Annotated in this window: 205 protein-coding genes and 6 tRNA genes (2 of these 211 only partly in view); 77 read left to right on the plus strand and 134 right to left on the minus strand. The window is 44.2% G+C overall.

What is annotated here, in order from left to right:
- Together modA (DBX26_RS16730) and DBX26_RS16735 are read right to left on the minus strand one after the other, a co-directional pair.
- Window positions 1-21: the 5' portion of a molybdate ABC transporter substrate-binding protein gene (modA, locus tag DBX26_RS16730; protein WP_118120079.1), read on the minus strand. Its footprint begins 741 nt before the window's first position; only the first 21 of its 762 coding nucleotides appear in the window; it begins with the start codon at window positions 19-21; its stop codon lies beyond the left edge, outside the window.
- A gap of 59 nt (window positions 22-80) precedes the next feature.
- Window positions 81-1,532 carry a cobyric acid synthase gene (locus DBX26_RS16735; RefSeq protein ID WP_118120081.1) on the minus strand — a complete coding sequence of 484 codons (1,452 nt, stop codon included), beginning with the start codon at window positions 1,530-1,532 and terminating at the stop codon, window positions 81-83.
- A gap of 246 nt (window positions 1,533-1,778) precedes the next feature.
- Between DBX26_RS16735 and DBX26_RS16740 the strand changes: the two genes are divergently transcribed.
- On the plus strand, window positions 1,779-2,315 hold the full coding sequence (locus DBX26_RS16740) for a hypothetical protein (protein ID WP_024372991.1): 537 nt from the start codon (window positions 1,779-1,781) through the stop codon (window positions 2,313-2,315).
- A gap of 65 nt (window positions 2,316-2,380) precedes the next feature.
- Here DBX26_RS16740 and DBX26_RS16745 read toward each other — a convergent pair whose 3' ends face one another.
- The 3 genes from DBX26_RS16745 to DBX26_RS16755 form a co-directional block, all read right to left on the minus strand.
- Window positions 2,381-3,055, minus strand: a complete 675-nt coding sequence (locus tag DBX26_RS16745) for a RimK/LysX family protein (RefSeq protein ID WP_020334860.1) — start codon at window positions 3,053-3,055, stop codon at window positions 2,381-2,383.
- Between the two features lie 12 nt (window positions 3,056-3,067).
- Window positions 3,068-4,255: an amino acid aminotransferase gene (locus DBX26_RS16750; RefSeq protein WP_162889738.1), complete on the minus strand. Its 1,188-nt coding sequence runs from the start codon at window positions 4,253-4,255 to the stop codon at window positions 3,068-3,070.
- Between the two features lie 157 nt (window positions 4,256-4,412).
- A complete protein-coding gene (locus tag DBX26_RS16755) occupies window positions 4,413-5,267 on the minus strand; it encodes an AraC family transcriptional regulator (protein WP_118120083.1) in 855 nt (284 codons plus the stop codon).
- Between the two features lie 158 nt (window positions 5,268-5,425).
- On the opposite strand from DBX26_RS16755, the gene DBX26_RS16760 reads away from it, so the two are divergent.
- Window positions 5,426-6,811, plus strand: a complete 1,386-nt coding sequence (locus DBX26_RS16760; protein WP_118120085.1) for an MATE family efflux transporter — start codon at window positions 5,426-5,428, stop codon at window positions 6,809-6,811.
- 96 nt (window positions 6,812-6,907) lie between these two features.
- Here DBX26_RS16760 and nrdG read toward each other — a convergent pair whose 3' ends face one another.
- Both nrdG and nrdD read right to left on the minus strand, forming a co-directional pair.
- A complete protein-coding gene (gene nrdG / locus DBX26_RS16765) occupies window positions 6,908-7,378 on the minus strand; it encodes an anaerobic ribonucleoside-triphosphate reductase-activating protein (protein ID WP_118120087.1) in 471 nt (156 codons plus the stop codon).
- A gap of 80 nt (window positions 7,379-7,458) precedes the next feature.
- A complete protein-coding gene (nrdD, locus tag DBX26_RS16770; RefSeq protein ID WP_065298605.1) occupies window positions 7,459-9,579 on the minus strand; it encodes an anaerobic ribonucleoside-triphosphate reductase in 2,121 nt (706 codons plus the stop codon).
- 309 nt (window positions 9,580-9,888) lie between these two features.
- Here nrdD and DBX26_RS16780 point away from each other — a divergent pair, with 309 nt between their 5' ends.
- Window positions 9,889-10,761 carry an endonuclease/exonuclease/phosphatase family protein gene (locus tag DBX26_RS16780; protein ID WP_118120088.1) on the plus strand — a complete coding sequence of 291 codons (873 nt, stop codon included), beginning with the start codon at window positions 9,889-9,891 and terminating at the stop codon, window positions 10,759-10,761.
- A 53-nt stretch (window positions 10,762-10,814) separates the two neighbouring features.
- Here the strand turns inward: DBX26_RS16780 and DBX26_RS16785 are convergent, their stop codons facing one another.
- The 5 genes from DBX26_RS16785 to DBX26_RS16805 form a co-directional block, all read right to left on the minus strand.
- Window positions 10,815-11,870: an efflux RND transporter periplasmic adaptor subunit gene (locus DBX26_RS16785; protein ID WP_118120090.1), complete on the minus strand. Its 1,056-nt coding sequence runs from the start codon at window positions 11,868-11,870 to the stop codon at window positions 10,815-10,817.
- Entirely contained in the window at window positions 11,867-15,175 is a 3,309-nt protein-coding gene (locus DBX26_RS16790; RefSeq protein ID WP_118120092.1) for an efflux RND transporter permease subunit, read from the minus strand. The genes DBX26_RS16785 and DBX26_RS16790 overlap by 4 nt, the downstream gene beginning before the upstream one ends.
- A gap of 29 nt (window positions 15,176-15,204) precedes the next feature.
- A complete protein-coding gene (locus DBX26_RS16795) occupies window positions 15,205-15,660 on the minus strand; it encodes a YeeE/YedE family protein (protein WP_020334852.1) in 456 nt (151 codons plus the stop codon).
- 10 nt (window positions 15,661-15,670) lie between these two features.
- On the minus strand, window positions 15,671-16,090 hold the full coding sequence (locus DBX26_RS16800) for a YeeE/YedE family protein (protein ID WP_020334851.1): 420 nt from the start codon (window positions 16,088-16,090) through the stop codon (window positions 15,671-15,673).
- Between the two features lie 72 nt (window positions 16,091-16,162).
- On the minus strand, window positions 16,163-16,471 hold the full coding sequence (locus tag DBX26_RS16805) for a metalloregulator ArsR/SmtB family transcription factor (protein WP_014234196.1): 309 nt from the start codon (window positions 16,469-16,471) through the stop codon (window positions 16,163-16,165).
- Between the two features lie 177 nt (window positions 16,472-16,648).
- Between DBX26_RS16805 and DBX26_RS16810 the strand changes: the two genes are divergently transcribed.
- Window positions 16,649-16,834 carry a DUF2892 domain-containing protein gene (locus tag DBX26_RS16810; protein WP_014234195.1) on the plus strand — a complete coding sequence of 62 codons (186 nt, stop codon included), beginning with the start codon at window positions 16,649-16,651 and terminating at the stop codon, window positions 16,832-16,834.
- Between the two features lie 62 nt (window positions 16,835-16,896).
- Window positions 16,897-18,600, plus strand: coding sequence for an FAD-dependent oxidoreductase (locus DBX26_RS16815; protein ID WP_118120094.1), 1,704 nt, complete (start codon window positions 16,897-16,899; stop codon window positions 18,598-18,600).
- Window positions 18,601-18,703: 103 nt separating this feature from the next.
- On the opposite strand, the gene DBX26_RS16820 is transcribed toward DBX26_RS16815, so the two are convergent.
- A complete protein-coding gene (locus tag DBX26_RS16820) occupies window positions 18,704-21,028 on the minus strand; it encodes an FdhF/YdeP family oxidoreductase (RefSeq protein WP_065301145.1) in 2,325 nt (774 codons plus the stop codon).
- 629 nt (window positions 21,029-21,657) lie between these two features.
- On the opposite strand from DBX26_RS16820, the gene DBX26_RS16825 reads away from it, so the two are divergent.
- The 5 genes from DBX26_RS16825 (at window position 21,658) to DBX26_RS16845 (ending at window position 27,995) form a co-directional block, all read left to right on the plus strand.
- The gene (locus DBX26_RS16825) at window positions 21,658-22,539 is read left to right on the plus strand and encodes a LysR family transcriptional regulator (RefSeq protein WP_020334848.1); all 882 of its coding nucleotides are present in this window, start codon (window positions 21,658-21,660) and stop codon (window positions 22,537-22,539) included.
- Between the two features lie 40 nt (window positions 22,540-22,579).
- On the plus strand, window positions 22,580-23,410 hold the full coding sequence (gene fdhD, locus DBX26_RS16830; RefSeq protein WP_014234191.1) for a formate dehydrogenase accessory sulfurtransferase FdhD: 831 nt from the start codon (window positions 22,580-22,582) through the stop codon (window positions 23,408-23,410).
- Window positions 23,411-23,584: 174 nt separating this feature from the next.
- Window positions 23,585-24,847, plus strand: a complete 1,263-nt coding sequence (locus DBX26_RS16835; RefSeq protein ID WP_118120096.1) for a hydroxymethylglutaryl-CoA reductase — start codon at window positions 23,585-23,587, stop codon at window positions 24,845-24,847.
- A 253-nt stretch (window positions 24,848-25,100) separates the two neighbouring features.
- Window positions 25,101-26,660: a DUF1800 family protein gene (locus DBX26_RS16840; RefSeq protein WP_162889739.1), complete on the plus strand. Its 1,560-nt coding sequence runs from the start codon at window positions 25,101-25,103 to the stop codon at window positions 26,658-26,660.
- A 9-nt stretch (window positions 26,661-26,669) separates the two neighbouring features.
- Complete coding sequence (locus DBX26_RS16845; RefSeq protein ID WP_118120101.1) at window positions 26,670-27,995, plus strand: DUF1501 domain-containing protein; 1,326 nt, start codon at window positions 26,670-26,672, stop codon at window positions 27,993-27,995.
- A 45-nt stretch (window positions 27,996-28,040) separates the two neighbouring features.
- Here DBX26_RS16845 and DBX26_RS16850 read toward each other — a convergent pair whose 3' ends face one another.
- Window positions 28,041-29,135, minus strand: coding sequence for a ketoacyl-ACP synthase III (locus tag DBX26_RS16850; protein ID WP_014234187.1), 1,095 nt, complete (start codon window positions 29,133-29,135; stop codon window positions 28,041-28,043).
- A 168-nt stretch (window positions 29,136-29,303) separates the two neighbouring features.
- On the opposite strand from DBX26_RS16850, the gene trxC reads away from it, so the two are divergent.
- Both trxC and DBX26_RS16860 read left to right on the plus strand, forming a co-directional pair.
- On the plus strand, window positions 29,304-29,738 hold the full coding sequence (gene trxC, locus DBX26_RS16855) for a thioredoxin TrxC (RefSeq protein ID WP_118121220.1): 435 nt from the start codon (window positions 29,304-29,306) through the stop codon (window positions 29,736-29,738).
- Between the two features lie 175 nt (window positions 29,739-29,913).
- Window positions 29,914-31,074 (plus strand): MFS transporter, encoded by a 1,161-nt coding sequence (locus tag DBX26_RS16860; protein ID WP_118120103.1) that lies wholly within the window; start codon window positions 29,914-29,916, stop codon window positions 31,072-31,074.
- A gap of 54 nt (window positions 31,075-31,128) precedes the next feature.
- Here the strand turns inward: DBX26_RS16860 and DBX26_RS16865 are convergent, their stop codons facing one another.
- The gene (locus DBX26_RS16865) at window positions 31,129-31,503 is read right to left on the minus strand and encodes a nitrous oxide-stimulated promoter family protein (protein WP_020334839.1); all 375 of its coding nucleotides are present in this window, start codon (window positions 31,501-31,503) and stop codon (window positions 31,129-31,131) included.
- A gap of 162 nt (window positions 31,504-31,665) precedes the next feature.
- On the opposite strand from DBX26_RS16865, the gene DBX26_RS16870 reads away from it, so the two are divergent.
- Window positions 31,666-31,857 carry a DUF2986 domain-containing protein gene (locus DBX26_RS16870; RefSeq protein WP_014234183.1) on the plus strand — a complete coding sequence of 64 codons (192 nt, stop codon included), beginning with the start codon at window positions 31,666-31,668 and terminating at the stop codon, window positions 31,855-31,857.
- 55 nt (window positions 31,858-31,912) lie between these two features.
- Here the strand turns inward: DBX26_RS16870 and DBX26_RS16875 are convergent, their stop codons facing one another.
- Window positions 31,913-32,662, minus strand: coding sequence for a siderophore ferric iron reductase (locus tag DBX26_RS16875; protein WP_118120105.1), 750 nt, complete (start codon window positions 32,660-32,662; stop codon window positions 31,913-31,915).
- 398 nt (window positions 32,663-33,060) lie between these two features.
- Between DBX26_RS16875 and DBX26_RS16880 the strand changes: the two genes are divergently transcribed.
- Window positions 33,061-34,392: an anaerobic C4-dicarboxylate transporter gene (locus DBX26_RS16880; protein WP_014234181.1), complete on the plus strand. Its 1,332-nt coding sequence runs from the start codon at window positions 33,061-33,063 to the stop codon at window positions 34,390-34,392.
- A 113-nt stretch (window positions 34,393-34,505) separates the two neighbouring features.
- Here DBX26_RS16880 and DBX26_RS16885 read toward each other — a convergent pair whose 3' ends face one another.
- A complete protein-coding gene (locus DBX26_RS16885; protein ID WP_014234180.1) occupies window positions 34,506-34,994 on the minus strand; it encodes an NYN domain-containing protein in 489 nt (162 codons plus the stop codon).
- Window positions 34,995-35,113: 119 nt separating this feature from the next.
- Here DBX26_RS16885 and DBX26_RS16890 point away from each other — a divergent pair, with 119 nt between their 5' ends.
- Window positions 35,114-35,554, plus strand: a complete 441-nt coding sequence (locus DBX26_RS16890) for a DUF4174 domain-containing protein (RefSeq protein ID WP_118120107.1) — start codon at window positions 35,114-35,116, stop codon at window positions 35,552-35,554.
- On the opposite strand, the gene cobA (DBX26_RS16895) is transcribed toward DBX26_RS16890, so the two are convergent.
- From cobA (DBX26_RS16895) to nirB, 4 genes are all read right to left on the minus strand, one after another.
- On the minus strand, window positions 35,551-36,321 hold the full coding sequence (gene cobA, locus DBX26_RS16895) for a uroporphyrinogen-III C-methyltransferase (RefSeq protein ID WP_118120109.1): 771 nt from the start codon (window positions 36,319-36,321) through the stop codon (window positions 35,551-35,553). The two genes, DBX26_RS16890 and cobA (DBX26_RS16895), sit on opposite strands and share 4 nt — an antisense overlap.
- 174 nt (window positions 36,322-36,495) lie before the next feature.
- On the minus strand, window positions 36,496-37,344 hold the full coding sequence (locus DBX26_RS16900; RefSeq protein WP_020334836.1) for a formate/nitrite transporter family protein: 849 nt from the start codon (window positions 37,342-37,344) through the stop codon (window positions 36,496-36,498).
- Between the two features lie 187 nt (window positions 37,345-37,531).
- On the minus strand, window positions 37,532-37,855 hold the full coding sequence (nirD, locus tag DBX26_RS16905) for a nitrite reductase small subunit NirD (protein ID WP_014234176.1): 324 nt from the start codon (window positions 37,853-37,855) through the stop codon (window positions 37,532-37,534).
- A 13-nt stretch (window positions 37,856-37,868) separates the two neighbouring features.
- Complete coding sequence (nirB, locus tag DBX26_RS16910; RefSeq protein WP_014234175.1) at window positions 37,869-40,433, minus strand: nitrite reductase large subunit NirB; 2,565 nt, start codon at window positions 40,431-40,433, stop codon at window positions 37,869-37,871.
- Window positions 40,434-40,845: 412 nt separating this feature from the next.
- On the opposite strand from nirB, the gene rnk reads away from it, so the two are divergent.
- Window positions 40,846-41,253 carry a nucleoside diphosphate kinase regulator gene (gene rnk, locus DBX26_RS16915; protein ID WP_014234174.1) on the plus strand — a complete coding sequence of 136 codons (408 nt, stop codon included), beginning with the start codon at window positions 40,846-40,848 and terminating at the stop codon, window positions 41,251-41,253.
- 197 nt (window positions 41,254-41,450) lie between these two features.
- Complete coding sequence (locus DBX26_RS16920; protein ID WP_118120111.1) at window positions 41,451-42,422, plus strand: sensor domain-containing diguanylate cyclase; 972 nt, start codon at window positions 41,451-41,453, stop codon at window positions 42,420-42,422.
- 99 nt (window positions 42,423-42,521) lie between these two features.
- Here the strand turns inward: DBX26_RS16920 and DBX26_RS16925 are convergent.
- A tRNA-Cys gene (locus DBX26_RS16925) sits at window positions 42,522-42,595 on the minus strand.
- Window positions 42,596-42,710: 115 nt separating this feature from the next.
- Window positions 42,711-42,797: transfer RNA gene (locus DBX26_RS16930), tRNA-Leu, on the minus strand.
- A gap of 734 nt (window positions 42,798-43,531) precedes the next feature.
- On the opposite strand from DBX26_RS16930, the gene DBX26_RS16935 reads away from it, so the two are divergent.
- Window positions 43,532-45,754 carry a hypothetical protein gene (locus DBX26_RS16935; RefSeq protein ID WP_254063600.1) on the plus strand — a complete coding sequence of 741 codons (2,223 nt, stop codon included), beginning with the start codon at window positions 43,532-43,534 and terminating at the stop codon, window positions 45,752-45,754.
- 109 nt (window positions 45,755-45,863) lie between these two features.
- On the opposite strand, the gene DBX26_RS16940 is transcribed toward DBX26_RS16935, so the two are convergent.
- Together DBX26_RS16940 and DBX26_RS16945 are read right to left on the minus strand one after the other, a co-directional pair.
- Entirely contained in the window at window positions 45,864-48,695 is a 2,832-nt protein-coding gene (locus tag DBX26_RS16940) for an Ig-like domain-containing protein (protein ID WP_254063601.1), read from the minus strand.
- Window positions 48,696-49,432: 737 nt separating this feature from the next.
- Window positions 49,433-50,227 carry a thioredoxin domain-containing protein gene (locus DBX26_RS16945; RefSeq protein WP_118120113.1) on the minus strand — a complete coding sequence of 265 codons (795 nt, stop codon included), beginning with the start codon at window positions 50,225-50,227 and terminating at the stop codon, window positions 49,433-49,435.
- 1,122 nt (window positions 50,228-51,349) lie between these two features.
- On the opposite strand from DBX26_RS16945, the gene DBX26_RS16955 reads away from it, so the two are divergent.
- The 3 genes from DBX26_RS16955 (at window position 51,350) to DBX26_RS16965 (ending at window position 54,618) form a co-directional block, all read left to right on the plus strand.
- On the plus strand, window positions 51,350-52,675 hold the full coding sequence (locus tag DBX26_RS16955) for a diguanylate cyclase (protein WP_118120115.1): 1,326 nt from the start codon (window positions 51,350-51,352) through the stop codon (window positions 52,673-52,675).
- A 119-nt stretch (window positions 52,676-52,794) separates the two neighbouring features.
- Window positions 52,795-53,724 carry a CHAD domain-containing protein gene (locus DBX26_RS16960; protein WP_118120117.1) on the plus strand — a complete coding sequence of 310 codons (930 nt, stop codon included), beginning with the start codon at window positions 52,795-52,797 and terminating at the stop codon, window positions 53,722-53,724.
- A 105-nt stretch (window positions 53,725-53,829) separates the two neighbouring features.
- Window positions 53,830-54,618 carry a lipase gene (locus DBX26_RS16965; RefSeq protein WP_118120119.1) on the plus strand — a complete coding sequence of 263 codons (789 nt, stop codon included), beginning with the start codon at window positions 53,830-53,832 and terminating at the stop codon, window positions 54,616-54,618.
- Between the two features lie 48 nt (window positions 54,619-54,666).
- Here the strand turns inward: DBX26_RS16965 and DBX26_RS16970 are convergent, their stop codons facing one another.
- The 3 genes from DBX26_RS16970 to DBX26_RS16980 all read right to left on the minus strand — a co-directional run bounded on the left by DBX26_RS16970 (window position 54,667) and on the right by DBX26_RS16980 (window position 55,423).
- Window positions 54,667-54,921, minus strand: a complete 255-nt coding sequence (locus tag DBX26_RS16970; RefSeq protein ID WP_014234165.1) for a hypothetical protein — start codon at window positions 54,919-54,921, stop codon at window positions 54,667-54,669.
- Window positions 54,922-55,142: 221 nt separating this feature from the next.
- Window positions 55,143-55,216: transfer RNA gene (locus tag DBX26_RS16975), tRNA-Cys, on the minus strand.
- A gap of 120 nt (window positions 55,217-55,336) precedes the next feature.
- Window positions 55,337-55,423: transfer RNA gene (locus DBX26_RS16980), tRNA-Leu, on the minus strand.
- A gap of 390 nt (window positions 55,424-55,813) precedes the next feature.
- On the opposite strand from DBX26_RS16980, the gene DBX26_RS16985 reads away from it, so the two are divergent.
- A complete protein-coding gene (locus DBX26_RS16985; protein ID WP_065298682.1) occupies window positions 55,814-56,545 on the plus strand; it encodes an AzlC family ABC transporter permease in 732 nt (243 codons plus the stop codon).
- Window positions 56,542-56,850: an AzlD family protein gene (locus DBX26_RS16990; RefSeq protein ID WP_014234163.1), complete on the plus strand. Its 309-nt coding sequence runs from the start codon at window positions 56,542-56,544 to the stop codon at window positions 56,848-56,850. The genes DBX26_RS16985 and DBX26_RS16990 overlap by 4 nt, the downstream gene beginning before the upstream one ends.
- 102 nt (window positions 56,851-56,952) lie before the next feature.
- Here the strand turns inward: DBX26_RS16990 and dld are convergent, their stop codons facing one another.
- The 5 genes from dld to DBX26_RS17015 form a co-directional block, all read right to left on the minus strand.
- Window positions 56,953-58,659, minus strand: a complete 1,707-nt coding sequence (gene dld, locus DBX26_RS16995; RefSeq protein ID WP_118120121.1) for a D-lactate dehydrogenase — start codon at window positions 58,657-58,659, stop codon at window positions 56,953-56,955.
- A 388-nt stretch (window positions 58,660-59,047) separates the two neighbouring features.
- Window positions 59,048-59,950, minus strand: a complete 903-nt coding sequence (locus DBX26_RS17000) for a LysR family transcriptional regulator (RefSeq protein WP_065301128.1) — start codon at window positions 59,948-59,950, stop codon at window positions 59,048-59,050.
- Window positions 59,951-60,156: 206 nt separating this feature from the next.
- Window positions 60,157-60,230, minus strand: a tRNA-Cys gene (locus DBX26_RS17005).
- 237 nt (window positions 60,231-60,467) lie between these two features.
- On the minus strand, window positions 60,468-61,922 hold the full coding sequence (gene viaA / locus DBX26_RS17010; protein WP_014234160.1) for an ATPase RavA stimulator ViaA: 1,455 nt from the start codon (window positions 61,920-61,922) through the stop codon (window positions 60,468-60,470).
- 9 nt (window positions 61,923-61,931) lie between these two features.
- The gene (locus tag DBX26_RS17015) at window positions 61,932-63,593 is read right to left on the minus strand and encodes an ATPase RavA domain-containing protein (RefSeq protein ID WP_118120123.1); all 1,662 of its coding nucleotides are present in this window, start codon (window positions 63,591-63,593) and stop codon (window positions 61,932-61,934) included.
- 360 nt (window positions 63,594-63,953) lie between these two features.
- Here DBX26_RS17015 and DBX26_RS17020 point away from each other — a divergent pair, with 360 nt between their 5' ends.
- From DBX26_RS17020 to DBX26_RS17035, 4 genes are all read left to right on the plus strand, one after another.
- Window positions 63,954-64,469, plus strand: a complete 516-nt coding sequence (locus DBX26_RS17020) for an NUDIX hydrolase (RefSeq protein WP_162889741.1) — start codon at window positions 63,954-63,956, stop codon at window positions 64,467-64,469.
- A 15-nt stretch (window positions 64,470-64,484) separates the two neighbouring features.
- A complete protein-coding gene (ltaE, locus tag DBX26_RS17025) occupies window positions 64,485-65,489 on the plus strand; it encodes a low-specificity L-threonine aldolase (protein WP_118120127.1) in 1,005 nt (334 codons plus the stop codon).
- A 78-nt stretch (window positions 65,490-65,567) separates the two neighbouring features.
- Window positions 65,568-65,885 carry a cytochrome c gene (locus tag DBX26_RS17030; RefSeq protein ID WP_065298687.1) on the plus strand — a complete coding sequence of 106 codons (318 nt, stop codon included), beginning with the start codon at window positions 65,568-65,570 and terminating at the stop codon, window positions 65,883-65,885.
- A 149-nt stretch (window positions 65,886-66,034) separates the two neighbouring features.
- Complete coding sequence (locus DBX26_RS17035; protein ID WP_118120129.1) at window positions 66,035-67,030, plus strand: succinylglutamate desuccinylase/aspartoacylase family protein; 996 nt, start codon at window positions 66,035-66,037, stop codon at window positions 67,028-67,030.
- Between the two features lie 59 nt (window positions 67,031-67,089).
- Here DBX26_RS17035 and DBX26_RS17040 read toward each other — a convergent pair whose 3' ends face one another.
- Window positions 67,090-67,611 carry a lipocalin family protein gene (locus tag DBX26_RS17040; protein WP_118120131.1) on the minus strand — a complete coding sequence of 174 codons (522 nt, stop codon included), beginning with the start codon at window positions 67,609-67,611 and terminating at the stop codon, window positions 67,090-67,092.
- 264 nt (window positions 67,612-67,875) lie between these two features.
- On the opposite strand from DBX26_RS17040, the gene DBX26_RS17045 reads away from it, so the two are divergent.
- Window positions 67,876-68,256 (plus strand): cystatin domain-containing protein, encoded by a 381-nt coding sequence (locus DBX26_RS17045; RefSeq protein WP_118120133.1) that lies wholly within the window; start codon window positions 67,876-67,878, stop codon window positions 68,254-68,256.
- 49 nt (window positions 68,257-68,305) lie between these two features.
- Here the strand turns inward: DBX26_RS17045 and DBX26_RS17050 are convergent, their stop codons facing one another.
- Window positions 68,306-69,157 carry an SDR family oxidoreductase gene (locus DBX26_RS17050; RefSeq protein WP_118120135.1) on the minus strand — a complete coding sequence of 284 codons (852 nt, stop codon included), beginning with the start codon at window positions 69,155-69,157 and terminating at the stop codon, window positions 68,306-68,308.
- Between the two features lie 131 nt (window positions 69,158-69,288).
- Between DBX26_RS17050 and DBX26_RS17055 the strand changes: the two genes are divergently transcribed.
- Entirely contained in the window at window positions 69,289-69,693 is a 405-nt protein-coding gene (locus DBX26_RS17055) for a helix-turn-helix domain-containing protein (protein WP_020334807.1), read from the plus strand.
- Window positions 69,694-69,779: 86 nt separating this feature from the next.
- On the opposite strand, the gene DBX26_RS17060 is transcribed toward DBX26_RS17055, so the two are convergent.
- The 6 genes from DBX26_RS17060 to DBX26_RS17085 form a co-directional block, all read right to left on the minus strand.
- Window positions 69,780-70,346 carry a hypothetical protein gene (locus DBX26_RS17060; RefSeq protein ID WP_020334806.1) on the minus strand — a complete coding sequence of 189 codons (567 nt, stop codon included), beginning with the start codon at window positions 70,344-70,346 and terminating at the stop codon, window positions 69,780-69,782.
- Window positions 70,347-70,348: 2 nt separating this feature from the next.
- Window positions 70,349-71,044, minus strand: coding sequence for an amidase (locus DBX26_RS17065; protein WP_118120137.1), 696 nt, complete (start codon window positions 71,042-71,044; stop codon window positions 70,349-70,351).
- Between the two features lie 40 nt (window positions 71,045-71,084).
- Complete coding sequence (locus DBX26_RS17070; protein WP_014234140.1) at window positions 71,085-71,663, minus strand: DUF2589 domain-containing protein; 579 nt, start codon at window positions 71,661-71,663, stop codon at window positions 71,085-71,087.
- Window positions 71,664-71,982: 319 nt separating this feature from the next.
- The gene (locus DBX26_RS17075) at window positions 71,983-75,039 is read right to left on the minus strand and encodes an AAA family ATPase (RefSeq protein ID WP_118120139.1); all 3,057 of its coding nucleotides are present in this window, start codon (window positions 75,037-75,039) and stop codon (window positions 71,983-71,985) included.
- A gap of 9 nt (window positions 75,040-75,048) precedes the next feature.
- On the minus strand, window positions 75,049-76,182 hold the full coding sequence (locus tag DBX26_RS17080) for an exonuclease SbcCD subunit D (RefSeq protein ID WP_020334804.1): 1,134 nt from the start codon (window positions 76,180-76,182) through the stop codon (window positions 75,049-75,051).
- A 237-nt stretch (window positions 76,183-76,419) separates the two neighbouring features.
- Window positions 76,420-77,415 (minus strand): NADP-dependent oxidoreductase, encoded by a 996-nt coding sequence (locus DBX26_RS17085; RefSeq protein WP_118120141.1) that lies wholly within the window; start codon window positions 77,413-77,415, stop codon window positions 76,420-76,422.
- Window positions 77,416-77,656: 241 nt separating this feature from the next.
- Here DBX26_RS17085 and DBX26_RS17090 point away from each other — a divergent pair, with 241 nt between their 5' ends.
- Window positions 77,657-78,091: a MarR family winged helix-turn-helix transcriptional regulator gene (locus DBX26_RS17090; protein ID WP_118120143.1), complete on the plus strand. Its 435-nt coding sequence runs from the start codon at window positions 77,657-77,659 to the stop codon at window positions 78,089-78,091.
- Window positions 78,092-78,156: 65 nt separating this feature from the next.
- Here the strand turns inward: DBX26_RS17090 and DBX26_RS17095 are convergent, their stop codons facing one another.
- From DBX26_RS17095 to DBX26_RS17190, 19 genes are all read right to left on the minus strand, one after another.
- Window positions 78,157-78,717, minus strand: coding sequence for a DUF1439 domain-containing protein (locus DBX26_RS17095; RefSeq protein ID WP_118120145.1), 561 nt, complete (start codon window positions 78,715-78,717; stop codon window positions 78,157-78,159).
- 174 nt (window positions 78,718-78,891) lie between these two features.
- Window positions 78,892-79,566, minus strand: a complete 675-nt coding sequence (locus tag DBX26_RS17100) for a response regulator (protein WP_118120147.1) — start codon at window positions 79,564-79,566, stop codon at window positions 78,892-78,894.
- A gap of 45 nt (window positions 79,567-79,611) precedes the next feature.
- Window positions 79,612-81,045, minus strand: coding sequence for an ATP-binding protein (locus DBX26_RS17105; protein WP_118120149.1), 1,434 nt, complete (start codon window positions 81,043-81,045; stop codon window positions 79,612-79,614).
- A 164-nt stretch (window positions 81,046-81,209) separates the two neighbouring features.
- Window positions 81,210-81,473 (minus strand): hypothetical protein, encoded by a 264-nt coding sequence (locus tag DBX26_RS17110; protein WP_014234132.1) that lies wholly within the window; start codon window positions 81,471-81,473, stop codon window positions 81,210-81,212.
- Between the two features lie 237 nt (window positions 81,474-81,710).
- Window positions 81,711-83,465 carry a DUF3466 family protein gene (locus DBX26_RS17115; protein WP_118120151.1) on the minus strand — a complete coding sequence of 585 codons (1,755 nt, stop codon included), beginning with the start codon at window positions 83,463-83,465 and terminating at the stop codon, window positions 81,711-81,713.
- Window positions 83,466-83,681: 216 nt separating this feature from the next.
- A complete protein-coding gene (locus DBX26_RS17120) occupies window positions 83,682-85,067 on the minus strand; it encodes an ABC transporter ATP-binding protein (RefSeq protein WP_118120153.1) in 1,386 nt (461 codons plus the stop codon).
- Window positions 85,042-85,851, minus strand: a complete 810-nt coding sequence (locus tag DBX26_RS17125; RefSeq protein WP_118120155.1) for an ABC transporter permease — start codon at window positions 85,849-85,851, stop codon at window positions 85,042-85,044. The genes DBX26_RS17120 and DBX26_RS17125 overlap by 26 nt, the downstream gene beginning before the upstream one ends.
- Entirely contained in the window at window positions 85,848-86,786 is a 939-nt protein-coding gene (locus DBX26_RS17130; RefSeq protein ID WP_118120157.1) for an ABC transporter permease, read from the minus strand. The genes DBX26_RS17125 and DBX26_RS17130 overlap by 4 nt, the downstream gene beginning before the upstream one ends.
- The gene (locus DBX26_RS17135; protein ID WP_118120160.1) at window positions 86,786-88,378 is read right to left on the minus strand and encodes an ABC transporter substrate-binding protein; all 1,593 of its coding nucleotides are present in this window, start codon (window positions 88,376-88,378) and stop codon (window positions 86,786-86,788) included. Before DBX26_RS17135 ends, DBX26_RS17130 begins: the two co-directional genes overlap by 1 nt.
- Before the next feature lie 704 nt (window positions 88,379-89,082).
- A complete protein-coding gene (locus DBX26_RS17145) occupies window positions 89,083-89,811 on the minus strand; it encodes an amino acid ABC transporter ATP-binding protein (RefSeq protein WP_065301110.1) in 729 nt (242 codons plus the stop codon).
- Entirely contained in the window at window positions 89,798-90,448 is a 651-nt protein-coding gene (locus DBX26_RS17150; RefSeq protein ID WP_014234125.1) for an amino acid ABC transporter permease, read from the minus strand. Before DBX26_RS17150 ends, DBX26_RS17145 begins: the two co-directional genes overlap by 14 nt.
- Before the next feature lie 12 nt (window positions 90,449-90,460).
- Window positions 90,461-91,129: an amino acid ABC transporter permease gene (locus DBX26_RS17155; RefSeq protein ID WP_014234124.1), complete on the minus strand. Its 669-nt coding sequence runs from the start codon at window positions 91,127-91,129 to the stop codon at window positions 90,461-90,463.
- A gap of 12 nt (window positions 91,130-91,141) precedes the next feature.
- A complete protein-coding gene (locus DBX26_RS17160; RefSeq protein WP_014234123.1) occupies window positions 91,142-91,933 on the minus strand; it encodes a transporter substrate-binding domain-containing protein in 792 nt (263 codons plus the stop codon).
- A 370-nt stretch (window positions 91,934-92,303) separates the two neighbouring features.
- Window positions 92,304-93,119 (minus strand): MurR/RpiR family transcriptional regulator, encoded by an 816-nt coding sequence (locus tag DBX26_RS17165; protein ID WP_020334790.1) that lies wholly within the window; start codon window positions 93,117-93,119, stop codon window positions 92,304-92,306.
- A 363-nt stretch (window positions 93,120-93,482) separates the two neighbouring features.
- On the minus strand, window positions 93,483-94,217 hold the full coding sequence (locus DBX26_RS17170) for a beta-ketoacyl-ACP reductase (protein ID WP_014234121.1): 735 nt from the start codon (window positions 94,215-94,217) through the stop codon (window positions 93,483-93,485).
- Between the two features lie 40 nt (window positions 94,218-94,257).
- Window positions 94,258-95,823, minus strand: coding sequence for an acyl CoA:acetate/3-ketoacid CoA transferase (locus tag DBX26_RS17175; RefSeq protein WP_118120164.1), 1,566 nt, complete (start codon window positions 95,821-95,823; stop codon window positions 94,258-94,260).
- A 95-nt stretch (window positions 95,824-95,918) separates the two neighbouring features.
- A complete protein-coding gene (locus DBX26_RS17180; protein WP_118120166.1) occupies window positions 95,919-96,857 on the minus strand; it encodes a LysR family transcriptional regulator in 939 nt (312 codons plus the stop codon).
- Window positions 96,857-97,486, minus strand: a complete 630-nt coding sequence (locus DBX26_RS17185) for a response regulator transcription factor (protein ID WP_014234118.1) — start codon at window positions 97,484-97,486, stop codon at window positions 96,857-96,859. Before DBX26_RS17185 ends, DBX26_RS17180 begins: the two co-directional genes overlap by 1 nt.
- A complete protein-coding gene (locus DBX26_RS17190; RefSeq protein ID WP_065298705.1) occupies window positions 97,483-98,868 on the minus strand; it encodes a cache domain-containing protein in 1,386 nt (461 codons plus the stop codon). Before DBX26_RS17190 ends, DBX26_RS17185 begins: the two co-directional genes overlap by 4 nt.
- Before the next feature lie 210 nt (window positions 98,869-99,078).
- On the opposite strand from DBX26_RS17190, the gene DBX26_RS17195 reads away from it, so the two are divergent.
- Genes DBX26_RS17195 through DBX26_RS17205 form a run of 3 tightly spaced genes read left to right on the plus strand, consistent with a single transcriptional unit; the run spans window position 99,079 to window position 102,120 of the window.
- The gene (locus DBX26_RS17195; protein WP_014234116.1) at window positions 99,079-100,152 is read left to right on the plus strand and encodes a TRAP transporter substrate-binding protein; all 1,074 of its coding nucleotides are present in this window, start codon (window positions 99,079-99,081) and stop codon (window positions 100,150-100,152) included.
- Between the two features lie 53 nt (window positions 100,153-100,205).
- Complete coding sequence (locus tag DBX26_RS17200; protein WP_014234115.1) at window positions 100,206-100,748, plus strand: TRAP transporter small permease subunit; 543 nt, start codon at window positions 100,206-100,208, stop codon at window positions 100,746-100,748.
- Window positions 100,735-102,120 (plus strand): TRAP transporter large permease subunit, encoded by a 1,386-nt coding sequence (locus DBX26_RS17205; protein ID WP_014234114.1) that lies wholly within the window; start codon window positions 100,735-100,737, stop codon window positions 102,118-102,120. Before DBX26_RS17200 ends, DBX26_RS17205 begins: the two co-directional genes overlap by 14 nt.
- Before the next feature lie 97 nt (window positions 102,121-102,217).
- Here the strand turns inward: DBX26_RS17205 and DBX26_RS17210 are convergent, their stop codons facing one another.
- From DBX26_RS17210 to DBX26_RS17235, 6 genes are all read right to left on the minus strand, one after another.
- Entirely contained in the window at window positions 102,218-102,469 is a 252-nt protein-coding gene (locus DBX26_RS17210; RefSeq protein ID WP_014234113.1) for a DUF2999 family protein, read from the minus strand.
- A gap of 112 nt (window positions 102,470-102,581) precedes the next feature.
- Window positions 102,582-102,971, minus strand: a complete 390-nt coding sequence (locus DBX26_RS17215; protein ID WP_020334783.1) for a MazG nucleotide pyrophosphohydrolase domain-containing protein — start codon at window positions 102,969-102,971, stop codon at window positions 102,582-102,584.
- A 43-nt stretch (window positions 102,972-103,014) separates the two neighbouring features.
- Window positions 103,015-103,440: a PaaI family thioesterase gene (locus tag DBX26_RS17220; protein ID WP_014234111.1), complete on the minus strand. Its 426-nt coding sequence runs from the start codon at window positions 103,438-103,440 to the stop codon at window positions 103,015-103,017.
- 114 nt (window positions 103,441-103,554) lie between these two features.
- Complete coding sequence (locus DBX26_RS17225; protein ID WP_118120168.1) at window positions 103,555-103,830, minus strand: nitrogenase-stabilizing/protective protein NifW; 276 nt, start codon at window positions 103,828-103,830, stop codon at window positions 103,555-103,557.
- A gap of 198 nt (window positions 103,831-104,028) precedes the next feature.
- Window positions 104,029-106,200, minus strand: coding sequence for a catalase/peroxidase HPI (gene katG, locus DBX26_RS17230; RefSeq protein ID WP_118120170.1), 2,172 nt, complete (start codon window positions 106,198-106,200; stop codon window positions 104,029-104,031).
- A 187-nt stretch (window positions 106,201-106,387) separates the two neighbouring features.
- The gene (locus tag DBX26_RS17235) at window positions 106,388-107,935 is read right to left on the minus strand and encodes a glutamate synthase-related protein (protein WP_118120172.1); all 1,548 of its coding nucleotides are present in this window, start codon (window positions 107,933-107,935) and stop codon (window positions 106,388-106,390) included.
- Window positions 107,936-108,087: 152 nt separating this feature from the next.
- Here DBX26_RS17235 and DBX26_RS17240 point away from each other — a divergent pair, with 152 nt between their 5' ends.
- Window positions 108,088-108,567: an aminoacyl-tRNA deacylase gene (locus DBX26_RS17240; protein WP_014234107.1), complete on the plus strand. Its 480-nt coding sequence runs from the start codon at window positions 108,088-108,090 to the stop codon at window positions 108,565-108,567.
- 69 nt (window positions 108,568-108,636) lie between these two features.
- On the opposite strand, the gene DBX26_RS17245 is transcribed toward DBX26_RS17240, so the two are convergent.
- Both DBX26_RS17245 and DBX26_RS17250 read right to left on the minus strand, forming a co-directional pair.
- A complete protein-coding gene (locus DBX26_RS17245) occupies window positions 108,637-109,329 on the minus strand; it encodes a response regulator (protein ID WP_118120174.1) in 693 nt (230 codons plus the stop codon).
- The gene (locus DBX26_RS17250; protein ID WP_118121224.1) at window positions 109,326-110,843 is read right to left on the minus strand and encodes a sensor histidine kinase; all 1,518 of its coding nucleotides are present in this window, start codon (window positions 110,841-110,843) and stop codon (window positions 109,326-109,328) included. The genes DBX26_RS17245 and DBX26_RS17250 overlap by 4 nt, the downstream gene beginning before the upstream one ends.
- Window positions 110,844-110,900: 57 nt before the next feature.
- Between DBX26_RS17250 and DBX26_RS17255 the strand changes: the two genes are divergently transcribed.
- Complete coding sequence (locus DBX26_RS17255) at window positions 110,901-111,182, plus strand: hypothetical protein (protein ID WP_118120176.1); 282 nt, start codon at window positions 110,901-110,903, stop codon at window positions 111,180-111,182.
- Window positions 111,175-112,578 carry an anion permease gene (locus DBX26_RS17260; RefSeq protein ID WP_020334774.1) on the plus strand — a complete coding sequence of 468 codons (1,404 nt, stop codon included), beginning with the start codon at window positions 111,175-111,177 and terminating at the stop codon, window positions 112,576-112,578. Before DBX26_RS17255 ends, DBX26_RS17260 begins: the two co-directional genes overlap by 8 nt.
- A gap of 60 nt (window positions 112,579-112,638) precedes the next feature.
- Here the strand turns inward: DBX26_RS17260 and DBX26_RS17265 are convergent, their stop codons facing one another.
- Window positions 112,639-113,187 (minus strand): GNAT family N-acetyltransferase, encoded by a 549-nt coding sequence (locus DBX26_RS17265; protein ID WP_065303524.1) that lies wholly within the window; start codon window positions 113,185-113,187, stop codon window positions 112,639-112,641.
- A 9-nt stretch (window positions 113,188-113,196) separates the two neighbouring features.
- A complete protein-coding gene (locus tag DBX26_RS17270) occupies window positions 113,197-113,652 on the minus strand; it encodes an NUDIX pyrophosphatase (RefSeq protein ID WP_020334772.1) in 456 nt (151 codons plus the stop codon).
- Window positions 113,653-113,846: 194 nt separating this feature from the next.
- On the opposite strand from DBX26_RS17270, the gene DBX26_RS17275 reads away from it, so the two are divergent.
- On the plus strand, window positions 113,847-114,752 hold the full coding sequence (locus DBX26_RS17275; RefSeq protein WP_014234100.1) for a DMT family transporter: 906 nt from the start codon (window positions 113,847-113,849) through the stop codon (window positions 114,750-114,752).
- 52 nt (window positions 114,753-114,804) lie between these two features.
- Here DBX26_RS17275 and DBX26_RS17280 read toward each other — a convergent pair whose 3' ends face one another.
- Together DBX26_RS17280 and DBX26_RS17285 are read right to left on the minus strand one after the other, a co-directional pair.
- Window positions 114,805-115,191, minus strand: coding sequence for an MAPEG family protein (locus DBX26_RS17280; RefSeq protein WP_020334771.1), 387 nt, complete (start codon window positions 115,189-115,191; stop codon window positions 114,805-114,807).
- A 63-nt stretch (window positions 115,192-115,254) separates the two neighbouring features.
- Entirely contained in the window at window positions 115,255-115,977 is a 723-nt protein-coding gene (locus tag DBX26_RS17285) for a sulfite exporter TauE/SafE family protein (protein WP_020334770.1), read from the minus strand.
- Between the two features lie 404 nt (window positions 115,978-116,381).
- Between DBX26_RS17285 and DBX26_RS17290 the strand changes: the two genes are divergently transcribed.
- Both DBX26_RS17290 and DBX26_RS17295 read left to right on the plus strand, forming a co-directional pair.
- Window positions 116,382-116,747: an Hpt domain-containing protein gene (locus DBX26_RS17290; RefSeq protein ID WP_254063603.1), complete on the plus strand. Its 366-nt coding sequence runs from the start codon at window positions 116,382-116,384 to the stop codon at window positions 116,745-116,747.
- A gap of 62 nt (window positions 116,748-116,809) precedes the next feature.
- Entirely contained in the window at window positions 116,810-118,438 is a 1,629-nt protein-coding gene (locus DBX26_RS17295) for a response regulator (protein ID WP_118120180.1), read from the plus strand.
- A gap of 54 nt (window positions 118,439-118,492) precedes the next feature.
- On the opposite strand, the gene DBX26_RS17300 is transcribed toward DBX26_RS17295, so the two are convergent.
- Entirely contained in the window at window positions 118,493-118,873 is a 381-nt protein-coding gene (locus DBX26_RS17300) for a hypothetical protein (protein ID WP_118120182.1), read from the minus strand.
- Window positions 118,874-119,226: 353 nt separating this feature from the next.
- Here DBX26_RS17300 and DBX26_RS17305 point away from each other — a divergent pair, with 353 nt between their 5' ends.
- Window positions 119,227-119,835 carry a response regulator transcription factor gene (locus DBX26_RS17305; RefSeq protein ID WP_014234094.1) on the plus strand — a complete coding sequence of 203 codons (609 nt, stop codon included), beginning with the start codon at window positions 119,227-119,229 and terminating at the stop codon, window positions 119,833-119,835.
- Here the strand turns inward: DBX26_RS17305 and DBX26_RS17310 are convergent.
- The 5 genes from DBX26_RS17310 to DBX26_RS17330 form a co-directional block, all read right to left on the minus strand.
- On the minus strand, window positions 119,832-120,719 hold the full coding sequence (locus DBX26_RS17310; RefSeq protein ID WP_118120184.1) for a LysR family transcriptional regulator: 888 nt from the start codon (window positions 120,717-120,719) through the stop codon (window positions 119,832-119,834). The genes DBX26_RS17305 and DBX26_RS17310 overlap by 4 nt on opposite strands.
- Before the next feature lie 180 nt (window positions 120,720-120,899).
- A complete protein-coding gene (locus DBX26_RS17315) occupies window positions 120,900-122,261 on the minus strand; it encodes a GGDEF domain-containing protein (protein WP_024372937.1) in 1,362 nt (453 codons plus the stop codon).
- 2 nt (window positions 122,262-122,263) lie between these two features.
- Window positions 122,264-122,875, minus strand: a complete 612-nt coding sequence (locus DBX26_RS17320; protein WP_014234091.1) for a response regulator transcription factor — start codon at window positions 122,873-122,875, stop codon at window positions 122,264-122,266.
- 3 nt (window positions 122,876-122,878) lie between these two features.
- Window positions 122,879-124,033, minus strand: coding sequence for an EAL domain-containing response regulator (locus DBX26_RS17325; RefSeq protein ID WP_065301093.1), 1,155 nt, complete (start codon window positions 124,031-124,033; stop codon window positions 122,879-122,881).
- Complete coding sequence (locus DBX26_RS17330; RefSeq protein WP_118120186.1) at window positions 124,017-127,697, minus strand: transporter substrate-binding domain-containing protein; 3,681 nt, start codon at window positions 127,695-127,697, stop codon at window positions 124,017-124,019. Before DBX26_RS17330 ends, DBX26_RS17325 begins: the two co-directional genes overlap by 17 nt.
- 469 nt (window positions 127,698-128,166) lie before the next feature.
- Between DBX26_RS17330 and ylqF the strand changes: the two genes are divergently transcribed.
- A complete protein-coding gene (gene ylqF / locus DBX26_RS17335; RefSeq protein ID WP_014234088.1) occupies window positions 128,167-129,111 on the plus strand; it encodes a ribosome biogenesis GTPase YlqF in 945 nt (314 codons plus the stop codon).
- Window positions 129,112-129,325: 214 nt separating this feature from the next.
- Here the strand turns inward: ylqF and DBX26_RS17340 are convergent, their stop codons facing one another.
- Both DBX26_RS17340 and DBX26_RS17345 read right to left on the minus strand, forming a co-directional pair.
- Window positions 129,326-131,380, minus strand: a complete 2,055-nt coding sequence (locus tag DBX26_RS17340) for a hybrid sensor histidine kinase/response regulator (RefSeq protein ID WP_162889771.1) — start codon at window positions 131,378-131,380, stop codon at window positions 129,326-129,328.
- Between the two features lie 209 nt (window positions 131,381-131,589).
- The gene (locus DBX26_RS17345) at window positions 131,590-132,138 is read right to left on the minus strand and encodes a GNAT family N-acetyltransferase (RefSeq protein ID WP_014234086.1); all 549 of its coding nucleotides are present in this window, start codon (window positions 132,136-132,138) and stop codon (window positions 131,590-131,592) included.
- Window positions 132,139-132,409: 271 nt separating this feature from the next.
- On the opposite strand from DBX26_RS17345, the gene DBX26_RS17350 reads away from it, so the two are divergent.
- The 4 genes from DBX26_RS17350 to DBX26_RS17365 all read left to right on the plus strand — a co-directional run bounded on the left by DBX26_RS17350 (window position 132,410) and on the right by DBX26_RS17365 (window position 137,959).
- Window positions 132,410-133,534: a fatty acid desaturase gene (locus tag DBX26_RS17350; RefSeq protein ID WP_014234085.1), complete on the plus strand. Its 1,125-nt coding sequence runs from the start codon at window positions 132,410-132,412 to the stop codon at window positions 133,532-133,534.
- 358 nt (window positions 133,535-133,892) lie between these two features.
- Window positions 133,893-135,260: an anaerobic C4-dicarboxylate transporter DcuC gene (gene dcuC, locus DBX26_RS17355; protein ID WP_020334755.1), complete on the plus strand. Its 1,368-nt coding sequence runs from the start codon at window positions 133,893-133,895 to the stop codon at window positions 135,258-135,260.
- A gap of 252 nt (window positions 135,261-135,512) precedes the next feature.
- A complete protein-coding gene (locus tag DBX26_RS17360; protein ID WP_065301090.1) occupies window positions 135,513-136,103 on the plus strand; it encodes a LemA family protein in 591 nt (196 codons plus the stop codon).
- Entirely contained in the window at window positions 136,103-137,959 is a 1,857-nt protein-coding gene (locus DBX26_RS17365) for a M48 family metallopeptidase (protein ID WP_118120191.1), read from the plus strand. Before DBX26_RS17360 ends, DBX26_RS17365 begins: the two co-directional genes overlap by 1 nt.
- Before the next feature lie 83 nt (window positions 137,960-138,042).
- Here the strand turns inward: DBX26_RS17365 and DBX26_RS17370 are convergent, their stop codons facing one another.
- Window positions 138,043-138,399: a hypothetical protein gene (locus tag DBX26_RS17370; protein ID WP_014234081.1), complete on the minus strand. Its 357-nt coding sequence runs from the start codon at window positions 138,397-138,399 to the stop codon at window positions 138,043-138,045.
- A gap of 622 nt (window positions 138,400-139,021) precedes the next feature.
- Between DBX26_RS17370 and DBX26_RS17375 the strand changes: the two genes are divergently transcribed.
- Both DBX26_RS17375 and DBX26_RS17380 read left to right on the plus strand, forming a co-directional pair.
- On the plus strand, window positions 139,022-140,254 hold the full coding sequence (locus tag DBX26_RS17375) for an OFA family MFS transporter (RefSeq protein WP_014234080.1): 1,233 nt from the start codon (window positions 139,022-139,024) through the stop codon (window positions 140,252-140,254).
- Between the two features lie 80 nt (window positions 140,255-140,334).
- Window positions 140,335-141,957, plus strand: coding sequence for a VRR-NUC domain-containing protein (locus tag DBX26_RS17380; protein WP_118120193.1), 1,623 nt, complete (start codon window positions 140,335-140,337; stop codon window positions 141,955-141,957).
- A 17-nt stretch (window positions 141,958-141,974) separates the two neighbouring features.
- Here the strand turns inward: DBX26_RS17380 and yegS are convergent, their stop codons facing one another.
- From yegS to DBX26_RS17430, 10 genes are all read right to left on the minus strand, one after another.
- On the minus strand, window positions 141,975-142,880 hold the full coding sequence (gene yegS, locus DBX26_RS17385; protein ID WP_118120195.1) for a lipid kinase YegS: 906 nt from the start codon (window positions 142,878-142,880) through the stop codon (window positions 141,975-141,977).
- A gap of 109 nt (window positions 142,881-142,989) precedes the next feature.
- Window positions 142,990-143,415: a bifunctional diaminohydroxyphosphoribosylaminopyrimidine deaminase/5-amino-6-(5-phosphoribosylamino)uracil reductase RibD gene (locus DBX26_RS17390; protein ID WP_118120198.1), complete on the minus strand. Its 426-nt coding sequence runs from the start codon at window positions 143,413-143,415 to the stop codon at window positions 142,990-142,992.
- A 50-nt stretch (window positions 143,416-143,465) separates the two neighbouring features.
- Window positions 143,466-144,770, minus strand: coding sequence for a BatD family protein (locus tag DBX26_RS17395; protein ID WP_118120200.1), 1,305 nt, complete (start codon window positions 144,768-144,770; stop codon window positions 143,466-143,468).
- Window positions 144,767-146,497, minus strand: a complete 1,731-nt coding sequence (locus tag DBX26_RS17400; protein WP_118120202.1) for a VWA domain-containing protein — start codon at window positions 146,495-146,497, stop codon at window positions 144,767-144,769. The genes DBX26_RS17395 and DBX26_RS17400 overlap by 4 nt, the downstream gene beginning before the upstream one ends.
- The gene (locus DBX26_RS17405; protein ID WP_118120204.1) at window positions 146,490-147,572 is read right to left on the minus strand and encodes a VWA domain-containing protein; all 1,083 of its coding nucleotides are present in this window, start codon (window positions 147,570-147,572) and stop codon (window positions 146,490-146,492) included. The genes DBX26_RS17400 and DBX26_RS17405 overlap by 8 nt, the downstream gene beginning before the upstream one ends.
- Window positions 147,565-148,107 carry a DUF4381 domain-containing protein gene (locus DBX26_RS17410; protein WP_118120206.1) on the minus strand — a complete coding sequence of 181 codons (543 nt, stop codon included), beginning with the start codon at window positions 148,105-148,107 and terminating at the stop codon, window positions 147,565-147,567. Before DBX26_RS17410 ends, DBX26_RS17405 begins: the two co-directional genes overlap by 8 nt.
- Window positions 148,108-149,070 carry a DUF58 domain-containing protein gene (locus tag DBX26_RS17415; RefSeq protein ID WP_118120208.1) on the minus strand — a complete coding sequence of 321 codons (963 nt, stop codon included), beginning with the start codon at window positions 149,068-149,070 and terminating at the stop codon, window positions 148,108-148,110.
- Between the two features lie 11 nt (window positions 149,071-149,081).
- Complete coding sequence (locus DBX26_RS17420) at window positions 149,082-150,065, minus strand: MoxR family ATPase (protein ID WP_118120210.1); 984 nt, start codon at window positions 150,063-150,065, stop codon at window positions 149,082-149,084.
- 9 nt (window positions 150,066-150,074) lie between these two features.
- Window positions 150,075-151,367: an anaerobic sulfatase maturase gene (locus tag DBX26_RS17425; protein WP_118120212.1), complete on the minus strand. Its 1,293-nt coding sequence runs from the start codon at window positions 151,365-151,367 to the stop codon at window positions 150,075-150,077.
- Window positions 151,368-151,469: 102 nt separating this feature from the next.
- The gene (locus tag DBX26_RS17430) at window positions 151,470-152,987 is read right to left on the minus strand and encodes an arylsulfatase (RefSeq protein ID WP_118120214.1); all 1,518 of its coding nucleotides are present in this window, start codon (window positions 152,985-152,987) and stop codon (window positions 151,470-151,472) included.
- Window positions 152,988-153,127: 140 nt separating this feature from the next.
- Here DBX26_RS17430 and DBX26_RS17435 point away from each other — a divergent pair, with 140 nt between their 5' ends.
- The 3 genes from DBX26_RS17435 (at window position 153,128) to DBX26_RS17445 (ending at window position 156,879) form a co-directional block, all read left to right on the plus strand.
- Window positions 153,128-153,985, plus strand: coding sequence for a LysR family transcriptional regulator (locus tag DBX26_RS17435; RefSeq protein WP_254063605.1), 858 nt, complete (start codon window positions 153,128-153,130; stop codon window positions 153,983-153,985).
- A gap of 323 nt (window positions 153,986-154,308) precedes the next feature.
- Window positions 154,309-156,669, plus strand: a complete 2,361-nt coding sequence (locus DBX26_RS17440; protein ID WP_118120218.1) for a fatty acid cis/trans isomerase — start codon at window positions 154,309-154,311, stop codon at window positions 156,667-156,669.
- An 18-nt stretch (window positions 156,670-156,687) separates the two neighbouring features.
- Window positions 156,688-156,879 carry a hypothetical protein gene (locus tag DBX26_RS17445; protein WP_014234066.1) on the plus strand — a complete coding sequence of 64 codons (192 nt, stop codon included), beginning with the start codon at window positions 156,688-156,690 and terminating at the stop codon, window positions 156,877-156,879.
- A 47-nt stretch (window positions 156,880-156,926) separates the two neighbouring features.
- On the opposite strand, the gene torS is transcribed toward DBX26_RS17445, so the two are convergent.
- Window positions 156,927-159,878, minus strand: coding sequence for a TMAO reductase system sensor histidine kinase/response regulator TorS (gene torS, locus DBX26_RS17450; protein ID WP_118120220.1), 2,952 nt, complete (start codon window positions 159,876-159,878; stop codon window positions 156,927-156,929).
- Window positions 159,879-160,039: 161 nt separating this feature from the next.
- Here torS and torT point away from each other — a divergent pair, with 161 nt between their 5' ends.
- Together torT and DBX26_RS17460 are read left to right on the plus strand one after the other, a co-directional pair.
- Window positions 160,040-161,044 (plus strand): TMAO reductase system periplasmic protein TorT, encoded by a 1,005-nt coding sequence (gene torT / locus DBX26_RS17455; protein WP_118120222.1) that lies wholly within the window; start codon window positions 160,040-160,042, stop codon window positions 161,042-161,044.
- A gap of 71 nt (window positions 161,045-161,115) precedes the next feature.
- Complete coding sequence (locus tag DBX26_RS17460) at window positions 161,116-161,571, plus strand: methylglyoxal synthase (RefSeq protein ID WP_014234063.1); 456 nt, start codon at window positions 161,116-161,118, stop codon at window positions 161,569-161,571.
- A gap of 77 nt (window positions 161,572-161,648) precedes the next feature.
- Here the strand turns inward: DBX26_RS17460 and helD are convergent, their stop codons facing one another.
- Window positions 161,649-163,718, minus strand: coding sequence for a DNA helicase IV (gene helD / locus DBX26_RS17465; RefSeq protein WP_020334738.1), 2,070 nt, complete (start codon window positions 163,716-163,718; stop codon window positions 161,649-161,651).
- A 388-nt stretch (window positions 163,719-164,106) separates the two neighbouring features.
- Here helD and yccS point away from each other — a divergent pair, with 388 nt between their 5' ends.
- The 4 genes from yccS to cueR all read left to right on the plus strand — a co-directional run bounded on the left by yccS (window position 164,107) and on the right by cueR (window position 168,559).
- Complete coding sequence (gene yccS / locus DBX26_RS17470; RefSeq protein WP_014234061.1) at window positions 164,107-166,260, plus strand: YccS family putative transporter; 2,154 nt, start codon at window positions 164,107-164,109, stop codon at window positions 166,258-166,260.
- Between the two features lie 346 nt (window positions 166,261-166,606).
- The gene (locus DBX26_RS25510) at window positions 166,607-166,768 is read left to right on the plus strand and encodes a hypothetical protein (RefSeq protein WP_014234060.1); all 162 of its coding nucleotides are present in this window, start codon (window positions 166,607-166,609) and stop codon (window positions 166,766-166,768) included.
- Between the two features lie 841 nt (window positions 166,769-167,609).
- Window positions 167,610-167,861 (plus strand): YgjV family protein, encoded by a 252-nt coding sequence (locus tag DBX26_RS17480; protein WP_118120226.1) that lies wholly within the window; start codon window positions 167,610-167,612, stop codon window positions 167,859-167,861.
- A gap of 311 nt (window positions 167,862-168,172) precedes the next feature.
- Window positions 168,173-168,559, plus strand: a complete 387-nt coding sequence (gene cueR, locus DBX26_RS17485; protein ID WP_014234058.1) for a Cu(I)-responsive transcriptional regulator — start codon at window positions 168,173-168,175, stop codon at window positions 168,557-168,559.
- 513 nt (window positions 168,560-169,072) lie between these two features.
- Here cueR and DBX26_RS17495 read toward each other — a convergent pair.
- The 6 genes from DBX26_RS17495 to rbsD form a co-directional block, all read right to left on the minus strand.
- The gene (locus tag DBX26_RS17495) at window positions 169,073-170,080 is read right to left on the minus strand and encodes a substrate-binding domain-containing protein (RefSeq protein WP_118120228.1); all 1,008 of its coding nucleotides are present in this window, start codon (window positions 170,078-170,080) and stop codon (window positions 169,073-169,075) included.
- A gap of 16 nt (window positions 170,081-170,096) precedes the next feature.
- A complete protein-coding gene (gene rbsK / locus DBX26_RS17500; RefSeq protein ID WP_118121225.1) occupies window positions 170,097-171,017 on the minus strand; it encodes a ribokinase in 921 nt (306 codons plus the stop codon).
- Window positions 171,018-171,206: 189 nt separating this feature from the next.
- Window positions 171,207-172,085, minus strand: coding sequence for a ribose ABC transporter substrate-binding protein RbsB (gene rbsB, locus DBX26_RS17505; protein ID WP_014234055.1), 879 nt, complete (start codon window positions 172,083-172,085; stop codon window positions 171,207-171,209).
- Window positions 172,086-172,164: 79 nt separating this feature from the next.
- Window positions 172,165-173,148, minus strand: a complete 984-nt coding sequence (rbsC, locus tag DBX26_RS17510; RefSeq protein WP_118120230.1) for a ribose ABC transporter permease — start codon at window positions 173,146-173,148, stop codon at window positions 172,165-172,167.
- On the minus strand, window positions 173,145-174,650 hold the full coding sequence (gene rbsA, locus DBX26_RS17515) for a ribose ABC transporter ATP-binding protein RbsA (RefSeq protein ID WP_014234053.1): 1,506 nt from the start codon (window positions 174,648-174,650) through the stop codon (window positions 173,145-173,147). The genes rbsC and rbsA overlap by 4 nt, the downstream gene beginning before the upstream one ends.
- A 23-nt stretch (window positions 174,651-174,673) precedes the next feature.
- Window positions 174,674-175,093, minus strand: a complete 420-nt coding sequence (gene rbsD, locus DBX26_RS17520; RefSeq protein ID WP_065298755.1) for a D-ribose pyranase — start codon at window positions 175,091-175,093, stop codon at window positions 174,674-174,676.
- 476 nt (window positions 175,094-175,569) lie between these two features.
- Here rbsD and DBX26_RS17525 point away from each other — a divergent pair, with 476 nt between their 5' ends.
- On the plus strand, window positions 175,570-177,942 hold the full coding sequence (locus DBX26_RS17525) for an EAL domain-containing protein (protein WP_065303497.1): 2,373 nt from the start codon (window positions 175,570-175,572) through the stop codon (window positions 177,940-177,942).
- A gap of 453 nt (window positions 177,943-178,395) precedes the next feature.
- On the opposite strand, the gene DBX26_RS17535 is transcribed toward DBX26_RS17525, so the two are convergent.
- Window positions 178,396-178,797, minus strand: a complete 402-nt coding sequence (locus tag DBX26_RS17535) for an NUDIX hydrolase (RefSeq protein ID WP_118120234.1) — start codon at window positions 178,795-178,797, stop codon at window positions 178,396-178,398.
- A 460-nt stretch (window positions 178,798-179,257) separates the two neighbouring features.
- Between DBX26_RS17535 and DBX26_RS17540 the strand changes: the two genes are divergently transcribed.
- From DBX26_RS17540 to DBX26_RS17550, 3 genes are all read left to right on the plus strand, one after another.
- The gene (locus DBX26_RS17540) at window positions 179,258-179,905 is read left to right on the plus strand and encodes a murein L,D-transpeptidase catalytic domain family protein (protein WP_014234049.1); all 648 of its coding nucleotides are present in this window, start codon (window positions 179,258-179,260) and stop codon (window positions 179,903-179,905) included.
- 394 nt (window positions 179,906-180,299) lie between these two features.
- Window positions 180,300-180,791, plus strand: a complete 492-nt coding sequence (locus DBX26_RS17545; protein ID WP_254063607.1) for a hypothetical protein — start codon at window positions 180,300-180,302, stop codon at window positions 180,789-180,791.
- Window positions 180,792-180,811: 20 nt separating this feature from the next.
- On the plus strand, window positions 180,812-181,135 hold the full coding sequence (locus DBX26_RS17550; protein ID WP_118120235.1) for a hypothetical protein: 324 nt from the start codon (window positions 180,812-180,814) through the stop codon (window positions 181,133-181,135).
- Window positions 181,136-181,205: 70 nt separating this feature from the next.
- Here the strand turns inward: DBX26_RS17550 and DBX26_RS17555 are convergent, their stop codons facing one another.
- The gene (locus DBX26_RS17555) at window positions 181,206-181,724 is read right to left on the minus strand and encodes a DUF4136 domain-containing protein (RefSeq protein ID WP_020334727.1); all 519 of its coding nucleotides are present in this window, start codon (window positions 181,722-181,724) and stop codon (window positions 181,206-181,208) included.
- Window positions 181,725-182,127: 403 nt separating this feature from the next.
- Here DBX26_RS17555 and DBX26_RS17560 point away from each other — a divergent pair.
- Window positions 182,128-182,202: transfer RNA gene (locus DBX26_RS17560), tRNA-Gly, on the plus strand.
- Between the two features lie 260 nt (window positions 182,203-182,462).
- On the opposite strand, the gene DBX26_RS17565 is transcribed toward DBX26_RS17560, so the two are convergent.
- From DBX26_RS17565 to rsxA, 8 genes are all read right to left on the minus strand, one after another.
- Window positions 182,463-182,999, minus strand: coding sequence for a flavodoxin (locus tag DBX26_RS17565; protein ID WP_118120237.1), 537 nt, complete (start codon window positions 182,997-182,999; stop codon window positions 182,463-182,465).
- 136 nt (window positions 183,000-183,135) lie between these two features.
- Window positions 183,136-183,399: an RnfH family protein gene (locus DBX26_RS17570; RefSeq protein WP_014234044.1), complete on the minus strand. Its 264-nt coding sequence runs from the start codon at window positions 183,397-183,399 to the stop codon at window positions 183,136-183,138.
- 2 nt (window positions 183,400-183,401) lie between these two features.
- Window positions 183,402-184,082 (minus strand): electron transport complex subunit E, encoded by a 681-nt coding sequence (locus DBX26_RS17575; RefSeq protein ID WP_118120239.1) that lies wholly within the window; start codon window positions 184,080-184,082, stop codon window positions 183,402-183,404.
- Window positions 184,075-184,683, minus strand: a complete 609-nt coding sequence (locus DBX26_RS17580) for an RnfABCDGE type electron transport complex subunit G (RefSeq protein ID WP_118120242.1) — start codon at window positions 184,681-184,683, stop codon at window positions 184,075-184,077. The genes DBX26_RS17575 and DBX26_RS17580 overlap by 8 nt, the downstream gene beginning before the upstream one ends.
- Before the next feature lie 2 nt (window positions 184,684-184,685).
- Window positions 184,686-185,681, minus strand: a complete 996-nt coding sequence (locus DBX26_RS17585; protein ID WP_118120244.1) for an RnfABCDGE type electron transport complex subunit D — start codon at window positions 185,679-185,681, stop codon at window positions 184,686-184,688.
- Window positions 185,678-187,255 (minus strand): electron transport complex subunit RsxC, encoded by a 1,578-nt coding sequence (rsxC, locus tag DBX26_RS17590; protein ID WP_118120246.1) that lies wholly within the window; start codon window positions 187,253-187,255, stop codon window positions 185,678-185,680. The genes DBX26_RS17585 and rsxC overlap by 4 nt, the downstream gene beginning before the upstream one ends.
- A gap of 9 nt (window positions 187,256-187,264) precedes the next feature.
- Window positions 187,265-187,792 (minus strand): RnfABCDGE type electron transport complex subunit B, encoded by a 528-nt coding sequence (locus DBX26_RS17595; protein WP_065298764.1) that lies wholly within the window; start codon window positions 187,790-187,792, stop codon window positions 187,265-187,267.
- 13 nt (window positions 187,793-187,805) lie between these two features.
- Complete coding sequence (rsxA, locus tag DBX26_RS17600; protein WP_118120248.1) at window positions 187,806-188,381, minus strand: electron transport complex subunit RsxA; 576 nt, start codon at window positions 188,379-188,381, stop codon at window positions 187,806-187,808.
- A 295-nt stretch (window positions 188,382-188,676) separates the two neighbouring features.
- On the opposite strand from rsxA, the gene nifL reads away from it, so the two are divergent.
- The 7 genes from nifL (at window position 188,677) to DBX26_RS17635 (ending at window position 195,248) form a co-directional block, all read left to right on the plus strand.
- Window positions 188,677-190,218 (plus strand): nitrogen fixation negative regulator NifL, encoded by a 1,542-nt coding sequence (gene nifL / locus DBX26_RS17605; protein ID WP_020333835.1) that lies wholly within the window; start codon window positions 188,677-188,679, stop codon window positions 190,216-190,218.
- Window positions 190,215-191,813: a nif-specific transcriptional activator NifA gene (nifA, locus tag DBX26_RS17610; RefSeq protein ID WP_118120250.1), complete on the plus strand. Its 1,599-nt coding sequence runs from the start codon at window positions 190,215-190,217 to the stop codon at window positions 191,811-191,813. Before nifL ends, nifA begins: the two co-directional genes overlap by 4 nt.
- Window positions 191,814-191,954: 141 nt before the next feature.
- Window positions 191,955-193,280 carry a nitrogenase cofactor biosynthesis protein NifB gene (gene nifB / locus DBX26_RS17615; RefSeq protein WP_254063609.1) on the plus strand — a complete coding sequence of 442 codons (1,326 nt, stop codon included), beginning with the start codon at window positions 191,955-191,957 and terminating at the stop codon, window positions 193,278-193,280.
- Window positions 193,258-193,518 carry a 4Fe-4S dicluster domain-containing protein gene (locus DBX26_RS25810; protein WP_118120254.1) on the plus strand — a complete coding sequence of 87 codons (261 nt, stop codon included), beginning with the start codon at window positions 193,258-193,260 and terminating at the stop codon, window positions 193,516-193,518. Before nifB ends, DBX26_RS25810 begins: the two co-directional genes overlap by 23 nt.
- A complete protein-coding gene (locus tag DBX26_RS17625; RefSeq protein ID WP_118120256.1) occupies window positions 193,518-194,042 on the plus strand; it encodes a nitrogen fixation protein NifQ in 525 nt (174 codons plus the stop codon). The genes DBX26_RS25810 and DBX26_RS17625 overlap by 1 nt, the downstream gene beginning before the upstream one ends.
- Window positions 194,043-194,356: 314 nt before the next feature.
- Complete coding sequence (locus DBX26_RS17630) at window positions 194,357-194,569, plus strand: cold-shock protein (RefSeq protein WP_014234032.1); 213 nt, start codon at window positions 194,357-194,359, stop codon at window positions 194,567-194,569.
- Window positions 194,570-194,840: 271 nt separating this feature from the next.
- The gene (locus tag DBX26_RS17635; RefSeq protein WP_014234031.1) at window positions 194,841-195,248 is read left to right on the plus strand and encodes a VF530 family DNA-binding protein; all 408 of its coding nucleotides are present in this window, start codon (window positions 194,841-194,843) and stop codon (window positions 195,246-195,248) included.
- Between the two features lie 141 nt (window positions 195,249-195,389).
- Here DBX26_RS17635 and DBX26_RS17640 read toward each other — a convergent pair whose 3' ends face one another.
- Together DBX26_RS17640 and leuE are read right to left on the minus strand one after the other, a co-directional pair.
- Entirely contained in the window at window positions 195,390-196,634 is a 1,245-nt protein-coding gene (locus tag DBX26_RS17640; RefSeq protein ID WP_254063610.1) for a hypothetical protein, read from the minus strand.
- 243 nt (window positions 196,635-196,877) lie between these two features.
- Window positions 196,878-197,519 carry a leucine efflux protein LeuE gene (leuE, locus tag DBX26_RS17645; RefSeq protein ID WP_118120260.1) on the minus strand — a complete coding sequence of 214 codons (642 nt, stop codon included), beginning with the start codon at window positions 197,517-197,519 and terminating at the stop codon, window positions 196,878-196,880.
- 283 nt (window positions 197,520-197,802) lie between these two features.
- Between leuE and DBX26_RS17650 the strand changes: the two genes are divergently transcribed.
- From DBX26_RS17650 to DBX26_RS17665, 4 genes are all read left to right on the plus strand, one after another.
- The gene (locus tag DBX26_RS17650; RefSeq protein WP_014234028.1) at window positions 197,803-198,819 is read left to right on the plus strand and encodes a TRAP transporter substrate-binding protein; all 1,017 of its coding nucleotides are present in this window, start codon (window positions 197,803-197,805) and stop codon (window positions 198,817-198,819) included.
- 48 nt (window positions 198,820-198,867) lie between these two features.
- Window positions 198,868-199,416, plus strand: a complete 549-nt coding sequence (locus DBX26_RS17655; protein WP_118120262.1) for a TRAP transporter small permease subunit — start codon at window positions 198,868-198,870, stop codon at window positions 199,414-199,416.
- Window positions 199,417-199,567: 151 nt separating this feature from the next.
- Complete coding sequence (locus tag DBX26_RS17660) at window positions 199,568-200,845, plus strand: TRAP transporter large permease subunit (RefSeq protein WP_049794701.1); 1,278 nt, start codon at window positions 199,568-199,570, stop codon at window positions 200,843-200,845.
- Window positions 200,846-200,879: 34 nt separating this feature from the next.
- Window positions 200,880-201,362: a gluconokinase gene (locus DBX26_RS17665; RefSeq protein WP_014234025.1), complete on the plus strand. Its 483-nt coding sequence runs from the start codon at window positions 200,880-200,882 to the stop codon at window positions 201,360-201,362.
- Window positions 201,363-201,460: 98 nt separating this feature from the next.
- On the opposite strand, the gene DBX26_RS17670 is transcribed toward DBX26_RS17665, so the two are convergent.
- Complete coding sequence (locus DBX26_RS17670; RefSeq protein WP_118120264.1) at window positions 201,461-202,354, minus strand: DMT family transporter; 894 nt, start codon at window positions 202,352-202,354, stop codon at window positions 201,461-201,463.
- A 122-nt stretch (window positions 202,355-202,476) separates the two neighbouring features.
- On the opposite strand from DBX26_RS17670, the gene DBX26_RS17675 reads away from it, so the two are divergent.
- Window positions 202,477-203,385, plus strand: a complete 909-nt coding sequence (locus DBX26_RS17675) for a LysR substrate-binding domain-containing protein (protein ID WP_065298774.1) — start codon at window positions 202,477-202,479, stop codon at window positions 203,383-203,385.
- A 205-nt stretch (window positions 203,386-203,590) separates the two neighbouring features.
- On the opposite strand, the gene DBX26_RS17680 is transcribed toward DBX26_RS17675, so the two are convergent.
- Window positions 203,591-206,161 (minus strand): ExeM/NucH family extracellular endonuclease, encoded by a 2,571-nt coding sequence (locus tag DBX26_RS17680; RefSeq protein ID WP_118120266.1) that lies wholly within the window; start codon window positions 206,159-206,161, stop codon window positions 203,591-203,593.
- Between the two features lie 854 nt (window positions 206,162-207,015).
- Here DBX26_RS17680 and rarD point away from each other — a divergent pair.
- Window positions 207,016-207,915: an EamA family transporter RarD gene (gene rarD, locus DBX26_RS17685; RefSeq protein ID WP_065298776.1), complete on the plus strand. Its 900-nt coding sequence runs from the start codon at window positions 207,016-207,018 to the stop codon at window positions 207,913-207,915.
- A gap of 114 nt (window positions 207,916-208,029) precedes the next feature.
- On the opposite strand, the gene DBX26_RS25515 is transcribed toward rarD, so the two are convergent.
- Window positions 208,030-208,206 carry a hypothetical protein gene (locus tag DBX26_RS25515; protein ID WP_014234020.1) on the minus strand — a complete coding sequence of 59 codons (177 nt, stop codon included), beginning with the start codon at window positions 208,204-208,206 and terminating at the stop codon, window positions 208,030-208,032.
- 281 nt (window positions 208,207-208,487) lie between these two features.
- Between DBX26_RS25515 and DBX26_RS17690 the strand changes: the two genes are divergently transcribed.
- Together DBX26_RS17690 and DBX26_RS17695 are read left to right on the plus strand one after the other, a co-directional pair.
- Window positions 208,488-209,096: an outer membrane beta-barrel protein gene (locus DBX26_RS17690; RefSeq protein ID WP_118120268.1), complete on the plus strand. Its 609-nt coding sequence runs from the start codon at window positions 208,488-208,490 to the stop codon at window positions 209,094-209,096.
- Between the two features lie 107 nt (window positions 209,097-209,203).
- Window positions 209,204-209,899 (plus strand): hypothetical protein, encoded by a 696-nt coding sequence (locus DBX26_RS17695; RefSeq protein ID WP_118120269.1) that lies wholly within the window; start codon window positions 209,204-209,206, stop codon window positions 209,897-209,899.
- A 65-nt stretch (window positions 209,900-209,964) separates the two neighbouring features.
- On the opposite strand, the gene modC is transcribed toward DBX26_RS17695, so the two are convergent.
- From modC to DBX26_RS17795, 20 genes are all read right to left on the minus strand, one after another.
- Window positions 209,965-211,098 (minus strand): molybdenum ABC transporter ATP-binding protein, encoded by a 1,134-nt coding sequence (gene modC, locus DBX26_RS17700; RefSeq protein ID WP_118120271.1) that lies wholly within the window; start codon window positions 211,096-211,098, stop codon window positions 209,965-209,967.
- A gap of 10 nt (window positions 211,099-211,108) precedes the next feature.
- Window positions 211,109-211,792, minus strand: coding sequence for a molybdate ABC transporter permease subunit (gene modB, locus DBX26_RS17705; protein ID WP_254063612.1), 684 nt, complete (start codon window positions 211,790-211,792; stop codon window positions 211,109-211,111).
- 8 nt (window positions 211,793-211,800) lie between these two features.
- Entirely contained in the window at window positions 211,801-212,550 is a 750-nt protein-coding gene (gene modA / locus DBX26_RS17710) for a molybdate ABC transporter substrate-binding protein (protein WP_118120275.1), read from the minus strand.
- 3 nt (window positions 212,551-212,553) lie between these two features.
- Window positions 212,554-213,390 (minus strand): peptidylprolyl isomerase, encoded by an 837-nt coding sequence (locus DBX26_RS17715; RefSeq protein WP_118120277.1) that lies wholly within the window; start codon window positions 213,388-213,390, stop codon window positions 212,554-212,556.
- Between the two features lie 10 nt (window positions 213,391-213,400).
- Window positions 213,401-213,853 carry a nitrogen fixation protein NifZ gene (locus DBX26_RS17720; protein ID WP_065298780.1) on the minus strand — a complete coding sequence of 151 codons (453 nt, stop codon included), beginning with the start codon at window positions 213,851-213,853 and terminating at the stop codon, window positions 213,401-213,403.
- A gap of 4 nt (window positions 213,854-213,857) precedes the next feature.
- The gene (locus tag DBX26_RS17725; RefSeq protein ID WP_118120279.1) at window positions 213,858-214,151 is read right to left on the minus strand and encodes a nitrogenase-stabilizing/protective protein NifW; all 294 of its coding nucleotides are present in this window, start codon (window positions 214,149-214,151) and stop codon (window positions 213,858-213,860) included.
- A gap of 26 nt (window positions 214,152-214,177) precedes the next feature.
- Window positions 214,178-215,320 carry a homocitrate synthase gene (gene nifV, locus DBX26_RS17730; protein WP_118120281.1) on the minus strand — a complete coding sequence of 381 codons (1,143 nt, stop codon included), beginning with the start codon at window positions 215,318-215,320 and terminating at the stop codon, window positions 214,178-214,180.
- 10 nt (window positions 215,321-215,330) lie between these two features.
- Entirely contained in the window at window positions 215,331-216,563 is a 1,233-nt protein-coding gene (gene nifS / locus DBX26_RS17735) for a cysteine desulfurase NifS (protein ID WP_118120283.1), read from the minus strand.
- On the minus strand, window positions 216,553-217,443 hold the full coding sequence (gene nifU, locus DBX26_RS17740; protein ID WP_118120285.1) for a Fe-S cluster assembly protein NifU: 891 nt from the start codon (window positions 217,441-217,443) through the stop codon (window positions 216,553-216,555). The genes nifS and nifU overlap by 11 nt, the downstream gene beginning before the upstream one ends.
- 254 nt (window positions 217,444-217,697) lie before the next feature.
- Window positions 217,698-217,988, minus strand: a complete 291-nt coding sequence (gene fdxB / locus DBX26_RS17745; protein WP_014234010.1) for a ferredoxin III, nif-specific — start codon at window positions 217,986-217,988, stop codon at window positions 217,698-217,700.
- 22 nt (window positions 217,989-218,010) lie between these two features.
- Window positions 218,011-218,490, minus strand: coding sequence for a NifB/NifX family molybdenum-iron cluster-binding protein (locus DBX26_RS17750; RefSeq protein WP_014234009.1), 480 nt, complete (start codon window positions 218,488-218,490; stop codon window positions 218,011-218,013).
- Window positions 218,487-219,857: a nitrogenase iron-molybdenum cofactor biosynthesis protein NifN gene (nifN, locus tag DBX26_RS17755; RefSeq protein ID WP_118120287.1), complete on the minus strand. Its 1,371-nt coding sequence runs from the start codon at window positions 219,855-219,857 to the stop codon at window positions 218,487-218,489. The genes DBX26_RS17750 and nifN overlap by 4 nt, the downstream gene beginning before the upstream one ends.
- A gap of 1 nt (window position 219,858) precedes the next feature.
- Entirely contained in the window at window positions 219,859-221,277 is a 1,419-nt protein-coding gene (nifE, locus tag DBX26_RS17760; RefSeq protein WP_118120289.1) for a nitrogenase iron-molybdenum cofactor biosynthesis protein NifE, read from the minus strand.
- 148 nt (window positions 221,278-221,425) lie between these two features.
- Window positions 221,426-221,725, minus strand: coding sequence for a hypothetical protein (locus tag DBX26_RS17765; protein WP_065303474.1), 300 nt, complete (start codon window positions 221,723-221,725; stop codon window positions 221,426-221,428).
- A complete protein-coding gene (locus DBX26_RS17770) occupies window positions 221,718-222,407 on the minus strand; it encodes a NifB/NifX family molybdenum-iron cluster-binding protein (protein ID WP_118120291.1) in 690 nt (229 codons plus the stop codon). Before DBX26_RS17770 ends, DBX26_RS17765 begins: the two co-directional genes overlap by 8 nt.
- A gap of 13 nt (window positions 222,408-222,420) precedes the next feature.
- On the minus strand, window positions 222,421-222,639 hold the full coding sequence (nifT, locus tag DBX26_RS17775; RefSeq protein ID WP_020333810.1) for a putative nitrogen fixation protein NifT: 219 nt from the start codon (window positions 222,637-222,639) through the stop codon (window positions 222,421-222,423).
- A gap of 125 nt (window positions 222,640-222,764) precedes the next feature.
- Window positions 222,765-224,336 (minus strand): nitrogenase molybdenum-iron protein subunit beta, encoded by a 1,572-nt coding sequence (gene nifK / locus DBX26_RS17780; RefSeq protein WP_014234004.1) that lies wholly within the window; start codon window positions 224,334-224,336, stop codon window positions 222,765-222,767.
- 87 nt (window positions 224,337-224,423) lie between these two features.
- Window positions 224,424-225,890, minus strand: coding sequence for a nitrogenase molybdenum-iron protein alpha chain (gene nifD, locus DBX26_RS17785; protein WP_216826658.1), 1,467 nt, complete (start codon window positions 225,888-225,890; stop codon window positions 224,424-224,426).
- Window positions 225,891-225,945: 55 nt separating this feature from the next.
- On the minus strand, window positions 225,946-226,827 hold the full coding sequence (nifH, locus tag DBX26_RS17790; RefSeq protein WP_020333808.1) for a nitrogenase iron protein: 882 nt from the start codon (window positions 226,825-226,827) through the stop codon (window positions 225,946-225,948).
- A gap of 236 nt (window positions 226,828-227,063) precedes the next feature.
- Window positions 227,064-229,553, minus strand: coding sequence for a molybdopterin oxidoreductase family protein (locus DBX26_RS17795; RefSeq protein WP_118120295.1), 2,490 nt, complete (start codon window positions 229,551-229,553; stop codon window positions 227,064-227,066).
- A gap of 389 nt (window positions 229,554-229,942) precedes the next feature.
- Between DBX26_RS17795 and cobA (DBX26_RS17800) the strand changes: the two genes are divergently transcribed.
- Window positions 229,943-230,686, plus strand: the 5' portion of a protein-coding gene (cobA, locus tag DBX26_RS17800; protein ID WP_065301042.1) for a uroporphyrinogen-III C-methyltransferase. Its footprint extends 66 nt past the window's final position; the window shows 744 of its 810 coding nt (coding positions 1-744); it begins with the start codon at window positions 229,943-229,945; its stop codon lies beyond the right edge, outside the window.

Here is a 230,686-nt window from a genome sequence, read left to right on the forward strand (position 1 = left end):
ATGTGTTTTCCATATTTTCATTAATAGGCTCCTTTACGAGACAAGCTTTAGACTGATATTACGTTCATCAACTGAGTGTTTTATTTGAATAAAAAATCTAAGTTCATGTGTTGCTCTATCGCATCTGCAATACGATTAATCCCAAGCTCTTTAATCTCTTCAAAATTTTGTTGCTTAATTTGAGAGCCATTTACCCACTCGGCAATGAGATTTAACACTTCCACTTCATCAAAGAAACCGTGTAAATAGGTTCCCATAATTTGGCCACATTCACTTAACGCGCCATCAAAAACACCATTGGTGAGTTCAAGTGGCTGAACGCCTGTCACTTCGCTTCGGCCAACATGAATTTCGTAGCCTTTTGCGGTCGCACGTTTACCATTTAGGCAAACGACAGCTTGTGTTTTTGTCAGTTGCTTACTACCGGTAAGGACCGTGTGAACGTCAAGTAGCCCAAAGCCTTCACTTGTACCCGCTGCACTTTCAACACCCTCTGGATCATCAATGGTTTTACCTAGCATCTGATAGCCGCCACAAATACCAATGACTTTTCCACCCAGACGAATATGGCGCAATATATCCTTGTCCCAGCCCTGACTTCTTAAGTACGCTAAATCATCTCTGACGGACTTTGTTCCGGGTAAGATAACCAAATCAGCTTTATCGATTTTCTCGCCTTTACCCACATAACGTAAGTTAATGTCGGGGTTGAGACGAAGGACATCAAAATCGGTATGATTGCTGATTCGGGTTAAAACCGGTACCACAACATTAAGTTTGACTTGTGCGTTTAACTCTTGCTGATTAGTGATCGCATCCTCGGCTTCAAGGTTGAATCCATGAAGGTACGGTAATACTCCCAGGACCGGCTTACCGGTTTTTTCTTCAAGCCAATCTAATCCTGATTGCAACAAACGAATGTCACCACGGAAGCGGTTAATGACAAAACCTTTTACGCGCGCTTGTTCTGATTCAGAAAGTAACGCTAACGTCCCGTATAAGTGAGCAAAAACCCCGCCTCGATCGATATCAGCAACAATAATCACCGGGACATCAGCCGCCTCTGCAAATCCCATATTGGCAATATCCCCTTCTCGCAGGTTAATCTCTGCCGGGCTGCCTGCTCCCTCAATCATAATCGAGTCGTACTCTTGGGTCAGTCGCGAAAAGGAATCAAGTACAGTATTCATCGCAACTTTTTTGTAGTCATGAAATCCCGCAGCATCCATATCAGACAACGCTTTGCCTTGCAGAATGATTTGCGCACCCGTATCGCTGTTTGGTTTTATAAGCACCGGGTTCATATGAACAGTGGATTCGATATTGCAAGCTTGCGCCTGAACTTCCTGAGCGCGCCCTATCTCACCGCCATCTTTGGTGACCGCGCTGTTAAGCGCCATATTTTGCGGCTTAAAAGGGGCAACTTTAATCCCTCTTCTCGCTAATACACGGCATAAACCTGCCACAAGTACACTTTTTCCGGCATCCGATGTGGTGCCTTGAACCATTAAAGAAGGGATTGCTGATTTCATGAATATTCGTAAGAGAAGAAATAGATGAGCAATCATAACGTTATCGTTGCAGGTTACTCAAGCAAATGAACCGAATATCAAAGTTTATCGTCACAATAGTTCCACTTTTCCTGTCTGGACAGAGGGTTGTAAATAGTCGCTCGCGGGTTGAAAGAGGCGATACTTGTTAAAAGTGACACTATTATCATTTATGGTCTGGTTTTTGCTTTGCTCTGTGTAATTTTAATGATCTTGTCTGGAGTTACCATGCTAGGTAAAGCGCTAAAGGTTACGGCCTTTGGTTTGTGCGCGATACTGCCACTTTCCTCTTATGCCAATAATTTTAACTACAATACGTTGGAAGTCCGTATGGGCACCAGCCCAGGAACCTTTGGTGGCGAATTTACAAGCTACTTTACTGAAAACACCCACTTCATTGGTCGCGCTGATAGCGAGTTCAGTGGTGACTGGGATGTCGCAGGTGGTATTGGCTTCAATGGCCCTGCTGGACAATTTGCTGATATTTATGGCCAGATGCTGCTGCACAATATTAAGAAAAACAGCAGTGACAAAGTCGGCGATGAGTGGCACGCAGAAGTCAATGTTGGTACTCGTGTTTGGCTGATGCAAAACGTTGAGTTTCACGCGCGTTTAGGCCAATTAATGGACAACGATGATTCCCACACCGTTTACAATTTGGGAGCTCGATTCCATTCGACTCAGCAATTGTCACTTGGTGCCGATTTCAAAAATAACGGGGTTTACGGACAACAACTCGTGATGTCTGCCCGCTTTGGATTCTAAGTAAGCCAAACCAGCATAAAAAATGGCCTCCATAAGTGGAGGCCATTTCAGTTTTAGTACTGTTACTATTTCTTGCTAGGTTTGTCTTGAACGTATTTTTTCGATACATCGACAACAGCAATATCTCTGAAGAAGCTTCTTCCCAAAAGCATTGGGAACTTCATGTGGCCTCTTTCAGCCAATGTAAATTCCGTTTTCTCTTTGTAATCACCAACCTGAATGTAAGCCATTACAACAGCTCGTTTATTGACTTCGTCCGATGAGGACTGTTTTACCTTAGCCCAACGCTCTACTGGTGCTTTAAATTCTTTACTCGCCTTATCGCCAAGGTCGATTTTGAACTGAACCCAGTCTTTACCATCGCGTTCAAATGGTACGATATCTAACGCGCTGATTGACGATGTCGTTGCGCCAGTATCTACACGTGCTTTAAACGTTTCATCAATGCCCGGTGCATAAACCCACTCTTCCGAGCCGAGAATAAGCATACCGTCAGGCGTTTTTTGTACCTTAACTGGCTTTTCTGGTTTTGGCTCAGGTTTCGGCTCTGGCTTTATTTCCGGTTTTGGTTCTACTTCTGGCTTTGGCTCAACCTCTGGTTTAACTTCTGGTTCTACCACGACAGGTTGCTCTATTTCAGGCGTTTCTGGCTCAACAGGCTCCGTCGTCGTTTGCGTTGACGTACAAGCAATTAAACTACCGCTCATCATAAGCGGCAGAATCAGTTTCCAGTTTTTCATCCACACTCCGAATTAAAGTTGAGAGACTTTATTTATCGCGTCAGCTACGTAAGGAATATGTGTTTCGGTCAGACCGGCAATATTAATGCGGCCATCTCCAACACCATAAATGCCATAATCTTCACGCAAGTGCGCCATTTGCTTTTCAGTAAAGCCTAGCACAGTAAACATGCCTTTGTGACTCTCAATGAAGTCAAATTGATCTGTATTATGGTTATTTCTCAATTCGTTACACAAGTTTTGACGAAGGCTAACCAAACGCTGCTGCATTTCGCTCAGTTCTTGCTTCCAAACTGAGGTTAGGTTCGCGTCTTGAAGGATCGTTTTGACCAGTGCAGCACCATGATCTGGCGGCATAGTGTAAGTAGAACGAGCCAACGTTAATAGCTTACCTTTCGCGTTAGTGACATCTTGAGTATTTTTACCGACGACAATCGCAGCACCTGTACGTTCACGGTAAAGACCAAAATTCTTCGAGCAAGACGTCGTGATTAGCATCTCTTCAACGTTATCTGCCATAAAGCGAAGGCCTTTCGCATCTTCTTCCAGACCATCGCCAAAGCCCTGGTAGGCAATATCAACAAAAGGGGTGAAACCATTCTGCTGCGATAGCTCTGTAATTGCTTGCCAAGCGGCGAAGTCGATATCTGCACCCGTTGGATTGTGGCAACAACCGTGGAGTAGCACGACATCAGAAGGGCCAGCTTTTGACAAATCGTCGAGCATTTTAGCGGTATCAACTTGCTTGGTTTCTGGAGAGAAGTAATGGTAGAACCTTACCTTCAGACCTGCAGCTTCCATCACCGGTTTGTGGTTCACGTAACTTGGATTAGAAATCCATACGGTCGTATCTGGTTGTGCAACTTTCATTAAGTCACCCAACATACGCAAAGCACCACTCGCCCCTGGAGTTTGAATTGCCGCAACACGATCCATTGCGGAGGTTCCGGATAACAAAAGATCAACCATGCTTTGGTTAAACTCTTCGCAGCCAGCAAGGCCAACGTAAGCTTTGGTTTTTTGAGTTTTTACAACAACGTCTTGCGCCATCTGAATGGCTTTCATGATTGGCGTTTCACCAGCGCTGTTTTTGTACACGCCAATACCAAGGTCAACCTTGTTTGGACGTTCATCGCCGCGGTATGCAACGGATAAAGATAAAATAGGATCTAATACGGGAGTTGGTAGATTAGAAAACATGAAAGTCACAACCCTTTGAAATTCAAGTACGGACTTCACGGTAACATTATCATTTGAAATGGCGAAATGATTTTTTACGAATTTCGTCAATTATAGGACAAAATCCTGTATGCAATGGTGCTTTGTGCACTCGGTTGGTTACAAAGAAAGCAAAGCACTACTCGATATCTATCTCAAGATGCCCATTTTGTCTGAACTCTCTCGGTGTCATACCGGACCAAGTTCGAAACCGTGTACTGAAGTTTGCGCTGGTTGGATAACCGACAATCTCACCAATGTGCTGAATCGGCCATTCTGTGGAGCGTAATAACCTGGCCGCGTATTCCATTCTCATACGCGTTAAATGAGCCATCGGACTTCGTCCAAATTGCTGCTGCGTAACTCGATAGAAATGAGCTTCTGAACAAGGATACAGGGCCGCTAATTGCTCTACGGTCCACTCTTTATGTAGTTGTCTTTGGACAAGATCAAATACACGGCGCAACTTCAATAGATTACGGGAAACAGATTCGGACTGCGGCATGTTTAGCATCAATTCCAGTTGAGCGACGCTGTGAGCGCCTACCTTACAACCATAGTCTATCGGTAAGTTGATACTGCGTAAAAGTGTTTGAATACACGCGTACATGACTTCTGATGCAGATGTGAACTGGTAACTAATTTCATCACCTATCATTGACCAGTCTGTGTGTTGTGAAAGAAAGATCCACGCTATCTGCCACGTTTCGTCTTCCATACCAAATCCGTTTTCAACGCCTGCGGGAACGATAACCAGAGAACCTGGTTCTAGTTCATAGCGGCATTCTTTGCTTTCTAGCCAACCTTTTCCACGCACGGTATAGAGCAGCATGTGCTTTTTTTGGTTTTTCCTATACACCGAAAAGAAATCTCTGCATGTTGCGATGCCGCATTGCACGATGCCTCTTTCTTCTAATGCTAAAACACGCGTGTGGTCGATCATCTCCTGATACGTTTTTTCGGAAATGGAGTAGCACTCTTGTTTTTCTTCCATATTTCGATGTCTCACACTGTATTTATTACGTCTTGGCAACATTTGATATAACGGCTCAAATTACTTGAGAGTTTTGCAAAACTATTGGATGCCTTTGAAAAATACAACGCGAAATCATGGGGATAAACTACTCGCATTATTCTTAATGGAGAAATGCGATGCTCTTAACAAGTGAGTACATCAACAAAGCATTTTGGAAGCGGCTTATTTCAATCGCCCTCCCTGTTTCGCTTCAATCCACGCTATTTGCGTTATTAGGCGTTGTCGATATTTTTATGGTGAGTCAATTAGGTGAATCCGCGACTGCGGCTGTCGGTGTCGGCAACCGTATCTTTTTCTTCAACCTTGCAGTGCTACTAGGGCTTTGTGGTGCGGTAACGGTGTTGTCTTCCCAGTATTATGGGTCGGGTAACATTGACGGAATACGCAGGACTCTGGCTCAGTCTTGGTTTATTTCAATCGTTGTTACTGTCCCGTTTATTATCATTTATCTGGTTTTTGATCATGAAATCGTTTCGTTCATGTCCAAGGATGCCGAGTACGTTAACTATGCTCGCGACTACTTGGTGGTTACCGGAATAAGCCTTATTGGTACAGCAATTCTCGTTCCTATAGAGTCTGTACTGCGTTCAGTTGGTCAAGCAAAACTAGCGACACATGTAAGTATTCTGGCCATCATCGTCAATATTATTCTTAACGCGGTATTGATTTTTGGTTTGTTGGGATTCCCTCAGTGGGGAGTGTTTGGAGCTGCAGTAGGGACGCTTATCTCCCGCTTTTTTCAAGCAGCAGTTATGGTGTATTTCTTTCGAAAACGATACTCTCACTACCTACCAACAAAGTTCGATTGGGCTCAAGGTGCGCTTAAGCCTTATCGCAAGAAGTATTTCAAAATATCACTGCCTATGCTCGTCCATGATTCATTATGGACTGGCGGACTAATCGTCTACAGCATCTTATATGGTCAACTTGGGGTGTCGGAGTTGGCGATTATCTCATTCCTATCGCCAATAGAAGGCGTATTGATATCCGCGTTTATGGGATTTGCTGTCGCCGCATCGGTTCTCCTGGGCAACGATATCGGGTCAAGACAATTTGACAGAGTTGAAAAAACCGCGTGGTGGTATGTTTTAACCAGCTCAGGGTTAGCGATAATCTTGTTTCTGTTAGTGTGGATGTGTTCGCCGTGGATATACGGGCTATTGGAATTTACTCCACTTTCCAACAAAGAAATGGCGCTTAACGTCTGCCTTGTTATGGCACTAGGAATGATTTTTCGCGTGTTCAATATGGTGGGAATTGGTGGCGTACTCAAAAGCGGCGCCGATATTCGGTACAGTATTTTTATCGACACCTTTGGTCAGTGGGCAATTGGTATCCCTCTTACCTATTACACAGGCATGGTTTTAGGATTGCCTCTACATTACGTGCTGATGTCACTGATTGTCGAAGAACTTGTGAAAGGTTTACTGACGACTCATCGTATTCAGTCTAAGCGCTGGATAAACAACATGGTTGATGACGAGGATATGGTGACCGCGTAACCAAAGGTTTCAACAGCCAACAAAGAGCTCTCCCAAAAGGCACATTCTCAACTCATGAATGTGCCTTTTCTATTTTCCAGCCAGTTTGTCTCTTATTTAAGCGTGATCAAAATGGTGTATGACTTGATTGGAGCTGCCGCGCCATTCCAAATTCAAATCTTTTTTATCTTGCTCAAACTTACCATCGATAAGCACATCGATGTATTGGGTTACTTCTCTTTGTGCATCGTCAAGCTCAGCTAAAGTGTAACCTGTCCAAACCCAGATATCTTTACCCGCACACTCTTCTCTCACACGCTTAACCAATTTTAGGATGTAAGGTACATTTTCCGGATGGAGCGGATCTCCCCCCGACAACGACAAACCCCGGCGCTTAATTCGCGTGTCATTGAGATCAGCAATGATTTTGTCTTCAAGTTCTTGAGTAAATACATGCCCAGAATCCACACGCCAGGTCGATTGATTATAACAACCGCGACATTGGTGAATACAACCAGAAACAAACAGCGTACAGCGCGTACCCGGTCCATTTACAACATCAATTGGATAGTATTGGTGGTAATTCATTGTCGTGTCTCATTAGGTTTGTGAAAACAGAAAATCAACCCGAAACAGGTTGATTTTCTGTATGCAGTTTCAGTTACTGATTAAAGGTGCTTTACTCGGCGCTTCACTTCTTCCTGTTTACCGAAGTTAAACGGACGTGCATCAGGGCTACCAAGGTAACCGCACACACGGCGTGTTACCGATACTTTAGTTGAATCATGGTTACCACAGCTTGGGCAGGTAAAACCTTTACTGGTACATTCAAATTCACCAGTGTAACTACACTCGTAACATTCATCGATAGGCGTATTAGTGCCGTAGTAAGGTACTCTGGTATAGCTGTAATCCCATACGTTTTCTAACGCTTCAACGTTGCGCTGCATGTTGGGGAATTCACCATAACAGATAAAACCACCGCTCGAGATTTCTGGGTACGGCATTTCAAAGTCAATCTTGTCGTATGGGTTCACCTTCTTCTCTACATCTAAGTGGAAGCTGTTGGTGTAGTAACCTTTATCTGTTACCCCTTCGATCACACCGAACTCTTTAGTGTCAATACGACAGAAACGGCTACATAAGTTTTCACTCGGTGTCGCATATAGACTGAAACCATAGCCTGTTTCGTCTGCCCACTGATTTACTGCATCTTTTAGGTGTTTGATCACCTCAACCGCTTTTTCACGTAAGACCGCATCGTCGTACACGTGCGCTTCGTTGCCAAACAGTGCGTTAATCGTTTCATGCACACCGATATAGCCCAGTGAAATTGAAGCACGACCATGTTTGAAGATCTCAGCAATAGAGTCATCCGCTTTCAGACGAACACCACATGCTCCTTCCATATAAAGGATTGGTGCTACGCGTGCTTTGACGTTTTCCAGGCGCGTAATGCGAGTTTCTAACGCTCTGCGCGCTAGACGAAGGCGATCATCTAGAAGCTCGTAGAACTTCTTCTCGCTTCCTTTGGCACGAATGGCAATGCGAGGTAGGTTCAAGCTCACAACACCAAGGTTGTTACGACCTTCATGGATTAGCTCGCCGTCTTCTTCATAAGTACCCAAGAAACTTCTGCAACCCATCGGCGTTTTGAATGACCCCGTCACTTCAACCACTTTGTCGTAGTTCAGAATATCTGGATACATACGTTTAGAGGCACACTCAAGCGCAAGTTGTTTAATGTCGTAGTTTGGATCTTCAGCTTTGTGGTTCAGACCGTCTTTAATGCCGAATACCAGTTTTGGGAACACGGCCGTTTTGCGATTTTTGCCAAGCCCCGCAATGCGGTTTTTTAGAATCGATTTCTGGATCAAACGAGATGCCCAGCTTGTACCTAAACCGAAGCCAAACGTAACGAATGGCGTTTGCCCATTTGCGGTATGTAACGTGTTTACTTCGTACTCAAGCGATTGGAAAGCGTCGTAACACTCTTTCTCTGTACGCGCTTTTGCAAACTCTTCCGGCTCAGCAATGTCCCACTCTTTGGCAATCTTTAGATGCTTCTCGTAACTTGTCATTACGTAAGGGGCCAATACTTCATCGATACGGTTGATCGTTGTGCCGCCGTAAATATGGCTCGCAACTTGTGCAATGATCTGCGCCGTGACTGCGGTTGCTGTGGATATCGATTTCGGCGTATCAATTTCCGCATTTCCCATTTTGAAGCCGTGTGTCAGCATGCCTTTCAGGTCGATCAGCATGCAGTTAAACATCGGGAAGAATGGTGCGTAATCTAGATCGTGGTAATGAATGTCACCCACTTCATGCGCTTGTACGACATCGCGAGGAAGAATGTGAGTTTTCGCGTAGTGTTTCGCAACGATACCAGCCAGCAAGTCACGTTGAGTCGGGATAACTTTGCCATCTTTGTTCGCGTTTTCATTGATAAGGTCGAGATTACTTTCTTCAATCAGACCTTCAATTTCACGAGTTAGGAAGCTTTGTTTCTCACGAGCAATATCGCGATCATGGCGGTACTCGATGTAAGAACGTGCCAGAGACTTATAAGGACCTTGCATGAGTTCATTTTCAACCAGATCCTGAATCTCATGGATGTGAACTTCATCGTGATCTTTGAGCTGTAACTCGACAGCAAGAGCAACATTGAGAGCATAAATGGCGACATCTTTATCTTTGTTTTCCGCCGCGGCTTCGACTGCTGCTTGAATACGGTCCCTGTTGAACGGAGCTCTTGAGCCGTCACGCTTGATTACGATTGGTTTCACTTTCTTCTCCTTACCCCAGCATACTCACAGAGTTATCCACAAACACACTATATGGGGTGATTTATTATTCTTTAGCCACAATATATTGTGGCGTATTTAACGAGAAGCACCAGTCGAAAACATTGATTTTGATCAACAAAAACTGGGTAGCGGATAAGAAGAAATCGATCTTATTGCTGATGCCCTTTATTAAAAAGAAATCAATGAAAATTGCAAAATTGGTACGTAATACACTTGCTTTTTTTAGAGGTCTTATAGGATAAAGGTTACAAAGGGACACGCACTAAAACGGGAGTGAAATAAGCCAATATGCGATCACTTTTTGCTACAGCCATGTTAGTTTTTTGTTCCGCCTCATTTGCTCAAAATTCAATCAACCTAACCAGTTGGAATATTGAATGGCTAGCAATGAACGGTGGAAAAGTATCAAGAACCGAGAACGATTTTGCCAAACTCAATCAATATGTGGGTAACTCGCAACCTGATGTATTAGCATTTCAAGAAGTCGATAGTGAAGCCGCGATTAGGAAAGTCGTGGGAAATGGCTACGATATTTACTTTTCGGATAGAGCTCGGTCCGGCAATAAACATTTGCAGTTCTCAGACACAAACCAGTACACAGGGTTTGCCGTGCGTAAAGGAATCCCGGTATCGGATCCCTCCGATTTTTCAATCACTCGAGGCAATAGCAAGTTACGCTTTGCGAGCTATATTGTTCTAAACCCGAATAAGCGTGATGAAATTCACCTGCTTTCAGTTCACCTAAAGGCCGGATGCAGTGGCGCTTACAAAAACAGTCGCGAATGCAAGACGCTCAAGCAGCAAGGCGAAGCTCTGGCAAAGTGGATAACGGCGCGTGAAAAGAGCCAAGAAAAGTACGCCATTTTAGGTGATTTTAACCACAACTTGGCTTATCAAGGTGACTGGTTGTGGTCGACAATGACTTCAAATACCAACGCTAAATTAGTCACAAAAGATACTCAAGCAGAATGTAAAGTGCGTTCGAATCGTAACCCTAATAAAACACATCAGTTCCGTTCTATCATTGACCATATCATTGTCAGCGATAGTCTAGGATCGCAACCTGCCAAACAGGTGTTATTTAAGTCTCAAGATGTTCTGGATTACCATCTAAGTGACCATTGTCCAATCAGTACGCAAGTGCGACTCTCTGCAAATTAGTCAGCTAAAAAAACGCCCAGCAAAAATGCTGGGCGTTTTAGTTATAACAAAAATTAAAGCTGTCGCGGATTGAGAATGACAACATCGCCTTGCTTCAATCCTGTCCTTACTCTGTCCAACTCGCCCAACTGAATTAAACGCGTTTCGACTCCACCACCGTCTTGCAACACCTTGACATAATCCAACTGGCCAACTTGATACACGGCGTCTTTCGGTATTCTTAGAACCACGTCGTCCGTTAAGGTCAGCGCAACCTTTGCAAAGGTACCTGGGTACACAGAGGTCGGAGATTCAAATTGCAATTTGACTGTGTAACTGCGTGAATTCGCATCAGCAGACGGTGTCACTTCTTTGATCGTCGCCGAAGCCGTCACATCATAAGAAGGAAATACGGCCTCAACCTGCTTATCGTAGTTCACGTAAGGCATGACTGACTCGGCAAAGTTAACTTCTATTTCAAGCGAGTCAGGATTGTACATCGAGAGCAAAAGTGACCCGGGTGTGGCGGTATCCCCTTTATTGATCGGCTTCTGCGTTATCAAACCGTCGAATGGCGCAGTAATAATACTGTACCCGAAGGTCGTCTCAGCTTCAGAGACGGCAGCCTGAGAGCGGTTGAAGTTGGCTTGTGCGGTTTGCAATGTACTTTCTGCCTGGTCGTACTGCGACTGTGGTATCAGTTTTCTGTTTAACAGCGTCCTAACGCGTGAGAACTCTTTGCGAGCGGCGTTAAGCTGCGCTTGTGCAGAAGACAACGCCTGCTCGCTCTGACGAACTCGTGCGTCTAAGTCGTCACTTTCTAAGCGCGCTAATACGTCTCCCTGTTTAACTCTGTCACCTACTTTAACCAACACTTCAACAACTGAGGCGGTCAATCGTGCGGCAATATCAGCTTGCTGATCTGCGACAACGACGCCCGGAAACTCGCGAACAACAGGCTCACTGGTCAGTATCATCTCGTGCGTTTGTACAGAGTTAACATCAATCACGTTGGTTTTCGCAGAATGCTCAGTGGGTAACTTTTCGGAGAAAAAACCAGCCATATAAAGAAAAAGAAGCGCGAGCAAGATAATTAAAATAATGCCCAGCAATTTGTTATCTAATTTCATTGTTCTTCCTCCATCTGAGGCAATCCATGTCCTTTGGTATTCTGGTATGCGAGGTTATATACCACCGGAACAACAAGCAAAGTAAACACTGTTGAGGCCGTAATCCCGAATATGATTGCCCAGGCGAGGCCATTGAAAATCGGGTCGAGCGTAATAACGATGTTACCCAACAACGTGGTTCCCGCCGTTAACAGTATCGGTCTCATACGAACCACACCAGATTCGATTAGTGCGTCGTGCAAACTGCTGCCAGATTCGAGAGATTGCTGAATAAACTCAATAAGCACTAATGAATTCCGCACAACAATACCGGCTAGTGCGATCATCCCAATCATCGCCGTGGCTGTAAATAACGCAGGATTTGGGTAGTTACCAATGTCATTGCTTAAGACATTTAATATCCAGAATCCCGGCATAATACCGATAACCGTCAATGGAATGGCGAGCATGATGATCCCAGAAACCGCTGGTAGACCAGTCTGAATCAACATAACCACGAATACGCCCAGTAACGCTGCACCATAAGCAATGCCAAGGTCGCGGAATACATCAACCGTAATCTTCCATTCACCTTCACCACTCCATACGACATTAATGTTCTCCGGAACGCTCCAGCCAACACCAGCACCGTTGTTTAAGTATGTGCGTTCCTGCCAATTAACATGTGCATCACTGGCATGATCAGTATCTTGATCCGCGATTACGTCTGCGATGATCTCACCAGGCACACGCCCGACGACTTCGGCATACACATAAACAACAGGATTAAGGTTTTTATGGAATATCGGTTTATCCGCTGGACGTTTAACAAATTGACCAATTTCTGAGAGCTGAACAACGGGTTGCGGAGCATCCACCACCGCGCCGCCCATTTCCACTTTTGCAATCCCAGGTCTTCCACGAACATACAGTTGTTCTAATCGGTTTAAATCGTCTCTGTCTTCACGACGAAGCTGAACTTCAATCGGCAAAGGATTTAATTCCCGACCATCAGCAATGTGACCAAGAGTTTTAGCATTCGCCGCCGTAATTAGCGTGTTATTCACCTCAGCGACAGACACACCGGATAGCGCAGCTTTCTCCTGATCGACCACAAACTGCCACGTTTCTAAGTCACCCTGAACACTCGTATCTACCTCTGATACTAACTGCTCTTTACGTAGGCGATCCGCTACTTTCTCCGCCTGTACCATCAACTCGTCATAAGAAGTAGTTTCGTCGCCATAAACTTCAGCCGTAATAGTCGCGATAACCGGAGGACCTGGCGGTACCTCTACTAATTGAATGTCTGCGTTAAAGCGTTTCGCTATTTGTTCTAAATCACTTCGCAGACGAGTAACAATTTCATGTGACTGCATAGAACGATGTTTTTTCGGCGCTAATACTATGCGCAGTTCACCTTGGTATGGCTCGCTGCGCATAAAGTAATGGCGTACCATGCCGTTAAAATCCATTGGTGAAGCCGTCCCTGCAAAACCAGACACGCTGGTCACTTCAGGCACCGTCATCAGATAGTCAGAAAAACTAGATAGCGCATTGGAAGTATCTACAAAACTTGACGTTTCTGGCATGTTTAACACTAGCTGGAATTCGTTTTTGTTGTCGTATGGAAGCAGTTTGAGTGGCACCAAACGTAATGCAGGTAACAACGCGGCGAGTGCAAACAAAAATACAACTAATCCAAGGAAAGCCCAGGCTTTTTTACGGCTTTCCAATAACGGGATTAATACTCCACGGTATAAACGATACATGGTTGACGATTGGATATCATAATGACCGCTGTCCTGAGCGCCAGTAAGTATTTTCTTCGCAAGCCAAGGCGTGATCATAAACGCCACAACCGTACTGAACATCACACTGATTGGTACGTTGAAGGCGAGCGGCGCCATGTACGGCCCCATCATTCCTGTGATAAAAAACATTGGCGTGAACACAATAACAATCGCCACGGTAGACATTAATAGCGCGCTACGAATTTCAGCCATGGCCAAAACAATTGCTTTAGTGCGGGTCAAATCCTTACGCTTTAAGTAACGCTCAATGTTATCGATACTGGCGATAGGATCATCAACGATCAAACCGAGCGCTAAGATCAATGCAAACAGCGTAACCCGGTTGATGGAGTAACCAAAAAGTAAGTCCATCCCCAGCGCGGCACCATAACTGATCGGAATTGCGATCCCAACAACCAGTGCACTTCGCCAATCTAGGAATAATCCAACGAATACCACAACGGTTAAAATTGATATACCAAGGCTGGAAACCAAGTTGTTCACTTTTGCGTTTGCGGTTTCACCGTAGTCGCGAATGATGGCGACCTGAACTTGAGGTGGGAACTGATCAGATTCAAGCTGAGCTAATTTATCATTGACTGCTTGAGCGACGTGAACCGCATTGGAACCTTTTTGCTTAGCGACCGAGATAAAGACAGCAGGTAGCGCTTGGCCGCTATTTTTATCTCTATACCAGGTATCGGATGTGGCCTCTCCCGGACCATCATAAATTCTCGCCACGTCTTTTAAGTAAACAGGCTTGCCATTTAGCACCGCGATGACGAGATTCCCAACGTCCTTTGAGCTGGTAAGAAATTGTCCGGATTCTAAAGTGAAATTGCGGCCATTAACCCGAATATTTTCACCCTGCGTTTTCGCATTACTGTATTGGATGGCTTGCTCAAGATCGTCAATTGTGACTTTAAAATTCGCCATTGCGACGGTATCAAGTTCAATCTGGACTTTTCTAGGTTCTCCGCCAATAACCTCGACTTTGTTGGTCGCATCAAGTGATTTAATGCCCAAAGTCGCTTGATCCGCGATTCTTCTAAGTTGATGACGATCGAGCGTCGAAGGGTCCGTCGTATAAAGCGCTGCAACGACGATAGGCACGTCATCAATTTCGACTGGCTTGACTAACCAACTGGCTACAGACGGTGGGACTTTATCTTGATTGGAGTAAAGTTTGTTGTAGAGCTTAACTAACGCGTCTTCGCGATTTTCACCTACATAAAAGCGGACAATGACTTGCGCGGCCCCTTCCATCGACGAGGAATAAACGTATTCCACACCATCGATCTGGCTGACAAGTTTCTCTAACGGTTCGGTGATTTGATTTTCGACTTGTGAAGCACTCAAGCCCGGCGCGGATACCAAAACATCGGCCATGGGTACCACTATCTGAGGATCTTCTTCTTTTGGCGTGAGCCACAACGCCGCCGCGCCGACCATAAAGGCCAGTAGGATCATGATCGGAGGGAAAAAGCTGTTCATTACAGACTGAACAAAGCTTCGCTCTTTATTTCCGGGCATCCTTTTCCCTCCAATTTAGATTACATAATTTATGCTTTGGCTGTTTTCATCTTCTCTTCGCGAGCATTGATGACCAATTTCGCAAACATTGAGCCTGCCAGCATCGCAACAAAGAACAAAATAATACTGACGTTACCTAATGCCAAACTCGCCACGGCAGGACCAGGACAAATGCCAGCCAATCCCCAGCCTAGGCCGAAAATCGCAGCTCCAGACAACAATCGAGCATCGATCTTTGTGTTCGTAGGCGTGCACATTTCTGCACCACTAACTGATTGTTTTCTCGGCTTGATAAGTAAAAAATAGCTTGGCATAAACACTGCCAGTGCGCCGCCCATCACAAAAGCTAAACTTGGATCCCAGTTTCCTGAAATATCTAAAAATCCAACAACTTTCGCGGGATCGATCATCCCAGAAACAGCCATACCCATGCCAAATAAAACACCGCTTACCAGCGCTGTAATTCGAAAAATAGTGTTGTTCATGGAATCTCTCTTAAACTAGGTGAAGTCGAACAAAAACGGTCAAGCCAGCAACAGCCATAAATACGCATGTTGCAACGATAGAACGCTTAGACAAACGCCCAATGCCACAAATGCCATGACCGCTGGTACATCCGTTACCTAGTCTGGTTCCAATACCAACAAGTAAACCCGCCGCTAATACCAAACCCATTGAAAGATTTGCTGTACTTGGTACTGCTACGCCGAGTAATAAAACACTCACAAAGCCACCGACAATCATGCCAACTGCAAACAGAAGTCGCCATGAATAATCCCCTTTCTTCGGTGACATAATGCCATTCATAATTCCACTGATACCGGCAACCTTGCCGTTAACCAACAACAAAACCGTGGCAGAAACTCCCAATAAAATGCCACCAAACAACGATTCCCATGGAATAACGTCTAACATTACTTACCTCTATAGATTTTCATTTAATTTATTGATTTTAGGTTATTAACCACCGAAAAGGCGTTTAACGACTTAACTACAAAAAACGCCATGCAGTGCTTTAATTAATGACTCAACTCTCGGTTCAGCTAACGAGTAGAACACCTGCTGTGATGATTTCCGAGCGCTGATTAAATTGTGTTTACGCAGCACCGTTAAGTGTTGTGAAAAGGCGGATTGACTCAAAAAGGAGTGTTTTTGCAACTCCCCTACACCAACCTCTCCTTGGGTCAATTGGCACAACACCATCAACCTTTCCGGGTGCGCCATTACTTTAAGTAGATCTGCGGCTTCAACTGCGCTGCCTTTCATCGCCGCTATGTCCATTGCTGTATCGCTCATGACTCACCTCTACATTAAAAACTAAATTAGATATTACTAAATAATAATATTTAGTCAACACTAAATTAGCTTTTGTGAATTTAGTTAAATTAACATTAGACAATTCTAATTTAGGTGTTTATAGTGAGCATATTAAAGGATGGCTGTTTCAGTTAAACAGTTCTAAGGAGAAGAGTTATGACGTTAGAAAATGCTGTAAGAGTATTTGCCGGCACTATGATTTTAGTTTCGGTTCTACTCACCGTATTCGTTCACAGTAACTTCATTTGGTTTACTGTGTTTATTGGCGCTAACCTAATTCAGAGTGCTTATACCGGAATTTGTCCTGCCGCTTACTTTTTAAAGAAATTTGGTTTTAGATAACCTAGATGTTTCGAGCTGGCTCTACAATGTAAGTCAGCTCATCCTAAAGCTTGGAGTTAATAATGACTAAGATTTTAATCGTCGGTGGTGTCGCTGGTGGCGCATCTGCAGCAGCGCGTGCTCGTCGTCTGAGTGAAGACGCAGAAATTATCATGTTTGAGCGCGGTCCATTCGTGTCTTTTGCAAACTGTGGCCTGCCATACCACATTGGTGGCGATATCCAAGAACGCAGTAAACTCTTACTACAAACGCCAGAAAGCTTCTTAGCGCGCTTCAATGTCGATGTTCGCGTGATGAATGAGGTAGTCTCGGTAAACCGTCAGGATAAAACCATCGTGGTTAAGAACCTAATTGATGGTTCAGAATACGAAGAAGCGTACGACTTCTTGCTACTTAGCCCAGGCGCGGGCCCTATCGTTCCGCCAATTCCTGGCCTTGATAATCATCTCACTCACTCGCTACGTAATATTCCAGATATGGATCGCATCATCGAGACGATCCAAATGAACAAACCAGAACATGCGACTGTGGTAGGCGGTGGCTTCATCGGTTTAGAGATGATGGAAGCGTTCCATCAGCTAGGTATCAAAACTTCTCTGATTGAAATGGCTGACCAAGTCATGACGCCTGTTGACCGAGAAATGGCGGGATTTGCTCACGCTGAAATTCGAGATAAAGGCATCGATCTAAAACTTGGCGTGGCACTTGAGTCTGTTCAGTTCGTACCTAACGAACATGTTGCCAGCTTTGACTCCGGTGAAAGTGAAAAGCACCAACACTTAGAAGGCGAACTGGAGCTAACACTTAATAATGGTGAGAAGTTAACGACTGATATTCTCATCATGGCGATTGGTGTTCGTCCTGAGACCAAGCTTGCCCAAGAAGCTGGCTTAGAAATCGGTGCCCTAGGTGGTATCTCTACCAATGAATACATGCAAACCAGCGATCCTTCAATTTACGCGGTTGGTGATGCAGTAGAAGAAAAAGATTTTGTCACTGGCGAACCAACATTGGTGCCGCTAGCTGGCCCTGCAAACCGTCAAGGCCGCATGGCTGCAGATAACATGTTAGGTCGCAGTGAAACCTATCAAGGTACACAAGGCACGGCAATTTGTAAGATCTTTGACTTAGCTGTTGCTTCAACCGGTAAAAATGAGAAACAGCTGAAACGTGCGGGTATTGATTACGACAAAGTGTACGTTCATACCGCAAGCCACGCGAGCTACTACCCTGGCGCAGAAGTGGTGTCGTTCAAAATGCTGTTCGATCCAAAATCAGGCAAAATTTTAGGAGCTCAAGCCGTAGGTAAAGATGGTATTGATAAGCGTATCGACGTGATGGCAGTGGCTCAGCGTGCTGGCATGACGGTTGAACAGTTACAGCACTTAGAACTGACCTACGCGCCTCCTTACGGCAGTGCGAAAGACGTAATTAACCAGGCAGCATTTGTTGCCAATAACATCATCAAAGGTGATGCAACCGCGATTCATTACGATGAGATGGATTCACTGACTGATGACCAGGTGTTACTTGATGTACGTAACCCTGGTGAGCTTGAGAGTGTTGGTTTTATTAAAGATGCTATCAACATTCCTGTCGATCAATTACGTCACCGTATGGACGAGCTACCAAAAGACAAAGAAATTGTGATTTACTGCCAAGTTGGTCTGCGTGGTAACGTCGCGTACCGTCAGCTCGTCAACAATGGCTTTAAAGCACGTAACCTGATTGGTGGTTACCGCACTTACAAGTTCGCTAAAGCTTAATTGACGCGTCACTAGCGTGTACGAGTAAGTAAAAAAACAAACGGCTGATAGTGATTATCAGCCGTTTTTCTTATCCCGAATTTTGTAGTGCTATGTTAGTTTTCTATTCTGTTTCAATAAGCGCTATCTCATCTGATGTGGATTTCTCCAACTTAATCGCAATGAACTTAGAAGTTGGCGTAAAGGTTCTGTCCCCATAGCTATCCAGCGGTACCAATGGGTTAGTTTCTGGATAGTATGCGGCAGCCTGACCAGCAGGAACATCATACGCAACCAGCGTGAATCCGCTCACTCTCCGCTCTACGCCATCTTCCCACAATGACACCATGTCCACTTTGTCGCCTGATTCAAAACCAAGCTTTTTGATGTCCGCTTCATTGATGAACAAGACTTCTCGCATCCCAAAAACGCCACGATAGCGGTCATTTAAACCATATAGAGTCGTGTTGTATTGATCGTGCGAGCGCATGGTTTGCAGAATAAGATCAGGCTTCTGACCTTTTTCTAATAGAGCTTCACTGATCAACTGTTTTGGTAGTTCGCTGTCGCTGAACTGGGCTTTGCCACTCGCCGTATTCCATCTGCGCTCAGCGGCTGGGTTCACCAAATGGAAACCACCCGGATTTTTAAGCTTGCTGTTGAAGTCTGTGAACCCAGGAATTGTGTCGGCGATAAGATCTCTAATTCGATCATAATCTTCTATCACCCAGTTCCAATCAATCGGATGTGTCCCTAGCGTCGCATTCGCAATACCAGCAATGATTGCGGGTTCTGAACGCAAGGCTTTGGAGCGAGGTTTCAACTGACCATAAGAGATGTGCACCATGCTGAATGTATCTTCAACCGTTACACCCTGTGGCCCGTTTTCTTGAGTATCAATTTCAGTGCGCCCCAAGCAAGGCAGAATCAATGCGTCTTTACCTGTCACTAAATGCGAACGGTTGAGCTTAGTCGAAATGTGAACGGTCAGATTACAGTTTCGCATTGCATCGTGCGTACGTTCGGTGTCCGGTGTCGCTTGGGCAAAGTTGCCGCCTAAACCAATAAATACTTTCGCCTGGCCTTCTTCCATTGCTTTAATTGCTTGAACCGTATTGTGACCTACACCACGAGGCACTTCGAAGTTGAATCGACGCTCAATGCTATCAAGCAGTTGGTCAGATGGCTTTTCATCGATGCCCATTGTACGGTCACCCTGAACGTTACTGTGTCCACGTACCGGAGAAAGACCTGCGCCCGCCTTACCAACGTTACCACGTAACATCTGTACATTGGCCACTTCTTTAATCGTTGGCACGGAGTGACGGTGTTGCGTCAAACCCATTGCCCAACACATGATCACACGCTCAGCGCGTAAATACATGCGAGCGACCGTTTCGATTTCGCTTAAATCTAATCCAGATTGCTCAGCGATGTGCTCCCATGAAGTGGCATCTACTTCGGCTAAGTAGTCATCGATACCAATAGAATGCTGTTCAATGAATTCACGATCGAACACGGCTTTACCACCGGTTTCTAATGCTTCACGTTCCCATTGCAATAAAAACTTAGCCATACCACGAAACACTGCCATGTCCCCACCCAGTGCTGGACGCAAATATGCTGTATTCGTCGGCTCTGAACCATTACTGAGCATTTCTATCGGCATTTGTGGGTTTTGGAATCGCTCCAAACCACGCTCTTTTAATGGGTTGAAACAGATAACTTGTGCACCGCGTTTCACCGCTTCACGTAACGGCTCCAGCATACGTGGGTGGTTGGTTCCAGGGTTTTGGCCAATAACGAAAATCGCGTCCGCTTCTTCAAAGTCATCAAAGATAACCGTGCCTTTACCTACACCAATGGTGTCTTTCATGCCAAGCGCGCTGGCTTCATGACACATATTTGAGCAATCAGGAAAGTTATTGGTACCAAATGCACGTACGAATAATTGATATAAAAACGCGGCTTCATTGCTGGCGCGGCCGGAGGTGTAAAACTCCGCTTGGTGTGGCGATTCCAGATCATTGAGGTGTTTTGCCACTAACTGAAAAGCCTCTTCCCAAGAAACTGGAACATAGTGATCAGACTCGGCATCGTATTTCATTGGGTGTGTAATACGCCCTTGATATTCGAGCCAGTAATCTGTTTGAGTAGAAAGAGAAGATACACTGTGGTTAGCGAAGAACTCAGGATCAACCAGTCGATTAGTGGCTTCCCAGTTAACAGCCTTTGCGCCATTTTCGCAAAAGTTTACTTTACCGCTTTCTGGTGATTCACCCCAAGCACATCCTGGGCAATCAAAACCGCCATTTTGGTTGGTTTTCATCATGGTGCGGATGTTTTTCACCGCATTTTCGCTTCCCCACCAGCTTCTTGTCACGGCTTTGAGCGCACCCCAACCACCAGCTGGACCTTTGTATTCTTTTATTCTTTCTTTTTGGCTCACGACTTTACTCCTCGTATATAGGAACAACAGCAAACAGGCTGCCCGGGAAAACAAGCGCGTAAAATCGCGGGAGTCATGAATGGGCGTTTTCAATCTGGACAAGTAAAGGCTCTGTATGTGTAAGACTTTACTTGTCCAGATTGTATGAGTTCTGGTACCCGTCTACTGTTTCAGAATGTTCAGACACAATCTTTAATGCTGTGTTTTGATCTGAATCAAAGGTTAAGTCGTTACTTTGTATGCGTCCAATTGATATCCCTGACCGGCTGATAAATAAAATCTATCACGACTGTAAGACAAGACATTCATCACATTTTTCATCAATTGAATTTATCAGAGAATTCGTTTTATGCGGTATTTAAACTGAGATCTCACGCTCGACTCAGTAATTTCGATGCGATTTACGATAGACATTATCTATCACCCTATAGATACTTTAGATTTGACCCCAATCAGTATCGGGAATAGCCTTGATTTAGATCAATTTTGAGCACATTTTCGCTCTTGACATAAGAAGAGTAGAAACAGGTAACTCAAATATTGATGAAGATAAAGAACGCATAAACATTGCCTTTTAAAATCGCGCTACCCGTTACTGTGACTCACAAAGCAAGGTTAAGTTAGCCAAGATGGATATCAAACAACTTAAATACCTAATAGCACTCGAGCAGACCAAACATTTTGGTCAGGCGGCGGCATTGTGTCACATTACTCAGCCGACACTTTCGATGAGAATTAGAAGTTTAGAGGAAGAACTAGACTTAGAATTAATCCAAAGAAGTCAACGCTTTGAAGGATTCACGGAAGCTGGAGAGCGTATTTTAGCGTGGGCTAAAACCGTGTTAGCGGCTCACGATGGTTTACAAGCTGAAGCCGCCAACTGCAGAGGACAACTGGTCGGCTCGCTTAGGCTTGGTATGGTGCCTTTAGCCAGCCAAAACCCTATGCAGTTAATCAAGCCACTCGCTGAAGCGTTTCCGGAGCTGCAATTTCAGATCCTCTCAATGACGACGGAACAGATCATAGACCAGCTCAATCGAAACCAACTCGATTTGGGTATGTGCTACGTCGACCAGGTGAACACGGCCTATTTTGACGTTATTGAATTGGACTCAACAAAACTGGGGGTGTTGTTTGACGAGCGTTATTTTGATTTTGCCGAATCAGAAGTAATGTGGGAATCACTAAATAGCATCCCGCTTGGCTTACTATCAAAAGGGATGCACTACAGACACTCTATTGATATTAGCTTTATTAGCAAAGGTCTTGTCCCTCAAACGGTCATTGAAAGTAACTCCACCTTTCACCTTGTCCAGGCGGTAACCAGCGGTCTTTGCTGTGCGATTATGCCTAGAAACTGTGGCCTTGAAGAGTTAAACGATACACTTCGTATTGTACCGATTGAAGAAGCCGCCGTTCATGCGCCTTTAGGCTTGCTAAAACGTAAACAAGAGCCTTTTTCTGCACTCACAGATCAGTGCTTTTCAATCGCAAAAACCATATTTAATTAACAACGAATACGCATAAGTTAGACGAGCGTGAGGTGATTTCATGAGATGTACCACTCAATCTTATTTTGAATTGTCGGACTTTAACCAGGCTCCGCCTCAGCCAAACGCGTTTAACTATCGTGAAATGAAAGACGGTCGCCCTCTGCAGCAAACTTCGCTGGCCAGTGAATCCGCGCTCGCTATCAGTTATAACGGGATTAGCCAAGCTGTAATGATGGTGACTCCGGGGCACTTAGAAGATTTTGTTAAAGGGTTCAGTCTGAGCACAGGAATCATCAACGACTTTAAAGAGATTAAAGATATTGAAATTGGTGGTGACAACGAATCGCATTATGCAGAAGTCGAAATCAGCAACCGAGCATTCTGGTCTCTAAAAACGCAGCGCAGAAACCTTGCAGGGACAACCGGATGTGGCATTTGTGGGGTCGAAGCGTTAGAGCAAGCCTTACCTGATCTAGAACCGCTTTCCCCTTCTCTTCCCCCTCGCCCAGATGCTTTTGAAGGGTTGAGAGAGAAAGTCGCTTTGCATCAAAATGCAGCTCGTGAATCAGGAGCGCTTCATGCTGCACTGTTTGCTGATTTACAGGGAAATATCTTGTCCTGTCGCGAAGACATTGGTCGTCATAATGCATTAGATAAGCTTATTGGCGCGCTGGCGAATAATCACATCGAACCACAAAATGGGTTTGCGATCATGACTAGCCGTTGTAGTTTAGAATTGATCCATAAAGCGGTACGTGCTCGCATCCCTACTCTGGTTTGCCTTTCCGCGCCAACCGCATTAACTGTGGAATGGGCAAGACGGAATCATCTCAATTTGATTCACTTGCCAAAACACGGAGCACCGAGGCTTTATAGCCCAGCGCCGTAATCGAAGAGCATACTCAGTGGAGGTTTGATTAAGTGATAACACCTATCAAGATATTAAACCTATCGCGTATAAACGAAGATTATCCGTGGTATTTGTTGCAAAACGTATAATCAACGTTGTAATCAAGGCTGTAATCACTACAATCTCTGGTTCGATTTTTCAGTGAACGTTTGTATGCCGAAGTTAAACCTAGATAATACCGCCCAACACTCCGCTCTTTCTAATATTGAGACCAGCAGTAAAATCCAATCGGCATTAGAACCGAAATTCCACAAGCCAACGACGCGCCTTTGTTTAAGTCCAAAACTGTCGCATGAGCACTTAACTCGCCGCTGGGCAATCCTGGAACAAACCACGAATAAAGACCTTCTTCTCGATCCTTTTACCCGAGAACATTGTGAGTCATATTCCAATAATATCGAGCATTTCATTGGCACTGTGAATGTGCCAGTTGGTATTGCTGGCCCTTTGCGAGTAAACGGCTTGCACGCAAACGACGACTACTTAGTCCCACTCGCAACCACCGAAGCGGCTCTCGTTGCCTCCTACAACCGTGGCGCTAACTTAATCACTGCAGCAGGCGGTGCCAGTGCATTGCTACTTAGTGAAGGTGTGAGCCGTACTCCAGTGTTTGGCTTTAACAACTTAGCTGAAGCAGGACAGTTCGTAAGTTGGGTCACTACCCAGTTCGACACTTTTTGCCAGATTGCAGAGTCGACTACCTCTCACGGAAAACTCAAAGACATCAACATCAATATAGAAGGCAACCATGTCTATTTGGTTTTTGAATATGTCACCGGTGATGCCTCTGGTCAGAATATGGTGACCATAGCGACTAACCAAGTGTTCCATCACATTTTAGCGGTCAGTCCGGTTAAGCCGGTTCAAGCTTTTCTTGATGGCAACCTCTCGGGTGATAAAAAGCCAAATGCCCATACTCTGCGGTCTGTACGTGGTAAAAAAGTCTCAGCCGAAGTCACGATTTCTGCCGAATTAGTCAAGAAGTACCTACATACAACGCCAGAATCAATGGCTCAGTTTACCCATATGAGCACCGTGGGTGGTTTATTGAGTGGCACTATCGGCGTCAATGCCCATTACGCTAACGCACTCGCCGCACTTTATATTGCATGCGGTCAGGATGCGGCTTGCGTCGCTGAATCCGCGATAGGTATTACCCGAATGGAGGTTGATTCAAAAGGCAATCTCTACGCGAGTGTCACGTTGCCGAATATAATGGTGGGCACAGTTGGTGGCGGTACAGGGCTGCCAACACAAAAAGCCTGTCTCGATATTCTCGGTTTACATGGCAACGGAAAAGCGAAGGCACTTGCCGAAGTCACGGCTGCATTATGTCTCGCGGGTGAGCTCTCAATTATTGGCGCATTTTGTGCAGATCACTTTTCCCGTGCTCATCATAAACTGGCAAGAAAATAACACCATATAGCCAAACAAGGCAGATTTGCTTTCTTTGATGCTTAATCCGCCATAACAATAAGTTATCCAGCCCTATTTATCTCATGTACTCGTTGGTCTTACCCAAGCGACGAGTACATGCCGCCTACTCACCTTCAATTACCCAAAATAGTACTAATTTCACCCAGAACGCTTTTTTTAGGTGAATCCAGACCTCTATACTCGCTCACTAAGTTGATTACTTAATACTCTTTCTCAGGTAAGCGAGTCTGTGATGATACGTCATATAAAGAATGGAATGTCTTATTGGTTTTTGGGGTTGTTTGTGGCACTTGTGTGTTCGATACAACCTGTTTATTCAGCAAGTAAAACGTCAGATGGTACTGCCCGTATTCTTTATCAAACCACGTTTGGCCCCACACCCGCTCTTATAAAGACCTTCGAAAAGCTAGGCGTCGAAGGCTGGGTCAATCAGCAAATGAAGCTCCCTCCTACGTATCATGAACCTCTGTTCAACACGCCTTTTACCAAAGGTGCACAAGCCAACCGTGAAAATGCGTGGTACCAAATCGTCATCAGTTCCGAAGACCAACTCAGGCAGCGAATGGCCTTTGCACTCAGTCAAATATTGGTAGTTTCCCGCTATGGAGGCGTACTGTCTGGCAAACCTGCTGGCTTAGCGAACTACTACGATGTGCTTGTAAAAAACGCATTTGGTAATTATCGCGATCTGTTATTTGAAGTCGCAACGCATCCCGTGATGGGAAACTACCTGTCAATGATGGGAAGTGCTAAAGAAAACCCGTCTACCGGTGCGTTGCCAGATGAGAACTTTGCCCGAGAGCTTATGCAGTTGTTCACGCTCGGACTATTCAAATTGAATATGGATGGAAGTACGGTCGTTGATAACAATACTGGTAGACCTATCCCGAGCTATACACAAAATGATGTTCAGGAACTTGCCCGTGCTTTAACCGGATGGAAAAGCAGCGATGTTGACTTTGTGGAGCCTATGCAAGTCATTAATAAACTGCATGACTCTGGCGAAAAGAAGATCTTAGATACTACTCTCCCGGCAGGGCTCACTGGTCAGGAGGAACTATCCCGCGTCATCGATATTTTGATGTCCCATCCTAATATCGCGCCATTTGTGTCAAAACGATTAATCCAACGTTTCGTTACCTCCAATCCAAGTCCTGACTATGTAACCCGTATTTCTACGGTTTTTAATGACAATGGTAAAGGAATCAAAGGGGATCTAAGCGCGGTAATGAAAGCGATATTACTGGATGAAGAAGCGTCGCTGCGGACTGAACGTCAACCTAAAAAAGTCAAAGAGCCTATTTTGGTGCTGACCAATTTTCATCGCGCCGCAGGCTTTACTCTGAAAGGTGCGCGATATGATGATGCGACGACCGTTATGAATATCGCCAACCAAGGTCCACTGCGCGCACCTTCAGTATTTAACTTCTACTCGCCAGATTACCAGCCATCGAGCGAATTTATGCAGTCTTCGATGGTGTCACCAGAGTATCAGTTACTTAATTGGTCAGCTTATACCGATATCGTTAATTTTATGCTTACCGATATCCGGGATGGAGGCGATAACACATACTCACTTAACCTCGATGGCCTGTATGCGCTGCTTGATGATCATCCAGCACTCGTCGAACAAATCAATCAACGGTTCTTCGCTGGTACAGCATCTTCTGAGCTAATAACACTTATGCTTAACGTGCTAGACGATTATCCATCCGAGTATGTGCCCAAAGCAAAGCTCTCAATCGTTATCTTCACCGCCATTTCAGGCGAAGAATTTTATCTTCAATACTAGGAGTGAACGATGGATCATTCACGACGTCATTTTATTAAAGGATCTGCATCCCTTGGGGCTTTTGCATCGTTGGGGCTGCCTGCCTATTCACTCGCTTCGCCAACAAACGACTTTCGCGCCCTTATTTGTGTCTACTTAATGGGCGGAAATGATGCCATTAATACGGTTTTGCCATTGTCAGATTTTCACTATAAGCAGTATTCAGACGTGAGAGGTGCGTTAGCCGTTCCCAAAGATGCCATTGTCCCTACCGGACTGAGTGTATTGGACACAAATGGCAGAAAGGTACCTTTGGGTTTACATCCTCAGCTTGGTGCGCTTTCTTCACTTTTTGAGCGTGGTGACGCGAACATTGCCGTCAATACTGGCATACTCGAGCAACCTCTTACCAAACAGGCTATTGAATCTGGCGAGTTACCCTTACCTGAACAGCTTTTCTCTCACAACTCTCAGACGGATTCCTGGCTGCGAGGCGGAATGGAGGCATCACGTAATTTGGGCTGGGCTGGCCGCATCTTAGACGTGTTAAATTCAAACGCTGAAGTGACTCCCCTTTATAGTGTCTATGGCGAGTCACTTTGGTTAAGGGCGATGGAGCATCGACAGACAGTATTAAAAAAGGACCGAGTCGTTAAACTGTCCGCGCTCGATAATCTCGTCTACAAGGGGATTTACAATCAATTACTGTCTGGAAGTACGAATAACCCTTTCAGTGGTCACTTTCATGTCATGATTAACGAGTCGATGACGATGAGTCACGTACTTTCTGAGCAGCTAAACCAAATACAAGATTCTCCACTTTTCACGTCATCTGAACTTGGCAAACAAATGCAAACGGTATTCAAGCTGATTGCCAGCCAGAATGATATGAACCAAAAACGGCAAATATTTTTTGTAAAGCACAACGGGTATGACCTTCACGATTCACAACTCGCAAGACACCCGGTGTTATTAGAGGATTTAGCCACAAATTTATTCGCCATGTATCAGTCGCTCGATAAACTGGGGATGAGCAAAAATGTCACTTCTTTTACGATGTCTGATTTTGGCCGTCGGATGACGGGTAATGGAAATGGCACGGATCATGGTTGGGGCGGACATCAACTGCTGTTGGGTGGCGCTGTCAACAGCAACCAGCCTATCGGTACATGGCCCGAGTTAGTTCTGGGGGGACAGGACGACTATTCAAGAGGCAGACTTATTCCGAAACTAGCGGCGGACCAAGTAGGCGCTACACTTGCTCAATGGATGGGTGTCAGCGATAACGCTGCATTGGAGTATGTATTTCCTAATATCCGCAACTTTGCAGACTCGAATCTTGGGTTTATGTCTTAGAGGCATAAAAAAGGGAGCAGATTTGCTCCCTCTTAATGAATCAGATTATGCTTCGGTACGGCGACGCTCGTTACACAGTCGGATTGCACGTTCTAGTAATTCTAGTGCGGATTTATCGCACTCTGGTAACGCTGCGTCACTTTCCGCAATTGGCGTTACGCGGTCACCCCATTTAAGAACGGCGGCACCCCATGTTAGACCGGCACCGAAAGCCGCTAAAAGCAAGTTATCGCCTGGCTTGACTCGCCCTTGCTCTAACGCCTCACACAATGCAATTGGCACCGTTGCTGCTGAGGTATTGCCATACTTATGAATATTCACAAACGCTTTCTCTTGTGGGATGCCCGAAAGATCACACAAGGTCTGGATGATTCGAATGTTAGCTTGGTGAGGGATCACGACATCAATTTGTTCGGTTGTGAGCTCAGATTCTTTAAGCACGTTTTTCGCAGCTAAGCCCATGCCCTTCACTGCGCGTTTAAAGATCTCTTGTCCTACAAAGTTGAAGTCCCAGAAACCGTTATCTTCCGCAAAGCGATCCATACAAGAACCAAACTTAGGCACAGCAAGTATGTCGCGCCCTTTTGCGTCACAACCGATTTTCGATTGTAACAGTCCAGTCTCTTTGTCAGTTCTAGATAAAACAACAGCGCCTGCGCCATCGCCAAACAAAACGGCAGTATCACGCATTGCCCAATCGATGAAGAAAGAAAGCCTTTCAGCACCAATAATAATAGCGTGACGGTAATTTCCCGATTGAATCAAACGCGTGCCCGTTTCCAGGCCGTACACAAAGCCGGTACAGGCAGCATTTAAATCAAAAGATGCAGCAGAACGAATATCCAGATTTTGTTGAACTTTCGATGCAATATTAGGGATTAGGGAATCGGGTGAGCACGTCGCGACGATAATCAGGTCAACCTCACTCGCATCAACACCAGCACGAGCTAACGCGTGCTTTGCGGCGACTGTTGCCATGTCAGAAGTGTTTACGTGACTAATGCGGCGGTTTTCGATGCCAGTGCGAGAACGAATCCACTCATCAGAGGTATCAAGGAATGTACTAAGATCATCGTTAGAAAGTACAGTTGGCGGTACACATTTTCCCCAACCTGTAATTTCAGCGTAGTAATTTGACATCACAGACCTATTTATTGTTGTAATTTAGTTAAGTTTCTTAGAACCTAAGTAGGTTCAAATAAAGACTTGCCAGTTCGTAGCAAGTCCAAAGTAAAGAAGAAAATTATACGCTTTATGGAGCTGACTGATAAGTCAAGTTTTCACAAAGTTGTCATAAAGGAAGAAGTCATGTCATCGTTTAAAACTCGCTGTCCATCATGTGGCGGTTTAAATCGTGTACCCAACGAGCGCGTTGCAGAAAATGCGACTTGCGGTAAATGTAAAAGCTCTCTTTTAGATGGTGCGCCTATAGAAGGGACAACGGAAAACTTTTCCGCTCTATTACAAAGCCCTACTCCAGTTGTCGTTGATTTTTGGGCTCCGTGGTGTAACCCATGTGTTGGTTTTGCACCTATTTTCTCAGATGTCGCAGAGGAAAAAGCGGGAATGGCTCGTTTTGTCAAAATTGACACAGAAGCACAACAACAGCTTGCGGCTCAATTTGGCATTCGCAGTATTCCAACTATCATGGTTTTCAAAAACGGACAGCGTGTTGATGTACTCAACGGAGCGCTACCTAAATCTCAGTTCGAACAGTGGCTAAATCAAGCTGTTACTAAGTGACCTATCAAGCCAGCTACCTCTTTTAGCTGGCTTTTTATTCCGCAAAATCCCACCTCTTTTTGATAAAGAATATTTGTCGATACGACTCAAATTTATCGTTTTACTTGCAAAATAATTAGCTTCATATTCGCGCCCATAAACTACCCGTAAAACATAAACTAATAGGCGCAAAGCAGTGGAAAACAAAGCCTTCCTTCCAGCATCACCACGTGTCACCGTTCCTGTCATCGCATTATCTCTATATGCGGTGGCTTCTGGCTATTTAATGAGCCTGATACCTTTAATGCTTGGTGAGTACAACATTTCTGCGGACTACGCGAGTTGGTTGGCAAGCGTGTTTTATGGCGGTTTATTAACGGGTGCTATCTTTTTTGAACGCATTGTACGTTCCGTTGGACACAGAAACGCGTTTATTGCTTGCTTGATGGCTTTCTCGCTAACGATTGTTGCAATGCCTGTATTTGCAAACGGCTTTGTATGGCTAGGCGCGCGTTTTATCGCGGGCATCGCTGTTGCTGGCGTTTTTGTGATCGTTGAGTCATGGCTAATGTCTGGTGACGAAACCTCACGTGCAAAGCGTCTGAGCTTGTACATGCTATCACTTTATGGTGGTTCAGCCTTAGGTCAATTCGGTATTGGCGTACTCGGTGTGAGCGGTGGTGTTCCTTTCATCGCGATCACGACGTTAATCTTAATGGCAATACTGGTACTTAAGTTTGTTGACTGTGAACAACCAAACAGCCACGAATCGACTGCGTTGTCATTTAAACAAATTATGAAGCTTAATCATGCGGCAATCATCGGCTGCATCGTTTCTGGTTTAACACTAGGTGCGATTTATGGCCTGATGCCTCTTGAGTTGATTAATCGTCAAATCAGCCACCAAGAAATTGGAACATTAATGGCATTAGTGATCCTAGGTGGTATGGCAGTGCAACCGTTAGTGACAGCGTTGAATAAGTACATGAGCCGTACAGTACTAATGGCATTTTTCTGTCTGTTAGGCATGTTTTCTATCGGTATCACGTTTATTTCAACGTCAACGGCGGTACTTGCTGCATCGCTTTTCTTATTGGGTGCAGCGACATTCGCTCTATACCCGGTTGCGATCAACTTAGGCTGTGCAGGGCTAGACGAGCGCTTTATTGTTTCAGCGACTCAAGTAATGCTATTTAGCTACAGCATCGGGTCAGTAGCAGGCCCTGTCGTAGCTGACAGCTTCATGGGTCAGGTACATGGTTTGTTAGGTTACTTATTTGCCACTTTAGTCGCGACATGTATTTACATGTTATTGGCGGCGAGTAAAACCAAACAACAAATGGCAGCTGGTCTCTGATCATTTATTACTAAAATCTGAATACAAAAAACGAGAGCAAGTCGCTCTCGTTTTTTAATTACTCCGCCGCTTGTAACGATTCGATGCATTTGCAGCAGGTTTGTCTGGAACGCCTCGCTTTTCGTGAAGCAAATGTCTGATCGCTAACACAGGATGTTTCAGCAGCATCCTCGGGCCGGAATAGCGCATTATTAAGCGCATTTGTTCTTTCGGCTCAGGTTTATAACAGTGGATTGGGCATTTATTGCAAGTCGGCTTATTCTCGCCGTAAGGACACCGATCAAGACGCATTTCTGCGTAATCCAGTAAATCACGGCACTCAGTGCAAAGCTCACCTTTCGAACCATGATTAGCCCGACAATACACTTCCACCATCGCTTTGACGGTTTTAAATTCGGTGGCAAGTTTGCCGAGTAAAATATCACTCATTACATTAACCAAATTAAACGTTTAGATATTAGAATCTATTTATACTCAATAGACTTAGTGACGGTCGCTCAGTGGTCAGGTTTTTTAAATCAGAAACCCATTAAAGTTGTAACTTAGTGGAAAAATCACTATCCTGCCTCGCTAAATTAAAGGACCAGCACCATGAACCGCAAGAAGAAAATCAATCAAATCTTAAAGGCAAAACAGAAAAAGCATAACGCTAAGCTACATAAGAGCAATAAGCCTCGCTATATTTCAAAGGCTGAGCGAGCCAAAATGGAAGCTGAAGAACAAAACCAAGTGACCGAGTCAGCTGAGCAGAGCGTAAACACGCAAGTCAGTGACGAAGCATAAAAGAAGCCGCTTATAGCGGCTTTTCTATATAGAAAGAACTTATACTAATTAACAATTAACTAAGTTGATTTTCGTCACTTTTCACCGCAATAAGCTTTTTGTTTTCTGCCAATCTAGGGCAATTATCGCAAAGTTTTCTACCTTCACATTTATAAACCAGACAGCAACTTTTTCTCACTAATTTCAATGGTAGAGCCACAGACGGTTCATAAAGTGACAGCGCGTTGTTGGTATCCAGATCAAGCGCCTGAAGCCATAACACGGCATGCTCTCTTATCATGGCGTTTGTCATTTGCGGAAAGTGCTGCTGCAATCGCATTAACCCAACCAAAATACCGTCTGAGATTAATTGATGGGTAAACCCCGGTCGAATACGGGTCCATTCACTCATTTGATTTTGATAGTAGTCGAAAAGTGATTTTATCTGTGCACCAGCAGTGTTTATCAGCGTCTGATGATCGCCCTGAACAAGTGTTTCATCTTGAAAACGATAACCGCTGACAAAACAGGGTTTAACGGATTGAGCCATACCATACAGGTTGGGTAGTGAATGAAAGTGGTATATGGATATCAAGGCCACATAGACTGGTTGCCAACACAATAAATCCCATGTTCTGGTCAGCCAGTAAGTTCTGCCCGCTTCTGGAAAAGCTTCAGATAGCTGCTGATATAAATCCTGAATGATTGGGTTAATGTCGTTATCAGTATGAATCTCGCCTTCGCTTATGCTCCCTAAATCACCATGCAGGTACGGCGTTATCGCATTTGTGGCTTGGAAAAGTTGTGGGAAGAATGATTCGGACATGACTATTCAGTTTGATGGTATATGGGCTGTATCTTTATACTCAAACATTAATTCAAATGCAAACCATTCTCTTTATCATTGATACATGAAGCCATACGAATTCCATGAAAGTGAGTCCCGACAATGACTATCCAGACATACTTGGTTACGAAAAATCAGGCTAAATCACAACATATATTTAAAGTGCGTCGCATTTTTATGCCTTAGCTCGTCAAAATAGTAAACACAATTCATACACATCGATAAACGTACATTAACAGATGGAGTCTGTAGCGTGAGTTAATACTCGTTCTTAAACATTACTTTGCGTCATCTAAGGTAATGTGAACAACATAAAGTACTTTTCCTGAGAATAGATAAACAATGGAAGCAATTGTTTTGAATAAGGAAATCTGCTCATGCTGTATCTAGAGTTTCTGTTTTTGCTCGTGATGCTTTATATCGGCTCACGCTATGGAGGTATCGGCCTTGGGGTCGTTTCTGGTATCGGTCTGGTGATAGAAGTCTTCATTTTTAAGATGCCGCCGACCTCTCCTCCCGTCACCGTAATGTTAATCATATTAGCCGTGGTTACTTGTGCATCAATTCTAGAAGCTGCGGGTGGTTTGAAATACATGCTTCAAGTCGCGGAGCGCGTGCTGCGTAAGAACCCTAAGCGCGTGACTCTGATTGCTCCCTTTGTTACTTACTTTATGACCTTCTTGCTAGGTACTGGCCATGCGGTGTATTCGATCATGCCAATCATTGGTGACGTTGCACTGAAAAATGGTATTCGTCCCGAGCGCCCAATGGCAGCGGCCTCTGTTGCTTCTCAGATTGCGATTACGGCTTCTCCAATTTCTGCCGCAGTGGTTTACTACTTAGCGCAGTTATCGGATATTCAGCATGAAATCACTCTGCTTTCAATTCTGCTTGTAACAGTGCCAGCTACCTTATTTGGTACATTGCTTATGTCACTTTACAGCTTAAAACGCGGTAAAGAGCTAGAAGACGATGAAGAATACCAAAATCGCCTGAAAGATCCGGTGTGGCGTGAAAAGATCTTAACCACAACCGCGACATCTTTAGATGAAGTGCTTCCGACTAGTGCTCGTAATTCCGTACTTATGTTCATTTCGGCTATCTTGGTTATTGTCGTTATCGCGATGTGGCCGGAAGTTCGTACGATTGTCGATGGTGAGAAGCCAATCAGCATGGCAGTCGTTATCCAAATGATGATGCTCTGCTTTGGCGGTATTATTCTGCTGGCAACGAAAACCGATCCTCGTAAAGTACCTGATGGTGTCGTTTTCAAATCGGGTATGGTGGCTGCCATCGCAATCTTTGGTATCGCCTGGATGTCGGACACATACTTCCAATACGCAATGCCTCAGTTTAGAACGGGTATTGTGGCGATGGTAACCGACTATCCGTGGACGTTTGCACTTGCGCTCTTCATCGTGTCTGTAGTGGTAAACTCGCAAGCCGCAACGGCACGTATGATGCTGCCAGTTGGCTTAGGTTTGGGGCTTGATCCGGCCTTGTTGATTGGTTTGATGCCTGCAGTATACGGTTACTTCTTCATCCCTAACTACCCTTCAGATATCGCAACCGTTAACTTTGATACATCTGGTACGACGAAGATTGGTAAATGGTATTTCAACCACTCATTTATGTCTGTGGGTCTGATTGGTGTGATTGGTGCTTGTTGCTTAGGTTACGTATTAGGACAAATGATCATCCCATCATAGTTATTGCTATTTGAATAAAGACGAGTCATTGTACAAAGTGTACGCCTGAAATGACTCGTCTTTTTTCATGTCTGGTGCTTGCACTCCAGCCATAATCTGTTGTTTCTTACTGTTTAAAGCAGAAAATTCTCATCTATTTCAACGAAAGTGTCTGCACAGTCAATGAGTGTTTGCGATGTCAATTTCGGAACGCCATAAACCGTAACTTTCTTGTTGTATCGCTGTTGAATGCGCTCCACCAGCAAACTAAAGTCACCATCGCCAGAAACAAGAATCACTGTATCGACATCAGGCGCAATCTCGATTGCATCCAGAGTAATACCGACGTCCCAATCGCCCTTCGCGCTGCCATCACGTCTTTGGATAAAAGGCTTTAACATTACCTCAAAACCAACACCTCTGAGGATATGGTGAAACTGTCGTTGCTTAGGATCATTACTCGCAATCGCATAAGCCTTCGCGCTGACAACGTCCTTACCTTGCGTAGCGACATACCAAAACTGGTTGTAATCGAAGTTGCAACGGTAGGCTTCACGGCAGGTGTAATACACGTTCTGTACATCAACCAGAATCGCTATTTTTTGTTTACTTTCCGAAGTCATTTAATTCTATACGTTGTTTATTTGCTGCCTACCCTAAGCCAGTTTGCGAAAAAGCACAATGAGCCATTTCCACTAAACTTAACGTATAAACGAGAGTGTTAGCATTTAAAGGATCAGTCATGAGTAAACCAATCATTTTGATACTACTTTTAGGCTTGGTATCACCGACAACCTTTAGCTACCCCTCTTACGCTCAATACTGGCCGCATCGCAGTGTACTTTTCTTCGCGCCAGCGAACGATGCCCGTGTTAAACAGTTCCTACTTGAAACACTAATGAACGAATGTGAACTTGAAGAACGTGACATCGTCACTTTGGTCATTGCCGAAGATGGTTTTACGTTTCCTAAGGGGATTAAAGAGGAACTGGATGTCTCTGTTTTATCGAAGAAATATGATGTAAAACAGGGTGAATACACTGCTATTTTACTTGGAAAAGATGGTCTGGAAAAGTATCGCTGGGGCGCAGAGACAGACTGGCAATTCATCAACGAGTTAATTGATGAAATGCCAATGCGTAAGCAAGAAATGCGAAGCCAAAGCAGCCCCTGCAAAATTTAATCGTTGACCTCTTGGGGGAACCAAGCCAACTTGTTATGAAGTTGCGTAACGCTTCCAACCACGATCAGCGCCGGACTTTCTGCCTGCGCAGCCATACGAGATAATTCATTCAGTTTGCCAACAAGCACACGCTGCTCTGGCCTTGTACCATTTTCAATAATTGCACATGACATGTCTGGCGCTAAACCATGTGTAATGAGCTTGTCCATGATATATCCACTCTGCTTTAGTCCCATATAAAACACTAAGGTGTTGTTTGACTGCGCTAAAGAGTGCCACTCAATTTCACGACCATCTTTCTGCACATGACCAGTAATGAATTGAACGCTTTGCGCATGATCGCGATGCGTTAGTGGAATACCAGCGTATGCCGTTGCGCCAGCTGCCGCTGTGATACCCGGTACCACTTCGTATTTTATTCCGTATTCGGCAAGCTCTTCTAACTCTTCACCACCACGGCCAAAAATGAACGAATCACCACCTTTTAAGCGAACTACACGTTTACCTTCCTGTGCTTTCTGTACCAAAATCTGGTTAATTTGCTCTTGTGGCACACAGTGAAAATCTAGCTTTTTCCCCACGTAAATCATTTCTGCTCGCGCATTCGCCAACGACAAAATATCTTTAGATACCAATCGGTCATAGACCACCACATCTGCAGATTGAATCGCTTTCCAACCCTTTACAGTGAGCAAATCCGGGTCGCCAGGACCTGCGCCAACAAGTGAAACAAAACCGCTGTTTAACGAGGTGTTAATGGTAGTCATAAAATGGCCTATTGAGAAATTTAGATATAAAGAGTAACACTCTCACTATGCTCTTAGGGCTAAAACCACTCTAAGGAGTTATTACTTTTTATCTCTAAACCTATAAAATATATAGCGAAAGTTAAAAGCATAGAATGGTCCCACCCATCAAGTAGCGGGACCATAACAAGCGAATTATTTAGCCATTGCAGGCTCTGCTTTTACTTCTGTTTCCGCAGTTAGAGAAGGTGCAGTTTTTGCGTGCGTTAAGTACAGTGGCAGACATGTCATCACCAAGCCACCAACAATGTTACCTAAAATGGTTGGGATAAGGTTGAAGTTCAACCAAGTAGCAATACCAAAGTCAGCACCCAGAATCATTCCTAGAGGGAACAGGAACATGTTTACCACGGTATGCTCAAACACAAGTGCGAAGAAGATGAAAATTGGGAACCACATCATCGCTACACGACCAGATACAGAGCGCGCAGTCATGTTACCAATTACGCCTAAACACACCATTAGGTTACAGAAGATGCCGCGTACAAAGCAGGTGATCCATCCGTCCATGCCCATGTTTTCAAAGCCAAGGCTACGTGCCGTTGATACCGCGACAAATTTCTTCGCTACCGCATTGAGTTCTAATGAGAAGTTACCGGTAAGAGAGATCGCGACCAGGTAAGCTACGATAAGAGAGCCGATAAGGTTACCTAAACCGACAAGACCCCAACAACGGAAAATACGCCCCCAAGTAATACCCGGACGGTTTGCAAACTTAGCCAGCGGAGCAAGGCCGAATACGCCAGTAACCAGGTCGTAGCCCATTACACTTAGGATGACAAAACCAACAGGGAAGACCAAAGCCCCTACTACACCCATTCCTGTTTGTACGATGGTCGTTATCGCGACAACAACCGCCAAAGAAAGAATAATACCTGCCATCGTACCGCGTAACAGTAGGTCTCGAGTACTGGTATTGGTTTTTGCTTCACCAACGTTGATCATAGTTTGCACGAACTCAGCTGGTTTAAAGTCTGTAGACATGAACGTGTCCTTATTCAAAAATGAAAGTTAAAAGTTAGAGATTGAATAGAGAAAGGCTTCCCAATTACGACTCGCGGTTGTCGTGGTCATTTCTCGGTGTCCTCCCAGAAACGACCTCCGAGAAGCCTTTACCTATTAAATCTAAGGATTCAATCAATGCCCTCCTCGTTTGAGGAGGGCACATTCGCTAAGCTTGTATCTCGACGTCACCATTGGTAACACGTGTTTTGTACGCTTTCACACTAAAACCTTCGTCTTCCATGCAAACACCGGTGGTTAGGTTAAAACGTTGCTTCTTAAGTGGACTTGCTACCCAAAGCTCGCCTTGGTGCTGACAAATCAAACCACGCGATAACACGTTTGATTGGAAAAACGGATCGGTATTACTAATTGCCAACACTTCTTCCGCTTCAGTCGGGCGAAATACCGCAACTTGCTGACCATTAAACAGTGCACAAACACCGGTACCCGGTACGATTTCGTTGATATGACAGATTTTTTCAAATGACATAATCCACCTTCCCTTAAGCTTCAGTCATGGCTACGTGTAGGATGTCGCCTTTCGCTTCAGGGTGTTTCTCCGTGAAGGTCGCCGGGCGGTGCTGTTCGCGCTCAGGTACAAACACAACGTTTTCATCGCGTTTATCTGAGTTAATAAAGTGTGCAAAGCGAGTCAGTTGTGATTCGTCGTTGATGGTTGCTGTCCATTCACACTCGTACTCATCAACAAGCTTCGCAACGTCTGCTTCTAATTGATCATTAATGCCAAGTTTGTCGTTTACGATCACTTCGCGTAGGTAGTCGACACCACCTTCCATGTTTTCCATCCAAACTGAGGTACGCTGTAGTGGCGCAGCCGTACGGATGTAGAACATCATGAAACGGTCGATGTACTTAATTAGCGTTTCTTTATCCAGATCGCTTGCTAACAGATCTGCGTGACGAGGCTTCATACCGCCGTTACCACACACGTACATGTTCCAACCAGCATCTGTTGCGATGATGCCAAGATCTTTACCTTGCGCTTCGGCACACTCACGAGTACAGCCAGACACGCCGAACTTCATCTTGTGCGGAGTACGGATGCCTTTGTAGCGGTTTTCGATGAATGAGCCCAGACCAACCGAATCTTGAACACCATAACGACACCAGGTTGAACCCACACACGTCTTAGCCATACGAAGGGCTTTAGCGTACGCCTGACCGGTTTCAAAACCAGCGTCGATTAACTTGCGCCAGATCTCTGGAAGATCGTCTTTTTGAGCACCAAACAGACCGATACGTTGGGCGCCTGTCACTTTGGTGTATAAGTTGTACTCTTCTGCGACTGCTGCTAGCGAGCCTAGGGCTTGAGGGGTTACTTCACCGCCAGCCATACGCGGAATCACAGAGTAAGTACCGTCTTTTTGAATGTTACCCAGGAAGTTGTCGTTGGTGTCGTGTAACTTAACCAGTTGTGGTTTAAGAATGTGCTCACCCCAGCAAGACGCTAAAATCGAACCAGCTAGCGGCTTACATACTTCACAGCCGTAGCCTTTACCGTACTTCTCTAGTAGCTCATCGAACGTTTTTATTTCTTCAATGCGAATAAGATGGAACAGCTCCTGGCGAGAGTAAGCAAAGTGTTCACACACGTCGTTCTTCACTTCAATACCCGATTTCGCAAGCTCTGCGTTGAGTACTGAAGTCACAAGAGGAATACAACCACCACAACCAGTACCTGCACCAGTGACGGCTTTAATGTCGCCTAATGTATGGTGACCATCCGCTACCGCCTGTGCTATTTTGCCTTTTGTCACATCAAAACATGAACAGATCACCGCACTTTCAGGCAACGCATCAGCACCTAATGCCGGTTTTTCAGCACCTGCGTGTGCAGGCAGGATAAGCGCATCCGGGTGTTCTGGTAGGTCGATTTCGTTTAGCATGAGCTGCAGTAGATCGCCGTAGTCAGACGTATCACCAACTAGCACCGCACCAAGTAGCTTTTTGTTATCTGCAGAGACAATCAGGCGTTTGTAAACTTCTTGCTCTTCGTTTTGGTAAACGTAGCTCTTACAACCTTCAGTACGGCCATTCGCATCTCCGATTGAACCTACTTTCACGCCAAGCAGTTTCAGTTTTGCAGACATGTCTGCGCCCTGGAATTTACTTTCAGTGTTACCTAACAGGTGATCAACTGCGACGGTTGCCATTTTGTAACCTGGCGCGACAAGGCCATAGAACATGCCATTCCAAGAGGCACATTCACCAATTGCGTAGATGTCTTTGTCTGAGGTCTGACAGTGGTCATTGACTTCGATACCGCCGCGCGCGCCCACTTCCAATTCCATTTGACGAGCAAGTTTGTCTTGAGGGCGGATACCCGCAGAGAAAACAATGAAGTCAGTCTCTAACTCTGTGCCGTCAGCAAAACGCATCACATTGCGTGCGTTTTCCCCTTCCGGAGCAATCTCAAGCGTGTTCTTGCTAGTGTGAACGTTCACACCCATACGCTCGATCTTTTGACGCAGTTGATTACCACCTGCAAGGTCAAGCTGTTCTGCCATCAGTTTTGGGGCGAATTCAACAACATGCGTTTGCACACCTAATGCTTTTAGCGCACCAGCCGCTTCAAGACCTAGTAAACCACCACCGATGACCACACCAGATTTACTGTTCTTCGCACATGCTTCAATCGCTTTGAGATCTTCAATAGTACGGTAAACAAAGCAATCTTTACTTTCATGGCCTTTGATAGGTGGAACAAAAGGAAATGAGCCAGTCGCTAGAATCAACTTGTCGTATTGAACTTCACGGCCTGTATTTGAATACACAATACGGTTTTCACGGTTAACGTTGATGGCACGTTCGCCGATCAACATATTGATGCCATGTTTCTGGTAAAAACCTTCTTTTACCAATGAAAGTTCGTCGGCAGTGTGATGTGAAAAGTAAGAGGAAAGGTGCACACGATCGTAGGCAACTCGTGGTTCTTCGCAGAAAACGGTGATATCCAACTCGGAGACATCCGCTTTCTCGACTAAGTCTTCAATGTAACGATGCCCTACCATACCGTTACCGATGACTACTAGCTTCAACTTGCTCATTATAATTCCTAAGGGTTAGGTTTTTATCACTGAGCCCATTGTCATTTGTGTAAGAAAATTAATACATGATGTAAATCAATTACAATTTCAAACTACCCTAAAGGGGTAGACGCCTGTATTTACGCTTATTATCAATCAAATACCGTAATTTAAGAACATAAAACTGATGATTGAAATACAGTAATAAGTACAATTTAATTCATTAATTTTCATCTCCCTTCACACTTATGAACCTTCTGATTTCTTTATAAAAATCAATCTTATCAATAAAAATCTTTTACTAGCTAATAAGCATTATAAGGACTAGAATCAGATTTCATTCATGTGGTTAATTCATGTGATACATACCCTATTCGACATATAAAAGCCGTCCCATATTTATGAGGCGGCCTTTTGTTTTTGGAGTCAGAAAATGTCAGAAAGCAACCCTATCTATATATCAAATATAGATATTAATAGAATCACAGCTATGCTGGACAAGATGCCAAGTGTCGCTGCCGAGTTAGTAAAACTGGAAGAAGAACTTGATAGAGCAATCGTTGTTGAGCCAGAAGAAATGCCAGACAACGTTGTACGGATGAATTCTACTGTTGAATTTAAGTTCTCTGGTGATGAGAAGGTGTTAACCAGAACACTTGTCTATCCGCAAGACCTAAAAAGCAGCGACGATATTTCAATTTTCGCTCCGGTTGGCAGCGCGTTAATCGGACTAGCTATTGGACAAAAGCTCGACTGGCCGATGCCAAATAAACAAACAAAAACCATTGAGATAGTCAATGTTACCTACCAACCTGAGCAAAGTGGTGCCCTAACTCGCTAGCCTCAGTTGTCCCGGTGCAAAGGAACACCATAACTTTGCACCAGGAGCGCTTATCTTTCCAGCCCACTTTTCTGTGCCAATTTAGCAGCATACTCTAAACTATTCGCTTATATTTCCCCTTAATTCAAAGATACCGAATAGAAAACTTTCGATATGTTTCGTATATTGAATGCACCGAAAACCGTCATACCCGGAACATGGAAGAGTACTTAAAGCGAATAGAGCAATTGGAAAAAGAGAACGAAGATCTCCGACGTCAAAATGCTCGCCTAGAAGAAAAACTCAACGCCGCACTCGATAACAATGGCCTTTGTTTGTGGGAACAACATATCCCCTCCGGCACATTGACGATATTCAACATGCAGTGGGGTAAAATGTTGGGTTATCAGCCTCACGAACTTACTGCCACGGTCGAAACCTGGAAAAACAACCTGCATCCAGAGGATTACGATCTCGCTGTTGGTGCATTTGAGGATCACCTTGCAGGAAAGACTGATCTCTACCAAGTCGTCCACCGCATGATTCATAAAGACGGGACTGACAGTTGGGTTTCCGACAGAGGCCGGATTGTAGAGTATGCAGATGATGGCTCCCCACTTCGTATGATGGGTACCCACATCGACATTACTAATGAAAAACGCTACGAGCAGCAACTGGCAAAACTTGCTAATAGCGATCCGCTTACCGGCCTACTAAACCGAAGTGCCATGGAAAAATGCTTCAAAGAAAATGCGGACCTTTGCCAATCAATTAAACGCTCTCTCATCTTTTTCGATGTGGATAATTTTAAAACCGTCAACGACGAACTGGGTCACCACGCGGGTGATAGTTTATTGATTAGCATTGCGAACAGTCTCAAAGAACTCACACCTACTGACGCACAAATTGCTCGGATCGGTGGTGATGAGTTCGTAATCCTATGTAAAGAGTCCTCTCGAAAAGAACTGGGTGAGTTGTGTGACCGGCTTTTAACCTGCGTGCCTTCCACCATGCAGTCCATCATAAATCTAGATTATGAAAACGCACTGAACGTTGGATTAAGTATTGGCGTGTGTATTTTCCAGGCAAGTACGGGTAACTTCGAAGAGATATATCAAAAAGCCGATGCTGCCATGTACGAGATAAAGAAGAATGGCAAGAATGGTGTCGCGTTTATCGAACTCACTTAACTTACTGACAAGTTAAGTGAGTTATTACTCGATAATTGCACACCTGCATAAAACAGCAGGTACAAAAAAACCAGTCATAAAGACTGGTTCTAAGAATTTTGGAGGCGCCTCCCGGAGTCGAACCGAGGTCCACGGATTTGCAATCCGCTGCATAGCCACTCTGCCAAGGCGCCTTTCTAAATTGTTTGTTCTCTAATTTGATTAGATGGTGCCCCGGGCCGTGCTTGATGGTCCGACACTCGGCCGGTCAGCTCGACGGTGGGATTTTCAATCCACACATCTTTTTGATGGTGCCCCGGGCCGGACTTGAACCGGCACAGCGCGAACGCCGAGGGATTTTAAATCCCTTGTGTCTACCAATTCCACCACCAGGGCAACGCAATCATGCGATGGCAACACCATCTTCTCTACGACCTTTGCCGTGAGAACGAGGCGTACTTTAACCTATTGAGATTAACCGTCAACAAAAAATTTATCTTTTTTATTCAAGTGATTAAAATGCGATCTTTGCGGCTTAATAGCCAAACAATTCGCACAGCGATTAAACATAGTTAAATAAAGAAATCTGAATGCCTATTCTGAATTTAATCTGCAACCTTCGTATTCCAGCAAATCTGCAATTGATATAACACCTCCGATCTCTTCTTATAGGAAGTCGCATGCCAAACTGTAAACCAACTGTACACCTGTTCACTCAGTACACCTACTTAATGTGATGTTTTATCTCTATCCTAACTGATTGAATCAAAAGCGTATTTAGAATTTACAATCAAACCATTTCAACAACTGGTTAACAAACTGTTCACCACAATCATTAAAAAACAGTCTTTCATACACCCTATTTCCTTAAATATCAGACAGTTATGTTTTGGTTTATTTCTTGCTCTGTAGTGTGCAACTGACAGAAGCTTCGAGTTGTCACTATGTACTAATCATTTTGGAGCATCTGTCTTGGGACGGGGGCACATTAGTTAGTGTGTCCAATGATGCCGGATCCAGTGTTGGCATCATTGGATACTCACATCGCCCTTTTATCAACTTTCAATGAAAAAAGAAGGTAGATGATGGAACATTTAATATATAGCCGACATAAAAGATTGCTCAGCGCCATGCTTATAGGTGCGGCAGGTCTTTATGGGCAAACTGCATTAGCTCAGGACCCAGGTGCAGTGGACATCTGTATGGAAGATAGAGCTATAGAGGGAGGTTTAAGTCACCTCACCTGTAAAGCCAACGATATCAAAATCGCAAATGCTAATAATATCGTTGTAACACACATTGATGGTCAACCAGTTGATCCCGATACAGAAACCTGTGTAGCTGGTAAAGACGTAACTTTTGAAGCTGATTTTGAAGTAGTATCTACAGCGAACGCTCGTTATGATATCGGTTTATACTTTCAACGTAACGGGGGAGATGATGCCAGAAGTGGCACATGTAACATTTATACTTTAGGCGGTCAATATTCTACTAATGCTTCACAATTAGACGGGGATTCATGTTGGGATGCAGAACAAGATGCGTTTATTACTCATCAGACTACAATAACAACTCTCTGTCAAGATACTGACGAAGATGGTCAACTCAACTTACCTAACTGTGTAAGTTGGCGTCAACCTGGTGCAAATGAACTCTGTGAAGATTATACAGATACATTCCCTGGAGCTCCTTCAAAATGTAACTGTAATGATGATTACAACATCCCAATCTTTATTCAACCAGATCCACCAACCACCTTTAAATCGGTTAGCCCTTCAACGGGTACAGAGCCTGGTCAGGTATTCCTTTACACCATTTCTATCACCCCAGCTGATGGAACAGGAAATGAGGTATATATAACAAAAATCGAAGATGAAGTGTCATCAAGCACAAATGGTGATTCAGAAACCTTCGTATTGAATGGTGGTCCAGGGGTTAATGATGTTGGAGTAACCAAAGGTAAATACACACTATTGAGTAGTGGGTTAGCAAACGCCTGTGAAGATGTAGTACTCCCTTATATCATTCCGCCAGAAGCCGTTGGGCTTGAATGTACCTATAAGATTGAAATTCTTGATAGCGATTTACCAGATGTCGACGCTCCAGAACTGTTTGAAAACTATGTTCGTTCTACCATCGTTGACGAATATGGTGATGCTGTAGGTGATAATACCTGTGTTACACCTAGTACTGTGGCAACACCAAATCCAAACTGTAGTAATGAAGTCGTAGTATCACTAACCAACGTACCACCTACAATTAGTGTTACAAAACAAGCGAATCCAGATTCAATCGTAGAGAACACCGTTGGTATTCCTGTGACTTATACTGTTGTGATTACTAACACCTCACCACAAGACGATGTAACAATAACTTCTATTAGTGATGATCAATATGATGTCTCTGTAGAAGCTGCCACATGTATGAATCAAGTTCTAGGTAGAAATGTTGGTGTCGATGACTCATGTACGTTCCAATATACAAGAAACGTTACAGGTAACGTTGGAGATCCTGCATTCGAGAATACTGCTTCAGCCACTGCAGTAGACGATGAAGCGGACGAAGCTAGCGACTCTGGTTTGGCGAGTGTTTCGTTTAGTAATAGTCCGGGTGCTATTGAGTTGACTAAAACTCCTCCTGTAGACAACCCAGCAGAAGTAACAGAGTCTGGTGGTAATGTTACTTATACATTTACTATTGAAAATACATCGCCTGTAGATAGTATTACTCTAAAAGAATTGGACGATACGCAACTTGGTATCCTGTTTAATTCCGGTGGTTATCAGGGTGACTGTGACTTCTACGACGACGTTTTAGCACCTGGAGAAACTCGATTCTGTACAATCGCAGACGTCTTCTTACAAGGTGAACCGGGCGTTCCGCATATGAATACCGCTGAAGTGACCGGTGAAACCGATGACGTGGTTCCTGAAATCGTGACAGATACGGATAACGGTAAAGTTGTGTTCTTAAATGAACCAGCAGATATCAACTTGAGTTTTGCTCTGTCGTTGACATTGAATCTAAACATCGCAAATGCTTCAACTTATGAACCTGTTAACTTGAATGCACTAAGTATCGCTGGTACTCCTATTCAAGCAGGTGAAGGTGACGTTCACTACGAGATTACAGCGAGTAATTGTCCAGTATCTTTCCCATACCCTATTGCAGCAAATGGGGAAATGGATTGTACATTTAGCGTTGACTTGCTAACACCTGATGCTTCAGCTGATAATTTATTTAGATCTGCCGGCTCAGGAGGTCTATTGATAATCTCAGTAGCGGATGAAGACGGTGGTCCTGCAGTTGAACCTGTAATTACTGTCAATGCGCAAGCCGTCCTAGCACCTTAATATACTGAGGCTATATGGCTTTTTGTTTGATAAAAGTGTAATGCAATCAAGGTGCAATGGTTTAACCATTGCACCTTTTTATTTTTAACGGGACAAGATCTTACGAAGGTTATTTTTTACCTTTTCCCTTATTGCTTTCTGTTCCAGAAGAACTCGTCATACCAATATTCACTGACGCTGACGCAGTTAGATCACCATCACTGATGGTATAACTAAAACTGTCACTACCTTTAAAGTTTTTCGCTGGTGTATAAATCAACTGACCGTCACCTGAAATTTGAACTGTACCCTTAGCGCCTTGTGTTACAGAGATAACCGTTAAGATGTCCCCTTCTGGATCACTGTCATTTACTAGTACATTGATAACCACTGGGTCTTTCGCTGCCAGCGTAATTGTGTCATCCAAAGCTATAGGCGCGCTATTTGGTTCAACCAAAGCGGCAATCACAACGCTCTCCATCTCACTAGTACTCAAGCTTGAATCTAGCGAATGTTGCACAGAGATCGTTACATTGTAACTGCCATCTGATGCATCTGAACTAACTACTGTGTCTAGTGTTACCGATTTACTTTCACCAGGCCCCAAAGTGACTGTTCCATTGTCTCCATTCCAACCATTAGGAACGCTTAGCGCTACATTGAAAAGAGCAGAATCGCAATTCACACTATCCTGGTTGGTTACTGTCGCTGTGTAACTGATTGTACTACCCGGCTCAAGTTCACCACTTTGGTTTGGAGCCACGGTCAATAGCGGAGTCCCCATCTCGCATACTTCAACTGGAGTTTCGACTAAATAACTCGAAGTTGTACTAGTGTAGTAACTGCTATCAACACTATTAAAGGCGTTGAAAGTAATCGTATAAGTACCATCCGTAGCTAATTCGTCCGAAGTGACATCAAGCGTTACCGTATCGCTTGCACCCGGCGCTAAATCGATAGTGGCAGCCGTTGTTGTCCAACCTGCTGGAGCTTCCGCTTCAATTAAGAAATTAGAAGATGAACAGCTATCACTATCGTTATTGGTCACAGATACCGTGTAGCTCTGCTGGCTACCAGGAACTATAGCGGTACTCTGGTTAGAAGTAACAGAAATAGTTGGCTCAAGCTGAGTACACGTCGGCTCTGCAAAACTAACATGAACGCTTGCACCACTGCTGTCTGCCCACTCAGTAGTGATTGTGATGCCTGCATCTGCGTCGGTATAGCTAGAACCTACAGATAATGCTGAGTCGTTCCAATCTGTAATTTGGCTTGCAGGCGTTAGGTCGATAAGTTGGCTACTGTTCATATCAGACTCTGTACCTAATCGCATTGTTACACCGGATGTAAGTGCTGGGTAACTGCCAAGATAGCTATCAAAGCCTGTAGGCTGACGGTACTCAAGATAATACCAAAGTTTTTGACCACTCGTCGCGTCAACGCCACGTTGGATTTTAACCGCTTTGGCTTCACCTGCTGGCGTAACTTCATAAGGCTCAAGCACGTAGCTGCCATCTGTCGTTGCTTCAACAATTTTACCAGCGATTGACGATGAGTCTGTAGAGAACCAACCTAAGCTGTCTTTATTAAAGGCATTGAAATGGCCAGTAAACCCAGGTGTTCCCATAATTTCTAGACTGTCACCATATTCAATCGTATAGCAATCTCCATTAATAACATCCACGCCACATTCAAGCTTTTTAGCGTGATGTAAACCTAAGTTATGCCCTAATTCGTGCGCAACCGTTCTTAAAGTCAAAGAACCATTTACCCAAGTTCTAGATGGCGTGCCTCCAACCGTGCCTTTTCCTGTCCATCCACAATCTGAAATTTGAGGGAATACAAACACTAAACGACTGTAACTATCTATATCCAAGTGGTTAGAAGCCGCAATTTCTTTAGTGGCTGTATAGATTTGAGCGGTATCACAGACAGAATTAATAGGTAATGTGTAATAGCCTTGCACATCACCAGCGAACCAAGTCTGGTCGTTAGAGTTCTCTCTGTAAAAATCATTAACAGATCCAAAGACTAAGTCGGTCACTTCTTCGACCGTCCAAGGTTCTTGTACATCATCTTGGAAATTTACCAGCATGACCAAAGTCGCCTGTTCGCCAAGCGTGTTAGGTAATGCTGATGTAGTGGTGCTTATTGTTGTGGTCGAAACACTACTTCCATCCGCCATTATAGTGAGACTTTGCTGAGAATCTTCAAGCATTAATAACTCAGAATTTTCACCTATCTCTTCAAACTTCCACCCTTTGGCACGCACTTTCAAACCAGATTGCAGTGACTTTACATTTGCATGGTTTGAGATATGCAGCTCTACACTTCCATCGGCTGTTTTAAGTACATGATGTAAACGACTCTTGCTGTGATCTTCATAGTCTTCGTAAAAGACTTCAAGCTCACCTTCAAGCACTTGTTCTTGCTCTAGAAGTTTCTTAACTTCCTTTGGCATACCTTGTTGCTCTTCGGTGGTAATCGCAACACTAGCCACAGATGCTGGAGATGATTTTACTAGTTCAGTTAACAGTTGCTGACGCTCTTCTGCTAGTGAAATCATCTTATTTAGATAGTTACTTTTTTCGCTTTTTGTAGCGTTTTGGTAGGCAGCCATCGCATTCATCAATGCTTTGGTATTTGCTTGAGCATTTTGACGCTTCTCTGACGCGATATTTTGTCCATAGCTATGATGGTGATTTGCATCTAAACCGATACCATAAGTATCGTCCTGAGATACAGCCGATGCATTGAACAAAAGTGCAGAAGCCCCAAACAGGGTTGTTATGGAAAACTTAAAAGCATTAGTAGCCAATATTTTTGAGTTATAGAGGATATTAAACATACGTAAAATTTTCAGGTCCGTTTCGTTTTGGAAGTTAAATTTCAACCCAGCGTAAAATGACAGCCACGCAATGGCCGCCGGATCATTAGCCAGCAAGCAATGTTTTTTTTGCATATATTTAGTTTTCTTTAAGTAAAGAAAACCATTAGAGACGAGCAGTTCCCACAATCGTTGAATACAACAAAATCGTGTAATGATTAACGGTAAGCTCTAGGTGATAATAATAGAATCTTGAAATTTAAATTCAAACCAACCAATAAATACGTAATTCAATATTGATGATTGGAATATAATAAATCACATTATTATCGCACCAAAGGTGTCATTGTATAATATTCATACCACTAGCCTAATATCCCCCACTGACATTTAAAATAGTATTTATGTACTTCTTAGAAGGTCAAAATACTAGCAAACACATAGATTAAATTTCAACCATATTGATAATAAAAACAATAAATTTTAAATAATTTCATTAAAATCATGAATGTAGGAAAACATTACGATTGTTAAAATGTTTACTCTAATAATATGAAATAAGAATAATATTAGAGCTTTAGTTCTCTATTATTTACACTTTATCACTATCAATATTAATGACTTGTCATACTCATGACCTTTATCTAACTAAATAATGACAAATTATATTTCACACCATAATTTAACATAACAATTACAGTTTATTATCAATTAAGACAATTTAATGAAAAGTTTGCATATCGTATAGAAGTAGTACCAAGCAGATTATATGGACTTTAAATAAAGAAAATAGTGTCTCTTTTTGTGATTTAAATATAGTTTTCTATATTAAAAAGGCAGCCAATTCGGCTGCCTTTTTTATTCATCTATTTTTATTCTTCGGGTTTATTCTTTTCTTTCTCTAGCTCATTAAGTATCGCTTCAAAAGCGGGATAGCGCTGAGCGCCCACTACGATTTGAGGCTCGATAAGTTCACCATTTTCTACCCGACCAATAAGAAAGCTTGGAGTACCTCTCACACCGAGTGATTTACCCAGAGTTAAATCCCCTTCAACTTTATCTGCCACCGATTGATCTTTTAAACAGTCAGTAAACGCTTGCATGTCTAAAGATAAATCTGTTGCGGCTTTTTGATAGAACTCATCACCTAGCTGTTTTGCGTTGGTGTATAACATATCTCGCATTGGCCAGTAGGAATCTTGTTTAAAACTGCATGTCGCAACAATGGCGGCTGGCATGGCTTGGGGATGAAAGTTGAGAGGAAAATCGCGCGCGACGTACTGCACTTTTCCTGTATCGATGAAGTTTTCCTTTATCTGTTTAAACGCATTATCGGTAAAACGCTTGCAATAAGGGCATTGGAAGTCTGAGAACTCAATGATTGCAATTTTTGCTTCTGCACTTCCCAAAACCGGGAGGTTGCCGTCCTCAGTAAAGTTAGGTTGATTAGGCAGTATCGGTGCTTCTTTTTTTGGCGGTTTGAATGCCAGCTCTTTCATATCTTTTACTTCACTTTCAATCTTACCGACTGACTCGGAAAGTTGACTTATCTCCTGTTTAAGTGACTCTATTTCAGATTTCAACTGATCCGTATCTTCTGACTGACAGCCAGAAATTAATGGCAGTAAAACGAACGGAGCTGCCAATCTCACTATGTGCCTTAACATGCTATGCCCCCACTATAAAACAGTGTCGATACGACCTGCTCGTACCTTGCTCTGCAAAAATGAAAGTTGTTCCGTTCCCAGATCTTGAAGATAAGTTGTTTACACCTCACTAGTGTTACATTTATCAGTAATGAATTTTAGATACGACTTTGTCGAGGAATCTCATTACTAGTAATGACCCTAGATGCATAAATAAATTTACAACTTATTATTAAACAGTCACTTCTTTCAATTTGTTAAAAAGTATTGTCAACGTGTTAACATAAGTCAATTTACGTAATAAGGTTAATTGGCTTATAACGATAAATATGGCTTATAAATCAGAGTTATACCTCATTAGTACCATAAATAAGATTTAAACCTATTAATCTAGTCATTAAATGTGCCACTTAAATAAAATCTAAAAGAATTAATAAGCCGGATTACCAGTGGTAATCTCAATTAACAGTTGACTAACTGGTAAACCAACATCATATTTCGAACATTTATTGTCTACTGCTTTGATTTAAATCAACTTATTCTCCGAAGTAAAAAATAAAACCCAATTTTCAACTAACATTAATTATAGATATTGGTTATTTTACGTTTAACACATGAATTATATCGAGTTTTCTGTTTGGTCCGTCACTTTTTATTTATACATGAAATATAGGGAGGATCTATTATGACATTGCGTAATAAAGAACTTACCCTCTTAGTCATCGCGTGCTTAGTATTCTTAGTTTGTATTACACTTGGCCGTTAGATAGATTAGTAGCGCTGAAAGAGCACTTGTCATGTGCTAACTTAACGTAATCATTTTTAAGCTTTTGTGCTCTTTCAGTTTTCTCAAGTTGCCATATAAGCTACTAACGCCAAGAATAGTACTCAGGATACTCGCCCAAACACCTTTCAAGATAAAACCATAAGGCTTAAGACAATCCCCTATCGCTTGTGACAATGGCCCCAAACCTTCTATACGCATCATGAGATGTTATGAACAATACCCTCCCGATTAATATGGTAAATGAACATCATGCTGTGCTAATGTAGCAACTTATGATCGATCGCCTCCAGAACACTACTACTCCAATAGATATGACAAAACTGCAAACTCGGACATTCTTACCGGCTAGGTCATTGATGCGCACTATTACCTGGCTACTATCCGTGATGGTGGTTTCTGTGTTTGGTTGTCTTGTCTACTTCTTAAACTCGTTAGATAGCCTTGCAGCCGATGAATTGTCCCATAGAGTCCAGTTAGCTTTGCAACTTGAGAAGCGTAACGCCAGAGACTCTCTAGAGGAATATTCTTTTTGGGATGAGGCATACCAAAAAATAGAGGTTGAGCGTGACTTGGCTTGGGTCGCAAAAAATTCAGGCGATTATCTCATGAATAAGCATGACTTTGATTTCAGTGTTGCCATTACTCGCGGGGATCAAGAAGTCTACCTAATTAAAAGCGGCGATGCTAAAACCATCAACTATAACGATTTAAAGCAGCCACTTCTTGAGATGATGGCTGTCTCCAAGCAGCTAAATACTGAGAAAAAGCTCACCAACGGCTTGTTCCGTATTGGCCAAGATGTGTATCACATCGTTGGCGGACCTTTTATCAGTGAGCAGAATAAACAAGCGCGCGAAGGGACGTATCTAGCGTTAGGAAAACGTATTGATACCGATTACCTCAGTGAACTTGAAAACGACTATCAACTTTTCGGGCTCAATTTAAACAACAGCGCAGATGGGCTTGTCAGTTACAAGACGCTTTACTCGCCTTCCGGTCAGGTAGTTGCTTACCTATCTTGGCAACCTCACGTTCCTAGTAAGGCGATCATCCCAACAATCACGCTCATAACGATTTTGTTTGCCTTCCTTATTACAGCGGTGACGATGTATATCTTGAAGAAAGAGCAAGTCAGTCGAGAAGAGTATGAAGGCCAGTTGTTCGAGGAAGCAACGACTGACTCTTTAACCAAAGTGAAAAATAGACGCTATTTTATGATGATGGGTGTCAATGAGTTTAATACCTGCAATCTATTAGAAGAAAAGCGGCTTTCTGTTTTGGTTTTGGATATCGACTACTTTAAAAGTATCAATGACAAGTTTGGGCATAGTGTTGGCGATAAAGCGTTGACGCATTTTACTCAAGTGTGTCGAACTGGATTAAGAAAGGCCGATATCTTGGGTCGAATAGGTGGCGAAGAATTTGCCATTATTTTACCGTTAACAGATGCTAAAAAAGCGAAAGAAATTGCGAACAGAATTCGCGTGCTCATTGAGAAGAGCCCCTGCGTTTCTCATGGTAAGTTGATCAATTTAACCGTTAGTATTGGCATCGCAGCCTTTAATCAGCAAGACAACTTTGAAGCTATGCTTGAGGAAGCTGACAAAGCGTTGTACAACGCGAAACATCAGGGTAGAAACCAAGTCATTATTTATCATGACTATACGCAAGAGCTAGGGTAAAGCACGAGCATAGTAAGTAGGCAAGCTTTTCACATGGTCTGCCTCCCCCATCTCGAAGAATTTTGCATTTAGGTATACCATTAACTATCTAAAGCGTCTGCGTTTGGGAGTTTCTGACTATGTCTAAAAAGCCACCGTCTCGTTTGCCGTTATATTCTGATTCTGATCTTAACTTTATCCTTCCTAATTTTCTTATCAGCGAATTTTTCTATGCGAGATCCTTAGAAAAAGACGTCATCCTTGGCCAAGACCCAGAGTTTAACCATCAATACCGCGTCACTTTAAGACGAATGCGTTCGCTAAGTCTTTTGTTAAAAGAACTCTTACCGCAATTTGAACGAAAGCTACTCAAGCCAAGCTTAAAACTAGTAATGAAAAAAACCAACTTGTTACGTGATCTAGATGTATTCATTATGGATAAAGCACGCTATGTCACCATGCTCCCAGAGCATAAGGCGTCATTAGAGCGTATGTTTACCATCATAGAAGACCACCAATTTGAAGAGCAGCAGCGCGTGGCAGATTGGTTAACAAGTAGAAGATACCTTAGTACGTCAATTTTGATTGAAAATAGCCTACGCCGTGCTTTACGCAGCGAAGATCAATCCGAATACATTGATCCGCTAAGTTTTGCAAACAATAAGATCGTGACCCAGTTTCGCCGAGTGAGTAAGTCGATCACCAAAATTTCTGACACAAGTGAGGATAGCGATATTCACGCATTGAGAATCAAATGCAAATCGCTTCGCTACCTCCTTGAATGCTTTTCTGCGCTCTATTCGAAAGATCAGCATAAAGATAACGTTAAACAACTTAAGTTACTGCAAGATAAACTCGGAAACTTTAACGATACCTCCACACAAATCGCTTTTTTCTCTCGCCTGAGAACGACTTCAGCCAAACAAAAAGAAGACAGAAAAGCACTGAAAGCGCTGATCAAAGAAATAAAAAACCAACACAAACAAACTCGCCAGACCATCGTGAGTGATGTAAAACTGTTTCATCAATTCCTTCAGGAATCATCCGCTTTGGATTTGTACCGAGTTTGAACAAGCATCGTTCAATAGCGCTCGTTTCTCTGTAACATGGCTTTTCACGTATTCTTCATAAACTCACTCTAAAGTATTGAGCTGGGCAAGAATAAGAACGATAACGTGAAACCACTAAAACGATACCAATACGAACGTTACGCCGTGTTATGTAATCTGGCTTATCCTCGCGTTTTTAAACAAACTCGTTACGGATTTGATCCTAACGGTCAGAGAGTCATTAAAAACGAGCACGGAAAAATCATGATTCGTGTCCTCTGGAGTAAAAAGAGCGAAGAGGTCGTTGTGGTAATCAAAGGTTCTCATAGCCTTTCTGATTGGTTACTAAACTTCGCAATGTGGACCAAAAGTTGTCGCCAATTAGGCCTGAAATATCGTATCCACGCTGGCTTCTACCACCTGTTATTCCAAGAAAGTATGCCAAGCAGAAATGAAGACAGGCTAGGTTTGAGTGTAATTGAGCGGTTAGAAGACACCGTTGTCCCTCTAATTTTGCAAGGCAAACGCATTACTATTACTGGGCATTCTTCTGGTGGTGCAATCGGCAGTGTTTTTGCTGATTATATCGAGAGCAAATATCCCAAAAGTATCAAACGCGTCGTGACATTTGGCCAACCTGCTATTGGTGACTGGACATTCAAGAAACGATATCAGTTGGGACACAAAACCTATCGAATCTGTTGTGATATCGATATTGTCACTTTCATGCCACCCGTTCCCTTTCTGTACTGGCACGTTGGCAAAATGCTTTGGTTATATAACGGCAGAATTTACGAAAATACGCCGACAATGATTCGATTAGGGCGCTCATTGATAAGTTGGCTATTTCGCCCCTTCTCTTATCATTTGATGAGCAAGTATATTCGTAATAAGGACTTCTTTGACGAAAGGTGAAAGGCCTGAAAAAAGCCGAACTCAATCGGCTTCTGGACAATAGTTGGATTACAAAGATGCGATTTCTTTATCCAATTGATATTTACTGTCAGTGACGATTTTTTCTAATACTTCAACGCGCTGTTTTAATTCCACAACTTGCTTTTTGAGATTGTCCTGGTCTTCTTGGCTCATGGCATTACGCTCAGAGACCTCTAGCGCTCTTAATTCCTTTTTATGGTTCAAGATAAGTTTGACTATCCCGCCGCCAAACAAAGAACCGAACACAATAGCAACCACCAATACATCAGCAACAGATTCCATTCTTTTATTCCTCTAAATTTTGCTTAGATAAAGGTTACTCATTAACCCAATAAATATCAAACAACCCATTGATTACACTTATAGTTTTAAAGAAAACTGCGTGTGTAATAGTAAAATTACTCAGATTGTTTATCGCGTCGTGTTAAGAAGAGTAAGAATAGAAAAGTTTTGGGAGAATTCAAAACGACGAAAGCCAGTCCTGAGACTGGCTTTCTAAATAATGGAGGCGCCTCCCGGAGTCGAACCGAGGTCCACGGATTTGCAATCCGCTGCATAGCCACTCTGCCAAGGCGCCTTTAATATATTTTTTCTCTGTAAGAAGAGATTAGATGGTGCTCTGTGCCGTGCTTGATGGTCCGACACTCGGCCGGTCAGCTCGACGGCGGAATTTTAAATCCACTCATCTTTTGTTTGATGGTGCCCCGGGCCGGACTTGAACCGGCACAGCGCGAACGCCGAGGGATTTTAAATCCCTTGTGTCTACCAATTCCACCACCAGGGCAACGCAATCATGCGATGGGTTAGACACCATCTGTCTCAGCGGCCTTTGCCGTGAGAACGAGGCGTACTTTAACGGAATAATTTATCTGGTCAACAATAAATTTTATCTTTTTGATTTAAGTGCTTAAAAAGCGATCCGACCGGTATAAACCGCGCGCAAACTGAAGATAATTCACTCATCACAGTTACCCCAATTCCTTCGCAACTTATTTTCAGTCAGCCACAATGTCTCATTGAGTCGATGTGATGCTGCCACTTCAAATATTGGATCTTCTTATAAACGCCGTTTGTGTTTGAAAACCGCCACAATTGATGATAGAGATACGCTTTACAAAAACATAACAATCATCTTACTTGGGTAACCCCCCTTTCCCGCTGGCTAGGTATTTCTATGACAGAAAATCAACAACATATTCAAACTCCGTCGAGTACGCTGCACGAATTTACACGTATGGATGTATGGAGTGGCTTTACACAACTATTACCCCTGTCCATATTCGTGGTCATATTCGGTCTCGCGTTCGGTGTAGCGGCAGTACAGACTGGCTTAGACGCATTTCCTACATTGTTAATGAGTGGCCTCGTGTTCGCGGGAGCTTCTCAATTTGCGACGTTAGAAATGTGGGGAGCCGAAGTCCCATTGATTCCAGTACTGATCACCGTGTTCGCGATCAACGCACGTCATCTTCTTATGGGCGCAACACTTTACCCATGGTTACGCCAACTGCCACCCGCTAAACGTTACGGTGTCATGTTGGTTGCGTCAGACGCTAACTGGGCAATGGCGATGAATGCATTTGGTAAAAAAGAACCGGGTCTCGGCTTACTCGTAGGTGGTGGCCTGGCACTTTGGGGCTTTTGGATTGTCGGTACCTGGATGGGCATCTACTTCGGTGGCGCAATAAAAGATCCTGTAAGCCTTGGTTTGGATATGGTAATGGGATGCTTCTTACTGTCTATGGTTGTAGTTGGCCCTAAAAACTTACGTATATTCGCAATTTGGGGAGCCGCAGCTGGGTCTTCTTTACTGGCTTACTGGTACCTACCTGAAAATAGCCACGTGGTGGTTGGCGCTTTTGCGGGTGGCATACTTGGCGCTTGTTGGAAGGAGAAAAAAGCATGAGCATAGAAACAAGTTTTGGCGGTACGCTTCTTATCATTTTCGCCATGGGGCTAGTGACATTAGCGACACGATGGGGTGGCGTATTTGTGATGTCATTCATTCCTATTAGCGAACGCGTACAACGCTTTATCACTGCCATGTCCGGCTCCGTGTTAGTTGCGCTATTAGCACCAATTGCTGTTGAAGGTGACATCGGGGCGCGCATGGCACTGCTTTCTACTACCGTTGTGATGTTCATCGTCAAAAAACCGCTACCTGCTATTGCAGCCGGAATAGTCGCTGCTGCAGCAGTGCGGGCAATTTAGAGGAACAAACCTAGTTGCTAAGCGTTCCAAACAAAAAGCCCCTCCACGACAATGCGTGGAGGGGCTCTACTTTTTATAAGGACTCACTAACAACGGAATGGATTAAGCGCAGCAGTTACAGTTACGCTTATATTTATCCATTTTACCTATACCCGGGTTGAAGGTATTAGTTGGGTCTAATTGATGGTAGAACGTCTGCAACGAGTTCTCCGCTTCATACAAATGCCCCACATTGTGCTCAGCTGGATATTTCGCACCACGGCTGTTTAGATGCTCTAGCATTAGCTTCTTCATCAGCTTGGTATCTGTGCCCTTTTTGAACACATAATCCTGATGGAACACATAACACATAAAGTGGCCATAATAGAGCGACTGAACCAAGTTCTTGCTCACTTCTTCTGGCAAGGTTTCTAACCACTCTTCGTCATTACGGCGCAGCGCGATATCTAACGCAACAATATCTTCCACATCTTTACGATGAATGGTCTCATAACGAATCGCCGCTCCGGCCGCCGCAAAACGATGTAAGAACGCTTTTTTGCCTTCGTCTGGGGTACATTCGAAGAAATCACAATCGCTTTCAACCGCCCATACTTCTTGCAGATATTTTTGAGCTTCTGCAATACCGCCATCGCTCATTTTTAGTATCAAGTGATGTTCGTACTTGTCACGGTAATCCAGCATGCGTTCAGGTAAGTGTTGCGGAAACAGCTTACTTGCGTAATACAAAATGGAATCTGGCAGATTTTTACTAACAAAAGGCACACGCTCTAAAAAGTTTTCTACTTTCGCTTTCAGAGCGAACATTTTAGGTAATCTGTCCGTACCCAATTTGTCGATGGAGAGAAATACATCCTTGCCGTACTTTTCTGCCATGTTGAAGATATCGCGGTGTAGATATTCCCCCATTTCTGGCAGGTTTTCGAACGTCGATAAAAAATCTTTTCTTAGCTTAGTTAATTTCGATGGATCATTCGTACCAAGATAAAAGACCTGCTCTTTGTCAGGCACTGGGTAGCTGTCGACACGAACCGCAAACACACCAAGTTTACCCGCACAACCACTGGCTTCGAACAACCGGCGTTCGTCGGCATTAAAACGAGATGGGATATCAGAGGTAACATCACGAACACGCTCATCGTACTCTTTATCCGAAGCCATACGATCATCGTGAATGATCTTGGCAGGATCGAAGTTACCATCCTGCAAGTTTGTCAGGATTTCTTCCGGAGTTTCACCCAAGCCTTCAATGCCAAGGTGGTTAACGAGGTTCAGGTTACCTTGCTTATCCACCTGAGCATAAATCGCCAGTTCCGTGTATGCCGGTCCTCGCTTAACTAACGCGCCACCAGAGTTATTGGCGATACCGCCCACCACGGTCGCTCCTAACGAAGAGGAACCAATAATGGAATGTGGCGCGCGGTTAACGGCTTTAAGCGATTTTTCTAGTGAGTGTAAGCTAGCGCCCGGTAAACAAACCGCCTGCTTGCCACCATCGAGCAAATGAATTTTCTTAATTTTTGTAATATTGATAACGACAACATCGCGGTCGTAATCGTTACCACTTGGAGCAGACCCTTCAGTCAGACCTGTCTTCGCCGCTTGCATGATGATGATGCAGTTAGCCTCGACACACTGTTTGATGATGTTCCACTGTTCTAATAATGTGTTAGGAAACACGACTGCAAGCGCTGTACCGCTACCCGAGCGAAAACCTGAACGGTAATACTTAGTTTTAACTTGATCGGTCAGGACGTTTTCTTCACCGACGATCGTTTTAAATTCTTCTATCAGCTGCTTTTGTTTCATATCCGTATCTCTAGTTATTTTGCTTCACTCACTCAAACTGGGTTGATTGAGTTTGGCTCACTATAAGCAGTCCATTTTCCTGCGTCTATCGATGTCATTCGAGCAATCTGAATCCAACGACAAACAATCACAATAATATTTTTAATTATCATAATGTTAGGTATGGTTTATATAAAATTTAACGAAAGAAACAGATTGTTTCCCAAAAGAAACAATAACAAAACCAATCGTTAACATGTGTGCGCAGTATCAAGATATTAGGTTTGTGAATATTTTGGCTTAGCCACGTAACGTGCTAAATAGGAAGGAGATTTAAATGGTGTGAACGAAGCACAAACACATCATTCAACACATTGGGAATGTTGCGCTTATGTACCAAATAGAGAAATTAAAAGCGATGGCTCTGGCTTTGAAAGCAGGCGTATAAGTGGTCAATAAAGATTTTAACCTTTTCTGGCTGCTGCCTTGTATAAGGATACACAGCGTAAATACCGAGACACTTTGCCGTTTCCTCTTTGAACAATTGGATTAATCGGCCTTGTTTTAAATCTTCATAAACCAAAACGCGGGGAACGTAGATTAAGCCTTGCCCTAAAAGTGCGACATTTCTTAGAACCGACGAGTTATTAATACATAGATTGCCATCTACCGTCACTTGATACACGTCTTCGCCATCTTTGAAAGCCCATTCGCGCGCGCCCGTTTCCTGGTAAGAATAAACGAGACAGTTGTGTTTTTCTAACTCAGTAGGCTGCTTTGGAATGCCATGTCTGGCAAGGTATTGAGGTGAGGCACACACTATCCAGTTTGCGTCGACAAGCTTTCTTGCGATCAGACTGGAGTCTGGCAATACGCCCGTTCTTATCGCCAAATCAAAGCGCTCATTCACGATGTCGACGAAACGATTATCAAGTTCCATATCGATCTTGATGTCAGGGTATTTGTTATTAAATTCAGCAATAACACCAGGCAGAATCAATTCGCCAGAAATAGTAGGAACGGTAATTTTGATGTTGCCGGATAAATCCTTACCTAACCCAACAATTGATTCTTCTGCAGTAGCAACAGCCTGATAGACGGATTTTGCGTGCTCAAAGAAATACTGACCCGCTTCACTCAGGGTTATGGTACGTGTCGTACGATAGAGCAATTGAACACCGAGATCCTGCTCGAGCTTCGCAATGCGTTTACTGACCACAGACTTGGTCAGCTCCATTTGCTTAGCCGCACCACTGAACGAGCCCTGCTCGACCAAATGATAAAAAATGATGTAATCGTCGGTGTTTCTCATGCTGCTTCATTAAATCCTTTAGAAGAGCGTATTGTAGGCGGATTATGTAACAGGTGCTGAAAGTAGAGTCACACTTATACCAATCACACCACCTAAACGGCAGATACAAAAAAACCAGCTTTCGCTGGCTTAATGTTGATGCTTTTAGCATCGAGATATCGCTAAGACAAACTTTGATAAGTATGAAGCCATATCTGAATAATTTATGGAGGCGCCTCCCGGAGTCGAACCGAGGTCCACGGATTTGCAATCCGCTGCATAGCCACTCTGCCAAGGCGCCGTCACATTTACGCGTTAAGAGGTCTCCCCCGCTGCGTTGGTTGCTACTTTACGGATTCAGAAAAGATAGTCAAACATAAATCCACTATTTCCTGTTTGTTTGCTTCCTTTTAAGTCAGTTAGATCAAGACTCGAGCAATTTGCGTATTTATTAGCACTCTCGTTTGTTTCTGTGCCTTGCTAACTCTGCAAAAATAAAGCGGCTCAAGTGGCCGCTTTATTATGTTTGATTGGCTATCTAACCGTTGCTTACACGTTTGAGTAATCGCCCAACGACATTTGGATGATAAGACCACACATGGTCAAACATCGACATTAACGCCGGATTACCGTATTTGGATAAACTTATCGCATGAAAACGGTTTTTCTTCGCTTTAAGCGCATTTACTTTTTCGAGTAGCTCATCCTGCTGCTTTGGTGCAATAAAATCCGAAATCACCACCATATCGGCGTTTTTGTACTTGTCACCACTCATCAGATCGATAGATTTGATCAAGGTCGGTTCCAAATCGGTGCCGCCATGGAAGCTATAGGTCAGGAAATCAGCCGCTTCGCGCAAGCCATCTTGTTTAGTCAGCTCGTATGTAATGTGCTCGGTAGAAAATATGATGACGTAGCAGTCACGTTGCTCTGCTAACGCAATTTGCATCAGTGCGTACGCCATTGCCTTAGCACATTGTTCTGGAAAACCACTCATTGAGCCTGAAGCGTCTACACAGACAATAAATGGACCTTTTTCGATATCCACCGCTTTGTTATCAGGTCTATGTGCTTTTACTTTTCGCAGCGTACGAGATTTACCCTGAGTTCGATAGTTCATCAAGCGCTTGTCGACAAGGTGTTTATAGAACACAACTTCAAGCTCTGGATATGCCAAAAACATGGTTTCATTTGGGAGGAGTTTATTTAAATCGTCACTTTCGTGAATACCAACAATGTCGTCGGTCGCTTCGTCACTCTTTTCCTCAACCATTTGCAATTCTTCAGCCGGAGCGCGATTTAGATCAGGATCATTCACCTGCCCTGCCATACGACCAAGTTGCTCAGCGATCTCTTGTAACCCTTTATGCTTTTTCAAAAACTCCGCATGACGCTTCATTACCGTAAGGTCAGTCTTGCTCAACTTGGCAGACGCCATATCCCATAATCGACCTACGCTTTCCGCATCACCAGACTCGGTCACTTTATCCATATTGCGCATGGTTTCCATACGCTGATAAAGATCATTGAGCACTTTTTCTTTATTCGCTTCCAGTTCACTCACCTGAGCTTGTTTGATGGCATCCGCCAAGCTCTGGTACCACTGGTCACAAAAATAGTGTGGGAACATCGGGTTGTTGACCCCTTTGTTCTTCTCCATCATGCGACGCGCTTGCATGTAAAAGGCAGAGTGCCATTCGAGCTTTTTGATTACGTCTTCGATGCGATCAAAAAACTCATCTTCACTCCAGTGAATCACTTCTTGATACAAAGCGAGTTCTTGCTGAAATCGCTCTGTTTCACATACCTTAGTAATACGCTTCTTAACATTGCCACGCCATTTTAACAGGTGACTTTTCACAGAGGATTTTACTCCTCGGTTTTCTGCCATCATCATGACTTGAGAGCGAGCCATAAGATCGTTCACTGCGCTGTCGATGATCCCCGAGTCTGCTATCATCAATGCCAAGTTGAATCCATCTGCACCTAACATGAAGCCTCCTTACGAGAAAAACTGTTGTAAGTTCTTAAAGCGCTGAACAATTTTCTCGCTTTCTCCCTGGATAGATTCAAGCCTTTGGCTAACCTGTTGCAGACTCGATTCCATTAAACGCGGCAATTCTGGGTCGACAAAACTGTGTGGCAGCGCATCGTGAAAGTTGGCTTTGACTTTGCGCATGTGATGTTCTGCTTCACTTAACTGACTCACTGCTTTTTCACTCTGAGCAAGCCAATTTTGGTAGCGTTCCATATCTAAACCTTCTTGCGTCACTAGGCCGACAAGAATACCTCGATTGGCTATATCACGAATCACCAGGTTATTGGCTGCGTCGACATCAAAACGTAAGCGGCACATATTGGTGTTTTGGTTAACATAACCGTACACATCACCGTGGCCGTCTTTAATCACACGGTCTAGTTCGTCTTTAGGAACATACACCCAGCGACTGTCACCTTTCTCAGATTCAGATACCGACATGTTGCTCTGCAAAATCACTAGTTTTACTAAGTTCACCGCCGCGCCGACTTTGTAACTTTTCGCTTTAGACGTATCAAAACGCATGGTTTCTTTACGCAGAATGCCCGTTGCGGCTTCTGATGTCAGAGTCATGCGGTAGGTATCTTCGAGCTCGTGTTGCACGTCGATTAGTGACTCTCGGCAATATTCGATTTCTTGTTCTGCATCTTGCTGATCGAAAGCGTGTTTCAATGCAAATTCCTGGACGACACTTCGAACGACATCACGAGATTCAGGGCTGTTCCACAAACAATCTTGCAGAAGTAAAAGATCGAGCGGGTTTATCTCATCTCGGCCATTAAAGAACGCGCTCGCTTTAAGTAGCTTCACCGCTTTTTTCCAGCGTCGGTCAGAAACGTACATGTCCGTATTCGCGATATCACCAAACTCAGCTTCAACCTTACTTTCTAACATGGTCTTGAGCTGGAACAGCTTTTCGAAAGCATTATCTGTCAACGACAACTTATCAAACTGTTGTTGCCATTGATGATACTCGTCGTCGGTAATCGCCAGGCCTTCTGGTATTTTTGCTTCCTGAGAAGTCCCCACGGTTAGCATTGACTTAAAATTCTGTTTGTTCTGAATACGGTTAACAAACACACGTACCAGCATACGGTCATACAATGCGTCTAAGCCGCTGTCTTCGTCTGGTAGTTCATTCGATGCCGACACCAACAAACGCATTGGCACGCGCTCGATGTCACTGCCGTTTTTAAATGTTTTTTCGTTCACTACTGTCAGCAAAGTATTCAGTATTGCTGGACCAGCTTTCCAAATTTCATCTAAGAAAACGACTTGAGCCGTTGGAAGGTAGCCTTCAGTCAGACGGACATAACGGCCGTTATCTTTCAATTCTTGGATACTAAGAGGGCCAAACACCTCTTCTGGGGTCGAGAATCGAGTCATCAAGTATTCAAAATAGCTGCTGTTATCAAACGCCTGAATTAAGCGCTTAGCAATCAAGCTTTTCGCAATACCCGGAGGGCCGAGAAGAAAAACGCTTTCGCCAGCAAGGGCTGCTAGAAGACAAAGTTTGATGGTATGTTCACGTTCGTAAACGCCATCAGTCAACGCTTTCGCTAACTTATTGATACGCTCGGAAAGAAGTGCTTTATCGGCATTAGATGCAAAAGAGGGTTGTATCATGAGGGCTCCGGCTGCTGGACTGATGCGGTATATTTATTTTTATACATTTGTTATCACTTTGTTACAAGTGTAATTTATTCTACCTCCCCTTATAACAGATGCTTACTTACCACATCGCCTAGCAATCAAAGTTTCCATTTATGAGATGCATATCACTGAAAATATGTACACTTTTGTAGTGTTAGAATGGCTTTCAGATACAGAACGCAATGATTTCTCGCTGACACAAGCTCAAGGAAATCACACAATAGAATTGTTTACTCTTTCCAAGTTATGGGGTTGTAAACAGATTTTTACTTTTGTTTGATGACGAATATCGTTAATGTTCATACAAGCCTTAATAGTTTGGATTACCACTTCATGACTAAAACCATTCATAAATGGAAGCAAATCTCACTGGTAGAAGAAGACGTTGAACTACCCACTGGTCAGGTCATTACACACACCACGATTCATCACCCTGGAGCGGCGGTTATCTTGCCTATAACGGAGAACAATGAAGTCGTACTTGTGAACCAGTTTCGTCCTTCTCTGAAAAAATGGTTGCTTGAACTGCCTGCAGGAACACGCGAAGGTGTTGAAGACCCCTTGTCATGTGCAAAGCGAGAACTGGAAGAAGAAACCGGGTTTAGCGCACAAAAATTTATTTCGCTCGGGCAAGTTACGCCTTTAGCTGGCTTCTGTGATGAAATCCAATACTTATTTATCGCACAGGAGTTAACCGCGACTCATCGCTATGAATGTGATGAAGACGAAGTGATTGAAGTGGTGACGCTGTCACTAAAACAGTTAGAAGAAAAAATTATCGACGGCACGATTACCGACGCTAAAACTATCGCTTGCTTAAGCAAAGCTCGTCTTTGCGGGTATATTTAAACCAAGGAGATATTCATGGACTTTCGATCTGATACAGTAACTCAACCGACTCAAGCCATGCGCGAAGCCATGTTTACAGCACCAGTTGGGGATGACGTATACGGTGATGATCCAACAGTGAATGAGCTGGAGCAATACGCTGCAGAACTAGCAGGCTTTGAAGCAGCCCTGTTTACCACATCTGGCACTCAAGCTAACTTGTTAGGTTTGATGGCTCACTGTGAGCGCGGAGACGAGTACCTTTGCGGCCAACAAGCGCACAACTACAAATACGAAGCGGGTGGCGCGGCGGTTTTAGGCTCCATTCAACCTCAACCAATCGAGAATAATCCCGACGGTACTTTACCTTTTGATAAACTCGCAGCTGCAATCAAGCCAGATGACATGCACTTCGCTCGAACGCGTTTGCTGAGCCTTGAGAACACCATTAATGGTAAGGTTCTACCGCTTACCTATCTTGCAGAAGCTCGTGAATTTGTTAATCAGCACAACCTCAAGCTACACCTTGACGGTGCACGCGTGTTTAACGCTGCAGTGGCGCTCGATGTGCCTGTTAAAGAAATTGCGCAGTATTTTGACTCAATGACCATTTGTCTTTCAAAAGGACTCTGCGCACCTGTTGGTTCTCTCCTTCTCGGCAGCAAAGAGTACATTGCAAAAGCACGACGCCTAAGAAAGATGGTTGGCGGCGGAATGCGCCAGGCAGGTATCTTAGCCGCTGCGGGTAAACTCGCGATTACCGAGCAAGTCCTCCAATTAAAGCAAGATCATTTTAATGCCAAAACGCTAGCTCAAGGATTGGCAGAACTTCCTGGGTTCTCTGTCAATCCTGATTTAGTCCAAACCAACATTGTGTTTGCTAAGTTACAGCCTCAAGTGGATATCACGAGCATCGCTGAGAAACTAAAACAGCAAGACATCATTATCACGCCGGGGAACCCAATCCGATTTGTGACCCATAAAGACATTTCAGAACAAGATGTTGCCACGTTCTTATCTGCGTTAAAATCTCTTCTCTGACTTGATTTTGATCATTGAGCTTCCCCTAAGGGGAAGCTTTAATCTACAGCGAGTATTCGCACCATAAAGAGCTCGCTAATGTTAAAGTACCTGTTGTTTATTTCTGTTATTTTTGCTCCCGCCACCATGGCAAACCCTTCTGGTGACGCAGCCAAAGGTAAAATTAAGTCACCCAGTTGTGTCTATTGTCACGGTGCGACGGGAATCAGTGTCAATGAAACTTACCCTAACCTCGCAGGCCAGGACGCTCAGTATCTATTTAACGCAATGAAGTCCTATCAAAACAGTGAGCGCCAAGGCCCCTTAGCAGAAATGATGGCAAGCCAATTAAAAATGCTCAATGATGAAGATCTTAGAGACGTGGCTGCGTTTTATGCGGAACAACTAACTCATTGATATTGATGTACTCTAAAATTACGGCGACATAAAGTTAACTTGCACAATTCTACTGGCACTTTCCCCTAGTACTCTTTACCCTATCGGTTATTAAAATCCAATTCAGTAAGCAAGCATCAATACAAATGCTTTTTGGAGTGATCACCTTAATGGCAACACAATTTTCCGATGACGTAATTCAAGGACACAAAGTAATACAAGCCCTAGATGTGGAAGATCTCCCATCCGGTGAACATAAGTTCTGGTTTCGTATTGCAACCAATGCACTTTCGCAATGGCAACACCTGCCTGTACTCGTGTTTAAAGGTCAGAAACCTGGTAAGAAAATAATGATTACCGCTGGTGTTCATGGTGACGAATACAACGGAGTATTGGCAGCACAAAAAACGGCCAGGGAACTGATTGGCGCTGACCTTGCTGGTACAGTAACCATCGTACCGGGGATCAACTTGAGCGGCATGTTGAATAAAAGCCGGGATTTTTGTTCTCCTGACCCGGATGCTGCACGCGCGAACCTAAACCGCTTCTTTCCAGGCAACGAGTTCGGTAATGAAGCGAACCGCTACTTGTACACGCTTTGGAATCAGTTATTAAAGCCAAATGCTGACTTAGCAATAGACTTACACACCCAAACCAGCGGCGCAGCCTACCCACTTTATGTCTTCGCCGATTTCCGCATTGAGGACTCGTTAAAAATGGCGCGCCATATTAATCCAGACATTATTTTGGATGATCCGGGCGAAAATGGTGTATTGGAAACGGCATGGAACAACGTGGGAGTACCAGCTGTCACGGTTGAAGTTGGGACAGGACGTTATACCGATCAAGCTCTGATCGATCGGACGGTAACCGGTATCTTCAATATTCTTAAACAGTTCGAATTGCTTTCTGGTGTTCCAACGCCGATTCAGTCTTGTGTGGAAGGCCGTGAAATAATAAACGTTCGAGCAGAACTGGGTGGTTTCGTTCTACCTCAAGTCAATATTTTGCAATCGGTGGAGCAAGGTCAACTGGTGGCAATCCAATATGATAGTTTTGGAGGCGAGATACAACGGTACACTGCTCCTGCTTCAGGCACCGTCATCAGCCATAATGTCGAATCGATTCGAGCGGCGGGATCACTCCTAGTTCGCCTGATTAAATAGCATTAAACAGTTCTATCATATCCCCCGATTAAGGGGGACTATTCTATCTATCGTCTGAGCTATTGAGTCTGAACAACCAGAATTAACTCGTCTACAGCAAAGCCTTTGTCTCTGGCTACTTGTTTGAATCTTTCAAAGGTTTCTGAATCCACTTGCGGCTGACGTGATAGCAACCAAAGATAGTCGCGATTGTAGCCAGATATAAACGCGTAATCATAATCTTCACCAAGCTCAAAGATGATATACGACGAATAAAATGGGCCAAAGAAAGAAACTTTTAAATGGCCAGTTGACGGTTCATCAACAAAATACGCTTTCCCTTCCGCTTGCTTCCAACTTTGTTCTTCTTGTGAATAGCCACGGTTTATTACCGTTACACCGCCGTCTTCACGAAGTTCATATTCAGCGGTTACATTGGATAATCCTCGCTCAAAAGAATGGTCTAATCGCGCAATTTCAAACCATTTCCCCAAATAAGGTTTCAGCTCAAAATTCTGAATTGGCTCAACACCTTCGGGCTTCGAGGTACAACCAAATAAAACAGCGACAGACAACAACAGAAGCGACTTTATTAATTTCATTGCAAGTTCCCATATTAGTTAGTGACTGATTTTACTGAATATGATGAAAAACGGATCATAAACCCTATTCCTTTATGTATGGGAGGCAGAACAATCATACCTATGTTTTTGGTCATTAAAGTACCATTCCTACAAATATTCCTACAAATTCAGTTGTTTATTTTGCAATTTGACGTCCTACCTATCGAAAGTTTGCACAACATAGACATTTCTCTTCATAGGAGCCTTTTATAATACGCCCCGATATAAATTGAGGTTATTGTTATGAAGTTTAAGACAATGTCAGCTTGTGCAGTTTTGGTATTGCTTGTTGGTTGCCAACAAAACAGTCCCGAAGAGACGACAGAAATAACAGCCTCGGCAGACGTATGCAGTAGTCAGGGAAATATGCCAGGTGGGTGGAAAATGTTTAAGTCTACACCCGACGTTCAAAAGGCTATGGCTTTTGTACTGACAGAAATGGATTCAGCTTCATCGTTCAAACAAATTATCAATGTTCATGCACAAATCGTCAGCGGCGTGAATTACGCAATTGAGTTTGAAATGGGTGATGGCGTGGTTTGGAACACGATCGTTTATCGCAACTTGGATGGTGAGTACTCTATTACACAATCACCACACAAAGGGAAATTCTGCGAACAGTGATTTCAAACCTTGAAAGCCCCTAATCTGGGGCTTTTTAGGCTTTGTCTATTTATAGATAATTATCGATCAATTGCCCTAATGACTTGGTTGGATGACCAATCAACGCGCTGAGCGTTTTACTATCGTCGTACAACGCGCCTTGAGATGCACCAGTATCAGAGTTAGCTAACACAGCGGCAAATGGTGCCGGAAGCCCTGCACCTTCTAATGCTTTTGCAAAATCCGCTTCTTCCATATTAATGTAAGGAATCGCCTTTCCTGACTTCTTGCTGATTAACGCGCTCAGTTCGCTCAAGGTATAAGCTTCATCCCCGGACAGCTCATATACTTTACCATTTTGCTCAGCTTCACTGGTCAACACCGCTGCCGCTGCTTCGGCATAATCTTCGCGAGCCGCAGAGCTAATTTTTCCATCTTGAGCACACCCAATAAAGCCTCCATTGGCCAGTGCTGGTGCAACGCTAGCTAAGTAGTTCTCTGTATACCAGCCATTGCGTAAAAGCACATGAGGGACTTCAGCTTGTTTTAAATACGCTTCTGTCACTACGTGTTCTTCAGCTAAAGCAAGTGGCGAAGTGTCAGCATGCAAAAGACTGGTGTATGCAAGTAGCTCTACGCCAGCTTTCTTCGCAGAATCAATAACATTTTTGTGTTGAGAAGCTCGCTGACCTACCTCGCTCGACGAGATCAATAGTAATTTAGCCATGCCGTCTAATGCAGATTCTAAAGTCTCAGGTTTTGAGTAATCGGCCTGACGAACCTGGACGCCCAAAGATGTCAGTGATGCTGCTTTTTCTATGTTTCGAACTAGAGCGACTATTTGCTGAGGCTCAACTTTGTTCAATAAATGTTTGATGACCAATTGGCCCAATTGGCCAGTAGCGCCTGTAACTGCAATCATTGTACTTTTCCTCGTCTGTTAATGAAGAGCTTGTTTGTGTATAATCTGCCACACCAACTTACTTTTGGTAAGTACGTACTTTTTAGTAAGTATGAATTATTTTGAAATTTCCAATAAAGGTTATTGAATTTATGAGCGAAGCTATGGGTAATTTGCTATCGGAAAAGTTTAGCCGAGGAAATGTACTCGCGAAGGAATGCCCTTCTCGAAGTATATTGCAAGATGTGACCAGCCGTTGGGGCGTACTTGTGTTGTTCGCATTACTCGGTGGAACACATCGATTCAGTGAACTTAGAAAAAAAATCACAGGTGTCAGCGAGAAAATGCTTTCCCAAACATTGCAAGCATTAGAGGCCGATGGATTTGTATTACGTACCGCGCATCCAGTCGTGCCGCCTCACGTTGAATATTGTCTGACAGACAAAGGAACGGAGGTCGCACACAAAGTCGAACAATTGGTCGACTGGATTGAATCTAACCTAGGTGACATTTTGAACGCGCAACAACAATATGATGAGGCTAAAGCCAATAACTAGTGGTTTTACAATAGAACCGATAAGCACACTCACAGCAAGGCTCCATTTAGTAAGCCTGGCAGGAGTACATTTCACGTATTACAGCTCTAATCGGTTTCGGGGATCATGTTGATTAGCAAATGACTTAGTAGGTAACGCCTGTCGGTCGCGCTGATACGCGCTTGCAGGTATAAGTACATGGATTTGGTTTCCTGATGCTCACCAAGTGTTTTCCAGATTGAGTTTAGGTATGCAGAGGTAATATTTTGCACGATAGGCAAAGGCTGATTTGCAAATACTAAGGCAATAAGCTGCGCCAGTTTCTCATTCACTTCGGCAAAGTTGCTGTCTATACGTTGCAACTCCGCGTTAAGAATTGTATCAGCTCGAGTTAACAATGACGCAGCCAACGCGCGCTTGCCTTTGCGCTTACTCCTGCTTGAATTCATTATCCTATCGTCTTGATAACCATCGTCGCAGGCTTCTAACAATCCGCGTAATGATGCTAGAGTCGAAACAAGCGGACAGCGTAGTGGCTCAAGTTTTTGCTCGGTTTGTTTTAGCCAGAGGGCGACATCCATTACATAGCTTGGGTCTTGCGCGAGGTATTTATCACTCAGTTGTGGTAACAGCATTAGCCTTGCGATGATGGTTTCTTTCAGTACCGACTCCATAATCACTCCGGCATAAGCTTGCTTTTGGTTCGTCCATTTTCAATGCTCGTCGCCCACTCCAGCCCCTCTTCACGTATAGTGATATTTAAGCGAATCGCATTGAGCGGCGTCGCGCTTTCTTTGACTTCAGAACTGACCACGCTGGTCTTTAATGTGATTGGGATAGATTGAGATTTTAACGCGATAGCTGCTATGCGATGACGTAATTGCTTGCTCACTGATTCAAGCCTGTCAAAAGGAATCTCCTGCGTAGAGCTTGTCTTTTTGAGCGCTTTTTGAAATGCGTCATCAACCGCGCGCACCAGGCTTTCTTTGGTAATCCGAACGTCACCACTGCGTTGACGCTCGGCTATATTTTCCAGAGCGAGTTTGAGCTCTTTATCGAAGTTGTTTTGGAAGGTTTTAGTTCGGCTAAGTATGTCTTCGTCGTCTAGTGACTTGGTTAGCTGAGCCATCAGCGCTTGGTGTAAAACACGCGGGCTGTCGAGCTCTGCAACTTTCGCAGGGACCTGTTTGTCGATGGTTAACGGCATATCAATGGTTAGCTCCGGAACCCGCACTCGCGGGAGACTCATTCCTTCTAGCAGAGGATGATCCTTATAATATTCGGCAACCGAAGCCGTTTCCTCATCGGCAAGCCTGCGCGCATGGACCAGACTGATCATCAGCGCACCCAAGACTTCACTTAACTCAGACATACAACCTCCCTATTTGTTATCGAACTCGTCATAGACTGTTCTAAGCCTGTGACTCAACCTCTGTGATGGAGTTTTCAAGAATACCGAGCAACTTCTCTGTGCCTGCGGGCAATTCATCTTGAACGGCACGAACATTCACGGACATACTGTAAGTTCGTTCAATTTTTGATGAGCTAGATGTGGATTTCTTATAAGAGTAACTCGCACTAAGCTTGGCCGATACAGGCCCCCAACCCGCTTTTACTGATAGCTTGGTATTAAGGTCATGTGAAGAAGATGTCGTTGATTGCTGGACTGAATTAATTTTGGCGTTAAATGCAATCGTTGTTTCTTCCACGCGGATAAATGGAATGGGCAACATCGTTAATATTGGAACGGTAAGATCGTACTTTTTAGGCTCTGTGCCTGTGACTTCACCCTGTTCGTTCTTGACTTCAATCGCCTTCATATAACTGAAGGTGATCATCGTTGGTTCATTACTCTCAGCTTCAAAGCCAACAGACTTGATAAAGTCTACGGATGTTTGTGCTGATTGGGCTTGCGCGCGAACCACTGCATTGAGTGGACCGCCGATCATAGATTCAAAATCTATGCTGGATAGTTCGTCGCCGATGGCCATAATTACGCTCCTTTTCAGGCGAAATATGAACCCGAATCTGACTACTTAATCGGGAAGATACGTGCTATGAAACACGTATAATATATAGTTCCAGATTATGTGTGACACAACCATTTGCATATATTTTATTAATATTTTTATCAAGCAGAATGCTAACTGGTTAATATTGCTTATACTTCTTGGCTGCACTAATTAACCATTACTGAATTCTCGCGTTAGCTAGCGGAAAATTATAGAAACGAGGTGTTGAGAAGAGGTGCCTTGCTGCTTGTTGACTATGTTAGCAGCAAAGCACTTGTAGATTGGATTGATAAAGTAATTAGTCAGCTAAAGCCATTTGAGACTTAACCGAAACAGTTGAACCAACACGAGACGGCTCCACATCAATGCGTTGCGCCATCTGTTCTTTAAGTTCCGAGACGTGAGAAATTACACCGATCATGCGGCCTGTTTGCTGGAGGTCGACTAAGGTCTGAATGGCAAGATCCAAAGATTCAGGATCCAGGCTACCGAAACCTTCGTCAATGAACAGTGTATCCAAGCGAATACCACCGCTGTATGACTGCACCACGTCAGACAGACCAAGCGCTAAAGCCAGTGCAGCCATGAAAGACTCTCCACCAGACAGCGTCGCAACGTCTCGCATTTTACCGGTGTAGCCATCTTCAACGACGAGATCAAGTCCTCGGCCTGCTGCGCCCTTAAACCCTTCTGTCTTACGTGCCAGAATGTATCTGCCCTTACTCATCAAACTTAGTCGTTGCGAGGATTGGATTAAGACATCGTCTAAAAGCACACCGAGTACAAAACGATGCAAACTGATACGACTGCCTGTTTTACCACTCGCCACATCGTAAAGCGTACCAAAGACTTTATACTCATCTTCTAGCTTGCTGTTCTTGTCATGCAAACTCGCTATATCACTGCGCACTTTTTCCAGACGTTCAAAAATTGACCTGACAGAATCAAGCTTGTTTCTGGATTCAACATAGTGTTGCTGTTGAATGTTTAAGTTGGCATTAATAGCTTCAATGTCGGGTTTTTCAATATCTTGTAATGCTAGTTTAAGATCACTAAGTGTTTGCTCAAGCTTGATTTGAGTTTGCTTAAATTGATCGATTTCCTGTTGCCACGATTGCAGTTCTTGTTCTGTCGCTTTGCTTTGAAGATAAGTTTCTTCATCCTTAAAGCGGCTTTCGCCCAGTGCTTTTTGCCAGTTCGATTTTGCCTCGTTGAGTTTTAGCTCCGACTCCGCTAACCATTGCTTGTTGGTGGTTAGCTGACTTTCAATATTCGACTTGGCTAACATCGCTTGTTGAAGCTGCGACTGTGCACTTTCCAGATTGTTATTAAGGCGCTGAATCTGCTCTTTGGTTTGAGTAATTTCCTGTTCTAAAACTTCTACCGAGCCATATTTCGGGTCTATGTTTGCCAACAGTTTACTGAGCTGATCTTGATTTGCCTTGATTGTTGATTCATTCGCCGCCATTTGATTTTGCAGCTCATTGATCTTTGTTTCACCAACAACGCAGCGCTGGTTAAGCTGCTCGACGTTTTTCTCTAACTGAGCAATATCAATGGCTGTCAAACGCTGTAATTTTTCATGAGCGGATTGAAGTTCTGCCTGAATTTGTACCGCTTCAGTCGTAGCGTGTTCACCAAGCTCTTCTGAGAGGTCATCCAGTTGCTTTTGATATTGTCGAGCAACAACATAGTGTTGCTCCAGTTGGTTATTGAGTTGGTTGTATGACGTTTGCGCAGCACGCTCTTGAGCGCGAGCCGTTTGAACTTGCTCTTTTGTCACCTCTTCTTCACTAAACTGTGCAGGATGAGGATGCTCACAACTACCACAAACCGGACACGCTTCGCCTGTTTGCAGCCTTTGGGCTAAAACTGCCGCTTGCGCGTTGTGCCATTTTAGCTCCAGGCGATCAGCTGATTGTTGTGCCGAGACATAGGCCTGTTTAGCTTGCTCAAGATTTTGTTGCTTGCTGGTGGTCAAAGCATCATGCTTAGCAAGCTCTTGCTTCAACCCCGACAGTTTTTGAACATCTTGTAAAAGGCGTTGCTTTTGCTTAATTTCAGCGTCGACACTGGCCACTAACGCGACATCAACACGGGCTTGATCAAGCGTTTTTTGACCCTGCTGTGCTTCTTGCGTCAGTTTTTCTTTTAAAGCGATGTATTGCTGCAGTTTTGTTTCAAATTGCTGTTTCTCTTGTAACCCGTTGGCGATTTTTGCTTCCAAGTCCACTTTTTCAATCAGCTTTTCTTTCATTCCTTCGAGGTTAAACTGCAATTGCGTCAATTGAGGCACTTGTTCAACATTCTGCTTCGCGGTTTTTAACTCAGCTTCTTTTCCCGCCGCCACGCTCGTCGCTTCAGTTAAGTTATGGCTAAGTGAACTAATCTTCTGGGTTAACTCTTGTGATTGCGTCTTAGCGTTCTGTACAGCAACATACTGTAACTCGATTTTGCTCGCGCTTTTCGCTTTCTCTAATCGTTGCTGACGCGCGTCTATTGCTTCTGAATTTTTTAAATGTAACTTCAGCGATTCCTCAGCTTGTTCACGGCGAGTAAACTCAGCAGACAATGCCTGCGCTTTTTGTAACTCGGACTTAATGGTGTTGAGCTTTTCCAGACAAGCTTGCTCACTCTTTTTCTCTTGTTCCAGTTGTTCTGAAACGGATTCTTTCTGTTGAATCAATTCCTCTTCTGAACTTACTCCTGCAACCTGCAAGGCACCGCGAATCTGGTTATCAAACTCATTCTTCGCTTTACTGATCGCGCTCGCTTTATCTTTGAGCGCATACTCAATTTTGTTGTAAATGTCTGTCTGGAACAGCTGGCCGAAAATCTCTTCGCGCTCTTTAGAGCTTGCCAGAAGTAACTCGCGAAACTTCCCTTGAGGAAGTACCATCACTTGGCGAAACTGTGTTTCTGTTAAGCCAATAATATTGGTAATTTCGGTCTTAACTTGCGTGGTTTTGCTGGTAATGAGTTTTTCGCTATCACCCAGCTCATACAGAGAAGCCGTGTGCTTTTTCACGGTCATACCATCACCACGAGCCTTCGGCGCTTCTTGTTCCGGGGCACGAGTAACTCGGTATACCTTTCCGTGCAGTGAAAAATCCAAAGTAACTTCGGTTGGCAGATTGGCAGTGGCCAAATCACATCGCATCTGAATACCCTGGCGCTCATTACCTGTAGTTTCACCATAAAGCGCGAAACAAATCGCATCGAGAATCGACGTTTTACCTGAACCCGTTGGTCCATTAATTAAAAATAGCGGGTTATTACCAAGCTTCTCGAAATCGATGGTTTCCGTTTTTGCGAATGGACCAAAAGCTTGCATTGTGAGTTTGATAGGCTTCATTTGGGGTCCTTACAGCTGAGATAATTGCTTGATAATATCGTTGACGGCTCGCTCTTGTTCTTGCGACAACTGACTGTCCTGCGCTTCACTAAAGAAGTCGCGGAACATATCGATTTCACTGCGAGCAAGTTTGGCTTGTGCCATCTCCTGTTCAACCCCGATCAACATGCCAGGTTTCTCTAGGTGCAAAACATTTGGGTAGACCGCACGAAGTTTTTCCATCGGATTTAAAATGGCATGTTTATCCATCAGACGAACGAGTAAATAGTCCTCGCTTTTCGGGTCCGTTTTTCCTTTCTCGATGACCTGTTCTAAATCACCTTCAATAATTCGCATCTCATGTGGGGCGGTCAGCTCAATATGCTCAGCAGACGCAAAACCACTCTCGTTGATTTCCACCAGCGTGAAACCTTTCTTTTGGTTCTGTTCACCAAAACTGTATTTCATCAAAGAGCCAGAGTAACGAATGTATTCTTCACCCTTCTTCTGCGGCTGATGTAAATGGCCAAGTGCGACATAGTCGAAATCCAGGAAGTGCTCATGGCTTACACGATCAGAACCACCAATAGAAAGCGGGCGTTCCGAGTCAGACTCAATCGCCCCATCAACGAAACAGTGGCTGATAAGCACTCTTCTTTGCTGCGGTTGAAACTGCTCTGTAATTTTTTCAACAAGCAGTTTGTGCGCTTCATCATGGGTCGAAACCGATTCTTTATAGGCAAACCTGACCTGCTCAGGATCGTTATAAGGCATGCCGTAAAGTGCCACCTCACCAGCCGCTTTAGTCGTAATCACAACAGGCGAAAGCATATCTTCAAAGTTACTGATGATATGCAAACCCGAGTTTTTCATCTGTTCAGAGCCAAACCCCAAGCGCTCCGCACCATCATGATTACCAGAAATCAAAATCATCGGTGTTTTCAGCTCAGTACAAATTCGTTTTACCACACGATTCAAAAGTTCGATGGCAACCGTAGGCGGAACAGAGCGGTCATACACATCTCCCGCCACGACGACTGCGTCGACTGGGTTGTCTTCAATGTAGGAGATCAATTGTTCGAGAACCGCTTGCTGATCATCGAGTAATGAAACGTTGTGGAACTGTCGGCCTAGGTGCCAATCTGAGGTATGGATAAACTTCATTCGAATTCACTTTTTGCCATAACTTTCTAGTATGCCTATGGGGGCTTTCGGAACCTGAGCACAGGCTACTTTATTGTCCCGCTAGGATATCGTGACTTTGTAAGCTTTTCATGTAGTTTGTGCTATTAACGCGACAACTGGCTAACCATTGCCCCGAGCAAAAATAGTGGATGTAAAAAAGCCAGTCAGATTTACTGACTGGCTTTTGTGAATTGACAGTGGTTTTAATTTAGCTAATTAAATTTTAACCAGCATCTTACCTTTGTTTTTGCCTTCGAATAGACCGATGAACGCTTCAGCAGCGTTTTCTAGCCCTTCGTATACGGTCTCTTCAGACTTCACTTTGCCTTCTTTGATCCACTGACCCATTTGCTCAACGAACTCACCAGCAAGATCCCAGTAATCCATTACGATGAAGCCTTGCATCGTCAGCTTCTTGGTGTTGATTTGCAGTAAGTTGCTTGGTCCCGGTTGAGGCTTGTCAGCATTGTAGTCTGCAATCATGCCACATACCGGAATGCGACCGTATGGGTTGATAACTTCCAGCGCCGCTTCTAAATGCGCACCACCCACATTTTCAAAGTACACATCAATGCCTTCTGGTGCAGCTTCGCGTAGTGCCTGCGTCAAGTCGTCAACTTTTTTGTAGTTGATAACCGCATCTGCGCCCATTGCTTTTACCATTTCAGCTTTATCATCTGAGCCTACTGAACCAATCACTCTACAGCCATGCAGTTTGGCAATCTGACAAACCACGCTACCGACCGCGCCTGATGCTGCGGAAACAAAAACGGTATCTGTCGGCTTAAGTTGAGCAACTTTAAACAGGCCTACCCAACCGGTTAAACCAGGCATTCCAATAACACCTAAGAAGTGTTGATCTGGCAAACCAACTGCTGGTAACAAGGTTAAATCTGTGCCGTCACTGATAAAAGTCGTACGCCAACCACTGATGTTGCTGACTTTTGAGCCTACTGGGAAGTTGTCATTTCTTGATTCGATAACTTCTCCGATTGCCCCGCCTTCCAAAACCTGGTCAATTTCAAATGGTGGAATGTATGACTCTCTCACGTACATACGACCGCGCATGTATGGGTCAACAGACATCCACGTATTTTTAATTAACACTTCGCCTTCTTGAATTGCTGGTAACTCTACTTCAACAGATTTGAAGTTTTCTTTTGTTGGCATACCTACTGGGCGTGATGCTAAATGGATTTGTTGGCTGATCATATTGCTCTCTCTTACTTTTGCTTCAATGTGCGTTTAACCGTTCGTAATAAACAGTTATCACCTCTTAGATAATCAGATTGATTGCCTCGCAATTTAGTTTGCGCACAAACAATTTGCGAGTAAGTTAACTTGAGTTCGAGAGTAAAGCAACAACTTTGCTCAAAAATAATTTGTGCGCAATGGATTTTAAATGACGCAGAATTTGTTAATATTGTCGTCTTGCTCAAAATTGGACTCATCTATGGCCGAGAAATTATCAGATAACGTTTGTTTTGCTTTGTACACGGCGACCAACTCGTTGGTACGTGCTTTCCGTCCTTTGCTCGACGAATACGATCTTACCTACCCTCAGTACATTGTGATGCACTCACTTTGGTGTAAAAACAACGTGAGCTTGAAAGAACTTTCTCAGGATACTCATTTGGATTCAGGGACGTTGACACCGATTGTTAAACGATTGGAATCAAAGAGTTTATTAACCCGAAAAGTTTCTGAGTTAGATGAGCGTAAGAAAGTCATTTCACTGACACCCAAAGGCAGTCAGCTACAGGAAGATGCGCAAGAATTGACCGCAGAGCTAGAGTCGCGTTCTAGTATGACGGCAGAAAGTATTGAAGCGTTGAGAGTGCTGTGTCTCGAATTAGACTCAAATTTACGCAAGAGCGATGACAAATAAAGGTTGATTACTGCCGTCACTGTCTATCTTAGAGCGGTCACGGCAGATCATGCTAGTTTGCGAGATTAATCAAACAACTCAATCACTAATTGATTGTTTTTGATAACTAAATTAGGGCTTGCCGACTTTAGAAGAATGGACTGCACTTTATCACTTTCTAGCTTATAGACTGGTTGATTTGACAGTGCGTAGCCGATCATCGAAACAGCGGGTTTAATAAGATTGCTAATTTCCGGTGTCAATAAATTGCTTTTGTCTTCAAACTTCTCCAGACGAAGTGACTGCAGAAACACTTCACCTGTTTTTTGGTCGTATTTAGGAATCGCGCTAAATTCAAGGTCGAGATCTAGGCCTACCGTTCGTTGAGTTAAAAACTGTACATCCGCCGTTGTGTTAGCAAACACCGAAATACGGTCATTGTGTACTCGGCCAATTTTTACTTCTAGATCATCGACTGACACTTGTGCATACATGACATTTTCAACCCCAACGGATTGGTTAATTGTCGCTTTGTCTTGGAGATATTGATTCATATCTCGTTCAGTGATGCTGTAACTGGCACACCCGTTAAGCAGCAATGCCGCAGCGGATAAGGCAAAGATTTTTGCTTTTATTTTCGTCTTCAATGGTTAGCTCTTATTCATCCAATGTAATCCATTAAATTTTATACTCGGGCCTGAGATAGAAACAGTCTAAACAGGCTCAAACCATTGGATTTCACCAAATCCTGACGATAACGTAACGTCGTTGCACGAAGAATCAACAACGTTAGTTTACCCTTCTCCTAGATTAAGCCAGGTTTATACAATCTCGAAACGATAGCCCACACCATACACGGCCTTAATGCAGTCCAACTCGGAGTTAACGGCAAATATCTTTTTGCGTAAGTTCTTGATATGTGTATCAATCGTACGGTCCGTGACTATCCGCTCATCGTTATAGATTTTATTCATTAATTGCTCGCGGCTGAACACTTGGCCTTCGTGCTGATGAAAATAAGAGAGCAACTTAAACTCCACCGATGTTAGCGTGATCAACTCACCATCTACCCACACTTTCATTTGGCTTTGATCAATGATCATTGGGGCAGCCTCGTCGTCGCCTTTTGGTGTATTGATAGCGTTGTATCTTCGTAATACGTTGCGGACGCGTACCACCAGCTCGCGTGGGCTGTATGGTTTACACACATAATCATCGGCGCCGAGTTCCAAACCCAGTAATCGATCTATCTCTTCGACTTTCGCCGTCGCCATAATGGTTGGAATATCGCTGAAGGTTCTTAACTCTCGATAGATACTTAACCCATTTCGATTCGGCAGCATCAGATCCAATAAAATCAATTCTGGTTTGTGTTTCTTAACCCATTCGATCACCAAATTGCCGTCACCGATAATATGGGTTTTGAATCCGTTATGAATTAGATAGTCGGAAACAACATTTGCCAATGAAGGTTCATCTTCAACAATTAGTATCATGGTTTTTCTTATTTATCCTAAACACGTATAACTGGAAAACGGGCTCTATTCGATAGGTAAACGCACAGAAACTTTCAAGCCACCCAGTTTGGAATGTTCCAGTTTTAGGTCACCGTTATGAGCCTGAATGATGCTTTTACATATTGATAATCCAAGTCCCGAACCACCAAAAGCTCGACTACGCGATTGATCCACGCGATAAAGTCGATCACAAAGTTTTGGCAGTGCATCGTTTGGTACACCTGGTGAGCTATCTTCTATGGCAAGCAAAACTGAGCTTTGTTCCTGCCCTAAATAGATTTTTACCTGCCCTCCCGAGTCTGTATAGCGAAAGCTGTTTTCCAATAAGTTGTTCAGTACCTGACTCAGCTTTTGTCTGTCGGCTTGGATATTTAAGTTTGCATCAATAGCAAAATCTACATCCAGGCTCAGCGACTTTTTCTCAAAGCGATTTAAATGGCTTACCAAGACATTTTCGACGCCACTTTTCACGTTCACAGACTCCGTTTGCAAGCGAACCGTGATGTCTGCTTTTGCAGAAGCGCGTAAGTCTTCCACGAGCTGAGTGAGCGTAAGTACTTGTTGGTGGAGGGATTGAATATAGGCCGGTTCAGGACGACGAATGCCATCCTGAAGCGCCTCAAGCTCCCCTCTGAGCACTGCTAATGGTGTGCGCAACTCATGAGAAATATCCGACAGCCAGCGTTCTCGCATCTCTTCTTGAGTTTTCAGCGAGTCGACCAAGTGATTAAATGCTTGAGTTACATCGGCAATTTCATCATTGCTGTGGTATTCAATCTGATAGCTGAGGTTGCCATTTCGTACCGCATTAGCACCTTGATGAAGCGCGCGCAAAGGCGTCAAAAGATAACGCACGAACACAACAGCAAAAAGTAAACTGACGAAAATAGCAGCAACACTGATGATCATAAGGTTCGTGGTTTGAGACTTTAAGAATTGATCAGCTAAATGATTGTTGAAAGAATCACTTTGCAAGATCGAAATATAGCCGACTACTTTACCTTCAAAGAGAATTTCTACTTTGTGTAGATGCATCCCTTCTTTGACATCCAGGTTTGCATAATGACCAAATAACACTCTTTCATCAGCATCTAACAAATTTAACCTAGCGCTCAATGGTGCCATCATCGGGTCTTTAAAGGGCTTTGCATGCAACGATGGTTGGCGATCTCCCGGCGGAAGCATGTCGTCTCTCGGTGGCGGCATTTCACCAGACAGCATCAGAAAATCCTCCCACCAATGGGGAGAATCTTCAAACCGCGACCAATCTTTTGATTGAGAATAATATTGGCTTGCGCGTTCCGCCATTAATCTCACTTTGGCTTTTTCTTCCTGGTTCAAATACCGCTGAAATCCATCTTTAAAACTGGCGTTAATTTGTAGTGCCATGATCACGATAACCAGAGCACTACTTAGGAGTAACGCAGAAAACAGCTTTTGAAACAGAGAAATACGCACGGCAGACCTACGGGATGTGATGATAATACTTTTGTTCAATGGGTGAGTTACAACGCTTAATGCTCTTCCACAATAACCGATTCTATCTTAAGTCACCATTTCTGAGTGTGATATCACGTAACTCACCTTGCTGCTGTTAGCTTGTCAAACTAACGAAGCGACTTTTATCGAGGCTCTGGCGGCGTCGGTAATTCATCTTCCGTAAGCGAACCACTTCCATCAACATCAAGCTTGTCGAAGTCTTCAAGGAACGGACCTCGAAGCTCGTCCTTAGTCAAAACGCCATCACCGTTAGTATCAATATCACTAAACGATGGCGGCTCTGGACGGTCGCCATTCGGTGGAGGCGCTGGTCGATCGTCTGCGAATACGGACAATGAGCCGAAAGTCATCAATATTGTCGTTGCGACTAGTACAAATTTTTTCATGTTTTCTCTCCAGTTAGTCAGTTCATACTATTTATGCGTACGACTGCCCTATTAAACCGACGCTCAATGTATCGAGAAAATGTGAGTAGATTATGGAGTAATGCGAAATAAATGGGACAAGGGAGATTGGCTGCTTTGATTTACAGAAATAGTGAAACGAAAAAGAGCGAACTCAAAGTTGAGCTCGCTTTAAAGTGGCTAAAATGAAATTAGCCAAGCAACAAGATGGCACACTATTTACTGTGTTCTAGTACGTAGGGATGACCTGTTGGCGAAAGTACGGTATCCAAATAAAGCCAAGAGAATAAGCAATCCGAAATAGTTTAAGCTTCCTCCGGAACGGCTTGTGGTTGTCTCTTCCGCTTCATCACTTCGTTCTTCAATATCATCTGCAGTAGCGCCAACGATAGGAACCAGTTTGACAGCTACCACTTGTTCATCCTCTTCTTCATCACCACAGGTCGCGAAGTGGCTGGTGTCATCGTATCCAGATTCACACTTTAAAGCGGTCGCGGATATTACGCCCGCATCATTTATTCCAGACGCATCTATAATTCGGTAATAGTTGTTATCGTCTGAATAATCACCGCCATTGGTCAAATCATCTAACCACCAAGCTTGATCACTAAACCTTGCGCTACGTGTATCATTGGTACCTTCTCCATCATATGGGTAGATAAAGCCACGCTTTCGTCTCGGTTTGCCGCTACTTTCGTTGGTATTTTCAGCGTCCACTTGTCCAACAATTTCATTGAAGTTATTAATTGCTCGCGCTTTGCCTCCAACACCGTCAAAGAATATACCACCACTCAAGTAGGTCGCCGATAGGGAATTCTCTGATATATCATCGACAACATACATTCTGTTTGATGCAGCATTTTCGTACGGATAACTACCAGAACGCTTGGATTCACCAATCGCGACTAAGTTGCTGTTGACGCCAGTTAGTAAGGTATTGCTGTAAATATAATCATCGTCACTTTCGACGCCAGATCCGGAGATTTTCTTTGTTTCCCAGTTATCTGCGTCAAAAACATCGCTATCTAAATCAACAGAAAATACCGTTGCTTCCATGAAATAGTAGTAAGAATCATGTAGGTAAGTGTTGTAGCCAACGCTATATAACGTATTGTCAACAATAACGAAATCGCGGAGGCTCCCTTGTGCAGTCCTGTTTTTGTATACCGCGGTATCAGACACCGAACTTGCCCAATCCAGCTCAACTAACGAACCTAAAGACGAACTCCACAGCGCCGCCTTTGACGAGTAAAAGTCACCGTAATCATTTGATGCGCTTGTCGACACACTACCTACCGTGTAATCGCCGTCTGTTTTCCACGCTCTCGACTGCAGATAGGAATCCGTAATTGGGTTTGTATCGTCTAAAGCTTGGGTATAATTTCGCATATAACTGGTTACATTTCCCAAATCATGCAGAATACCCACGGGTTCAGCGTCTTCAGTTAATGAGTTAATTACGATGTTGTAGCTTTCGTTGTAGGCAGTGCCGGTATCATAGTCACCGAGAAACGCGATTGAATTGGGCTCTGTGCTACCGCTTAGCTCGTCACTCCACAGTGCCCAATGTAAAGCCGCCCATGATTCACAGGTACCATACAGTAACTGTGCATCACAGTAGTCTTCAAAATCACCTTGTTCCTGGACATACATAAAGCGGTTATCAATACCAAATGGCGTTTCTTCACGGTAACTCAATCCATCAACGGCCTTCCCTTCACTTGGCTCAACAAGGCGAGTCTCTCCCGCCAATGTATACGCTGAACAAGAGATCCCGTCCCCTTCTACATAAGATGATTCAAAGCAGTTGTCACTTTCACCAGTGACTGTGGACGGTTGAATCGCGACACCATAAGCACTTTCATAGCTGTAACTCGTATCAGGCGTCACTTCTATCACCTGATACAAAGCAGCTTGAGGTTGGGCTGACATTATCAATAAATAACTAATACACGAGATTTTTACCGCTTTCATATTTAATTTAACTTACCAATTTGGGGTAAATTTAATCAGCATGCTCACCAGAAACATCCTTAATTAAACTCAAACATCACAAGAATTATTTAAACTATCGCCACACAAATTAACGAGGCAATGTGAGGGAATTAAGGAGTAAAAAAGGATAAGTGAGTAGAGTGAATACTAAGCGCCTTTAGAATAAAAGGCGCATTAAAGATTTAGGTTTGCAGATTAGTTCAAGTCGATAACGGTATCACAGCACTTTTCAATCAGGTTTGGATCATGACTGACGAGCAGCAACGCACATCCCTGTTCTTTTGCCAGATCAACCAACAAGTCGGTCACCTCTTGAGCAATAATGGGATCGAGCCTTGATGTTGGCTCATCTGCGAACAAGAATACCGGATCCAATAATAAAGCCCTGAGAATGGCAAAGCGCTGAAGTTCTCCGCCAGAAACTTCAGTACTTTTTCTCTCTAACAACTCGGGAGCGAGCTTTAGCTTTTTCATTAATGGTGCGATTTTGTCCCTATCTATCTTGTGCAGCTTGACCAAATCATCCAAAAGCACACCAAGCGTCACACTAGAAGTAAACGCAGCCGGAGGATCTTGAAATAGCTTCAACCATTGATACGGCTTTGTATTCGGAGATAATTTGGCAACTTTACCCTCAACGGGTGGCAATAAACCAAGTAGGGTATCTCCCAACGTGCTCTTACCACAGCCACTATCACCAACAACACCGATCACTTCACCCGTATGTATCGTAAAGTTAATCTCTCGTGATAAAGCTTTGCGGTTGCGTCCAATCGCAAGGTTCTCAACGTTTAACACGGGCATCGACTCACTCAAGTACTTTGCCCTTGCAACCCAATGTTTTGGATCGGCGGCAATCAAAGCTTGCGTATAGGCGTGCTGAGGATGATTCAACACTTGGTCGGCCGTTCCCTGCTCAACAACAACACCTTCTTTCATCACAATGATGTCACCGCCTATCTGACGCGCAACTTCGATATCGTGAGTGATCGTCAGAAGCCCGCCTCCTTGAGCACTTTGAAGTAAAAGTCTAACGATGTCGTTGCGGCGGCTGACATCCAACCCTTTAGTGGGTTCATCAGCAAACACAACTTTTGCACCACCAGCCGTAGCAGCAGCGACAGCCAAACGCTGTGCCATACCGCCAGAAAGTTGCCCGGGCCGTTTATAAGCGCTGCTTTTTAGTCCCATATTGTCTAAATCGTCAATGGCTCGATGAAAGGCAGACTCCTCACTCAACCCATGCAGGCACTCATAAACTTCGGCAACTTGCTTATAAGCAGGCATCAGGGGATCAAGCGCTCGCCATGGTTCTTGCGGCAACATAATGACCTCTTTTCCCCAAAGGTTTGTGAGAGAATCCCGGTCATGGTTATTACCGAATATTTCGACTGTTCCGAATTGTGTCAGTGAACGCGGCAATAGACCAATCACTGCCTGTGCGAGCAGACTTTTACCTGAGCCTGTTTGGCCAAGAATGGTTACCGGTTTATCTTGATATAGCTTTAACGACAGCGGCTGAAGAAGCTCGACATCTTTTGCTTTGATCGATAGATCAGTCATTTGAATTAAGAGATTCACGGCTCGCTCCTGCTAATAAATGAAAGCCCAACACCAACAATGCCACAACCAATAGTGGCTGAGCTAAAACCCAAGGTGCATCAACATAGAACGGGAACAGCTCGACGCTCATTAGCCCCAGCTCGGCTAACGGTGGCTGGATACCCACTGAGACAAACCCTAGAGAAGCCATCATTAAAATGGCATTGGCCCCACCAAACGCCGCCATCGTAAAGACGGATGAAGAAATCGCTGGCCAGATATGTCGCTTAAACTGATACCATTTGCCAAACCCCATCATCATCGACACTTGTCGCTCTGGGCTATTAATGACAGTCCGAGTGATAGCACGTGTTACTCGGTAATACTCAACCCACTGAACCAGTGAAATCGCCAGGTACATAACCAGGAACGATCCGGGCGCAATGGCTGACAGCAGAAGAACTAAGACTAACCCCGGAAGTGCTAGTAGAACATTGACGAGAATATCGAGCCCCTGCTCAACGCGTCCACCCGCCCATGCAGAACACACACCTAACAAAACGCCCAAAGTTGATGAAGTGATGACACAAAACACACTCAGTGCGAAAGATAAGCCGATGGCACTCGCAAGGCGCGTCATCATGTCTCGACCAAAGTGATCAGTACCGAACCAATGTTCACCGCTTGGTGCCAATAGTCGAGTCGACAAGTTTTGTTCGTCAATTGAATACGGAGACAACCATCCAACAAAAAGCGAAAAGCTAAATAAACCGAGTAAGAGTGATAATCCGAGCTTTTGATTTAATGTAAATTGTTTCATCATTTTTCTTGCTGACCTCTTGGGTCAATCCAGTAGCACAGCACGTCAATAATGCTATTGAGGAGCACAAACAGAATACCCATCGTCAGTGCACAGCCTTGAATCACCGGAATGTCGCGGGCAAAAATCGCGTGTGCGAGACCATGGCCAACACCCGGCCACGAGAAGAGCGACTCAATCATAATGATGCCTTCAATCACACTGACTAGTTGAATACCAACAAATGCGACGATCGGTACTGCCATATTTCGTAAGCCATGGCGGAAGAAAGTCTGCGTTTCACTTAAGCCTTTGACGCGAGAAAATATATAGAAAGGAGAACGAAGAACGCTGCGCACACTGTTATGCACAACTCGGTTCGAGACTGCCGCTAAACTAATCGCTAAAGTGATACTTGGTAAAACCAAATGCTGCCAAGTACCAAAACCCGCAACAGGGAACCATTTCCAACTGATCGCGAAAATAAGGATCATCAACAGACCCAATACAAACACAGGCATCGCACGGGTAAAGGTCGAGAACCACACGACAAGAGAATTAACCAGTCCCCCTTTCTTCGCGGACCAAGTTCCTAGCGGAAGCGCTATCAATACAGATAGCGTGATACCAACTCCAGCAAGAAGCATAGAGTGCCCAAGCTGATGCACAACCGCTTCACTCACTGGTAGACCACTCACGAGCGAATTACCTAAGTTAAGCTGTAGCAGGTCACCCAACCAGTTGACATAACTGCTAAACCAACCTTGGTCTAAATTGAGCTCTTGTCGCACCAGATCTGCCGCTGCGGAATCCACGTTATCCTGCCCATAACGACTGGCCGCAATGAGATACGCCATGTCTCCCGGTAAGCTTCGCATAAGTACAAATGTGAGCGTACCGACTCCCCAAGCCACCAGAATAAGTTGATAAAGTCGCTTTCTTAAAATCCTCAGAAGCATCAGTTAATTTCCATCTGGTTGATGAAGTAATTGCGCTCAAACGGATCAAACCTAAAGTGTTTAACTCGTTTGTTCACTGAGGTATGTTGGCTGTAGCTAGAAATAGCAATCACTGGTGCATCCTGATAAATTTCTTGCGCGACGATCTGGCTTAGCTCAAATGCACGTGTCGCATCGTGATTGTGAAGTAAGCGGTCAATCGTACTGTCTACCTTTGCGTTTTCCCAATTCATCGTTCCCCAGTCACCGCCTCCGTTCGCAAAGTCAGAGCTGATGATAGGTAGCGGATCAGCGATGAAACCAAAATTACGCGCGATCAATGCCGTTTCTAGTGAGCCATCCTGATGACCCGCTGGGATCATACTTGAGTTTGTGACATCGACTTTTAGGTCAACACCAAGCTTGGTCCATTGCGCTTGAATCGCGGTTGCGACCGTGGTCAATTCAGGGCGATCGGCATAGGTGATCATCGTCAGTTTGAACGGCACACCATCCCGCTCTAGAGTGCCGTTTTCTCCGCGTTTCCAACCTAAATCACCCAAGGTTGAGCGTGCCAGATCGAGATCGAAATCGTCGTTTTTCACGTCTTTAATAAACCACTGAGACATGGAACTTGGCATTATCTGTGTGGTTTCCGAACCCGGTACACCAAGCACATTTTTTGCAATCGACGCTCGATCAATTGCCATACTCAATGCCTTTCTCGCTCTCGCTTCATTCAGGAATGGATGACCCGCATTTACTTTTACCAACATGGTTCGCGGGATCAGGTCACTGTGAACTTGAACCTCATTACCACTTTTTAGCTGCCCTAACATGGATGGCTCAAGATTGAATACGATATCGGCTTCGCCAGACTTCGCCTGCAGCAAACGACTTTCTGCACGATGGCCCGTTAAGTAGGTTGCGAAATCGATTTTTGCTTCTTCCCCCCAATAACCATCAAACTTTTTAACCAAGAACTTGTGCGGCGGTGCAAAGCTTTCCATTTGATATGGCCCCGTACCGTAAAGTGTTTTTACGGCTCCGTTAGGCTCGTAAGATTCAGGCGACAAGATAGCATTAGAATAGTTGGTCAATAGTGAGGCAAATGCAGCGTAAGGTTTACTCAATTCGATTAGAATCTCATTGTCACTAATCGCGGAAATACTGCGTATCTCTGCCTTGTTAAGTGTACCGTGTTTGCGCTGAGCAATAGCAAGGCTGCGAACGACCGCTTCAGCGTCCAGTTTAGAACCATCATGAAACGTTACGTTGTCGCGCAATGTAAAATGCCAGGATAAGCCGTCTTCACTGCTTTGCCATTTGGTTGCCAATCCAGAGGTAATAATCCCCTTACCATCAACGTTGAGCAGGGTCTCTACTACCTGCATACGAATTAACATATATCCCTGTTTTGAAGGATCTAGGCTGGAAATCTCCCAAGGTCCACTAATCGATAATGTATTACTCCTGTTTGGTGTAACCTGCTCAGGCGATGTTTCTTGGTTACTTAATGTAATAGCAGCACCTGCTGCAACTACGGAAGCCAAAACCACGCCACGAATAAGCTTCTTCTTTTTTGCGATAGAAGCATAAGATATTTCGGTCATAACGATCCCTAACGTATTTTTTAGACGCTATTTTCCCCAAAAAACAACTGCACATAGCCGACGCATCGCCGTGAACTTTTTACAAGCGCAAGCCGACATCAACTCGCCCTGACAAAAGTTGCGAGGTTATTGGGGTATTAAGTTAAAAAGTGTTGGATTCTCCGAAAAGGAGAAAGCGTTAGACCAGTTGAGGTGGCGAGCGTGTTCGAGGTAACTCTGAAGATGCAAGAGTCGTGAGCTGGATATCGAATCGCTGATAGCACTGCGCTTTATCAGAGAGTATGCTCAGCGAAGATTGTGAGCTTAAAGCATGACAAATTGCTTCGTAGATTTCACAGGTATGGTGTTCGTGAACGTTTTGATCCGTTTCCATCGAGTGCGCAAGCGAGAGCGTACTCAACCCCAAAGGGATTAAGAGCATCGCAAGAAGCAACAATTTCTTTAGTTTAAGATGATGGAAGTAATGCACGACAAGAACAGTGAAACAAACGTAACGTTATACTATTACATTTTGATGCAAATCAAAGTACTTTGTTTGTGATCACTGTTCATTTGTACAATTATTGTTCAACCCACTACTTTCTTTAACGATAGTTAGTGTTCGAAATTAAGCCCTACGCTCGCCCACTTCGATAAGCGCTTTTTAAAAGGAAGGCAACCCACCAAATCCGCTGTTTGGTGGGCTAGAAAATAGAGCCTGTTTATTACTTCACGGCAGATAAAAAGCTACGCAGTTCTTCGGTTTGTGGATTATCGAAAACTACTTCACTTGGGCCACTTTCCCATACTTTCCCTTGGTTCATGAACACGACTCTATCGCCAACTTCACGGGCAAAGTTCATCTCGTGAGTAACCAGAATGAGCGTCATCCCCTCTTTCTTTAGCTGCTCCAGTACTTTTAATACTTCACCAACTAACTCTGGATCGAGCGCAGAAGTGATTTCATCACACAACAGCACCTTTGGATTCATAGCTAGAGAACGCGCGATGGCAACACGCTGTTGCTGACCACCAGATAGGTTCGCTGGATAAGCATCAAATTTATCGGCTAAGCCAACCTTTTCGAGTAACTCTCTCGCTTGAGCTTCACAAGCTTTAGCGTCCTTTTTCAATACCAGTTTTGGCGCTAACATCACGTTCTCACCCACGGTCATATGAGGGAAAAGATTGAAACTTTGGAATACCATACCAACACTTCGGCTGAGAAGACGCAGCTTATAGTCATCATCTTCTACGGCCTGACGGTCTACGATGATCGCACCATCCTGATAGGTTTCCAGACCATTCATACAACGCAGTAACGTACTCTTTCCAGATCCACTGCGGCCAATAATAGAGACAACTTCACCTGCCTCAACTTTCATGTCCACACCTTTGAGAACATGGTTTTCACCATAGTACTTATGTACTTGATCAACACTAACGAGAGACATAGGTTTTTTTCTCCAAATGACGAGCCAATAATGACAGAGGGAAACAGATAACAAAGTAAAGTACAGCGACCATGGCAAACACTTTAAATGGTTGGAATGTCGCGTTATTCAGCATGGTTCCGGCTTTAGTTAACTCGACAAAACCGATGATCGAAGCAAGCGCGGTGCCTTTAACAATTTGAACCGAGAAGCCAATCGTCGGTGCAATGGCAATTCGATAAGCCTGAGGAATAATGACATTGCGCATGGTCTGCATGTAATTGAGACCCAGAGTACGACACGCTTCCCACTGACCTTTAGGTAACGCCTCAATACAACCGCGCCAAATGTCGTGAAAATAGGCGCTGCTGTATAGCGTTAACGCCAACGCAGCGGCGGACCATGCACTGACTTCTATCCCCAGCAGAGATAAACCGAAAAACGCCATAAAGAGCTGCATCAGAAGTGGCGTTCCCTGAAAAAGCTCCACATACAGTTGAATGCCTTTCCCAAGATGAATGTTCTTCATACTTCTGAGTAAGGTAAGGCCAAGCCCCACCAGACCACCACCTATAAAGGCAATAATGGATAGAAGTACGGTCCAACGCGCTGCAAGTAGTAAGTTGCGCAGAATGTCCCAGTCTGTAAATTGCATCATAATCGTCTTCTCCTACAGCGCTGGGTTTTTGAATACGCGAGCTTTGATCAATGCAAACAATTGACGCATTAAGATCGCAAGGACAAGGTAAATCAGTGCAGTAACAGCATAAGATTCAAAACTTAAAAAGGTTCTGGACTGCACAAAGTTAGCCGCAAAGGTCAGTTCCTCGACTGAAATCTGAGATACGACGGCAGAGCCGAGCATGACGATAATGCACTGACTAACCAACGCTGGATAAACCTTCTGATAAGCTGGCGGCAATACTATTCGAGTAAAAATTTGGCGTCTGGTTAAGCCTAACGTTTTACCCGCCTCCCATTGGCCTTTAGGTGTTGCATCGATACCCGCTCGGATGATCTCCGCACTGTAGGCACCAAGGTTAAACACCATCGCGATGAAACCTGCCTCCCACGCGCTTAGCTTGACACCTAACGCTGGTAAACCAAAGAAGATGAAAAATAACTGAACAATAAACGGGGTATTACGTGTTAACTCGATATAAGTCGCACATAACCAACGTAACCATGCTTGCTTACTTGTGCGTCCTGCTGCGCACAACGTTCCCACAGCCAACCCAGCAACGGTTGAAATAACGGTTAACTCGACGGTTGTCCTTAGACCTGCCACAAACTGTGGCAGGTAGGGAGCCAAGCCAGTAAATTCTAACTGGTAACTCATTGCACTTATTCCTTACGCGCCAAGATCTTTAGGGAAAGGCGCTTTCAACCATTTTTGCGATAGCTCTTCCAATACTCCGTCTGCTTTCGCTTTTGAAATGAGCTTGTTCACTTCTTCGACAAGCTCAGTTTCACCTTTCATCACACCCACATAACACGGAGAGTTCTTCAGCATGAACTTCGCTTCAGGTGCTTTAGCCGGGTAACGAGTAGCGATTTCTGTGACGACAAGGTTACCCGTTGCAATGAGATCAATCTGACCAGATAGGAAAGAAGACAATGTCGCGTTGTTATCTTCGAAACGCTTAATCGTTGTCGTCTCTGGCGCAATTTTGCTTAGTTCAATATCTTCAACTGAACCACGCGTTACACCAATGGTTTTATCAGCAAGATCTGCAGCTCCGGCGACGTTCTCATCTGAAGTGCCGAACACGCCGAGGAAAAACGGAGCGTATGCTTCACTGAAGTCGATCGCTTTTTCTCGCTCTGGGTTTTTACCCATACTGGAAATAACCAAGTCAACTTTTTGAGTTTGTAGATAAGGAATACGGTTTGCACTGGTAACGGGTACGAGTTCCACTTTTACGTTTAGTTCTTTGGCCAGATATTTGGCCATGTCAATGTCATACCCTTGTGGCTTTAAATCCGTTCCGACAGAACCAAAAGGAGGAAAGTCTTGTGGAACCGCAACTTTGAGTACCGCTTTTTCTTTGATGGCTTCCAACTGGTTTGCAGACGCAGCAGAAACGTTGGTAACTAATGCCGCAGCAACAGCGACTAAAGACACTAACTTAGATAATTTCATGGCTATTTCCCTATACATATAAGATACGATTGAAACACTTATCTAGTACACTGCAACGATCGTACCCATTTAAAACAAATTTATATTTAACTGATTTTTAAAGGAAATATTTTTATTAAGTATTTAAAATTGGATAAATTGATCATATTGACCAAAAAGTGGGGATCATTTTTGGTGCAATAACCACCATTATGTAGCAAAGCTATTCAACGTTTCGACGCATACTGGATCGCATCACTTTCTTAGTGATCTTTCTTGTAATTGAGTAATGGAAAGAAACAAAGGTGAATGAAAATAGCTGTGACTAAATGCAGTCACAGCTTTATTAAGGAGGAAAGATTGAGTTGGGATCACACGGCTATTAGGCCAATTATTCTAGTTCGCTCAACTGATGATAATTAGCGCTGATCGTTTGACTGAGGTTTGAAGCCTCTTCTTTTAGCAATATAAAAGTTTCATTTACAAAGTAGTGAATAAGACTCATCGGAACCGCGTAACTGTCTAGCGGCAGTTCATTATTCATATAACAAACGAAAACCTCGTTTACCGTCGACGCATACTTCTGTCCCGATTGATCGGTGATCAATAAACAATCGTAGGGTTTAAGAAACTCAACAATTCGCTCAAAGTTAGCAACGCGGCGGCGAATACCAAACAAAATGACAAAGTCGTCTTCGTTTATCGACGCTAAATCTTCACCAATGGTTTGTCCCGGTAGAGGCAATAGCTCGACGCCCTGACGACATTGGGCTAATTGTTGGCGAAAATGCATGGCTAATGGGTAGCTATTACGATAGCCAATAATTTTTATCCGCTTTGCAGTCGCTAGCTTTCTGATAATGTGCGCAGTGTTTCCTTCCGCTAGCTGCATCCATAACTTTTCTAGTGAAATTGCATCCTGGCAAAAGCCTGTATCCTGCAGCTCACCGGTGATTACCGGGTTGCCTTTATCCCGCTCAGACATCATCTCATTTCTCAATGCGACATGATCGTTATAGCCAAGTTTGCGAATAAAACGGCTGACACTTGTCTTGGATACCAGGCATTCCTCAGCAATTTCACTGGTAGATAACATCAGTATTTTTTCTGGATTCACCTGAAGGAAGTCCGCGATGCGTCTATTGCCATCACTGAGTGAAGAGTAATGCTCCGTAATACGGGCACTTAATGAGTTGTTATTCGTCATTAGCTATTTCCGGTCACTCCGTTAACGACCTAATCGTTAATGTATATTTCTGACTTTCGTGTTCCAAATGAACCATCCTTTTCCAAGCTATGTTCATGCCAGAGAGAAGCAATTGGAACACCACAGCTAAATTACTGCAACGATTGTACCACCTCAACAAAAACGGTAACTCATTGATTTTTAATACCCTACCTTTCAGACAGTTGTATTTTTTACCTAACGACGAACTTGTGCAAAAGAATCGTTCGCGTTTACGTGCACGAATCACCAAAATGGGGCGAACGATAACTCTAAACAGCGAGACTGGTTTATCTGCAAACCGCAAGGTTATCGAATCGCTCTACAATGGTTATCTTCATGACGTTACAAAACTAAGCCGCCATCAACCTTCAACACCTGCCCCGTAATAAAGCTAGACTTGTCACTGGCCAAAAATTCAACGCCATTGGTGATATCTTCTGCGGTGCCCATTCTCCCAAGCGGAGTCTTCTGTTTCATGAGTTCGAGGACTTTTGTAGGTAAGTCGGCTGTCATCGGGGTCTCAATAAAACCAGGAGCAACACAGTTAGCGCGAACTTGGGCACCTTTACGAGCAAACTCTTTAGCCCAGCCTTTCGTCATCGCTATCACGCCACCTTTGGTTGCTGCGTAGTTAGACTGTCCAATATTACCGTCGGTCCCCACTACCGAAGACATGGTGACAATAGAGCCATAATTGTTTGCCATCATAATTGGTGCAACTGCTTGAGTGAGATTAAAAACACCTTTGAGATTAACGTCGATCACGAAGTCCCAGTCTTGTTCCGTCATTTTTTCCAATAGTGCGTCTCGGGTAACTCCAGCGTTATTCACCAAAACATCGATACGACCATAGGTTTCTCTGATGCTTTCAACCAAATATTGAATCGCCTCTCTATCACAAATATTGATGACGACTGGTTTAACATTTTCGTGGTCACTAAACGCACTTTGCAAAGTTTGAGCGTTGACATCCAAGGCGTAGACACACTGTGCTCCATTGTTGGCAAATCGTTCCACAATCGCTCGGCCGATACCTTGCGCCGCGCCAGTGACTAAGCAGACTTTGTTTTCAAACATATCCTAATCCTTTGGTAGAAATTAAATAGTTATCCAGCACTTATAGAGTAAGTTCGAATGATGGCTGGAAGATGGCATTTGGCATTACTTTCAGTGACGGACTGATGACAGGAGTGAACTCCATCTGCTGAAGGATGTCTTTTTCTAAGTCCACCCCAGGGGCGATTTCAATCAGCTCTAATCCAGACGGAGAAAGTTGGAACACGGCACGCTCGGTAATGTACATCACAGGTTTATTGTTGCTTAACGCTTGGGCTGCGCTGAAAGTGATTTGCTCAACCTGCTTGATGAACTTCTTCTGCTTTCCTTCTTGGACGATATTTACAGCCTGATTGTCCACTTCCACAGCTAAGCCTTGCGCGGTAAAGGTGCCACAAAAGTAAACCTGTTTGGCGTTCTGAGTAATGTTTATAAAGCCGCCACAGCCGGCGATTTTACTGCCAAAGCGCGATACGTTTATATTTCCTGTAACGTCACTTTGCGCTAAGCCAAGAAAGGCTTGGTCAACACCGCCACCATCATAAAAATCAAACATCTGGTCTTGGCCGATAATCGCCTGAGGCAGACGAGACGCCCCAAAATCGAGACCGCTTTGCGGTATCCCACCTACCGCTCCAGGTTCTACGGTTAAGGTAAATTGATCGAGTATTCCGGCTTGCTTAGCGACCTCTGCGATGTATTCCGGCGCACCAATCCCCAGATTAAGAATGGAGTTGGGTTTTAGCTCCATAGCCGCACGACGGGCAATAATGGTTTTTGCGTCCAGCTTTGATTGGGTCGAAGGTGATGAGCTCGTTGTGAGGTCGTCATCTGAATTTTCAATACCAACAAACTCCGGGTTCATCATGGTTGCAAAAGTTTGCATGTGCTCCGTCGGATCTTCACACACAACAACCGCATCGACGAAGATTCCCGGAATCTTAACCGCATGCGGATCAAGCTTTCCGGCGGGCACTATTTGTTTGACCTGTACAATAACCTTACCACCGTTGTTACGTGCCGCTTGTGCCGCCGCCAGACTTTCGACGATCAAGCATTCATCTTCCATGGTAATGTTGCCATTCTCATCTGCAGTCGTTCCGCGAAGAATAGACACCGTTACAGGTAGCTTGTGATAAAAAAGATGCTCCTCACCGCCGAGCTCAATCAGTTCTACCCAATCATCGGACGTCGCCTGATTGATTTTTCCGCCCTCTAAACGCGGATCCACAAAGGTACCTAAGCCAACTTTACTCACGGTGCCCAACTTACCTGCCGCCGTATCTCGAAGTAAATGGGAAATGATACCCTGCGGCAAGTTGTATCCTTGTATGAGGTTATCTACCGCTAACTGCTGAAGTTTAGGAACCAGACCCCAGTGGCCGCCAATGGCGCATTTCACTAACCCTTGTTCCGCTAAGTGGTTGATTGCCCGGCCTTGACCGTCACCTTGACCTGCAGCAAATAACAGCGTTAAATCTCGCGGTGACTGAGTGTCTCTAAAACGTTCGCCTATTGCTCTTTCAATCGCTTCCGGTACTACGCTACCGATAAAACCACCCAGTAAGACCGCATCGCCATCTTCAATCCACTCTGCCGCTTGTTCTGCTGTCAATTTCGTAACCACATTAACCTTCCTTAGTTACTGTACTTTATTGGTTTTCAGCTTAGTGCGATGTTACCCAGATGTTAATTGCAGAATTAGAGATTGAGAATTTCATATTAGGAATGATCGCATAGCTCTCCTACTCGTCTATAGAGGTATTCTTTGAAACCACTGCAACGCTCTGGCATTGGTGAGCGTGGACGGTAAAACATATTGATATCGAAACTGGCACATTGGTGATCTTGCAGGATATGAACAAGCTCCCCTCGCTCTATTGAGTCAGAGACCAACGAGTGCGGAAGATAGGCAATCCCGGCGTGTTCCAAGGCAAGATCCAGCAGCATTTCACTGTTGTCACACTCCAAAGTGTCACAAATGGTCACGATTTCGACATTCCCCTGAAACTCGAAGCACCAACGATTCCCACCCACCAACGTTCGAGCATACAAACAACGATGTTGGCTGAGGTCTTGCGGTGTTTCAGGCATCCCATGCTGCTCCAGGTAGTATTTGGAAGCACACAAATACAAAGGTTCTCGTAACAAGCGGCGCTTAACGAGTAGCGAGTCCTGCTCTGGCTCACCTTGATAACTCGCACTGGCACGAAAGGCAAAATCAACATTGAGAGGATCAAATTCCCCCGCTTCAATGAATATTTTGAAATTCACCTGCGGGTGCAGCGTCATATACTCTGCAACAATTTTAGTTAAATATTGCCGGGCGAATAAGGGCGTCGAAGAAAGCTTAATTTCACCCTGTTGTTCCTCTGCCAGATTTTGTACCTCTTCACATAAACTGGCGATATCTGGCAGTAAAGGGGCGAATTTATCATACAAAAGCTGACCTGCTTGTGTGGTCACCAGCTGACGAGTACTTCGCTTTATCAGCTCAACCGACAGCGACTCTTCGAGCTCTTTCACCCAGCGACTTCCTGCGGCAGGCGAGATCCCTTGCTGCGACGCCGCTTCTCGAAACGAGCCCAACCGGACAACCGCGCAGAAAAACACAATTTTATCTAGGATCGGCTGACGGCTCGACAGTAAATTTGCAACCATCAGCTCACCAATCCTTTCTGCAGAGCGAGCTTAACCAAAGCTGCTGTCGAAGTGGCTCCGAGTTTCTTTTTGATCCGAAGCCGGTGCGTTTCTACCGTACGAACACTGATATGGAGCGAATCCGCAATTTCCTTGTTACAGGCACCATTGGTAATCGCTTTGAGCACATCCGATTCACGTTTTGACAGCGTGTTATCACTCGGCTCAGGTTTTTGATTGATCTGTTCAAGAAGACGATCCGACGCTTGAGAACATAGGTAAGAGCGCCCTTCCGCAACTTGATTAATTGCCATGACTAACTCTTCTGAACCAACGTCCTTTAATACGTAGCCCTTAGCGCCAGCTTTGATGGATCGCATAACGTAGTCACGACTATCATGCATAGAAAGCATGATGACTGCCGTTTTGCTGGCGCTTTTGGTCAGCTTCTCTAACACTTCAATCCCATTAAGCTTCGGCATATTAATATCAAGAAGCAGCACATCTGGTTTTAGGGTCAATGTACTGTTCAAAGCATCCTTACCATTTCCGACGCAATCGAGGATCTCCAAGTTATCTTCTCGTTCTAACCGTGATTTGAGCCCGTCTTGCATTAACCTATGATCATCGGCCAATACCAACTTAATCATATAAACTCCATGTTTAAACTGACACGAATTTCCGTGCCTTGTCCTGGTTCGCTATTGACCTCAAACATGCCGCCAATAGCTTGAATCCGTTCTTTCATGTTTTGCAGCCCCATATGCTCTAGCGTCGATTGCTTGTTCTTATACGCTTTGAGATGGTTCGCAGGGATTCCGACGCCATCATCGCTGACGGTCAGAATCAACATCCTTCCTTCACGCTGCATGATGATATCGACACCTTGCGCATTGGCGTGTTTTTCTACGTTGTGCAACGCTTCCTGTACGACACGATAAAGTGTGGTTTCGACTTGAGGAAGAAACTCTTCACCTTCGATATCGTGTTCAAATATCACCTCTAATTGAGTACGCTCACGTAATTCGTTCAGATATGCCTCTATACCTGCTACTAAGCCTAAGTCATCCAGCTGTGGCGGTCGTAAATCTTTTGAGATGCGCCGAACTTCGACAATCGCCTGTTCCATGGCATTTTTACTCGCATCTAACTCAAGCTGTTTCTTTTCATCATCCTGCTCTTTAGTCACGTTATCTAAGCGATATTTGGCTGCCACCAGCAGTTGATTTACGCCATCGTGTAATTCGCGCGAGACTCGATGACGCTCATTTTCCTGCGAATCAATAATCTGCTGGTTTAAGACGCTGAGCTGCTCGTTGGCTAAACGACGCATGTTTAGGTTCAGTGACGCCCCCAACCCTGCAATAACGGTGATGGCAACAAACATCAGTACAAAAAGCGCACTGCTGGTTTTTCCGATATTCTGATCGAAGCCATTTTCCATCTGCGCGACTTGTTTCTCGATATCGTCTATATAGACACCCGTTCCGACCATCCATTGCCACTTATCAAGAGAAATAGCATAGCTCAACTTGGGGAGTGGTTCTTTTGTCGATGGTTTGTGCCAGAGGTAATTCACAAATCCGCCCCCAGCTCGCCCTGCGTGAATAAGCTCCTGAAGCAGCTTTTTGCCCGTAAGATCTTCCACTCCCCACCAGTTTCGACCAACCCTTTCAGGTTGATATGGTAGGACTAAAGCGTCACCTTGCCAGCTGTAGACAAAAAAGTATCCGTCTTCCCCATATGTGAGTTGGCTCAATTTTTCAGCCACTAGTTGCTTAGCAACTTGGGGGGATAATGACTCATCTTCGTAGTATGGCTTGATACTTTTCACTGCCATTTCTACGTACTGCTTCAGCTCTTGCTTTTTGACCGACAAGACATTGAGTCGTGTTAATGCGACTTGGTCATCAACTAACTGTTTTGCCTGACTAAATAAGATACTTGCAACGATGACCACCACCACAATCAATGGAACGATTGAAAGTAAAATGATGTTTATTGTAAGCCTGCGGTTGCTAACCAATCCCATTTTCCGAATCCGTTCTTATACGTAGTTTTACTGAATCTTCGTGTCAAAAATTGCACTTAATACCGACTCAATTTGCGCAATTTTGCTAATGGAGAGCATCCAATCTCCTTCCTAAACTAAAGCTCAATGTAACATTGCATTAACATCAATTAATACGCTCTGTTCACATTTAGCAATATTAACAAGGAATACCCAAACAAGGAGATCTCCATGAATCTTAAGAAAGTTGCCATTGCTACTGCGTTAACGCTCACCGCTTCTGGTCTTTCTGTTAGTGCTCAGGCTGCTGATAAGAAGGTACTGCTAAAAACCCCTATTGCTTTTGGTAGCCACCTTCCAGCTCTAGGTACCCCTATCCAATGGTTTGCAGACAGAATTGAGCAAACCTCCGGTGGCACCATCAAAATGAAAATCTACGAGCCGGGTAAGTTGGTTAACCCACCGGAGATTCTCGATGCCGTATCCACGGGTAAAGTGAACGCTGGCTACGCCATTTCTGGTTACTGGCAAGGTAAACTGCCAGCTTCAGCAATTTTCTCGTCTATCCCTTTCGGCCCTGAAGCCCCTGAGTTTATGGCGTGGCTTTTCTTTGGTAACGGCTTGAAGCTCTACCAAGAGATGTACGACCAAGGCGGCTTCAATGTCAAAGTAATGCCATGTGCGATGAACTCTCCTGAAACATCAGGCTGGTTCCGCAAACCTATTGAAAAACCAGAGGATCTAAAAGGTCTCAATATGCGCTTCTACGGACTAGGGGCGTCTGTGATGGAAAAACTTGGTGTGGGTACAGTTCAGATCCCGGGTGGCGAGATCTTTGGTGCACTTGAGAAAGGTGCGATTGACGCCTCTGAGTTTTCACAACCTGCCGTTGATGACCGCTTAGGCTTCCACAAAGTGGCCAAGTACAACTACTTCCCAGGCTGGCACCAACAATCAACGGTATTTGAACTGTTGATCAACAAAGACACATGGAATGGCATGAGTGCAACTCAACAATCTGCAGTCGAAACCACTTGTATGGCGGCAATGACTTACTCGATCGCAGAAGGTGAAGCGATGCAATACGCAGCCATGGAAAAAGCGAAACAAAATGGTGTCGAGATTCGCTACTGGAACCAAGATATGTTGAATCTATTCAAGAATACTTGGATGGAAGTAGTGGAAGAGAAGAAAGCAGAAGACCCATTCTTCGACAAAGTTTGGACCGACCTAAGCAACTTCCGCAAGGGTTATGCGTTGTGGTCTGCGAACGGCTTCCTGCCTCGTGAAACACAAAACCAATAAACGTCGTTGTTAATAAAAGGCCAGCGTCTCTCGCTGGCCTTTAGGAGTAGCCAATGAGCAAAGTGCTATATTCTTCCCCAACCGTCCCACTCTATTTTCAAATCGAGAGGCTGGTTATTTCCGCGAGTAAAGCGTTGGCCTGGACAAACCTCGCGTTAATAGCGGTGATCATCATTCAGGTCGTAATGCGCAAAGTCTTTTCCAACGGGCAAATTGCGCTTGAAGAACTGCAATGGCACCTCTATGCCACAGCAGTCATGTTCGGAACCGCTTATGCACAGGTGACCAACTTACACGTTCGAGTCGACCTGTTTTATCACAAGTTCTCCGCTCGCAAAAAAGCCCTAGTCGACATACTCGGCATTCTGTTTCTCGCGGCACCATTTGTTGTTATCGTCATTCTCCATTCCTACGACTTCGCTTACGAAGCTTGGCGCGTCAACGAGAGTTCAGCCGCACCTTCCGGCTTACCTTATCGCTGGATGATAAAAGCCGTGATCCCTTTAAGCTTTAGCTTGCTGTTGCTCTCAATGGTGGCGAAATTATTACGCGATCTGGATACGTTAATCAAAGGAGACGACCATGGAAGCGAATGAATGGATTGTGATCGCCATGTTTGGCTCGTTCATCCTGTTGTTATTCACTGGTATTCCCGTAGCGTATGTGCTCGGTGGGATCGGCATCGTCTTCGCGGCAATCGGTTATTTTGCCGATCTCTATCTTGATACGTTTACCGGGCTCGATTACACCACCCTCGGGCTCGTTGTTAACCGTATTTATAAGGTGATGGATAACTGGATATTAGTTGCCCTACCGATGTTTATCTTTATGGGCAACATGCTAGATAAGTCCGGCATTGCAGAAAAACTGATGACCTCGATGCAGGCGCTATTCGGAAAAGTACACGGTGGTTTAGCCATTACGGTGATGGCGATTGGTATCATACTCGCCGCCTCTACAGGCATCATTGGTGCATCGGTTGTGCTGTTAACGGTGATGTCTCTGCCGAGTATGATGCGTCAGGGCTATCATCTTCCTCTGGCACTAGGAACGGTCGCCTCAGCAGGTACATTAGGCATACTGCTTCCACCTTCCATCATGTTGGTGATTATGGCCGACCAACTTGGGTTGTCAGTTGGCGATCTGTTTATGGGCGCGATTATGCCGGGTCTGTTACTGGGCAGTTTATACATTATGTATATCCTTACCGTTGGTAAAATGACCCCGAGCAAAGCACCAATTCCAGAAAATGTAGAGCCTGTTGACTGGAAGCTTATCTTACAAGTATTCAAAGATATCACACCGACCGTTATCCTGATTTTCTGTGTGTTAGGTTCAATATTTGCGGGTATTGCTACTCCAACAGAAGCTTCTGGCATAGGCGCTTTAGGGGCGACACTACTTGCGGCATATAATAAAAAGCTCAACTTAAAAGTTCTGAAGGAGGTGATGCTTTCTTCATACGGAACGACTGCCTACATATTCATGATCTTCTTGGGTGCCTCCTGCTTTGCTTTGGTGCTAAGGGAGTTAGGCGGTGACGAACTGATCGAGTCGTTCCTGAGTGGCTTACCTTTCGGTCAATACGGCATTATCGCGTTTATTCTGTTAATCGTATTTTTGCTTGGATTCTTCCTCGACTGGATAGAAATCACCCTTATCGCACTGCCGCTGCTAGCACCTGTGGTAGCAAGTTTAGGCATTGAGCTTGATGGTCATGGCGTGGTGGATAACCCAAGTCTGGTATGGTTTGTTATGCTCGTCGCAATGGCGCTGCAAACCAGTTTCCTTACCCCACCGGTTGGCTTCGCTCTGTTCTATTTAAAAGGCGTTTGCCCTGAAGGTGTTTCCCTGAAGGATATCTATCGCGGTGTGATTCCGTTTATCGCTATACAGCTAATCGCGTTAATCTGTCTGGTTATATGGCCACAATTGGTGTTGTGGTTCCCTAGTGTTGCTTATGGTTAACCTCATTCGCTGACAAGCAAATAAGAAATCGCGTAAAAATAAAGCCGCTAAAACGTAATATTTTAGCGGCTTTTTATATTTGTTTGAGGATACTCTGTTACTGCTGAAGTTTTTCTTTTGCTTCAACCACTTTTGAAAAGTCCAAACCTAACTCTTCAACCGCTTCTTTAATTAACACAGGATTTTGCATCACTTGCGCCATCAACGCTTGAAGCTGCTCCTGAGGTAGACCCAACTGGCTGATAGTTGCCATTGCTGCAAGAGGGTTTTGCGTCAACGCCTGAAATAGCTCATTAATCTGAGCATCACTGATATTATTCTCTTTCAGCATTGCAAGAATCGGGTTCATCAAATTACCTTTAATCACTAAGTAAAACAGACGTGTAGTTTACCATCTGGTTTTGTCTGTTTATAGTAAGACTTATGCCAAATGCAGTCCGAACCTGTACGCGCCTGTCTCGTCAGATGACGCTCTGCTTGTTTTCTGCCTGCTCTGCCAACTCGATACTTAACGCTTCTTTTTGTTTCAATTTGACGTCTTCCCAACTGCTGCCTGATTCGATAGCGGACACGCGTTGTTCGTATTTCTTACAAGCCCTATCGAGAACTTTCTTCGGGTCAATGCCTTTCTCTCTTTCCAGCGCTTTCAGTACATTCAAATAATTCCATAGCACATCGCCAAGTTCATCTTCCAGATAACAAAGACGATCTTCAGCTATCTCTTCACGTACTTCTTCGACTTCTTTACCAATTGCAACCAGATAGGTTTCGACACCTTTAAACCAGGTATTGGTCAGATCAAACTCTGACTTCCTCGTCGCGATTGAGAGTAGTTCATCAAATTCTTTCATATTCCCTCCATGGAATAGTCATTAGCTACGAGTATACGGTTAGCTAACTTTTAGGGCGAATAAATTTTCCCATTGCACTGACTCTGACTTCTTTATTGACACTTAGCTGAGCGACTAACTGATAAACACCCCGCTTTTCCCTTTCGCAACGCGCGGTAATTTCAATATGTTCCTTTAAAGCAATAGGCGCGTGATAGCGGACATCGAGCTGAGCCGTCAGTGCTTCAACACCCATCGACAGCAAGCAATTGGTCATCGCGCCATCGAGCAATGAACTGGCGATACCACCATGCAACAATCCTGTGTAACCTTGATGACGGTTAAGCACATCGAATTCGCCAAAAATGGAATGATCTGAAAGCTGTTGGTAATGGACGGATAAAGAGTAGGGATTGTTTTCAATTGGTGCGCACACTGCGCAATGGTCATGGGACTGATGAGGTTTATGACGTTCAGTATCTGTAAGCATAGTGGCACTTTACACGGTCTAAAAATGTGTAATTAGCATATGCCAAATACTCTGGCGGAAGTCGCGAGTAATCTATGTTTGCAGTATGTAGACATTCAACAGCGTATAACTGACTTAGCGTCTTTGACACGACGTGCAGCCTCGACAGGCTGATCGGGTTGTTTTGTCCAGCAAGCTGCGTTGTACTTTGCAGTACGCGTTTTTGAGTGCGCGACGTGCTGAGAACCAATCATCGGGTTTGGTCAAAATTAAATAGCCGTTAAATCGCTTTACTAATTCGGTGCGATGACTCTCGACAAATCGGCTGTCGAATTCGATCTCGAAATAATTCAACGCGTCTTCTATACGAGAGAAGCTAGCGATTTTTTCTTGAATAGCGTTTTGAGTCATGACTATGGCATTTTGGTTGGTCGTTCGACACAGTTTAATCGCTATTGATTGCGCTTTCTTTGATTTCCAGAGGGCTAATGTTCAGAACTGGTTTGATAATCCGATGGGATACCTACAGTACCAATAAAAAAACAGGCGAACATTAAGTCCGCCTGTATTTATCTTATGACAGTTAATTAAGAGAACTCGTATGTTTTCCTATAGATCAAAGCGATCGGCATCCATCACTTTTACCCACGCTTTGATGAAATCATGAACGAATTTTTCCTGATTATCATCTTGTGCATACACTTCTGAGTAGGAGCGTAAAATAGAGTTAGAACCGAACACAAGATCGACTCTGGTTGCCGTCCATTTCACTGCACCTGACTTGCGATCGACGATTTCGTATTGGTTTTCACCTTTCGGAACCCACTGGTATGCCATATCGGTTAAGTTAACGAAGAAGTCATTAGTCAAGCTGCCGACGCGGTCAGTAAATACGCCATCTGCACTACCACCATAGTTCGTGCCCATCACACGCATACCACCTACGAGCACGGTCATTTCTGGTGCAGTCAGACCCATTAACTGAGTACGATCCAACATCAATTCTTCTGGTTTGACGACATAATCTTTCATCAACCAATTTCGGTATCCGTCTGCCAAAGGTTCGAGAACCTCAAATGACTCGACGTCAGTCATATCTTGACTCGCATCACCGCGACCAGGCGAGAATGGAACCGTGACATTGTAACCTGCTGCACGTGCGGCTAGCTCAACACCAACGTTACCAGCAAGAACGATAGCATCTGCTACGCTACATCCTGATTCAGCAGCGATTTTTTCAAGAACCGGTAACACTTTACTCAAACGTTGTGGCTCATTACCTTGCCAGTCTTTTTGTGGCGCGAGGCGAATTCGTGCACCGTTAGCACCACCACGACGATCCGAGCCACGGAATGTACGTGCGCTATCCCAAGCCGTGCTGACCAGTTCACCAATGCTTAAATCACTCGCTTCAATCTTGGTTTTGACTGAATCAACATCGTAACCTGTACTGCCCGCAGGCGTTGGATCTTGCCAAATCAGATCTTCAGCCGGAACATCTGGCCCTAGGTAGCAAGATTTCGGCCCCAGATCACGGTGTGTTAGCTTAAACCAGGCGCGAGCAAACGCATCTTCGAAAGCCGCTTGATCGTTTTTGAAACGCTCTGCAATTTTGCGATATTCAGGATCCATTTTCAGAGCCATATCGGCATCGGTCATAATTGGGTTATAGCGTTTCGAGCTGTCTTCAACATCAACGGGTTTATCTTGTTCGTCAATATTGACAGGCTCCCATTGATGAGCGCCAGCCGGGCTCATTTTCTGTTCCCAGTCATACTTAAACAACAAGTGGAAATAACCATTATCCCACTGGGTTGGATGCGTGGTCCATGCGCCTTCCAAACCACTAGTTACAGCGTCACGACCAATTCCACGTGTAGTGTGATTCATCCAGCCAAGGCCTTGCTCTTCAAGGTCCGCAGCCTCTGGATCGGGGCCAACATTTGCGGCATCACCATTACCGTGACATTTACCGACAGTATGGCCACCAGCGGTAAGCGCAACGGTTTCTTCATCGTTCATCGCCATACGTGCAAAGGTCACACGCATATCAGCGGCTGTTTTCAATGGGTCTGGATTGCCATCAACCCCTTCAGGGTTTACGTATATAAGTCCCATCATTACTGCTGCAAGTGGGTTTTCTAGGTCACGCTCGCCTGAGTAACGTGTCCCTTCACCACCACTCGGTGCCAACCACTCTTTTTCGGAACCCCAGTACGTGTCTTTCTCAGGGTGCCAGATATCTTCACGGCCAAATCCGAAACCGAAGGTTTTGAAGCCCATCGATTCATAAGCCATGTTCCCGGCCAGAAGGATCAAATCCGCCCAGCTTAATTTGTTACCGTATTTTCTTTTAATCGGCCAAAGGAGTCGTCTTGCTTTATCCAGGTTAGCGTTATCAGGCCATGAGTTTAGAGGAGCAAAGCGTTGGTTACCCGTTGAACCGCCACCACGACCGTCTGCAATACGGTAGCTACCTGCAGCATGCCAAGCCATTCGAATCATAAGACCACCATAGTGACCCCAGTCTGCTGGCCACCAGTCTTGGCTGTCTGTCATCAAATCTTTCAAATCTTTCTTAAGCGCATCGACGTCTAATTTTTTCAATTCTTCTTTGTAATCGAAGTCGTTTCCATAGGGATTAGTTTTGGAGTCATGCTGATGCAGGATGTCTAAATTTAACGCATTTGGCCACCAATCCATCACTGACTTGTCTGTAGATGTTTGCCCACCATGCATTACCGGACATTTACCTACTGAACCGCCGCTTGTGTCGCTCATAAAAACTCCTTTGTTAGGGGCACAGAAGCCGCTAATAAAAATCGTTACTCGATCAAATGAATAGAAATATTCATTTATAACAGCGTAGTCTATACACCAGATTGCTGATGATTTTTTGGTCAATATTTTGTTATGTCTGAAATACGTAAGTGTCACTAAACGTGTATCTATTTAGCGTTAACATCAATCAACGATAAATATCAGTGACGCCCGAATACTTCACGCCAGATAACTGCGCCATGTTTCTATCCCATGTCGCTAAATCATTTATGTTGAACTGACTAAGCGCATCGTGCCCGCACGCCCTCGCCATCACTTGCATCAGCTCGACGGACGCGTCGAAAAAGTTTTTCAATTGTTTGGATGATTTGTCGATATCAAGACGCTGCCTCAAATCGGCGTTTTGCGTGGCAATACCTGCGGGACAGTTGTTGGTGTTGCAAATTCGCGCAGCGACGCACCCGATAGATTGCATTGCGCTGTTTGCAATAGCGACGCCATCAGCCCCTAACGCCATGGCTTTAACAAAGTCCATTGGCACTCTCAATCCGCCAGTCACAATTAACGTGACATTGTCACCAACGCCTTTTTGATCCAAATATTTACGAGCACGCGCTAAAGCTGGGATGGTTGGAACACTGATATGATCACGAAACATGGATGGTGCCGACCCCGTACCACCGCCACGACCATCAAGAATGATGTAATCCGCACTGGCATCCAGAGCGAACTGAATATCTTGCTCAATATGATTCGCGCTGAGTTTGAATCCGATGGGTATGCCTCCGGTGATGGTACGTACTCTGTCAGCAAATTTCCTGAAGTCACGTGCGGAATGGAGGTCTTTAAATGTCGGTGGTGATATCGCGGGCTCGCCCTCAGGAATGCCACGTATTTCCGATATTCTACCTACGTTTTTACTGCCCGGCAGGTGTCCTCCGGTTCCCGTTTTCGCACCCTGTCCACCTTTAAAATGAAAAGCTTGTACGCCATGCAATTTAGACTCCTCATAGCCAAATTGTGCGCTGGCAAGCTCATAAAAATACCGAGAGTTTGCGGCTTGCTCTTCAGGCAACATGCCCCCTTCACCGGAACAAATTCCTGTACCGGCTAATTCTGCGCCTTTAGAGAGCGCAATTTTTGCCTCTTCTGATAACGCGCCAAAACTCATGTCGGAGACTAACAAAGGGATCGCCAATTTGAGAGGCTTACGTGCGTTCGGCCCCACAATTAACTCGGTCGCGACTGGCACGTCTTCCATCAATGGCTGAGTGGCCATCTGAGCGACCATAATTTGTATCGCGTCCCAATGCGGTAACAGGTGTCTTGGTACGCCCATAGCAGCCATGGGGCCATGATGCCCGAGTTTAGATAACCCTTCTCTCGCCAGTTGGTGAATAAACTCCAATGTAGGTTCTTCTTGTGTTGACGCCGCCACCGGTTTTCCGCTTTTTTCTTTCTTTGCTTCCGGCGCTTCATGCCCTACCTGCTCTGCCGTAAATTTTTTATGGGTACCATCACAAAATGGAGCGTTAGAAGTCTGTTTGCAGCGACATAAGTAAGCCTCTTCATTCTTTTCGGCGACAAAGCTCATCGGCTTCAGACCGGTCCCTGAATGCGAGCCATCACAATAAGGTTGGCTCTTGGAGCGCCCACAACGACAGAAGTAATATTCTTGCCCTTCCACCAAGTTGACTTTGATTGGCTTGTTATCGGCGATAATTGGTTTACTCATGTTGCCTCCAGTTCTGTTACCACCTGTCGTTATCGCAGGCGTTAACGTAAGCGTAGGACAGGTGCGTATAAGCGTCATTGAACATAGAGAAAATAAGCGTTTGCTTCACATCTCTCCTATACTTTTAGAGGTGTAATACACGTGGAGGCTTTATGACGATTGCAACCCGATTAGATCAATACCTGACTGATCATAATATTCACTTTCAAACAGTGAATCACAGCCACAGTCATAGCTCGCTTCAAAGTGGTGTATCTGCAGGTATACCTTTGATGAATTTGGCGAAAGCCGTGATCCTTGAAGATCATGAAGGTCATCATATGATGGCGGTATTACCAGCCAACAATAAAATCAGCTTGTCGAGACTCAACGATGAGTTCAACGCTTCTTTCCATTTGGTTAAAGAAAGCATGGTTTATCGACTTTTTACCGACTGTGAACATGGTGCCGTTCCGCCAATTGGAAGCCCTTATCACATGGCAACGGTGTGCGATGAAAGATTAGCAAATCTTGATCATGTCTATCTAGAAGCGGGTGACCATGAAACGTTGATCAAACTTGACAGAGAGTCGTTTAAAGAGTTGATGAACGACTGTAAATACCTAAGGTTCAGTAGTGAGGTTCTACATTGATGCTCCCCCAAACCTCGACAAAGGCTCTTTTCGTTCTGCGTTAAGAGCCTTTATTTTTATCTAGAAAACTTAACTTTCTGAGATGTGCTTATTGCGATAAACCCGGGTCGGACGACCTACCTTTCCATGCTCTAGAAATGCCACTAAGTCGCCCTGCTCTACCGCTTTATCTAAGTAGCGGCGAGATGTACTTTTACTGATCGGCAATTGTTCCGATACACTGGCAGCAGTATGTTCAATATTAGTGTGAGTGAACAGATCGATAACCTGCCGATACATGAAAGGGTCTAGCCCTGCTAACTCGACGTGATTCAGTTCAACCTTATTAGACTTGCCTGAATGAAACAGATCATCTAATTGCGACTGACGAAAAGAGCTCTGGCTGCTCATGTGATTTTTCACTTTCGCGAATCGTTGTAAGCTTTCGGTAAGGCGAGAATAATCCATTGGCTTAATCAAATAATCAAATGCGCCAAATCGGTGGGCCTTTTGAACCGTATCGGCATCGTTTGCCGCCGTCACCAAAATGCATTCTGGTCTGTGTTCGCTATTGAGCCACTGATACACCAAATCAACGCCCAAGCCGTCGGGAAGATAATTGTCGACGATGACCAAGTCTGGTTGCACTCTCTCCACCAATTGGCGAGCGATCTGGACGCTACCAGCGATACCAACCACCTGATACTGTTCGACCTGTTCTACAAAGTGGTGATGCAGCTCAGCTATGCTGGGATCATCTTCTACAATCACAACTTTTATCATGCCATCTCCTTAGAAAAATACACGGTGAATGCCGTTTCTAACTCATCGCTATCGAGTTCCATATGGCCAAGCCCTTGCTCAACAATCGAACGTACAATGTGCATTCCTACTCCGTGTTCCGACTTGTTCTGTTTGCTAGTAAAACCCAGCTCGCACAAGGTTTCCAGTTCACTTTCAACCATCGGCCCATTGTTGACTATTTGGATAGTGTACTCGCACTCAGATTCTGAGATATGAATATCCACGCGGCCATTCTCTCTTCCTTTGACTGCGTCCAATGAATTTTGTGCCAAATTGCCGATCAGACCACACAACTGCTCTTCGGATAAACGCTTAGAGAGCCTACTCAAATCGCTTTGGCAATCAATACTAAACGCAACGCCGAGTTCATTCGCTTTACTTGCTTTAGCCAGAATCAGCGCAGACAAAGCTGGCTGGTTATGAAGGGCATGCAATGAATCCAACTGTGACTGACTGGCTTTCGCTTGCGACAAACACACTGTTAGTGCTTTTTCATAAGCCCCCATCTGGAGTAAGCCAGAAATGGTCGAGAGTTTATTTTGATATTCGTGTCGAGTGACTCTCATGTTTTCCATATACTGGTTTACCTGACTGATTTTCTCTGAGAGTACGTGCATCTCATTTTGGTCACGTAAGCTAAACACAGCACCATAAGGTTCTCCGCCAGAGGTACGCAGTGTCACTCGGTTTACCACCAAGTTTTTACCGTTCACGCGAATTAAACCATTGATGTAATCTTCCCCTTGCAGAGAAAAACAGGTCGGGTTATCAATACTCTCGATGAATTCTTCTCCAGGCTCTTTGTTATAATTCAGCATCGAACGAGCGGAATCATTAATCAGGTATAACTGCCCTTGTGAGTTTATCGCGACCAACCCCTCGTAAGTCGCTTGCAAAACCCCTTGATATGTCTTTAATGCCTGCTTAAGCTGCCACGGTTCCATCTCCTGCATCTGTTTTCTGACATAGTGTGAAAACTTCCAGGACAACCAAATACAGATGCATACAGCACCAAGCCCAAATACGAGCAAAGGTAACAGACGTTCGCTGGTCCATAAATCCAGAGTGTCAATAAGATAGCCAACTTTAATCATGCCAATCACACTGCCATCGTCAGACAAAATTGGTGAAATGTATCGAATGGAAGGCCCCAAAGAACCAATACCGTACGATAGGTAAGATTCCCCACTACTTAGCGCTCTTTCAATATCGCCACCAGTAACATGAAGACCAATACGTTCCTCTACGGGGTGTGCCAACCTGATACCGTTTTTATCGCTAACGGTAATAAAGTCGGCATCACTTACCGCCTGAACTGCGGTGATGATCTCTGACACCGCTTCGGCTTTTCCAGATGAAACAGCGGTAACGAGGCTCGGTAACTGAGATAGCTGCTGAGACTGGACTTGTGCTCGCAAACTGATTTGATGTGTGAGGATTTCATCCAACTGATACGCGCTGTAGCTCCACCAGCTCAACATACCCAATAGCATTACGCCACTCAGTAAAACGGCCAGTTGTTTAGTGAAGCTGAAATAGGTTAAAGACACGTGAGAATTCCTAAAGGTTGCCTAGCCCAAGCTTACCGTAAGTCTGTACCAATTATTGAGGAATACGCGATAAAACTTGACCGATATCTCAAGGATGAATTTTATGATTTTTATTATTTTAATGAGTTTATTCTCAATGCGTTTGCAGCCCGAATCGACCTCAGCACCCAAGTTATACAAGTGCAAAAACCACTTCCTCATGAAATTGATTTGCCTCAGTTTTCCTCACCATCCAGACCCTATTATGGAGAAAAATTAACTTGGAGATGGATGTATGAATGATTCCAAAATGAAGATGCTCCTGCTGGTGGCGATAGGCTGTATATTGTGGTTTATCCCAACCCCTGAAGGACTGTCTGATCAAGCCTGGCAAATGATGGCAATTTTTGTCACAACGGTACTGAGTTTGATTCTCGCCCCTTTACCTCTTGGGGCAATGGCCTTAACGGGTTTAACCGTAGCGACTTTACTTGGTGTGTTACCGATTAAAACCGCTCTCACGGGCTTTGCTCACCCGACGATCTGGATGATCGCCGCTGCGTTTTTTATCTCGCGTGGCTTTATCACAACCGGATTTGGACGACGTGTTGGTTACTGGTTTATTTCAAAATTAGGCCATAACTCGCTCGGTCTTGCTTACGGTCTTGTTTTAACCGATTTACTGTTTGCACCTGCAACGCCAAGTACAACGGCTCGCTGTGGCGGCATCATCTCTCCTCTATTCCGTTCTGTCGCCAGCGCATACGATTCTGATCCAGAAAAAGGTACAGAAAACCGCATCGGTGCTTTCTTGGTTCAGTGTATCTTCCAATGTAATGCGATCACTTGTGCGATGTTCCTGACTTCAATGGCAGGTAACCCTCTCGCTGCTAACTTTGCAAAAGAACAAGGCGTCGAGATCACATGGGCGGGTTGGGCAACAGCGGCAATCGTACCTGGCTTGCTGTGTTTGTTCCTGATTCCACTTGTTATGTACTTTGTTTTCCCGCCTGAGTTAAAGAAAACGCCAGAGATGCGCGAAATCGCTCGTCAGAAATTGGCAGAAATGGGCAAGATGACTCGTGATGAAGTCATGGTTGGTATAACATTCGTTGGTATGGTTTCACTTTGGGTTCTTGGCCCAACACTAGGCATTCATGCAACCGTTACTGCACTATTGGGTTTGGTGTTCTTGCTTATGACACGCACCATTACCTGGGATGCGGTGCTGGGTGAAAAAGAAGCCTGGCATACCATTACTTGGTTCGCCGTTCTGGTAATGATGGCAGCACAACTTAACAGCCTTGGCTTTATCGGCTGGTTCAGCCAGTCAATGAGCGATTCGTTGTCTGGATTTGGCTGGGTTACAACGGTCGTTGTACTGCTGCTGGTTTACTACTACAGCCATTACTTGATGGCGAGTGCAATGGCTCATATTAGCGCGATGTATTCTGCATTCCTTGCCATTGCAATTTCAGCAGGCGCACCACCGATGCTGGCCGCTATCGTACTGGGTATTTTCAGCAACCTTTACATGTCAACGACCCACTACTCTTCTGGCCCAGCCCCAATCTTGTTTGGCGCAGGATTCCACAGCCTGCAAAGCTGGTGGAAAATTGGCTTTATATTCTCACTCATCGTTATCCCAGTATTTATCTTCGTGGGCGGCGCATGGTGGAAATTACTTGGTCTTTGGTAAGTCTGGCGAAGGCCTTTTCGAAAAACAAAAACCGCCTACTAAGGCGGTTTTTTAAATACTTTATCTCAGAGGCAACTCATAGACTCCCAATCGCTGAGAGCGATCCAACATATCGAAATCATGATCCAGATAGTGTTTCAATTTCGCCCCGGTACGCTCGGCAATTTTGATACTCGCTATATTTTCTTCCAAGCAGTGGAATTGGACAGATTTAGCATTGCCTCTCTTTTTAAGATAAAGGATGAGAACAGAAAGAGCCTGATCAATCAATTTGTTACCTCTGCCATGATCCGCAAGCCAATAGCCGATTTCGGTCACGTGCGTCTCTGGATCGACCCCTTTTGAACCAATCACGCCGGAAAATCGGTCGTCAAAATAAATGGCAAACCAATACGCATCGACTGCGTTGCTATCCACTCTTTGTGAAATGTAGTGGCGAGCTTCACGTCTGTTGGTCACAAACTCAGGCCAGGGTAAATAAACCGTTAATCTTTCACGATTGGCATTGACGGTTTCTAGCAGCTCTAAGGTGTGTTTCGACGCTAACGGCTCCATCGATATTCTGTCAGATATCGCAAAGCGTTGTTCTAAATCATCGGCTTGCAGCATTATCTTCCTTTAGTCTTGTTCTATGAGTGTGAAAGGCGTCAGTTTGGACTTATCAACGTAATGCATCCACACGTGTTCATAAAGTTTGTGTTGATTTGCAAAAGGCGCCAATTGTTTCGCTTCTTCTAATGTACACCAGCGATATTCAGTATGCTCGTGGTTTAGCGTAACACCTTGATTGGGCTGGCAGAACATAACAAAACAAGGGATCACCATGACACGGTTCTTTTTCGCTTCATAAAACTGCTCCAGGAAGTCGGCGGTATGCAGCTCTACATCGGTTATCTGCGTTTCTTCTTCAAGCTCTCTTAAGATGGTTTGCCATCCTAACTCCCCCTCTTCCACGCCGCCCGCAACGTGGCACCAGTAGCCGCCTTTCACGCGTTTTAAGAGCAACATTTTGATCACGCCATCAATCTCAGAAATGACGACACCTGACACGTGGGTTGCTTGTACTGGAATCATGTTATTTCCTTGTGAGTTAGGCAAATTTATACCAACCATAAAACGTAATGTATCGATGAATTGCTATTGATTGGCGAAGCGGATAGATATCAAAGTGCAATCTCATTTTATCGGCAAATTTCATTTTATCTAGTGGCTTATTTTAACCACTTAGTATGTTAAAGTGAGATCTCACGCAACAATCGAGCATTCTCATGTCTAATTCTTTAAGCGCCATGGTTCCCATTGGTGTTCGCTTTATGGTTCTTTCTGCCTTTGGCTTCGCACTGATGTCCGCGACGGTTAAACACGTCAGTTTATACGGTATCCCCGTTTTTGAGATCGTAGCAGCAAGGGCTCTGGTTTCCTTAGTGATCAGTTACTTAGACGTGAAGCGTAAACGAATTTCTATCTGGGGAAACAACAAACCTTTATTACTCGTTCGTGGTGCTGTGGGTACCGTTGCGTTGGTCTGCGTTTACTACTCTGTTACCACGCTACCTTTGGCAGAAGCGACCATATTCCAATATATTCATCCGGCATTTACCGCTTTGCTCGCGGTATTTTTCTTAAAAGAGCGGATTCAACCATCAACATTGGTTTGTATCGCCTTATGTTTGCTTGGTATCTATGTGATGGTCCGCCCCGAAACTGGTGCATCAGCGGAACATGCACTGCCTCCATTTAGCGTCATGATGGCACTGTTAGGCGCGTTTGGTAGCTCTATCGCGTATGTAATCGTCAGAAAATTGAGCCGGACAGAAGACAGTTCAGTCATTATTTTCTATTTCCCACTTGTCGCCCTGCCAGCGTCGATAGTTTTGATGGGAGACAATTTTGTTGTGCCTGATCTTTATCTGACCATCATGTTGGTTTTAATTGGTGTTTTCACCCAAATTGGTCAACTTGGTATGACGAAAGCGATGCAGACTCAAGAAGCAGGCAAAGCATCCGCCTACTCTTATATTCAGATAGTCTTCTCTGGCCTGATAGGTATTGTCGTGTTTGGTGAGCTACCGTCAGTATGGACGTACATTGGCGCAGGGTTAATCGTCACAGGTGCGATGATTAACGCGTTTGGTCGACATATTCGATTACCCTTCGCACGCAGAAGTGCTTAAAAGCGATTAATCAAAATAACAGGCCCGGCAGAAAACATTCATGCTGGGCTTGTTACCAAATCTTGTCGTAAGGTAGATAAATCAAATTCAAAACCACCAACGCAGCCATGATTAGAAAAGTCAGCTGCATCCCTTTAACCCGACCTTTAAATCTCTCTTGCAAAATACCGCGCGCGTGAATAATACGCCCAATCACGAAGATGATTCCGGTGAGGTGTATCCAAACTGGTTGCGCGCCGTTGTACTCCAATAGCGCCATTAATATCAATGTAATGGGAATGTATTCACTCGCATTGCTTTGCGCACTTCGCGCTATTTGAAGCGCTTCGACCCCACCATCTGCATAAGCGACCTTATTCTTGCGTCTGAGTTTAATAACCTGAATTGCCAGCCAAATCAGTAGTACAGTCAAAATACAAGCGTAGAGAGCGGTAATCATATCCATTCCTTTTGATTTATCGTTCTATCACTATAGTTAATCCACGACGCGGCATCAGACAACCTACAAGTTCACTCCCTGCACAATGGCCGTAAAGCCGCTAACAAAACAGAGTGTCAGCGCACCAACTCGGATTTTTTCTTTTGGTAAAGACTGAGTCGTTTTAATCGCTAGCCAATAGCCAAGCGCCGCTGCAGGCAGCAGAGGAATAGTGATAAGTAAATGATTCCATGTAAAAAATCCAGCGGGTATCTGAACGATCAATGAAATGATAGAGCTGACGACGAAGAAAGCCGATAGGTTACCGCGTAACTGATTAGCTTCTTGATGTTGCAGCAAGAGCGCCATTGGTGGCCCCCCTATCGCTGAACTCGTACCAAACAAGCCAGAAAAGAAACCCGCAAATGTCATACGAGTTGGCGTTGGTTCAATTCTAAACGGCAAAACACTCACAATCACGGCGAACAATACTAGAATACCAATCCACAGCGTAAGTGCTTCTGTTGATACAAAGAACAACATGACGCCACCAGCAATAGAGCCCGGAATACGTCCTATCAACGCCATTTTCAAGCCACCAATTTCTACGCTGCTACGGTGTTTAACTGCATTCATCAAAGAAATAAATAAAGCGACTAAACAGATAGGCGCAGGGACATATTCTGGAGACCAGATAATAAGTAAAGGAGCAGCAACAATTGCTAAGCCAAAGCCAATAGCCGTTTGAACGTAGGATCCAAGAAAGATCAAACCTAACGCAACCAAGTTTATCGAATCGAATTCCATCGAGACCATTCTTATTTTTAATGAGACATCGAAAGCGTCACCAAGTCTCTTACGTACGTGGTTCGCTTAACCTCGTGTAGCATTCATGAAAGTAAATGAAAATACAACGTATTTATCCCAATTTACATCGAGAAACCTTACTCAACGAAAATATCTCAATAGCCACTTATGGGTAGCCTCAAAGATATATGTCCTACAAATATTCCGCTACGAAAATCATGCCCGTAGTCAATATTGTCCTAAACTGCTGTAGGATTACTCCCACATAAAAATTAATTAATATATATCAATAAGTTATAAATTAAGGCCAATACTGATAACCTTGACGTATCTGGTGAATTTGTACACGATCATAGGCGTTTTAAAACTACCGTTGACCACCAGTTACTATGAATTCTCGCGCTATGTTAAACACACAATGGTTACTCAATTTCCCTAAAGATATGAGAATTCATATGGCGGAAACCTACATCGAAACCATGAACCACGACGTCACTCAGTTAGAACAGTTGTTATTAATGGGCGCAACAAGTACTCAGGATGCATTAGCCATCTTACACAAGATAAAAGGCAGCACGGCGCAAATAGGTTTAAGAACCATAAACCAGTCGGCTATTTATACCGAAAAACTCGGCAAGCTTGCCTCACCTGATTACTCGGTCGCCTTATCATCGCTAATGAAAGAGGTGAAACAGAGCATCGTCGATGTAAAAAATTGGAAGGCTTACAACGCACGAAAAGCCAACTCACCTAAGGTTTACTGTTCTTAAAATCTCAAGTAGGACCAAAATGTTCATCTCATTCACTAAGTTTGATGCCTGAGGATAGCGCCATGCTCCCTAACCTTAACAAGCGTAAAGTGCTAATCGCCGACGACTCAAAACTGGTCACCAGCACCATAACGTCAATCCTCAAACAATCAGGAATGGATGACATTAGCTATGCGCACAAACCGGAAGAAATAATCCGGCTATGTGAGCAAACCCAGTTTGATTTGATCCTCTGCGACTATAATTTTCAGGCTTCTCTTAACGGGTTCCAGATTTTAGAGGAATTGCAATATTCTAAACTGCTTCCTGCGCATACAACGTTTGTTTTCCTCAGTGGAGAAGACAACCCAAAGATCATCCGTTCCATCCAAGACAGCGACGCTGACGACTACTTTATTAAGCCATTAAACTTTAAGATCTTTCGCAATCGAATTCTGTCGGCGATGGAAAGACGGGCTGCACTTTTACCTATTTACAAGCAGCTTCAATCGCTGAATTTTAGCGGCGCAACAGAAGCCTGTGACGCATTGCTTCCCCTCTACCCTGAGTATTCTATTGTCATCAAGCAATATCGTGCGCAGGCGTTGGTCAATAGCAAGCAATTTTTTGCCGCCCAAGAAGAGTATCAAGGACTACTGGACGATTACGGTTTTGACTGGGTTAAGATTGCACTGGCAAACACCTTAATCAAATCCAATCAGCTAGAAAAAGCCCAGCAGGTTCTCAACTCGGTTAACGATCAAGTAGAGAACCCTTATTATCACGACGAGATGTCTAAAATCGCGGTTGAAAAAGACGATTTCACAACAGCAATAAAACACCTTAAACAATCGATCGCACTTGTAGATGCAGGGGCAGAACGTGAACTGGTGATCACTAATCTCTCCTTAGCAAACGAGTCATACGATGATGCCGTGACCTATATTCGACGCTATGAAGAAAAAAACGCTCACACCTTCAGAGACGAGATATACACGAAGCTCAATTTCACGCGGTGTTATCTATATCGTGCGCTAAATAACCCTCTGAGTAACTGTTTTGAAAGTTTGTTGTCTGGTTTAAATCCGATAATCAGTGATATACACAGTCACCCTCAATTTAAAACGCATGCTCTTCTGCTCTCAGCACATATTTCACTCATTCGCGGGGACTTAAAATCTGCAACGTCTGGTATAAAACAAGCTCTAAAAACGAATGAATTAACGCACTTTTACGACTTGTATCACCTTTGTGTCTTACTTGAGCGTTGTTCACTTTTGGAGGAAATGGAATCTGTCCTACCGCTCGCACATTCGGCCATTTCGGATTTACAGCACCCAAGTATTCGTCGAAGTCAGATGCATATGTTAAAGAAATTGAAGGAGCGATTGCTGGAGGCTCAGTTAAGAGTCGATTCAATAAGAAAACAGCTGTCTGAAAAAAAATCTAACGCAACACTTGGAATGACTTCTCACTTTGACCACTATTTCAAATTGCATGATCTTTTTCCTCACTCAGAAAAAATTTGCTTAGCCATCGTAAAACTAGCGTCACTTCGTCCCTTTGCCTATCACGGTGAATACCGAATTTTTACTAAGCTTAATGAGTGTGATCAAGTGGTCACGACTGCATATAGCCGAGAAGAACTGAGCACTATGAGTTACTCAGCGATGTATCAGTCTGCAAAAGATAACATTAGATTAAACAGTTAGGCTGGAATGGACAAAAGCACGTTAGGAATTAGCCGCTAACGTGCTTATAAACACTTAAGATTCTTGCTGTTCTGATTTTAACTCGTGTACCTGAGTAACGACTTTATCAAACTCAGAGCGATCGTTACTCAAGCACAGTCCCGACTCAACGACGCCGATCTCATCATTATTGTAAACGGAAACACGAAGCTCATATTTCTTAGTCAGGAGATAGCTTGAGCCAAACACAATCGTAAATACAACTACCGACAGTATTGGATGTGCTAAAGCAGCGACAAAACTAAATACAAACCCTATTAGCGCAGCGCGTTTTACCTTGCTCTTACGGTCGTACTCTTTAACGTAAATATTTTTTACGTTGGAAATGGCTAATGGTTTTGGGCTGTTTTTACTAACAATAGCCCCACGTTCAATCCAAACTCGCTGTTTCGTCATTCTTACTCCCGCAGCACAATGTATGCTCTACAACTCAAAGACAATTACTCTGACATTTATTATGCAATCTCACCCATAATTCATCTTCATTAAATGTGAGAGTTAACTCGCAGCTTCAAGCAGTCAAATTTGTAATCTAATTACATAAATTATTTTAAAATAGCGTCTTATCGTAAAGCCTCAAATAAGAAAAACCCACCTAACCGCTGATATATAGAATATTTTTTGTGAATTTCGTTTTTCGAAAATGTCATTTTCCTTCAAATAATCAGGAATTTTCCTACAATCATACTCAATCCGATAAGGTTGTATGCGGGCAAACAATTAACTTTAATAATTAAATGAGGTCCACTGTGAAAAACGTTCTTATTATTGATGCACAACCGCTTTACAGTGACGCACTTGCGACACTTGTAAACAATGTAATGAATACTGCAGACGTAAAACAGTCTACAAGCAGCGCAGAAGTGATGGACTTAGTTCGAAATCAACGGATTGATTTAATTATCTTAGACGTGGTCGTTGGCGATAGAGACGGTATGCGTTTAGCAAAAAATATTTTAGCGACCGGGTACCAGGGTAAGATTCTGTTTATCTCTTCCAAAGACTATTCAAGCTTGTCTAAAGCGGCTTACGAGCTTGGCGCAAACGGCTTTTTGAACAAGAACGAGAGTAAACAAACTATTATGGACGCTATTGTCAGTGTTTCTCGTGGTTACTCGATGTTTAAACTGAAACACACACAGTCTTCAAACAGTGTTGCCTTGTCGAAAAGAGAAGCCATGGTGTTCCACTACTTAGCTCAGGGTTACTCAAACAAGCGAATTTCTGAGCAGTTATCACTGAGTGCAAAAACCATCAGTACTTATAAAACAAGAATTTTGAAAAAGTACCATGCGACTTCTCTAATAGAGTTACTGCATACGCTTCCGCAATCAGAAAACGCTCGGGTTTTCGGTTAAATCGCCATATGTTTTGCAATGGCACCAGTTAAAATCTGGTGCATTGCATCGTAGCGATGGCTTTGCTTCATCTGTAACACGACTTTCGGCCAACCATCCACGTAGTAAGATTCAGGAACACGTATAAAACGATAACCATCTATTGGTGATTGAAACTCGTGTAACACGGTTGCTGCGCCCATCTCTTTGACGAGCTTCAGGACCGCACTGACGTTATCCAATGTCGCAACCCTGTCGATGGTGAGACCTTTCTCTTCCATCACTCTTTTCGCTATTTGTTCGCGCTCTTTCCAGCCGACTAGCCCAAGCATGACAAAAGGTAATTCGGCGGCCTCCTCTAAAGTGGTAATACCCGATTCCTCTGACACAACAACAACCGCTGGTGCATAACCGACAAAGTGCTGGTAAATGGATTTTGGCAGTTCATCATTAAAATAATGCAGTTGAACATCCACTTTACCAAGCAATATGTCCTCAACTGTATGATCATTATTGGTTGTGATCGTGATATGAGCTTTCGGAAACACCGCCATCAATTCCATCGCGAGCAAGTGACCAAACGAGTATTGTGCCACTTGAGGCAAAGAGATGGTGATATCTTTCTCGTAGTTTTCTGGATCAAACTCAGAGCGAAGCAAGCATGTTTCTAATTGATCAAGCGCGTCAGCAATCTGAGGCAATTGGCGTATCAGATAATCTGTGGGTTCAAATCGATGGGGATGGCGAATAAATAATTCATCATTCAGCTGTTCACGTAAGCGGGCGAGATATTTACTGATTGATGCTTCACTCTTCCCGAGAGCTTTAGCAACGGGTTTGAGCTGACGATGCTTTTCTAGCAAAACCAGTATTTTTAATAGATTGAGATCGAGGTCTTTATTCAAAACGAGGCACCACTTACGTCGGATGTTCTTTATCAGAAAAAGTAAGGCAGCCGACTTTTAAGAAGCGGCTGCCCTAATATAAAAGACTAAAGTTCTCGTTTGGTCAAATTTATCAAATGGTTATGTCATCACACTGTTTGTCGTTTCATATACGCTCAACATTAAACCAGCCCTGCGGTGCTAATCTCGTCGCTTTTTCATCTCATACAGCTCTTCGTCCGCACGAATAATCACATCTTCAAGGACTTCGTGCTCTTCGCTTGTGGCCAAGCCGGTACAAACACTAATTTCAATATCGAGCGCTTTTAGTCGATTGTCCTTTACGACACCCTGTAATTTTTTAGCAAGTACAGACGCCTGACTTTCGCTGCAACTAGGCAAGATAGCCAAAAACTCATCTCCCCCGGTTCGTACAAGATAATCACTGTTTCTGAATACTTTTTTCATCGACTCAGCAATGATAGCGATAGCGTCGTCACCTACATGATGCCCAAAACAATCGTTAATTTTCTTAATTCGGTTGCCGTCTATCGCCATCACCGAGTAAGAGGCTTCAGCTAATCGGTTTTTAAAGGTGTTATCTTTAAATAACCTCCGATTATATAAGCCTGTAAGTTCATCTTTTGTCACATCAGTTAATGCGTTAGCAAGCTGCATTTTGTTCTGATTTGACTCATGAGCCTTGGAAAAGTAAGCGAACGCAACAATAAAAAAGATCACATACAGATAGCTATAATCCACCAGCAGTTTACTGAAAGGATATTGGTAAACGACCAGGTTATTGTTGTCTGCCATATACGATTGGGTATAGGAAAAATGCGTCCATGGATAACCCGGAAAGTAGATGATCAACTGTTTATTACCATTATTGATGATCGACTTTACCGCTTTTCCTTCTTGGTAAAGCGCAGTTAAATGCATCTGAGTCGAGAATTCACCCACCAGTTCACCATGATGATACACAGGGCTCATTACGCTTAATGCATATTCACCTGTAGAGCTGCTCTTAAACGGCTTTGAGAACAACACACGATCTGTTAATTGACCTTTCCATGCTTCCTTTGCACAAGAAATATTCTCTTTACACACTTCTAAATCGAACGCACTTTTGTTGTTTTCCAGCCCTTCAACCGGACGCTCAACGATCAGTTTATTTCCGGTGTAAGAGCGAAAGTACAGTACCGATGCAGTGTCTTTATAAACATTCGATAAATACTGTTCCGCCTCATGGAACACTTTACGTGCGACTGCTTCAACGTAATTGAGCTTTTTACTGGAATCTAAAGAATATATCGCATCGCGAAAACTTAAGCTCGTTTGCGATTCTATACTTTCAGCGCTGCTATTCTGGTGCTGATCAAGCTGAGATTCTGTCAGCAAGCCTAACAGAATCACTTGCTGCTTTACCTTAGATAAACCCTCGACATAAGAGCGAAACTGCTTGTTCTCGTATGAGAACACTACCGCGCCAATAGTGACGACCGACGTAACAAACAGTAAAGTAGCAATGAAGAATGACAACGAGACATTTCTTAGATTCACGTTCATATCACGTCCTTTAAATCTCCCGCAACCCTTGTCAACTCAACAATATTGTCGACATTAAATTTGTCTAACACGCGACGCTTATACGTGCTGACGGTTTTATCGCTGATAGATAATACTTCTGCGATATCGCGGTTCGATTTACCTTGTAACAGGTACTTCATTACCGAGCTCTCTCGGCTTGAAAGCTGTGGTGCCGCTCTTACTTCGCTGGCCACCTGTTTAAACTTAAAGAATGAGTACCCTTTCGATACCGCTTCGATGGCATCTTTCAGTATTTCGTGATTTTCTGATTTACATACATAGCCATCTGCGCCCGAGCGAAATGCCATCTGGCTGTACATTTGGCTTGTTTCAGCAGAGAAGAAAATCACTTTCCCAGCATAACCGTGTGATTTGATGCGTTTATAGAAGTCGAAGCCGTCACAATCGGATAAATTCACATCTAGTATTAGTAATTCGATGTCGCACTCTTTAATTGCTGTCAGTGCTGCTCTCGAAGAAGTGGCTGTAATCACTTCATTGGCGACGCCTAACTCTTCAAGCAGGTATTTAATGGCAACACAAACAAGTGGATGATCGTCAAAGATTAAGCAGTTTAGTCTATTCATTTTTTAGCTCAGTATGGTTATGGCTTCTAAGGGCATAGGTTTATTGATGTAAAAACCTTGGCAAAGGTCGATTCCGTATTCACGCATCACTTTCATCGTCGCCTCGTTTTCAACACCTTCTGCGACAACGTGAATATTTAAGCTTTTTGCTAACGAGCGAATGGCAACGACAATATTTCGTTTTTTGGGATCGCTTTCGACACCGTGTACAAAAGAACGATCGATTTTGAGTTCGTTAAAAGGCAGTTGCGCTAACTTTTCAAACGTAGACGAGCCAGTGCCAAAGTCATCAATAGACACCGTGACACCGTTCATTCGTAGCTTGAGTAGGTTTTTATAAATTGAGGTACTGGCCTGGAACGTATCACGTTCAGTAATTTCTATCGTGATTTGTTCCGGCTCTATATCATTGTCATGGCACAGGGAAAGAAAACGGCTCGCAAACTGCGGATCTTCTAAGTTGGCGTGATCAACATTGATGGATACTTTTTGTGTAAAGCCACGATGTTTGATGTCGTAAATGACATTGTTAAATACCGCATCAAAAAGCGCTTTCGACAGACCACAGCGTTCAACAATTGGCAAAAAATGGTAAGGTGATAACACGCCATAAATGGGATGATACCAGCGCGCAAGAGCCTCATAACCAAGCACCTCGCCACTTTTCGTACTAACCAATGGCTGATAGTAGTTTTTTACTCGCCCCTCATCCAACGCCCAGATAAACTCATGATCGTCGACTTCGATCGGTTGAATAAATGTCGCTTTCTTTTGTGTGTCTTGCTGCATTTTGTCAACAATGTCAGCGACTTCAAGTTGATCGTAAGGCTTTTGTAACTTACCAACCACCTCAAAGCTAAAGTCATTGCACATGGCCTTAACCGCTGAAATGATCGTCAGGTCCATCGCACTCACTATGACGACCTTGCCTTGATAGTTTATATCATCAAGCAACTCCATCATGTCGACCCCATCTCTTCCGGGCATCATGATATCGCAGAAGATGACATCAAATTGTGTGGTTTCCGCACACATAATTGCTTTATCTACGCAGTTAAATGGGGCAACAAAAGCACCATGCTTGCGTAAGGCATGGGTTAGCAAAGTGGTTTGAAGAGGATGATCGTCGATCACCATGGCACTAAATGTTCTGTTCATGTATTTCTGTCCAGTTCTGTACGTTCTCGATCTCCTGCTCGATATGTATAATGAGTTCCGCTGCAAATTTATCCAATTCTGTAGCACTGACCTTCTCTGCCTTAATGCAAAGATCGGTTAACACTGAAATGCCTATTGCGCCCACCGCTCCCTTAATCCCGTGAATCACTCGTTTTTTGTCATTGTCAGTGGTCGCTTTCTTCAACTTAGCCACATCCGCCGCCATCGATTGGCGGAACACTTGAGCAATTTCTCTGGCATCTTGTGAGGTAAACTTATCAATCCAGTTTATTGATGGGCTTTTTTCTTTCTGACCTAAAAAAGGAAGCAATATGGCCTTCAATTTATCCAAGTCATACGGCTTATAAAGCACATTATCCATGCCTAGCTCGTTCGCTTTCTCACTTGCCAGACGGGAATCTTCAGCCGTTACGCCGATAACTGGCAGCGTTTCAAAAACCTGTGAAGATCTCACTCTCTTAACCAAGTCGAAGCCATCCATTGCTGGCATATGAAAATCCGTCAGAAGTGCAGAGACTTGTTCGTTCCGCTGCAGATATTCCCATGCTTCACGACCGTTATTGACGATCACGGGTTCAATACCAAGCTCACGCATCTGCATCAAAATAATGCTCTGGTTGATCGGGTTATCTTCCGCGATCAGAACGGTACCCTTAACCCAAGCGATAGATTCTTGGGGTAATTCCGTTGAAATCACATTCTGATGGCTTTGATCAAACAAGCTTAACAGGGTGTCTGGGTACTGAATCTCACGCAATGAAAGACAAATAGGTGCGATTTCATGCTGACTAAACAGAACGCCTTTACAGCGCCCTTGCTGATCTTTTTCAGGGATTAAATTCGCCGTTATGTCAGAAGATTCATTCGGTGTTTTCATATTCCAGATTTCACACCACTGACGAACAGACAGTGGTAATGCTTCACTGTAAGTCAGCTCTGGATAGTACTCGTAGTTGAGTTCACACAAGGTTACTGGTAGCTTCACAACCATCGTCGTTCCCAGACCATATTGAGAGTCAATCGTGAGGTCTCCGCCCATACATTGGATCAAGCGATCGACAATGCTGAGCCCTAGTCCAGTTCCACCATATTTACGCGTAATCGTGTCATCAGCCTGAACAAAAGGGTCTAAAACGCCTTTTAACTGGTTTTCTGTCATTCCAATGCCAGTGTCCGCTACTTTTATGGTCAACTGCGACTCATGCAAAATGACGCTAATCGCAATTTCGCCCTCAGAGGTAAATTTGACCGCATTAGACAACAGATTAGTGATGATCTGGATGAGTCTTAGTGTGTCAATTTCCACGAGACGGTGTCTGAAAGGCTTCACTGTTACCTTGTAATCCAGCCCTTTATCTAACGCTTTTGGCTCAAAGCTACGTAAAACGTCGCAAAGCGTTGATAGCAAATCCGTTTGTACTGGTACGACAGTTAACTGCCCCGCTTCCAATTTGGAATAATCCAGAACTTCATCAACCAGGGTATTTAAATGATTTAGGGCAAGCATCGCTTGAGAGATAAGCTCACGGTTCGAAGTATCCTCTACCTGACGCTGAAGCAAATCTAGAATGCCATGCGCCGCTGACAATGGCGTTCTCAACTCATGGCTCATGGTTGCTAAAAAGTTTTCACGAGCCCGCACAGCCGTCTGCGCCTTCTCTTGCGCATCGATAAGTGCCTGTTCACGTTCCTTCTGATGCGTAATGTCTTGTACGACAGTAAGGACGAATTTTTTCTTACCACTCGGAGAAGATATTGATTTTCGCTCTCGGTAGACATGGTTAATGCCTAACTTACACCCTGCCGACGCAACCTCTTCGGTAATGCGTTCTCCTTCAATAACTCTGCTCAGCTCATCTTCGTTATCGACAAGGCGCAGACCAGTCGCACAACTTTGTAGGCTACAGCCTTGGCATTGACCATGTTTGTGGCGGGCGCAGTTACTCATTTCCAAGTGGTTATTCTCGTCATGGATAAATACCAGGCTGTTGATTTCCTGAATAATTTCCATAAGCCACTGCTTTTCTTTTTCTTCGTTATTGGCATTCAGCTCGGCCAAATTTACCTTTAACTTCAAATGAGCTAAGACAAAATACGCCACAACTAACAGAACAATAAACGCCACGACGCCTGACACAACGATTCTTGTCATGTGTTCATCGTCATAGCCATAGACTAAATTGAAGTTTCGGTGCGAGCGAAGTAGCTTTTCTATTTCGTTTGAATCAATCGTGTCGATGACACTATCGAGCATATTTTTCAACTGCGTATTGTGGTTAGACACAGCAAAAGCGATAGAGAATGTCAGTGCGTCATGCTCGTTGATGACTAAACCATCGACCTGGTCCTGTGCAATCAAACTATGGACAATATCATCAGGGACATACGCAATATCTAACTTACCCGATTTCAGATCCGTCAATAGCTGCTTGGGATCGTCGTAGCGAGAAAAGCGATCATGCTGCCATGAGTCTAAGTGCACTAACCCTTGCTTTTTCAAACTGATTAAAATGCCAAGCTTGGAGCTTTCGGTCACATCGACATTGCGCTCTTCCGTTCGGATAGACACGAAGTTGTTACGCATAAAGGGCTTTGTCACCAACCAGTCAGAAACCGGTGCATCATCAACATAAGCCACAGGGACAAGATCAGAGTTAAAAGCGGTCAAGCCACTACTTAAGCTCGTTTTTGGCTTAACAAATTTAAATGATAAACCAGTTCTAGATTGAATTAACTCGATGAAGTCTGGAAGAAAACCATCCAGATGATCAGAGTGCGCATTCTTAAATAAAAACGGATACGCTTCTTCGCTGCTGCTGTAAGTAATCTTGTGCTCAACACCTAAATGCTTACGATACTCAACTAATAGCTTGTCGTTGATGTGGTAAGGGTTCTGGGAAGCCACAGAACGAATATTTTTCCCGCTCTTCTCCCAATTTAGGATCTTATTGATTCGATTAATAAGGTCCTGATTTTCCGGCGAAGTAATGAAACTCACGTCTTCATGATTCAGCCATTCTGGTATGGCTACCAACCCTTTAACGATATTGTGCTGATCAAGATATTGGTTGATCGCGACATAAGTAGAAATGAGTGCATTCGCTTGACCAGAACGGACCTTTTCGAAGGCTTCTAATCGCGTTCTGGCATAACTGATGTTGTCGAACCCCTGAGATTTAAGGTTGTGACAATATGAGCTGCCTTCAACACAAACCCAGTGAATTTCCTGATTTGATCGTTGCTTAAGGCTGGCATCTTGATACCAAACGGCAATGGTGCTTGAAAAGAATGGCTGCGAAAACAGGAAGCGACCTTCCCTTTCACTTGTTTTGCTAAACCCAACTGCGCCATCGATGACTCCGCTCTCAACGTCAGCTAACAAAGGAGGAATATGCTTGTAAGGACGAAGCTCTAGTTTGAAGTTAAGCGCTTTTGAAATGTTGGTCAGGTAATCAAGGTTGATGTCATAGAAAGGACCAATACTGTCCAGCATTGAGTCTCCGGCGTTGTGCTGAGTAATCACGCCAACAACCACCGTGTCTTTTTGCTCTTTAATCGTTGATTCCGCAGGTGCATTAAAAGAAACCGCAACGCTAAATAACGTAACGGATAGCAAGAATAGTTTTCTTAAAATGCTGAACATAACGACTTCCTCTGATTGGGAAGTCAGATTAATCTGAGAGCCTCAAAAGTCAAATATCAACACCACAACAAAACACACATATTCCATTGATATATAAAGATTATTTTAAAATTAGTAAGTACATTCCTACAGAATCTTCCACCTTTGACTACATTCTTTTTGCGCTCAATATCTCAGCAAATAATATTAACCAGATTGCATCTTACATTTGTAAAGATGAGGATGAATAACTGTAAGCTCAAATATTCGGCACTTAATACTGAGTAAACGGTTTTTCGCCATCATCTTGAGTGCTTAATGGGATTACGTGATAAACTACACGATTAACAGCAGAATGAAGCTCAACTCTGCGGTACATAGAAAAGATACTTACAACTTCCAGTATACTGGCCATATCAAAGCGTTCCGCCAAGTATTCAGGTTAGTAACCGTACCCCGTATGAGCACAGAATTTAAGGTAGTAACTCAAATGGTTAATAACTCAATCCAGTGGTTTCCTGGCCACATGCACAAAGCACGTAAAGAGATCGAAGAAGCGATCCCACAAGTGGATGTGATCATCGAAGTACTGGATGCCCGTATTCCTTTTAGTAGCGAAAACCCTTTGATTTCTCAGATTCGTGGTGATAAGCCGGTCGTTAAGGTATTGAACAAACGCGATTTGGCAGACCCAGAAATGACTCAGCTCTGGATAGATCACCTTGAGCAAGAACAGAATGTGAAAGCGATGGCTATCACAACGTCTGAGCCTCAGGAAGTTCATAAAATTATGGAACTTTGCCGTAAGCTTGCACCTCACCGCGAAGAAATCGGCAAAAACATTCGTACCATGATCATGGGCATTCCAAATGTTGGTAAATCAACCATCATCAATACGCTTGCAGGTCGTACGATCGCCGTAACGGGTAACCAACCTGCGGTAACGCGTCGTCAACAACGTATCAACCTTCAAAATGGTATTGTTCTATCTGACACGCCAGGAATTTTATGGCCAAAAGTAGAAAACCCGCACAGTGGTTTTCGTCTTGCTGCAACAGGTGCCGTGAAAGATACCGCGATGGAATATGATGAAGTGGCATTTTACACCATCGAATACTTAGCCGCTCAATACCCTGAGAAGCTGAAACAACGTTATCAAATTGAAGAGCTTCCAGAATCTGATATCGAAATCATGGAAGAGATTGGTCGTCGTCGAGGCGCGTTACGTGCTGGTGGCCGCGTTGATCTGCACAAAGTATCTGAAATTCTGCTTCATGAGTTACGTCAGGGAACGTTAGGCCAAATCACTTTAGAACGTCCAGAAATGATTACGCAAGAGCTTATCGAAGTGGAAGTTGAAACCGCGCGTAAAGAAGAAGAAAAAGCCAAACGTAAAGAAGAACGACGTAAACGCTACTTGCGTAACAAGCGTTAATTCCACTCTTTAAACCCTATACCGAAAAGCTCAGCCTAATGCTGAGCTTTTTTATACCAATCTGGATAAGTAGATGGTCTATTAATTGCGCTGGAAAAATCACTTAGAGCAAGGCATAGATTGCAGTAACTAGTTATTCTAATTTCAAAATCTATAACGCAGCTATCAGCGATTTTACCTAGCAAGAATGATTAAATACTTATTTAGATTGGTATTATACCCAACTAGCTATTTTATCGAGTAAGCGGCTTTTATCGGCTGGTTTCACGATGAAATCAGACATACCGGAAGAGTCAATTTTATCCAAAGTAATGCCTGTGCTATCTCCTGTATAAGCAATAATAGGGACCGACGCATAACGCTTGTTAGAGTTTCGAATCACTCTTGATGCTTCAATCCCATCCATCACTGGCATTTCAATGTCCATGAGAATCACATCGATACGCTCTGTTTCTAACGCTTCGACCGCTTGTTGTCCATCTTCTTTCTGAATGACATCAAACCCCTGCTTTTCTAACAACATAGCGGTAAATTTTCGTAGTGACTCGTTGTCATCTACTACCATAATTGTGTGTCGGTCCGGGTGCACTGACGGCACTGTTTCACTGTTGTTTGATGAGACCGTGGTATCACGTGGCTCAAAAAGAATTTGGTCAATGGTATTTGCTGTATTAAGCAACCACGCTTGCGTTTCTACCCATATCGGTTCATTAACTGGCTGATATTCTTTAGGAACTGGATGACGCTCAAATAAGTAAACGATGCGTGCTTCGCTGTAGGCGAACAAGGATTCAAATTGCTGGAGCTGATCAACAGCGCTGTCTAAGCTATGTAAATCAATAAAAATCGCATCGTAATCACAATCATTTTGCTTGTGATCAAGTGCTTCATTGACTTGCATGCACTTCAGCGAAAAACCCATTTGGCTGCTCGTCTCATAACCTCTGGAGAGAAGTATGTCCTGATTCGACACAACAAGAACCCTCTTCAACATAATGAGTTCTTGTTTGATCTTTGTGACAACGTCAGAGTTTAAGCGCGGAAAGCTCAAAGTAAACTGAGACCACTCACCGAGAACGGACTTCGCCTCAATGCTACCGCCAAATGAGGACATCACCTTTTTACAGAATGGCAACCCGAGACCATAGCTTTTTGATTTGCCAGTGGTGTAAAAGTCCTGAAAAATATTGGGAATCACGTCAGACGCGATACCTGCACCATTGTCCGTCACAATGATTTTATTTACCGACTCTTCAGTTTTTAGCTCTACGAGAATATGAAAGTCTTCGGAGCTACGGTGATGAAAAGAATTTTTCAAAAGGTTGTACATAATATATTGAAGCAGTGTGTCACTACCTAAGAAGTAGAATTCGTCCCGCACATCCAGAGAAATAACGCGTTTGTCTGTCGAACGCTCATAGCTGAAACTGTCTATCGCCTGCTCTACAACATCACGAGAGGAATACTTTTTGAAAGTGGAACGCGAAATACGATTTTCATCAATAGAAGTAAGCAATAAATCAATCGTCTCATTCGCTGAATGAATAATACTCTTGGCGTCTTGACTGACTTCATTTAGCAGCGCGATATCTTTACCCGTCATAAGATATTGATCGCCATCGGCCATTTGCTTACCTGGCAATATAGAACGAATCAGCTCTATAGACGTAGAAAGACCACTAAGAGGGTTGCGCATTTCATGAGCGATGCCTGCACCAAAATATTTGGCTAATGACACTTTTGATTCATGTTCAACTTGGTTTCGCACATAGAACATATTGCCAAAAACATAGATAAACAAAAAGATCGGAATATGTGCCCAATCCATTGCAATGTCAATTTGGAAACCTTTTGATACCCAGGCAAAAAACGTCGCTAGCGCAACTCCAGTAAAGGTCTGTGCAAACATGACTCTAGTGACATGTACTAACAAAATGTGCAGGAAGATCGCACACATGAACGACATCACCCAAACTTCGGACCAGTCATTCATCAACAACATATAGAAGAAGAAAAATGGCAAGCAGATCGTAATGGTAACCTGGTAATAAATGGGAATGTAACGATGCAAAGCCGACGGGACACGATTTCTGAAGATAATGCCTAGGAATAATAGTGAGCAGAACAAACGCAGCGGTAAGTTTTCATAAGTTTGTGGAAACATCATTTCCCAAACCACGTAATATAGAGGGAAACCAATAAAACCTAGCCAGCCAACAAGTGTGAGGTTGGGCTCTGCGTACTGATAGACTTTACGCATCGCATCCATATAACCCAACTTACCTGCTTTACTCTGATGTTCCATATCTGTCACTGATTATCATTGTTATTATCTTTTTGGGCGGGTGATTATATAGTACTCAACCACGATAAACAGTATGGAATGGTATAAATATTAAACAATCTTGCTCTTGCCCAACAAAAAGAGCAGCGACCTGCTGCTCTTTATGCGTATAACATCATAAGCTAACGCGATGGCTACGAATAGACAACATGGTCCTCAATGCCATTTACCAAAGCTTGCGCACTCGGCCAACTAAACACTTTTTCCATCACTTCCGTGCCTCCCGGTGCGCGCCAAATACGCTCCTGGCACTCTCGCCCACCGATATGGCGATAAAATTCAATTGCTGAAGTATTTTGTGAAACGACTTCCAGATATAAGCCACTGTCTTTGAAGAATTGTTGCTGCCATTCAGCGGCGGCAAGTAAGAGTTGTTTTCCGATACCACGGCTACGAAACGCGTCATCGACATGCAATGCATCAATAAAAGTTCCACGCTCAAAATCATGGTTACCAAAGATGCAAACAAAGCCAATTAAAAGACCACCCTCTTCTGCAAGTACAATGTGCTGATTAAACGGAGGGTTGGTAAGACGGGTCTGCCAAATCAGCATTTTATCATCCAAAGCATCTTTGTCTAAGTAACTGCTGCTGAGGATACCTTGATAGTGACGTTTCCAACTCTCTGCATGCAGATGCGCGATGCGCTCGTAGTCCTTATATTCCGCTAGTCGTAAATCCATTACGTATTCCTATATTCTTATAAATCCTGCTCTTCCGCCATAACTTGGTCTTTTTCACTAATTTAGACCTTATTTACTGGTAGATTTTCCATAGCTTAAGCCAAAGCTCATTTTTTAATACTACTCATTATTTAATTAAAAGCAAAATATGCCGACAAGTTTATCGAGAATACACTACAAGAATCATCACATTTGTATAACTTCAATTTGACTTACACGTGTACGCTGATATTCTAGCGCACAGTTGTTAGCTCAAAGTCAGGAAAACACTGTGACTCAAAACAGACCACCTATTATCTGGTTGAATATATTAATATTTTCGGCCAGCTTCGTTCTTACTTTCATTGTTGCACCTTGGTATGCCTACCGCTTTGGGTTGGGCTGGGAACATTTGATTTGGGGCATTATTGCGTTCAGTTTTACCAACTTGTCGATTACTGCGGGATATCATCGCCTTTGGAGCCACAAAACGTATGAGGCTCATCCAATTTTACGTTTCGTATTTGCTATAGGCGGTGCGTTTTCTCTACAAAACAGTGCATTACATTGGTCGTCCGATCACCGTGTCCATCACAAACACGTGGATAACAACGATAAAGATCCCTATTCAGCTAAGCGTGGCTTCTGGTACTCACACATTGGCTGGATGCTACGTGATTACAATAAGTCCAAGCAAAATGAATACACTAACTGTCGTGATCTGAAACGCGACAAGATTGTGATGTGGCAACACGACTACTATGTCCCACTTGCGCTAGTGACAAATATCGGCTTTCCCGTTGCCTTGGGACTTATTTATGGTGATGTATGGGGAATGCTACTGGTTGTGGGCGCAGTTCGCTTATTTATGAGCCACCACACGACCTTTTTTATCAATTCATTGGCTCATGTTTGGGGTAAACAGACGTTTACTGACAAAAATACAGCGCGTGATAATGGAATCCTGGCCTTTTTTACCTTTGGCGAGGGTTACCATAATTTTCATCACATCTTTGAGAATGACTACCGTAACGGCGTATATTGGTGGCATTACGACCCAACCAAATGGCTGATTAAATCTTGCTCTTGGTTAGGGTTAACCTCGAAATTACGTACAACGCCGACTTTCAGAATAGAAAAAGCGCGGGCTACCCAATTGTTGAAGACAACTAAAGAAAAGCTAGAATCAAGGCCGAATACACAACCGATTCTCGACCAACTTCAGCAAGAGTTTGATTCTCTCGTTCATCATATGCAGGAGTACTATGAGGTTCGAAAAGAGCTGTTCAGTCAAAAGACCGCAGACGTCGTGAAAAAGTATGAATACTCACTCTGCAAATTGAAGTATCAGCAGATCAAAGCCGAGTTTGAAAGACAACAGCACAGCTGGAACCTTATGGTTCGTCAATACGCGTAACCTTATCCCGACCACCAGTTAAAAAGCTCCGAGTTATCGGGGCTTTTGCTTCTTATATCCCTCTTAATTCACAATCCGCTTTCAACTGCATTTTTTGAATACTTTCTGGACACCAAGTCGTTTTAATTGCAAATCAACCTCAGTGTTTTGTTTCTTTATTAACCATACAATTCAGCATATATCACCTATTAATCCATAATTAAACAAAATAATAAATCGTCGTTACTTATTAAATTATAATTTGTTTTAGATCATGTAAGTCCCAGATTCAACTCGTGCCACAGACAAGAATTCTGTACATTCTCTGTCATAAATTGACACAGTTTCATCCTTTTTTTCATTACATCTGGAGACACTTATGCTAGAGCTCTTAATTGGCTTAATAGTGACCATTGCCGTGGGCTACTTTATTGTCAAAGGCTATAAAGCAGCCGGCGTGCTTTTAACTGCAGGTATTAGTTTACTTCTCATGACTGGCTTTTTAGGCCACCAAGTTCTGCCATCAAGCATCACTTCAACAGGAAACATGGTAACGGACTCATTAGAATACGTTAAATACATGCTTCAGTACCGTGGTGGTGGCTTAGGCATGCAGATTATGCTGCTTTGTGGTTTTGCGTCTTACATGACACACATCGGTGCCAACAACGTAGTAGTAAAACAGTTCTCGAAACCACTTTCTGTCATTAAGTCTCCTTATGTTCTTTTAGTTGCAGCGTACATCGTGGCTTGTTTGATGTCTCTAGCAGTAAGCTCAGCGACTGGTTTAGGTGTACTTTTGATGGCAACGCTATTCCCGATGATGGTAGCGATGGGTATCTCGCGCCCAGCAGCCGTTGCAGTCTGTGCGTCACCAGCCGCGATCATTCTTTCTCCGACTTCAGGCGATGTGGTTATCGCTGCAGAGAAATCAGGACTGGCTCTTGATGTATTTGCTGTGCAAACCGTTCTACCTGTATCGATTTGCGCCATCATCGTCATGGCTGCGGCTGCTTTCTTCTGGAACAAGTATCTGGATAAGAAAGAAAATACGCCAATGGAAAAAATTGATGTATCAGAAATCAAAGCTGATGCACCGGCGTTTTACGCAGCACTGCCGTTTTTGCCAATCTTCGGTGTCTTTCTCTTCAATGGCCGTACCATCCCAGGCTTAAGTCTGGATATCTATACCATCGTGGTTGGCTCTATTTTCTTGGGTGCGATTATTCATTACGTTGTAAACAAGTTTGACGGCAAAAAGTCTCTGGAAGATCTAGATTCTTGTTACGAAGGTATGGCCGACGCGTTTAAAGGCGTAGTAATGCTGTTGGTTGCTGCTGGTGTGTTTGCGCAAGGTCTGATGTCTATTGGCGCAATTGATAACCTACTTCACCTAGCGGATCAGGCTGGTGCTGGCGGCATTGCTCTTATGCTGATTTTGACAGCCCTAACTGTTGCGGCAGCAATCGCTACAGGCTCTGGTAACGCACCATTCTATGCTTTTGTTGAGCTTGCTCCTTCACTGGCAGCGAAAATGGGCCTGAACCCTGCGTTCTTAATCATCCCAATGCTGCAAGCATCGAATCTAGGTCGCACGATTTCTCCGGTATCAGGCGTCATCGTAGCCACATCTGGCATGGCGAAAATAAGCCCATTCGAAGTGGTTAAACGTACCTCTGTACCTGTACTGGCAGGCTTGGTAACAGTAATCATAGGCACAATGGTACTGGTACCAATGAGTGCTTAGTACGTCTGGTGACAACATCTAGTTTCAAAAATCACAAAGGCCCGATGTAACGTCGGGCCTTTTCATTTATAGCAGTGTTACTCCAGTCTTCTATTACCTCTTCCCTGTCTTTCCAATCACTCTCACAACTTATTAACATTATTCAACACGTGACATATTTCGCGTATGTGTAACGGTATTCGCGTTAGAGTTTGCTTACTGTGTCAGCAGCTTATATAAAAAACTAAACTTACTCGAAACCTGGAACTGATTATGACTGCACTGATCGTCTTTATTGTTATTGTTCTACTTATCGCGGCATACGCCATTAGCATCTACAACAAACTGGTGACTCTGCGAAACCGATTCAAAAACAGCTTTGCTCAAATCGAAGTTCAACTTAAACGCCGCTACGACCTAATTCCAAATTTAGTCAACACCGCGAAAGGCTATATGGAGCATGAGAAAGAGACATTCGAGCGTGTAATTCAAGCACGAAACCAAGCATTATCAGGTCTTAAGGCAGCGAGTGAAGCGCCAGACAGCGATGCTGCGATAAGCCAACTTAGCCAAGCAGAAGGCATGTTACAAAGCGCTCTAGGTAAACTTAATGTTGTAGTTGAAGCTTACCCAGAGCTAAAAGCCAATGAGACGATGAGCCAACTGCAAGAAGAGTTGACCAGTACAGAAAATAAAGTCGCGTTTGCACGTCAGGCATTTAATGATTCGGTAACCAGCTATAACATCTACAAACAAACTTTCCCTCCCGTCATTTTTGCCAACATGTTTGGATTCCACGACGGTAAATTGCTCGAGTTTGCTGATAGCGAAGCCATCCAAGAAGCGCCGAAGGTTGAGTTTTAATGGATTTTTTTCACCATCAAGATACTGCACGTCAGCGAACCGGGCTTTTAGTCATGCTGTTTGTGTTGGCAATATTAGCCATCACCAGTCTGGTTAGTATTGCATCGATTGGTATCTATTTTGGCACCACTGGTAAGCCATTTGATACCCAAAACGTCATAACTTATGGTTTGTTAAGCTTTGCCGGAGTAACGTTAGTTGTCTTCGTTAGTTCATTCATTCGGCTTAGCGAGCTAAGTTCAAATGGTGGACGCGGAGTGGCAGAAAGTATTGGTGGCAAACTTATTTCGCCAGATACGTTAGATTCGAAGCACAGGCAACTGCTTAATGTCGTTGAAGAGATGGCAATTGCATCAGGCATTCCTGTTCCTTCTGTCTACTTGATGGCAGAAGAACAAGGAATTAACGCTTTTGCCGCAGGTATGAGTATCGACGACGCTGTCATTGGCGTAACCCAGGGAGCCCTTGATAGCTTTAATCGTGATGAACTTCAGGGCGTCATCGCTCATGAATTTAGCCATATCCTGAATGGCGACATGCGCCTCAACACTCGACTGATTGGTGTCTTATTCGGCATTACGTGTATCGCTCATTTTGGCCACTTAGTACTGGATAATTCTCACCGTACATCTCGTGGACTTTCTCGTAGCTCTTCAGATTCCAGCAAAGGATATGCCGCCATTCTACTGATCGCTATCGTCTGTCTGATACTTGGTTGGTTGGGCACACTGTTTGGTTCTATGATAAAAGCCGCGATCTCTCGTCAGCGTGAGTTTTTAGCTGACGCGAGTGCCGTTCAGTTTACGCGTAACGATCAGGGAATAGCAGGCGCACTCAAAAAAATTGGCAGCAATTCTCACGGCTCGACACTTGATACCAAAGCAAGTGACGAAATGAGTCATATGATGTTTGGACAAAGTAAGCTCTCCGGATTTTCTGGTTTGTTTGCAACTCACCCACCGCTTGATGAAAGAATTCGCCGTATTGAGCCTAACTGGGATGGAAACTATTCGCACCTGACTGACAATAGCAGTGCCACTTTTACTGGTGCTCAAATAAGCGGATTTGCGGAAAACGCACCACTAACTCCCAACAAGCCAGATACAGCGCCCGTTCAGTTCAATGACGCAGGCCAGCGGTTAATTGAACAACTACCTTCAGAACTTGTGGACCTTGCTCGTGAGCCCTACAGCGCACGCTTCATTACTTTCCTTATCATCTTCGATGGCAGTGATATTCAACGAGAGATGATAAAATGTCACATACCGCCTTCCTCTCAAACGAAGCTACTCCCTTGGCTCGAGTACGAAATACCGCTTCATCTTCGCTTTCCTTTGCTTGAATTAGCAATACCCGCCCTTAAATCCCTTAGCGAAGGTCAGCGAAATAGACTTTGTGAAGTGCTGCGTGATCTTTCTCAAACTGATAATGATTACTCGCTGGAAGAATGGTGCGTGATCAACTTGCTGGAAAAACAGTTACTTGTTTCTTTTGGGAATACGAAGCAGCAAAAAACATTAAAACAGCTAAAAGAAAGTGTGTTTTGGTTGCTCAGGGAACTGGCTTGGGTTAGCCACTCCCAACAGGATCATGCACAACACGCGTACCACTCTGCGCTCGCTTGTTTGGGGTTTCCTAAACATGATTTAGAAAAAGCAAATAACAACTGGAGTTTGAGCCGTGCTGCGTTGGAACTGCTACTGCAGTTAAAACCAAAAGAACGAGAAAGGTTTGTTAAGGCATGCCGACTCGCAATCGAGTCTGATGGTGAAGTTACGGTCGCAGAAGGTGAGCTTTATCGCGTTGTGGCTTGCTTCCTTGAAGTACCAGAACCGCCACTAACGATATCTGGTTAGAAACGTGTCTTTGTTTTTCGCCTTTAAAACAAAAAGCAAAACGCCAGCGAATTATCGCTGGCGTTTTTCTAACATTATCTTTTTTACGCGGCTTTAAAGCGCTCTGGAACTCGTGTAACGCTTTGGCGGTAACTAAACCACAGATACGTTACTGCCAGAGAGAAGAAGAAGTAAGACAACGCAAACACTATAGGCGAAGTAATCAGTTCCGCAGACATACCCCACATTACACCCGTAACGGTAATTGCCAATTTAGACAGCATGCCACAGATCAACAAGAACAGCGCAAGTTGCGGGAAGCGAGAGCTACGAAAAGCGAAAAAGTAGCAGCTACCAACAGCCAAGGAAGCGATAGAAAGACCTAACATAAATGAATGGAAATGCTCTGCCGATGCCACACCTGCAGAAACAGAAGCGAAAAGCACTAGGAACAGTTTCATAAGTTACCTCACAATAAATCGAAAAAAGCATCCCTTCATAAATGAAAACTCATTTTTCGCTATATTCTGCTCATTTTGCATGCTATTACAAGCACATTTTTTGCTCGCTTTATGTACAACCCACCCAACCAAATAACCTTATTACAAAAGGTTAACAACTTAATCCTTATAAATCCTTTGTATCCAATACTTAGCTTTAGAAGCTCTCATTTTAGGCAATCTTGTCACAAAGTGTTAACACAGAAATATTTCGTAACTTTTCTCTAAAAATGTGAACTAAATATCTAAGTTCAACATTTTCACCTAATTTCTTTACAGCATCAAACAAGACAACGACACCACCCAACCCCATTAACGAGTTATTTACATCTATCGCCGTAGAGGTGCACATGGTTTTATAGATTCAAATAAATTTTAAAACTAACCTCAAAAAGAGATTCCAATCACATATTTATTGGTTATAATCCGCGCCAATTGCGTCAAATGTTGAAAAACGCAAACTTATTTTTATAAAAAACACCTTTAAACCCACCACTCTTTAATGCTGGAGAGAAGGAATTCTAAATGCTGATTGTCAGCGATTGATTCCATACTCCCGACAAAGAGTTAACCGAGAGAAAAAATGAGTAAGATTGATAAAGCGATGCGCATCCTGCTAGCAGGTTTCTGCATCAACCTTTGTCTTGGCATCCTATATGCCTGGAGTGTATTCAATAAGGCACTGGTAACTGAGTCCGGTTGGACAGCTGCGGAAGCTTCTGCACCGTACGCAACTGCAACCATCACTTTCTCTATCTGTCTTCTTGTTGCAGGCATCCTACAAGACCGCATGGGTCCACGTTTAATCCTTATTCTTGGTACGGTTCTAACAGGTTTGGGCATGATCGCATCTGGCTTTGTTGACTCACCATTGATGCTGAACATCACTTTCGGTGTGATCACTGGTGCTGGTATCGGCTTTGGTTACGCATGTTTGTCACCTTCTGCAATGAAATGGTTCCACGCCTCTAAGAAAGGTATGGTTAACGGAATCATCGCAGCAGGTTTTGGTCTGGCAGCTATTTACCTAGCGCCTGTAACATCTGCATTGATCGAAAGCCTGGGCATCCAAACCAGCTTTATGATTCTTGGTGTTGGTGTTCTGGCGATTGCCGTTCCACTTGCAGCAACCATTAACAACCCACCAGCCGATTACACGCCAGCAGAGCCTAAAGTAAAAGAAGGCCAAGCACCTAAAGCGCTTAAAAAGTCTGACGATTTAACCTGGAAAGCGATGCTGAAAACGCCACAGTTCTACTCACTATGGATCATGTATGCGTTTGCAGCTTCTGTTGGTCTTATGATCATCGGTAACATCACGACAATTGCAAGTGTTCAAGCTAACCTGCCTAACGCGGTTTACCTGGCGTCTATTCTTGCAGTATTCAACTCAGGTGGTCGTGTTGTTGCTGGTATGCTTGCAGACAAAATTGGTGGCGTTCGCACGCTTCTGCTTGCTTTCATCCTGCAAGGCGTCAACATGGCGTTGTTCGCAACGTTCGATTCAGAGTTTACCCTAATCATTGGTACCGCTATCGCAGCAGTTGGTTACGGCACACTTCTGGCTGTATTCCCTACTCTTACAGCAGAATTCTACGGTCTGAAAAACTACGGTACTAACTATGGTGTGCTATACACAGCATGGGGTATTGGTGGCGCTATTGGTGCAGCTGTAGTTGGTTACTCAATGACTAACGGCGAAGGTTACACTCTGGCTTACACCGTTTCTGCAGCAATGATGGCAGTATGTATCGTATTAGCGTTCATCACTAAGCCACTAACTGAAGCAAAAGTTGCGAAGCTTAAAATCGCATAATTGTGGATTGATTTGATGATGAAAAGGCTTAACCTATTGGTTAAGCTTTTTTGTTATCGGTATAAAAATCCTGTCGAATTATGCAAAAACCTGTCGAACTTGCACCAGATTACTATTTAGATAATTTCCTCAAACTAACCCAACATGCTACGCATTGGTACAGTGACTTATTACTAGAGGAAGAGCACCGTTGGCTCACAACATTCAAGCAACTGGACAAACCATCACAATGCCTGTTAGTGCGACTGTATAGCCGTAAAGGGTGTTGGTTTCGCAGTGATAAACTCAATTATCAGGAAATTCCCTCTCTTCACCAAGCCCTGTCAGAGCTCGAACAATCGGAACTTATTGAGCTATCCCCTGCGCTTTCTCACCAAGAGTTGGCGGCTAACTTACTGACCAAGTCAGAAATCTCTGCGCTTTACCCTGAGCTACCTAAATCACTAAAAAAAGACAATCTCGTTGAGTGTTTGAGCAATACTGAGTTCAACCAGTTTGATTTACTAGAATTTTCTGTGATCCGGCTGAATGCCGCTCATATGATTGATGTCTTGCTCACGTTATTTTTCGCCAATACTCATCAGGATTTAAGCCAGTTCGTACTCGATGATCTTGGCTTGCATCAGTTCGAACACTATCAGTTAAGCAAAGAGCGCCGATTTTTTGATTCGCGAGAGCAAATTGATAGATTGATTGAACTCAGTCAACTCTCAAACCTGTACTGGCAATTTGATCGTAAAGATAAGACCAACCTTGACCTGCTCATTGAAGCGATGCCAAGCCCCGTCAAACATGACTACGTGGATAGAAAGCGTGAACACATGCTTAACGACATAGCCAGAGACTACGAGCGTATCAATGAACTTGAAATCGCACTGGCGCTTTTTGAGCAAACCCACCTCCCACCGAGTAGAGAACGCCGCGCACGCATTTATGATAAATTGGAGCAAAACACGCGACTGAGTGACATTGTCACAAGTATGTTAGAAGCACCTATCAATGCCTCCGAGTTTGAAGTGGCACAAAAGCTAGAACAACGCGTAAAGCGAAAACTTGGACAAAAGGTACCAAGAACACCCAAGCCACAATGCAATGAACATCGTCTAGAGCTGGATTTATCACAACAACGTGTCGAACTTGTCACCAAGGAACACTTTGAAAAATTGGGCTGGCAAGTATTTTATGCAGAGAATACGTTGCTCAATGCACTGTTTGGTTTAACCTTCTGGGACGCCATTTTTGCTCCCGTAGAAGGCGCTTTTATAAACGCCTACCAACATCGCCCACTCGATTTGTATCACAGTGACTTTGCTTCTAAACGCGAAAAGTTAATCACATCCGCGTTCAATAGCCTCGAAACTGGAAATACAAAACAGTTAATAGAAAGATACGATGCCAAGATTGGGATAAGCAATCCGTTCGTTCATTGGGGCGCGGTAAGTAAAGCGCTTATCGAACATGCACTCACAACCATTCCGACGTCAATGCTAGTCGATCTATTAAGCGTCCAACTCCGTGATCTCAAGCTCTACCGTAATGGTATGCCGGACCTAATTGCATTTAAGGGAGATCAATTTGAATGGATAGAAGTGAAAGGCCCTGGTGATAAACTGCAAGACAATCAATGGCGCTGGATTAAAGAGTTTAACCGACTTAAGGTACCGTTTTCAGTCTGTTACGTGACTGCCAAAACAACCACATAATGAGGATAACAAGGGGATTATCCAGATGTACCAACACACGGACAGTCACTCGGTAGAATTAACTGAATGCTTTGAGGTAACACTTCGAAACGTATTTTACGCGAGCGATATGGCTCCCCATCTAAATTCAGAGGTAATGGATTTGGGAAGTCAATTTCCAACCAGCTTGTCCGTGTGTGCTTAACGAACTCGCCTGTAATCCTTGGGTTATTGATCTCTTCGATCACTTTAGGCAAGTCATGAGGTAAGAATGGACAAACCAGCGTTAAATCCATTAAACCATCATCGATCATCGCGTTTGGAGCCAACGATTGGCCACCGCCCGCCAAACGGCCATTGCAGAATGCACCGAGTAATATCCCACCTTCGTAGCTTCCGTCATCGACTGTGATGGTTCCATCGTACGGTTTAAAGCCCAAAGCTTTTACCACACCTGTCAGAGTATAAGCTCCGCCACCTAAAAAATTCTTCAATTCGACTGGTGTTTCAGTGGTAATTTCGGCACCAAACCCTGCCGTAGCGACATTGATAAAGTAACGATCATTCGCTTTTACACAATCAACAGAAACGGATTGTCCATTCACAGCCAAAGACAAGGCGTCAGAAATAGAAACAGGAATACGATTGGCAGTAGCAAAGTCATTGGCGGTGCCAAGTGGAATTATCGCCAGTTCAGGCCGCTGGTCGTCTTCAATTTGAGCAATCGCCGAAACTGCTTCATTGATCGTCCCATCGCCGCCAGCAACAACAATACGCGTAATCCCTTCATTTACGGCTTCCTTAACTAAACGCGACATGTCTTGAGATTCCCAAGTCACACGAACTTGCACGTCGACGCCTTGCTCGCGCGTCTCCATAATTGCGTTTCTTAGCTCGGGTATGCCAGCCTTTTTGCCGTTTAGTATCGCTCGTATTGTTTTCATTGAAATCCGTCTCTGTGGCTTAGTAGCGTATCTTACTGCTCAGTACTTTCGAGAGTGTAGACAAAAACTCCCTACTTAAAACGGTTAAAGTGGTCTGTTTGATAAATAACTAAGATTTACCCAAATACGGCGTCAAAAAGGCACTCACTTCCTCACCGCAAACTCCGACTTCTACTTCAACACCAGCTTGCTCTAAGATAGCGATACCACGGCCCCTGTTGCGAGGATCGGGATCGAGCATGGCAACGACAACCTTTTTGATGCCAGTATTTACCAATGTCACCGCACAGGCAGGCGTTCTTCCAACAAACGAACAAGGCTCAAGTGTCACATAAGCGGTGACCTGCTCTAACGTTCCCTTGTATCCATTCAACGCTTCCACTTCGGCATGATTTCCACCGATAGCCTGAGTGTAGCCCTCGGAGACGATCTGACCGTCTTTTACTAAAACACAGCCTACTGGTGGATTAGGTTGACACGCTGGTAGTGCATTTCTAGAAATCTCCAACGCACGGCGCATAAATTCTTGGCTCATGTAACATCTATTCTTTAATGAAAAACAAAGGACTATAGTAGCGCTCAGCTTTATTCAATACCATCTCTTTGCTTTAACTTATCCAATTGGGGTAAAGCTTTTGGTATGCGAAGTTTAAGATGCTTTTGTTTCGTCTGAATTTTGCGCCACATCGACTTGATCAGGCTAGAACTGCATTCTCCACTTTGCATTCGAGATGAGCTTTTCTGCCATGAGTCACTGGAATCTGCATGGCGCATCTCCAATTCAGAAGCGTTCACTCGTAATTGCCTGTAAAGGACGGCTCTCGCCTCTCCCCAGCGATTTTCTTTGAGTAATCGATGCAAGTTCAGCCATGGTGGAATTGGCCTTGAACGGTAATAGCGCTTGATGGCTAGAAGGAAAACAACCCCCAAAACCAAAGTGCTCACCAGACCGATAATCCAGACGAAATAGGCTTTAACAAACGACTTTAACGTATGTTTTGCTTGAAATGATTGTCCTTCAATCACGATGCTTTCTAGCTGCTGCGTTTCGCTGTTCCACCATTGGAACTCATAAGCAGGTAACGAGAACTCACCGCCCTGCTGAATCACATACACACTTTCTTCAGTTCGGGTAGATTGATAGTCTCCACGCGTTTGTGTATCGGTAAGCTGATGAGGCTGCAAGTAAGTTTGATAACTATCGTTAGACTCACCTTTTAGCAGGTCAGGTAGTAATACCGACAAGCTGTCCTGTGCGGTTATCGTTACTTTTCGCGTGATCGCATCGCCAACTTTTAGCGGTTCAGAAGACGTTTCCCACTCTTGATTTACGTCGACTTGTGTCGCAGTAAACCACTGGGTATTGTCGCTCAATAAGCCAGACGGTAACGATGCTGAAAACCGAATTGGCTGCGTGTAAAGGGTTCCTGAGACGTTTTTTCCATCAGGCGCTGAAACCTGAACCCTCACAGCAATCGGAGGAACGACAAAATCACCCGATACTTGAGGATACAACGTCACTTCCCAACGTTGGCGCGACCAGGTTTGCCCACCTTTTCTCTCAGTGAAATTGGTTGCCAGTTGGTTACGTTGTTTGGCAATCACATCCGGAATTTCCACAGAGCCAATCCGCGTTCCGCCAGTAAACCAGCGCGGCGTCGCCACCTCTATAGTCAGAATGACTTGCTCGTTGACACTGAAGTTGGGTGAGTTACGATTTTCCTCGTTACTTGTCGCTTTACCAACCCACGCTTTTATCTCCACATCATGATTGCGCTGTAACTGATTGATATCTCTTGCAAACACTAAACTGCTTGTGCAGAAACTTGCTAATACTATGAAGACGCAAGAGAGATAACGGCTCGTAACCCGTCGAAATAACTCCATCATTGCATCACCTCCTCGTTGCGCTCACTGGCATCATCGGCAATTTCACTCGTTGAGGGCGAGTTGAGTTGGATTTGAAATTTTGCACGCAGAAAGTCCCTTGGATCAGACTCGACACGTTTTAGCCACTTATCTGCCACCTCTTGATTGCCTAATATGTCTGCGGCACTCAGTGTCTCTTTGATCATCATTTCTTGCGACGTTTTCTCTTCCGCCCCTTCTGCTGTTTGCGGATTATCACCAAGCTCAGTCGACATCTCTTGCTCCGTTCCGGCCTGACTTTCACTCATCTGGTTGATGTCCTCAACAATGCCGCCGATGACTTTCAAATTATGCTCAACATCAGGGCGTAACGCTTGGCTTAGTGTTGGTTTGTTCGCCAATGATTGAAGCAAGTCTCTCGCTGCCAAGTATTCACGTTGACGTGCCAATGCGCTGGCCGCGTTGTATAAACCAAAGTCTCTAACTTCTTCCGAAGGATCATTCTGCATTTCTAAAAACGCGCTATGGGCTAGCTCAAATTCACTGGCATAGTAATAAGCGGTTCCTTTTCGTAACGGATCTGAGAAATGCTTTGCCGCATCCAAATACGCTTGTTTGCTGAACAACCGCTGTCCTTGTTGATCAGGTGTCAACCACAAGTCCCACCACCACTGGGCGGCTTTGTCGAACGTCGTCACTTTTTGTACAACTTGAGGTTCTTCGGCTTTTAGCGATACATTTTCAGCCATTACCTCGCCGGGCATCATCACGCTTCCAGATACCATTGCGATCAAGCACCATTGAACTAACCAACCTTTTCGGAACCAGATCAGCATAATCAATGCAATAGGAAACAAAAGCACATACCCCATGTCTTTCCATGGCATAGAAGACTCACCATTCAGCTGCATATTACGCTCTACATACCGGCTCAATTGCTGAATGTCTGTGTTATCAACACTTACTTCCATAAGTCTTCCATCAGTTTTACTTGCAAGTGTTTGCAGCGAATCGAGATCGATCGGGTTATTACTGACAACATCAGGGTTGCCAGCGGCCAGTATCAACAGCTGATAGGGTTTATCGGCAAAATAATCTTCATACTTACTGATGGTGGCGGGGTTAACACCATCCGTCACTAAGAGTACCGTTGAGCCGGCTAATCCTTGTAATTGCTGGTCAATAAGAGGTAATGCCTGCTCCGCGAGTTTACCTTTAACCGGCATAATTTCGGGATCAATTGCCGCGAGGAATGGGTCAAAAACAGCGCTGTCTTGTGTGATCGGCATAGCGACGTGTGCAGTTCCCGCAAACACCACCAACCCCGTTTTACCACCTTTTCTTTCAGCGAGTAGATCACGGATTTTCTGTTTAGAACGCTCTAAGCGACTTGGCGGCAGATCTTTTTGCAACATAGAGCCGCTATTATCCAAAACCACCAGCATTGACGCTTTGTCCTCACCAAATGGTGACGCCTCTCGCTGCCAACTTGGGCCCGCACAAATCAAAATGGCGATGAATACATTGACCATCAGGAGTTTTAGTGGCAATTGTTTCCGCCAGCCATGCTCACCTATCGTCAGTACCTCACGGAGATGATCGGGCAGGATGTCTTTCCAGCTTGGTTTGCTCTCCTCATGCCAGCGCAGCCAAATCAGGAAAACCAACGGGATCAGCGCCAATAGCCACAAAGGACGAATGAAATGAAACTGAGTAAAAAATTGCGTTAAGCTGAGAGAATCAAACATCGTGCTCTCCTACCGATACTTTCCCCGTCGAAAAGCGCGCTTTGGTTCTTCGTCTGAGTGTCGCTACGCTGAACGCGAGCAAATGCGTCAATACCACCAAGACCATCAGGTAATGGTGCAAACTTTGTTTAGGCCGATAGGTCGTACTTTCATACAACTCTGGCTCAATCAGGCTGATTTTTTCATAGGCCTTTGCCAACTCGTCCCGGTTGAGCGCTTCAAATGCCTCGCCTCCTGATTCAGCCGCGATTCGTGTAATCGTGTCCATATCAAGCGCCGTTTCACCAATGGTTTGGGGATCGCCCATCGCGATAACGTGCACGCGAACCCCCTTCGCTTTTGCCACTTTTGCCGCGTCTATTGGTTCAACAAAACTGCCAGTGTCGTTGCCATCAGTTAATACAATCGCAACTTTTTCACGCTCTGTCGCTTGCGTTAACTCACTACGAGCCTTATCGCTCTGCTCAAACACTTTTATGGCTAACCCAATCGCATCTCCAAGGTGCGTACTCTGCCCAGCCATAGCAACGTCAGTTTGATTAAGCAGTTCTAACCACACGCTTTGATCAGCAGTAAACGGGGTTTGCACAAATGCAGCGTCACCAAACAGCACCAAACCAAGTCGATCGCCTTTACGTGACTGCACGAAATCTGCCAATACTTCTTTGGCGGCTTCTAAGCGAGAGATTTTTTCACCCGTACGCGAGGTAAAATCAACCTCAGCCATTGAGCCAGAAAGATCAACCACAACCATGACATCTCTACCAAGGCTTTCACGAACTTGCGGCTCACCCAGAATCGTGGGCTTAGCCATCGCACAGACAACCAATATCCAAGAGAGAATTAACGTCGCGCGCTGCCACCAACTTGGCGTTAGCTGGCTTGCACCTTCTGACGGAGTTTCACCAATGGCTTCAACCAGTTGAGTAAAAAACGGGACTTTAATCGCTGTCTGTTTAGTGCGGTAAGCAGGAACCAGATAATAAACCACGAGTGGAAAGGGCAAAATAATCAGCCATAAAGGGTGCGCAAACTCAAAGCCAGACAGCCCCATAAAAGAGTGGAGATCATTCATTCTGACCACCTTGCTTTGGCTCTGTTCCTGGCGTTGATATATTTGAGCCAGACGTATGCGAATGCTCTTTGACCCAAAAGTTTGCTTTCTCGATCAAAAGCACTCGCTGTTGATGCGAAAGCTCGATGTTGGGATTAATGATACTCTTGAGCCACAATGTGGAAACTTCATCATTGAAAGCCTGTTTTTTCGGTTCCAGCTCGTCAAGTTTAGAAAGAAAAGCACCATCAAACCGTCTCGCATTGCGACTGTCTATATGAATCAAAACAATTTTTAGAATCGAGAATAGCGTTTTCGGCATCTCCCTGTCGCTTGGATTAATCTGACTGATCATATCCAATGCTTCCTTGCGATAGCGGTTTATCCACCATTTACTCAGAATGCGATAAGCCATGTACACTAAAGCCAGCACGGATATCACAGCTAGAATTTTCCAACCAATAGTTTGAGGATACCAGCTGACACTGGGCGGTACGGTTACGTCATGAAGCTCACTCAGAATGTAAGAGCCAGGGGGTTGCGGAAGATCACTCATCTAGCGCCCTCCTACCAATTTTTGAAACTCTTTGACATGCTGGCCAGTGGTATCAAGCTCAATGTAAGGCAGATGCTTAATTGCCATCAGTTGCGCTAAAGATTGACGCTGCACGTCTGTTTTCGCTTCCAGTTTTGCGCTTGCAGCTTGCACTTTTGCTTTACTATCCAAATTGAGCTGATATTGACCATCACCAACCACCCATTTTGATGTTGCTAAGTCATCAGGCAGTGTTTGTTCAAGTGGATCACTGACCATCACGGCGAGAATGTCGTTGTGCTGTTGAAGCTGTTTCAGGTGGTCGAGGTGCTGCTCTTCACAGTCACTCCAGTCGCTAATAAAAATCAGCGTGGATTGTTTGAGCTTCATTCGCTTTATCAACTCAATCCAGCGACTAAACGTTACTTTTTCAGAATCAACCGAATCAACGCTAAGGGATTGGTTCGCCCGTGATAAGTGCTTTAACTGTGTTAAAAGATCGTTTTGCGAACGCTGTGGTTTTGAATGAAACAGGGCTTGATGGGAAGCAATAACAAATCCTACTCGGTCACCATCTTTTAATACTCGCCACCCACACATTGCTGCAACTTCTGCAGCAACTACGGACTTCATCACCTCTGTGGAAGCAAAAAACATCGCACTGCGTTGATCAACACAGACGATGACATTGCGATCTTTTTCTTCGGTATAACTACGCACATGAGGCTTTCCCGTGCGCATCGTCACTTTCCAATCGAGATTACGAATATCATCTCCTAATTGGTAATGACGTAACTCTTCAAAATTCAGTCCGCGACCGCGAAAAAGAGAGTTGTGTCGCCCAGATAACACACTGCCAGCTTTCAGGTGAGGGAGTAAACTAAACGACTCAGCTTGCGCTTGTAAACGCACCAGCCTTGCGTAATCACAATATAAACGGTGATCTATCTCTTCAGGTTTAGGAGCAAGTGTCGGCTTTGCCATATTGCCACCACTTATCCGATTTCAACGTAATCGAGCAATTCCTCAACGACTCGTTGATGATCCACACCGTCAGCTAGCGCGTCATAGGTGAGTGAGAATCGGTGTCCTAATACTGATGGAACCATAGCACGGACATCATCAGGTGTGACATAGTCACGTCCTTGAAGCCAAGCATAGGCGCGAGCACACTTATCCAACGAAATTGAAGCGCGAGGACTGGAGCCAATTTCAATCCATTTAGCTAATTGCGAGTCTGCATAGCGCTCTGGCTTACGCGTCGCCATCACCAACGCGACAATATAGTCTTCAACTAATTCAGAAACCGCGACATCGGGCAATTGGCGACGTGCTTCTAAAACCAAATCGGGCTCAATATGCTGTGGCGTCACCAACTCGGAACTGGTTTCCGCCCCGAGCTCTTCACTACGAACCAGACGAATGATCTCTCGCTCTGCAGCATCTTCCGGGTAGTCCACCGTAACCTTCATAATAAAGCGGTCCATTTGCGCTTCAGGCAGAGGGTACGTCCCTTCTTGCTCGATCGGGTTTTGCGTCGCTAGTACCATAAATAGATCGGGTAACACATGCGTTTTATCGCCAACAGTTATTGTGCCTTCAGCCATGGCTTCTAGCAGCGCGGCCTGCACTTTGGCAGGAGCACGGTTAACCTCATCGGCAAGGACAATGCTGTTAAAAATGGAACCCGGCTGAAAATGTAGCTGCGGTTTGCCATCTAACTCCTGATAAACCTCGGTTCCGGTGACGTCCGAAGGTAGAAGATCAGGCGTGAACTGAATGCGACCGAAACTAGTGTTCAGAAGATTGGCTAATGATTTTACTGAACGTGTTTTTGCGGTACCCGGTAAACCTTCCAACAGAATATGTCCATTGGTCAATAAACCAATCACCAACGCTTGCACCACGTGGCTTTGACCAATGACGCTTTTCTCTGTCTCTTCAATCAACTTATTAATTGCTTGCTGCGCGTTGTTCATTCGTCTTCCTTACTTAGAATTCTGTTGTTGTAAAATCTGAGATAGACCCACCAGCATAGGTAAGGTGTCATCGAAGAAACGGCGAATACCAGAACAAAGGTAATTCAGCCCTTCTTCACCATCCGGCGTCTTAATAAGGCGATTTTTAGGACATTCGCCCCAACAGTATTTAAGGTAAGGACATTTCTTACAGTAGTCCGGCAATGAATCTCGCTTTGCCATACCAAAGCTAAACTGACGCGTAGAGAACGCCATCTCGTTCAACGAATGTTCGTGAATATTGGAGAGTTTGTATTCTGGATAAACGTAATGGTCACAACTGTACACATCGCCATTGTGCTCTATCGCCAATCCTTTACCGCAAAACTCTGAGGTAATGCAGAGTTGCGCTGGTTTACCCATCACCTGAGCAACCGCCGTTTCAAACAGGTTGACCAACACACGGCCGAGATCATTGTTCACCCACTCAACAAACATTTCACTAAGGAACTTGCCCCAATCATCAGGGTCCACCGACCAATCCGTCACCACTGACATTGGATGTCCAGGCTTGGCTAACTCGCTCCCCATGACAGGGATCATCTGTTCGTTCCAGAACTGTGGCGCGGTAGTGTGAAAGTCATTCGCTTCAACCACGGGCGCAAGCTGAATATAAGTCACGCCCAACTCGCGAGTGAGGAATCGATAAATTTCCACAGGGTACTTAACGTTGTGGCGGTTAACCGTCACCAGCGCATTAAACCGCACCCCATGACGCTGAAGTTTCTCAACCGCTTTCATCACCAGATGAAAAGTCGGCTTACCACTTCGCGTTTTACGGTATTTGTCGTGCAGCTCTTCTGGACCATCGATAGATAAGCCGACCAGGAAGTTATTCGCTAATAAAAATTCACACCACTCATCATTGAGTAAGATACCATTCGTTTGTAAATCGTTTTCAATACGAATTCCGTTAGGTTTGTATTTCTTCTGTAGCTCAACCACTTTACGGAAGTAATCTAAGCCAAGCAGTGTTGGCTCGCCGCCCTGCCATGAAAATACGATTTCTTCGCCATCTTGACTCTCAATATAACTCTTAACAAACGCCTCTAAGGTTTCATCATCCATCTTGGGTTGTTTTGGTTGATGAAGCAGGTTTTCTTTGTGTAAGTAAAAGCAATATTGGCAGTCAATGTTGCACTTTGCGCCGCCGGGTTTCGCCATCACATGAAAGCGGCGTTCATTTCCATGCTCGGATTTAAATGCCGTTTTCATCGGAACAATTGGCATAGCCGTAGAATGACGTGGTGAAGTTTTGCTCATGCAGCCTCTCTTTTGAATGTTGGCTTTTCTACTTTCTTTTTTAAGTATGGCGCTCCTGAGAGCGCCATTCATTTTTATTCTAGTCTTCGCTTAAGTGCAAGGTTACTTAGGAACAAATGAACCTGCTTCCATACGTGGTGGGAACTCTTTAAAGGTGCCCATCACTTGTTTTACTTCTTCCACCGCTGGCGCAACTAGGTAAGAGCGCTCATACATCCAGGTCTTGTAACCCATGCCCGTATCACCACGTTCAAATGGGTCAATACTCAGGTCGAAGATCATAGGTGCACGCAGTTTGGTAAATGGTTTCTGCCAAATCTCCAGCCCTGTTTCATTTTCTTGAACGATGAAATGAAACTTGAATTTACCTTGGCGTAGTGCAAGTAGATCACCGTCGTCACTCCAGTAAACAAATTCATTTCGAGCTGATTCCTCTGATTTGCCTGTAATGTATGGTAATTGGTTGTAGCCATCTAAATGAACTTTGTAGTTCATATCGCCAACTTTCTTACCTTTAAGCAATTCATCCGTTACTTTATCGTTACCTGCCGCGGCAACCAGTGTCGGGAAGAAGTCTTCTAGCGACATAATACCGTTAAACGTCTTACCGGCTTCGATTTGCCCTGGCCATTTAATCAGCATAGGAACGCGGAATGCACCTTCCCAGCCCGTATTTTTCTCAGAACGGAATGGAGTCATACCAGCGTCTGGCCACAAGTTGATCATTGGTCCGTTATCTGTTGTGTAGACAATGATAGTGTTGTCATCAATGCCTAGCTCTTTAATCTTATTAAGCAGGTGACCGATTTGATCGTCATGCTGTTTTACACCATCAGCGTAGAATCCAGCGCCTGTTTTGCCCTGATATTCTTCTGGAACGTGAGTGAAGTTGTGCATACGAGTGGTGTTGAACCAAGTAAAGAATGGTTTGTCCGCTTTTACTTGCTTCTCGATGAAACTTTCTGCCGCATCAAGGAATTCACCATCGACGGTTTCCATGCGTTTACGGGTCAGAGGACCGGTATCTTCAATCTTGCCGTCTGCATACGAGTGAATCACGCCTCGAGGGCCGAACTTTTTCTTGAATTCTGGATCTTTAGGGTAATCAACATTCTCTGGTTCTTCTTCCGCATTTAAGTGGTAAAGGTTACCGAAGAACTCATCGAAGCCGTGGTTTGTTGGCAAGTGCTCGTCTCGGTCACCCAAATGGTTTTTACCAAACTGACCCGTTGCGTAACCAAGCTCTTTAAGCATGGTTGCAATCGTTGGGTCCTCTTTGGAAATACCTTCAGGTGCGCCAGGCAAGCCTACTTTAGACAAGCCTGTACGTTTAGGCATCTGACCGGTAATAAATGCTGAACGGCCTGCTGTGGAACTTTGCTGGGCGTAAAAATTAGTAAACTTCGCACCTTCTTGAGCAATCGTGTCAATATTCGGTGTGTTGTAAGCCATCATCCCTTGGTTATAGGTACTGAGATTCCAGTAACCAACGTCATCACCAAAGATAACAAGGATGTTCGGTTTGTCAGCTGCGTATGCGGTTGCAGAAGCAGCACCTAGCGCTAAAGTACATGCGTTAAGTACGAGTTTTTTACTGCTCGTTTTGGTCGCATTTTTCATATTTTCTCCAAAAGTTCGCTGATGCATTAAAATGGCATTCGCATTCCAATACCATTACTGTTATAAGATAAAGCACTAATTTCAGACGATAAATACCGTCAGGATTAGTTGATCTATAAATCTAATTTATGAGTAGCGTTATGGACTTAAACCTTATCCAAACTTTTCTGGTCGTCGCCGAGTTCCAATCCTACACAAAGGCAGCGGAGCAACTTGGGTTGACGCAACCTGCAGTAAGCGCAGCGATAAAGCGTTTAGAACAAGTCGTAGATAAACAGTTATTCGTTAAAAAAGGCCGCGGAATAGCTCTTACTTCCACCGCACATCAATTGCTTCCTCAATTTCAGCAAGCGGTAAGTATCATTGATAGTGCAATATCTGATAAAAACCATTTTGAAGTATGCTGCTCAGAGATTTTGCTACATAGCATGCCTCCTATTGAAAACGTGGTGTTTTATGAATCTCCACCGGAAAAATACATTCTGTTTGAGCTCATAAGGCAACAAAAAGTCGACTTAGCTATCGATACTGTCATAACAAAAGACTCTGCATTTGTTATTGAAGATGCATACTCAGAAGAAGCGGTAGTCATTTGCCGAGAAGACCATCCCAGAATCCAAGGAACACTTTCAAAACAACAGTTTTATGAAGAAAGACACTGTCTGTTTTCTGGAAAATGGGAAAACATGACTGGGTTCGAACAACTTGCCAAAGAAAACATACAGGAACGAAAAGTCGATTTAGTGACATCTTCGCTAGCAGGCATGGCTTTATATGTTGCCGACCGAGATTGCTTGGGCGTCGTCTCTAAATCGTTTGCAAATAAATGGAGTAAGGCGCTGAATCTGCAAGTGCTCCCTTGCCCTATTTCGATTCACTCCATTCCTTACAAGTTTGTCTATCACAAGCGTGAAATTGACAATCCTGCTCATCTTGCCCTGCGCCAAAAAATTAAAGAGCTACTTGTCGCCGCCCATGGCAAGCCATTCAAGCAATAAAGCCATCATTCAACTAAACGCCGATCTTTGACTTTTGTCCGTTAATACAACTTTTCAAAATACATGCATCGGCTCTACTACTGTATTGACTATGTAGTAACAAATTCTGAACAAACCAAACGCAATGCAACAAAGTTTATAGTATATAAATTAACTATTTGCAACAAATTGTATATGGAGTACCAACCTGTTTATGGAACTAGGATCGGTTTATCTTTTGGGTTGATTTAGGCTCCTTACTCTAAACACCTTGCTGTAATCTTTGGTATTTAATCTGTTATTTTGCTTTAATGAGTTTAAACTTCATTTAACCAAGTAACTCCATGAATTTGCGCCTCATTCTTTTACTCTGCATTGTTAGTCTCTTTGCTGGCTGTGCCACTTATGCTGGTCTGAATTACGACGTGCTTTTTGGCCCTCAACTGGTACGAGAGCGTACCGCGAGTGCTGAAACACAACATGCAAACTTTTTCCAAAACAAAGTAAAGCCGATCGTGGATAATCGTTGCGTAGTTTGTCACGCGTGCTACGACGCACCTTGTCAGTTGAAACTCTCATCGGTTGAGGGCATTGATAGAGGCGCGACGAAAAAGCTGGTTTACGAAGGCACACGTCTTACTGCGGTCGCACCCACCCGTCTTTTTGAAGACGCAGAAACCACTCAAGAATGGCGTGATGCCGGCTTTCACCCGGTCTTAAATGAACGCGAGCAAAGCTTGGCTGCGAACTTGGATGCAGGCTTAATCGCAAGACTGTTGGTGCAAAAAGAACGTCATCCTCTGCCCGATCAAGTTCAGTTGGAAGGGTTTGATTTTTCGATAGACAGAGAACAAACCTGCCCTACCATCGAAGAATATGAGCAGTATGAGAAAGACAACCCGACTTGGGGAATGCCTTTTGGCATGCCAAACCTGACAGACTCTGAGTATCTTACATTGATGACCTGGCTGGAAAATGGCGCAGTCATGAATAGCCACACGCCGATTAGCAGGCATGAACAAGCCGAGATTACTAAGTACGAATCGTTACTGAATCAGGATGACTTCAAGAACCAGCTCATGGCGCGCTACATTTATGAGCATCTGTTCTTATCTCATTTGTATTTCTCTGAGCTAAACGATAAGCCGACACGTCGCTTTTTTTCTCTGGTTCGCTCCCAGACCCCTCCGGGTCAGCCTGTAAAACGTATTTCAACTCGTCGTCCATATGATGATCCAAACACGGAACGTGTTTACTACCGAATCATTCCAGAGCAAGGCACTATTGTAGACAAAACACATATGCCATATGCGTTAAATCAACAGCGTATCGACAATTGGAAGAAGTGGTTCATTCTCCCTGACTATACGGTCAATGAGCTACCTAGCTATGAACCAGAAGTTGCCGCGAACCCAATGACGTCATTTACTGACATTCCAGTGAAGTCGCGTTTTAAGTTCATGCTCGACAATGCGCAAAATACCATTATGGCGTTTATTAAAGGTCCGGTTTGCCGTGGTCAGTTGGCACTCAATGTCATTAACGATCGTTTCTGGGTATTCTTCCTCGATCCAGATAAAAGCGATATTCCTGAAGTGAACGAGTTTTATCGCTCACAAGCAGAAAACTTAAAGCTGCCAAGCGAGTTAGAAAGCAACACACTGCCTGTGGCGAACTGGGTTAAATACTCTCGTCAACAAGCTCGCTACCTTGAAGCGAAGTCGGACTTTGCAAACCATTGGTTCAAGCATGGCGAGCACCTGTCTACTGACGTTATCTGGGATGGTGATGGAACCAACGCTAATGCTGCTCTGACCGTTTTCCGCCATTTTGACAGTGCTTCGGTTGTGCAAGGTTTGGTGGGCGACCAGCCTAAAACGGTCTGGGTAATGGATTACGTGTTGCTTGAACGAGTACATTACCTGCTCGTAGCCGGGTTTGATGTCTACGGCAACTTTGGCCACCAACTGATTACGCGTATGTTTATGGACTTTCTGCGTATGGAAGGTGAAAGTAACTTTATCTCATTATTACCGGCAGACATGCGTCACCAGTTACAATCCAGCTGGTATCAAGACCAAAGTCCTCAATTATCGGACTTCTTATTGAGAAATGTTAAGCCGTTTAATCAGCCGACAAGCATTGTTTACCAAACGGATGATCCGAAGTCTGAATTGCTTAACAAGCTGAAAGAAGATCTGTCTCCGATTCTGCGTCCTCGTTATGAAATCACCAATACAGCACTCTCCGATGAGAATGAAAAGCAGATAAAACGTATCGGACAGGTACGTGGTGAAGGGTTAAAACCAGTGCCTCAGATAACTATGTTGATGGTGCGCAGCAAGTCTGGAAAAGATGAACTCTTTACCCTGCTCCACAATAATGCGCATACAAATATCTCCAGCTTGTTCGATGAAGAAAGTAACCGCAACTTCTCAGAAGATGATATGACTATCGTCCGTGGTGTGGTTGGAAGTTATCCCGCTGCGTTTTTTTCGATAGAAGAAGCGCAAGTAAAAGATTTTGTCGATCAATTCAGCAATATTCAAAATGAAGAGGATTACGTTAAGTTATTGGATCGTTTTGCGATTCGTCGTAGCTCACAAAAGTTCTGGCCGTTCAGCGATCGACTTCATCATTGGTACCGTACAAATCAACCGATCGAATTTGGATTACTTGACTATAATCGTTTTGAGAATCGATGACGATTTAAGGGGGTTCTCATGGGTATCCGAGATAACATTGCCGCTCTGGAGCAACAGATTTACGTTGCCTGTTCAGAGGGAGACTACGATACGGTCAATATGCTTGAGCATCAACTCGAATACTTGCGAGGCAGAGTGGATCATCCTTTTGACGATGACCCTTATGCTCTAGACACTCGGTTCGAGTGGGAAGATGACATGAGCGAATAGAAGAAACCTCCGGCACCTTCCGGAGGTTTTTGTTTTTATCAAAGTCATTAATCCGCTATCAGTTCATCAAGCGCGGTTATCGATGCGGTTACTTGATCAGCAAGCACCCTTTTCTTTTGCTTGTAAGCTTCTAGCGGGTTCTCAGCGGCTTCGATGCTCTGCAGCGTTCTCATTAGTGAGGTTAAGCCCAAACTACCCGAACTTCCTTTGAGTTTATGGCTTAAGGACCTCACTTCACCTGTGTCATCTTTCTCTGCGGCTATCTCTAATTGATTGAGAACATCAAGGCTGCTGGTTCGGAATAAATCAATAATGTGCAGCATTCTTTCTCTGCCCAAAATCTTCATATCAGAAAGCACAACGTGTGGTGAAATAATATCTTCAGCAGCAAGCGTTTTATTATCGACAGATATCAAAACATCGTCTGTGGAAACGGGGGCTTTATGCGATGAACCCTGCTCTCTTTGGCCCAATAACAACGGTTTGCCGTCTAACTGCTCTTGAATCATGACTTCAAGAGATTCTTTCACTAATGGCTTGGGTAAGTAACCATCAAACCCTGCCTCCAGATAGCGTTCCACTTCCTCTTCAAATACATGAGCAGAAACCGCAACCATCGGTGTTGGTGAGTTCGCTTGTCGTTGAGGCTTATTCTGTTCAATGCACTTAAGACGCTGAATTAAATCGGCGCCGTTGCAATCAGGTAAATTGATGTCGACTAACGCTATATCGAAATCCTGCTTTTCGAATATTTTTTCTGCCTGAAGTCCATTTTCAGCCATGACGACTTCGTGTCCCATGCTCTGCAGAAAGCCTTCCGCAACCACTCGGTTTACTTCGTTGTCTTCAACCAGCAATACTTTGGCTTTCACTTCACATGGCGTATTTACAACCGCATTTGTTTTTACTTCGTCGCTCTTTTCGAGTGGCAACGAGAACCAAAAACGACTGCCTTGGCCTTTTTCTGATTCAAACGCCAACGTGCCATCCATTGCCTCGATAATACGTTTACTGATCGCAAGGCCAAGCCCCGTTCCACCAGTTTGATTCAATCCACCTTCGGCTTGAGTAAAGGCATCAAACAGCGATGTTTGTTCTTTATCCGCGATACCAATACCAGTGTCGGAAATTTCGAACAGAACTTGTGTTTCGTCTTCAGGATTGAGACACACATAGATATCAATTTCCCCTTCTTGGGTGAATTTTATCGCATTACCAACCAGATTATTCAGCACCTGACTGATCCGTGTTGCGTCACCTTTCCAGTACTTATTCACATCGCTTTCAATATGGTAAGAGAACAACAAGTTCTTTTCTTTGGCACGACTTTCCATTAGCTGGTAAGTGTCTTGCACCAGTTGATGCAAGTCGAAGTCTGAATGACGTATTTCGAGATGGCCGGCTTCTATTTTTGAGTAATCCAGAACGTCATTGATGATGGCAAGTAGCGTTTTACCACTTCGATTGATGATGTCGGCATAGCGCTTTTGCAATGGATTTAATCCTGAATCCATGAGCAAGCGTGCGGTCCCTAGTACCCCATTCAAAGGTGTACGTATTTCATGGCTCATCGTAGAAAGGAAGGCAGACTTAGCTCGGCTAGCTTGTTCTGCCTGCTTACGTGCTTTAGCGTGGTTTAATACCTCTTCATTCAAGCGGTAATTGGCTTGCTTTAGCTGAGAAGTACGTTGCTCTACCAATTCTTCAAGGTGTTCTTTATGCTCTTCGAGTTCTTTCTTCGCCTTCGCCTCACCTTCTGCGACGACTTTTAACGCCTGAGCGGTGTCTCTTGCGGTAATAATAGCTCGCCCCATATGCGCGAGTTCATCTCTTCCTTTAACTTTCAGATCCACTGCTAAGTTGCCTTGCGCCACCGACAGCAACGCTGATGAATACTCCCCAAGTCGCTTGAGCACTGACACATAAACAACACGCCAAACAATTAAAATAGCCACTATGAGGCCAACTACCGAAATAATCGCCAATGACCATTGTGCAAATGTGAGTGAACTGGTCATTTCATCTATCGCAACCGACGTGGCAGTGTTGGAATCATCAACCAACTTATTAACGGTACTGTTAAGTTCAGCAAATAGCTCCAGTGTTCTTTGCATTAATTGTTGAGACTGCTCATTATTTTCATATTGATGCATTAAGATGCTAAAGACGACCTGACGTTCACCAAGATCCGTAAGCAGCTGCCCCATTCGCGTCGACAACGTCGGGTCTTCCACCGCCTGCACGCGCCTCTTCATAATTCGAAGGTTATTAGCGAAGTCCGCCTGAACTTGTTGGATACGATCTAGATTGGTCAGTGTACGCGCTTCTTCAATTTGGTTGAGGACCTGAAACGCCAGCAGATGAAACTCATGTAGCCGCTCGGTCAGATCCAAATCGACTTCTACCAACGCATCCAGAGCTTGGTAAGCCTGTTCTTTTTTGTTTGCTTCCAGCAGACCATAAATGTGAGTCACATTCGCCACAGCGACAGTGCTGGTGTTTTGCACTTGGGTTCGGGTCAATTGTTCCAGTTCCTCACTGAGCAAACGCATTTCTTCGACCCGAGTTTCTATCTCTTTAGCGAGATAGAGCTTACGTTCAACCGATGTGCCCAAATCACCCAGGTTATTAATAACCTGTTGAACATGGTTTTCTAATGTATCGAGTAGCTGGGAATCAAACGCGTCTCTTCCAAGCTTTTTGATATGAGAAAGCAACACCTCTAGTTGGTCAAAGAGTGCTCGTCCTGCGGCTTGTCGCTCGAACTCATTTTTGGCGTTAGACAGCGTCTGAACAGAAGAAATAATACGAGAACTTAGTTCAGAGACCTGTCGGGCTTCTATCATGGCAGGAATCGCAGAATCAACCACGTTCCTTTCCGTTTTCGACACCATCGAAAAGCCAGACATACCGATCAATGCAGACAACATGACCAACATTGCCATCGCAATAAAAGAGAGCAAAAGCTTACGACCGATACTTGCGGTTGCTAGCAGCATATTTTAATGACCTTACTATTCATGTTTGGCGAAATATACTTAAATAATTTCAATATGAAAGCTTCACAGTGATATTGCTAAAATAAATATCCTGAGGATATTTGGGTATAATACGTTATATTTTGCATTGTTTACTCAATCTAAGCCAACGAACTTCATCCATGGTTATTAATCAAAGCTTGCTTCGCTCAATTATCAAACACTTCGTCCTCGCCGGAGCATTATTCGCATCCCTACCGTCGCTAGCTGAAGAAAAAATTTGTGGCATTTACCCACATCTAAAAGATTCGTATTGGTTGTCTGTCAATTACGGCATGGTTTCCGAAGCAGAAAAACAAGGTGTTCACCTTCGCGTATTGGAAGCCGGTGGATATCCGGTTAAACACCGTCAGGAACAACAACTCAAGCTTTGTCATCAATGGGGTGCCGACGCCATCATTTTGGGTACGGTCGACCCTCATGCCTATGAACACAACTTAACCAATTTAGTGGGTGACACCCCCGTATTCGCAACAGTCAACCAGCTCATTCTAGATAAAAAACAGAGTCCTCTGCTAAAAGGTGAAGTCGGAGTGGATTGGTATTGGATGGGACATGAAGCAGGAAAGTATTTAGCCGAACGTCATCCCAAAGGTTCTGGCAATACCAATATCGCTTTGTTGCTTGGCCCGCGCACTCGCGGTGGAACAAAACCGGTAGCGACGGGCTTTTACGACGCCATAAAAGACAGCGATATCCACGTTGTTACTACTCTGTGGGCGGATAACGACAAAGAGTTACAGCGTAACCTAGTGCAACGCGTCATTGACCAAGGCAATATTGACTACATTGTTGGAAGCGCAGTCGCAATAGAGGCAGCGATCAGTGAGCTGCGCAGTGCCGATAAAGCGAGTGAGATTGGCTTGGTTTCCGTGTATTTAAGTCACGGCGTTTATCGTGGCTTACTGCGTAATAAGGTACTCTTTGCAGCAACGGATAAAATGGTTGAGCAAGGTCGACTATCCCTCATTCAGGCAACACGCTACTTGAGAGACTTACCTTATGAAAAACATGCGTCACCAAGCATCATACCACTGACACCAACAACGCTTGACGAAGATACAATTCAGGAATCGTTATCCCCGTCCGAATATAGGCCAACATTCAGCGTCAAGCCTATTGATTGATCGATTAAAAAAGTGTTTCATTAACCAATACACCAAAAACAACTTTATCATTTTGAATCGGAAATAACTTGATGCAAAAAACAACTCGTACCATGCCTGCACACAAGCACGTGGCTTTAGTTGCGCACGATAACTGCAAACCTGAACTGCTTCGCTGGGTACAAGAAAACAAAGAACAACTTCAACGCCACTTCCTGTATGCGACAGGAACAACAGGGCATATGTTAAGTAAAGAAACAGGCTTAGCGATTAAAAATATGATCAGCGGCCCTATGGGTGGTGACCAACAGATTGGTGCTTTGATTTCGGAAGGTAAAATCGACGTACTGGTGTTTTTCTGGGATCCATTGAATGCCGTACCCCATGATCCAGATGTAAAAGCGCTTCTTCGTATTGCCAGCGTTTGGAATATTCCAGTTGCGACAAACCGTGCAACTGCAAAATTCATTTTCAACTCTCCGCTTATCGAACAAGAAGTCGATATCGAAGTGCCAGACTATGAAGCCTATCTGAGCGAGCGCACATAATCTGTGCCCGATATTTTAGATAAAACAAAGGCGATACCGAGTATCGCCTTTGTTATTTCAAACGGTGTCTATTTTATTTAGCGCGAAGTAATGATTGGGTAGTCCCCTGCAACCAGCTCCTGAATGAACGCAGAACCAGCGCCTGTATGGGTAATCCAGACTTTTTCTTTCGCTCGGGTAATCGCAACATAGAATAATCGGCGCTCTTCGGCATGCGGAAACTTATCGTTAGATTCCGTCAAGGCACCATCAATATGGACTTGCTTTTTCTTCGCTGGGAATTGCCCTTCATCTACCGACAGGATAATCACAAAGTCCGCTTCACGCCCTTTACTCGCGTGGCATGTCATAAAGCGAATATCAAGGTTTGGGAACCGTCTCAGCCAGTCATCATATAAATCTGGTTTATGATAATGATTACGTCCAAGCAGCAACACCGATTTAGTTTGCTTCGCCTGCTGGTTTAACTGGTCGAGGATTTTCTCCACTTGGTTACTTGGCGCTGTGTGGACACTTTTTTGCTTACGTTGTTTGTGGCTATTTAGAGTCTTAGGTAACTGCGCTGGGTTTTGCTGCACAAACGCATTGGCCACATTACCAATCTGATTGTTAAAACGATAAGTTGTGTCAAGATGATGAACCGTCGAATACGCAAATCTGTCTTTAAAGCCAGTAATCAGATCAACATCAGCGCCGGCAAACTGATAAATGGATTGCCAGTCATCCCCTACTGCAAATAATGTTGCACCCGCTTGTTTCTCACTGGATTCGCACAGCGCTTCTATTAACGCTAAACGATCAGGAGAGATATCTTGATACTCATCGACCATAACAAAGCGCCACGGAGCGACAAACTTACCTTTTTTAACATACTCAGTCGCTCGACTTATCATCGTTGGGAAATCAACCTGATTCGTCTCTTTGAGCATTTTTTGCCAGGCAGTAAAACATGGCCAACACAGCGCGAGCTCACTATTTAATCGAGTGTACTCTTGATGATCGACCAGTTTTTCTTGAACCTGCTTTTTGGTTAATCCGACCGCCGCCAGATGTGACAGCTGTGAGTCCAACCACGCAATCAGTTTAGGGTTCTCAGAATGGCTGCCCAGCTCGTCATCCCCTTTCAAATAGGCAATAGGCCACTTGTCCAAATGCTTTTGCCAGCGCTTGAAATTTGTTGGCGTCATCCAATGCTTTTTAAGCCAATCAATACACCACGCCGTACGTTGGTTATCGTCCAACGCTAATGGGCTAATCTCCACGGGCTGTGGTTCGACTTGATTCAGTATGAACAACCCTAATTGATGGAAGGTGTTTACACGAGTGCCCTCTGCCGCCATACCTACTTTTTCAACTAAGCGCTCTTTCATCTCTGTCGCGGCATCACGCCCGAAAGCAAGCATTAGCAGTTCTTCAGATTGTGCCTGATGGCTTTGAAGTAAGTATGCGACACGTGCGGTAAGGACGCTGGTTTTACCAGAACCAGCACCTGCGAGCACCAGATTGTGATCATCGTTGAGCAGCACGGCATATTGCTGAGACAGGTTCAATGGTGAAGACTCAATACGGCTGAACAGCACCTCCCAGTTTGGACGTTCACTCTCCAACCACTCTCGATTTCGTTCTTCTAACGTCTCAGAAGTATCAACAAGCCAAGGTTCAATTTCTGCCATACGGTTCGGCATGCGTAATTTTGCTTCTTCCAAAGTCGTTTTAATTTCCACGAGATCTTGGTTTAAACGCTCAACCCAGGACGTAACCTGGGAGTGTGAAAGATAAGCAGGCAGGTGTTTTAACTTATAGAGCTCCTCTTCCCACACAGGAAGGTATTCGGCTAACTTTTTACACTGATTGTTGTGCCAGTCCTGATATTGGCGCACCGCATCAAGCGCGAATTTTCTGCATTGTGGCCATGGTAACCCCTGCACCAGCCAGCTTCGCTGCTTCCCATCTTGTTCGTGAGAAAAGAATTGTAGCGAGCTCCAAAGCAAGCCACGCTTGACGTTGACTTTGCCATTCCACACGGTAAACGGAATATGCTCTTCACTGCCTATGGAACTTAATAAAACACTGTTCTCTTTTATTTCGACATGATAATACTCATTTTGAATAAAAAACTGTGCTTTGCTGGTGGCAGTAAGCTGCATGAAATGTGCGCCTTTTCGAGTGATAAGTTTTCGATTTATATCATTTTAGAACATCAAATTGTAGCAATGCGACGCACTGAAATAAGCATCTGGTTTACATTCTTAAATAAATTTCACATTACTGCTGATTTTGTGAACATTACTAACACTAATCAAGCTAAAAACATCATGCTTACGTAAAGAAATTATCAACTCAGGAAGCCTTAAAGATTAAGCGTTTAACTAGTCACGCTAATATAGAGGCTCTTTCTGGTTATTTCATAAGCAAGCTATCTTTTTTCTTAAATTAAATCATAAAAACGCTATAGTGGAGTTGGTATGATATCCAAACAACCTCGGGATATACGGGTATAACTGTCCGTTTTTTATCGGAAATCTAAGGCGCAACGTGCAAGCAACTTCTAAATTTCGCCTCTATTGGGCTAACAAAACCGTTAACTACAGTATTCTTATACTGATAACTTTATTAGGTGTTGTCATACCTGCCTGGTATTTCGGTCAAAATACATTGATTACGCCGCTAATATTGGGAATTATCGCCGCAGCGCTGGCGGAAAGTGACGACAGTTTTACCGGACGAATAAAAGCGCTAATCTTAACGTTCATCTGTTTTGCTGTTGCCGCGTTTTCAATTGAAATTCTGTTCAACACTCCGTTGTTGTTTGCCATCGGACTATTTATCTCTACGTTCGGATTCATCATGCTTGGTGCAATCGGCCCTAAGTACGCCAGTATTGCGTTTGGATCCTTGCTTATCGCCATCTATACCATGCTTGGCGCCCATGAAAGCCCAAATCTATGGTTCCAACCACTGCTACTGTTAACTGGTGCGGCATGGTATTACTTCATGTCGATGATATGGCAGATTTTTTGGCCGCTGCAGCCCGTACAACAAAATTTGGCGAACGTTTTTTTCCAAATGGCGAATTATCTGGATGCAAAAGCAAAACTTTTCCATCCGGTTATTAACCTTGAACCGCAGCCCATGCGAATTGAAGCTGCACGCCTTAACGCAGCGACAGTGACGGCTCTCAATGCTTGTAAAGCCACGCTGCTTAACCGCTCGAAACGCGGTCATATCGATGGTCCAAGTGACCGATTTTTAAATATCTACTTTATCGCCCAAGACATTCACGAGCGCGTAAGTTCCAGTCATTATCGTTATCAAGATCTGGCAACTGAGTTTGAACGTTCGGATGTCCTGTTTCGTTTTAAGTACCTGCTGGAATCTCAAGCCCGAGCGTGCCGCGATATTGCTCAGGCGATTCAACTTGGTAACGAGTACACTCACACCAATGAATCCATTCTCGCTTTAGCTGAGGTTCAAAACTCTCTCAACTATCTCGAAGAACAAAAGCAGAGTCACTGGAAACGACTATTAGGTCAGCTTACTTACCTATTCAATAACTTAGCTACCGTCGAAAAACAGCTGAGTAATATCAATAACCCCGATGCCGAAAGACTTGAAGAAGATATGCTGGACGACACCAATCCACATACTTTAAAAGCCATGTGGCAACGGATTTCAGCGAACCTCCATCGAGACTCCCTACTGTTTCGCCATGCATTACGTATGTCGATTGCATTAACTCTTGGTTATGGAATTATTCAGGCGTTTGATTTTGACCGTGGATATTGGATTCTTTTAACGACCTTGTTTGTATGTCAGCCTAACTACAGTGCAACGCGCCAGAAGCTTACTGCCCGAGTAATTGGGACGTTGGCTGGCTTATTAGTTGGCGTGATGCTGCTCACCGCTTTTCCTTCGCAAGAAAGCCAATTGGTGTTCGTTGTCGTGTCCGGTGTGATGTTTTTCGCCTTTAGAATGAACAATTATGGTTATGCAACTGGCTTTATCACCCTGCTCGTATTGTTCCTGTTCAACCAGCTAGGCGAAGGCTACGCAGTTGTACTACCTCGACTGGCCGATACAATTATTGGTTGTATGCTTGCGGTAGGGGCGGTCATGTTTATTCTTCCTGACTGGCAGTCCCGACGACTTCATAAAGTCATGTCAGATGCGATTGATGCAAACAAGCAATACCTTGGACAGATCATTGGTCAATACCGAGTCGGTAAAAAAGACAGCTTAAGTTATCGTATCGCACGTCGTCAGGCACATAATAGTGACGCAACGCTCACCTCCGCTATCAGTACCATGCTTGCTGAGCCAGGGAAATACAGAACCGCAGTTGATGAAAGTTTCCGTTTTCTCACTCTCAATCACGCTATGCTGAACTATATCTCTGCATTGGGTGCACATCGTACACGTATCGACGATAACTCCATTCATAAATTAGTGTTAGACGCCCACCGTTGTATTCATCAGCATTTGGATGTTCTTCATCAGCAGCTTCACCAGCACTGTGAAACATGTGATCTCTCGGATATTGAAGACGCAGGTCTGGAACAACGTTTAAATGAATGGCGGGACGAAGATGACAGCTCGGCTCGTATGGTATTGCAACAACTCCACCTTATTTATCGCATGTTGCCGGAGTTACATTCACTGGCAAGTAAATTCGCTGTCCGCGTGAACTGATTGTATTCGCGACTCACAGATCTGCTCTTTAACTCGGGAAGCTTGTTAGCTTCCCTTTTTTATCGAATAAATACATCAATCAAGCGAGCGTTCTTGAATTCAACATGTGCTAAAGCCATGCTGGTAAACATTCCTACATATTTACATACCTTCTTACAAGCCAGTTTTTTCACCTTACAATTTCGTCACATTTTGACTCTTCACTTGACACACCCTGACAATATTCGGACAAAAATAATGCGATTGAGCTCTAATCTAGCCTTGTGTGAATAAGTTTGTTGTATGGCCATGGAGGCCCTAAAAATAGGTAATGAAGGATAAACCTGTGTACAACGAGGAATGTGATATGAACAAACAGCAATTTAACGAGCTAAAACAAAAATTGAGTGATTTAACTGACAGTCAGCTTAAGTCTCTACAGGGTGAAATTAGCAAGACCCTAGACAAAAAACGTTCTCCACTGCTTTCTTCGGAAGAGCGTGAGATGATTTCACAACTGTTTTCTTAACCTTGTTTCCTCGATCTCGCTGATCACGAATTCAATTCGCGTAGTGTCCTGCCGTACTTTACCCTCGTTGTAGCACGTACAAAGTAACGCCTTTTAATACTTAGAGCAGCAGAGCAGAGTCCTAACCTGCACCTCCGTTAACTCCCCCTCTCCAAATGAATACTCGTTAAGCCTCACTGATTTATTGTCGAATCAAACTAAATTTGTCACCAAATACCGTATTGAAGCTTTAGCTATCCGTGCAACCCTTTAGACATTCTTGCTTCAGGTGAAAACAAAACTTCCCGATGCAACCAGTAGTGGCAAAAAGCCAAATATAACGCTGTAGAAACTCGTACGCTTAGACAGTTTTATCAGCAAAGGGGATGAGTAAAACGTAACCATAAGATAGGGAATAATATAAATCGGTTGCAGAAACAATGCGCAAATCAGATGCGACAGAATATGCAACTCAGCACTCCAAGAACTTGGGTGTGTTCTACGGATTAATGCAAAAGAAAGAATAAGGCTAATAGCAAGGTTCAACATAACAGCACAAATGTAAATAATTATCATTTTCTATTTTAGTGAACCATTCAAGCATCTTCAAATACGTTTTAACTATTGATCTCATCAGCACAATCAATCAAACAAATGAATAATGCTATCAATAATTTTCTTATTAAACGTTTGCGTAATCGCTAACCTTCACTTTCCCCAATTTTGAGGCTTTTATCACGTTATGTACGTTGTTATAGTACGCCCAACATAAAGACCATTCGAGGCACGGAGCTTCCTCAATAATCTCAAGAAGAGAAGAATTGGTACCGACATATTCGGCAGATTTAAAGAGGGTCAAAAAATGGAAATGAATATGGTTGAAATTCTAGGTTATGCGGCTTCTATCATGGTTGCTATCTCGCTTACTATGAAAGACATCGTTAAACTTCGTATCCTTAACTTTATCGGTTGTGGTCTATTTACCGCTTACGGCCTTATGATTGATTCATGGCCAGTTGTACTAACCAACGGCTTTATTGCATGTGTTAACGTGTACTTCCTAGCTAAAATGCATCAGGAAAAAAACAACCTAGAGCCTGAAAAAGCTCAATAGACACCGATGTCTTAAAAATACAGTATTTAAAAAGCCCGCTACCTCTGTTAGCGGGCTTTTTTGCGTTTTATCATTTCATCCATTGAAGCTCTATGCTCTCTCGACGTGAGAACATAGCAACATGTGAAGCATATAGATCATCAAAAACGTTATCTATACCAAAGGGGACAGGCAGGCCATCTTTCGAAAACCTTTAAATAACTCATTAATTTACCGGAACTTACCCCAAAGACCTCACTCTAACTCCTGCATATTGAATCTATTTGGGTATATAATCGCGTTAAGCGCTATCTTGAATGAAGAGGTGAATTATGAATATTGGTGCTGTAGCCAAACTGACCGGCCTTTCCTCTAAGTCTATCCGTCTGTATGAGGATAAAGGGATTATTTCACCACCGGCTCGCAGTGATTCTGGATATCGAGAGTATTCTGACAACCACATCCAAGAGCTCAATCTGGTTTCACGCGCAAAACATGCCGGATTCTCACTGCAAGAGTGCAAAGAGTTTGTTCAACTCGCACACAACCCAAATCGAAAAAGCAGTGAAGTTAAAGCTCGCACGATGGATAAATTAAAAGAAGTGGAAGAGAAAATAGCGCACCTGCTAGAGATGAAGCAACAGCTAGAAAGCTGGGTATCTTCCTGCCCTGGTGATGCTAAAAGTCGTTGTCCTATCATTGACGAACTGACCAAATAAGTTCATTTGCCCAAATAAACTAAAAGGAGGACACGAGTCCTCCTTTAATAATTCAAACTAGTCGTGCGCTTAAGCTACGATTTTGAAATTGGGTATCTTTTCTTAAACGCCGATGCGGATGCAAACAGCCCGGTCGCTGCAAAAGTAACAAAAATCCCTAGCAAGTATGATAGTTCCTCGTGCGCCAGAAGACCGTAACTACTAAACAAAAAGACAAAAAAGACGAGTGCTACGCTAATACGATGACACCATGGTCGTTTTACAGAATACTGAGCGTATTTTTGGACTAGAGCAAAACCCATCCAATTACCCCATTAATTACAATATTATTATTTATAGGCGTTAATAATAGATATTTTATCAACTTATGAAAATGTACGTATTCATTTTCTGGCAAAAAATCACATTTATTGTAAAAATTGTCAGTTAACGGACAAAATTAAACCATAAATTTTAAAAATTGATATATATCAAAGATATAAAAAACGAACTCATACAGTTAGAGAAATGGAGTTAAAAAAGCATTTTTACGCTCTTACGCTCGACTAACGCAGGCTCTAATTGGACAACTTCTGCTTCCGCTGATTTGTCGTTTAGCCGTCTGACCAAGGTTTCAACCGCGGCCTGCCCCAATCGATACTTAGGCTGGTGAATGGTTGTCAGTGATGGAGACATAAATTTGGCGATATGTATATCATCGTAACCAATGAGAGAAAGATCCTCTGGCACGTTGATACCAAGCTCGTTAGCCGCGTTGATCACCCCCATCGCCATCATGTCGTTGGAGACGAAGATAGCAGTCGGTAGCGTTCCCCTTTCAGACATCTTTTTCAGAGCCTGATAGCCACCTTCACATTCAAAATCCGATTCGATGATCCAGTTGGGATTAAACGTCAAGCCTGCTTCAAGCATGGCACGTTTGTAACCTTCATATCGCATTTGGGCCTGATGCTTGATCAGAGGGCCAGTGATACAGCCAACCTGCTTATGACCACAATCTATCAAGTGCTTCACTGCAAGATATCCGCCACGCAGCGAGTTGTCTTGAATCTTATCGCTGGTAAAAAGCATTGGTCCCCAGTCCATAACCACAACCGGGATATCAGGGTATCGCTCGAACACATCAATACGCTCCCCTTCCAATGAATCACACATCAGAATCAAACCATCTACACGCTTTTGAAGCAGCGTACTAATGGATTGACGCATACGTTCGTTATCCCCTTCGGTGTTACATAGGATAAGGCTATAACCTTTTTGGTAACAACTGCGTTCGACACCCTTTACGACTTCACCGAAGAACGGGTTGGTAGAGGTTGTTACCAACATACCAATAGTTTGAGTTCGATTGACCTTGAGGCTGCGCGCTAACGCTGATGGAGCATAATAATTGAGTTCTTTTGCGGCGTTATTAACTCGCTCTGAGATCTCTTCACTAACAAAGCGAGTTTTGTTAATAACATGGCTCACCGTAGAAGTGGATACCCCTGCCAGTTTCGCGATGTCTTTCATCGTTGCCATGTTATAAATTCCTTACTTATTGGTTTTCAGCTAAGAATGCGTCCACCTCTTCACGAGTTGGGATAGACGTCTGTGCACCAAAGCGCGTAACTGAAATGGCTGCCGCTGCGTGTGCAAACTTAATTGCTGATTCTAAAGACAAACCTTCCAATAAACCAGTGACGAATGCCCCATTAAAGGTATCACCTGCTGCCGTGGTATCGGTAGCGTTAACGCGGAAACCAGGGATAATCTCGCCACGACCATTCTGACTTAACCAAACGCCTTTCGCACCTAGGGTAATCATCACAATCTCAATGCCTTTGCTATGCAGGATGTTGGCCGCTTCCTGAGCACTATCGTTATCCGTCACTGTCACGCCCGTCAGGACTTCTGCTTCGGTTTCGTTTGGAGTGATGACATCGATACACGCTAATAATTCGTCCGATAATTCACGCGCAGGTGCCGGGTTAAGAATCACGTTCGTTTTTGCATCTTTTGCTACACGCGCCGCTTTCTCGATGGCACATATCGGTGTCTCAAGTTGCATCAACAAGTATTCAGCTCGGCGTATGCGCTCCAGATCTGGCTCAATAGCCTCAGCGGTCAGCTTAGCGTTTGCTTCTGCCGAAATACAAATACTGTTCTCGCCACTATCTGCTACCTGAATCATCGCAATACCAGTTGGACAATTTGGCTGCATCTTCACCGCGCTAATGTCGATGCCATCCATCTTAAAATTCTCGCGAATATTGATCCCGAATGAATCATCACCAACACAAGCAATAAAACCAATATCAGAATTCAGGCGTGCTGCGGCAACGGCTTGATTTGCTCCTTTACCGCCAGGAATAACTTGGTAGTTGCGACCATGAAGCGTCTCGCCTGGGCGAGGAAAAGAAGGCACTTGAAGAACATGGTCAGCGTTTACACTACCTAACACTACTAACTTATTCATACGGTTATCCTCGGTTCTGAATGAACCCTTTTTGAAAAACTGTTTTCTGAAAAATACATTAGATGACTTTAACTTCTCGTCTGAGCCGTAATAAAAAGTCAAAGGCATCTATTCTTGCCCTCTCCCCCTAACGACAGATAAAACGAAGGAGAGAGCGAAGAAACTAGGATTATTTATCCAAAGCCGTGATTATTTGGTTACCACTTTTAGAGGAACCGGGATGTAAGCTTCGACTTTTTCGCCTTTAAGGACTTTGTCCGCTGTTTCTACACCCAACGCACCGATAAGGTCTGGTTGCTGTGCGATGGTTGCTGCAAGCTTGCCACGGTTAACAGCAGCGATGCCGTCTTCAGTACCATCAAAGCCTACGATAACCACATCTTTGCCTGATGCCTGTACCGCACGTAACGCACCAAGAGCCATCTCATCGTTTTGTGCAAACACGGCTTGTACATCTGGATTAGCAGCCAATAGGTTTTCCATAACGTTCAAACCTTTAGTACGATCGAAATCAGCAGGCTGGCTTGCAAGAAGTTCCATGTTGCTGCCTTTTACTGACGTCATGAAACCTTCGCCACGCTCACGTGCCGCTGATGTACCCGCAATACCTTCTAGCTGGATGACTTTCGCTTTCTCGCCAACCTTCTCCATAATGTATTTGCCAGCCATTTCACCGCCAATCACGTTATCTGAAGCAATGTGGCTAACCACGTCGCCACGGCTTGCGCCACGGTCAAGAGTCAATACTGGTACATTAGAGCGGTTTGCCATGCGAATCGCATTAGATACTGCGTCTGAATCTGTCGGGTTAATCAGAATCGCTTTAACGCCTCGGATAGTCAGGTCTTCGATGTTTGATAGTTCTTTACTCGGGTCATTTTGCGAATCAAGAACAATCAGATCGTATCCCAGCTCTTTCGCTTTCGCTTCAGCACCGTCTTTCATCGTTACGAAGAACGGGTTGTTCAGAGTTGAAACCACAATCGCCATCGTATCCTGAGCTTGTGCAGCCACAGATACGGTTGAGGAAAGAAGTGCAGCAGAGATAAGAGTTGCGAGTTTTTTCATCGTTATAGTCCTTTGTGTAGGGTGAGCCAGCACACGTCGACTGGCTCAGTGTTATTCACATCGTTTGGATTGTTATGAATTACTTATTTTTGTTGTCTACCAGTACTGCTAGCAAGATAACCACTGCTTTTGCAATCATTTGGTAGTAGGAGGAAACATCAAGCAGGTTCAGTGCGTTATTTAAGAAACCGATGATAAGCGCACCAATTAGTGTACCCATAATGCGGCCTTTACCACCCATCAGACTGGTACCACCCAGAACTACTGCTGCAATCGCATCTAGCTCGTAACCCATACCTGCTGTAGGTTGTGCAGAAGAAAGACGAGATGTCACGATGATGCCAGCAAGCGCCGCTAACATACCGCAGATGGCGTAAACACCCATCTTCACTCGATCAACGTTGATACCTGACAAGCGGGTAGCAGATTCATTACCACCAAGTGCGTAAACGTAACGACCAAAGCGAGTGTGGTTAAGTAGGTACCACGCGGCAGCAAACACAATTACCATCAGCCATACAGGAACCGGAATACCCAGCGCATAACCCGTACCAAACCATGCAAATGCATCAGCGGTATCGGTAAAACCAGTAGAAATTGGTCGACCGTCTGTGTAAACCATGGTTACACCGCGTAATAAAGTCATGGTAACCAGTGTTGCGATGAAGGCTTGAACCTTACCCTTAGCGATAATGATGCCGCTTATCGCACCAAGCGCAGCACCAGCAAGAAGAGCGGTAGGCACGGCAACCAGCACGGGAACTTCCATTGCAATCAGGCTTGCAGCAAATGCTCCACATAACGCCAGCACAGAGCCTACACTTAAATCGATACCTGCGGTCAGGATAACAAGTGTCATACCTACAGCGATAATCGCATTCACCGAGGTTTGACGAAGAATGTTAAGAATGTTGTCTACCGTGAAGAAATTCGGGTTCAGGAATGATACGACAACAATCAAAAATATAAGTGCAATCAGTGATTTTTGTTCAATCAGCCATTCTTTGGTGAACAGCTTTTTGCTGCTAGCTTCGTTCGGTTTGCTCATGGTATTGGTACTCATGCTGCTTCCTCATTGATCTTTTTGCCTACGGCACAGGCGAGTAATTTTTCTTGGTCGGCGTCTTTCGCATCGAATTCGCCACTAATACGACCTTCATGCATGACAAGAATGCGGTCACTCATGCCCAGCACTTCTGGCATCTCAGAAGAAACCAAGATGATGCTCATGCCGTCGGCTTTGAATTTATTGATTAGCTGATAAATCTCTTTCTTGGCACCAACATCAACGCCGCGTGTTGGTTCATCCAGAATCAGAACTTTAGGTTTGGTCATCAATCCTTTCGCGATTGCCACCTTCTGTTGATTACCACCAGAGAGGTTGCCAATAATTTGGTCACGCGTCGGTGTTTTGATGTTGAACAGTTTGATGAAGTCTTCTACTGCAACCACTTCTTCACCGTGTTGGATTTGGACACCTTTGGTCAACTTATCCAGAGCACACAAAGACATGTTTTCTTTGACTGACAAACCGAGTACCAAGCCATCGCCTTTACGGTCTTCAGAGATGTAGGCGATACCATTTGCCAGACCATCTTGCGGACTAACTGGGTTAATGGTTTTGCTGTCTAGGTTGATAACACCACGTTCACTCGGTAAAGCACCGTAAATCACCTTCATCAATTCAGTACGACCCGCGCCCATCAACCCTGAAATACCAAGGATTTCACCACGCTTAAGCGTGAAACTAACATCGTGAACACCGGAGCCGGTTAAACCGATCACTTCAAGACACGTCTCACCATGTTTTACATCAATGCGTGGGTACTGTTCTTCAAGCTTTCGGCCTACCATCATTTCGATAAGACCGTCTTCATCGGTATCCGAAACCTGACACTCACCAATGAACTTACCATCACGAAGTACGGTAATGTCGTCACAAATTTCGAAGATCTCTTTCAAACGGTGTGAAATGTAAACAATGCCGCAACCTGCATCACGAAGCTCATTGATCACTTTAAATAGCGATTCGGTTTCCGTATCCGTCAGTGCGTCGGTTGGCTCATCCATGATGATGACTTTCGATTCAAAAGAGATCGCTTTGGCAATTTCGACCATCTGCTGTTCGCCGAGGCTTAAATCACCAAGCAGAGTTTTAGAGCTGTGTTTTACGTTCAAACGCTTCAAAAGCCTGTCAGCTTCATCGTACATTTTGCTCCACTGAATACGTCCCATCGCACCAGTAAATTCACGCCCTAGATAAATGTTCTCCGCAATGGTCAACTCAGGGATTAAATTCAACTCTTGGTGAATAATGCTGATACCTGCTTCTTGAGAATCTCTTGGACCTTTAAATGCAGCGGGCTGACCCTGATACTGAATGCTACCTGAGTCCATGTGGTAAATGCCGGTTAGCACTTTCATCAAGGTCGACTTACCTGCTCCATTTTCACCCATAAGCGCCATTACCCGCCCTGGATACACATGAAGGCTCGCCTTATCTAGCGCCTTTACGCCCGGAAACGCTTTTTCAATCTCACTCAGTTGTAGAATGGCTTGAGTCATAATCTGTCCTCACATTCCCTGGCTTAAAAAACCACACCAGCTTGGAAGATAACGTTCGCATACGGTGTACATTCACCCGTGCGAATCACTGCTCTGCTTTGTTCCGTGCGAGCTTTAAACGCTTCGTGCGATACATAACTAATTTCAATAGGCTTGCCTGTGCGCTTGCTTTCTTGGCTTAACTCTTCGACCAGTGCGTTATGCAGGTCTGGGTTAACGTCACAAAACTCTTCTGCAAGGATAGCGCCTTCAATCTGTGATTCAGACAAAATCACTCGAACGGTATCAATAAAGCTTGGTACCCCGTGAGTGAGCGCTAAGTCGATTCGTTGCACATGCTCAGGAATTGGCAAGCCAGCATCACAAATGGTGATTTCATCGGTATGACCCAACGTTGCCACCAAGTAAGAAATATCTGAGTTTATAAGGGTACTTTTTTTCATCTCATAGACCTTTCGGTTACACGTTCATAAAACGATAAGCGTCTGCATTAGGATGTTTTGGTTATTTACAGAAAACTCATCGAAACGTTTCGATGCAATAATAGTTCGCAGGAAAAATTTGAAAAGGGAGCGATTTATAAGGTGTGAGAATGATCTGCAATTGAAGCTTCGTCATACATAAAAAGACAACTTTCATCACAACTCCGACATCGAAACGTTTCGATATCAGAGCAATTTCACTTAATTGCATATCTTTAAAAGAGTCAATTGTTGGCAACAAACACGTCTAATTACTGAGAAACAACCCAATTAGGCCAATGAAAAGGATATGCAGCTTCACAATTCTCAGATAGCTGACAGATTTTCAAGCTCAGTAAACTCAAAATCTAGTTACACTTTGAGAACTTACGTCATCCGTTAACTACCGAATCGGTATGCAACGTTTGTAAGGACACAAACGGAACTGAAGAAAAAGAATGAAATTAAGCAGCAGGGTAATTTTGCTTGTAACGCCAGTGATTTTGTTAAGTGCGGTGGTATCGAGTTACATAATCTATAGCATTCAAAAAGTCACACTCATCAAGCGAGAAGATAGCTATATTCAATTGCAAATGGAGAAACTTGCGGGGCAATTCCGACAAGCGAATGTTTTCCTTCATAGCTACGCTTATACTTTGGGTAAAAGTGACGTTCTACAAGATTATTTAATTAATCACGATAACCCTTACCGTGAGCGAGTTTTGTTTAATCGCTTGGATGAAACAGCGGATGTATTAAGCCATGGCTATCATGGTGATACCAACATGGCTATCCTCAACGGTAAACAAAAACTCCTCTACTACACAGAAAATCAATTTTTTGAATCTTCCGGGTCGATTGATCCTAAAGTAACGGAGTACATTTCAGACAACTTTGCAAAACACGGCGATTATAGCCGTACAGGTTTTATTTATAATTCCAGTGGCCAAAGTATCCTACTTCAATACGATTTGATCGATAAACGCACGGGAGAACACCCGTTAAGTTTCGATCCCAGCAATGCATTTTTTGTTATTGTGACCGTCTCTCTGGAAGCCTTTAGTGATATTAAACACGATATCGAGTTTGACACCCATAGCGTCATTACCTTTTCTGATAAGCCGATTTATCTCGATATTCCTCTTGCTCAAACGATAGAACTGCTGCCGCATTTTTTTGCCATACTCTCTCCAGCAGAATATCTGATGTGGAATAAAGTCGACAAAGTGTGGCTTGAGCTGGCACTTTCATTTGGGATTGCCGCGTTTTGTACCATTACATTGATCGTCCTGGTTTTATATCGAAATGTATTACGTCCTGTTTCTCGACTCGACAGGCAACTTAAGGAACTCGAAGCAAATAAGCGAGATAACATTGAGAAGTTAGAGACTAACGACGAGATAGGCAGGCTTTCATCACGCTTCTTCGATATGTATGAAGAGCTAAGCATCATCTACAAGAAAACGAAACGTCTCGCAGAAACAGACCAATTAACGCAACTTGCTAACCGTCATCGATTCAATCAACTGGTTACTCAAGAGCTCGCCTCTCCTTCTGATTATTTATGGGTCATTTATGTTGATCTGGATAACTTCAAATATGTAAATGACAAATATGGCCATGAGTTGGGGGATTCGTTATTAAAAGTGTTTTCAACCCATATCAAGAATGTGTGTCAAAAGTTCTCTCATCAATATAACAGCCCTTGTTTTGGTGCGCGCCTTTCCGGAGATGAGTTCGCCATTCTACTTAGCTCTAACGAATACGTAGAAAATCTCCCAGATTTACTCGCGACAGAACTGCTAAAACCTATCAATACGCTTAGCCACTCTTGGCCAAATACCTTCCCTGTCACCGCCAGTGTTGGCGTGGCTCGTTTCCCAGAGGACGGTGCAGACATTACAAAACTTCTGTCTAATGCCGATGCCGCAATGTACCAAGCTAAGCGCGCGGGTAAAAACCAATACGCCTATTACTCTGCCGACTTGAATATAGAAGCACAAAGACGAAGCCAAATTGAACGAGCTTTAAGGAAAACCGATGTAGAAAAAGAATTCCGATTAGTTTTTCAACCCTACTTAAGCCGTTACGACAATGAAATTGAAGGCTTAGAAGTATTACTGCGTTGGGATGCGGAAGGTATCGGGCCAATACCTCCTGCTGAGTTTATCCCTATTGCTGAGCAAACGGGTCTGTTCGATAAAGTTGACCGTTGGGTGTTCTCTACTGCAGCAGCCCAATACCATCAATTGAGAGAAATATTTGATAAAGACATTATTTTGTCAATCAACCTATCCTCTGCAGAGCTCAACTCATTAGAAATGGCGGAGTATATCCACACATATACAACTAAGTACGACGTTGATCCTAAGTTTATTGAACTCGAAATCACGGAGACTTTTGCCTCTGACCAACGAGGGACCGCACTATTAGACGAGCTTTCTAACCTTGGCTATCGACTGGCAATTGATGACTTTGGCTCAGGGTATACATCCCTGACCCAGCTTGTTCAGTTCCCGGTGCAAAAAATTAAGTTTGACCGCGAGTTTCTACTCACACTGATGAGAACCAATAATGGGCATGTAATCAAGCCGATTATAGACTTGTGCCACGCCCAGAATAAAACCGTCACCGCCGAGGGAATTGAGCATGACGTGATGCGCCAATGGCTATCTGAATACCAATGCGATTTTATGCAAGGCTATCTTTTTGGTAAGCCAATGAGTATCGAGGAATTGGAAATATGGTGGGAATCATCCAACCACATGATCTTCAATCGACAGAATCATACTCAGACCTTTGCTGGCGGGCTTTCCAAACTAGCCAAATAAGACACTGTAGAATTAGCTTTGTTTTGTATCTAGGGCTTTAGTAACGCGGTTTTTTGACGAAACCGTGGGCATAAAAAACTCACAGGCAAACCTTGTCGCTATGGTTGGCTGCCCCCAGGCACCGCATATATCTTTATTGTTTGCCTTTTCTCTCGTAAATTGCCGACACTGTCCACATTTATTAATCACTTTATCTTCCTACTAGCAAATATCAACGTATTGACGAATATTACTAATCCCCTAACTGAAGTTACCTTCCGCCAGAAAAACTGCACAAGAGAATTAGCTCATAAAAGTCTAGGTGGAAAGTAGCACAAGATTAAAAGTGACAATTTGATATCTCACAACGTTTGTATTCAAAACTAAATTTTTAATACAAACGTTTCTGATATAACTCACTTCCCATGAGTTTATTTGAAAATAAACATTCAACTAAATCTAATTTATTTAATTTTAGATTGAACTTAATGTATCTTTTAGTCGTCTAAACTCTTTCAACGCAATAGTATCAACCTCTGTTCCTACAGGAGGATTATTCGGCGTATACCAATCAACAGATTCCGCTTCATAACATTCTAAATTACCTTCCCACTCACTAACGATATAGTAATGTATTAGTTGTAATTCAATTGTGGGATGATAAAGAGAACATAGATATACATATGATTGAGGTGTCACATTCAGCTCTTCTTTGAGTTCTCTAAATAATGTTTGCTTCTGGTCCTCACCTGGGTCCATATGCCCGCCTGGAATAGCAATAGTTCCAGGATCAGTTTCTTTGTCTTTGGCTCGTGTTTCCAACAATACTTTAGAGTCTTTCACTAATATAAAGGAAACACATTCATGCACTCTCATTTGAACCCCATACCTGTCATCATTTATTCCAATCTATACTGTGCAAGTGTTTGCATTCAAGATTAAACTCATGTTTTGTTACGACTCGGATCACAGAGTGAGATTTTTATTAGCGTTAGATTATTAAAAATAAACGCATTGAAATTTCAGGGATTTTTTAAAATGCGCAATAATTATACATTGTTTTTAATCTGAAGAATTTCATAAACGTCACTACTCACCATTTTATTAGTTATCAATTTAAGTTATTATTAAATCTGAAGTTTCTCTTGGTAAAAGAAAAACTTTTTAATATCAAAAAGTTAGCATTAAAAGCTAAACATTAATAACATCCCAATGAGTAAGTGCTTAATGTATAACGCTTAATATTGGGAAAGAATATAATTGATGTGCATGTAGTATTACTGAACGCATGAAGCATTCGGCAAATTTGTAACACCTAGAGTTTTATTTGATCAAAATGAAAAAATCATTTTTATTGTTGATATGGACGTTTTTCTCTGTTTCTCCTTTTGCTTTCGCCAAAGATTCGGACGGCAAAGCTCAAGTAGAGAATCAGATTTCTCAACAACAAGTTAGAAAAACATATAAAGACGCTAAACTAGAAGGCGTTATCGACTTTAAGCTATTTAACGACGCCTATTTAGCTTACAAGAAAACCAAAAAGCGAAAGAAGCCACTACTTACCATCATCGACTACAGCAAACCTTCAACGGATAAGCGATTTTATGTCGTTGATTTAAACAAGAAGCAGCTGATCTACAACACGTATGTTTCTCATGGTGTAAATAGTGGAAAGAAGACCGCGACGAAGTTTTCCAATATCGTGAATTCACGTAAAACTTCTTTGGGTACGTTTTTAACTGATACCACCTATTACGGATCCAATGGCTATTCCCTTCGCTTAGATGGCCTGACTTCCGGACTGAACGACAAGGCTCGTGAACGCTACATCGTCGTACACGGTGCTAAATATGCGAATCCTTCTTTTATTAAAAAGAACGGGTATTTAGGACGCAGCTGGGGTTGTCCGGCTCTGCCAGAGAATCTGTCTCGAGAAATCATCGACACAATTAAAGGCGGCAGTGTCATCTACGCAAGCGCATAATAAACGAAAGGGAGCAATAGCTCCCTTTTATCTTTCTAGTCAGAACACTCTTCCCTACTTCAATACTGACGCCATTCCTTCAACGTCTTCCCTTAAGATTGTATCGATACTAATCCATTGCTCTGACTAGTCGTCGCTGTGATTGTATTTTGAAACAATTCAAGTTTAAAATTCCGCTTAGGCAGTGAGAAAAGCCTGTTCATCTATCTTTCCTATCGTTACTATACGAAATCATTCAGATACTGATTAAGCATCAAAGCCCCGAGACAAGTTGCTCGCCGGTGATGAATAAGTATGTAAAATCGGCAACAAATCTTTGATGTATTAGGGTTAATTTTTGCGTTATCTAATTTGTACGTTTTGGCTAATAGCTCTGTCTCTGATCCCAGATTGTATGCTGTCTGCCTACGCGCATGAATATGACAATCACCAAACAAGCAATACATCCGATCATTTATCAAAGTGGGCTCAACAACCACTTTTAACGCCAGATTTTGCTTTACCCCAATGGTCTTTAGAAAATAATTCGCCTTCGGTTTCTCATAAGTACTCGCAGCATCATAAACGAGACATATTGGCTCTGGTTTCATGCCGTCGTACTTCTCTGCATGATGATGTACAGAGTTTACGCTTCGAACCCGATTATCAGTTGCTCATCGCTTTTTTATCGCCTCCGTTACTTTCTCTCGCTTGGGTGACAACCCCATTACCTAGAGATAGCTACGGTAAACTTAAAAACCAACGCTCGCTTTATCATCTCCTCGGAACAAGGGAAGCAAATTTACTTTATGTGTTTAAACATGGCCGTGAATACTTGACGAAAGAAAAACAGAGAAATCAAGAAAACGTGTCAACAAGTGACATGGGTACATTTATATTTACCTGAATCCATTCGAGGCCCAAATTATGACCAGATTCGCAATTCCAACTATCTTAACTTTATTACTCACTGCATTCTCCAATGTCGTTTACGCCGACGTAAATCTTGAACAAATGAGCAACGAAGCCCTTTTGGAATGCGCCAATGTTTCGAACGTACAGAATGCCGTACCAGAGCATAGAGCCTCTTTTAGAAACTATTTGATGTCCGTAAGACATTATAGTTTTAGCACGCTTTCTTCTGCAGAACTGGAGTTTAAAGCAGCAAACAAAAACACAACAGATGTGTTAGAAGTGTATCAGAGCAAGTGTCGTGACCTAGGCGAGCAGCTCTATAGCATCGGGTACTAATTGAAGTTATCGTCCCAAAACAAAAAGGCGCATTCTCTGCGCCTTTTTCGATATGAACATTTAAATCTCGCTACTTAGCGCCGTAAGGAAAGTGTTCAAACATCTTCGCAATTTCTTCTGCAATTAGCTCTTCCCTTTTCTCACTGTCCATTGACGTCGTTAATTTACGGCTAGATATCCCTTTCCAAACAACTTGGTTTGCCTTCATATCAACTAATTCGATAACCAAATTACCGTATTTACGCTCTCTATATCGCTCTGGACTGGAAGTAATCACGCCAAATCGATTCCATCCGTAACCAAAACTGATGTTCGACCCAGAAGAAACAAACTCTGTGTTCTCAACAATGTCATGATGGACATAGATATCACCATCACTCGAAACTTGTGAAAGTCCATTAGCTCCTAATTGAGAGGCAATACTTTGTTCAATACGCCTCGCATCGATGCTTGCGGGCGCACCATTCTGATCTCCAAAATCGAACGTTCTATACGATGAAAAGTCAGCCTGTTTGTCGACATCCGTTGTTACCGTGGTGCATGCGACCATAAACAGCCCCAATGCGCCTAACAAGAACCCTTTCCACATAGATATTCTCCTCTGATTTATCGACAGTATCAGCGTCGCCTTCTTTGTTGTCATTTATACGGCTGAAAACAAAAATGAATCATTATGCTACGACAAGAAGTCCAACTCAGTACATTTCCAAATTCGTAAGCCATCTCTCTTTTACTGAATCACGCACTTTAAAATAATTAGATAGACATTATTGAGTCTTAACTAAGAACGCCAAGTGTTCAATATCTGAGGTCTTGTTTCACAAAGTCGTAGCCAATTGGCTGCTGATTTTCTTAAGAGAATTACCCACCAGCACTCGAATTGAGTACCTTCGCATCATCTTGAGTGATTTTTACGCAATCGACAAACAATTGAAGAGAAAAGACTTTTCTTTTCGAATTAATGTGGCATATTAGATGAGTCCTTTCGATGCGCGGGCATCGTATAATGGCTATTACCTCAGCCTTCCAAGCTGATGATGCGGGTTCGATTCCCGCTGCCCGCTCCAAGCTTTCTTGCTAAATTTTAAATCCTTTTGTTCACCATTCCCAACAAAGCAATTGATTTACTGTCAGTAACGTCATCATGACAATTTAGCTTTAATCATATTATCCAAAACCGATACGCTCTATAGAACAAAATTGCATAAAAAAAGCCACTCTCACGACAAGAATGGCGTTGTGCCTATGACAGTTAAGTTCGGCAAAATAACAAAAACCCCAAGCTATCAGTTAATTACTAATATTGTGTTAATAGCTTTATTTTTATTCATAGATCCATTTCAGCTTTAATCTGCTCAACCCAACCTGCAATACGCTGCTCAGTCAGACTTGATTGATTATCTTTGTCGATCACTAACCCGACAAAGTCATCGCCGTCAACCGCATTAGAGGCCGTAAACTCGTACCCTTCTGTGGGCCAAAACCCAACCATCTCTGCACCGCAGTTGGCGACATGATCGTATAGCTCACCAAGTGCATCCACAAATTCGTTGCTGTAACCAACCTGATCGCCTAATCCATATAGCGCAACTTTTTTTCCCGATAGATCCATGTCCGAGAAGTTGGGTAGAAACTCTTCCCAGCTCTCTTCTTGGCAATCCGCAGATAGTCCTGGAAGTTGTCCCTCTCCTAACGTTGGCGTACCGAGAATCAGATAGTCATAACTGGCAAATTCACCGGCGTCGACGCGATTAATGTTTTTCGGTTTATCCGCAACCTCGTCACCAAGTTGTTTTTGGATCAATTTGGCCATTTTGCGAGTGCTGCCCATATCAGTACCAAAGAAAATTCCCACTTTGCTCATAATTAGCTCCTTGCTTAAATTTTTGTCATGGCAGGTATACGTTGCAAAATATCTACCACACATTTAGTTTAATTTTTTCAATAAGTTAAAAGTTTACTTTCAAACAATGTCTGACCTAATGTCGCAAAGGTGACAATTAATCGTCATCATCCTCATCTTCGTCGTCAGGCTGCCAAATTAACGGGCGGTAAATTTCCACACGGTCACCTTCTTTTAGCTCACTATCCAACTTTGTGGATTTGCCGAAAATACCCACTTTTTGTTTGTCGAGGTCGATAGCGGGAAACATATCTAAAATATTCGAAACCTGAATAGCGCTAAGTACGGTTGCGCTATGGTCAACATCGACCGACAACCATACCTGTTCATCCGGTAAGGCGTAGACAACACTTACTTTCATGGTTACCCCCTAGTGCTATGTGCTAACGCTGGCGTTGGGTTTGCCACCATGGATTCGTATTTCTGTTTTAACGCCAGAACCAAGCCCAAAGCCAGAAAGCCTCCCGGCGGTAAAATAACCAACAACACCCCTTGGTAATCATCAATAATGACCATTTCCAGAAACGCAAAACGTTCGCCCAAAAGAAGATGCGCATTGCTAAACAAGGTTCCACTACCGAGAATTTCGCGTATCGCGCCGAGCATAGTCAGTACCCAAGTAAAGCCTAACCCCATAAACAGACCATCCACGATAGAGGGCATGACAGCGCTTCTACTGGCAAACGATTCGACACGCCCGAGGATGGCGCAGTTTGTAACAATCAACGGTATAAATAGACCGAGAACTTTGTGCAGAGAATGGAGGTAGGCGTTCAGCAATGCATCGGTCAGCGTGACCAGTGTGGCGATGATGATGACATTCACCGGAATACGTACGGTTTTGCTGATGACACCTTTCGCCATCGAGTTAAGCGTATTTGCCGCAACCATCACGACCATAGTGGCCAGGCCAAGACCAAGGCCGTTCGTCGCACTGCTGGTTACGGCGAGTAAAGGACAAAGCGCAAGGGACTGCTTGAGTACAATGTTATTGCCCCATAAACCTTGTGACATAATGCTTTTGTACTGGTTTGATTCACTCATTGTTCGCTCCTTGGTAAGATTCAAGCGCTAACAACGCCTGATGCACGCCTTTTACTACGGCTCTGGGTGTTATTGTTGCGCCGCTAAATTGGTCAAAATCACCCCCATCCTTTTTCACCGCCCACACACCTGTGCTCTCTAAAGTGCGTTTGGCAAAACTGAGTATCCAACTGCTTTTTTCCGCTTCGATTTTGTCACCCAGTCCCGGCGTTTCACTGTGACTGATGATTCGAACGCCGATAATCTCCCCACTGATTTTTAAGCCGATAAGAAAGCGGATCGTGCCACTGTATCCCTCCTGCTCGCCCCGGATCACCCAGTTAATCAGTTGCTGATTTTCATCTTCCACTCGATACAGTTCGAATGGCTTACCTTCATACTCGATTAGCTGGCGGTTCGAAAACACATCATTCGAATAAGGTTGTCCCGCCAGTACTTCCCTCAATAACGCGTTCTGATCTTCTAAGATACGCTGAGTGATGATTGGCTTTGTCGCCCAATTCGTAACAAACAAAAGTAATGCGGCGAGCGCACATGCACTGGAAAGCAATATGATTTGATACGAAATACGCTCTTTAAATGGCTGTAATCTGACTTCCATGATTATTTCTCCGTCATTCGGCTAGTACCAAACACATTCGGGCGCAGGTAGTAATCAATTAAAGGGCTAACCGCATTCATAATCAGTACCGCAAAAGCCACGCCTTCGGGGTAGCTACCAAAGGTTCGGATCAACCAAACAAGCAGCCCACATCCCAGCCCATAGATAAGCTGTCCGCGAATACTGGTTGGAGAGGTAACAAGATCTGTCGCGATATAAAATGCGCCCAACATGGCAGCGCCGCTGGTGAGGTGAATCCACGGTGCCAGGTAGGCTTCAGCGTTGATCAAATGACTGACTAAAGCAGGTAGTGCCAGACCAAGCATGAAGGTCACAGGTATCGCCCAGTGAATAATGCGTCGCCAAATCAGATAACCACCGCCACACAAGATAAGGAAAGCACTGGTCTCACCAAGGCTCCCAGAATGCTGCCCAAAAAACTGCTGAGTAAACTCAACCGGCAAGGTTCTTTCAATACTGAGAGCCGTCGCCGCCGTCACGCCGTCAAAGCTCAGCCATCCATCCGGTACGGTGACTAAGTTGTTGCTAAAATCTATCGGCGTTGGAGCCGCCCATTGGGTCATTTGAACCGGAAAACAGATCAGTAGCATGACGCGCGCGAGCATGGCTGGATTGAATAAGTTCTGCCCCAGCCCGCCATAGATTTGCTTACCCAAAATAATGGCGAACATACTGCCCAAAACCGCTAAGCTGATTGGGAACGAAGGCGGTAAACTCAAGGCGAGTAGCAGCCCGGTCAGAATCGCTGAACCATCAAAACACGCACTAGGTTTCTTTTTCATTGCCAACAAACATAAACATTCGCTTATGATGCTGGTTAAACAACACACGACTATCAGTGCCAAACTGTTGCGACCAAACTGAAAGCCAGCAAATACACAAGCCGGTAATAACGTTAAGATAACGAGATACATGATTCGTGTAGATGAGCTCCCGTTGTGAGCAAATGGGCCAATTATTGAGTCATATTTGATCATAACTGTTGCTCCTTCTCAGCGGCTTTATCTTGACGAGATACTCTCGCTGGACGAGATGGGCGAGCCGGTCTCTCTGGACGTGTCGGTTTTTCCGCTCGCTCAGGTCGAGCATTGCGGGTTGGTCGCGTGACTTTTTTCGCGGCTTTGGCTTTCTTCTCAGCGGCCTCAAGGGCGAGACGTTGTTTTCTGGATTCATTGAGCACTTTGGTCTGAGCCGCTCTTTGCTCCATAAAGGTATGCGATGCAATCACACCCTTTGCGTGCATAAAGTACTGAACTAAAGGAATCGAAGAGGGACAAACATACCCACATGCACCACAAGACAAGCAATGATTCACACCCAGTTCCTCGGCACGTTTGAAATCGGAAACGCGGGTGTACGCGGCCATTTGAAAAGGCATCAAACCCATTGGACAAGCACGAACACATTGACCACAGCGAATACACTCTTGATGTTTGGTTTCAATAAACACTTCGTCTTCGGTTAACGCCAGTATTCCGCCAACCGTTTTATCAACAGGCACCTGCATTGAGGGAATGACCTGTCCCATCATAGGTCCGCCCAGAAGTAATCGTTCCGTCGAGTCACTGACCCCGCCGCAATAGTTGATTACTTCGTTCACCGGGGTTCCAATTGGTACCTCGACATTTTTAGGTTCCGCGATCCCCTTACCACTGACCGTGACAATCCGCGAAACCAAAGGACGACGGAATCGAACCGCATGGTACACCGCCCTAACCGTGGAAATATTGTTAACTAAAATACCGACCTGAGTGGCACGCCCTCCTGGTGGAACATCTTTTCCAGTAAGCGTTTTTATTAAGTGCTTCTCAGATCCCATCGGGTAAATACTCGGCACCTTACGCACGTCAATCGTGTCGACTTCACTCGCGGCATAATGGAGCGCACTTAAGGCATCCGGTTTGTTATCTTCCACGCCGATAATGGCCCTTTGCGCACCGCTTGCAATCAGCATCATCTGTATCCCAGAAATAATTTCTTCCGGGTAGGTTTGCATTGTTAAATCATCACTGGTCAGATACGGTTCGCATTCACCTCCATTAATGATGATGGTGTCTACGTTGGCGCTTCTTGAAAATCGCAACTTGACCGCGGCTGGGAAACCAGCGCCACCTAGCCCGACTATGCCCGCTTCCGCCACGCGATCAATAATGGTGTCGGCATCTAAGTTATGGATATCTTCACCCGGCGAAGATACCCCCCATTGCTTATCGTCATTCGCGCGAATCACTACCGTGTCACACTTCACTTTCGCCGGGTGAGTTGTGATATGCGGAACAATCGCCGTCACCACACCATTCACAGATGAATGCAAAGGTGCAACGAAGTCCGTAAGTCCAACAGCAACCAACTGCCCTCTGTGCACTGACTCACCAGGACCAACTAATACTCTTAACTTCGCCCCGGAACGCGTCTGCAACGGTAAGTAAATATTCCGAGGCCAGAAATGGCGGTCAATACGTTGATCTGACGTTAACTCTTTATAGGCTTTGGGATGAATACCGCCACTAAATGGTTTATTCCACAAACTAACACTGCTTAAACTGGACATGATTCACTCCTAAACCGACAATGAAGGCTTTGGCCAATACCATGTCGACACCGACGGCGTCACTTCGGACATGGTCAAGCAACCTCGTGTACAGGCTTTTTCACATAACTGACAACCGGTACACACGTCTTTTAGTACCGTGTGTAACTGTTTCGGCGCACCGACAATTGCATCAAAAGGACAGGCTTTGTAGCAGCGGTTGCACCCGTTACACTGCGTTTCATCAACCCTTGCCACCAGCTCAGTGTCTTGATCACTTGTATCAATAGAAACACCGAGCAATTGTGCAACGTTTTGAGCAAGTAGTGCTCCGCCAGGTGGACAACAAGCCGGGCTTAGTTCACCAGTGACCATCTTTTCGGCGGCCTGGCGGCAACCAGCCTCTCCACACTGACCGCATTGGCCACCCGGCAGTAATGCTTCAACTTTGTCTATCCTCGGGTCGCCTTCCACATGGAACATTTTTGCAGCGTACCCAAGCGCAAGCCCAAGCAATGCTCCGAGCGTGACAAAAAATATAAGCGTCGTAAGTAACATGACTTAGTCTCCTCTATGCCATTCCCGAAAAGCCCATGAAGGCCATCGACAAAAATCCCGCCGTGATGAATGCTATCGGAGAGCCTTTAAATGCAGCTGGCACCTGACTCAACATAAGTTGGCTGCGTAAACCAGCAAAAATAGTGATGATGAAAAAGAAGCCCAGAGCAGAGCCAAAGCTGAACATCAGGGTGTTGAGAAATGACAAATTGTCTTGAACAGCCAGCAATGCGACGCCAAAAACGGCACAGTTGGTGGTGATGAGAGGTAGAAATACGCCCAGAGACTGGTACAGCTCGGGAAATGATTTTTTAACGTATAACTCGGTAAACTGAACGACAGCAGCGATGACCAATATGAAGGATATGATCCTCATAAACTCCAGATGCAACGGCTTCAAAATCGCAAACTCAATAATCCAGCTTGATACCGTCGCTAAGGTAAGCACGAAAATCGTCGCGATCCCCATTCCCACCGCACTGGTAATTTTGCTCGACACTCCCATGAACGGACACAAGCCCAGAAATTTGGCTAAAACGACATTGTTTACGAATGTCGCACTCAGAAAAATGATCAATCCTTCGGACATAACAGCACTCCACTAGCTTCCTTTCTCGAAGGTGGTGCATAGCGTATGCCACGGAGCGTTTTTGCACTGGAATGAATCAAACAACCCCGTCAATACAGTGCTAGCGCGCAGGCTAAGCGCTTTTCTTTACCAAAATAGCTGTGTCACAAACCCAACAAAGTTCGCTTGTTCGCATGAATAATTGTCCGAAATCAAACAAACCTTCATTTAAGCGAGCCCGTCATACCTGGCTTGAGTGTTTGGAATAGGAAATGCATCGACGGTCTTATATCGCCAAACGTATAAGGAAAGACGTATGGAACAACTTGATAGCCTGCTACCCGATAGCAATTCAACGGTGTTTGACATGCAAGCGTTCGAGCAGATCGTTGCGCATGCTCCTGTCGCCATCAGCATTACCGACAAATATGGCAACATACTTTTCGTCAATAAGACCTTTAATCAGATCACTGGCTATAGTTCACGCGAACTGATTGGTAAAAACTCGTCACTGCTTTCGTATAAGGCAACACCTCAACGCGTATATCAAAATATGTGGCTAGCCATTACCAACGGTGACCATTGGCAAGGTCAGTTGGTCAACAGAAAGAAAAATGGTGAGCCGTATATTGCCGAAATTTCGATTTCTCGGCTAAAAGAGAAAAGTGGCGAGACACGATATTATGCCATCCATCGCGATATTACAGAGCGACACCAACGTATCACTGAGCAAAAAAATCAGTTCACACTCTTTCAGGCGGTGTTGAATGGTTCTTCGACAGCCATTGCACTGGTTGATGCCTCCAACAAGCTGCTAGTCAGCAACAAAAAGTATCAACGGATACAAAACAGCATTCACCACAGCCCTATCGACTTATTGCTGCAAAGCATTCAGAGAGACTATCAACAGACGAGTGTGGTTGAGTTCATCGGCGAACATAAAAACCGTACGCAAAATATCTCTGTTCGAAATGAAGACGGCACATGCGAACGATGGTTTGAATTTACATTGGCGAAAATCCCGGTTTCAACCATCAACATTGAACATTATTTTCTTCCAGACAGTGATGATGACTATAGCGTTATCTCTATCACTGAGCGTACCAAAGAGAAGCTCTTGGTCGAGGAACGACGTATTAATGCTACCAAGCTTATGGCGAGGGACAATAAATACGTCCACGCCATGCAAGAAGCATTAATGGGGACACTGCATCAATTGCAGGGACCGTTCAATGTCATTGATTCTGCTGTAAATATTCTCAAACGTACTAATGCCTCCTGCCCCGGTTTAATCGCGATGGATGACGCAATGGCGAATGCAAATGCAGCCATGCAAGAAATCATGCTCGCCATCCCAGAACGAGAAAGAGAAGCGCGGCAACCAGTGAACCTCAATGAAGTGATTCGTGACTCATGCAGCATCAGTAATGATGAATTGATGAGGCTATCGATCAACTTAGAACTTGATCTATCGCCAAAGCTTTCCTCAATCAATGGCACGCCTCATCGACTTATTCTTGCCATAAAACAGCTCATCGATAACGCGTTAGATGCTATCAAATATGCTAAGCCATCAGATCGGACTCTGTTCATTCAATCTTATGAGAAAAACGGAGAGATAGTGGTTGATATCGAAGACAATGGCTTAGGGGTGAAAGAAGATCTTCGCCTGACCGTATTCCAACCATTTTATAGCACCAAACCAAAGCACCAGTCTGGCTGTCGAGGCATTGGGCTTTCTATCGTGCAACAGGTGCTCAATGAACATTCAGCCACCGTAACGATCTCAGACAGCCGCCAGCTAAACGGCGCCAAAGTCTGCTTAACATTTCCAATTAATAGCGGTAAGTCATTATGATAGAAGATCATTCTCTTTTAGATTTAGAGCGTCAGTTATTGGCGGCAATGTATCGAATATCTAGTGTTCTAAACGCTAGCTTAAATTACGTTGAGTCATGCGACAAAATACTTAAAATTCTGCACGATGAGTGTCGTTTACAGTGTGGCATGCTCACTATTCTTGACCACCAAAAGAACATTTTATTGGTTAAGTCTGTACATAGCCCACTTAGCGATAGTAGCCGAGACCAAAAGAACGTTTACTATAAAACCGGTGAAGGTATTGTCGGAGAGGTCCTCAGCCAAGGGAGCTCTATGGTAATTCGTAATCTAGGTAGCGATATGCGTTTTGCGGACAAATTGGCACTTTATGACTATGACAAGCCTTTCATCTGTGTCCCAATCAAAGACAGTAATAGTAAAGTTCTTGGCGCACTTTCAGCCCAACCACCTAATGTCAGCGACGAGCACCTTACGTTGTTGTCGAAATTCCTCGATATGATTGGCAACTTAATCGCCAAGAATATTCAACTGTCTCAGAACGTTGAGCGAACCGAAAAAGAACTTGTTGATGAGCGTGACGGATTACGCCGTAAAGTTCGCAACAACTACAGTTTTCACAACTTAGTGGGACACACCAAGACCATGAGACAGATTTTCGATCAAATTCGTCTGGTGTCTCGCTGGGATTCAACGGTGTTGGTTCGCGGTGAATCGGGGACGGGTAAAGAGCTTATAGCCAACGCGATTCACTATAACTCTCCTCGTGCTGATCGTCCGTTCATCAAACTCAACTGTGCAGCGCTGCCTGATAACTTGCTCGAATCTGAGCTGTTCGGCCACGAAAAAGGCGCATTTACAGGTGCGGTCAAGCAGCGTAAAGGGCGATTTGAAATGGCACACAATGGCACTATTTTCCTGGATGAAATTGGCGAAACCAGTGCAGCGTTTCAAGCAAAGTTGTTACGAGTATTGCAGGAGAAAGAGTTTGAACGAGTCGGGGGGACAACAACTATTTCGGTAAACGTGCGTATTATCGCCGCGACTAACCGTCACCTGGAAGAGGAAGTGACACAAGGTAACTTCCGTGAAGACCTTTATTACCGCCTCAATGTCATGCCAATGCACTTACCTCCTCTTCGCGATCGCATTCAAGACATTCCAGAGCTGGCCGAGTTCATGCGCAAAAAGCTCAGTAAGCAACAAGGCCGTAACCTCACCATCAGTGATGATGCGATACGTGTGATGATGAATCACAGTTGGCCGGGTAACGTGCGTGAACTAGAAAATACCTTAGAACGCGCTTCGGTATTGTGCGAGTCCGGTGTCATTGATGCCAGTTTAATCAAAATCAACCAGTCTGAACCCAGCTTTTCACCGCCGGTCCAATCCGCTTACACACCCCCACTTTCTGCCGCTGCACCACTTCGCGCAACAGAAAGTCAGCTTATACATCGGGAGAAAAGCAAACCGGCTGACGAGAGAGAACTGGTAATCGATGCACTTGAGCGATCTGGTTGGGTAAAAGCCAAAGCAGCAAGGCTACTCAATATGACGCCGCGTCAAATTGCTTACCGAATTCAAATATTAAATATCGAGATGAAACAAATCTGACAATTTTTGAAAGCCAGATATTGTCGGCAAACGGACAATTGTTACTAGTTAGAACCCTTAGCTTATGTAAAACAATACTTTAGTTAAGGAACAATGATTGCAATGAAGCTTATTAAAGGCATTTAATCATAAGGGGCAGACATGGAAAGTCCTTCATCAAGTGTAAAAAGTGACGATTGTGCACAAGATAATCTTCATCACTTTTTCAATAAACAAACGCAGGATAAAATTGCAAAACATCCGTGCTATTCAAAACAGGCTCATCAATACGCGCGTATGCATTTACCTGTAGCACCAGCATGCAATATACAGTGCAACTACTGTAACCGGAAATATGACTGCAGTAATGAGTCTCGCCCGGGAGTCGTGTCACACGTTATGGATAGTGCTGCGGCACTCAAACAGTTTTCAACCATTAAAAAGCGAGCGCCTAACTTGACGGTAGTTGGAATCGCAGGCCCTGGTGATGCGCTCGCAAACCCGCAAGCCACATTTAAAACGCTTCGCGATATTCATAAAGCCGACCCAAACGTACAGCTTTGTATCTCAACCAACGGACTTGCGCTTGCTGAACATGTTATGACGCTGGCGGTATTGGGCGTTAATCACCTCACCATTACGATTAATTGTATTGATGCTGATATCGGAGAAAAAATCTACCCTTGGATTTTTTACAACCGAAAAAGACTTAAGGGCAAAGTCGCGGCACAAACACTTATCGAGCGTCAATTGCTCGGATTAGAGTTAGCAGCAAAGGCTGGCATGCTGGTGAAAGTGAACACGGTACTTATCCCAGGCATCAACGACCATCACATTGCTCAAGTATCAGAGAAAGTGAAATCTCTGGGCGCGACGTTACATAACATCATGCCCCTGATTTCCGATCCAAGTCATGGTACCTATTTTGGGTTGAGTGGTCAGCGGGGGCCAACCGAAGATGAACTGCAACGCGTCCGCGAAGAATGCGGTGTGCACATGCCGCAAATGACCCATTGTAAACAGTGCCGAGCAGACGCCGTTGGAATGCTTAGTGATGACAAGGCCTCAACATGTGGCTCGTCTTCTAAACCATCGGTATATAAAGTCGCGGTTGCCAGCCATGGAGAGGCCCACATCGGATTGCATTTTGGCCATGCCAAACGCTTTGAGATCTACCAATATGACCAACAATCACAGCAATTCCTTTTTGAGGAATCACGTAACGTTGCTCAATACTGCACAGGCCAAAGTGAATGTGGTGAAGAGTCTGAAAAAGAAGCCTTGTTCGACACAATCGCAGATTGCCAAGTGGTTCTCAGCGCGAGAATCGGAATCTCACCGTGGCGTGAATTAGAGAAACGTGGAGTGATTCCCAACGTGGACTTTGCCTTCCAACCAGTAAGCAGCAGCTTAGAAGCAATCGCCAAACAATACTGTCGTGACACTCAGCAAGCGGAGACAAAACATGAGCTTTTCAATCAACAATAAATGTGTCGGCTGTCATGCCTGTATGACCGTGTGTCCTAATCAGGCGATATATAAAAGCGACAGAGCAGACAAACCATTTGCGATTCATACTAAGCGGTGTAATGAGTGCTCTTCTTTTTGGCACGAGCCACAATGCGCCAGTATTTGCCCTATCGAAGAGGCGATTGTTGACCACACCAGTCGCCCCCTAAACCCTTTAGGCAGCTTGAGCCCGCAACATGATAGGAGCTCAGTATAGTGAACGCTGAAAAATGCAAACAGTACTGGCGACCGATCGTCCACTCTTATCTGAGTGGGCGATCTGCGCTGCCACTTTACCTCGGATTGAAGAAAAGCCACTTTATTCAACTTATTGAATTTTTTGGCCTTGAGGTAAGTTTAGCCAATCTCGAAACCAAACAAGCCAGGTTACGTAGCGAGTTAATGGCATTACGAACCGAAGAATACGATCAACTACGTCAATTGTTATCTCAGAACTTGGATAACTCACACCCGTTTGCAGAAGAAATGGCCATCGTTATATCAAGTGGTTGTATGGGAAGCCAACACCTCTGGGATGACCTAGGGCTACCCGAACGGGCTCTACTGACACAATTATTTTCTGACTATTTCCCCAACTTATCTGCTAAAAATGTTAACAACATGCGCTGGAAACGGTTTTTATACCGTCAGTTATGTGAAAACGGCGGCGACTATGTATGTCGCTCGCCAAGTTGTGAAACCTGCTCAAGCTACAGTGAATGCTTCGATACTGTGTCGTAACCTCACTCAACATCGCTTAAATATTGAGCTACCATTGCCGAACGTGTAAGTTCGCGGCTTTTAACATTCAGAGACGTGTAGATCCCAAAAAAATAAATACAAATAATCCTTTACATGTGATCACTAAAAGACAATAATGGCGCCGCTCTGTTGTTCAGAGTTATTAAATGAGACATCACGTAGTAAAAGTAAAACCCTTAGAAAACCAAGTTGTTATCCTCAGTGTTTCCCTTAGCTTCAAAGATACATTAAATAATTCAAGCTACTAGCGCATTCAAATAATTAATTTTTTCAATTTATATAAGGGACATATCATGTCTAATAAAACAACTGGTTCTGTAAAATGGTTCAACGAAACTAAAGGTTTTGGTTTCCTAACTCAAGACAACGGCGGCGCAGACGTATTCGTTCACTTCCGTGCAATCGTTTCTGACGGTTTCAAAACTCTTGCTGAAGGTCAAAAAGTGACTTTCGAAGTAGAGCAAGGCCAAAAAGGTCTTCAAGCTGCTAACGTTGAAGTAGCATAAGATTTTAAGTAGGCGCAGGCTGTAGGAAACTACGGCTTGCGTCACTTATCTCTGATTATTATAAATACCTCTCCCTTTTAAACTCCTCAATTCTCTTTATCTGATTCCCTTTCTTCTATTGATTTTGCCTTATAGCGAGCATCTTTCACGCTTTTAAGCTATTACATGTCATACCCATACAAAATCCCAATCTTGATGAGTAAATGGTCAGATTATTGTGGGAATTGGTATTATGCCTATATTTAAACACGAGCCCCCTGAGGTACAGATCATGACTGATGAAGAAAGAATTGAACTTCAAAAAAACAACCCTCTCCATGGTCTTAAACTAGAGACAATGATCGCAGAACTAGCGGATTTTTATGGATGGGATATCTTAGATGCAGCAATGCGATTTAATTGTTTTCATACCAATCCATCAGTCGCGAGTAGCGTGAAGTATTTAAAGAAAACAGATTGGGCAAGAGAGAAGTTAGAGAACTTTTATTTGTACCGATTTAAGCGCATGCCGAGAGCATCAAGTGAAGAGTTCGAACTGCCTCCACGCGCCCGTACGTTTCCAAACGGACTAAAACCTAAAGAGCCAATGGAACTTACGGTTGAGTCAATCTTGAAATCACAAGCTAAAGCCGCTTCAGCACATAAAGAGCGCTCTTCACGAGGCCGTTCTAAACGTTAATATCTGGGTAACTCATTACCGCATAGTGCTGACAAACATAAAACCAATTCGGTTGTTCGGGTTGTTGGAATAGCAAAAAAGTGGAGGAGTTGTAATCTCCCCCACTTCACTGTTATTGCAGCGACAAATACAAGCTATTCTCTACTCCCATACAAGGCCTTCAGGTAAATCAGGAAGCGCCCAATTATGGATATAGTTGATCACTCTTAACGAATCATCGGCCGCTTGTGTAAAGCCACGTGCATAATTCGTATTTACTTGGTCAACCGTAAAGACCTGAGGGTTTCCTGCTATATCAAGAAGAGGAACCACCTGATATGACAAAGTTGAAATCACCACTGGGGCATTAATATCCGGCTCTACGCCTGGAAGAACTAGCCCCACTTCAATTCCGGAATACATAACATCACGGTAATAGCTATACCCCATAAAATTGAAATACCCGTTGTCATTAATACCTAGAGTGGTGTTGATATTAATAACTAGATCGAGAGTGATAGATCCAAACTTATCTCCAGCCCCTGCTAAAAGCGCTGCAGCCGTATCCAAGTCTTCCGAACTTAATGTTTCAACACCGTTACCAGCTAAATGTCTAAGACCACCTAACTGCTCATCTGACAAAGTAAGATCAGGTAGATGACCATTTAGCATCAGTGCTTTATAGAGTGCCAAGTTTTCCAGTGGCGAATCGATGGTTTTGAATAGATCCTCCGTAACCTCCACCTCAATTCGTCCAGCTGGGTCGGTTCTCACACTAATCGCATTGTTAATATTAGACATCGCTTCATTGTAGGATGAGTCGATCACATCAACCGGTGATCTCGCAACACTCAAGCGACCAAAGTCCACTTCTTCAGCGTAACTTGCAAAAACGTAGTCCTCATAACCCACTAAGCTTTCGACAATTTCACAATCACTGTTAAGTGGAATCAGTGTTAATCCATCTTCTGTTTGAAACTCTTCAGGAAGTAAAGGTAGCGGCTCCCCGGTGACTACATCGGTAGCCTGTTCATTTGCGATTGGCTGGAAGCAACCATTATCATCTTGTTGCGGTATGTATAACGTTGCGTCCAATTCATCCCAGTCCCAGGTATATTTCACTGGCTCACCATTGTCATTGCGGACAATAATAAGCAAATCACCGTAAAGGTCGCCTTTACTCACGCCCCGATCATTATTACCTCTGCCTGGCTTTCCATCTCTACCTTGATTCCCAGCCCAAGAAGGACGATCTGAGCTATCATCAGCGGACAGAGCGAAAGGAAGCGACAAGAATAATAGTAGCGCGAGCGCCATACTCACAAACATAAGTACATTCATGCTTATGCTTTTAATTGGTGTGTAGTCTTTCATCATCTGCTCCTTAGCGTATGGATACGCTCCCATCGCAATACATTGCTTAAGAGAAAAAAGACTGTCTGACTTAATTAAGTTTTTAACACCACCAAATTAACTGTAGAGTAGATTTCATAAGCAACCGCTAATATACGCAAGCGTTTTGATACGGATCAATTGAATATCAATTAAGTTTCTTAGTAGACGCTACAATGTTGATACAGAAACGGTCTCAGAGGATAAAGGTTTCGCCTTCAGAAGATCTTGTACAAAGTCCACCAGCCTTGGGCCGGATTAACTTAAGCTTGCTAGCCTTGCCGCAAAGCCCATAAAGAACATGCCAAGTAACCCGTTGCCTAACTTTGCTAACACTCTATTATCTTTGAATAACTGAGTTAATGATGAACCCAGAAAGATCAGCGTACTCAAATAAATGATGCTAAAAACTTCTAAGATAAACGCTAGGATCAAGTATGAAATCCACGTGTGTTCGTACGTATAATCGATAAACTGGATAAAGAAAGAGACGTAAAACAGGATTGCTTTTGGATTGGTCATACTTAACGTCAGCGACTTAGCAAACACATTTTCGCGTTTCTTAGGGCGAGTGACGTCTGATTCACCATCATCACTTTTGCTCATTAACTGATGAATGATTTTCACCCCTAAATACAGCAAGTACGCGGCACCCAAGTAGCGAATAATCGTGAACAGGACGGGTGAAGCTTGAATTAACGAAGCAACACCTAGGTAAGAGAGCAAAATTAAAACCGCGTCACCAATAAGCACACCAGAAGCTGCTTTATAACCCGCCTTAACACCCAGCGATGAGCTCGATTTCAACACATAGAGAGAGTTTGGACCCGGAGCAAGAATGATCATGGTCAGACCGACCAAATACGTCCATATATTAATTACGCCAAACATCTCCAACATGACGAACAACCCTTTTACCAAATGACATCGAACAGAATTACGAGATATAACTGAAACAAATAGCAAAGTCTATCTCAGCTCGAAGAATTCCATCGAAAATATATAAACCCTCATTCATAAACAGACATCTCATTCATGTTAGAAACTAATTAAAGATGTTACGGAACGTGATCAAACTCGTAGATTTCAACCGATGTTACCGGTAACTTACGAAATGTTCCCGGTAACATTCGGGCGTAGTAGGAATACAAGTAGATCCGATAATAAATTAAAGGACGAATGAATGAACATCATACAAAAATCCCTAACCTCAGCTATCTCACTAGCGTTGCTATCCACTTCAGCATTCGCTGCTGACTTTAACTTTAAGTTTCAATCTAGTGATCCATCTGGTGACAAGAACTTTCAGGTTCAAAAAGAGTGGACGGAACGCGTAGAGCAAATGTCTGGTGGTCGTATTGAAATCGACCTACTGCCTGTTGGTGCTGTGGTTAAACACACAGAAACCCTGGGCGCTATCAAAATGGGCGTTATCGATGGTCACATTACCGCAACAGGTTACTTTACTGGCCAAGATCCAGCGTTTGGTCTGATCGGTAATATGGTTGGTGCATGGTCAGACACTCGCCAACTACTTCAATACATCAACTATGGTGGTGGTTATGAGTTAATGACTGAACTCTACGCACCGTACGGCGTGAAATACATTGGCGGTTCAACAACAGGCGTAGAGTCATTTGTATCTAAAGTGCCACTAAATGGGGTTGATGATCTAAAAGGTCTTAAGCTTCGTGCTCCGGAGGGTCTGGTTCAACAAGTATTTGCGGCTGCAGGTGCGACCCCAGTAAATCTACCAGGTTCAGAGGTCTTTACGGGTTTGAGTAAAGGCGTTATTGATGCTGCTGACTACACCGTTTTCTCTACTAACCATCAAGCAGGCATGAACGATATCGCAACTCACCCAGTTCAACCTGGCTTCCACTCACTGCCAACGATTGATATCTCAATGAGTCAGAAAAAGTGGGACAAACTACCAGCCGATCTTCAAGAGATCATGACGGTATCGGTTCGTGACTTTGCTGAAGATATTACGACTCAACTGCGTATTGCAGACCAGAAAGCCGTTAAAGAAGCTGAAGCCAACCCTAACATTACCATCCACGACTGGTCGGAAGAAGAGCGTAAGAAGTTCCGTCTGATTGCGATGGGCGAGTGGGAAAAATATGCTGAGCTCTCTCCTAATGCGAAAAAAGTTTACGATTCTATTACGACTTACCTAAAAGACTCAGGCCTTCTATAAGTTGTTAAGGGAGGGTAACTCCTCCCTATTTCATTTGGAATTAGACATATGAAAGAATCAGACACAAATCTAGAGACTGAAATGCCCCAGAATATTCTCGACAAAGCAATAACCAAAATCAGTGAGCTGTTTAGTTTATTGTTTGTTGCCACCGTCATCATTTCATTTTACGAAGTAGCAAGCCGCTATTTGTTTAACTCACCAACCATGTGGGTGCACGAAACCGCCTCCTTTATTGGTGGAGCACTGTTTGTGATTGGCGGGGCCTACGCTCTCGCAACCGACAAACATGTAAGAGTCGTTCTCGTTTACGATGCGGTATCACAAAAGACAAAGCGTTACCTGAATGTCTTTCACCATCTAGCAGGGTTACTGTTTAGTGGGTTATTGATTTATGCAGCGTGGCAAACTGTGGCTAACTCTTGGTTTGCTCCTTGGGGTGGATTGAGATTAGAAACCTCGGGCTCCGCTTGGAATCCACCATTCCCAGCCCTGCTTAAAGGCATCATTCTATTTACCGTTTGCCTGATGTTTATTCAATTCATTTTGCATTTGATTAAAGAAATTCAACAACTAAGGGACGAAGGCGATGAATAACTTATCTTCTACAAAACCTTCTGTTGGGAGCTACAAACCAGTGTTCCTTGTCATCGGCCTTCTGACCTTAGCCGCTGCTTTAGGATGGGTTGGTGTGCAAACCTTCACATCGAACTTGTCATCAATTGGCATCGAGTACGGCAGCTTGCTGATGCTGGTGTTGATGATTGGTCTATTGTTGACTGGCATGCAACTCGCTTTCGTAACAGGCCTTGTCGCACTGATCTTTACCTTAGGCTGGTTTGGCGTCGATGCACTACCGCTTATTACGAGCCGTATTTTCAGCTTCGTCAGCGGTTACGTATTCCTTGCGGTACCAATGTTTGTACTGATGGCTGCGTTGCTCGACCGCTCAGGAATTGCCCGAGACTTGTTCGATGCAATGAAAAGTGTTGGCCGTAAAGTTCGCGGTGGGGTTGCGGTTCAAACCTTGCTTGTTGCGGTGATCCTTGCATCTATGTCGGGCGTTATCGGCGGAGAAACCGTACTACTTGGTATTCTTGCTCTGCCACAAATGCTAAGACTGGGCTATGACCGTAAGTTAGCAATCGGCACCACATGTGCTGGCGGTGCACTAGGCACCATGCTACCACCGAGTATCGTTCTGATTATCTATGGTTTGTCGGCTTCCGTATCAATTGGCGAACTATTCAAAGCGGCATTCTTACCAGCGTTTATTCTGGCAATGTTCTACATGGCTTACGTACTGATTCGCTGTAAGCTGAATCCCGACCTTGCTCCGTTACCTTCAGAAGAAGACCTGGCTAAAGATGCAGAAGCTCATCCAAGTTACTTCAAAGCGCTGTTCTTCCCTTTGCTATCCGTAGCGACGGTTCTAGGAAGTATTTACACCGGTATTGCATCAGTTACCGAAGCCTCTGCTCTGGGTGTGGTTGGTATTGCTATCAGCGCGGCTATCCGAAAAGAACTTAATTGGAAGATGATCAAAGAGTCTTCTATCGCAACCATGCGTACCTGCGGCATGATCATGTGGATTGGTATCGGCGCTTCAGCTTTGGTTGGCGTATACAACCTAATGGGCGGTATCGACTTTGTAGAGGAAACGATTCTCGCGCTAAGTGGCGGAAACGCGATGTCTACCTTGCTTATCATGATGGCGATTCTGTTCGTTCTGGGTATGTTCCTGGACTGGGTTGGCGTTGCACTACTGACTATGCCGATTTTCGTCCCGATCATCACTGGCCTTGGAATGGACCCAATCTGGTTTGGTGTGGTGTTCTGTCTAAACATGCAGGTCGCGTTCTTGTCGCCACCTTTTGGTCCAGCAGCATTTTATCTTAAGTCTGTTGCGCCTAAAGACATTAGCCTTGGTGAAATATTCACTGCACTACTTCCGTTTATAGCACTACAAGTTAGTGTTCTTGCTCTCGTGATTGTTTTCCCAGAGCTTGCATTATGGTGGCGATAAATCTGCCCATTAAGCCTACTTATGAGTTGATACTATGAATAAAAAATATGTCGTTATGGGTGTTTCTGGGTGCGGTAAATCTTCTATCGGTGACTCGCTGGCAAAATCTCTGAACATCCCTTTTTTCGATGGTGATGATTACCATCCAGCGGAGAACGTTGAAAAAATGAGGAATGGCATCCCTCTTACCGATGAAGACAGAAAAGAATGGCTGTTAACCTTAAATGCGTTAATACAGGAACAGGAAAACTTGGTACTGGCATGCTCTGCCTTAAAACCAGAATACAGAGAAACATTAAGAGCGGGCTGTAATGATCTCACGTTCTGCTATTTAAAAGGTGATTTTGACACGATATGGGCTCGTCTAAAGGCCAGAGAAGATCACTATTTCCAAGGTTCAGCGATGCTAGAAAGCCAGTTTAATACTCTGATCGAACCCACCGAGCAGGAGGCAATCTATATCGATATCAATCAGCCTCCGGAAAAAGTGGTTGGAGATATCCTCGCAAAAGTTTGATCAAAAAGGGCTGGTACTCCAGCCCTTTCTTTTGATTCTACCTGCTAGCTTGTTACAGATGATTATCCGTCATCACTTCACGTCTTATGCTGAACCGACTAAACATGGCGAACTCTGGTTTGCAACAAGTGTTTGAATAACTTGGAAGCAAAGCTATTCATCAACGCAGCAATAATGATGAGTGCAATTCCGACGACCTGATAGATAGAAAAGCTCTCTTCAAAAAACAGCACTTGCCATATCGCGGTGAACAACAAACTGGTAAAGATCAACGGTGCAACTTGAGAATTATTTTCGGCCAACTTATACGCTTTAGAGCGGAAAATTTGATTGCCTACGACGGATATCGAAAGCCCGAAAAGGCATACCCACACCAATAAATTGCCCTGTGGTGCTAACAATATCTGCATATCTGGTTCTGGCAAACCTGATATGAAGGATAACGGTAGCACGCTCAATGCAGCGATAAGAAATGTCCAGCTATTAAGAACAGAGGGCATCACCTCCCTTTTGCTAGCGCGAAACAGACTCACCTGTGACCCTGCACTGAACAGTCCCGAAGCTAAACCAATTAACAGCTCCGGTCTAAACTGAATTCCGGACACATCACCAGCCAGCATTAAAACGCCAATAAAAGTCGCGGCTAAACCGAATTTCGTTTCTGTTTTAATCTTCACTTTAAAAAACAACTTTTCTAAAACGGCAATGAAAAGCGGCCCTGTTGCAAAAAGTACCGAGCTTTCGACCAGAGATAACGTATTCAATGAGGCAATGAAGCACAACTGGCATGCAGCGATGCATAGCCCACGAATAATAATAGGCTTTACTACTTTACGTGGCGGCATAGGTAACTTTGAAGCCACTACAATTGCAAAAAGCAACAAGGTTGGCATAAGAAAACGGAGAAACGTAAGCAGCTCAATACCCATCATTTCGGTAAGTTTTTTTAATAGAAGTCCAGTTAATGACAAACTGAACGTTGAAATTAGCATATAAGGTACAGCGTGGTTCTTCGACAAGATAGTATCCTCCCTATTGACGAGCCCATACTAGTGCAATGACAACAGAGAAAAAAACGAATATATTTAAACAAACCTGTTAGATAAACTTACAAATGAATAAACGACCACCTCTGAAATCTCTTTACGCATTTGTTGCGGTCGCAGAAACCGGCAGCATGACAGAAGCCGCTGGTGTACTTAGCGTGAGCCACTCTGCAATCAGCCAAGCGATAAAAAGCCTTGAATCACTCATCGGGCAACCATTGTTTCAACGAGTCGGCAGGCAGGTTCAGCTCAATTCCGTTGGCCAGAAGTACTACAATGACATTGCTCCGGCATTAAAAACGATCGTTGATGCGACGGAAGCCGTTACTCACCAGCCACAATCAAATCGAATCACACTGAATATGATTAACTCTCTGGCAATCCATTGGTGGGTACCAAGAGTCGATAACTTCCAACAATACGCCCCGAACGCGGACATTCGCCTGTCTAATCTAATCGGTCCTTTTGATTTAAACCAAGAAGGTGTGGACGTAGCAATCATTCACGGTAAGTCCGATGAATGGGAAGACTACTATTGCGAAAAGCTCGGAGATGATGAGCTGTTACTGGTGTGCAGCCCTGACCTGTTGGATTCATCACAAGACATCCCGTCCGCTGCTGAATTATTGCAACGCTATCCTGCGATTTATGCTGAAAACCTGCGTAGAAAGCAGGACTGGAGTGTTTGGTGTCAGGGTAACTCTCTGCCCGTTCCCAAGAAGCAAAATAATTTGAGTTTTATCGCGTCAATACATGCCGTTCAGGCCGCAATCCGAAAGCTGGGTGTTTTCGTTACACACCGATTATTCGTCCGTGATGAAATTAAGCACGGTTTGTTGGTAGAAATAGGGTCGCCAGTTAAAAATCCGCATTTGGAGTTTTTCTTTGTTTGCAAACCAGAAAAGCTGCGCAACGAAAATGTTCTTAAGTTGAAATCTTGGTTGAGTAAGGAATTTAATAACACGTCGGATGAATGATGACTAAGAGCGCGCCATTTGGCACCACACCACCATTCGGTTTAGTTTATCGGCAGTTATAAGAAAAGCCCGGCTATAGGAAACTGTTTACTTCCTGGCCGGGCTTAAGGGCTGTTATTTAAGTGACACTACTTATCTGGAAGGTAAAACTGTCCATACAAATAAAATCAACCTAAAAACCTTCACTTCAATAAACACTTATGTCTTAGTTACCACCTTGAAACCACGGTTTCTTGGGCTTGTTTTTGTTGTCGGACTGGTTGTGTTTATTTTTATGTTTGTTGTGCTTGTTAGGATGATTCGGGTGCTTTCCAGGCTTATGTTTATCATCATTGCCAAATGCAAGCACAACGATCGCTGGATCATGATCAGACGCTCGGTAAATATCAGAATATTTCGGTAAGTCACCTGAGTACTCTGTTGTGTAATCAACATAAGTGGATTCAGGCGAGTTGATATTCCAGTCGATAGCGGCAATTACGTTGTTTTCTGCCGTTTCTGCATCTGCCAAAATATAATCCAGTGTTCCTAGAGTGTCGTTGTACGAATAGCTGTATGAATTCGGATGCCATTCTCTGATAACATTTCTATAGCCAAAGGACTGTGAGAGGCTTTCAGGTTGAGCACCGTCCATTTTTTGATCACCAATAAACGTATCACGAGCTGGTGTCACCGAGTAACCTTCCGGAAGCTCTGTTAACAACAAAATCGGATCTTCGCTGGCGTAAGAGTTCAAGTCACCTAGTATCAACTTGTGTCCATCAATTTTAGCTAACTCAGTACCCAAGTGTTGTGCGGCAGAAACTCGGAAATTTTCACATGAGCCCTGTCCATCTACATCTTGCTTGTTCTGCAGGTTTACATCTTCCCAGCAGGTTGAGCCCTTTGACTTGAAGTGATTAACAGACACCGTGATGGTCTCGTCAGTACCGTTGATACGGAACGTAGGAGTAATGGCATCTCTTTGATAGTTGTCAGTATCCTCACCTTCGGTCGCGTGTTGCTCCGGCATTTCAATCAGTCGGTATGTATCAAGTGTGACTTTAGCAGGTTTAAAAATCACCTGGTTAGTGATGGCATCGGTACCAACATAGTCGTAATCTTCGCTGGACACGTACGAATACTGGTCAGACTCATCTTCAATCAAAAGATTAATTTTATTAACCAGATGCGCTACAGCAGACGCTTCGCCAAAACCGTTGTTTTCAATCTCCATCAGACCAACGATATCTGCATCCATCGCGACGATGGCTTTGGCAATTTTATCACCCTGACGTTCAAACTCATCGGCTGTTTCCGCACCACGGTTGTCACCATATGGGTTTTCAGCCCCGCCAAATGGTGAGTTAAAGTAGTTAAGTACGTTGAAAGTCGCGACGCGCAGGTCCCCATCGACGAGATCCGGCGTCGAGGTACGGTCATTATTGTGAATAAACGTGTCTTGCGTTGCTTCATTGGTAACGTACAGACGGAAATCACTGTATGAGTACCCCAATACGCCCTGAAGTCCGTTAATAGTGTCGTCGATGCGGATATAGTCATCACTGGTTGTTGTACCGTCTTCCATTGGAACCGCACTTTCTGTCAGAAAATCACTGTACCAAGGCACAACACCGTTAGCCGCTTTTTGGAATGACTCAATATAGATTCGGCGATCTTTATTTTCATTGTCCTTAGCTGCGGCTTCGACGGATCCCGCTACATTTTGCTGGTTCATATGTAGATTAACCCGTTCATACGATGCCATCATGTTGTAGCGGTATGCGTCGTAATCAAAGCTGAACGTTCGCGTGATATGCATATCTGCTGCTTCGTCCAGTTCAACAAGCATGCCTTCATGACGTTCCAGAGTGAAGTCGAAACTGTCATCCGTATCCAGAGTACGTAGTGGCGTTGGAGTTATCGTGATTTGGGTAGGCTCAACATTGTTAACATGCGTATCAATCAGTTGAGTCCAGCCATAGCTTTCGTAAGCTTTCCCCTGCACCGTAACGGTATTGCCGACCTCAGTACCACTAATATCACCTCTGATGAAAATTGCATCAGAGGTATTCTCGTTACCGTCCCCATATTGATCTTGCAGGAAGAATCCTACTGGCAGGTCATTGCCTAGTGCAGACGTTTGAATCGCTGTCACGATACCTGTAACTTCGTAATACCCTTCTGATTCATAACCAGATTCAATCAGAGGTGAACTCCAGGCATCCCCCTGCATTTCCATGATGGTTGTTGCTGTCGCGTCTGGAATGGTGTTATCTACACCTTCATCCGACAAGCTTCCCAAACCGTCAAATGTATCTTTGGCGTAGCTGGTCCAGTCACTCTCATCGAATACTGTGCTCGCAGAACGTCCTATACGGCGCAGGGTGATGTCTTTTCCCCAACCACTTGTCGTTGGCACATCACCAACAATATCAACTACATTGCCATCATTAAGAAGCGCAACTGCATCACCACCATTGTGTACCAGAGCAGAAGAAATGATAGTGGCGACATCAGCCGATAGTGACAGCTCTGCCTGACTGTTTTGTACGACCAACAGCTCTTGTGGCGCTAAAGTACCAGTCAAATTCAACATTTGTGTCGGGATTTCAGAGCCATCTTTATAGCGTGCTAACGTGTAATTAGAGAGCAGAACACTTTCCGAGCCATTGTTGTACAGCTCTATTGCTTTATTATAGCTGCCGCCTTCAACATATTCCGTAATCAAAACTTCGGCGTTGGCAACGTTAGAAAGTGCCAGACCCACCGATAATGTAATCAGTGTTTTTTTCATCTTGTATCTCATCCATGTTTTATAGATTGAATGTTTAATATCGCGGAGACTTACTTGTAGTGGTTAACCGTATATTTAATATTAAATTAGCATTTAAATATGACTTTTAAGTTAATGAAATTCATAGAGATAGCTAATTAAGGAAAAGGTAATATTATTGCATTTTAATTAGTTACATTCCGATCAGAGTGTCATTGTTAAGTTAAAATAATATGAACATTTAATTATTCTATCCACCTTAAATTCAAGACAATTAAGTATAATAGAGTGTAATCGAATACATTTATTCTTCAGATTCAACGATGAATATTAATTAAAATTAAACGTAAATTTCGAGTTAGGGTCGATACAACGGAGCATCAACAAAGCACTGGTTGGGATAATATTTTAAGATTAACAGGAATAGACATAATAAATTAAAGGTTTCTGGCTCATCTATCTACGAGAAGCGTATGAGCAACCTCGAATCTTATTTTTTTATGCACTCAAGCACACATTTGGTGCAAAGATGTTTAATTTCTGTTAGCTTACGCAACAGAACGCAACAATAATTTTGCAACACATTGAGCAATCAATAATCATGCGGTAAAACAACTTACTCATTCCTGAATAAGTCCGCTCGTAACTACGCTAACAAGCTCACGTGTTTTGAAATACCAATCACAGTAAGTAAGTGATCAGAGGTAGCGTAGGAAAAATGCTGGAGAACAAGGCAAAATTTTTCGATAAGTAGTTATCCTACAATCAAAAAATTTAACGCCGTTATCGAGCATTTTAACAAGCTAGAATGACCAGTTATTTACTACGATTGGTATAAGTACCATCATCAATTTGAATCGCACTCGAAAATAATTATGCACACTAGAACCAATACTCCTTTTGGCGTGACTCTCAATATCATCGGGTCGGCCCTCTTCGCAGCTATGTTCGCTTACACGTCTTTACTCGGTGAACTCGATGGAGAAGAAATTTATGGATGGCGTATTTTAATCACTTTCCCTCTTTTAACGGGTTTCATTTTGCTAAACGGCAATTGGCATCAAGTTGTGGGTATCTTTCAGCGATTATTGCAATTTAACTTAATGTTCATCTTAACTCGGTTCTTGACGTCTTTTTTAATTGGAATCCAGTTGTGGCTATTTTTGTGGGCACCCGTGAACGGCTATGGACTTGCGGTATCGCTTGGCTACTTTATTATGCCGATCACGTTAGTTTTGGTGGGACGTTTGGCATTTAACGATCAATTGTCGCGTTTTCAAAAATTAGCGTGCTTTTTTGCCATACTGGGCATTCTCAACCAAATGGTCATTTCGCAGACATTAGCCTGGCCTACACTGGTTGTCTGCTTAGGTTACCCAATCTATTTTTGGCTAAGACAAAAAACTGAGACTAACAATATTGGTGGTGTTTGGTTCGATATGATGCTGAGCCTGCCTGTCAGTCTCTACTTTATTTTTGAAAGCGGCTACATTCTTCAAGAGATCAATGTAAGTTCTGATCTCCTGTGGTTAATTCTTGGTTTGGGGTTAATCAGTACGTTAGCCCTGGCATTTCAATCTTTGTCTGCGCCGCACCTTAACCTCAGTTTGTTTGGTCTGTTGGTCTATGTTGAACCCGTTCTTTTAGTTGTGGTGGCTATTTTGTTAGGTGAGAGTATCACAGCGAAAGAGTGGCCAACGTATATTGCAATTTGGCTCGCTGTTTTTGTACTGATGGTAGAAGGTTACTTAAGTTTGAAGAAAGCCCGGTATTAAATGGTGGGCGTAATAGATCGTAAAAACGCGTCTTGCCCACTCAACGTAATTGATATGACCTAAATGGGATTTCACGAGCATCTGTCTGTAAAAACATTATTCAGATAGCGCTGGTTATTTTGTTTCCATCGTTGCCGTTAGGATTGGATCCTGCGACTCTTCTGACTTCAAAATAGCCTGCTCTTGCTTCTGCTTTGCATGCAGTGCTTCGATAAGCTGACGGTCTAACTTCGCAAAATAGAGGTCTTCTTCCGCCTTACCTTTTAGCCGAAGTTTTTCTGTAAAGTCCATGGCAGCCACCTCTCCAAACTAACTATTTAATAGAAGTATAGATGCTCTCCTCCCACTTGGACTGTGCCTTAACGCCCCTAAAAGAAGCTAGACGAGCACTGACCAACCCTCAAAAAACCGCTCGTGTTTTATCCAACACCTAGTTAAAAACAAATATATCAATAACAAATATTTACGTTGATCTTCGTCACTTTATTGGCGTCAAAATAATGCACAAGCATGCACATAGCGCATAATTCATCAGGTTACATATAAAAATATCAGATAGACAAGGTAGTCATATGAATAAAATCCGCTCAGTGAGTATTTCCTCACTACTTCTATTAGGAATACCATCAATAGCAACAGCAGGTTCCAGTGCAGATAACCTTAATGATGTTTATTTTGGGATTGGAGCTTCATTTTTAACAATGGATGTAAGTGGTTCTTTATATGATAGCAACGGCACGTTTATAGGCTCCGGAAGTGATGATATTTCAGGAGCATCTATGCTGGGTGCTTTCGCTGGTTACCAGTTTAACCCTTGGATATCAGTCGAAGGTCGTGGTTACTTTGGCGTCACTGACGAAGACTACTTTGGAACTTCGGTCGAAGTTAGTCGGTTTTTTGCTGTTTATGGTAGACCAACCTTACCTATTCACGAGTACTTTTCTCTTTATGGAATATTTGGTTATGGTGTAACAACGGCAGAAGTAGGTGGAGAAAGTGACAGCGAGGGTGATTTTACCTACGGCATTGGTGCGGAAATTGGAAAAGGCACTAATGTCAAACTACAAGTGGAATGGGTTGTAATGCATGACGAAGATTACAGCGCAAAATTGAATGATGAAAAGCTAGATTACAGTATTAAAGTGAGTGGTATTAACGCAAACCTAGCTTGGTATTTCTAACATTCTCGTCTGAATACTACTTTATACAATTTCAGGCGTGTTTATTTAAGTAGCGCAATTAATTAACCGAGTTAGATTTACGGATAATAATTAAGGCAAGGTTTAGTATGAAAAAATCGCTGATAACACTCTCACTTATATCCATATTATTTGGCTGTAATAGTGACGGAGATGACAGTGCTCCAGATTTTCAACGCTCTTATACAAAAGACGGAATTTACATTAATAGTACTGATCTAGTCGTCATGTTGATAGACACGGATCTAAGCCAACATTCAGTGCTTGTTGGCGACTATTTTGATGATTCATTGTACTTCAATGACACCCACTCTATTAGTGGTAACACAATGATAAATATGGGTTTAGCTTATGTTTCTTCATATGATTATGTATATGACCCTACTTTGGAAACACAGATCTCTTTTTCTGAAGATGGAGCAACAATAAGCGGCGTAGTGGACAATGAAAATTTAGTTTACTCCTTCAATCGAACATCAGATAGTGCTCCGCTTTCTGTAATTGCAGGAACGCATACTAACTTCAATGATGGCTCAACATGGACAATTAACGATGATGGTAGCTTTGTCGTAAATGGAGTCTGCACTCTGACTGGTCAGTTAAAAAGAGTGAAAGGATACTTTTCCGCCAAAAATGTTATCGCGACAGGCTGCTACGATGATATTTTAAACAGCTCTGACTATGAAGCTCGAGTAATTACCGTTGAATATGCAGGAACCACCTATGCATTAGGCGCATTAGCAAACGACAATGCCATAATTTGGGGAAGTGTACCAATACTTTAAGAAAACCTATAGCCACCTTCGGGTGGTTAATTTATCTCTCTAGGTAAACTTGTAATCTATCGCTCTTAACAAATCGCGACAGCTTTAATGAGCGCCCAGACACGCTGATCTCGCTGTAAGTCGAGTTCATGAAGCGATTTAACCGTTACTCTGGCGAGTAAACGTTGTTGATTAGCGAGTTCCAATACAACTAAAGCTTCACCAGATTGAATCGAATTCGATTCAATCTCGATAATCTTTGCCGGTAATCGGTTGAGTACGGTGGTGGAAACAGGCTCATCCAATGCAATCCCCACATCGCTGGCCAGAATCCGACATCGCTGGCGCTCTCCAATGTTCGCCGTTTCTCCGGGGATATGAAACGTGACATTGTCACACACCACCTCCGTCATGCCATACTTTTCGCAATGGCTTTGTACTACGGTGTCAAACACGCTGCCCATCTCTTCACCAAATAGATGACTAAACTGAGCGTCAGACATTACCTGTTGAGCACCACCACTGGCGACAATGCTGCCTTGATTAAACAACACAATATGATCGGCTAACCTTGCTAGTTCCTGTACCGAGTGAGTGACATAGATGATAGGCAGATCCCACACCCTCTGAAGACGTTCAAGGTAAGGTAAGAACTCTTCTTTTCTGGCATGGTCCAGTGCCGATAAAGGCTCGTCCATCAGCAACAATTGGGGCTGTGTCAGCAAAGCACGCGCAATCGCCACTCGCTGTTTCTCTCCTCCGGAAAGTTGCGACGGGTAGCGGTGCAACAACGTATTGATGCCTAATAACGGCAAAATGCTGTCACGTTTAAACAGCGTTGGTTGTGTCTTTACCCGCTTCTCGGCATAAGCGAGGTTTTGATCAACGTTTAAATGCGGAAATAGACTTGGCTCCTGAAAAACGTAACCGATTCGGCGTTCAAAGGTAGGAAGAAAAACTTTTCCATCCCAGCTTTGCCACTGTTCGCTGTTGACTCGTACTTCGCCTTGTTCAACTCGGACAAGCCCCGCAATTGCTCTCAAACAGGTGGTCTTCCCACAACCTGAATGCCCAAAAAGCACGGTCACACCTCGACTGGGCAGATCTAACTCTGCCTTGAGCTGAAAGTCTTCATAGTTGATGTTCAGCTTCGCGCTTATTGAAGCTTCATTTTCAGTACTTATTACGTCTTCATTTTCTATAACTGTCGCGTTGAGCATACGACTCCTCCTACTCCATTCTGGCTTTATGCAGATTGTTGAGCCAATGAATCAACAACAACGCCAGAAAAGAAAAACCGACTAATCCGGCTGATAAAATATGAGCATTTAGGTAGTCGAGTGCTTCGACATGATTGTAAATTTCGACCGACATAACCCGAGTCTGTCCCGGTATATTTCCTCCAATCATAAGCACCACGCCGAACTCGCCTAGTGTGTGGCAAAACCCCATGACAGCAGAAGATAAAACACCCGGCCATGCTAAAGGCAGAGTGACCGTCACAAACGTGTCGAATGGCGACGCTCGTAATGTTGCCGCCACTTCCATTGATCTTTTACCAATGGCGGCGAACGCGTTCTTAAGCGGTTGGAGGACGAACGGTAGCGAGTGTATGGTGCAAGCTACCGCGATACCCGTGAAAGTGAACGGCAGTTGTTGCCAGCCCAACTGATATAAAATTTGTCCCACACTGCCCTGCGGTCCAAGTAGTACGAGCAGGTAAAAACCGAGAACGGTCGGCGGCAGAACCAAAGGTAGCAGCAGAACAGACTCTATCACCGGCTTAAAACGCGATTTACCATGACATAACCACCAAGCTGTAGGTATGCCAATCACCAACAGTGCGCACGTTACGACGAAAGCCAACTTCAGTGTTGTAACAATCACTAAACCATCCAATGGCGTATTCCTCACTCTTTCTTTTAGTCGGTCAAATAGCCATAACTGCGAATGATCGCTTTAGCGCGGTCGCTTTTCAGGTAAGCAATAAATTGCGTCGCACTGGCTTTACCGTTCCCCAACTTCAGCGTCACTGCATCTTGCTTAATTGACTGGTAATCACTCGAAGGCACTTGCCAAACGCTCCCAGACTGAAATTCTCCTTGCTGATAAACCTGTGATTTCGCCAGCAGTCCGATTTGTGCATTACCCGTAAAAACAAATTGATAGGTCGCGTTCAACCCTTTACCGATAACCAGTTTGTTCTGCACACCTTGCCACTGTTGATGTTTCTCAAGCATCTGCTGTGCTGCCAACCCATAGGGGGCAAGCTTTGGGTCAGCGATCGCAAGGTATTGAAAATTTGCCGAAAATAACTCTGATTTAACGTCAAAATTCTCAACAGGCGACCATGCCACCAAAACGCCTTGTGCGTACGTAAACTGATCTTCGGCCAGTTGTTTTTCCACCAGCAGTTGAGGTCGGCGTTGATCGGCTGAAAAAAACAAATCAAATGGTGCACCGTTAACAATTTGCGCATAAAGCTGGCCCGTTGAACCAGTGCTAATTTCTACATCCTCGCTATGCAGTTGCGTGTAATCACTCGCAAGCGCTTTCATTGGACGAAAGAAGTTATTTGCAACAGCAAGTGTCAGAGATTGGCTGTAGCTGTTGCTCGAGAACAGCAACGCAGCAGCCAAGCAACAACTGAGGTTAGATCTATTTATTGCCATAAACTATCCCTCTTCAGCTAACAACTGCGACACCCACTGCTTCTGTATGTACGCTTTCGCTCTTTGTTGATGTTTTTGTTTGAGATAGGAATAGGCTTGCTCAAATGGTACTTGACCACTGGGTTTTACTGAGTGGACACGAATCAAATGAAAACCAATTTCCGTCTCAATAACTGAGCTAATCTCCATAAGATCAATCAGTGGTAACTGCTGTGCGATTTGCGGAAAAAGTTTGGCCTCTTCACACCATCCCAGATAGCCATCATTGACTGCACTCGGGCATTCAGAATATTTCAGTGCGACTTGAGAAAAATCTCTCTCCTTTAACTCTTGCTTTGCTGTCTGAATACGAGCAAATGCAGGTTTACGGTGGTTTTCCTCAATAGCGGTATTTACGGTGACCAGTATTTGACTGAGCTCCCACAGGCTTGGGCGTACAAACTTTTCCTGGTTGGCTTGATAATGTTTGAAAGCCGCTTGTTCACTAAGCTCGGGCGCATCACTACTGACTTTTTCTAACACTTTATTGCAGCGAAGTTCATCCTTTAACGCCAGCCTGAGATCACTTTCTGACAACTGTTGCCCGTTAAGCGCACGATAAAATTCCTCTAAGCTTGGATACCCTTCCATTACGTCATTTATCGCCTGTTCAAGCTCATCGTCATGAACGTAAGTTTGAATACCCAGACTTGAACTTAGTACTGCCGACTGAATTCGAAAAAGCTGCTCAACCTGCGTGTTTACATCTTGCTTTTGCTGCTCACTCAGCCACTGAGGATTTAATTGATATCTTTCTGTCGCCACTTTCGCAGTCAGATAGTGACGTTTATATGCTTCCATGCTGTTACTCCTATGCCTCTATTGGGCTTAATCGCGTGGCATCTAAGGTAATCGTGTGCTCTCCAAACTTAACTTCGTAGTTAACGGTTCCATCATCTAAATTTCGATAAGCTCGGTGCACTTCTATTACGTCTCCTTTGGACGCAAGTGGCTCGCCAAACATGACTAAACTGCAAGTCAACTTTGCTTTATCTAAAGACCGAAACAGGCAAGGAACCCAAGGCAATGTGGCGTCAATAACTTCACTGTCTCTCACGCCAACCACTTTGTTTTCTGCTGCGATAAAAATTTGATAAATGAGCTGTGTCTGCAAAAAATAACCGTAACTACGAACGATACCGACGCTTCCGGCTTCAACGAGCAAGTCTCCTTTGTCTCTGTCCTGAAAACTGCCATCATTGCGAATATTTCTCACTACTCGTACTTCGTCACCCGATTCAAAACGGGGTATTTCTGCCTGCATAAGGTTACTCCGCTTGGTCGCAATCTGACTGACATGTCGCACAAGTGCTTTGATTTACCGTAGGAAGCCTTCCGCGCGTAATTTGTCCATAGGCTATCGATAATGCACTTCGGTAATCATCGTAGTTGTCTGTCACTTTCCTTGCGTCTAAGAGCTGACGACAAAGCCTTAACAGCGGAATGTGCTTGCTCTGTACAATCTGGCTATCGTATTCAATGGCGAAGTATTCTAAAAACTCCTCTACGCCCTCCAGCTGTTCGAGATCTTCAATAAGCCGATGCTGTTCTCTGGTATCCATACCATTCTCTCCCGAAAGTTTTGAGATTAAGCCGTGTGTAAAATCATTGAGGTGAAACTACGCAACTGCTGAGGATCCGGGACACATTTGTAAGTTTCAGCCCAATTGACGAGTTGTGCTTTTATCAATTCACACTGTGCTGTAGTCAGCGTGATCCCCATCGCTGTATAGATTGACTCAATGGCCTGCATACCTGAGTGCTTACCCAGAACCATTTGATGGTCTCGTCCTACCAGACTTGGCTCAACACCCTGATAGTTCTTAATATCCTTGAGTAAGCCATCAACGTGGATGCCCGATTCATGCGTAAAAGCACAGTCCCCAACAATGGCCTTTTGCGGCATCAGTGGACGGCCAGAGGCGACTTGAACATAACGACACAAACCTTCAAGCTTTAGCAAATCCACACCAGTTTCTGCGTAATTAAGCACCTTTAGCGCAACCGCTATCTCTTCCAGCGCGGCATTACCTGCGCGCTCGCCCAAACCATTCACTGTCGTGTTAATAGAGTTTGCCCCTGCACGTATTGCCGCTAAAGAGTTCGCGGTCGCCATTCCCAAATCGTTATGTGCATGCATCTCAATCTGAAGACCCGTTTGAGCTCGTAATTCAGATATGGTCTGGTATGTAGAAAACGGGTCGAGAATACCGAGTGTGTCAGCGAAGCGAACCCGGCTCGTACCAAAAGATTCCGCCACTTCGAGTACCCGGCATAACACATCATGATCGGCGCGGGATGCGTCCTCCATTCCCACACAGACTTGCATACCGTTATCTATAGCTTGTTGAATGACGGATTCGCAAGCTCTTATCACCTGCTCCAGTGTCTTATTCAGCTTATGTTTGATTTGCTGGTGCGATACAGGTACCGAAAGATCAAGCCAATCCAGTCCAAGATCAACCGCACAATCCACATCTTCCGCTAACATCCGACACCACCCCATCGTCTTGGAATGTGTGAGACTATGGGTGATAGCCTTAATACCCTCACGCTCACGCTCACCCATCGCCGGGATACCGACTTCAAGCTCACTGACACCTGCAGACTCGAGCAATAGAGCGATGTTTACCTTTTCGTCGATGGTAAAGCCCACACCGGGGCTCTGTTCACCATCACGTAATGTTGTGTCATTGATAATGACATTTAACGGCTGCGCTTGCTTATCCATCGCGACACTCCTAGCCATAGACTGGAATAAATTCCGTCTCACTACCCTGTTGTGTTTCTGAGTTCCAATACGGCGACATTTCACGCAATCGTGCGACGATCGGCGGCAAATGTTCGAGCACATGATCGATATCTTCATCGGTCGTAAATCGAGACAGAGAAAATCGCAATGTACCGTGGGCCGCAGTAAACGGTATCTGCATCGCTTTCATCACATGAGACGGCTCTAGTGATCCTGAGGTACAAGCGGACCCCGACGATGCGGCAATACCAACCTGATTCATCATCAACAAAAGCGCCTCACCTTCGACATACTCCACAGCGATGTTGGTGGTATTCGGAACTCGACGTTTCGGAAAGCCCGTCACAAAGCAATTGGGAATTCGCGCAAGTAGCCCTTGTTCAAGCCGATCGCGAAGCATTTGAATTCGATGCGTTTCTGTTTCAAGTGCTACACATGCCAGTTCAGCAGCCTTACCCATTGCGATGACAGATGCTGCGTTTTCCGTGCCAGCACGTCTTCCACGCTCTTGGTGTCCACCACGTAATAACGGACGGAACTTAGTGCCGCGTTTTACATATAAAGCCCCAATCCCTTTTGGCGCATGAAACTTGTGCCCCGAAATAGACAACATATCAATCGGGCAAGTTTGTACATTTACCGGGCATTTCCCTACCATTTGGACCGCGTCTACATGAACAGTCACACCAAATGGTTTCGCCAGTTGAGCGACTTGCTCAATAGGAAATATCGTGCCGGTTTCATTGTTGGCCCACATGATAGAAAGTATCGCAACATTGCGACTTAAAGCCGCTTTGAGGGCAGTCATGTCGAGGCGACCTTTTTTATCCACACCTATCCAGTGAACGGTGTAGCCTTTACGCTCCAACATCTGACAAAGTTGCAACGTCGCCGGATGCTCAACTTGTGTGGTAATGATCTCTTTCTTATCTGGGTAGGCTTCAACCGCAGATAGAATGGCCGTAGACGTTGCTTCGGTCGCACAAGAAGTGAAAATGACTTCGCTTGCGTGTTCCGCACCAATTAACTGCTGAACTTGTTCGCGTGCTGTCTCCATCGCATGACCGACGGCGGCTCCAAGACGATGAATCGAAGAAGGATTGCCATAAAAAGTATCTAGATACGGTAACATCACTTCGAGCGCTTTAGGGTCAATACGGGTTGTCGCATTGTTATCAAGGTAAACCAGCTTATCACTGCTTAATTTGGCGTTATACGTCATAAGAGCCTTCCTTTTTAATCGTGTTCGATGCGTTTTGTTGAACTGGGAATACCGTATAAGCGTCACCCAAGGCTTGAGTGATTTTTTGTTCCAAGTTCGCCATCGTCAGGCCAGATAAGCCACATCCAACACATGCGCCGCTCATTTCAACAAAAATGATATTGTCTTCAATATCGACCAGACTAATGTCACCGCCATCGGATTGCACCGAAGGACGAACTTGTTCAATGATGGACTCAACAATGGCGACGATCTCAGTTTCCGGCTCATCGTGTTTTTTGGATACATCAGTAATCAAACCTTGTTCTGCCATTTCTTTAAGGCAATCTTCTAATACCCACTCAATTTTTTCATGGCAAGAGGTGCATGCTCCGCCCGCCTTGGTGTAGTTGATCACTTCTTCAAGCGTGGTGAGTTTATTGGCTGCAACCACGCGTTTTATCATCAAGTCATCAATAGCAAAGCATTTGCAGATTAACTCCCCTTCTTCATGGTCATCTTCTAACGTTTCACCACGATAGTTAGCGACTGCCGCATGTAATGCTTCCATCCCCATTACAGAACAATGCATTTTTTCTGGCGGTAGACCATCAAGATATTCCGCGATGTCGTTATTTGTAATGCTCATGGCCTCATCAAGTGATTTACCGATGATCATCTCTGTCAGTGCTGATGACGACGCAATCGCGCTTCCACATCCGAAGGTTTGAAAACCAGCGTCTAAGATCACTTCAGTGTCAGGTTCAACTTTAAGCGTTAAACTCAATGCGTCCCCGCAACTGATTGAACCAACATCCCCACGTGCATTAGCGTCACTAACTAATTTTGCGTTTTTTGGATGAAAGAAGTGTTCCTTCACCTTTTCCGAGTAATCCCACATAGCCACTCCTTGGTTGAATATCTTTCGGTTCTTTCGATATTGTTACCGTTGCAATAACCCGACCAAGATCACAAAAAGTCACAACCATATGATTTTTAAGAAGTAAAAAATGCTCTTGATGTGACATTGGAATAAGAACGACAAAATTGTCATACCGTTTGTAGGGTTTATAACAAAACAAATTGTCAGCTAAGAAACATTAAGGGGATAAAAAGGACTGACTAAAAAAGGATGAGAACTCATCCTTTTGTTATTTATGCAGAGGGTGCGGTGAACGTCTGACAGTTTTTAGGACAAACTTTGGCGCAGGACATACATCCGATACAGTCCATTTGGTCTTTCAGAGTCATCACCATCATGATTTCGTCTTCATCATAATAGTCATCATCATCATCCGTGGCCTCCTTCTCAATTAAGTCGAAGACATTTCTGGAGCACACTTTAAAGCAGCGGCCACACCCTATACATTTTTGTTCATCAATCGCCTCGATAAATTGAGGTGCCCACGGTTCACCACCCCGGGTATAACTGAGTTGCGTCGTCATATTAACCATCCTTGTTTTACAATTACCATTCTTCATCCATTAGCTGAGTGAGCCTCTTTTCGGTGCCTGAGGTGTCGGGCTGCTTATTTTTCTTTAGCGCTCTGGAAAGCCATCCTGTGTGAGCGCTGTCTAACTCAGACAGGACTTCATTCAATAAAAAGTGAATGTCGCATTTCTCATTTACTTTGACTGGCTGGATATCACACTCCAACAATTGTCGTATCGCCGAAGCACCGCACGCGTTACAGAATATTGCTGCGCACCCCGATAAATCTTCGATACGACTGGGTAACTTATCGTGTGCAGGGCCGCTAGTTCGGTACTCAATGGCTTCCATCAGGTGCCACTCGGTGTGGTAGATACCGTAAATCAATACACCTTTCGCAGAACCAAAGTGTTGGTCAACCGTTTGTCTATCTGACGTAGTAAAAGCAATTTTAACGCGCAGTTTTTCCTGAGTTGGCTCCGGTGGAAGATATAGCCTTCTTTTTGTCGACTTCATAACCCCTCCGTTGTTGGTAACACGTCATTTGCACCAAAACGATAGTAGCTTACGTGGGGTGTTACCTCGTCTTTGTGGTTGCGAAGCAACAAGTTGGCAAGTGCGAACAGTCGTTGACGAGCACCTTCATAGCCTGTTTGTTTGAGCTCCATATTTCCGAACTGGTCAAAACATGGATAGCCGACCCGCATAACAGGGACAACCGGCTCACATACGTTGGCACAATGGCTGTTACCAATCACTAAGGTTAACTCCGGGTTGGACAGATCGATGCACGATAAGTCACCAACAATTACTTCTTGTGCTTCCATGTCTTGCAAACCCGGAACATCTAACGTCGTGACGACCTGACTAACGGTACCACCTGCCATGGTGATTAGGTCAACGTAACCACTCGCCAAGTCGGGTTCAAGTGCGATGGTGTATTGCTCGCCACTGAGCAAAAAATGAACATCGAGTAATGCATCCTGCAGTCGTTGGCGCTCACGTGTTATCCAGCCGGGCACAGCGCGACCACTTATCTCCGATAACGTCATGATAAATTGGTCGATTACGTCCAGGTTCATTGCCATCCCAAATTGGTGATAGCGAATACCGAACCTCACTTTAAGCCACCTTGCTACCTCATCGAGAGATTCGCCGAATACCAACGTGATCGCGCTGTCAGCCATCAACTCAACTTCAAGGACCGAGGTACCTCCAGTACTGGTCGCGCTAAAATCCTCTCGACCTAAATGACCGTCTAACGAAAGCGATAAGTCGGGCACAATGACAGAGTCCAATTCGAATGCTTCCACGTAGCGTTTAATCGTTTCAATATCCGCAGAAGTCATTCCTATAGAACAAAGGATATTCACTTGTTTGCGCTGTTTGTCTCGACCTGTCGGCCCTTTAACCAATTGCTTCACCACACTACGAACCGTATGCGCGTATCCAGTTTGCATGGAACCGACAAAATCCGGCGTCAGAACAGGAACAATTCTCGTATCCGAATATTGCGGGTGCTTGAGAGTGAATTCGGTAATGCTGTGATACAGGTCAGCCCCCTGCATTTCAGTTAAACCCGTGCTCATAAGTACGATCAATTCTGGCGCGTGTTTTTCACATAATACTTGTAGTGCTTCACTTACATTACCCTCTCCGCCCATAACTGCAGAAACCTGGTCAATTGCCGTGTTCTGCAATGGAATAGGCTCCCTCAAGTGTTGGATAAGGTAAACTTTAGTGAACGCACTACAACCTTGAGAGCCGTGCATCAAAGGTATGGAGCCAGCAAAACCAAGGGTCGCCAACGTAGCTCCCGTTGCCGGGCTCGTTTTTAATGGCTGGGTAACCAGTGGTGAATTTTGTTTGATTGGAGTAACCATATCAGGCTCCTTTTTCAATGATGGCAGAAGTGAATGTTGCGTCTTCGACGATCCAGGGAGCCTGACTTTGAACGGTTTGCCAGATGGGCGCTTCTATTGTTCTACATAGCTCTTTTGCTAACGTAAGCATGCCCTCGTAACCAGCATAGGCATGTTCCCGCTCTTGGTTAATATCTAAAAAAGGCAGCTTCGCTTTTAATGCGGTGTACATATTTCGGCCACCAGCAATCATGACATCAGCGTGATGTTGACGATAAGTATCGAGCAACAACCTGGCGCCACCTTCATCCAGCATGAGCGCGTCTTTGCCCATTATCTCCAGAATTTTATTTTTATCGGATTGTGTGGATTTACGGGTACCGGTAGCGACACACTCAATACCAAGCTCTTGCAAAGCGCTCACTACTGACCAGGACTTAACGCCTCCGGTATAAAGCAGCGCTCGCTTACCACGCAACTTTTCTGCGTAAGGTACCAAAGCCGAGCGAATGCGACTTTCTTCTTCTGCAATCAACGCTTCTACTTCTTCGCTCAGTTTGGGGTCACCAAGTAAACGGGCAAATTCTCGTAGTGAATTCGATGTATCTTCGATACCGTAAAAGCTTCCTTCAAACCAAGGTATACCCCATTTTTCTTCTAGTTTTCGTGCAACATTCACTTGTGCTCGAGCACAAACGACCATGGCAGCGTCTGCACGATGCATAGTTTGTATTTGGTGGAACTGAGTATCACCCGCCATACAGCACAACACTCTTAACCCTAAACGCTCAAATAATGGCGATACATGCCAAAACTCTCCGGCAATGTTGTATTCACCAATAAGAACGATATCGTGTACTAGCCGAGTTGAGTCGTGAAGCATTTTTGGTTTCGCTGGAGGCTCAGCGCTGCCCACGACGCGTTCAACCATCACATTACCGGCGATTCGGTTACCCAGGTTTTTATTACCATAAAAGCCAGCCGCATCGACAGGAATCACAGGGATGTTCCAACGCTCTGTGGCAAGAGAACAGATGGCTTCAATGTCATTCCCTTCGAGGGCAGGTACGCAGGTCATATAAACAAAAACCGCAGGTGGTTGATGTTGTTTAATCAGCTGTTTTATCGCGTGTAGCAGACGTTTCTCCGCTCGCCCCATGATAACGTCCTGCTCATTGAGGTCCGTGGTGAATCCATATCGAAACAGATTACTGCCCAGAGCTCGAGTCCCGCGGTTGTTCCAGCTGTTTCCCGCACAGCCAATCGGACCATGCACAATGTGCCCCACATCCGCTATAGGTAATAAACTTATCTGAGCGCCATCAAAACAACAGCCACCAGCCGTTGCTCCGGGCTTTGGTCGGCTACAACCACTTTTTTCTCCGCTGTTGTGCTCACAGGCGGGTTCATCTTGCAGTAACTTGATCTCCGATCGCTTCATGCGTCTCTCCTTGAGTTGCAACAGTTAAAGTTGAGATACCAAACACTTTGTTAGCTGCAAGCGCCATTCCACTCATAACTTATTGATTAATAAAGACACCAACAAAGATAAAAGCTGACATTGTCGTAAAGCCGACAAAAACGCGCCGCTATTCGTGAAGAGCGACAACCAAACCGGAGCTCGCTTCCGGGTAATGTGTCAGCGTCAAACATCCCGACGCTTGTTGTGCGTACAAATAAAGATCGTAATGGCCGTAACTCTGATAGGGTTCACGACATCCCATTTCATCTTCGCTACATAACGTAATTCTCACGTTAGGGTAACGTTCAGTGAGCCGCGTTTGCTCATTTACGCCTTGCGCAATCAGCCTATCTATTTCCATACCCAGTTGTTCCAGCAGATTAGCCGTGAGCGGGAATGGCTCGTGGAAAGCGTTTACGTTATTCATAAGCGGGTTCCCCGTGATGCTGAGGAACATAAGTACCAAGCAGTTTCTGAATCCAGGGAGGTGGCGTATTTGCCAGCATAACCTGCAACTCTTCCATCACGGTTTTTGCCTCAACAGCTTGCGGGCGTTTAATTGGGTGGACGTTAGCTCTGGTCACGCGTGCCGCTGCAGGGCCGCCAATCGACAAAGTAAACAGTATCTGGCATCCTTTAATCAGCTCTACTAAATGCAGAGCACGCTCCTCGCCTTGCCACTCTCGGTTCACTTCACTGACTTGAATAAGCTGAAATTCTGTCTCGTTTACTTCGTAAATAAGAATACGAAGGCACGATCCGTAATGCCCGTTTACCATTTCACCCTGATTAGAGGTTAATGCGACAGTCAGTTTGGGACCGTCCAAAGACACAGAAGGCGTCACCCGAGGTGGTTCAACGTCACCAATTTCTGTACTCGTCAGTATCGTATAAGCGTGACTGATGTCTTTACGCGTTTGTTCTCCATCCAGAGATAGAATTAAAAGACGGAACGCTTTGGGAGAAATTCGCATCAGTTCTGTTTCAGTTAATGGCGCACTCATATGCTGCACCAGTAACCCTAATAAACCACTAACGTCAATGTTAGGAAGTGATTTCGCCGCTAGCGCGATACGCAGTGCAACCGAAGGGGTAATTTCTTCGTTCATAACCTGTCCTCCTCTAAGCAGCCTGAAGTCGCTTAGCTCTTACGGTGATCGGTAACTTTGGCTTGTTCATGGGTTCGATGTAATACACCGCGCCACTCGATAGATGAACCTCTCCACCCCATTTATTGTCTTCGTCAAATTCAAAGTGAGTGATGTTTTCTTCAAGGTCTTTCTTAGCGAGGTAAAGGCTAAGTTCTCCAACCTCATTGTATTGAATCATTACGTTGGCCATGCTCTTCTCCTTTATTCAATGAGAAAGGGCTGATACTAAGGCGTGCTAACCTGTTGTGGTTTAATGCTGTCCACATGGAGCCCCTAGTACCAGCCCTCTGTATCCAATCCTTTATGGCTTATGATTTAGCGAACCAAATCAAAACCAAGGTCGGTTTTACCAAGCGTCATGGTGTCACGGTCAAGTTTGGCTAGTACTTCATTAACCAGTGTCGTCAGGATGTACATCGCACCTTCATACCCAAGAGTTGTGCTGCGATGGAGGTGATGACGGTCGAAGATTGGGAATCCAATGCGAACCAAAGGAACTTGGAACTCTTCACCTTTCGCTTTGGTATCGCGCTCAATGAACTTACCGTAAGAGTTGCCAATTAGCAGATCCGGTTTATCGGTAAACATCAGTGAACGCAGATGCCAAAGATCTTTGCCCACTAGAATTTCTGCTCCCTGACCGTAAGGGCTGTCTGCCAACATAGACTCCAGTGCTTTGCGCCAGCGTTTATTACCGTTGTGACACAGTACATGTTTGATTTCACAGCCAAGTTCCATCAAGAACTTACACATACCAGACAAGTAATCCGGATCACCATAAAGCGACACTTTGACACCATGTAACCAGGTATGAGAGTCGGTCATCATGTCTACCAAACGGCCTCGCTCTGTACTCAATGACTCAGGGATCGGTTGTCCAGTGAGCTCAGAAACTTTCATTAAGAAATTGTCCGTCCACTCTAACCCCATTGGAATATCAAGCGCAGGCACATCTTGTTTCCAGGTCGTTTCGACAAATTTTTTCGTTTTTGGTAACTGTGTTGGAGTGAGAAGCAGCGTGGCTTTTGCGTTAGGGGCGCGCTTAACTTCATCGACTTTGGTACCACCCGCGTACATGCGATATTCACCATCTGCCGGGGTGTCTAATACCTCTGACGGATCAGAAAGCATCTGATAATCGACACCCATCTCACCCAACATACGGTGAATAACGCGGTAATTACCTAAATAGGTTTCAAAGCCAGGGACAATATTGAGAGCGTTGGTTGAACCTGGTGTATAGGTTTCGCCGCTGTTCACAGTAAAGTAACGTAATACCCCCTCCAACATCCCGTCCCAACCATTGGTGTGGCTGCCGACGAAACTTGGTGTATGAGCAAATGGTGTCGGCACAGAAGCAGGTAAGTAACCGCCCTCTTTCGCATTACCAATAAAGGCATTTAAGTCATCACCAATAACCTCGGCCATACATGTGGTCGATACCGCAATCATCTCTGGTTTATACAGGGCATAAGCATTTTGCAGACCATAAAACATATTGTTTTGGCCACCAAATACGGCTGCATCTTCCGTCATCGAGTCAGACACACAGGCAACAGGTTCTTTAAAATGTCGGTTAAAATACGTTCTAAAATACGCCACGCAACCTTGTGAACCGTGGACATAAGGCAACGTTTTTTCAAAGCCGAGTGCACACAATACAGAACCAAGGGGCTGACACGCTTTCGCTGGGTCGATGGTAATGTGTTTACGATTAAAGTTGAGCTCTTGGTATTCCTTCGTCGTGGTCCATTCAAACACTTCTTTCACTTTGTTTGCTTCAACAGCTTCCTCAAAGTGACTGCGTTTATTCGCGAGTAACTCTTGGTATTCTGGCTCTTGAAACAGTGAATAACCCGCTTTGATCTCTTCAATATTCTGAGTCATAGTTTCTCTCCTACCGTGCCACTAATCTGTGAACGCCGGTTCGGTTAATACAATTGGAAATCCCTTCCCACATTAGCGTTAAGTGCTTTAAGCTGTTTTCGCTAACTCAACAGCATCTTGGCTTTTCCAAGGAGCGGTTAGGTTGCTCCAACAAGGGTTATTGATTGTCATATCCATATCGCGAGCAAAGATCGCGAAACCATCCACGCCGTGGTAAGGACCTGAGTAGTCCCAGCTGTGCATCTGACGGAATGGGAAGCCCATTTTCTGGAATATATACTTCTCTTTGATACCCGAGCCGATGAGATCAGGTTTCAGACGTTTCACATACTCTTCAAGCTCATAAGAACTCGCGTCATCGAACAATAAAGTGGCGTCTTTCATTTCCGGCGTAGTTTTGACGTAGTCATCGTTGTGCGCAAACTCATAACCTGCACCGACGATTTCCATACCCAAATCTTCATAGGCTCCGATAATATGACGAGGTCGCAGACCACCGACGTAAAGCATCACTTGTTTGCCTTCAAGACGAGGGCGATACTTCTCAATTACTGCGTTCCATTGTTCTCGGTAACGGGCGATAACTTCTTCGGTTTGTTGCTGGATTTTTTCATCAAACAACGCTGCAATCTTGCGCATGGATTCTTCAATCTTGGTCGGGCCAAATAAGTTGTACTCAATCCAAGGAATGCCGTGTTTTTCTTCCATGTAACGAACGATATAGTTCATAGAACGGTAACAGTGCACTAAGTTGAGCTTTACTTTTGGCGTATTTTCTAGCTCTGGTAACGTACCGTCGCCAGACCACTGAGCAACAACTCTAAGCCCCATGTCTTCCAGAATGATGCGAGATGACCAGGCGTCCCCACCGATGTTGTAGTCACCAATAATCGCGACGTCGTAGTCGGTCGATTCAAACTCTTTATCAGCCGAACCGTCGAGAACATAATCACGCAACGTATCATTCGCGATATGGTGACCAAGTGACTGGGAAACACCTCGGAAACCTTCACAGCGAACCGGAACGATTGTCTTGCCTATCTCTTGCGATTTCGTTTTAGCTACCGCTTCGATATCGTCACCAATAAGACCAACAGGGCATTCAGATTGAATACTGATGCCTTTAACCAGCGGGAAAAGTGTCTCGATTTCATTAATCGCGGAAGCCAATTTTTTATCGCCGCCAAAGACAATATCGCGCTCTTGAAAGTCTGTGGTGAAGTTTAACGTGCCAAAACTATCAACACCTGTCGTACCCGAGTAATAGTTTCGGCGACCTGCTCGTGAATATTGACCACAACCAACAGGACCATGCGAGATATGAATCATATCTTTGATCGGTCCCCAAACCACACCTTTGGAGCCAGCATACGCACAACCACGTACTGTCATAACACCAGGTAAGGTCTTACGGTTTGAAGTAATGCATTTGCTGCTGTCTGCTGAGCTGTCGTTAACCGCGACATGCTTTTTACGGTCAGCTCTGGCGACTTCCGGATACACCTCCAGCACTTCATCGATAAGCGCCTGAGTTTGCTCTTTATTCATCGTCATAATTTGTCCTTATCCATTAGGATTCAATGTAACGCTCTAGAGTCTTAACGCTTAATTAAGCAGCCTCTTCCTCATCAGCTGTCTTACCGATGATCGATTCATCTTCGACTTCCATGATGCCGAATTCCATAAGCAGATCTTCAAGCTCATCCATGGTGCATGGCTCAGGGATAACGAATTTTTGGTTCTCGATAACTTTCTTAGCAAGAGTGCGGTATTCGTCCGCTTGGTTACATTTAGGATCGTATTCGATAACGGTCATACGACGAATCTCTGCACGTTGTACGATGTTGTCACGAGGAACGAAGTGAATCATTTGAGTACCGATCTTAGCTGCCAGAGCCATGATTAACTCATCTTCACGGTCAGTGTTACGAGAGTTACAGATTAAGCCCGCAAGACGAACATTACCTGACGTTGCATATTTACAAATACCTTTAGAAATGTTGTTCGCGGCGTACATCGCCATCATTTCGCCTGAAACAACGATGTAGATTTCTTCCGCTTTGTTTTCACGAATTGGCATCGCAAAACCACCACATACAACGTCACCCAGTACGTCGTAGAATACGAAGTCCAAGTCGTCCTCGTAGGCTCCTTCTTCTTCCAAAAAGTTGATGGCCGTGATAACACCGCGACCCGCACAGCCAACACCTGGCTCTGGACCGCCTGACTCAACACAACGAACATCGCCGTAACCGATTTTAAGTACATCTTCTAGTTCGATGTCTTCAACCGTTCCCGCTTCAGCCGCCATCTCCATGATGGTATTCTGTGCTTTGGAGTGTAGAATCAATCGGGTTGAGTCGGCTTTAGGGTCACAGCCAATGATCATGACTTTCTTCCCTGCTTCAGCAAGCGCCGCTACTAAGTTTTGAGTTGTAGTGGATTTACCGATACCACCTTTACCGTAAATTGCACATTGACGAATTGCCATGGTCTATCTCCTTTTTAATTTAGACTCATGACCGTTGTTGCGAAATGTATACCAACCATCAAAAATACAATATTTCAATAACTTACGTATAACTTTCTGTATGTGAGAAAAAACAAACAACTGACATTGTTTGTTTTAGTACAAGATTTGTTTGTCGTGATTGAATGACTGAACAGGTTGGAAAAAGAAAAGGGTAACAGAAGACAACTGTTACCCTTGGTGTTCCTATGGGTGCGCTAATTCCCCAATAAAGCATGCAGAGAAGAACCCTCGTCAGCGCTGCTGTTGAACAACGCACTCAACGCCTGAACTTCCTGATCGCTTGGCTCATCTTTGGTCAGTTTATATAACGAGGTAACTTTGTTTTCGACGACTGCCGCCATTCCTTTTATGGATGAATCATCGCGGCAAATTAGCTTGTCAGCAGATGACAAATTCGGTACTAGTCGTTCAATTTTCATCTGTAGCTCATTAATCTCCATTGGTGAACGAATACGATATAAATAGCCGCCATCAACTTTTTGTCTGGCGACGTACCCAACGTTACTCATCAAAATCGCGTCTTTGACCAATACGGTAGCACTGGTCTGATAGTCATAAGGCTTTATATCTACAGGGGTGTATTTAAACTCAGGTTGACCAGACAAAGTATCCGTTCGCGAATCAACCAGAGCGCAAGGCTTACTTAACGGGCCTGTAATTTCATTCCAGTGAATAGGAACAAACAGTTCGCCTGGCTTCATAGTGTCACTGGTAACAACCTTAACAACACACTCTCCGTTGTTATTGAACACAACCACCATTTCGTGATTATAAAGACCATACTGCATCGCTGTTTGGGGATGGATCAAAACGTAAGGTTCACTTGCATGCTCAGCTAAACGACTCGATAACCCTGTACGAGTCATGGTGTGCCATTGATCCCGACTCCGACCCGTATTCAAAACTAACGGGTACACTTTCGTTGTTGATGCTTGCGGCGGTGTATGTTTTACCGCGATAAAGTTAGCACGATGATCCTCGGTAAAAAATCGTTGATCGGCAAACATTCTCTGATTCACCACTTGGTGTTGTTGCTGCTCTACTGGCCACTGCTGAGGAGTGAGCGAGTTGTATTCGGAATCAGTAATCTCAACAAGGCCAGCTAAATTGAGGTCTCGCTGTTTAGCCTTTTTACTTCCGTGGTCTGCGTTACCTAAGGTCGTAAGTTGAGCATACTCGCGGAAGATTTCTCCCTCATGTAAGTAATCAAACGCTTCTTTAAAGCCAATTCGTTGTGCGACTTGAGAGATAATCCACCAGTCCGGTTTAGCCATTCCTGGACTGGCTAACAGTCGGCGTTGTCGCGAGATTCGACGTTCGGAGTTGGTCACAGTGCCCGATTTTTCACTCCAACCTTGCGCAGGTAGCAGGATATCAGCGTAAGGCGTCGTCGCCGTGTTCTCAACGCAATCCGAAACCACCACCAAAGGACAGTTTTCCAACGCTTGTTTAATCTTATCACTGTCAGGAAGGCTAACGATCGGGTTTGTCGCCATGATCCATACCGCTTTGATTTCGCCACGGTGAATGGCATCAAACATATCAATGGCTTTGAGGCCTGGTTTTTTCGCTAATGTGTCGGTTTGCCAAAAAGCTTCAACACGATCAATATCATCAGGATGAAATTCCATGTGCGCGGTCAGCGTATTCGCCAGAGCGCCAACCTCGCGACCTCCCATCGCATTGGGTTGTCCGGTAACAGAAAAAGGGCCAGCGCCTTCTTTACCAATCTTTCCCGTCGCTAAGTGGCAATTTATGATGCTGTTTACTTTGTCGGATCCCTGAGAGGATTGGTTCACCCCTTGCGAGTAAATCGTGATGACTTTTTCTGTTTGAGAAAAGCATTCATAGAATTCCTGAAGCGAAGCCAAATCAATGCCCGTCACCTCGCTTACCTCGGAGCCGTTTAGTGCAGACTGGTATGCCTCACTAAAACCGTTTGTCGCTGCGCTAATAAAAGCGTGATCAACTAGATTATGCTCACCAAGGTGTACCAATAAGCCATTAAACAGCGCGACGTCTGAGCCAGGATTAATCGCTAGATGTAGGTCTGCAATCTCGCAGGATTCATTACGGCGTGGGTCGATGACTATCACTTTTAGATTGGAGTTGGTCTGTTTAGCGGCTCTCAACCGTTGAAATAGTACCGGATGACACCAGGCCAGGTTAGAGCCAACCAAGATAACCAAGTCAGTTTTCTCAAGATCCTCATAGCAAACGGGAACGGTATCCATTCCGAAAGCACGCTTGTGTCCGACAACCGTAGACGCCATGCACAAGCGAGAATTACTGTCGATATTCGCGGTACCAAGAAAACCTTTTATGAGTTTATTCGCGACGTAATAGTCTTCTGTTAACAGTTGTCCAGAAACATAGAACGCCACAGAATCCGGACCAAATTGTTCTATCGTATCCGAGAAACCTTTTGCTACGCGGGAAAGAGCCTCGTCCCACTCTGTATCACACCAATCACCCGCTTTTGTTTTCAGTTTGGGAGCCAGTAAGCGGCCGTCATGAATGACGGTGTCGCCCAAAGCAATGCCTTTAGTACATAATTTTCCGTAATTCGAGGGGTGCTCCTTATCGCCACGGACTTCTAGCAGTCCATTAGATATAGGTCTGGCTTCAATACCGCACCCGACGCCACAATAAGCACACGTTGATTTAATCCATCCTTCGCTCATACCCACTAGTCTCCAAATTTCCTTTTAGGAACCTAGGAGCAAAATCCATTCCAAATACCATTAATTTATGTTTTTCAATTTTTTATTGTTTTATTTCATAACCTTAATTTATCATCTAACCCTAAAGTGGTAGAGGGTAATTCCCCTTTAAACTACCACCTTTTGTGTATATTTACCTATTTTGATGCAACCTTGACCATTTACCACCTTCGTCTACCACTTTTGGTAATCACCTCTCTTTACTCTACGCCGACACCTAATATAAACCAAAAACGAATAACCTATTGTATTTTAATTACTTTTATTTAATTTCAACAAAAATAAATCATACTGGCATTCATATTGCTTTGTGGCTAACAACTAGCAAAATCACATTCGAGGCAATGATGATGAATACAGAACATTCAGTTATTGGAAATGTATCCTTAGTAGGCGCTGGGCCAGGTGATCCAGACTTACTTACCGTTAAGGCGATTAAGGCGATTGAGCATGCGGATGTCATCGTGTACGACAACCTAGTCAGTGAGGATATACGTGCTCTGTTCCCTTCCCATTGCAAGCTTGTTTATGTCGGAAAAGCAAAAGGCTGCCATAGCTATAAACAAGAAGAAATCAACCAGTTAATCGCTAATTTTGCGCTCGATGCAAATAACGTATGCCGTGTAAAAGGCGGAGACTCGTTCGTGTTTGGGCGTGGCGGAGAAGAAATGCTATTTCTCACCAAACTGGGAATTAATGTCAACGTAGTTCCGGGCATTACCGCCGCATCAGGGTGTTCAACTTACTCCAACATCCCCCTAACCCACCGAGGCTTAGCGCAGGGTTGTACATTCATCACCGCTCACGCGGATAAGAAACTTGAAATTAACTGGTCTGCGCTAGCCCAACTCAACCAAACGTTAGTTATTTATATGGGCCTGACCAAAGCGCCACTCATACAGCAGCAACTAACCAGATCAGGTATGAACGCAGACAAACCAGTCGCGATTATTGAAAACGGCTGTACGCCACAACAAAGAACGATCATAGGCGAGTTATCCGAGCTATCCGAATTGATAACGCGTCATTCAATAAAGTCTCCGGCCTTAATTGTAATAGGTGACGTTGTCACCGTATCAAGCCAAATGCATTGG

Source organism: Vibrio sp. dhg, from assembly GCF_003443775.1.
Lineage (GTDB): Bacteria > Pseudomonadota > Gammaproteobacteria > Enterobacterales > Vibrionaceae > Vibrio > Vibrio natriegens.

Coding starts and splice junctions, on each gene's coding strand:
- DBX26_RS17635 (WP_014234031.1), top strand. CDS start 194,841: ATGACTGATGAAGAAAGAATTGAACTTCAAAAAAACAACCCTCTCCAT.
- DBX26_RS16865 (WP_020334839.1), bottom strand. CDS start 31,503: ATGAGTGATATTTTACTCGGCAAACTTGCCACCGAATTTAAAACCGTC.
- DBX26_RS16795 (WP_020334852.1), bottom strand. CDS start 15,660: ATGAACAACACTATTTTTCGAATTACAGCGCTGGTAAGCGGTGTTTTA.
- DBX26_RS17130 (WP_118120157.1), bottom strand. CDS start 86,786: ATGCTTCTGAGGATTTTAAGAAAGCGACTTTATCAACTTATTCTGGTG.
- DBX26_RS16845 (WP_118120101.1), top strand. CDS start 26,670: ATGGATCATTCACGACGTCATTTTATTAAAGGATCTGCATCCCTTGGG.
- DBX26_RS17680 (WP_118120266.1), bottom strand. CDS start 206,161: ATGAAAAAAACACTGATTACATTATCGGTGGGTCTGGCACTTTCTAAC.
- DBX26_RS17110 (WP_014234132.1), bottom strand. CDS start 81,473: ATGAAAAAATTTGTACTAGTCGCAACGACAATATTGATGACTTTCGGC.
- nifU (WP_118120285.1), bottom strand. CDS start 217,443: ATGTGGGATTACTCGGAAAAGGTGAAGGAACACTTCTTTCATCCAAAA.
- DBX26_RS17035 (WP_118120129.1), top strand. CDS start 66,035: ATGGCAACACAATTTTCCGATGACGTAATTCAAGGACACAAAGTAATA.
- DBX26_RS16780 (WP_118120088.1), top strand. CDS start 9,889: ATGCGATCACTTTTTGCTACAGCCATGTTAGTTTTTTGTTCCGCCTCA.
- DBX26_RS17715 (WP_118120277.1), bottom strand. CDS start 213,390: ATGGAAGCATATAAACGTCACTATCTGACTGCGAAAGTGGCGACAGAA.
- DBX26_RS16750 (WP_162889738.1), bottom strand. CDS start 4,255: ATGTTTTCTAATCTACCAACTCCCGTATTAGATCCTATTTTATCTTTA.
- rbsC (WP_118120230.1), bottom strand. CDS start 173,148: ATGAGTACCAATACCATGAGCAAACCGAACGAAGCTAGCAGCAAAAAG.
- DBX26_RS17185 (WP_014234118.1), bottom strand. CDS start 97,486: ATGATTAAGTTGGTATTGGCCGATGATCATAGGTTAATGCAAGACGGG.
- DBX26_RS16760 (WP_118120085.1), top strand. CDS start 5,426: ATGCTCTTAACAAGTGAGTACATCAACAAAGCATTTTGGAAGCGGCTT.
- DBX26_RS17495 (WP_118120228.1), bottom strand. CDS start 170,080: ATGGCAACGATGAAAGACATCGCGAAACTGGCAGGGGTATCCACTTCT.
- DBX26_RS16955 (WP_118120115.1), top strand. CDS start 51,350: ATGCGCACTATTACCTGGCTACTATCCGTGATGGTGGTTTCTGTGTTT.
- DBX26_RS17170 (WP_014234121.1), bottom strand. CDS start 94,217: ATGTTTGAAAACAAAGTCTGCTTAGTCACTGGCGCGGCGCAAGGTATC.
- dcuC (WP_020334755.1), top strand. CDS start 133,893: ATGCTAGAGCTCTTAATTGGCTTAATAGTGACCATTGCCGTGGGCTAC.
- nifN (WP_118120287.1), bottom strand. CDS start 219,857: ATGGTTACTCCAATCAAACAAAATTCACCACTGGTTACCCAGCCATTA.
- DBX26_RS16735 (WP_118120081.1), bottom strand. CDS start 1,532: ATGAAATCAGCAATCCCTTCTTTAATGGTTCAAGGCACCACATCGGAT.
- DBX26_RS17045 (WP_118120133.1), top strand. CDS start 67,876: ATGAAGTTTAAGACAATGTCAGCTTGTGCAGTTTTGGTATTGCTTGTT.
- DBX26_RS16885 (WP_014234180.1), bottom strand. CDS start 34,994: ATGACTTCGGAAAGTAAACAAAAAATAGCGATTCTGGTTGATGTACAG.
- DBX26_RS17585 (WP_118120244.1), bottom strand. CDS start 185,681: ATGATCAAATATGACTCAATAATTGGCCCATTTGCTCACAACGGGAGC.
- nifK (WP_014234004.1), bottom strand. CDS start 224,336: ATGACTCAGAATATTGAAGAGATCAAAGCGGGTTATTCACTGTTTCAA.
- DBX26_RS17270 (WP_020334772.1), bottom strand. CDS start 113,652: ATGATTCCAGTACAAGCAACCCACGTGTCAGGTGTCGTCATTTCTGAG.
- DBX26_RS17340 (WP_162889771.1), bottom strand. CDS start 131,380: ATGGATGCGATGCGTAAAGTCTATCAGTACGCAGAGCCCAACCTCACA.
- DBX26_RS17050 (WP_118120135.1), bottom strand. CDS start 69,157: ATGATTGCAGTTACAGGCGCTACTGGCCAATTGGGCCAATTGGTCATC.
- fdxB (WP_014234010.1), bottom strand. CDS start 217,988: ATGACGACGCAACTCAGTTATACCCGGGGTGGTGAACCGTGGGCACCT.
- DBX26_RS16755 (WP_118120083.1), bottom strand. CDS start 5,267: ATGGAAGAAAAACAAGAGTGCTACTCCATTTCCGAAAAAACGTATCAG.
- DBX26_RS17720 (WP_065298780.1), bottom strand. CDS start 213,853: ATGCAGGCAGAAATACCCCGTTTTGAATCGGGTGACGAAGTACGAGTA.
- DBX26_RS17550 (WP_118120235.1), top strand. CDS start 180,812: ATGACCAGATTCGCAATTCCAACTATCTTAACTTTATTACTCACTGCA.
- DBX26_RS17145 (WP_065301110.1), bottom strand. CDS start 89,811: ATGTCTCTCGTTAGTGTTGATCAAGTACATAAGTACTATGGTGAAAAC.
- DBX26_RS16875 (WP_118120105.1), bottom strand. CDS start 32,662: ATGTCCGAATCATTCTTCCCACAACTTTTCCAAGCCACAAATGCGATA.
- DBX26_RS17180 (WP_118120166.1), bottom strand. CDS start 96,857: ATGGTTGCAAATTTACTGTCGAGCCGTCAGCCGATCCTAGATAAAATT.
- cobA (WP_118120109.1), bottom strand. CDS start 36,321: ATGACTACCATTAACACCTCGTTAAACAGCGGTTTTGTTTCACTTGTT.
- nifB (WP_254063609.1), top strand. CDS start 191,955: ATGGAAAGTCCTTCATCAAGTGTAAAAAGTGACGATTGTGCACAAGAT.
- nirB (WP_014234175.1), bottom strand. CDS start 40,433: ATGAGCAAGTTGAAGCTAGTAGTCATCGGTAACGGTATGGTAGGGCAT.
- DBX26_RS17420 (WP_118120210.1), bottom strand. CDS start 150,065: ATGAACAACGCGCAGCAAGCAATTAATAAGTTGATTGAAGAGACAGAG.
- DBX26_RS17565 (WP_118120237.1), bottom strand. CDS start 182,999: ATGAGCAAAGTGGGAATTTTCTTTGGTACTGATATGGGCAGCACTCGC.
- DBX26_RS17380 (WP_118120193.1), top strand. CDS start 140,335: ATGCAAAAACCTGTCGAACTTGCACCAGATTACTATTTAGATAATTTC.
- DBX26_RS17265 (WP_065303524.1), bottom strand. CDS start 113,187: ATGCTGCAAGCCGATGATTTAGAACAACGCTTTGCGATATCTGACAGA.
- nrdG (WP_118120087.1), bottom strand. CDS start 7,378: ATGAATTACCACCAATACTATCCAATTGATGTTGTAAATGGACCGGGT.
- DBX26_RS17440 (WP_118120218.1), top strand. CDS start 154,309: ATGAATTTGCGCCTCATTCTTTTACTCTGCATTGTTAGTCTCTTTGCT.
- nifA (WP_118120250.1), top strand. CDS start 190,215: ATGATAGAAGATCATTCTCTTTTAGATTTAGAGCGTCAGTTATTGGCG.
- DBX26_RS17100 (WP_118120147.1), bottom strand. CDS start 79,566: ATGATACTAATTGTTGAAGATGAACCTTCATTGGCAAATGTTGTTTCC.
- DBX26_RS17345 (WP_014234086.1), bottom strand. CDS start 132,138: ATGGATTTACGACTAGCGGAATATAAGGACTACGAGCGCATCGCGCAT.
- DBX26_RS17365 (WP_118120191.1), top strand. CDS start 136,103: ATGGATTTTTTTCACCATCAAGATACTGCACGTCAGCGAACCGGGCTT.
- DBX26_RS16985 (WP_065298682.1), top strand. CDS start 55,814: ATGACAGAAAATCAACAACATATTCAAACTCCGTCGAGTACGCTGCAC.
- helD (WP_020334738.1), bottom strand. CDS start 163,718: ATGCAGCTTACTGCCACCAGCAAAGCACAGTTTTTTATTCAAAATGAG.
- nifT (WP_020333810.1), bottom strand. CDS start 222,639: ATGGCCAACGTAATGATTCAATACAATGAGGTTGGAGAACTTAGCCTT.
- DBX26_RS17555 (WP_020334727.1), bottom strand. CDS start 181,724: ATGTGGAAAGGGTTCTTGTTAGGCGCATTGGGGCTGTTTATGGTCGCA.
- DBX26_RS17215 (WP_020334783.1), bottom strand. CDS start 102,971: ATGAAAGAATTTGATGAACTACTCTCAATCGCGACGAGGAAGTCAGAG.
- cueR (WP_014234058.1), top strand. CDS start 168,173: ATGAATATTGGTGCTGTAGCCAAACTGACCGGCCTTTCCTCTAAGTCT.
- DBX26_RS16960 (WP_118120117.1), top strand. CDS start 52,795: ATGTCTAAAAAGCCACCGTCTCGTTTGCCGTTATATTCTGATTCTGAT.
- DBX26_RS16790 (WP_118120092.1), bottom strand. CDS start 15,175: ATGCCCGGAAATAAAGAGCGAAGCTTTGTTCAGTCTGTAATGAACAGC.
- DBX26_RS17765 (WP_065303474.1), bottom strand. CDS start 221,725: ATGAATAACGTAAACGCTTTCCACGAGCCATTCCCGCTCACGGCTAAT.
- DBX26_RS17165 (WP_020334790.1), bottom strand. CDS start 93,119: ATGACGAATAACAACTCATTAAGTGCCCGTATTACGGAGCATTACTCT.
- DBX26_RS16850 (WP_014234187.1), bottom strand. CDS start 29,135: ATGTCAAATTACTACGCTGAAATTACAGGTTGGGGAAAATGTGTACCG.
- DBX26_RS16740 (WP_024372991.1), top strand. CDS start 1,779: ATGCTAGGTAAAGCGCTAAAGGTTACGGCCTTTGGTTTGTGCGCGATA.
- DBX26_RS16920 (WP_118120111.1), top strand. CDS start 41,451: ATGGAAGAGTACTTAAAGCGAATAGAGCAATTGGAAAAAGAGAACGAA.
- viaA (WP_014234160.1), bottom strand. CDS start 61,922: ATGTTAGGTGCAGATGGATTCAACTTGGCATTGATGATAGCAGACTCG.
- DBX26_RS17190 (WP_065298705.1), bottom strand. CDS start 98,868: ATGGGATTGGTTAGCAACCGCAGGCTTACAATAAACATCATTTTACTT.
- DBX26_RS17290 (WP_254063603.1), top strand. CDS start 116,382: ATGTTAAACACACAATGGTTACTCAATTTCCCTAAAGATATGAGAATT.
- DBX26_RS17020 (WP_162889741.1), top strand. CDS start 63,954: ATGACTAAAACCATTCATAAATGGAAGCAAATCTCACTGGTAGAAGAA.
- nifH (WP_020333808.1), bottom strand. CDS start 226,827: ATGGCAATTCGTCAATGTGCAATTTACGGTAAAGGTGGTATCGGTAAA.
- DBX26_RS17155 (WP_014234124.1), bottom strand. CDS start 91,129: ATGAGTTACCAGTTAGAATTTACTGGCTTGGCTCCCTACCTGCCACAG.
- DBX26_RS16870 (WP_014234183.1), top strand. CDS start 31,666: ATGAACCGCAAGAAGAAAATCAATCAAATCTTAAAGGCAAAACAGAAA.
- DBX26_RS16890 (WP_118120107.1), top strand. CDS start 35,114: ATGAGTAAACCAATCATTTTGATACTACTTTTAGGCTTGGTATCACCG.
- DBX26_RS17205 (WP_014234114.1), top strand. CDS start 100,735: ATGGAAGCGAATGAATGGATTGTGATCGCCATGTTTGGCTCGTTCATC.
- DBX26_RS17435 (WP_254063605.1), top strand. CDS start 153,128: ATGGACTTAAACCTTATCCAAACTTTTCTGGTCGTCGCCGAGTTCCAA.
- DBX26_RS17300 (WP_118120182.1), bottom strand. CDS start 118,873: ATGACGAAACAGCGAGTTTGGATTGAACGTGGGGCTATTGTTAGTAAA.
- DBX26_RS17670 (WP_118120264.1), bottom strand. CDS start 202,354: ATGCTAATTTCAACGTTCAGTTTGTCATTAACTGGACTTCTATTAAAA.
- DBX26_RS17320 (WP_014234091.1), bottom strand. CDS start 122,875: ATGAATAGACTAAACTGCTTAATCTTTGACGATCATCCACTTGTTTGT.
- DBX26_RS17280 (WP_020334771.1), bottom strand. CDS start 115,191: ATGATTACCGCTCTCTACGCTTGTATTTTGACTGTACTACTGATTTGG.
- DBX26_RS17125 (WP_118120155.1), bottom strand. CDS start 85,851: ATGATGAAACAATTTACATTAAATCAAAAGCTCGGATTATCACTCTTA.
- nifD (WP_216826658.1), bottom strand. CDS start 225,890: ATGACGATGAATAAAGAGCAAACTCAGGCGCTTATCGATGAAGTGCTG.
- DBX26_RS17400 (WP_118120202.1), bottom strand. CDS start 146,497: ATGTTTGATTCTCTCAGCTTAACGCAATTTTTTACTCAGTTTCATTTC.
- DBX26_RS17540 (WP_014234049.1), top strand. CDS start 179,258: ATGAAAAAATCATTTTTATTGTTGATATGGACGTTTTTCTCTGTTTCT.
- DBX26_RS17525 (WP_065303497.1), top strand. CDS start 175,570: ATGAAATTAAGCAGCAGGGTAATTTTGCTTGTAACGCCAGTGATTTTG.
- DBX26_RS16840 (WP_162889739.1), top strand. CDS start 25,101: ATGATACGTCATATAAAGAATGGAATGTCTTATTGGTTTTTGGGGTTG.
- DBX26_RS17250 (WP_118121224.1), bottom strand. CDS start 110,843: ATGCTATTGGGTATGTTGAGCTGGTGGAGCTACAGCGCGTATCAGTTG.
- DBX26_RS16810 (WP_014234195.1), top strand. CDS start 16,649: ATGACGTTAGAAAATGCTGTAAGAGTATTTGCCGGCACTATGATTTTA.
- DBX26_RS17390 (WP_118120198.1), bottom strand. CDS start 143,415: ATGAGCCAAGAATTTATGCGCCGTGCGTTGGAGATTTCTAGAAATGCA.
- DBX26_RS17150 (WP_014234125.1), bottom strand. CDS start 90,448: ATGATGCAATTTACAGACTGGGACATTCTGCGCAACTTACTACTTGCA.
- DBX26_RS17445 (WP_014234066.1), top strand. CDS start 156,688: ATGGGTATCCGAGATAACATTGCCGCTCTGGAGCAACAGATTTACGTT.
- DBX26_RS17245 (WP_118120174.1), bottom strand. CDS start 109,329: ATGATAAAAGTTGTGATTGTAGAAGATGATCCCAGCATAGCTGAGCTG.
- DBX26_RS17690 (WP_118120268.1), top strand. CDS start 208,488: ATGAATAAAATCCGCTCAGTGAGTATTTCCTCACTACTTCTATTAGGA.
- DBX26_RS17570 (WP_014234044.1), bottom strand. CDS start 183,399: ATGAAAGTAAGTGTTGTCTACGCCTTACCGGATGAACAGGTATGGTTG.
- leuE (WP_118120260.1), bottom strand. CDS start 197,519: ATGTTGGAGATGTTTGGCGTAATTAATATATGGACGTATTTGGTCGGT.
- DBX26_RS17260 (WP_020334774.1), top strand. CDS start 111,175: ATGAATGATTCCAAAATGAAGATGCTCCTGCTGGTGGCGATAGGCTGT.
- DBX26_RS16945 (WP_118120113.1), bottom strand. CDS start 50,227: ATGTTAAGGCACATAGTGAGATTGGCAGCTCCGTTCGTTTTACTGCCA.
- DBX26_RS17795 (WP_118120295.1), bottom strand. CDS start 229,553: ATGAGCGAAGGATGGATTAAATCAACGTGTGCTTATTGTGGCGTCGGG.
- DBX26_RS17545 (WP_254063607.1), top strand. CDS start 180,300: ATGCTGTCTGCCTACGCGCATGAATATGACAATCACCAAACAAGCAAT.
- DBX26_RS17015 (WP_118120123.1), bottom strand. CDS start 63,593: ATGATACAACCCTCTTTTGCATCTAATGCCGATAAAGCACTTCTTTCC.
- DBX26_RS17115 (WP_118120151.1), bottom strand. CDS start 83,465: ATGAAAGCGGTAAAAATCTCGTGTATTAGTTATTTATTGATAATGTCA.
- DBX26_RS17090 (WP_118120143.1), top strand. CDS start 77,657: ATGGCCGAGAAATTATCAGATAACGTTTGTTTTGCTTTGTACACGGCG.
- trxC (WP_118121220.1), top strand. CDS start 29,304: ATGTCATCGTTTAAAACTCGCTGTCCATCATGTGGCGGTTTAAATCGT.
- DBX26_RS17210 (WP_014234113.1), bottom strand. CDS start 102,469: ATGAACCCGATTCTTGCAATGCTGAAAGAGAATAATATCAGTGATGCT.
- DBX26_RS17660 (WP_049794701.1), top strand. CDS start 199,568: ATGCTGGTGTTGATGATTGGTCTATTGTTGACTGGCATGCAACTCGCT.
- DBX26_RS16970 (WP_014234165.1), bottom strand. CDS start 54,921: ATGGAATCTGTTGCTGATGTATTGGTGGTTGCTATTGTGTTCGGTTCT.
- DBX26_RS17395 (WP_118120200.1), bottom strand. CDS start 144,770: ATGATGGAGTTATTTCGACGGGTTACGAGCCGTTATCTCTCTTGCGTC.
- DBX26_RS17650 (WP_014234028.1), top strand. CDS start 197,803: ATGAACATCATACAAAAATCCCTAACCTCAGCTATCTCACTAGCGTTG.
- DBX26_RS17370 (WP_014234081.1), bottom strand. CDS start 138,399: ATGAAACTGTTCCTAGTGCTTTTCGCTTCTGTTTCTGCAGGTGTGGCA.
- DBX26_RS17770 (WP_118120291.1), bottom strand. CDS start 222,407: ATGAACGAAGAAATTACCCCTTCGGTTGCACTGCGTATCGCGCTAGCG.
- DBX26_RS17085 (WP_118120141.1), bottom strand. CDS start 77,415: ATGATCAGCCAACAAATCCATTTAGCATCACGCCCAGTAGGTATGCCA.
- DBX26_RS17200 (WP_014234115.1), top strand. CDS start 100,206: ATGAGCAAAGTGCTATATTCTTCCCCAACCGTCCCACTCTATTTTCAA.
- DBX26_RS17325 (WP_065301093.1), bottom strand. CDS start 124,033: ATGAACAGAACATTTAGTGCCATGGTGATCGACGATCATCCTCTTCAA.
- DBX26_RS17430 (WP_118120214.1), bottom strand. CDS start 152,987: ATGAAAAATGCGACCAAAACGAGCAGTAAAAAACTCGTACTTAACGCA.
- DBX26_RS17535 (WP_118120234.1), bottom strand. CDS start 178,797: ATGAGAGTGCATGAATGTGTTTCCTTTATATTAGTGAAAGACTCTAAA.
- DBX26_RS17675 (WP_065298774.1), top strand. CDS start 202,477: ATGAATAAACGACCACCTCTGAAATCTCTTTACGCATTTGTTGCGGTC.
- DBX26_RS17240 (WP_014234107.1), top strand. CDS start 108,088: ATGACGATTGCAACCCGATTAGATCAATACCTGACTGATCATAATATT.
- DBX26_RS17665 (WP_014234025.1), top strand. CDS start 200,880: ATGAATAAAAAATATGTCGTTATGGGTGTTTCTGGGTGCGGTAAATCT.
- DBX26_RS16745 (WP_020334860.1), bottom strand. CDS start 3,055: ATGAAAAACTGGAAACTGATTCTGCCGCTTATGATGAGCGGTAGTTTA.
- DBX26_RS17065 (WP_118120137.1), bottom strand. CDS start 71,044: ATGTCTGAGTTAAGTGAAGTCTTGGGTGCGCTGATGATCAGTCTGGTC.
- rbsB (WP_014234055.1), bottom strand. CDS start 172,085: ATGAAAAAACTCGCAACTCTTATCTCTGCTGCACTTCTTTCCTCAACC.
- DBX26_RS16935 (WP_254063600.1), top strand. CDS start 43,532: ATGCTTATAGGTGCGGCAGGTCTTTATGGGCAAACTGCATTAGCTCAG.
- DBX26_RS17595 (WP_065298764.1), bottom strand. CDS start 187,792: ATGTTACTTACGACGCTTATATTTTTTGTCACGCTCGGAGCATTGCTT.
- DBX26_RS17575 (WP_118120239.1), bottom strand. CDS start 184,082: ATGAGTGAATCAAACCAGTACAAAAGCATTATGTCACAAGGTTTATGG.
- DBX26_RS17375 (WP_014234080.1), top strand. CDS start 139,022: ATGAGTAAGATTGATAAAGCGATGCGCATCCTGCTAGCAGGTTTCTGC.
- DBX26_RS17040 (WP_118120131.1), bottom strand. CDS start 67,611: ATGAAATTAATAAAGTCGCTTCTGTTGTTGTCTGTCGCTGTTTTATTT.
- DBX26_RS17640 (WP_254063610.1), bottom strand. CDS start 196,634: ATGGGAGCGTATCCATACGCTAAGGAGCAGATGATGAAAGACTACACA.
- DBX26_RS17285 (WP_020334770.1), bottom strand. CDS start 115,977: ATGGAATTCGATTCGATAAACTTGGTTGCGTTAGGTTTGATCTTTCTT.
- ylqF (WP_014234088.1), top strand. CDS start 128,167: ATGGTTAATAACTCAATCCAGTGGTTTCCTGGCCACATGCACAAAGCA.
- rbsK (WP_118121225.1), bottom strand. CDS start 171,017: ATGAATAAGTTAGTAGTGTTAGGTAGTGTAAACGCTGACCATGTTCTT.
- DBX26_RS17275 (WP_014234100.1), top strand. CDS start 113,847: ATGTCTAATTCTTTAAGCGCCATGGTTCCCATTGGTGTTCGCTTTATG.
- DBX26_RS17080 (WP_020334804.1), bottom strand. CDS start 76,182: ATGAAGTTTATCCATACCTCAGATTGGCACCTAGGCCGACAGTTCCAC.
- DBX26_RS17480 (WP_118120226.1), top strand. CDS start 167,610: ATGGAAATGAATATGGTTGAAATTCTAGGTTATGCGGCTTCTATCATG.
- rbsA (WP_014234053.1), bottom strand. CDS start 174,650: ATGACTCAAGCCATTCTACAACTGAGTGAGATTGAAAAAGCGTTTCCG.
- katG (WP_118120170.1), bottom strand. CDS start 106,200: ATGAGCGACACAAGCGGCGGTTCAGTAGGTAAATGTCCGGTAATGCAT.
- DBX26_RS16835 (WP_118120096.1), top strand. CDS start 23,585: ATGCCGAAGTTAAACCTAGATAATACCGCCCAACACTCCGCTCTTTCT.
- DBX26_RS17135 (WP_118120160.1), bottom strand. CDS start 88,378: ATGACCGAAATATCTTATGCTTCTATCGCAAAAAAGAAGAAGCTTATT.
- modA (WP_118120275.1), bottom strand. CDS start 212,550: ATGGCAATAAATAGATCTAACCTCAGTTGTTGCTTGGCTGCTGCGTTG.
- torT (WP_118120222.1), top strand. CDS start 160,040: ATGGTTATTAATCAAAGCTTGCTTCGCTCAATTATCAAACACTTCGTC.
- DBX26_RS17655 (WP_118120262.1), top strand. CDS start 198,868: ATGAAAGAATCAGACACAAATCTAGAGACTGAAATGCCCCAGAATATT.
- DBX26_RS17225 (WP_118120168.1), bottom strand. CDS start 103,830: ATGACTCAAAACGCTATTCAAGAAAAAATCGCTAGCTTCTCTCGTATA.
- DBX26_RS17195 (WP_014234116.1), top strand. CDS start 99,079: ATGAATCTTAAGAAAGTTGCCATTGCTACTGCGTTAACGCTCACCGCT.
- DBX26_RS17425 (WP_118120212.1), bottom strand. CDS start 151,367: ATGAGCAAAACTTCACCACGTCATTCTACGGCTATGCCAATTGTTCCG.
- DBX26_RS17405 (WP_118120204.1), bottom strand. CDS start 147,572: ATGAATGATCTCCACTCTTTTATGGGGCTGTCTGGCTTTGAGTTTGCG.
- dld (WP_118120121.1), bottom strand. CDS start 58,659: ATGAAACAAAAGCAGCTGATAGAAGAATTTAAAACGATCGTCGGTGAA.
- DBX26_RS16900 (WP_020334836.1), bottom strand. CDS start 37,344: ATGTCTACAGACTTTAAACCAGCTGAGTTCGTGCAAACTATGATCAAC.
- nifV (WP_118120281.1), bottom strand. CDS start 215,320: ATGGATAAGCAAGCGCAGCCGTTAAATGTCATTATCAATGACACAACA.
- DBX26_RS17330 (WP_118120186.1), bottom strand. CDS start 127,697: ATGTTCAGCATTTTAAGAAAACTATTCTTGCTATCCGTTACGTTATTT.
- DBX26_RS17410 (WP_118120206.1), bottom strand. CDS start 148,107: ATGAGTGATCTTCCGCAACCCCCTGGCTCTTACATTCTGAGTGAGCTT.
- DBX26_RS25510 (WP_014234060.1), top strand. CDS start 166,607: ATGAACAAACAGCAATTTAACGAGCTAAAACAAAAATTGAGTGATTTA.
- DBX26_RS17360 (WP_065301090.1), top strand. CDS start 135,513: ATGACTGCACTGATCGTCTTTATTGTTATTGTTCTACTTATCGCGGCA.
- rbsD (WP_065298755.1), bottom strand. CDS start 175,093: ATGAAAAAAAGTACCCTTATAAACTCAGATATTTCTTACTTGGTGGCA.
- DBX26_RS17235 (WP_118120172.1), bottom strand. CDS start 107,935: ATGAGTAAACCAATTATCGCCGATAACAAGCCAATCAAAGTCAACTTG.
- nifL (WP_020333835.1), top strand. CDS start 188,677: ATGGAACAACTTGATAGCCTGCTACCCGATAGCAATTCAACGGTGTTT.
- DBX26_RS17580 (WP_118120242.1), bottom strand. CDS start 184,683: ATGGAAGTCAGATTACAGCCATTTAAAGAGCGTATTTCGTATCAAATC.
- nirD (WP_014234176.1), bottom strand. CDS start 37,855: ATGTCATTTGAAAAAATCTGTCATATCAACGAAATCGTACCGGGTACC.
- DBX26_RS16805 (WP_014234196.1), bottom strand. CDS start 16,471: ATGAGCGATACAGCAATGGACATAGCGGCGATGAAAGGCAGCGCAGTT.
- DBX26_RS17075 (WP_118120139.1), bottom strand. CDS start 75,039: ATGAAGCCTATCAAACTCACAATGCAAGCTTTTGGTCCATTCGCAAAA.
- rsxC (WP_118120246.1), bottom strand. CDS start 187,255: ATGTCCAGTTTAAGCAGTGTTAGTTTGTGGAATAAACCATTTAGTGGC.
- rarD (WP_065298776.1), top strand. CDS start 207,016: ATGCACACTAGAACCAATACTCCTTTTGGCGTGACTCTCAATATCATC.
- DBX26_RS16800 (WP_020334851.1), bottom strand. CDS start 16,090: ATGTTAGACGTTATTCCATGGGAATCGTTGTTTGGTGGCATTTTATTG.
- DBX26_RS17460 (WP_014234063.1), top strand. CDS start 161,116: ATGCAAAAAACAACTCGTACCATGCCTGCACACAAGCACGTGGCTTTA.
- DBX26_RS25810 (WP_118120254.1), top strand. CDS start 193,258: ATGAGCTTTTCAATCAACAATAAATGTGTCGGCTGTCATGCCTGTATG.
- DBX26_RS16785 (WP_118120090.1), bottom strand. CDS start 11,870: ATGAAATTAGATAACAAATTGCTGGGCATTATTTTAATTATCTTGCTC.
- DBX26_RS17160 (WP_014234123.1), bottom strand. CDS start 91,933: ATGAAATTATCTAAGTTAGTGTCTTTAGTCGCTGTTGCTGCGGCATTA.
- DBX26_RS16940 (WP_254063601.1), bottom strand. CDS start 48,695: ATGCAAAAAAAACATTGCTTGCTGGCTAATGATCCGGCGGCCATTGCG.
- rnk (WP_014234174.1), top strand. CDS start 40,846: ATGTCAGAAAGCAACCCTATCTATATATCAAATATAGATATTAATAGA.
- DBX26_RS17030 (WP_065298687.1), top strand. CDS start 65,568: ATGTTAAAGTACCTGTTGTTTATTTCTGTTATTTTTGCTCCCGCCACC.
- DBX26_RS17295 (WP_118120180.1), top strand. CDS start 116,810: ATGCTCCCTAACCTTAACAAGCGTAAAGTGCTAATCGCCGACGACTCA.
- nifE (WP_118120289.1), bottom strand. CDS start 221,277: ATGAAGCGATCGGAGATCAAGTTACTGCAAGATGAACCCGCCTGTGAG.
- DBX26_RS17000 (WP_065301128.1), bottom strand. CDS start 59,950: ATGAGAAACACCGACGATTACATCATTTTTTATCATTTGGTCGAGCAG.
- nifS (WP_118120283.1), bottom strand. CDS start 216,563: ATGACGTATAACGCCAAATTAAGCAGTGATAAGCTGGTTTACCTTGAT.
- DBX26_RS16990 (WP_014234163.1), top strand. CDS start 56,542: ATGAGCATAGAAACAAGTTTTGGCGGTACGCTTCTTATCATTTTCGCC.
- DBX26_RS25515 (WP_014234020.1), bottom strand. CDS start 208,206: ATGGACTTTACAGAAAAACTTCGGCTAAAAGGTAAGGCGGAAGAAGAC.
- fdhD (WP_014234191.1), top strand. CDS start 22,580: ATGAGATGTACCACTCAATCTTATTTTGAATTGTCGGACTTTAACCAG.
- DBX26_RS17220 (WP_014234111.1), bottom strand. CDS start 103,440: ATGCTTACAGATACTGAACGTCATAAACCTCATCAGTCCCATGACCAT.
- modC (WP_118120271.1), bottom strand. CDS start 211,098: ATGCTCAACGCGACAGTTATAGAAAATGAAGACGTAATAAGTACTGAA.
- DBX26_RS16815 (WP_118120094.1), top strand. CDS start 16,897: ATGACTAAGATTTTAATCGTCGGTGGTGTCGCTGGTGGCGCATCTGCA.
- DBX26_RS16825 (WP_020334848.1), top strand. CDS start 21,658: ATGGATATCAAACAACTTAAATACCTAATAGCACTCGAGCAGACCAAA.
- DBX26_RS17070 (WP_014234140.1), bottom strand. CDS start 71,663: ATGGCCATCGGCGACGAACTATCCAGCATAGATTTTGAATCTATGATC.
- DBX26_RS17725 (WP_118120279.1), bottom strand. CDS start 214,151: ATGGATACCAGAGAACAGCATCGGCTTATTGAAGATCTCGAACAGCTG.
- DBX26_RS17630 (WP_014234032.1), top strand. CDS start 194,357: ATGTCTAATAAAACAACTGGTTCTGTAAAATGGTTCAACGAAACTAAA.
- yegS (WP_118120195.1), bottom strand. CDS start 142,880: ATGAAAACAATACGAGCGATACTAAACGGCAAAAAGGCTGGCATACCC.
- DBX26_RS17695 (WP_118120269.1), top strand. CDS start 209,204: ATGAAAAAATCGCTGATAACACTCTCACTTATATCCATATTATTTGGC.
- DBX26_RS17415 (WP_118120208.1), bottom strand. CDS start 149,070: ATGGCAAAGCCGACACTTGCTCCTAAACCTGAAGAGATAGATCACCGT.
- DBX26_RS17060 (WP_020334806.1), bottom strand. CDS start 70,346: ATGGAGTCGGTACTGAAAGAAACCATCATCGCAAGGCTAATGCTGTTA.
- DBX26_RS17055 (WP_020334807.1), top strand. CDS start 69,289: ATGAGCGAAGCTATGGGTAATTTGCTATCGGAAAAGTTTAGCCGAGGA.
- ltaE (WP_118120127.1), top strand. CDS start 64,485: ATGGACTTTCGATCTGATACAGTAACTCAACCGACTCAAGCCATGCGC.
- DBX26_RS17750 (WP_014234009.1), bottom strand. CDS start 218,490: ATGAAGTCGACAAAAAGAAGGCTATATCTTCCACCGGAGCCAACTCAG.
- torS (WP_118120220.1), bottom strand. CDS start 159,878: ATGCTGCTAGCAACCGCAAGTATCGGTCGTAAGCTTTTGCTCTCTTTT.
- rsxA (WP_118120248.1), bottom strand. CDS start 188,381: ATGTCCGAAGGATTGATCATTTTTCTGAGTGCGACATTCGTAAACAAT.
- DBX26_RS16880 (WP_014234181.1), top strand. CDS start 33,061: ATGCTGTATCTAGAGTTTCTGTTTTTGCTCGTGATGCTTTATATCGGC.